This is a genomic window from Gilliamella apicola (genome assembly GCF_000599985.1).
Taxonomy (GTDB): domain Bacteria; phylum Pseudomonadota; class Gammaproteobacteria; order Enterobacterales; family Orbaceae; genus Gilliamella; species Gilliamella apicola.
The window spans coordinates 1,671,236-1,901,921 of record NZ_CP007445.1 but is presented as its reverse complement, the minus strand read 5'-3'; the positions used below and the strand labels follow the sequence as shown (position 1 = coordinate 1,901,921).

Below are 230,686 nucleotides of genomic sequence, written 5' to 3'. Positions count from 1 at the left end.
TTCTTCGAACCGTAATTATAACCAATAATTGGTTGCATACCTTGGTTAACACCAATGACAATCATGATAATTAGCGTTATTAATCGATTTGCATTTGAATATCCTGCAATAGCATCATCACTTGAAACGTGAGAAATTGGTGCATAATGAGTTAATTGCCAGTTAATGAATACCACAACTATAGACGCGGCAACTTGCATGGCAAATGGCGACATGCCAATAGATAAAATAGATTTAATATAAACAAAATCAAGTTTAAAATTACGACGATATAGCTTGATATTACTGTTTTTATTTATAAAATGCTGCATCACAAATAAAAAGCTTATAAACATCGATAGGGTGGTTGCAAAAGCGGCGCCTCGCATGCCCCAACCTAAAACGATAATGAAAATTGGTGCAAGAATAATATTGGCAATCACGCTAATAAACATGGTAACCATAGCTTTAAAAGGATAACCACTTGCTCGCATCATATTGTTGTAGTTGAAAGTCAAAGTTATAAAAATACTTCCTGGTAAAAACACTTCTAAAAATTCACGAGCGTAAACATGATTGGTTGGGCTTGAACCAATAAAATGTAAAACGGGGTCAATAAAATAGAGCAATAACGCTAAAGTGATACCACTAAGTACCGCAGTTAACATGAACGAAGTGCCAGCAACTTTTTCGGCTTTATCGATTTCACCTCGCCCTAAAAATATAGAAATACGACTTGCCGAACCAATACCGACTAACATACCAATACCTGCGGCTAGATTCATAACTGGTAAAATAATTCCTGCACCACTTAATGCTTCTCGCCCAATCCAATGGCCAATAAAAACTCCATCAATAATGTTATAAAGGGTATTAACAGTTGTTCCAATAATGGAGGGTAGTGCATATTGCCAAAATAATAAGCTGATTTTCTTATTTTTAAAATCATTATAAATATCTCGAGGATTTGCCATATTATTTATTCCAGCTATAACGGGTTGTAAAAAAATTCACATTAACTATACGTTTCAGTAAAAAATATCATTGTTAATTATATCAATTATCACTATGCTAATGGCAATTATGCAGTTGACTTACCAAAAATGAGTTTGGCCGATTATTTTAACCGCGATGACTAGAATTATCGTTATTAATAATTGTTAAATACCATTACATTTTGTAAAGAAGTTTCAGATTAACCATACGTTTTAGTATAAAATATATCTATTTATCAACTGTTATCTAATCAGACTAATAAATTGTGGATAGCACTTTTTTAGTGCTTTGATAAAATAGTGGTAGTCTTACTTTTGCCACCCAAACAGGAATTCTACATGAGTGTACAAATAGAAAAAGTTATTTTACATAAATTAATCAGAAAAAATGACACTGAAATTGAACTGCAACTTCGTGATTCAATGCTAAGCAATCAACAAGCAGTTGTCAATTTAATTGAAGATATTAACCGAATTTATAATAATAAAAGTAAAGCTTATGGGCTATTTAGAAGTGAAAGTCTGTTTGAACAATCGCTTAAAGAATTACGTTTAGGCAATCAAGATTTTTTACATTTTAGTCAAGAGTCGACTAAACAACTGCGCAATGAACTAGCTAAATACCCTTTTGCTGAAGGTGGCACGGTGGTCTTTTGTCATTATCGTTATCTAGCTGTGGAATACTTAATTATTGCTGTACTAAATAGCTGTTCAAGTATGTTAGTTAATGAACAGCTTGATATAACTGAAACGCAATATTTGGATATCGATCATGCTGATATTATTGCACGAATTGATATCACCGAATGGGAAACTACACCAGATTCAAAACGCTATTTAACTTTTTTAAAAGGACGAGTAGGGCGCAAAGTGTCTGACTTTTTTATGGACTATCTAGGTGCCAGCGAAGGATTAGATGCTAAAGCGCAAAATAAAACTTTAGTAAAAGCTGTTGATGATTATTGTCAAGAGATGCAGTTTGACAAGCAAGACAAAACCAGCGCTCGTGAAAATGTCTATAACTATTGCCAAGCTCAATTACAAGCAGGAGAAGAGATTGAGCTCAAAAATCTGGCTAATGAATTGCCAGCTAATGGTGAGAATAATTTTGCTGAATTTGTGAAAAATAGCGATTACGATCTAGAAGAGACCTTTCCTGTTGATCGCAGTGCATTGCGTCAACTTAAAAAATTCTCAGGTAGTGGAGGGGGATTAACCTTAAGTTTTGATTCTGACTTATTAGGTGAACGAATTAAATGGGATCCGCAAACTGATACGCTTGTAATTAAGGGAGTTCCACCAAATTTACGCGATCAATTACAACGTAATAGCGGTTCAAACTAATCATTACATCCAATTATCAGGAACATAAAAATATGAAATACATTGGTGCACATGTTAGCGCAGCAGGAGGAGTCGATAACGCTCCAATCAATGCCTATCAAATTGGCGCAACAGCTTTTGCTTTATTTACAAAAAATCAAAGGCAATGGCATGCTAAGCCACTTGAATCAGCTATGATTGATAGCTTCAAAAAACGCTGTGAACGGTATGGCTTTAGCAGTAAACAGATCTTACCGCATGATAGTTACCTGATAAACCTAGGTAGCCCTGACAGTGAGCAACTTGATAAATCACGAACCGCTTTTTTAGATGAAATGCAACGATGTGAACAATTGGGACTAACCTTATTAAACTTTCATCCGGGTAGTCACCTACAAAAAATATCGGTTGATGATTGTCTAGCGCGTATTGCTGAATCCATAAATATCACTTTAGATAAAACTCAAAACGTGGTTGCTGTGATCGAAAATACGGCTGGGCAAGGATCTAACTTAGGTTATAAATTTGAACATCTAGCACAAATAATTGATAAAGTTGAAGATAAAACTCGTGTGGGTGTTTGTATTGATACCTGTCACGCCTTTGCTGCTGGTTATGATTTACGAACCGAAAAAGCCTGCAAAGAAACGTTTGATGAGTTTGAAAAGATTGTTGGCTTTAAATATTTACGAGCTATGCATTTGAACGATGCCAAAAGCGAACTTGCAAGCCATGTTGACCGACATGACAGTTTAGGTAAAGGAAACATTGGTCAAGAGGCATTTAAATTTATTATGCAAGATCCTAGAATTGACAACATCCCACTCATTCTTGAAACCATTGATCCAGATATTTGGGCACAGGAGATTACTTGGTTAAAAGAACAGGAAAAATAATAAAATGCGGTTAAAAAATCGTATCGATATGTTTGTTGTTTTTATTAAGTTGTAGCTTTTATGCAATTGGCAATATACGAGAGCGATTAGAAATATTTGAACTTAAACTTGTTGATGATAGCGAGCCAAATTCTATTTTGTATCGGTACTTGAAGGTCGTCATATTGTTATTTATGACAAAAATGGTAATAAAAAATCTATTTAACCAAGATTTCCTGATATAGAGGATAGTTATAAAAAGGATAGATATCAATTATCCCAAAAATATCGACAAAATTTTTTGACTGCAAGTGGCATATTCGAAACGGATAACTTATTCGTATATAAATATAATAAATTGTATAGTTTTCCCATTAGTAAATTAGAGGTATTTGCAATAAAGAGCGATTGTTTTCCTACTGATGAAACAAATTATCACTTTGGATTTGCATCAGCTTTGAACCAACTACCTCAAGATAGTGCTCCTAATGATACAAGGTTTGTTTATATTGGAAAGAAAAGTCCTTATTCTCAACAGCAACTAACTTTATTAAACTGGTAAAAAATTAGCAATTTGATTGATTTATTAATGATCTTGGATCCTTGTTGGGATAATTTAAACAAAAGCAATAATTAAAGAACCTAATATATTTTAATGTGTTTAGTAATTTCGACTAATATCAAGTTTGTAAATTATATTTTTAACGTTATGCATCATGTTGTTATAGCGTTAGTAAGAGTATTAGTTTTGTTTTCATTAATCAATTAAGTCTACTTTTAATTTTCTACTGTCGCTTTGCCCTAGATCATCGATTACAGATATTTTGTAAATGCCACTTTTGTTAGGAACCCAATCCAGTGTATTTTCAACTGAACTACTACCAAGAAAATTTTTATCGACAAACCAATATAATTTCTTAACTTCACCATCAGCAATGGCATTTAGTACAATTTTCTCATTTTCTTTATTACTTAACCTTAATTTGTAAACAACGTTTTTTAAAGGTGAAGTGATACGTGGCGGAGAACCCATATAATTTTGCGTTGTTTCGCAATGCGCGCTATTAGGTGGTGTTTTTTTGGGAATTCCCGCTTTAGCAAATACTTCAGCTAAGTCTGATGACCAATATTCATAAACTTCTACATGTGTATCCTTCGGGTTGAAAGGAGGACAAGCAACTTTATTCGTTTTATTATCAATTACAACAGGACGATAAACTGTATCAATATTAATCGGTGAAACACCTGGTATAAACCAAGTTTTCCCCTTTATCTTACACCATTGTGTAACTAAATTTCCACTTGGTAAACAAATATCGACTTGCGTTAAGTTAGGTGGAATTGCGTTTTGATAACCTTTATGATTTGGATAATATGCAGTTATTGAATCAATAATATTGAAAAATAGTGGTGCTGCGGCATTAACACCAACAAAAGCATTATTGCTATGCCCGTCAAAATTACCCATCCAAACAATGAGAGTATAATTATTAAATCCTCCCGCTGTCCATGCATCTCGAAATCCCCAAGATGTGCCAGTTTTCCAATATATAGGTGTTAGAGATTGTTGTTTTTTAGCTAAAATATCTTCATTGCGCGTGTTTTTTAATAACATATCTAATGTCATGAAACTCGCTTCAGGACTCAACAGACGCTGACTTAAACGTGTTTGATTATCGCTATTTCTTGTCATTCTTAACGGTTGCCAAATACCTTGATTAGCTAACATTGCATATAGTGTTGCTAATTCTTGGGCTGTCACTTCACCTCCGCCAAGAACTAAAGCTAAACCATAATGATCTTCTGTATTCATCTTGCGAATATGAGCTTGTTTTAAGAATTGATAAAATGAAGGTTTTTTTAATTTACCAGCAACATATACCGCTGGAATGTTACGACTGTGAATTAGCGCATCTGTAACAGAGATAGGACCTTTAAAATGGTGATCAAAATTCTCTGGCGTATAAAATCCGAAATCTGTTGCGACATCTTTTAATACTGTTTTGGGATGAATAATACTTTGATCCATACCTAAGGCATAAATAAAAGGTTTTAGTGTTGAGCCGGGTGAACGTTTAGCATCAGTTCCGTTAACTTGCCCTTGAATGCTACGATTAAAATAGTCGGCAGATCCAACTAATGCTTTCACTTCCATTGTGTTGTTATCAACTAATAACACTGAAGTGTTATAAATTCCATTTATTTTATTGCGCTCAATAAATGCGCTGACTTGCTGTTCAATAATTGTTTGTACATCTATTTTTAATGTAGTTTTAATTACTTGTTGTTCATTACTGTTTTTTTGAAATTGTTGTTGAAGTATTTGGTCGGTGAAATGAGGGGCGATGAACGGTAATTGCTCTGGTTGACGCATCATTAGTGGTAAATTAAATAGCGCAGCTATATTATCTTTGGTTTCATAGTGTTTTTGCCAACGTTCAAATAATCGTTGCCTAGCATTAACTAATGCTTTTCCTGCAATGCCTTTTTTCTTGTCTATACGATAAGTAGGTGATTGAGGAAGAACTGTCAACGTTAACGCTTCAGGTAAGTTAACTTTATCAGGCGTTTTATCAAAATAAATTAACGATGCTGCTCCGATACTTTCTATATTTCGACCGAAAGGGGCATAATTAAGATAGGCTTCTAAAATGTCATGTTTAGAGTATTTTAACTCTAATTCAATAGCTCTAAATATTTGCAGTAATTTGCCATCTATTGTTTTAGTATTGATTTTCCAATGCATACGTGCCAGTTGCATAGTGATAGTCGATGCTCCTTGTCGATTACCACCTCCGATATAGGTTGCCCAAAATGCCCTTATCAAACTAAGCGGATTAAATCCAAAATGATAATAAAACCACTGATCCTCATGTAAAAGAAGACCATTAATGATGTGTGGAGAAATTTTTTCCAGAGGTGTCCATGTTCGATATTGTTGGTCGTTTGCTAATGTTATGCGCAGTAGTTTGTCGTTTTCATCATACAAAATAGTGGAAAAATTTAGCGATTGGTTTAACGGTGGGTTAGGGGTTAAACGAAAGGCAATGATGATTAAAAAAAGAATAATAAAAATAACAATAATATTCCCAATATACCTAAATTGTTTTACCATTTTATTAAGTCACACCAATAATGATATAAAATTAGAAAGCTAATGTTAGTAATCATGTAATAAATACAAAATAGCAGAGGGAAAGTGTTTACCCTCTGCCAATGGTTAACTAACGAGGCTCAATAATAATCTTATTTCCACCTTTAGATACAGCTTGAATATCTCGATCATACATTGCTTCACCATAAGCTGGAGGAACAGCATACTGGCCAATATTGGTCGCTTTTATCTGATAATTAAAGGTTTGTATATGATCATTTCTAGTCGAACCATAAATAATCACGCGATCTTCTCTAACATCTGTATAGTCTGGATACCAAGTATATTTACCTGTGGCAATTGGTGATATCCACTGTTCTTCAGAATTATCATTTTCACTCGCATCACTTTGCTCATTGTTTTCAGATTCAGCATGATTATTAATTGCTTTTTGTTGAACAACTTCAAAACCACTTGGTAGCATATCAACAATTGCAATGTTGGTTAATCCTTCTTTAGATATTGAACGGACTCTGACGGTTACATTGATAGTTTCACCTAATTTCACCTTATCAATTTGCTTACCATCGTTATCTGTAAATTCACGGTAAATTTCAAGTCCTTTATTAATTGGTTCTTGCTGAATTGAACGATCAAAGCCTTTCTGTGATATTAAATACCATGCTGGCAAATCTTTAGTATTATGGAAGCTAATAGACTCTACCGAATCATTGAATTTTCCTTTAGCTAACAAATTTTTCAATTTAGCAATAGTTGCAATTTTTGCCTGTTGATCTTTAGATTTTGTTGTGACAGTAAGATCGTTTTCATCTAACTCATGAGCTTTAATTGCTGAATTATAACTATCTAAAGCCAACATAGTCATGGCAGCCGATTGAGTAGTATAACGTTCTTCATTTAGCATTAACGTCATATTCTCAATAGCTTGAGCTGGAATATCATTGATTTTATTTTCAAAATGTTTTGAAATTAAATAGATTTTTCCAGCATCAATGACTAATGGATCATAATAATTGTGATTCCACCATGCATTATCATAGGCTTTGGAGAGATCCTTCCAAATCGGTTTTAAAAGATTATCTGCATGTTTGTCCATTTTCAGCATTTTGTAGGATGATGCTAAATACAATGCTGTAAGATCAGTAGACCAAGATTGGTAATTATGATTTAAATCCTCAATGACTGAAGCAATTTGATTAGTTGTAATGATATTTTGTCTAGTTAGCAAGTAAATTGCATAAGCTCGTAATCGTAAGTTGTAACTATCAGTTAAACTACCAGAAGCAACTAATTTAACATATTTATTTGCATTTTCTAGTAGATCTTTTGGTATTACTAATCCTGCATCTTTTGCTTCGAGTAGGAAGTGAACTGTATAAAGTGTAATAAATGGATCTACATTATATGTTGAATACCATAAACCAATTGCTCCTTCACTATTTTGACGGCTTTGTAGTTTTTGCATTACTGCGGTAAATGGTATTGTTTTATCGGTTATTAAATTGAATTCAGGGTATTTATTGCCAATCACCAGTGGTAAAGCACGACTAACAATCTGTTCAGAACAGAAATATTCATAATCATCTAAGTATTCGGTAAGACCTTTAGCTAAGATCATTGGAGAATAAGAGATGCCAGCATTCTGTTCATTAAATTCTGGATACATTTGTCTAAACCCAGAAAAGGTTTGTGTTTTACCATCCATTCGACCCATAATTGTTTTTATTCGATAAGGATTTATCGGACGAACAGAAGTACTTACTTGTCTTGTTATCGTTTTATCTTTATAAGTTGCTGTAAAGAGTAAATCACCACTACCTAATTGTTCGGTTGCTTTTAAACGAAAACTTAAAGTACCTTCTTTCATTGATGCTAACTTGACGGTTTTAATTGACTCATCTAAAACAGCTAGATGTGGCGTTGTGGTTAGCTTAACCTTAATTGGGATTTCTTCATTACCGATTTCAGTGATGTTATTTGCAACTAATAAACTTATTTCAAACTCATCGTTTGGTGTGACGAAATAAGGTACATTAGGGCTTAATACAAAGTCATTACGCACTGTAGTAGACGTTTGTGTAACACCCATTGTTTTCTTACCGACTGTCACTGCCATCACTCTAATTTTTCCACTGAAAAATTCAGGTACTTTATAATTGAGTTGTTTTTCACCATTAACGTCTATAATTCCGGACCAGTAAGTAACCGGCTGATCTGTCTTACGTTTAAATGGATTCAGATGAGCATTAAGTTTATCATCACTATCTTGATCACCACCTGGTGCAGATAAAGTTAGTAAACGTTTGTATTCAGGTAAGATAAGATCTAAAATCTGATCTGTTCTTACAGATAAGACTTTTTTACGTATAAAGTTTTTAATTGGATTTTTTAATTGATAGCCAGCAACTTGTAAGATACCTTCATCAACTGCAAAAACTGCGACACGTTGTTGACTAGCGGTTTTAATTGTGATTGGAATTGTCTCTCCAGGTTTGATTAATTCAGGTGTTTCTAATGTTACTTTCTCCATAAATTTATCATCTGAAACCTTAAATGGAACAACACCATAACTAAGCGGACTCATGAATATTTCTTCTGAATTTGGATCACGAATAAACTGCACATTGATATAGGCATTTCCTTCCACTTCTTCAGGTAAAGTGATTTTTTGTACTGAGCTGGTAGTATCTGTTTTAAACCATTTCCATGCATAAACCTTATCCCTTTCGATAGTGATGATACCACTTCCGATATAAGGTGCGGTTATTGCAATTTCTATATCTTGACCCGGTTTATATTCATTAGCATCAATTTTTAACATTAATTCACTATTACGATCTAATGAACGTGTTACATTTGCTGATCCTGCTATCGTATATTCGGTTTGATAAATTACTTCATTTTGGTTATTTAACAATTGAAGAATATAGTTACCCGGGGTATTAGTTGGAATCTGATAAACAGTTCCTTTATTATCAATTTCAAAAGGAATTTGTGAAATTATCACATCTTTTTGTTTAGATTCATACTTATAAACACCAGAGGACTGTTCAACTAATATTGAAAGATATTTTTTCTCAAGGGTAACAAGTTTGAGGTTATCTAGTGTAATTTGATCTAGAGCTGGATTTATTGCAATGAGATTAAGCAAACGCTTGCTATCCCGTTTGATATAACTTAAATGACCATCAGATTTTGACCCAACTAAATAATCAGATGCAGAAATCAAAATTGAATCAGTTGCAGCCACACTACGACCACTATTTGGTTCAAATACATCAGTCAAAAATTTGGCTACATATTGACCTTCAAAGTCTTCAATATGCAAATCAATATCAGCAATTCCTTCTTCATTTGTAAAATTGTCTTCAAGTTCAATTTTGAAATTACTACGGTTATTACCTACGCGATAAAACTGATAATCTTCATATTTTTTAAAACTAAATCTTGTTGGTTGTAAATATAATTTACTCTCAACTCGACGGTCTTGGGCAGGGGTTCCAAAGAGATTTTTTGCAGCCACTTTGGCAATTATATCCGATTGATTAATCCATCCTTGTCTGTTTTCAGTTACTATTTGTGCGGTAACTTTAGTTTTATCTGGTTCAAATTCTCGAATAGTCACTGAAGTAGAACCTAGGAAATTTGGTTCATCATTATCCGAATCATTTAAATTTTTTTTATCATCAATATATAGATATACATGCCATTGTCCTGTTGGAGAACTTTCTTCCGTTTTAAATGAAATCTCATTAAAACCGTAATCATCAACTTTGATTTTTTTAGTTGTAACATGACTATTTTTTGCATCAAAAATAGTGGCGACTAAATTAACTCCATTCAATGATTTAGTCCAATCATCTGCTTTAATAATCATCCCAATGTGGAATGTATCGCCAGGTCGATAGATTCCTCTATCAGAAAATAGATGCGCATGTAACTCTCCTCGGTCAATTGTTTCGTATTGACCATCGACATCAAAACGAGAGTAATTAAGTTTTCTGTCATAATAGCGATAACCTTTAGAAATTGGCAAAAATGACATATCTTTACCTTTTTCAATTAAGAATAACAACGGTTTAATGCCTTTATAGTAATCTGATAATGCTGGGAAATGGACATGACCAGTGTTATCGGTGATTGAAGACGTAATTTCAATACCATTGGCGCCGAGTATTGAAACTTTAGCGCCGGCAACAGGTAACCCACTGTTGATAGATTGCACAAAGAGATCATAAGAGCCATCAAGTGATTTTTTATTTATAATGCCTAAATCTGTCACTAATATGAATCGAGAAGTGATATAATCGTAAGGATCTTCCCCTTCTATTGCATCATCATTTTGGGCATAGAGATTTAATAAAAATACTCCGCGATTAGCTTCGTTTTTTTTAACATCTTTGTTAAGGTATGGTGCCAAATCGAAGTCAGAGTAATGAATAGCGCCTGATTTCCCCTTAACATCTTTTATAATTGAATATTTTTCAACAAAATTATCACTTTTATAACCATCAAAACTCATTGATTTAAAATCACTTTCATTATCGTAGACCAAATGCTGTAATTGGGATGGAATAACACGTTTGAGTTCTAACTTTATTTGACTGACATTACGAGAAACGACAGGAATCTTTTTATCACCTGACAGCGATAGTAAGGAACCAGTAGCAGCGAAATTAAGCAATTTATCAAATTCATTAATTTGCATCAATTTCTCATATCTATTTTTAAGGGTGTAGCCACCATCGGACGTTAAAGATGGATCAACAGTAATAAATATTTGTTGACGTTGATCACCGTTTATTTCAAAACTGAATTGATTTTGATAAGTTCTATTGTCGTCAGTCTCAATGTATCTAGTTGTTAATCGTTTCGATTTATCTAAGACGGTTTTATCAATAAAATATTTAGTTTTGTATGTGTTATCGGTTTTATCGTAATATTCTTCACTATATTTGGCGTTTGGATCGGGTAACTGCCAGATTGACAATGCTTTTTGTAAATCACTAGCTTTAACATTATAAGCTAAATTAATTGTGATAATTTGGCGTATTTCATTATTCGACAGTTCAACAAAGGAAATATCAGATGAAGTGATACTAAGATTATATTTATTCGGTATATCGATATCTTTTGAACTTTCTGAGGTTGTTGGGGATCCTCCCATTGAAGATGTTACACCCTTTGCAATTTTTAATAATAAATACCTATTCATATCAGCAAGTTCTAATTTATCACTTTTTATATAGGCACTTGTTTTATCTTTATTATAATTAATTGTAAAGTTTACATTTTGGACAAATTTATTTGGCTCATATCTTCCATTTGCTATTTCAAATAGTGATAATTTTAAATTTTGTTCAAAGGTTGTTGGGTCGACAGGATGAGAGAATTTTACTTCATAAATACCTTGTTTATCATCAGGAACAATAGGATTTTGATATAATTCATTGTTTATTATTTCAAAAGAAAAATCGGTTGTCTTAAATGTAAAAATATTCTCTTTTTTATTTATTAAATTGTTAGAATCAAGTAACTTTGAATCATCCAATTTAACCGTATAGGTTTCACCCATTGGCCATGGTTGTTCTGGTTTAAAATAGATATTTACATCGTCATGCCAACTCCAAATCCCTTTAATTTCAGGTGAAATTTGAATACCCTCAGTTATTTCCTTGCCAATTTTATCTATCGGAGCTGGTGATCGTCTATGTCCAGTAAATTTGATTTTTAAATAAGATTGATTAGGATTAGTAAGCGTACCAGATTCTTTAGGTGTATAAAAAGAAATACCATACGTATTAACAATTACGGTGGCTGGCTCAATAGGTTTTGGTTTATTTAAGTACCAATGGTAGGCATAATTACCACTGAAATAGGTAATAATTCCCAAAATAACAACACCACCAATAATTAAACTGTAGTTATTGAGTCTTTTAATTGATGATTGATAGATATCTTTAGCTCGTGGATACCACTTAGGTACCGACCAATTAATTTGACCAATAATCGGGCTTATAAGCCATAATATGGATCGTAAAACAATTAGTAGAAAAAGTACAAAATAGAGAATCGCTTCTAGACAGATACAGAAGATGCTGTAGGGAAGACGGAGAATGAAACGTATAATATCCATGATATTCCTTATCATATCAATTAATTATCAATAATAGATATTTAATCGCAATAAAACTAAAACTCAAAATATAGCTAATGTATTGAGTTTTATTTCATTATTTTTGCTGTGAATAAATTAGTATTACTAAAAACAGTGTATATACTTTGATGATAGTATAAATGATGAATAAAATTAATTGAATAATCATTGTTCTTTTTTAGCAAAAAAACTGCTCATCCTGGTGCAAGATAACCTTCAATATTTTTTGTTGGTCATGTGTATCAAGAAAATCGCTAAAAAAATTCGATGTCATCCAATTCGTTTTTTTGCTATCCATCTAATTTAAATGATCAAAATCCAGAATTCCAATATAAAGTCCAATGGTCTGGTAAATTACCTAAAAATCAACCTTTAGTGTTTTTTGGTTTTGATTGGAAATAATTTGATTGCCTAGCTATTGATTATATTGACCCATCTTATAGAAGTTTATTAATAAAGTGTGATAATAGGCATTAAGCAAGTTATTTTATCTACATGATGTTTTTTAATGGATAATTGAGAGTGTTTTTTAGTGTAATAAAATATATGTCTCAATAAAATGAAATACTAATTAACAAGATATTGCTAATTTGATTAAAATTATTATCCACTGATGTATTAAACAGAAACCAGATTAAACTAATTCCATTTAAATATTAACTATATCTTTTAATTTTAATAAATATATAGGATAGGGCAGATATGGCATTAATTGTTTGTAACAGAGAAGATTATTTTTTATTAAGAAAAAAAGAATTGGCAAAATCAGTCTTATTAGTTCAAAATTAAATCAGCAATTGTTGAAAAATAATAACTAAAAATAAGTTAAAATTATTGCGGTACCATATAGGTGTGAGAAGTATATTTAAGGAAAATGGTGAACTAATAAATGAAAAATAAATTAATTAGCTTTCTGTTTACAATTTTTGCCTTATCATCAATTAGTTTTTGCAGTAGCGCGGAAATGCTAGGTGGAAACAAATTATTAGAATGGGAAGGAGGACATTATAGGGAAGATATTCGAATGTATACACTCACCTCGATAGATTATATTAAAGGTGAGCCCGAATTTGACTTTATTTCATTATCTGATGATATTGATTTATATGATAACAAATACAAAAAAGATATCTATTTAATTCCAAGCGCTGAAAAAAAACTTATAAAAAAGAACAATATTTACTCACGGGTTCATACCGTACTAAATTGCTTAATTTGGCAGGTATATCAGAAGATGATACAGTATTTATCTATGATTACTTAAATAATAAATTAAAATCGGTTCCTGTTTATGGGTTGAATACTTTTGCTGTCGTGAATACTTATTATCATCCTCATGAACCTTATGGATTAGATGCATATATGTTTGGATTAAAATTAAATTCAAACATGTTTGATCAATACGCATCCTATATTGTCTATATAGGTAAGGAAAATCCTTTTCTACAGCAACCCTTAACTCCACTAGTTTGGCATCAAATTGATAGCAAAGACTTTCCTGTTCTTGAAAGTGATGACGAAATTACTTCCCTTATACCTGTATACAATCCAGAAGATTTAATAAAGGGTGATAATTTTATGGCTGAAGCGATCGGTCTACGCTTTTATATACAAAATTATGAAACTCCAGACAATAACAAAATCATTATAAGACATTTAATTATCTTGGATTCTGATTCAAATATGATAACAAATGTGGTCCACGGTTATTTTGAAGGAGGAATGCTTTTACCATTAAGCAGTTCAATAGATGACAATAAAGAAATATTTCAATGGGTCGGAAGCATTTTAAAAAATGAACCGCCAGTTATATTTGATTTTAGTAGTGAAGCATTTAGTTGTCGTCCGCTTTTTCAATTTATCCATCCATTACATGAATATTTTATACCTAGATGTGATTGTCGACATTAATGTATGAATGGATTGCAGTTAAAAGCAGTAATACTTACTTATCATTTTAGATGTTAAATATTTTATAAGTTTAATTAGATAATAGACGTAGATCGAGTACCAATAGTATGTAATGCATTACAATAAAGTAAAAAATAAAGTTCTTAAATAGAATTAGCAAATAATAAGGAATATAAGGTATCTCTCATAACTTTTTTAATAACCTTCAACAAACTTATCCAACTTTATAAAGTGATTTATATTGATTTAGATGGTTTTATGTCTATTTAAATGGCAAAATTAAATTAAAACAGTAAACGATTAAAAATTATAAATATTACGTAATTACAAATAGATACCTAAGATTTAAACCTTAATGTGAGAATAAAGGAATATGAAAGAAATAAAGCAATTATCACCAGAACAATTAATTAAGACTATTTTTGAACCATTAAGCGTACTGGCTAAATCTTTGCCAACGCGGATCACGCAATATATCTTGCATGGCGATGAACTTGATGTGTTAGTCGATTTTGATAAATTATGTCAAATACCAGGTGATGCTAATAAAATTTATGAATTATTGCGAAGACCCTCTGATTTTTATTATTCACGTGATTATTACGACATTCATCCATTGGAAAAAGCCCGCGTTGATTTTTATAAGCTCTGGACGGATGCCTATACGCCAGAACAAATCATTCGATTTGCCCGAGTTTTAGCCACTTTATTTGATCATTTACGTTTTATTAAACGTATAAGTGAACAAATACCATCATGGTTTATCTATCTGTTATATGATGGATTGATTACCACGTTACCATCTTATTGTGAAAACAACGGTAAAATTGATGAGCGCGAAAATTGGTCAATACAACAGTTACATCAATTTCTTGAACTTGAACAAGAAGGATTAGGTGAAAAGTTGCTGTTTGCAATTTTTGACCGTCAAAATATTAGTGTTGATTATTGTCATTTCTTTCAATATTTTACTCGGTTGAATGGCTTATTGAGTTATATTCAAGATCGTATTGAATTATTTAAGCTACTCCCCTCACAGGGCTTGGCGCCGTTGGGACAGGTAGAACAACTTAAATACATTCAACGATATCCAGAACTTCAGTTGCAATTGGTTGATTTTATTGCAATGCAGGCGTTAAGTACTTCAAAACAGGTGAGTCAATTAGCCACAGAAATACTTTTTAACTTACCAATGAATCTGGTTCAACCCCAATTACAACATTTTTTAACTTCGGGCTCGGCTAAAGAGCGTGCTAATGCAACAATATTGCTCTCTCGAATCATTTCTGAACCAACTATTTTACAACAAGCTTTAGCTAACGAAACCAATAAAACCGTTATTACAACCCTTGAAAGTGCTTTATCAAGATTGGAGAGTGCCAATGCAGCCAAACAGCAAGCTGAGTTAGTTATTCCTGATTTTGAACCACTTAGTGACACACCATTGCCCATAACTGCTCGAGATGTTATACAGCAAAATTTTGATGAGTTCCTTACTGAACGTAAAGCATGGATGGAAGATGAGCAAGAAACAAACCAAGGATTTAAAATGCCATCGACCTATTACTTAGATCTTTATAAACCGTTACAAACAGTAACATCAAAGTCTCTGGATAAGATCTTTGATTATTTGAATGGAAAAATTGATCGTTCTGCCTTACTCAAGGAATTTAACGAAAATATTGATTTTGATTTTTTACTTACTAAAAATCGACTATCCAATTTACCTGAATTTTCTTTATTTCATTTATTCCGAATGAGACGATTAACCGATCATATCGATCATTTAGATGATACCTACTATTTTGATAGAATATATGATAGCTATGATGTTGTTAAAAACTTCGATCTTAGACAAATTGCTGATGTCATGGTAAAAATTAATTTTCATCCACATGTTAAATATATAATTGCTTGGTCATTTTTAGCTAGTGATTATTTTCATGACATTTTTGAAAATGAACCCTATAAATTATGGGCTTTTTTTGCTGAAAATGAGTTTTTAATTGATGAAGCATTGGGGTTGGCTCCTCTACAATTCAATCAGTCTTTTGATAATCGTATTGATAAAGTTAGTGTCATAAAAATATTACAACTCTTCCCAACGATTCCAGCGAAATATGTCGCTTATCTATTTGAATTAGCTTTAGGCGAAAGTATGCAAATACGTTATGCAGCACAAGATGCCCTAAAAGAGATCCCAAATATACATAATCAAATTGAACAAGCTTTATCCTCCGCTAAACAAGAGGTGCGTATTGCAGCAGCTAATTGGTTGGCCGAATTAGGACAAAAAAGCTCGATTAAAGCACTAAATGCTGCGCTAAAAAAAGAGAAACGCGAAACAGTACAAGCAGCGATATTGGTCGCGCTCGAAAAAATTGGCGAAGACATCAGTCAGCATTTAACCCCGAAAAAGTTATTGGCTGATGCTGAAAAAGGTTTAAAAGGGAAAAAAATAACTGATTTTGATTGGTTTGATTTTAACTTAATACCAACATTAACTTGGCAAAATGGTAATAAAGTTGATTCACAAATTATTGAGTGGTGGATCTGTTTAGCGGTCAAGTTAAAAGATCCGGCTAATCCGCTGTTAACTATTTATAATCAACTGTTAAGTACCCAAAGTCAGCGACAATTAGGCGAATTTATTTTACAAAGTTTCATCAATCAAGATACCCGAACACCAACACTGGAAGAGGCGGAAGCCAAAGCCAGTGCAGAAGCTGACAAACGCTTGCAACTACGTATTTTAAATTATCAGCGCTATCCAGAATTTTATTCTAACGGTAAAAATATTACTTATGAGCATGTTTTTGAAGAAATTAAAAATGAAACTTTAGCAACTTATCTTGGTTCAGCCATTAAAGCCAAAGGAATGTTAGCTTTAACTTGTGGTATTGAAGGCCGGGTTGCTGTATCTCTCTTACGTTCGTTTATGAAAAATCATTATCAACGTCGAGCACAAATTGAAGCGATGCTTGAACCATTGGCAAACAGTGATGATCCTATGGTCATTCAACTATTATTATCTTTAGCGCGTCGCTATCGTACGGCATCTATTCAAGAAAGAGCCAGATGTTTAGTAGAAAGTATTGCTGAGCGCTCAGGCTGGACAACTGATGAATTGGCCGATCGTACCATATCAACGGCAGGGTTAGATGATAATGGCTTGTTAATTCTTGATTACGGTGAGCGTACCTTTATTGCTAGTTTAGATGATAAATTTAAGTGGCAATTAAAGAATGCTGATGGAGAAAAGATCAAAGCATTACCAGAAGCACGTAAAAGTGAAAATCCTGAATTAGTTAAAGAGGCAAAAAAACAGTTCAGCAACAGTAAAAAAGAGTTTAGCCAATTGCTCACTATGCAAATAAGTCGTTTTTACGAAGCCATGTGTGCCGAGCGTCAATGGCGAGTAGACGATTGGCAAAAATATCTGCAACCACACCCAATTGTGGGACGATTAATTCAACGTTTAGTTTGGTTACAATTAGACAATAGTGGTCAGATTGTCAATAGTTTTAGACCAACTGAGGATAGCAGTTTAATAACGAATCAAGATGAAGAAATTTTACTTGATGAAAATAACTATATTACACTTGCTCATTCAGCGTTACTATCAAGTGATGATATAGCACAATGGCAAGCACATCTTAAAGATTACAAAGTAAATCCATTGTTTGAGCAGTTTGATGCTCTATTACCCGATATGAACAAATTTAAAGATGGCATTATTGATGACCGTTTAGGTTGGTTAACCGATAGTTTTACCCTACGTGGTATTTTAACGAAAATGGGTTACGAGCGTGACAATATTGAAGATGGCGGATGTTTTTTTGGTTACCATAAACACTTTGATAGTCTCAATATTTATATCAATATTGAATTCAGTGGCAGTATGGTACCTGAAGAAAATATTCCAGCTGTACTTTATAATCTTTATTTCAGCAATAAAAAAGGTTTCAAAGATAGAGCAATCGCGCTCGATAAACTACCAAAAGTATTATTAGCCGAAGGTTATGCTAATTATATGGCAGTTGCAAATGCTGGTAGTGGTTTTGATCCTAATTGGAAAGATAAATTAATATGGTAAAACATGACCAAAACCTGATGGATCCGGTTATTCTTGATTGCTTTGCGAGTTTAAATAAATTAGAACCATCAATGCCTGAACGGATTTGTCATTATATTTTATATGGCAAAGATGACATGGTTCTTGATGCTCTAAAAGTATTATCAAAAACGAATAAATATGATAAAGGATGTTATATTCTGCTTAGTGGGCTTGTTTTTTTCAACAAAGCAATCAATCTCAGCAAAAATCAAACTAATGACCTTCCGTTTGCATTATAAACAAAAGTTTTGCTGATTATATGGCTGTTGCTAATGTATCAAGTAAATTTGATTTAGATTGAAAGGATAAAAAAGGTGGTAATCAGAAACAAGTAATATGATTAATTGCATAAGAGTGTTATAGCTAAGACCTGGTAACGTTAAGCAAAGTCGATAATGACAATAATAAGCCTTAAGGTTTTTTTATCAAAATCAGAGCATTAAATTAGTTAGATTGGGAACATTAGGCCTTAGTGATAATTTTTTTGTGACGATCTGTCAGTTGACCTTGCAATTTATCACTATTAAAAAACAAGGTTTAATGTAAGTGGAGTTAAACGTAGTTTTGAAAGATAATACGAATGATATTAAAGGATCTAATTTTATAGGGATAATATAGTACCTAAACGTTCCACAAAATCCGATATATGGTGTAGTGATTATCAAGTATAAAAAACTTTTTGAAAATAACAAATCGCTATGATACCCAATTACAAATGGATACCCAAGATTTGAACCTTAATGGAGAATAAAGGAATATGAATGAAATAGAACAATTATCACCAGAACAATTAATCAATACTATCTTTAAACCATTAAGTGAATTAGACAAATCTTTACCAGAACGGGTCACACAATATATCTTGCATGGTGAAGAAATTGATGTGTTGGCCGATTTTAATAAATTGTGTCAAATTTCAGGTAATGCTAATAAAATTTGTAGGTTATTACAAGGACCAGCTTCCTTTGACAGTTCATACCATTATCGCAAGTTTAATCCGTTAGTCAAAGCACGTATTGATTTTTATAAGCTTTGGACGGATGCCTATACACCAGAACAAATAATTCGATTTGCCCAAGTCCTAGCTACTTTATTTGACCATTTAAGTTATATTAAACATATAAGCGACCAAGTTCCTTCATGGCTTATGTATTTGTTATATGATGGACTAATTACTACGTTACCCTCTGATACTGTATACAAAGATAAAATTGATGATCGTGAAAATTGGTCAATCCAACAATTACATCAATTTCTTGAAATTGAACAAGCAGGCTTGGGCGAAAAGTTGCTGTTCGCGATTTTTGACCGTCAAAATACTAGTGTCGATTATTGTTATAAGTTTCAATATTTTACTCGATTAAATGGATTATTGAGTTATATTCAAGACCGGATTGAACTCTTTAAGCAACTTCCCTCACTTGGTTTAGCACTTTTGGGACAGGTAGAACAACTTAAATACATTCAACGATATCCAGAACTTCAGTTACAATTGGCTGATTTTATTACAATCCAAGCGTTAAATACTTCCAAGCAGGTGAGTCGATTAGCTACAAAAATACTACTAAATTTACCATTGGAGCTGGTTCAACCACCATTACAATACTTTTTAACTTCAGGCTCGGCTAAAGAGCGTGCTAATGCAACAATATTGCTTTCTCGAATCATTTCTGAACCAACAATTTTACAACAAGCTTTAGCTAACGAAACCAATAAAACAGTTATTGCTACCCTTGAAAGTGCTTTATCGAGATTAGAAAGTGCCAATGCAGCCAAACAGCAAGCTGAGCTAGTTATTCCTGATTTTGAACCAATTATTGACACACCATTACCAATAGCGGCTCGAGATGTTATACAGCAAAATTTTGACGAGTTTATTACTGCACTTAAAATATTGAAGGAAAATGAGCAAGAGAAAAACCAGAAATATAAAATGGCATCGACCTATTATTTAGACCTTTATAAACCACTGCAAAAGGTGACATCAAAGTCTCTGGATAATATCTTTGAATATTTGAATGGTAAAATCGATCGTTCAGCATTATTCAAAAAAATTGATGAGAAAATTAGTTTTCGCTTTTTATTTATTAAAAATCGACTATCAAATTTATCTGAATTTTCTTTGTTTCATTTATTTCGAATGATACGATTGGTCAATCGTAAAGATAATATTTATTATTATAATATAATAGATGAATTCTTTAGCTTTGTTAAAAACTTCGATCTTAGACAAATTGCTGATGTCATGTTAAAAATAAACTTCCACCCACAGGTTGAACTTACAATTGCTTTGCCGTTTTTAACCAGTGATTTTTATCATGATCTTTACCATGATATTTTTGAAAATGAACCCTATAAATTGTGGGCTTTTTTTGCTGAGAATGACTTTTTAATTGATCAAGGATTGGGTTTAGCTCCTTTACAAATTACTCACTATTATGCTCATGTAGATAAAGTTCGCACCATAAAAATATTGCAACTGTTTCCAACGATTCCAGCTAAATATGTCGCTTACCTGTTTGAATTAGCTTTAGGTGAAAATAAGCAACTACGTTATGTTGCTCAAGATGCTTTAAGACAGATCCCCAACATACATAGTCAAATTGAACAAGCTTTATCGTCCACTAAACAAGAGGTACGTATTACCGCAGCTAATTGGTTGGCCGAGTTAGGACAAAAAAGCTCGATTAAAGCACTAAATGCTGCTCTAAAAAAAGAGAAACGCGAAACAGTACAAGCGGCGATATTGGTTGCGCTCGAAAAAATAGGAGAAGATATTAGTCAGCACTTAACCCCGAAAAAGTTATTGACTGATGCTCAAAAAGGTTTAAAAGGTAAAATGCCAACTGACCTTGATTGGTTTGATTTTAACTTAATACCAACATTAACTTGGCAAAATGGTGATAAAGTTGATTCACAAATTATTGAGTGGTGGATCTGCTTAGCGGTCAAATTAAAAGATCCGGCTAATCCGCTGTTAACTATTTATAATCAATTATTAAGCATCGAAAGTCAGCAACAATTAGGCGAATTTATTTTACAAAGTTTCATTAAGCAAGATACCCAAAAACCAACATTAGAAGAAGCGGAAGCGAAAGCCGGTTTAGAGGCTGATAAACGGTTGCAACAATATATTGGATATTATCAACGCGATCCGGAATTTTATTCTAACTTTAAAGATACTACTTATGAGCAGGTTTTTGAAGAAATCAAAAAAGAGACATTAGCAACCTATCTTGGCTCAGCCATTAAAGCCAAAGGAATATTAGCGTTAACCTGTGGTATTGAAGGCCGGGTTGCTGTATCTCTCTTACGTTCGTTTATGAAAAATCATTATCTACGTCGAGCACAAATTGAAGCGATGCTTGAACCACTGGCAAACAGTGATGATCCGATGATCATTCAACTATTATTATCAATAGCACGTCGCTATCGCATGGCATCCATTCAAGAAAAGGCCAGATATTTGGTCGAAAGCATTGCTGAGCGCTCAGGCTGGTCAACTGATGAACTGGCCGATCGCACCATATCAACCGCAGGGTTAGATGATAATGGCCTGTTAATTCTTGATTACGGTGAACGTAGTTTTATTGCTAGTTTGGATGATAAATTTAAATGGCAATTAAAAAATGCTGATGGAGAAAAGATCAAATCATTACCTGAAGCACGTAAAAGTGAAAATCCTGAATTAGTTAAAGAGGCAAAAAAACAGTTCAGCAACAGTAAAAAAGAGTTTAGCCAATTGCTCACTATGCAAATAAGTCGTTTTTACGAAGCCATGTGTGCCGAGCGTCAATGGCGAGTAGACGATTGGCAAAAATATCTGCAACCACATCCAATTGTGGGGCGATTTATTCAACGTTTAGTTTGGTTACAATTAGACAATAATGGCCAGATTGTCAATAGCTTTAGACCAACTGAGGATAGCAGTTTAATAACGAATCAAGATGACGAAATCTTACTTGATGAAAATAACTATATTACACTTGCTCATTCAGCGTTACTCGCGAGTGATGATATAGCTCAATGGCAAGCACATCTTAAAGATTACAAAGTAAATCCATTGTTTGAGCAGTTTGATGCTCTATTACCCGATATGAACAAATTTAAAGATGGCATTATTGATGACCGTTTAGGTTGGTTAACCGATAGTTTTACCCTACGTGGTATTTTAACGAAAATGGGTTATGAGCGTGACAATATTGAAGATGGCGGATGTTTTTTTGGTTACCATAAACACTTTGATAGTCTCAATATTTATATCAATATTGAATTCAGTGGCAGTATGGTACCTGAAGAAAATATTCCAGCTGTACTTTATAATCTTTATTTCAGCAATAAAAAAGGTTTCAGAGATAGAGCAATCGCGCTCGATAAACTACCCAAAGTGTTATTAGCCGAAGGTTATGCTAACTATATAGCAGTTGCAAATGCCTGTAGCGGTTTTGATCCTAATTGGAAAGATAAATTAATATGGTAAAACATGACCAAAACCAGATGGATCAGGTTATTCTTGATTGCTTTGCAGGTTTAAATAAATTAGAACAATCAATATCTGAACGGATTTGTCATTATATTTTATATGGAAAAGATGTCATGGTTCTTGATGATCTAAATGTATTACCAAAAACGAATAAATATGATGAAGGATGTTATATTCTGCTTGGCATGTTTGTTTTTGATCAAAGCAATCAATCACAGCAAAAATCGACACGCATCGCTTCCCGTCTATATTATAAGTAAAAGTTCTGCTGATTATATAGCGATTGCCAATGTATCAAGCAAATTTGATTCAGATTTAAAGTATAAACAAGATGGTAAATCAGAAACAAGTAATACGATTAACTGCATAAGAGCGTTATAGCCAAGAACTGACAACATTAAGCAAAGTCGAATGGCAATAATAAGCATAAGTTTTTTTTATCAAAATTAGAGCATTAAATTAGTTAGTTTGGGAACATTAGGTATTAGTGGTAATTTTTTGTGACGATCTGTCAGTTGACCTTACAATTTATCACTATTAAAAAACAAGGTTTAATGTAAGTGGAGTTTAACCTAGTTTTGAAAGATAATACGAATGATATTAAAGGATCTAATTTTATAGGGATAATATAGTACTTAAGCGTTCCACAAAATTCGATATATGGAGTAGTGATTATCAAGTATAAAAAACTTTTTGAAAATAACAAATCGCTATGATACCGAATTACAAATGGATCCCCCAAAATTTGAACCTTAATGGGAGAACAAAGGAATATGAAAAAAGCAGAACAATTATCAACAAGTCCACATGCATCTAAACAGTTAATCTACACTATCTTTAAACGATTAAGTAAATTAGATAAATCTTTGCCAACACGAATCATAGAATATATCTTGCATGGTGATGAACTTGATGTGTTAGTCGATTTTGATAAATTATGTCAAATATCTAACAATGCAGTTAAACTTTATGAATTATTAGAAAAACCAGCTCAATTTTATTGTTCACGATATAATTATTGTAGTATTGATTACGGAATTCATTGGTTGTTAAAAGCACGCAATAATTTTTATAAGTCTTGGACAGATACTTATACACCAGAACAAATCGTTCGATATGCCCGAGTTTTAGCCACTTTATTTGACCATTTACATTTTATTAAACATGTAAGCGAGCAAATTCCATCATGGTTTATCTATCTGTTATACGATGGACTGATTACCACGTTACCATCTTATAGCGAAAACAAAGATAAAATTGAGGAACGTGAAAATTGGTCAATCCAACAATTACATCAATTACTTGAAATTGAACAAGCAGGATTAGGCGAAAATTTACTGTTTGCGATTTTTGATCGTCAAAATATTACTGCTACTCGTTTTGATTTCTTTGAGTATTTCACTCGATTGAATGGATTATTGAGTTATATTCAAGATCGGATTGAATTATTTAAACAACTCCCCTCACTCGGTTTATCACTTTTAGGGCAGGTAGAACAACTTAATTATATTCAACGATATCCAGAACTTCAGTTACAATTGGTTGATTTTATTGTCATGCAGGTGTCAAATACTTCCAAACAAGTGAGCCAATTAGCTAAAGAAATACTACTAAATTTACCACAGGAGCTGGTTCGACCGCAATTACAACACTTTTTAACTTCAGGCTCGGCTAAACAGCGTGCTAATGCAGCTATACTACTCTCTCGAATCATTTCTGAACCGACAATTTTACAACAGGCTTTAGCTAACGAAACTGATAAAACAGTTATTGCAGCACTTGAAAGTGCTTTAATTCGGTTAGAGATTGCCAATGCCGTCAAACAACAAGCTGATTTAGTTATTCCTAGATTTGAACCACTTGTAGACACTCCATTACCACCAAGTGCACGTGATGTTTTACAGCAAAATTTTGACGAGTACCTTATCGAATGTAAAAAATGGATGCAAAATGAGCTAGAGGAAAAACAAAAAAACAAAGAATCATCATCTACAGAACATCAAAACCGTTATATAAAGTTAAAAACAGTGACATCAAAATCTCTTGATAATATCTTTGAATATTTGAATGGTAAAATCGATCGCTCAACATTATTTAAAGAAATTAACGAGGAAATTGATTTTGAATTCCTATTTACTAAAAATCGATTATTAAATTTACCTGAATTTTCTTTGTTTCACTTATTTCGAATGAACGAGCTACTTAGTAGTCTAGAGAGTAATTATTCTTTTGAAATGCTATACGATAAGTATGACATTTTTAAAAACTTCGATCTTAGACAAATTGCTGATGTCATGATAAAACTTAATTTCTATCCTCATGTTGAATATGAAATTGCTAGATTGTTTTTAGATAATGATTTTTATCATAATATTTATGAAAATGAACCCTATAAATTATGGGCATTTTTTGCTGAAAATGAATTTTTAATTGATCAAGCATTAGGTTTTGCACCGTTACAAAGCACTCAGTGCTCTTATTATAATATTAATAAAGTTGGTGCCATAAAAATAATACAGCTTTTTCCAACGATTCCAGCTAAATATGTTGCTTATCTAATTGAATTAGCTTTAGGTGAACGTAAGCCCGCACGTTATGCGGCGCAAAATGTCTTAAAACGGATCCCCGAAATATATAATCAAGTAAAAAAGGTTTCAAAAATAGAACAATCGCGCTTGATAAACTTCCAAAAGTGTTATTAGCCAGAAGTTATGCTAATTATATGGTAGTGGCAAATGCTAGTAGTGATTTTGCTCCTAATAGGAAAGATAAATTAATATGGTAACACATGTCCAAAACCTGTTGGATCAGATTATTCTTGATTGCTTTGCTGTTTTATATAGATTCGAACAGTCAATGCCTGATCAGATTTGTCATTATATTTTATATGGAAAAGATGTCATGGTTCTTGATGATCTAAATGTATTACCAAAAACGAATAAATATGATGAAGGATGTTATATTCTGCTTGGCATGTTTGTTTTTGATCAAAGCAATCAATCACAGCAATCAATCACAGCAAAAATCGACACGCATCGCTTCCCGTCTATATTATAAGTAAAAGTTCTGCTGATTATATAGCGATTGCCAATGTATCAAGTAAATTTGATTCAGATTTAAAGGATAAACAAGATGGTAAATCAGAAACAAGTAATACGATTAACTGCATAAGAGCGTTATAGCCAAGAACTGACAACATTAAGCAAAGTCGAATGGCAATAATAAGCATAAGTTTTTTTTATCAAAATTAGAGCATTAAATTAGTTAGTTTGGGAACATTAGGCATTAGTGGTAATTTTTTTGTGACGATCTGTCAGTTGACCTTACAATTTATCACTATTAAAAAACAAGGTTTAAAGTAAGTGGAGTTTAACGTAGTTTTGAAAGATAATACGAATGATATTAAAGGATCTAATTTTATAGGGATAATATAGTACCTAATCATTCCACAAAATTCGATATATGGCATAGTTATTATCAAGTATAAAAAACTTTTTGAAAATAACAAATCGCTATGATACCGATTTACAAATGGACACCCAAGATTTGAACCTTAATGGGAGAACAAAGGAATATGAAAAAAGCAGAACAATTATCAACAAGTCCACATGCATCTAATCAATTAATCAACACTATCTTTAAACCATTAAGTCAACTGGATAAAACTTTGCCAACACGAATCATAGAATATATCTTGCATGGTGATGAACTTGATGTGTTAGTCGATTTTGATAAATTATGTCAAATATCTAACAATGCAGTTAAACTTTATGAATTATTAGAAAGACCAGCTGAGTTTCATTGTTCACGTTATAATTATTCCAGTATTAATTACGGAATTCATTGGTTGTTAAAAGCACGCAATAATTTTTATAAGTCTTGGACAGATACTTATACACCAGAACAAATCATTCGATATGCCCGAGTTTTAGCTACTTTATTTGACCATTTACATTTTATTAAACATGTAAGCGAGCAAATTCCATCATGGTTTATCTATCTGTTATATGATGGACTGATTACCACGTTACCATCTTATAGCGAAAACAAAGATAAAATTGAGGAACGTGAAAATTGGTCAATCCACCAATTACATCAATTTCTTGAAATTGAACAAGCAGGATTAGGCGAAAAGTTGTTGTTTGTGATTTTTGACCGTCAAAATATAGCTGTCGATAGTTGTCAATTCTTTCAATATTTCACTCGATTGAATGGATTATTGAGTTATATTCAAGATCGGATTGAATTATTTAAGCAACTTCCCTCACTCGGTTTAGCACTTTTTGGACAGGTAGAACAACTTAAATACATCAAAAGATATCCAGAGCTTCAGTTACAACTGGTTGATTTTATTGCCATGCAGGCATTAAATACATCTAAACAGGTAAGCCAATTAGCTACAGAAATACTATTTAACTTACCGCATGAGCTGATTCAACCGCAATTACAACACTTTTTAACTTCAGGCACAGCTAAGGAGCGTGCTAATGCAACAATATTGCTTTCTCGAATCATTTCTGAACCGACAATTTTACAACAGGCTTTAGCTAACGAAACTAATAAAACAGTTATTGCAGCCCTTGAAAGTGTTTTATCGAGATTGGAATCTGTCAATGCAGCCAAACAACAAGCTGATTTAGTTATTCCTGAATTTGAACCAATTATTGACACTCCATTGCCACCAAGTGCACGTGATGTTTTACAGCAAAATTTTGACGAGTACCTTATCGAATGTAAAAAATGGATGCAATATGAGCTAGAGGAAAAACAAAAAAACAAAGGATCATCTACAGATCATCAAAACCGTTATATAAAGTTAAAAACAGTAACATCAAAGTCTCTGGATAATATCTTTGAATATTTGAATGGTAAAATCGATCGCTCAGCATTATTCAAAGAACTTAATAAGAAAATTGATTTTGGATTTTTACTTACTAAAAATCGATTATTAACTTTACCTGAATTTTCTTTGTTTCACTTATTTAGAATGAACGAGTTACTTAGTAGTCCAAAGAGTAATTATTCTTTTGAAAAGCTATACGATCAGTATGACATTGTTAAAAACCTCGATCTTAGACAAATTGCTGATGTCATGGTAAAACTCAATTTCTATCCTCATGTTGAATATGAAATTGCTAGATCGTTTTTACATAATGATGTTTATCATAATATTTATGAAAATGAACCCTATAAATTATGGGCATTTTTTGCTGAAAATGATTTTTTAATTGATCAAGCATTAGGTTTTGCTCCTTTACAAATCGCTTTGTTTTCTTATTACAATATCGATAAAATTTGTGCCATAAAAATATTACAGCTCTTTCCAACGATTCCAGCTAAATATGTTGCTTATCTAATTGAATTAGCTTTAGGTGAAAATAAGCCAGTACGTTGTGCTGCGCAACATGTCTTAAAACGGCTCCCCAACATACATAATCAAGTTGAACAAGCTTTATCGTCCTCTAAACAAGAGGTACGTATTGCTGCCGCAGAATGTTTGGCGGAACTAGGGTACAAAAATTCGATTAAATTCTTAAATGAAGCTTTGAAGAAAGAGAAGCGCGAAACAGTACAAGCAGCAATACTAGTGGCGCTGGAAAAAATGGGTGAAGACATTAGTCAGCACTTAACTGCGAAAAAATTATTGGCTGATGCCCAAAAAGGTTTAAAAGGTAAAATGCCAACCGACCTTAATTGGTTTGATTTTAACTTAATACCAACGTTAACTTGGCAAAATGGTGATAAAGTAGATTCACAAATTATTGAATGGTGGATCTGTTTAGCGGTCAAATTAAAAGATCCAGTTAATCCGCTGTTAACGGTTTATAATCGATTATTAAGTATCCAAAGTCAGCAACAATTAGGCGAATTTATTTTACAAAGTTTCATTAATCAAGATACCCGAACACCAACTTTAGAAGAGGCGGAAGCCAAAGCCAGCTCAGAAGCCGATGCACAATTGCAAGGTTATATTGAATGTTATCAGCGTTATCCGGATCTTTATCCCCATTATAATCATATCACTTATGAACAAGTATTTGATAAAATTAAACAAAATACATTATCAACCTATCTTGGCTCAGCCATTAAAGCCAAAGGAATATTAGCGTTAACCTGTGGTATTGAAGGTCGGGTTGCTGTGTCACTTTTAAGTAGTTTTATGAAAAATCATTACCAACGTCGAGCACAAATTGAAGCGATGCTTGAACCACTGGTAAACAGTGATGATCCTATGGTCATACAACTATTATTATCATTAGCGCGTCGCTATCGCACGGCATCCATTCAAGAAAAGGCCAGATATTTGGTAGAAAGTATTGCTGAGCGCTCAGGCTGGACTACTGATGAACTGACCGATCGCACCATATCAACCGCAGGGTTAGATGATAATGGTCTGTTAATTCTTGATTATGGTGAGCGTACTTTTACTGCTAGTTTGGATGAGCAATTTAAATGGCAATTAAAGAATGTTGATGGAGAAAAGCTCAAAGCATTACCTGAAGCACGTAAAAGTGAAAATCCTGAACTCGTCAAAGAGGCAAAAAAACAGTTTAGTAACAGTAAAAAAGAGCTTAGCCAATTGCTCACTATGCAAATTAGCCGTTTTTACGAAGCCATGTGTGCCGAGCGTCAATGGCGAGTAGAAGATTGGCAAAAATATCTGCAACCACACCCAATTGTGGGGCGATTGATTCAACGTTTAGTGTGGTTGGAATTAGACAATAATGGTCAGATCGTCAATAGTTTTAGACCAACTGAGGATGGCAGTTTAATAACGAATCAAGATGAAGAAATTTTACTTAATCAAAATCACTTTATTACCGTAGCCCATTCAGCGTTACTATTAAGTGATGATACAGCAAAATGGCAAGCGCATCTTAAAGATTACAAAGTAAATCCATTGTTTGAGCAGTTTAGTGATCCACTACCGGATATGAATAAGTTTAAAAATGTCGTTATTGATGACCGTTTAGGCTGGTTGACCGACAGTTTTACTCTACGTAGTGTTTTAACAAAATTAGGTTATGGGCGTGACGATATTGAAGATGGCGGATGTTTTTATGGTTACCATAAATGTTTTAGCAGTTTAAATATTTATATCAATATTGAATTTAGTGGCAGCATGCTACCTGAAGAAAATATTCCAGCAGTACTCTATAACCTTTATTTCAGTAATAAAAAGGGTTTCAAAGATAAAGCAATTGCACTTGATAAACTACCCAAAGTGTTATTAGCAGAGGGTTATGCTAACTATATAGCAGTTGCAAACGCCTGTAATGGTTTTGATCCTAATTGGAAAGATAAATTAATATGGTAAAACATAGCTAAACCTGATAGATCCGATTATTCTTGATTGCTTTGCAGGTTTAAATAAATTAGAACAATCAATGCCTAAACGGATTTGTCATTATATTTTATATGGTAAATTCCTATTGGAAAAACAGGGTTTAATGCTAGTGGGCAATCAAGTATCGCGTTTTTTTAAAAGACAAGACAGATGATATTAAAAGAATCTAATTTTATACGGATAATATAGCACATGGGCGTATACAAAAATCAGATATATGGTGTAGTGATTACCAAGTATAAAAAATTTTGGGGAAATAACAAATCGCTATAACAATTAATTACAAATGGGTACCCAAGATTTTAACCTTAATGGAGAATAAGGAATATGAACAAAATAGAACAATTATCACCTGAACAATTAATCAATACTATTTTTGAACCATTAAGCGAACAAGATAAAAGCTTACCATCTCGTATTACCCAATATATTTTACAGGGTGATGAGCTAGATGTTTTGGTCGAATTTGATAAATTATGTCAAATTTCTGATATTGCTTATAAACTCCATGAATGTATGTGTAGGCCATGCCGACTTTATAGTTTACTTACTTCAGTTAAAATAGAAATAACGGAACAAGCCCGTATTGAATTTTATCGACGCTGGACAGGAACTTTTTCGTCAGAACAAATAATTAGATTCGCTCGAATTTTTGCTACCTTATGTGACCGTTTATCTGTCGTTGAAGTTTCTAGCGAGAAATTACCAACATGGTTCATTTATTTATTATATGATGGTTTGATTACAACACTACCATGTTATTGTGAAAATGAAGACAAAATTGAGGGACGTGAAAATTGGTCAATTCAGCAATTACATCAATTAATTGAAATTGAACAAAAAGGTTTAGGTGAAAACTTACTCTTTGCAATTTTTGATCGACAAAATATTAGTGTTTATTCTCATAGTCACTTTCAATATTTTATTATGGTAAATGGCTTATTGCCTTATATTCAGGAGCATATAACACTATTTAAGCAACTACCGACTCAAGGGTTAGCTAAATTAGGACAAGTGGATCAATTAAATTTTATCCAAAAGCATATGGAACTTCAGTTGCAATTGGTTGATTTTATTGCCATGCAAGCGTTAAATACTTCCAAACAGGTGAGCCAATTAGCTACAGAAATACTATTAAACTTACCACTTGAGCTGGTTCAACCTCAATTACAAGACCTTTTAACTTCAGGCTCGGTTAAAGAGCGCAGTAATGCTGCTGTATTACTAGCTAGAATTATTACTGATCCTGTAATTTTACAACAGGCTTTAGCTAGCGAAACCAATAAAACAGTTATTGCTGCGATAGAAAGTGCCTTATCGAGATTAGAAACAGCCAATGTAGTCAAACAGCAAGCTGAGCTAGTTATTCCTGATTTTGAACCACTCTGTGACACGCCATTACCAATAACTGCTCGAGATGTTTTGCAGCAAAATTTTCAAGAATTTTTGATTGAATGTGAAAAAAAAGCGCAAGAAGAGATAGAAGCTAATAAAAAAGATGGCCATCAAAGGGTTTACTTACAAGAAAGCTATCGCATACAGAAAGAAACTACAACTGAGGACCTTGATAATATATTTGATTATTTTAATGGTAAAATTGATCGTTCAGCATTACTCAAAAAAATTGATAAGGAAATTAGTTTTCGCTTTGTACTTGTTAAAAATAGACTATTAAATTTACCTGAATTTTCTTTGTTTCACTTACTCCGCATGAACGAGTTACTTAGCAATATTAATTATTCTTTTGAAAATCTTAACTATTTTTATGAGATTATTAAAAAATTCGACCTTAGACAAATTGCCGATGTCATGGTCAAACTCAATTTCTATCCAGAGGTTGAATACGCTATTGCTCGGCCCTTTGTAACCAGTGATTACTACCATGACATTTATGAAAATGAACCCTATAAATTATGGGCTTTTTTTGCTGAAAATGACTTTTTAATTGATCAAACATTAGGTTTTGCTCCTCAACAAATCTCTAAATCTGCTTATTATCGTATCGATAAAGTTTGTGCTATAAAAATATTACAGCTCTTTCCAACTATACCAACTAAATATGTCGCTTATCTATTTGAATTAGCTTTAGGTGAAATTAAACGGGAACGTTATGCAGCGCAAGATGCCTTAAAACTGATCCCCAATATACATAATCAAGTTGAACAAGCCTTGTCCTCATCAAAACAAGAGGTACGTATTGTCGCAGCTAATTGGTTGGCTGAGTTAGGACAAAAAAGCTCAATTAAAGCACTAAAGGCTGCGCTAAAAAAAGAGAAACGCGAAATAGTACAAGCAGCGATATTGGTGGCGCTTGAAAAAATTGGTGAAGACATCAGTCAATATTTAACGGTGCAACAATTATTGGCTGCAGCTCAAAAAGGCTTGAAGGGCAAAAAACCAGCTGATTTTGATTGGTTTGATTTTAACTTAATACCAACGTTAACTTGGCAAAATGGAAAACAAGTTGATCCACAAATTATTGAATGGTGGATCTGCTTAGCGGTCAAATTAAGGGATCCAGCTAATCCGCTGTTAACTATTTATAATCGATTATTAAGCGCTCAAAGTCAGCAACAATTGGGCGAATTTATTTTACAAAGTTTCATTAATCAAGATATCCGAATACCGACACTAGAAGAGGCGGAAGCGAAAGCCAATTCAGAAGCTGATATGCGATTGCAAAAATATATAAGATATTACCAAAGCGCACCAGAATATTATCCTGAATACGAAAATATTACTTATGAACAAGTTTTTGACGAAATCAAAAAAGAGACATTAGCAACCTATCTTGGCTCAGCCATTAAAGCCAAAGGAATGTTAGCCTTAACTTGTGGTACTGAAGGGCGGGTTGCTGTACCTCTTTTACGTTCGTTTATGAAAAATCATTATCAACGTCGAGCACAAATTGAAGCGATGCTTGAACCATTGGCAAACAGTGATGATCCTATGATCATTCAACTATTATTATCATTAGCTCGTCGCTATCGCACTGAATCCATTCAAGAAAAGGCCAGATATTTGGTAGAACGTATTGCCGAGCGCTCAGGCTGGACAACTGATGAACTGGCTGATCGCACTGTATCAACTGCAGGGTTAGATGATAATGGTTTATTAATTCTTGATTATGGTGAGCGTACCTTTACTGCTAGTTTGGATGAGCAATTTAAATGGCAATTAAAGAATGCTGATGGAGAAAACATCAAAGCATTACCTGAAGCACGTAAAAGTGAAAATCCTGAACTCGTTAAAGAGGCAAAAAAACAGTTTAGTAACAGTAAAAAAGAGCTTAGCCAATTGCTCACTATGCAAATTAGCCGTTTTTACGAAGCCATGTGTGCCGAGCGTCAATGGCGAGTAGAAGATTGGCAAAAATATCTGCAACCACACCCAATTGTGGGACGATTGATTCAACGTTTAGTATGGTTGGAATTAGACAATAATGGTCAGATTGTCAATAGCTTTAGAACAACTGAGGATGGCAGTTTAATAACGAATCAAGATGACGAAATTTTACTTGATCAAAATCACTTTATTACCGTAGCCCATTCAGCGTTACTATCAAGTGATGATATAGCACAATGGCAAGCGCATCTTAAAGATTACAAAGTAAAACCATTGTTTGAGCAGTTTAGTGCTCTATTACCAGACATGAGCAAATTTAAAGATGAGGTTATTGATGACCGTTTAGGCTGGTTGACCGACAGTTTTACACTACGTAGTGTTTTAAAGAAATTGGGTTACGAGCGTGATGATATTGAAGATGGCGGGTGTTTTTATGGCTACCATAAATATTTTGACAGTCTAGATCTTTATATCAATATTGAATTCAGTGGCAGCATGGTACCTGAGGAAAATATTCCAGTAGTACTCTATAACCTTTATTTCAGTAGTAAAAAGGGTTTCAAAGATAGAGCAATCGCGCTTGATAAACTACCCAAAGTGTTATTAGCCGAAGGTTATGCTAATTATATGGCTGTTGCAAATGTCTGTAGCGGTTTTGATCCTAATTGGAAAGATATATTAATATAGTGAAACATGGTCAAACCTGATATATCATGTTATTTTTTATTATGTTACGGGTTTAAATAAATTAGAACAGACAATGCTTTAGTGGATTTGTTACTATATTTTATATGGCAAAGATGTCATGGTTCTTGATGATCTAAATGTACTATAAAAAAATAAATGTAATAAATGGAATTATATTGTGCTTGATATACTTGGTATGCTTGTTTTTTTGAACAAAGCAATCAATCACAGCAAAAATCAATGTTAACAATATTCTACCTGTGTTATTGGCTGAAAGTTTTATTGATTATACGGTGGTTGCCAGTGTATCAAGCAAATTTGATTCAGATTGAAAGGATAAAAAAGATAGTAAGTCAGAAACAAGTAATACGATTAACTGCATAAGAGTGTTATAGCCAAGAATTGGCAAAATTAAGCAAAGTCGATAATGACAATAATAATCCTTAAAATTGTTTTTTCATCAAAATCAGTTTCTCAATTTAGTTAGGTTGGGAACATTAGGCATTAGTCATAACTTTTTTGATGATGATCTGTTAGTTGACCGTGCAATTTATTACTATTAGAAAAACAGTGTTGTTTAATGTTAATGGGACAACCCAGTATCACATTATTTTGAAAGACAAGTCGGATAATATTAAAAAATCTAATTTTATACAGATAATATACTACATGGGCGTATCCAAAAATCCGATATATGGTGTAGTGATTATCAAGTATAAAAAACTTTTTGAAAATAATAAATATCTATAAAAATCAATTGCAAATGGATAATAAAAATTTAAACTTTAATGGAGAATAAAGGAATATGAACGAAACAGAACAATTATCATCTGCACAATTAATCAATACCATTTTTGAACCATTAATCGAACAAGATAAAAGCTTGCCATCTCGCATTACCCAATATATTTTACAGGGTGATGAACTAAATGTTCTGATCGATTTTGATAAATTATGTCAAATACCAGGTAATGCTAATCAAATTTATGAATTATTACGAGGTCCAGCTGGTTTTTCTTCTTTCAACATTCATCCGTCGTTACAAGCCCGTATTGATTTTTATAAGATTTGGACTGATGCTTATACACCAGAACAAATAATTCGATTTGCTCGAGTTGTAGCCACTTTATTTGAACATCTACATTTCATTGAATGTATAACCGAGAAACTGCCAAAATGGTTTATCTATTTGTTATATGATGGATTACTTACTACATTACCACGTTGTGAACTTACTACATTCCCATATTATGGTAAAACCAAAACCTTTGACAAAATTAATGAGCGTGAAAGTTGGTCAATGCAACAATTACATCAATTTCTTGAAATTGAACAAGAAGGATTAGGCGAAAACTTGTTGTTTGCGATTTTTGACCGTCAAAATATTTTTGAAAGTTCTTTGCGTGATTTTAAATATTTTACTCGGTTAAATGGGTTATTGATTTATATTCAAGAACACATTGAACTATTTAAGAAACTTCCCTCGCTCGGTTTAGCGCTTTTGGGACAGCTAGAACAACTTAAATACATTCAAAGATATCCAGAACTCCAGTTGCAATTGGTTGATTTTCTTGCCATGCAGGCGTTAAATACTTCCAAACAGGTGAGCCAATTAGCTACAGAAATACTACTAAATTTACCACTAGAGTTGATTCAACCACAATTACAACACTTTTTAACTTCAGGTTCGGTTAAAGAGCGCAGTAGTGCTGCTGTATTGCTAGCTAGAATTATTGCCGATCCTGTAATTTTACAGCAAGCATTAGCGAGCGAAACTAATAAAACGGTTATTACTACCATAGAAAACGCCTTATCAAGATTAGAAACTGCCAATATAGCCAAACAGCAACCTGAGCTAGTTATTCCCGATTTTGAACCAATCAGTGATACGCCATTACCAATAACAGCTCGAGATATTTTGCAGCAAAATTTTCAAGAATTTTTGATTGAATGTGAAAAAGAAGCGCAAGAAGAGATAGAAGCTAATAAAAAAGATGGTATTCAAAGGGAATACTCACAAGAAATATATCGCAAACAGAAAAAAACTACAACTGAGGATCTTGATAATATATTTGATTATTTGAATGGTAAAATTGATCGTTCAGCAATTGATAAGAAAATTAGTTTTCGCTTTTTATTTATTAAACAGCGACTATTAAATTTACCTGAATTTACTATGTTTCATTTAGTCCGAATGTACAAGCTACATATGGGTAAAAGTAGTAATTTATGGTTTAATTTATTATTATTGGATGATTATGAAATTATTAAAAAATACGACCTTAGACAAATTGCCGATGTCATGGTCAAACTCAATTTCTGTCCTCATGTTGAATATGAAATTGCGCTATCGTTTTTAAATCGCGATTATTATCATAATATTTATGAAAATGAACCCTATAAATTATGGGCTTTTTTTGCTGAAAATGACTTTTTAATTGATCAAACATTAGGTTTGGCTCCTTTACCAACCATTCAGTGTACTGGTTATATTGATATTGATTTTGATAAAATTTGTGCTATAAAAATATTACAACTGTTTCCAACGATTCCAGCTAAATATGTCGCTTACCTGTTAGAATCAGCTTTAGGCGAAAGTAAACAATTACGTTATGCCGCTCAAAATGCCTTAAGACAGATCCCCAATATACATAGTCAAATTGAACAAGCCTTATCTTCTACAAAACAAGAGCTACGTATTACCGCAGCTAATTGGTTGGCCGAGTTAGGACAAAAAAGCTCAATTAAAGCACTAAATGCTACGCTAAAAAAAGAGAAACGCGAAACAGTTCAAGCGGCAATATTGATTGCGCTGGAAAAATTTGGTGAAGACATTAGTCAGCACTTAACGCCGAAAAAGTTATTGGCTGATGCCCAAAAAGGCTTAAAAGGGAAAAAAATAACTGATTTTGATTGGTTTGATTTTAACTTAATACCATCTTTGAGCTGGCAAAATGGTAAAATAATTGAACCACAAATTATTGAGTGGTGGATCTGTTTAGCGGTCAAATTAAAAGATCCGGCTAATCCGCTGTTAACTATTTATAATCGATTATTAAGTGCTCAAAGTCAGCAACAATTAGGCGAATTTATTTTACAAAGTTTCATTAATCAAGATATCCGAATAACGACATTAGAAGAGGCGGAAGCCAAAGCCAGTTCAGAAGCTGATATGCGATTGCAAAAATATATAAGATATTACCAAAGCTCACCAGAATATTATTCTGAATATAAAAATATTACTTATGAACAGGTTTTTGAAGAAATCAAAAATGAAAAATTAGCAACCTATCTTGGCTCGGCCATTAAAGCCAAAGGGATATTAGCGTTAACCTGTGGTATTGAAGGCCGGGTTGCTGTATCTCTCTTACGTTCGTTTATGAAAAATCATTATCAACGTCGAGCTCAAATTGAAGCGATGCTTGAACCATTGGCAAACAGTGATGATCCTATGATCATTCAATTATTATTATCATTAGCTCGTCGCTATCGTACGGCATCCATTCAAGAAAAGGCCAGACACTTGGTGGAAAGCATTGCCCATCGCTCAGGCTGGACTATTGATGAACTAACTGATCGCACCATATCGACCGCAGGGTTAGATGATAATGGTTTGCTAATTCTTGACTACGGTGAGCGTACTTTTACTGCTAGTTTGGATGAGCAATTTAAATGGCAATTAAAGAATGCTGATGGAGAAAACATCAAAGCATTACCTGAAGCACGTAAAAGTGAAAATCCTGAACTCGTTAAAGAGGCAAAAAAACAGTTTAGTAACAGTAAAAAAGAGCTTAGCCAATTGCTCACTATGCAAATTAGCCGTTTTTACGAAGCCATGTGTGCCCAGCGTCAATGGCGAGTAGACGATTGGCAAAAATATCTGCAACCACATCCAATTGTGGGACGATTAATTCAACGTTTAGTTTGGTTACAATTAGACAATAATGGCCAGATTGTCAATAGCTTTAGACCAACTGAGGATGGCAGTTTAATAACGAATCGAGATGAAGAAATCTTACTTGATCAAAATCACTTTATTACCGTTGCCCATTCAGTGTTACTAGCGAGTGATGATATAGCACAATGGCAAACGCATCTTAAAGATTACAGAGTAAATCCATTGTTTGAGCAGTTTAGTGATCCATTACCGGATATGAGCAAATTTGAAGCTGGCGTTATTGATGATCGTTTAGGCTGGTTGACCGATAGTTTTACTCTACGTAGTGTTTTAACAAAATTAGGTTATGGGCGCGATGATATTGAATTTCACGGAAGTTTTTATGGTTATCATAAATACTTTAGTAGCCTAAATATTTATATCAATATTGAATTCAGTGGCAGCATGGTGCCCGAAGAAAATATTCCGGTAGTACTCTATTATCTTTATTTTAGTAATAAAAAGGGTTTAAAAGATAGCGCAATTGCACTTGATAAACTACCAAAAGTGTTATTAGCCGAAGGTTATGCTAATTATATGGCAGTTGCAAATGCCGGTAGTGGTTTTGATCCTAATTGGGAAGATAAATCAATATGGTAAAACGTGAATAAAACTTGATGAAACACATCATTCTCAATTGCTTTATGAATTATATGGTTGTCGAGATTGATGTATGAATGGATTGCAGTTAAAGGTAGTAATACTTAATTATCATATTCGATATTAAACATTTTAAGTTTTAAGTAGATAACAGAAATGAAGCGAATACAAATAGTATGTAATTTATTACAATAAAGTGAAAAATAAATTTATTAAATAAAATAAAGATAATAAGAAATATTAGGTCCTAACTCATAACCATTTTGATAATGTCCAATAAACTTATTAAGCATTATAAATTAATTTGTATTGATTTAAATAGTTTGATATTTATTTAAATCGTGAAGATGGATTGGGATGAGTAGTAATTAAAAGTTATAAATATGTTGCAATTACAAATGGATACCAAAGGAATATGAAAAAAATAAAACAATTATTAAATAAAACACTCTTATCCAAACAATTAATCACCACTATCTTTAATCCATTAAGTGAACTTGACAAATCTTTGCCAAAGCGGATCATACAATATATCTTGTATGGTGATGAACATGATGTGTTACTTGATTGTGGTAAATTATGTCACATACTAAGTAATCATAATAGCGTTTATGAATCATTACGAACCCCCTCTGCTTTTTATCATACACATGAATTCTTCTTCGAACATTATCCGTTAGAAAAAGCCCATATTGATTTTTATAAGCTTTGGACGGATGCTTATACACCAGAACAAATAATTCGATTTGCACGAGTTACAACCGCCTTATTTGATTATTTGCATTCTAATGAACTAATAACTGAACAAATTCCATCATGGTTTATCTATTTGTTATATGATGGATTGATTACTACGTTACCAACTTATTGTGAAGAAGATAACAAAAACGGAATTATTGGTCGTGAAAATTGGTCAATACAACAATTACATCAATTTCTTGAAATTGAACAAGCGGGATTAGGTGAAAAGTTGCTGTTCGCGATTTTTGACCGTCAAAATATTCGTGTCGATTATTGTTATAAGTTCCAATATTTTACTCAATTAAATGGATTATTGAGTTATATTCAAGATCGCATTGAATTATTTAAGCAACTTCCCTCACTGGGCTTGGCGCCTTTGGGACAGGCAGAACAACTTAAATACATTCAACGTTATCCAGAACTTCAGTTGCAAATGGTTGATTTTATTACAATCCAGGCGTTAAGTACTTCAAAACTGGTAAATCAGTTCGCTACTGAAATACTACTAAATTTACCACTAGAGCTGGTTCAGCCCCAATTACAACACTTTTTAGATTCTGGCTCTGTTAAAGAGCGCGCTAATGCAACAATATTGCTCTCTCGAATCATTTCTGAACCAACAATTTTACAACAGGCTTTAGCTAATGAGACTAATAAAACAGTTATTGCTACCATTGAAAGTGCTTTAACTCGATTAGAAAGTGCCAATGTAGCCAAACAGCAAGCTCATTTAGTTATTCCTGATTTTGAACCGCTTATTGACACTCCATTGCCCATAACTGCTCGAGATGTTATACAGCAAAATTTTGACGAGTTTATTATTCTACATAAAGCATTGATGGAAAATGAGCTAGAGAAAAACAGAGAAAATAATACATCATGGGATTATCAAAAAAAACGTTATAAATTGTTGCAAACGGTGACATCAAAGTCTCTGGATAATATCTTTGACTATTTGAATGGTAAAATCGATCGCTCAGCATTATTTAAAGAACTTAACGAGGAAATTGATTTTGAATTCTTATTTACTAAAAATCGATTAGCAAATTTACCTGAATTTTCTTTATTTCATTTATTTCGAATGAGACGATTAATCAATCGTCAAGATAATATTTTTTATTTTAATAGAATATACGACAACTATGATTTTGTTAAAAACTTCGATCTTAGACAAATTGCAGATGTAATGGTAAAAATCAATTATACTGAAAATATTGAATATACAATTGCTCTGCCGTTTGTAACCAGTGATTACTATCATGACATTTATGAAAATGAACCTTATAAATTATGGACTTTTTTTGCTGAAAATGACTCTTTAATTGATCAAGTATTAGGTTTTGCTCCTATACAAAACACTGAGTTTTATAATCGTGTTGATAAAGTTTGTGCCATAAAAATATTACAACTCTTTCCAACGATTCCGGCTAAATATGTCGCTTACCTGTTTGAATTAGCTTTAGGCGAAAGTAAGCAATTACGTTATGCCGCTCAAAATGCTTTAAGACAGATCCCCAATATACATAGTCAAATTGAACAAGCCTTATCTTCTACAAAACAAGAGCTACGTATTACCGCAGCTAATTGGTTGGCTGAGTTAGGACAAAAAAGCTCAATTAAAGCACTAAATGCTACGCTAAAAAAAGAGAAACGCGAAACAGTACAAGCAGCGATATTAGCTGCGCTCGAAAAAATAGGTGAAGATATCAGTCAGCACTTAACTCCGAAAAAGTTATTGGCTGATGCCCAAAAAGGTTTAAAAGGTAAAATACCAACCGAACTTAATTGGTTTGATTTTAACTTAATACCCACTTTGACTTGGCAAAATGGTAAAGCTGTTGATCCACAAATTATTCAGTGGTGGATTTGCTTAGCGGTCAAATTAAAAGATCCTAGTCATCCACTGTTAATCATTTATACTCGATTGTTAAGCCCCCAAAGTCAGCGACAATTAGGCGAATTTATTTTACAAAGTTTCATCAATCAAGATATCAGAATACCGACACTGGAAGAGGCAGAATCCAAAGCTAGTTCAGAGGCTGATAAACGGTTGCAACAATATATTGGATATTATCAAAGCGATCCGGAATTTTATTCTAACTATAAAAATATTACTTATGAGCAGGTTTTTGAAGAAATCAAAAATGAAACTTTAGCAACCTATCTTGGCTCAGCCATTAAAGCCAAAGGAATGTTAGCTTTAACTAGTGGTATTGAAGGCCGGGTTGATGTATCTCTCTTACGTTCGTTTATGAAAAATCATTATCAACGTCGCGCACAAATTGAAGCGATGCTTGAACCATTGGCAAACAGTGATGATCCTATGGTCATTCAACTATTATTATCATTAGCGCGTCGCTATCGTACGGCATCCATTCAAGAAAAGACCAGATATTTGGTCGAAAGCATTGCTAAGCGTTCTGGCTGGACTATTGATGAGCTAGCTGATCGCACCATATCGACCGCAGGGTTAGATGATAATGGCTTGTTAATTCTTGATTATGGTGAGCGTAGTTTTATTGCCAGTTTGGATGATAAATTTAAATGGCAATTAAAAAATGCTGATGGAGAAAAGATCAAAGCATTACCAGAAGCACGTAAAAGCGAAAATGCTGAACTCGTCAAAGAAGCAAAAAAACAGTTCAGCAACAGTAAAAAAGAACTTAATCAATTACTCACTATGCAAATAAGCCGTTTTTACGAAGCCATGTGTGCCGAGCGTCAATGGCGAGTGGAAGATTGGCAAAAATATCTGCAACCACACCCAATTGTAGGACGATTGATTCAACGTTTAGTGTGGTTGGAATTAGACAATAATGGTGAGATCGTCAATAGTTTTAGACCAACTGAGGATAGCAGTTTAATAACGAATCAAGATGAAGAAATTTTACTTGATGAAAATAACTATATTACACTTGCTCATTCAGCGTTACTATCAAGTGATGATATAGCTCAATGGCAAGCACATCTTAAAGATTACAAAGTAAATCCATTGTTTGAGCAGTTTGATGCTCTATTACCCGATATGAACAAATTTAAAGATGGCATTATTGATGACCGTTTAGGTTGGTTAACCGATAGTTTTACCCTACGTGGTATTTTAACGAAAATGGGTTACGAGCGTGACAATATTGAAGATGGCGGATGTTTTTTTGGTTACCATAAACACTTTGATAGTCTCAATATTTATATCAATATTGAATTCAGTGGCAGTATGGTACCTGAAGAAAATATTCCAGCTGTACTTTATAATCTTTATTTCAGCAATAAAAAAGGTTTCAAAGATAGAGCAATCGCGCTCGATAAACTACCAAAAGTATTATTAGCCGAAGGTTATGCTAATTATATGGCAGTTGCAAATGCTGGTAGTGGTTTTGATCCTAATTGGAAAGATAAATTAATATGGTAAAACATGACCAAAACTTGATAAAACAGGTCATTCTCGATTGCTTTATGGGCTTTGTGATTGTCGAGATTAATGTATCAATGGATTGCAGTTAAAAGTAGTAGTGCTTATTTATCATTTTCAATGTTAAACATTTTAAGTTTTAATTAGATAATAGAAGTGGGTCGAGTGCAAATAATATGTAATGCATTACAATAAAGTAAAAAATAAATTTAGTAAATAAAACTAAAAATAATAAGGAATATAAAATTCCAGCTTGTAGCCATTATTTGATAACGCCCAATAAACTTATTAAGCATTAAAAATTGATGTATATCGGTTTAGATAGTTTTATGTTTATTTAAATGGCAGAATTGGATTAGAATGAGCAGCGATTAAAATTTATAAATATGTTGCAATTACAAATGGATACCTAAGATTTAAACCTTAATGGGAGAACAAAGGAATATGAAAACAACTGAACAATTATCAATAAACTCAAATGGATCTAAACAGTTAATCAATACTATCTTTAAACCATTAAGTGAATTAGACAAATCTTTACCAGAACGGGTCACACAATATATCTTGCATGGTGATGAAATTGATGTGTTGGCCGATTTGGATAAACTATGTCAAAAGTCAGCTAATGTTGATAAAATTTATGAATTATTGCGAGGACCAGCTGACCTTTATAGTTTATATAATTATCACAATATTCATCCGTTGCAAAAAGCACGCATTAATTTTTATAAGCATTGGACGGATGCTTATACACCAGAACAAATCATTCGATTTGCCCGATTTTCTGCTATTTTATTTGATCATTTAAGTGATATTAAACGCATAAGCGAACAAATTCCTTCTTGGCTTATGTATTTGTTATATGATGGACTGATTACTACTTTACCCTCTTATAGCAAAAACAAAGATAAGATTGAGAGACGTGAAAATTGGTCAATCCAACAATTACATCAATTTCTTGAAATTGAACAAGCAGGATTAGGCGAAAAGTTACTGTTCGCAATTTTTGACCGTCAAAATATTTTTGAAAGTTATTTGCATCATTTTCAATATTTTACTCGGTTAAATGGGTTATTGACTTATATTCAAGAACGCATTGAATTATTCAAGCAACTTCCTTCACTCGGTTTAGCGCCTTTAGGACAGATAGAACAACTTAATTACATTTACCGATATCCAGAATTTCAGTTGCAACTGGTTGATTTCATTGCCATGCAGGCGTTAAATACTTGTAAACAGGTGAGTAAATTAGCCACAGAAATACTATTTAACTTACCAGTGGAGCTGGTTCAGCCCCAATTACAACACTTTTTAACTTCAAGCTCTGCTAAGGAGCGTGCTAATGCAACCATATTACTCTCCCGAATCATTTCTGAACCGACAATTTTACAGCAAGCTTTAGCTAATGAGACTAATAAAACAGTTATTGCTACCCTTGAAAGTGCTTTATCGAGAATAGAAACGGCCAATGCAGCCAAACAGCAAGCTGAGTTAGTTATTCCTAGTTTTGAACCACTTGTTGACACGCCATTGCCCATAACTGCTCGAGATGTTATACATCAAAATTTTGACGAGTTCCTTACTGAACGTAAAACATTGATGGAAGATGAGTTAGAGAAAAACCAAAGATATAAAAGACGACAAACCTATTATCAAGACCGTTATAAACCGTTACAAACGGTGACATCAAAGTCGTTGGATAATATCTTTGAATATTTGAATGGTAAAATCGAACGCTCAGTATTATTGCAAGAATTTGATAAGAATGTTGATTTTGACTTTTTAGTTACTAAAAATCGACTTGTAAATTTACCTGAATTTACTTTGTTTCACTTACTGCGAATCAATGAATTACTTAGAGGTTCCAATAGGAATTATTGTTTTGAATATATATACAATCGTTATGATATTGTAAAAAACTTCGATCTAAGACAGATAGCGGATGTCATAGTAAAACTCAATTTCTATCCAGAGGCTGAATATGCAATTGCTTTACAGTTTTTAACCAGTGATTATTATCATGATATTTATGAAAATGAACCCTATAAATTATGGGCTTTTTTTGCTGAAAATGATTTTTTAATTGATCAGGCATTAGGTTTCGCTCCTCCAAAAGTCCTTAATCGTTTAGATAAAGTTAGTGTCATAAAAATATTACAACTCTTTCCAACGATTCCAACGAAATATGTCGCTTATCTATTTGAATTAGCTTTAGGTGAAAGTAAGCCGGTACGTTATGCTGCGCAACATGTCTTAAAGCGGATCCCCAATATACATAATCAAGTTGAACAAGCTTTATCCTCTTCAAAATTCGAGGCGCGTATTGCCGCAGCTAATTGGTTGGCCGAGTTAGGACAAAAAAGCTCGATTAAAGCACTAAATGTTGCGCTAAAAAAAGAGAAACGCGAAACAGTCCAGGCAGCAATATTGATAGCGCTGGAAAAAATTGGTGAAGATATTAGTCAGCACTTAACCCCGAAAAAGTTATTAGATGATGCCCAAAAAGGTTTAAAAGGTAAAAAAGCGGCTGATTTTGATTGGTTTGATTTTAACTTAATACCAACGTTAACTTGGCAAAATGGTGATAAAGTTGATTCACAAATTATTGAGTGGTGGATCTGTTTAGCGGTCAAATTAAAAGATCCGGCTAATCCGCTGTTAACTATTTATAATCAATTACTAAGCATCGAAAGTCAGCGACAATTAGGCGAATTTATTTTACAAAGTTTCATTAAACAAGATACGCTAAATCCATCACTGGAAGAAGCAGAAGGCAAAGCTGGTTTAGAAGCTAATATGCGATTGCGGCAATATATTGCAGATTATAAACGTTATCCGGATCTTTATCCCCACTATAAAAATATTACTTATGAGCAGGTTTTTGAAGAAATCAAAAAAGAGACATTAGCAATCTATCTTGGCACAGCCATTAAAGCAAAAGGAATGTTAGCTTTAACTTGTGGTATTGAAGGCCAGGTTGCTGTGTCACTCTTAAGTAGTTTTATGAAAAATCATTACCAACGTCGAGCTCAAATTGAAGCAATGCTTGATCCACTGGCAAACAGTGATGATCCGATGATCATTCAACTATTACTATCATTAGCGCGTCGCTATCGTACGGCATCCATTCAAGAAAAAGCCAGACACTTGGTAGAACGTATTGCCGAGCGCTTAGGCTGGACTACTGATGAACTGGCCGATCGCACCATATCGACCGCAGGGTTAGATGATAATGGTCTGTTAATTCTTGATTACGGTGAGCGTACCTTTATTGCTAGTTTAGATGATAAATTTAAGTGGCAATTAAAAAATGCGGATGGAGAAAAGATCAAAGCATTACCAGAAGCACGTAAAAGCGAAAATGCTGAACTCGTCAAAGAAGCAAAAAAACAGTTCAGCAACAGTAAAAAAGAACTTAATCAATTACTCACTATGCAAATAAGCCGTTTTTATGAAGCCATGTGTGCCGAGCGTCAATGGCGAGTGGAAGATTGGCAAAAATATCTGCAACCACATCCAATTGTGGGACGATTGATTCAACGTTTAGTATGGTTGGAATTAGACAATAATGGTCAGATTGTCAATAGTTTTAGACCAACTGAGGATGGCAGTTTAATAACCAATCAAGATGACGAAATTTTACTTGATCAAAATCACTTTATTACCGTAGCCCATTCAGCGTTACTATCAAGTGATGATACGGCAAAATGGCAAGCGCATCTTAAAGATTACAAAGTAAATCCATTGTTTGAGCAGTTTGGTGCTCTATTATCCGATATGAGCAAATTTAAAGATGGTATTATTGATGATCGTTTAGGTTGGTTAACGGATAGTTTTACCTTACGTGATGTTTTAAAAAAATTGGGTTACGAGCGTGATAATTCTGAAGATGGCGGATATTTTTATAGTTACTATAAATACTTTAACAGTCTCAATATCTATATCAATATTGAATTCAGTGGCAGCATGCTACCTGAAGAAAAGATTCCAGCAGTACTCTATAACCTTTATTTCAGCAATAAAAAAGGCTTCAAAGATAGTGCAATCGCGCTTGATAAACTGCCAAAAGTGTTATTAGCCGAAGGTTATGCTAATTATAGGGCAGTTGCAAATGCTAGTAGTGGTTTTGATCCTAATTGGAAAGATAAATTAATATGGTAAAACATGGTCAAAATCTGATGAAACATATCATCTTTGATTTGGTTATGGGTTATATGATTGTCGAGATTAGTGTACAAAAGTATTGCTACTAAAAGTAGTAATACTTATTTACCATTTTCGACGTTAAACATTTTAGTTTTAAGTAGATAACAGAAATGGATCGCGTAAAAATATAATGCAAAACAATAAATTAAAAAATAAATTTATTGAATAAAACTAAAAATAATAAGGAATATAAAATTCCAGCTCGTAGCCATTATTTGATAACGTCCAATAAACTTATCAAACATTAAGAATTGATGTGTATTGATTTAGATAGTTTTATGTTTATTTAAATGGCGACATTAGATTGGAATGAATAGCGATTAAAAGTTATAAATATGCTGAAATTATAAATGGATACCTAAGATTTGAATCTTAATAAGAAAACAAAGGAATATGAAAACAACTGAACAATTATCAACAAGTCCACATAAATCTAGACACTTAATTAGCACAATCTTTGGCCGATTAAGTAACTTTGACGAATCTTTCCCAAAAAGGATCACACAATATATCTTGTATGGTGATGGACTCGATGTATTGACCGATTTTGATGAATTATGCCAAATACCCGATAATGCTAATAAAATTTATCAATTATTGAGAAGACCTTATGGTGGTTATTATACTTTATGGAATGATGAATGTGGATTAAAGACTCATGCGTCGACACATGGCCGTATTGATTTTTATAAGCTTTTGACGGATGTTTATACTCCAGAACAAATCATTCGATTTGACCAGTTTTTTGACATTTTATGTGAGCATTTAGGTTTTATTAAACATATAGATAAGCAAATCCACTCATGTTTTACCTATCTGTTATATGATGGACTGCTCATCACTATCTTTAACCCATTAAGTGAATTAGACAAGTCTTTACCAGAACGGATAACGCAATATATCTTGCATGGAGATGAACTTGATGTGTTAGACGATTTTGATAAATTATGCCAAATATCCGATAATGCTAATGACGTTTATGACTTATTGAGAAGACCTTCTGATTATTATAGTACATGGGATGAATTTGAACCAAAAACTCATCCATCGGTAAAAGCCCGTATTGATTTTTATCAGTCTTGGATGAGAGCTTATACACCAGAGCAAATCATTCGATTTGCCCGGATTTCAGCCATTTTATATGACCATTTAGGTTTTATTAAACATATAAGTAAACAAATCCCATCATGGTTTATCTATCTGTTATATGATGGACTGATTACTCAGTTACCACCTTATTGTGAAGAATATTGTAAAGACGAAATTTGTTACCGTGAAAATTGGTCAATCCACCAATTACATCAATTACTTGAAATTGAACAAGAAGGATTAGGCGATAAGTTGCTGTTCGCGATTTTTGATCGTAAATATATTACTTTTATTGCGGTTGAACGTTATCGATTCTTCGGATATTTTACGCAGTTGGATGGGTTATTGACTTATATTCAAGAACGCATTGAATTATTTAAACAACTCCCCTCACTGGGTTTAGCGCCTTTAGGGCAGATAGAACAACTTAGATACATTCAACGATATCCAAAGCTTCAGTTGCAATTGGTTGATTTTATTGCCATGCAGGCGTTAAATTCTTTCAAGCAGGTTAGCCAATTAGCCACAGAAATGCTATTTAATTTACCACATGAACTGATTCAACCCCAATTACAACACTTTTTAACTTCAGGAGTGGCTAAAGAGCGTGCTCATGCCGCAATATTGCTCTCTCGAATCATTCTTGAACCGATAATTTTACAACAGGCTTTAGCTAACGAAAGAGATGAAACAGTTATTGCTACTATTAAAATTGCTTTATTGAAATTAGAAACTAGCAATACAGTTAAACAGCAAGCTAATTTAATTATTCCCGATTTTGAACCACTTGTTGACACGCCATTGCCAATCACAGCTCGTAATATTTTACAGCAGAATTTTAACGAACATCTTATCGAATGTAAAAAATTGATGGAAAATGAGCTAGCGGAAAACAGAGAAAATAATACATCATGGGATTATGAAAAAAACCGTTATAAATTGTTGCAAACAGTGACATCAAAGTCTCTGGATATTATCTTTGATTATTTGAATGGTAAAATCGACTACTCAACATTATTCAAAAAACTTGATAAGAAAATTGATTTTAGTTTTTTAGCTACTAAAGATCGACTATCAACTTTACCTGAATTTTCTTTATACCACTTATTTCGAATGACACTCTTAATTGAAGATAGACATGATTATTTCTATTTTCAAAATGTATATACAAAATATGACATTGTTAAAAATTTCGATCTTAGACAAGTAGCTGATGTGTTGTTAAAAATTAATATTATTCCGGATGTTAAGTATGAAATCGCTTGGGTGTTTTTATCTAGTGATTATTTTCATAACATTTATGAGAATGAACCCTATAAATTATGGGCTTTTTTTGCTGAAAATGAATTTTTAATTGATGAAGCATTGGGTTTAGTTCCTCAACTAACATTAAAAGATCGTATTATTTATAAAGTTTGTCCCATAAAAATATTAAAGATGTTTCCAACGATTCCAGCGAAATATGTCGCTTACCTGTTTGAATTAGCTTTAAACGAAAGTAAATATACACAAGAGCAACCATATTTTATCTTAAGACTGATCCCCGATATAGATAATCAAGTACGATATGCAGCGCAAGATGCTTTAAAACCGATCCCCAATATACATATTCAAGTTGAACAAGCTTTATCTTCTCCGAAACAAAAGGTACGTGTTGCCGCAGCTAATTGGTTGGCTGAGTTAGGACAAAAAAGCTCAATTAATGCATTAAATGCTGCGCTAAAAAATGAGAAATGCAAAACAGTACAAGCGGCGATATTGGTAGCATTGGAAAAAATCGGTGAAGACATTAGTCAGCACTTAACCCCGAAAAAGTTATTGGCGGATGCCCAACAAGGCTTAAAAGGTAAAATACCCGCCGGACTTGATTGGTTTGATTTTAACTTAATACCAACATTAACTTGGCAAAATGGTGATAAAGTAGATTCACTAATTATTGAGTGGTGGATCTGTTTAGCGTTCAAATTAAAAGATCCAATTAATCCGCTGTTAACGATCTATAATCGCTTGTTAAGCACCCAAAGTCAGCAGCAATTAGGCGAATTTATTTTACAAAGTTTCATTAAGCAAGATACCCGAACGCCAACACTGGAAGAGGCGGAAGCCAAAGCCAGTTCAGAGGCTGATAAACGCTTGCAACAACGTATTTTAAGTTATCAGCGTTATCCAGAATTTTATTCTGACTATAAAGATATAACTTATGAGCAGGTTTTTGAAGAAATTAAAAATGAAACATTAACAACCTATCTTGGCTCAGCCATTAAAGCAAAAGGAATATTAGCGTTAACCTGTGGTATTGAAGAAAGTGTAGCGGTGTCACTCTTAATTAACCGTTTTTACCAAGCCATGTGTGCCGAGCGTCGATGGCGAGTGGAGGATTGGCGAGAATATTTACAACATCATCCACTGGTGAGTCGATTAATTCAAGATTTAGTTTGGTTACAATTAGATAAAAATGGTCAGATCATCAATAGTTTTAGGCCTAATAAAGAAGGCTACCTTAAGACGATTAAATATGGTGAAGCTTTACTCTATGAGAATCAATTTATTACTGTTGCCCATTCAGTGGTGTTACTATCAAGTGATGATAGTGATGATAGTGATGTTAGTGATTATATAGCAATATGGCAAGCGCATCTTAAAGATTACAAAGTAAACCCATTATTTGAGCAGTTTGATGCTCTATTGCCCAATATGAGTAAATTTAAAAATGGTATTATTGATGACCGTTTAGGTTGGTTAACCGATAGTTTTACCTTACGTGATGTTTTAAAGAAATTGGGTTACGAGCGTGATAATACTGAAGATGGCGGATATTTTTATGGTTACTATAAATACTTTGACACTCTCAATATCTATATCAATATTGAATTCAGTGGTAGCATGCTACCTGAAGAAAATATTCCAGTAGTACTCTATAACCTTTATTTCAGTAATAAAAAAGGTATCAAAGATAGTGCAATTGCGCTTGATAAACTACCCAAAGTGTTATTAGCTGAAGGTTATGCTAATTATATGGCAGTTGCAAATGCTGGTAGTGGTTTTGATCCTAATTGGAAAGATAAATTAATATGGTAAAACATGGTTTAAAATTGATAGAACAAATTGTTCTTGATTACTTTACGGTCTTACATGATTTAGAATAGTTAATACCTAAAACGGTTTGTCATTATATTTGATATTGCCTAAAGCTCATAGCTCTTGATGAGCTTAATATATTATCAAAAATAAATAAATATGATAAATGGGTTCGTAGTTTGCTTTATTTGTCAGGTTTTATTACTCAAAGTAATGACCACAGCAAAAATCGACACTAATGACATCCCGTCTATATTATAAGCAAAAGTTTTGCTGATTATATAGCGATTGCCAATGTATCAGGCAAATTTGATTCAGATTGAAAGGATAAAAAAGATGGTAAATCAGAAACAAGTAATACGATTAGCTGCGGAAGAGCGTTATAGCCAAGAACTGGCAACATTAAGCAAAGCCGATAATGATAATAATAAACCCCAAGGTTGGCTTTTATCACCAAAATCAGTTCGTCAATTCATTTTAGGTAACGATACATTAGGCATTACTCGTAAATTTTTTGGTGACGATCCGCTAGTTGATCGTGCAATTGTATCACTATTAGGAAAGCAAGGTTTAATGTTAGTAGGACAACCCGGTACAGCAAAATCCATGTTATCGGAATTGCTAGCAGCGGCGATAAGTGGTGATTCGAATTTGACTGTTCAAGGAACCGCAGGCACCAGCGAAGATCATATTCGTTATTCATGGAACTATGCTTTATTGCTTGCTGAGGGACCTACAGAACGGGCATTAATTGGTTCACCTATTTATCAAGGTATGTTGCAAGGGAAAATAGTCCGCTTTGAAGAGATAACCCGATGCCAACCTGAAATTCAAGATATGCTGGTATCGATAATGTCCGAAAAACAAATGATGATTCCCGAAATGGGTTCTAATAGTGTTATTAAAGCTAAACCTGGATTTAATATTATTGGTACAGCAAACTTACAAGATCGTGGTGTGCACGAAATGTCTGCTGCATTAAAGAGACGGTTTAATTTCGAAACAGTTAATCCTATTACGGATAAGAATTTTGAGATTGAATTAATACAACGACAGCTCAACCAAGAGTTAGGCGAATTAACTTCACAAATCATTATTCCTATTGATGTCATTGAACTGTTAGTGACCACCTTTCAAGAACTCAGACAAGGTCAAACCACAGAGGGCGCCAAATTAAAAACACCCGATGCAGTAATGTCCACCGCCGAAGCGGTGAATATTGCCTATGCATCTGCGTTAGATGCCCATTATCTTGGTAATGGTACATTAACTGGTGAACAAATTGCCAAACAGCTGATTGGCGTTGTTTTGAAAGACAATGCGGATGATATTAAAAGAATCCAGTTTTATATGGATAATGTGGTACGTGAGCGAGCTAAAAAGTCAGATATATGGCGTAGTTTTTATCAAGTATCAAAAACTTTTTGGAAATAATTAATCGCTATGACAATCAGCCATTCACTATTACCAGAACGGTTATCAAAAGCGGTAGAAAGCCTGAAAGCGCTACAGCGAGAACAGATCTACTTTGCGCCAGTGCGACATCATAGTCCAGCATGCAGCTATGCACTAAAGCAGTTGATAAAGGAAGTTCAGCCAACACACATATTGATAGAAGCCCCATCTAGTTTTGATACTATTCTTGAACAACTGTTACATAATGGCGTAAAACCACCTGTTGCTGTGCTATGCCAAACCCAAAAAAACATTGCTGAACCAACAAAGTCACAGAACACAACAGATCAACAAACAACAAGTTCCGAACCTAAAACTGAGGATAATACAAGTGATTTAACGCCTAAATCAATTACCTATTCAGCATTTTATCCATTTTGTCATTACTCACCGGAGTGGTTAGCAATGCAAATGGCAAAAAAACAACAGGCCAATATACAATTTATTGACTTACCTTGGAGTTTACAAACGGATCAAAGTATTGATTCAGATTCTGATCATAATCGTTCTCTTCTTTCTGAAACTTATCTTAAACATAGCCAATATATACAACGTTTAATGCAAAAACTGCATTGCCGTGATCATGATGAAGTCTGGGAACATTTATTTGAATTAAAAGATTATGATGATATCGCTGACTGGCAAAATTTTTTTGTTGACACATTTATTTGGTGTGCCATGTCAAGGCTTGATTACTCACAAGAATCGCTAATCGCAGAAGGATCTGTCCAACGCGAGCAATATATGATAACGGCGATTGGTCAGCTAAAAAAATCCAATCCAGAAGCCAAAATTGTCGTAGTGACAGGTGGATTTCATACTTTAGCTTTACTGGAAGGATTATGGCAAAATCAGCTTATATTACCTAAAAGATCAGATGTTATACAGTTTAACCGACAACGAAAAAGCAGTACACAAGATCAAGCATGGTTAATTCGTTATAGCTTTGATCGTCTTGATGCGTTAAATGGTTATGCATCGGGTATGCCATCACCAGCTTATTATCAAACAGCTTGGCAAGCTATGTTGCATTATGATAAAACTGTTAATCAAGATCAATCAGGGCGGAAATCTCGCCAACAGCTAACCTTAACTTTAATGTCTGAAATAGCCAATAAATTAAGGCAACAACCCAACTATAATAATTCAACTGGATTTGTTCCTTTAAAATCAGCCATTGAACAAGCAACATTACTTGCTGATTTGCGTGGACATAATGGGCCAGGTCGATATGATTTACTTGATGCTATTCAATCTTGCTTTATTAAAGAGAGTATTGACACTGCGCATGGTGAGTTTTGGTTATCAGTACAGAGTTGCTTATCGGGCAATCTACTTGGTAATGTTCCCACAGGAACATCACAGCCTCCACTGGTTAATGACGTTTATTCAACCTTAAAAAAATATCGTTTCAAATTAGATGATACCAACCCAAAGCTTACCCATATTGATATTTATCGTAAACCTGAACATCGACAACGGAGCCGTTTTTTACATTTGATGACCTTTTTAAATGTTGGTTTTGCTAATCGACTTGATGGTCCTAACTATATTCATGGTCAACGTTTAAATGTGATGTTTGAAGATTGGCGCTATGCTTGGACGCCAATGGTTGAAGCAAGATTAATTGAGTTATCACAGCAAGGGACTAAGTTGGAACAAATTGCTATAAATAAATTGCAATTGGACGCCGAGCAGCTTATACACGATAAAACGGGTTCGGTAAGTCTTCTCGCTGTTGAACAGTTAACACAAGCTGCTTTAATGGGATTAGATGATTATTTTAATGATTTAATTGATAAGTTCGCTAATTTTATTGAAAATGATGGTGAATTAGATTCACTCATTTCTTGTGGGCACCGTATGCTTTATTTATGGCAAGGCCGAACTTTTTTACAATTTAAAGCCACATCAACTTTACTTTCATTATTAACTAAAATAGTTAAGCAAAGTTTTTTCTTATTAAATAAACTTAAACAGCATGAAAATGAACAACAACAACAAAATTTGGGCGTATTACTGTCATTTAGAGATTTATTAAATCACCTGCCCGATGAGCTTGACGCAGACCAACTTAAACAGGATTTTTACCTTAATTTGTTCCGTTTGCAACCAGAGTTAACTCAGGCACCCTTGATCCGTGGTGCTATTGACAGTATGAGTTATTTAGACTCTTATTTAAGCCAATCACAATTGGAAAATAATATCAGAATCAACTTTAGTTTAGGTACTCAAAATGAGCAAACAATTAGCTATTTTATTGGTATCATGCAATGTACGCCTGAACTAGTGATACATTCATCCATTTTATTGGATAGTTTAGATCAATTACTAATTGATTGGTCACCAGAGCAATTTATCGAAATTTTACCTGATTTACGTTATGCTTTTTCTCAATTAAATCCAAAACAAAATGCTTCTTTAGCTGAAAAAATTGCCAAAAAGCACCATATTTCTGATGCTGATTTGCATTTTCAACAGCATCAATTCAGTGAAAATCAGCTACAAAAAGCTCTCTCGCTGGAGGTGCTAATTACGGAACACATTAAACAGCAACATCTCACCGATTGGTTCAAACAGTAGGCTTAGCATGATTAACGATAAACAAATAAAAAACAGCAAAACAGGTGAACAAGTTAAGCGTTGGCGTTTAATATTAGGTCAATACGCTGATGAACATCTAAACGCCAATGATAATTTAGGTTTATATGATAAACAAATTGATCAAGCTTTAGATTACCTTTATCAACATGAATATCGTTCTCGAGGTCTGTTAACTGAAGACAAAAACGATTCTGAATCAAGACGTGGCGGAAATCAGAGTTCAGCTTATAATACGGTAAATTGGTTACGACAATCACGTAAATTGTTTCCTAAAAGTACTTTTGAACGAATGCAAAACCAAGCAATTGAACGATATCAGCTCGAAGGTATTTTAAACGATCCTAATGCCGTAAAAGAGTTACAACCCAATTTTAATTCAGTACGACTTTTAATGAGCTTACGAGGTAAGCTCAGCAACAGTGTACAAAATGAGGTAAAAGCACTTATCAGAAAAGTAGTAGATGAAATTCTAAAAAAAATTCAGATGAATTTTATTAATGCAATGACAGGCAAAAAAAATCGATTTAGACGTTCATTAATTAAAAACAATCAAAATTTTGATTGGCGAGCAACCATTAAAGCTAATTTAAAAAATTTTGATCAGAATAAACAACAAATCATAATTGAAAAGGCTATATTCAACTCTCGCGCTAATCGCCAACTTCCTTGGGATATCATTTTATGTGTTGATCAAAGTGGTTCAATGGATAGTTCTATATTCTACTCTGCTGTATGTGCAAGTATCATTACTCAGTTGCCAGCCGTTCGCTTACATTTATTCGTTTTTGATACTCAAGTGGTAGATTTAACTCATTTAGCGAGTGATCCAGTTGAAATACTTATGACGGTACAACTTGGTGGCGGTACAAATATTGGCTATGCACTAAATTATGCGGAACAAAAAATAATAAATCCAAGTCGTACCGTTATGATTGTAGTAAGTGATTTTTATGAAGGAGTAAATTTAACTAACCTCTATAACACTGTTACACGCCTTAATGCTAATCGAGTTAAAATGCTGGGTTTAGCTGCATTAGATTATTCGGCAACCCCAGTTTATGATCTGCAAGTGTCCCAAGAACTCGCTAATCGTGGTATGGAAATTGCGGCTTTAACCCCCGAACATTTTGCTACTTGGCTTGCAGAGGTGATGAAATGAGTTGGTCAGAAATCTATTTAAATTATGATCAAGATGCTTTGGCTGTCTATGCGAATGTAGGTGTAATTCGACGTGCACTTAAAGATATTGAAGCTAATAAAGTTAAATTAATCGAACACAATCAATCACATTTGATATTTGAGGTTGATAACCAACAAGTCAAATTGACACCACAAGGTATTCAAGCGGCAAAGTGTAGCTGTCCAGCCAGTGATCATTGTAAACACATAATAGCTTCTGTGTTATGGCTACACGAAAATCCACTTATCGATAAAGCCAAAGTTAACCCAAGTTGTGACACAGTTAATCAACCAAATGAATCCTCTAAACCAAATAATGATCCTTTAGCCGAGCTATTAGCAATTGAGAGTAGTCAGTTATTTAAAACCGTGGGCAAAGCCAATATACGACTAGCTTATCAATTACTGTTTGATTGGTTACAAAACGATGTAATAACAGTACAAACTCAGGATGTTCAACTTCGCATTCAAGTTCCACTCAGTACCACACCAATTATCTATACGGCGGGTACGGGCTTTGCTGGTATCATTTCTGAATTGCCAGATAAGCAAAAACAGGCAGTACATTTAGCGGTTATTGCTTATCTATTTCAACAAAATCAAAAAAAATGGGTATGGCCTGATCAGATTGTTGCAGAACATGAACAAAAAAATCAGCAAGATGAGCTTTGCGATGATGAAATTATCTTGATAACGCAGATACAAAATCAAATCAATGCGTTAATAACTCATGGGTTATCGCATGTAAGTACTAGCCAAGCTAACCAATTACAATTGCTTAATATGTCAGCCCGTGCGCAAGGTTTACCAAAGTTGGCAGCCATGCTTAGGCAATTGTGCCAATTAGTTGAAATGCAAGCTAATCGACATTTCGCTATTGAAGAGCAAGAGATTATCTTACTTTTAGCTCGCTTAACCGTTCATTTGCAAACGATATTAAATAGCCAAGGTCAACAACTTGTCAATTTACGAGGAAAACAAAAACGCCAATACCAAACCGATAAGCAAACATTAGATTTACTACCATTAGGTGCTTATTGGTGGCAAAGTAAAACAGGTGCACAAGGTGTTACTTTCTATTTTTGGCACCCCGAGCATAATCAGTATTATCAAACAACGCTAGCCAGATCCAATAATGCTGATATTAATTTTAATCGATATTCAATATGGAACAGTATTTCATTATGGCAATCAATGCCAAATATGTTGATGCGAAAACGATTCTCACTGAACAATCCTCTTCTTGCTGAAGGCAATAATTTGTCAAGCACAGGATCGAGTGTGGTGCTAAAATCGACAGGATGGAGTAATCAGGATTATCAAGAATTTCGAGCCTCTAATGGTTTTCGAAATTGGAAAGAACTAAGCCGTTATTTAGAAAATAGTGATGTCAGTGAAGGCTTATTTGATCAGGTCATTGCTATTCATGTTACCAATACACAAAAACCAGTATTAGATGAAATTAAACAGAGTTTAGTTTGGTGTATAAAAGATAATCAAAACAACCAACTGTTATTACGACTTTTTTGGGATGGAATTTATACACAGCGCATTGATATATTAAACCTCTTTATAAGAACGGCTCATCAACCATTGACGATATTGGTAAAATGCAAAAAAAATGACAGTAATTTAGATCTTGAACCTTTTGCGATCATTTATAAAGAGTCAAAAACCGACCAAATCAATATCGCCAATTTGGATTTTGATTATGAATGGTTATATCCAAAAGGAAAAAATTATAAAGCCTTTGAAGCATCCAAAGAACCGGTATTAAAAAAACAGATAGCGCAAATTAATTACCAACAAGATCCCATTGCGACATATATCATTAAACCCACAATGGCATTACTTGAAGCAATCACCAGTTCTGGGCGATTGATCTTATCAAACGCAGATAAACAAAAAATAAATCAATTACAATACCAATGCGATACACTTGGATTAACTACGTTAAGCCACACTCTAAATAAATTAGCGCAAAACCAACCGATAGAAATCAAACATATTCTACAAACGGCCTATCTATGCCAGTTAATGAACAATACACACTATCAATTACCAATAGTTATAAAGGGAGATGAAACATAACCTAAAATCAAACAATACCAACAGATAACTTGACACAAACAACAGAAAATAGTTTAGAAAAAAATCGTTTATTGAGATTTTAGTTAATGTTATATGCATTTTATATTGAATATCTTTATCAATGCCATTTTAAATAACATAGACTTCTGAATGATTTTTACAAGATGATCTAACTTTAGTAAAAAATCTAAGTGATAATTAAAAATATTGTAGCAATATTATGTTTATAGAATTAATATCTTCTTAATTGAGTAAACCTGTATTTAATTGATCGATAGCATCTTTTGTAAAAAAGGAATCTGATTTTAATAACTTATCCCAAATATCAAGGCAGGTATTAATAGCGGTGCCATTTTCATCTTCTACCGCTTCATCATATAGCCTTTTTAGCAAATCAACTAAATTTCTTTCATTAAAATAAAAGCCTGTTGAAGCTTTATTTTCCTTATAATACATTGCGAATTCTTTGGTTAACCTCAATATAGGCTGCACAAAATCTAATAAACTTTTAGGTGTTTTATTTAAATAATCAACCAAATTTTCAAAGCAATAGATTGCGGCTTTTGATGAGATAAATAGGTTAAATAGTTTATCAATATTTGGTTTTTTCCAATAGTTTTCATCATTTATACAACCCCCGATCCTTTTTAAAATGTTTATATCATCATCATTCAATAAAACTTGATAAATATTTTCAATTTTATGAATCTTATCATTATAATTATCTCGCCGTAATAATTCACATAACATGGATGCACAACCTTTTTTTAAAATAGTGTCTTTTAATAAATATTGTTGCTGTTCTATAAACAAATCATTAAAAAACCAGCGAGCATAAATTTGTATTCCAGCTAATTCTTTAACCTCATCTATGTGTGAATTAACCATTCTTATCGCTAAATCAATATATTGTGATTGATACTTTGTTTCGAAACCGTGATTGAAAAATAGATATGCATCATTAGCGCAGGTCATACGCAGATCTTTATTACACAATTTAATAAATTTTTGATGGGCATAATCATCATTATAATTGAGGAGTGGGGCTAAGAGAGAAACTGCTGCAATATTAATTGCGGGATGATTGTCATTGATTGCGTTATCAATTATGCCAAAGTGTTGTAAAGCAAATTCTTGGTTGTGCCAAAAAATTTTTGAGATAGCCAGATATGCTATGCCTCGAACACAATTTAACATTTTACTTGTTAAGGAATCGGCATTAGCGTTATTTATAGAATCTTCGTCCTTAATAGACCTAACACTCAATTTACCGGCTTCTGGATTGCTAGAGTTTTTAGCAAGATCTATTAATAAATCAATTACTGGTTGAGAATAACTCTCAGCTCTACTTTTGATTAATTGGGCTAAAGAATATTCACATTTTGGGGTATTAAAATGAAAAATCACTTGTTCAATTAAAGATATTGGGCAAGTTTCTTTCTCATCACTGTTATTTTGTTGGTTATTACTCACAGCTAAACCATCAAATATGGCATTGATATATTGGGGATCAATATTCTGAGGTAATGTCAGTGCAAATTGAGCAAAACGGTCGGGTTCTTTTGTTACACTTTCCATTAAACTACGGCTAAATTGTCTAATACTTGCTTCAGAAGCTAAATCATCAGTTATTTGAACTAACCTATTTATTTTTACAGGAATTTTTGATGACAAAACTATTTTTCGCCATGCTTTATTAGAAAGTTTATGGTTTTTAGGTAAAGGCGATGTTATAAAACCACCGATAGGCATATAATTTTCACAAAAATCTGAGCTTGTATAAGAACTAAATTTACGATCTAAAACGCCTATTAATTGTTTTGATTTTGCAGAAATTCGATGCTTATCTAATGTCGGTAATTGAAAATATTGTAACTCTCCCCAATAACTAACATTTGCTCCCATTGAAGTTAATTTAAATAGCCTTTTTATTTCTTCGATATTTTTAGATGTTGGAAAGTTATAAATTTTTTCTTCTAACTGCCTAAATAACTCATTGCAACAAAATGGCGAAAACTTACTGATAAGTTCACTAGGGAATAACCAGATCGGTTCTTCCGATCCATTGCCACACGTTAAACGTTCATTTGGTGACTCTAATAACCAACTTATAACTTGATCTGCGTATTCTGGAGATAAATTTAATAGTAGTTTTGCAATTAGGTGAGTGATAACCTTATTGTTTTTTTTCATATAAGGCGAAATTATATCAAATAATGTATCAGATTGTTGGTAAAGTTGTTTTCCGGAATTTTCAAGTATGATAATTAGACCTTTACGAAAACTACTAGCAAAGCCATTGTTCATATATCTATCATCAATCAGCCACTCATTAGTGGAACTATCGCAATCTGATTTAAAAATACTGCTTAGATAATTCAAAATCAATTCAATCAGTAGGTTAGGTATGAATTGAGATAGTTGTTTTATTTCTTCAATATCCTCATTATTCCAATAATATAAATTTGTTGCATTATTAATATTATTTGAGGCATGTAAACATGAATCTTCATCTACAATATTTTTATAATGTTCCATTACTATTTTGATGAAATCAAATGCACGCAATGGTTTTATTTTAATTAATATATTCCAGTCAATATAATATGGTAAATAACCATAATTAGATAATTTTTTTCTAAATTCGAACAATTCATCGCTGTCTTCTGCAGCTCTCAAAGGAAGAGTAGAGTATACTCTTTGATTCCATAAATCAGACTGACCAATAAAATCAGTCAAATTATTAATAATTAAGTCAGGTTCAACTGTTGAAGTGGAACGAAGCAGTTGGATAGCATGATTGATTAACTTTTCATTATCACTCTTGAGCCAATTTTCTATAATTCTTTGCTCACATAAGTAAGAAATAATAGTAATATTCGAAACACAGGTGATATTTAAAAATTTGTCAACTAGTTCAGGTGTTTTAAGAATTTTGTGAATAAGTAATTTTATCGGTTGTTTGATACGTTTAATTTCTTTGATTGTATTTAAAACTAAAATTTTTAAATGGAAACGAATATTGTTATTGAATAAAATAGCCTCAGCACAATTGCAAAAAGTTTTTTCGCTATGGTCAAGTAGCATAGTTAACGCATATTTAAGATGTTCTCTTTTGGTTAGCGTTTGTTCTTCATAATTACCAATGTGATTTAATAAAGTTTGAGGTGATTGAATTCCAGCTTGAAAAAGTGCAAGGCCAACGTGGTAATCAAATAACGCTTGATGGCGAAAGCTGATTCGATTATTTTGTTTACTTAGTAATCCTACTGAAAGGCAAGCATCAAGTTGTTTTTTTGTAGCTGGATCGAGTGTATGTTCTGAAATTGATAATTGTGATGAACCAATCATCAATGAAACTAGCTTATTAATAAAATCTGAAGCTAATTGTTCATTGATACCAAGTTGATTAATCTTATCTAATCTATCTTCCAAAAATTTCTTAATTAATTCTAATTTATTACTAAACTGAGGTGCCTTTTGGTTGCGTTGAGCTATTGTTAAATATATTCCCAACCATAAAGGAATTTTTAATATCTCCTGTTTTTGTGTAGAAAGCGAACTAAAAGGTTCATAAAAGGAAATTAATGGTTTAATAGTATCTTCATCTAAAAGTGTTAACTTGAGGTCAAAACGATCCTTTTTGACACTTTCTAACCATTTCGATAAAGCAATATCTTCATTTAACTCAAAGTCCCTTGACGCCAGAACGATACTAATATCTTTTCCTTCTTTTCTTAATCTTTGAACTTGATCCACCATTTTACGACAGATTTCTAAAGCATTATTCGAATGAGCGCCAGTCCATCTTATGGCATCAAGTTGATCAAGAATAAATACGATTTTTTTTTGTGAAGAAAATTTACTGCAACTTCTGATTGGACAATAAGGAAAGCCTAGCGATTTACCAAAATCATCAATATTATTTTCGGGACGGCGTCTATCTAATCGAATAGGTACTGAAATAATTTTGTTTGTCGTTAAGTAATTATGTAATTCCAAAAGTAGTGCACTTTTTCCACTGCCCGCTTCTGCTGAAATTAAAGTAATGGCATGATTTTCGATTGAGTTAATAACTGAGGTTAATTCACTTCTTTTAATTAATGTTTCACCAATAAGAAAAGGTTCTATTGATTGTTGAAATTCATCAGATAAAGAAGAGATTACCGTAGATATTCTATTATCATCAGGAATAATTTTGGGTTCAAAACCATTGTTTTTTAAATCAGCTAATAAATCGATTGATGTTATTATCTGTCTTAATTTATTAAAATTTTCAGGATAGTTTTTTAGAAAAGCGATAAGTTTGCTAGAATTATCCATAAATAAATTACTAGCTCTACTCTCAAGTTCTTCTATGGTTTTAATATTTATATCATAAGCAATAATATGAAATTTTTGCAGAAAATTTATAGCCTGTAGTAAATCTGATTCAACCGTAGCATCTAACTTCAAATATTGGCAAATACTATTAAAATCTTTTTTTCGCTCTTTACTGGCATTGATTTGGTATGTTAAAAAATCCTTGGGATTATTGCTATTAAGAGCACTTTTTCTAAGATCGTTGATCTTTTTACATGGTAATGGTGATATTAAGTGGTATTCACTTTGACCACGTTGAATTTGGAACAGAGCATTTTTTAGAATATTATACTCATTGAGTTTAGGTAACGTCCAATATTCGCTATTACCCGCACCACTTTTACATTGGTAATATCGTTTTATGCCATCCTTAAGTTCGGTTACGACATCAACACCCACTTCATCATTTCCAATAGGTTCAACAATCACCGAATTGACTTTTTCTTCAAGTAAAAGAAGTAATTGATCGGCTATCCAATTTTTTTCGTATTGATTACCAATTTTATCAGCGAATCCACCAGCTTCTGACGCCATTATTTTTATACCTTAAACTCTTCCTAATCTTATAAAATATAAGTTCAATTGATTAAATTTCAAGTAATTAGCCCATAAGTTTTTTTACATAGTTTATTATGCTCTATCACTTGAGATTTCAATTTATTATCTACTTTTTATCGATAACTCTTTAAAATTAATTGGGTTCAAGGTTGTTATAGAATTATTGCATTCGTGTTTAATTGAATTGAATCAAAAGTGGATAATTAATAGATAATAATAAATCTAAAAAAGGCTTTTATTTATGGTTATACGTGTAGGTGGCTAACTCTTGAGTTTGTATTAGCTCTTTTTATATCTGATTGTTTGTATTAATTATCTAACTATTTACTAGAAAAGGCATTTTATTGAACCTATTTTTTATGATTTTATGTATCAATATTTTTCAAATCAATGACGATTTTATGAATTGATAAAATATACAAAAATAGATCTTTAAGTGCCTTTCTATTGATATATTAGAAATCTAAAACAGCTTTGTTAAGCTGTCTTATTATCCAACTCACTAACAAGTGTGACGATTTCTGGCAGAATATCAAGTATTAAAGCTAATTGTTGCATTACCAATAGATCGCTATTGGTCTGATCGTCATTGATTGAAATAGATTCAATATAATCAGCAACGGACTGTTTAATTGCTTGATATTCGCTATCTAATTTTTTATCACTGAGAAGATTAATAATATAAACAGTTAAATCGTCAAACAGATCAAGGGTTTTTGATGAGATATTTTTATCTCGATGTGCTCCTAACGTTGATAAATAGCTGATTAATATATTATTCAGGGTAAGTAGGCGAAATCCTTTATCGATGATTGCTTGATTCATATGAGGCTCTTTAGTCATTAAACTAATTAGTGATGACAAATCGGCACTGCTATCATGCGCAGCACGGCGTGCTACACGATATTGAGGATCATTGGTTTTACCCGATAAATATTGATGTCCAATTAATGCCAAATAGTGACTGTTATCATGACAAACACGATCAACTAATTTAGGTAGATTTCTAAATTTCCAATCAGGCCAGATAAAACTTACCGCAAACCACGCAATAAAACATCCAATTAACGTGGCTATAATTCGTGAAATAGCAACCGATATGCTACTTTCACCAATCAAACTGAAACTAAAAAATACCAATAACGTAATAAATGCGGTGGCATAAGCATATTGAGAATTTTTAAATAAGAAAAACAGCCAGCCAGTTATAATAATTAATACTAACTGCTCAGGTATGCTAGGGAACAAAAATGTTAATGGAATGCCAACTATAATCCCTAAAATAGTTCCAATAACCCGTAATTTTAATCGATGTTTTGTGGTTGAATAGTTTGGTTGACACACAAACAAGCTGGTTAAAATGATCCAATATCCATGCGATAAATCAGAAAAGAGAATTACCATATATCCCACAAAAAACACTAAACTCATTCGCACTGCATGACGAAATAGTGGAGACTTTACGGTCAAATTACGCTTAATTTTAGCAAACAGATCGTGAAAGCTAGTTAGCTCTTCGTCAATCAATTGATTATCTTCTTGCTCTTTGGAAAGATGTTGTTCAGTATCAATATTGGTAAGCAGTAGGTCGATAGAGAGTAAATTCTGATGTAAATTTTTTAAGGATTTAATCAAAAGCATGTCAGCTTTATTGCTTAATTGATATTGGGCAATAGCTTCCTCAAGATAAGTAAAATAGCGAGCAAACAAAGGGTCATGTTGATAGGTTTGGTTTAGTTTGATTGCTATTGCAAACTGCATGCAGGCTTTGGCTTGCAAGTTTAAAATTCGTGCAAAGCGAAATAGAATATCGCTATGTTTAAAATGCTCACTTAATGCTTGATATTGTCCATGTGCCGAACTTGCACGTTCATGAATATCTTGCGCTACAAAATAGTAGCTTAACAGTTTACGAATATAAGATTGCCCACGATAACTTTTTAAACGGTTAAACAGCGAACGTTTCGTATCATTAAACGCACTGATCAACTGATTATTACTTTCGGTTAATTGCAAGGTTTGCTTTTTAAATCCGTCAGTTTCATCAGGATCGAACATTGCTGCTTTGGCATCTAAATATTGCGCTAATTTCATAAAGCAGATTGAAAGTGACTGCTGAGTGGTGCGAATAGGTTGAATGATCGACTCAATTAGCGATACAACGTTGTACCATAGTGCGCCAAGTAATAAAAAACAGGGTAAAGTGAGTTTATCATCAAATAAATTATGCCCAAGCATTGTATAAGCGGCAATCAATAACGAGCCAAAGGCAATAACCCCATAACGCTGTCCGAGTGAACCTAGCATAATAAAAATAAAGGTAGATGACACCAGCCCAATCATAAACAGAGCAGGGTAATCAAATAATAACTCGACCGAAAACGTACCGAGTGCAAAACAGAACAGTGTCAATACTAGATTAATACAACGACTAAGTAATCGAGTATCAATCTCGGTTAATCCAGCAGCCACCACACCAAGCGTAAGCGGAATAACCAGTGTTGTATGGCCAAAATACCATGGCACTAAAGTTGAACCAGTTAAGCTAATAAGCATGCGGATGCTAAACAGAAGATTACTGCTGTAAAAGACTTTATGCAAAGTCAAAATAAAAGGATGCACAAATGTTGGTTTTCGTAGAGTTAATAGGATGGCGGGTAGAATACTATATTGTTGACAGTTATTAAAGAGGGCAAGATTTTTTGGTTAGTAATTACAATAAGTAAAAAATGGAATAAACGTATCATTAACTGTTTTGGCTTTACAGGTTTATAATGTTTGTCCTCCGATTGAAAAATTCATTTATTCAAGTATTAAGTAATTTTTTGTGTTGAATACTCTCGTTATGGCTAATTAAATATTAAATTGAGTAAAAAAAAATTTGAAATGATATAGACATCTGAATTATTTTTACAAAAATCTATTTTTAACTATTATTGATATTAATCAAATTTTAAAAAATTTTTAACACTTTTGATTACAAAAAGTATATGCTTGCGTTGCATTTCCACTGATAATTATATATATTTATTTTATATTTTGCTATAAGTCAAAAAAAATATACCATATCGGTATCAAGTGCTGATAAACTACGTTAAAATAGGAAGCTAGTAATTAATTACCAAGGAAAAACGTTTATGACGACTGAAGAAATGACAACACTTGATAAAATCAAAAAGCAGATTGCTGAAAATCCTATTCTTTTATATATGAAAGGTTCGCCAAAATTGCCAAGTTGTGGCTTTTCGGCTCAAGCAGTGCAGGTTTTATCTCAATGTGGCGTGCCGTTTGCTTATGTAGACATTTTACAGAATCCTGATATTCGTGCAGAACTACCAAAATTTGCTAACTGGCCTACTTTCCCACAATTATGGGTTGAAGGTGAATTAGTAGGAGGATGTGATATTATGATCGAAATGTTCCAAACTGGTGAGCTGCAAACGCTAATAAAAGAAACAGCGGAAAAGCATCCAATTTAGGATAGCTTTTCTCAACTTAATTTAGATTCAAAGGTCATTTAAGAGCGCGTATGCGCTCTTTTTATTATTCTGTTTGTTGATCGGACTCTTGGCTTAATTGTTCACCATTCAACTCATTATCTAACTCAGCTTGTGGTGATATATCAGCAAGCGGCCATCCTCCTAATCGTTTATATCGATTGACGATTTCACAAAATAAAATGGCAGTTTTTTGAGTATCATAGAGCGCCGAATGGGCTTGTTTGTGGTCGAATGGGATTTTTGCCGCTTCACAGGCTTTAGCCAAAACCGTTTGTCCAAATATTAAACCACATAGGGATGCGGTATCAAAGGTTGCAAATGGATGAAATGGATTACGTTTTATTCCTGCACGCTCTGCGGCTGTCATTAAAAAACTATGATCAAAGTGAGCATTATGAGCAATAATTACCGCACGGTTACAATCGTTTGCTTTAATACCTGCTCTTACCATTTTGAAAATTGCTTCAATTGCAACTTTTTCATCCACTGCGCCACGCAAGGGATTATTGGGATCAATCCCATTAAATGCCAGCGCAGTAGGTTCTAAAATTGCATCTTCAAATGGATTAACATTAAATTGTAAGGTTTCATCAGGCTCAAGCCAGCCATCTTTATTCATTTTTAATGTAATGGCGGCGATTTCTAAAATTGCATTTTGCTTTGGATCGAAGCCTGATGTTTCGATATCAATCACAACGGGATAAAAACCACGAAAACGTTCACATAATCTTGCGTTTGGCACAATAGTTATCTTATTTGTTAAAAAATGAAAATTATTATGCCAGTTTTTAATGTATTCGCCTAGTTTTACCTTTGCTGTAGCATTTTTCAAAGCTCTAGCAAGTGACACGCACTGTTTAAATCAATTCACTTCGTTGTTTAATTGATTCAACTTTTGTTTAGATTGTTCAATCTCTTTGATCCATTGGGTATTTAATCGTTTGGAATGTTTGGGTAAATGTTTCAAACGTTGCTCTATGATTTGTAACACATGATTTGCATTATTAATATTGTTCCAGCCAATTAAGGTTTGTAAATAAAAAGAAATTGCTTCTAAGCTCGGGAAATAGCTAATTAAAGCTTCTAATTCTTCCTTCGCTTGCTCTCTTTCATTAAGAGAAACCAAAATTTTAGTATAGAGTAAATGACCTTCATCAGACTTATAATCGGGGTTTTTTTCACGTAAAAAATTTAACGTCTCTTTCGCTTTAGTATACTGATGATCCATAAATAGCGCATAAGCATATTGCAGTAAAATATCTGGTGAGGTTGCATAAATACCTGTTAATGCTTGTTGGTAGTAAATTAAAGCTTCATCTGCCCGATTATTGTCAACTAATGCTTTGCCTAAATCAATTCGTGTACTGGTGGTTTGCGATATTTCATATTGTTTTTGTGCTTCGCGCAGTTCGCGCTCAGGATCAAGCGCTTTACGTAACTTTGATTCAACTTGATAACCAAGTGGTGTGGAGCGTAATTCAGGTAGAAATATCATGGCAAAATAGATTATACTGCCTAGTAGTGGAACCATAAATAATATATAAATCCAATATCTATCCTGTTGAGTGCGAATTGCATGAAATGCAAAAAACAATGCAATGGCACCAATTAATCCAATTCCTAAAAATGGCACAGTAATATCCTTTTAATGAATGTATATATAATGTATATACATAAAACAGCATAATGCAATACGGTGTTAAGTCTAAATAAACTTTTACAATTTAGCAATATTTACAATAAACAAATGTTTAGTATTTTTGTAAACAATAGTTAATTAAATAACCCAATGGAAGCGAGTAAAATATCTAGGTGAGATAATTGTTAAAAGTGATTATAATTATTAACCATAACTTCTTTTAGTAATATAAATAAAATGCATCACATTGAACTTGAACAAATAATTAATAATGAATTGCAAATAAGTCGATACCGTGACTATGCACCCAATGGATTGCAGGTACAAGGACGAAGTGAGGTTAAAAAAATTGTTACAGGAGTAACAGCTTGTCAATTATTATTAGATAAAGCTGTCGAGTTACAAGCTGATGCTGTCCTTGTGCATCATGGTTTTTTTTGGAAAAATGAACCGCAAACCATTACAGGTATAAAATATCGACGTATAAAAACACTTTTATCGCATGATATTAATTTGTACGGTTATCATTTGCCATTGGATGGGCATCTTCAATTTGGCAATAATATCGAACTGGCTAAGTTGTTGGATATCAAAGTTGATAAACACGATGATATTACCGATTTAATGTATACCGGATCTTTAAGCAATCCGCTTACAGCCTTAGAGTTTAAACAACAGTTAGAGCAAGTATTACATAATGGTAAATCTCAAGTGTTATTTTGTGGTGATAATGCACCGCAAATTATCAAACGCATCGGGTGGTGCAGTGGTGGTGGGCAAGACTTTATAGAACAAGCTGCTCAACTTGGCTGTGATGCTTTTTTTACAGGGGAAGTATCTGAACGCACGATTCACATCGCCCGTGAATATGGTATTAATTTTTATGCTGCAGGTCACCATGCCACCGAACGCTATGGCATAAAAAAATTAGGAGAATGGTTGGCAAGTAATTATAGCTTGCAATCTATTTTTGTCGATATTCATAATCCAGCATAACAAAAGTTGAATTTAACTTAGAAATAACGCATACTTATTCATAGTTTTTATAATCTTTAAAGCTGTTTTAAAAACAGATAATATGAGAGGTCATTTTATGTTTACAGGAAGTCTGGTCGCCCTTATTACACCAATGGATTTAAAAGGAAATGTAGACCAAGTAAGCTTAAAAAAACTGGTCGAATATCATATTGCTAATGGTACGTCAGCTATTGTTTCTGTTGGAACAACTGGTGAATCAGCAACGCTCGATCATAATGAACATATTGATGTCATTAAACGAACCATTGATTATGCTGATGGGCGTATTAATATCATTGCAGGAACAGGCGCAAATGCAACCAAAGAAGCGATTGAATTAACTAATAAAGTTGAAAATATTGGTGTAATTGGTTGTTTAACTGTGGCTCCTTATTATAATAAACCAACTCAAGAAGGTATGTATCAGCACTTTAAAGCCATTGCTGAAAATACCGAATTACCTCAAATTCTATACAATGTACCTGGTCGTACTAGTAGTGACATTAAACCAGAGACAGTCGCACGTTTGTCAAAAATTAAAAATATTGTTGCTTTAAAAGATGCTACTGGTGATCTTTCTCGTGTTTATAAAACACGAAGATTAGTCGGTAACGAGTTCAAACTTTTAAGTGGTGATGACGCAACTTTCTTAGATTTTATGATCTTAGGAGGAGATGGTGTCATTTCAGTTACTGCCAATGTTGCAGCAAAACAGGTTGCAACGGTTTGTAAATTAGCTGCAAATAATCAAATCCAAGAAGCACGAGCGGTAAATGACAGTCTATTAGCACTACACAACAATTTGTTTATTGAACCAAATCCAACACCAGTAAAATGGGCATGTACTCGATTAGGTTTAATAGATAATGGTACAATTCGTTTACCTATGATATCGCTGTCCGAATCTTCAATTCCAGCGGTAGAGCAAGCATTAAAAGATGCTAATTTACTGTAATTTATTTTCATACAACTATTAATTTAAAAGCAGATATCTATGTTTGATAAAACTATATTGCATAATTATGTCGTAAAAAAAACCGCTATTTTGACGACTATTGTTTCTTTTTTTCTTGTAGGATGTGGTAGCGATCAGAATTATAAGCGCGAAATTGATGGTAATGAAGATTATTTAAACTCACCTGCTTTAAAGCCCTTAATTATTCCTAAAGGTATGTCGATTCCAGCAGAATCAGCTGATTTCTTTATTTATAAACTCGATTCTAAAGGTAATTTGGGCAAACAAGTTGATATACGACCGCCTGTTGTACCTATTCCAACTATTTCTGATTCTTTTGTCGTTTATAATAATGGTGTCGTTACTTTTAATTCACCACTCAGCGCTGACGTATGGAATAAAATTCCAAATACCTTAAACAATAGGAATATTCCAATTAGTAGTAGTGATAATTCTACAATTAAAACAGGCAAAGCTTTTATTGTTCGAGCGGATGAAGACCAAACAGTAGAAGCATCGTTTATTTTTGAACGTAAAATTGTTGGTGATACTCAAACTATTACTGTTAGCTTAGGTTCATTAACTCGCGGCGCTGATGATATTTCTTCACAACCACTTGAAGTTCAACGTTACGTTGTTGGTTTATTCAATTCATTAATGGATGATCTTGCTCCGCAATCTTTTAGAGAACCATTAGTGAAAGATCCTAACGAAAATGAATCGAAAAAAGAAGCTGATAAAGATGCAGAGTCCATGAAAAGGCATAAAGAAGATCTTAAAGATCATCTTAACAAAAGATGATAAAACAGCTTTTATTTTGTGGATTTGAAGATTAATAATCTTCCAATTCACAATAACTTTTAATTCATAGTGTGGTATAGAATTTGTAGCTTCTTCAACTCGATCTTAGCTATAAAATGATACCCAGTTGCTATTCATGCTAAAAGAGTTAATAGCAAAAATAGCAGCAATGAGTTTGAATCTAGGGAGCGTGTAGCTCCTTAATTATTTGTTGGCAAATTGATATAAGGTTATAGGCATGAAAAAGTTGGATGAGCTTTATCGCGGTAAAGCAAAAACTGTTTACTCAACAGACAACCCTGAGTTATTAATATTGGAATTTCGTAATGATACTTCTGCTTTCGATGGTTTACGTATTGAGCAGTTAGATCGCAAAGGAATGGTCAATAATAAATTTAACTATTTTATTATGACTAAACTACGTGACGAAGGTATACCAACTCAGGTTGCTGCCTTGCTATCGGACAACGAAGTTTTAGTAAAAAAACTTGATATGGTACCTGTTGAATGCGTAGTTCGTAATCGTGCTGCTGGTTCTTTAGTTAAACGCTTAGGTGTTGAGGAAGGTAAAGAACTAAATCCTCCAACGTTTGAATTATTCCTTAAAAACGATGCACTGCATGATCCTATGGTCAACGAATCTCACTGTAAAGCTTTTGGCTGGGCGACAGATGAGCAATTAGCTACGATGAAAGAACTTAGCTTCAAAATCAATTCTATTTTGACAGAACTCTTTGATAAAGCAGGTTTAATTTTAGTTGATTACAAACTTGAATTTGGATTATTTAAGGGAGAAATTACTTTAGGCGATGAATTTTCACCTGACGGTTGTCGCCTGTGGGAAAAAGAAACATTGAAAAAAATGGATAAAGATCGCTTCCGACAAGGTTTAGGTGGTGTTATTGAAGCCTATGAAGAAGTGGCAACACGAATCGGTGTTCCGTTGTAATGTTTGCACAGTTTGATATTTCTTTTTTTCTTCTTTTAGGTCTCGCAGCACTGTGTTATTTAACTCACAATAATACAGTGACTTTTGCAGTACTCTTGCTGCTAATGTTTAAACTTACACCGTTAGCAGCTTATTTTCCATTTCTAAATAAATATGGTTTAACTATTGGTATAGTGATCTTAACTGCCGCTATGATGGTTCCGTTAGCCGATGGTTCATTAAAAGTTGCTGATATTTTAAGATCATTCACAACTTGGCAGTCTATCGTTGCTATCGTTGTGGGAATTTTAGTGTCATGGCTAGGTACTCGTGGAATATCGTTAATTGGTGCTCATCCTACCATTGTTAATGGCTTAATTATTGGGACACTTCTTGGAGTAGCGTTCTTTAAAGGCGTACCTGTTGGGCCACTTATTGCCGCTGGCATATTGTCATTGTTGATTGGAAAAAATTAATCAATGTCATGCCTCAAAAGCACACGAACGTTATGGGTGTTACAGGGTGAAGCGACAAAATTATTTGAGCAACTTAATCACACCATAACTTCACATGTTGGCGATTGGATATGTGTAACCAGTCAGTCAAAATTACCTGATTTTTTACCAAATATCCTTTTACCTACTCAAACCAAACAGCTATTAGGGCAAGAGTATCTGCATGCCATATTTGATGCAACAATAGGATTTAATCTGGACGCGTTTGCAATGTTGACCGGTACACTGGTTAAAGGTAGTCTACTGATTTTATTATTGCCTAATCAACTTGAAACTTGGCAAGACCAAGATAGTTTACGTTGGAATGAAGCCAATACCCCCATCACTGTACCAAACTTTGTAAACCATTTGCTAAAAACACTTGCTGAATTCGATATAGCAATTGAGCCTACTGTCTTATCATCATACAGTAATCAACCATTATCAAAATTGTCAGACATGAACAATCAGGTTTATGATTTAACCCAGCAACAAATGACATTACAAAAATTATTGAACAGTAAGCAAAGCATTAATGTCGTTATTGCTAAACGAGGTCGTGGTAAATCAGCTTTGGCAGGGTTATTTAGTCAGCATAAGAACTGTATTGTGACCGCACCCAATAAAGCGGCATTAAATAGCTTTTTTGCCTTTGCTAAACCAAATACCCCTTTCTATGCACCTGATGAGTTAATTGCTTGGCAACAAAATAGTTTTGCTGATTATTTAGTTATTGATGAAGCTGCCATGATACCACTTCCAATGCTTGAACAATTACTGCAACTGGCCAAGGCTAAAAACAGTCAAGTATTACTTACTACCACAGTTGAAGGATATGAAGGTACAGGGCAGGGTTTTTTATTAAAATTGTTAGAAAATAAATCATGTCAGTATTTTTATCTTGATAATCCTATCCGTTGGCAAACTGGTGATAAATTAGAGTTATTTTGCGATCGTTTATTGCTAAATGGAATATTGGATGAGAAGAACAGCCAAACAAAGATTGATTCATCCATAAACTACAGTAAACTCGATCGACATAATATAAACGCATTAACATCGATCTTTTATCTTTTAAAAAATGCCCATTATCAAACTACATTAGTTGATTTACGACGCCTTTTTGATGCGCAAAATTTGTCAGTTTGGCAAGCCTCGGTCAATAATAATTTATCCAAAAATCATCCAATAACAACTAACCCGATCGCTGCGGCAATTACGTTAAATGAGGGCAATTTATCCGATTCCCTCATTGAGCAGGTATGGCAAGGTACGCGTCGCCCTAAAGGCAATTTGGTCGCACAATCACTAGTCGCTCATGCAGGTGAAAAACTAGCAGCCAAATTATGCTCGGTACGCATTAACCGTATTGCGGTGATTGAGCCTTACCGTCGGCAACAAATTGCTAAAAAACTTATACAAACGATATGTGATGAATCATATAACCAAAATATCGATTATTTATCGGTAAGCTTTGCCTACAGTCAGTCCAATTATCAATTTTGGATGGCGTGTGGTTTTAATTTGGTGCATGTTAGTAGTCATAAAGAGACCCGTAGCGGCAGTTATTCAGTTATGGCGATTAAACCCTTAACTTTGCTAGGGCAACAATTAACTAATCAATTACAACAAAAACTTGTGCGTAATGTTTACTGGCTTAAAGATATTATTGAATTACCGTTTAACGATATGATTACTTTTGATAGTAATCAATATTTATCTGCACAAGACTGTAGTGAATTAGCCGGTTTTTGTGATTACTATCGACCATTTGAAGCAACTTATCCTGCACTTTGTCGATTAAATTTTTATACACAACAACATCAGCAATACAAAACATTGCCGATGTTATCCGCATTAATTGATAGCAAAAATAATCAGATGGATATTATTAATCGTTATCAATTAGCGGGAAAAAATGCATTAATGCAAGTCATCAAACATGAAGTTAAAACTTGGTTGGCGAATAATCAAGGTAGTGCAGTACTAAAATAATGCAATATTAAATAAAATAGCCAGTAAAGATGATTAAACGTTATTGAGGTTAATAGGTGGTATGTTTAAAATATCGCACCGTTTATTTAAAACTATTTATTAATGTATTACCTGTCTATGCTTACTTAAAGTATTGACAGACTTGTAAATAAAAAGGAACCAAATGTGACGTCCAATCAACTAGATAATAATACTCAACATCGACATTCCCACACGCAATCACGCCACAAAAATTATCAAGCTAGAAATGGTTTTGAATATTTTTTTAAAGGTTGGTCGTTAGCTTTTAGTCCAGGTATTAAGCGATTTGTTTTTTTACCTTTACTTGCCAATATTGTGTTAATGTCGGCGCTGTTTTATTGGTTTTTTGCCGTTCTTACTGGCATGGTTGATTGGGGGCTATCTTATGTACCAAGCTGGTTAAATTGGTTAGGATATATCATGGTATTTATTGTAATCTTAATACTTGTTATTTTATTTTGTTATTTTTTCAGTACAGTTACTAACTTTATTGCTGCCCCTTTTAATGGAATATTGGCTGAACAAGTTGAAGCGCAATTAACAGGAATGCCGGCACCAGATACAACATGGATCAGCTTAATTAAAGATTTACCGCGAATATTAAGTCGCGAACTGAAAAAATTATGTCATTATCTATTATGGGCTATTCCGATTTTACTTACTTATTTTATACCTGTCATTGGGCAAACGGTTACGCCAGTGGTATGGTTTTTATTTACCGCTTGGCAAATCAATATTCAATATGCGGACTATCCATTTGATAACCACAAAATCAAGTTTCACCGTATGCGTGCACATTTAAAGCAAAACAAAGTCGACAATTTAATGTTTGGTAGTTTAGTTAGCTTTTTTACTATGGTACCGCTGCTGAATTTGATTGTGATGCCAATTGCTGTCTGTGGTGCAACAGCAATGTGGGTAGATCGTTACCGTCATCAAGCTGTATTTGAAAGTACCAACCAAGATTTTCGGTAACGTTTAGTTTTATTTGTTTGATTTATTTGATGATGACCAATCGTCATCATCATCACTATAAGGTATTGGTTTTATCCCGTTCTTTTTCTCTAGATAATTTTTATAACTCAGTCGATTTAGTGCTTTAATGCCGTTGATAAAAATTCCAATTAAGATAATTAAAATAATCCACCAATAATCTTTAAGCCATGCCATATTATCTCCTTTTAGATAAAGCGAAACGGGCTTAATTATGCCAGTAATAAAGTCTCTAAAATACGTTTATAGATTGCGGTTAAATTAATAATATCTTGGCAGTTGGCATTTTCGTTGACTTTATGGATAGTTTTGTTAATCACACCAAGCTCAATGACTTGGCAGCCCATTTTAGCGATAAAACGACCGTCTGACGTTCCGCCACTGGTTGAAAGGTTGGTATTTATTCCCATAATATCCTTAATGGCATCTGTAGCAGCATTGGTTAGTTCGCCTTGCGGAGTTAAAAATGGATGACCTGAAAGACGCCAATTTAATGTATATTTTAAATTATACTTTTGTAAAATCTGTTCAACACGTTCTTTAATTTGTGTGTCGGTAAGCTCGCTGCTATAGCGAAAATTAAATTGAACACTCAGATCGCCAGGTATTACATTTTCAGCTCCAGTTCCGCCACTGATATTTGCGACTTGCATGGTGGTTTGCGGAAAGTACTCATTGCCTTCATCCCAAGTTGTGTTAACTAGCTCATTTAATGCAGGGGCAAAGCGATGCACCGGGTTATCAGCCAGATGAGGATAAGCAACATGTCCTTGTACCCCATGCACGACTAAATTAGCGGTTAATGAACCACGACGCCCATTTTTAATTTGATCGCCAAGTAAGGTATCACTTGAAGGTTCGCCAACAATACAATAATCAACACGTTCATGGCGATTCATTAATAAATCGACTACTTTAACGGTGCCGTCGGTTGCGTCAGCTTCTTCATCAGAAGTTAACAAAAAAGCCACGCAGCCATCATGATCAGGATTGTTTTTAATAAAATCTTCTGCTGCACATATCATAGCTGCCACGCCACTTTTCATGTCCGCGGCACCACGACCATACAGTACACCATTTTCATCAATGATAGGCGTAAAAGGAGGATAAAGCCATTTAGTTTCGTCGCCTGCGGGCACTACGTCAGTATGACCCGCAAACATCAGTGTTTTACTTTTACGATCACCATGAAAAGCCCACAAATTTTTGGTTTGCCCAATATTTATTTCTTCAATGGTAAATCCAAGTTTTTTTAAACGTTCGATAATTATTTTTTGACAGTTTTTGTCATCAGGACTTATCGATTTTTCAGCAATAAGCGCAGTAGTCAGCGCAATAACAGGTTCAGTCATCATAATCTCGATCTTATTTTGATTGCGAAATAAATTGTGAATAACTCTCGTCAGAAAATCCTAACAAGGCACGCTTACCATCGATCAGTAATGGACGTTTTAAAATAGATGGATTGTCTAACATAATTTTTTTGGCGGCTTGTGCATTATTGATTTGCTCACGAACCTGTTCATCTAATTTGCGCCATGTTGTACCGCGCGTATTAAGTAAACTTTGCCAATCAACTAATTGCAAAAAAGTGTCGAGCAGATCAGCCGTCAATCCGTCTGTTTTATAATTATGAAATTGATATTGGATATGATGATCATCAAGCCAAGTAAACGCTTTTTTCATTGTATTACAGTTTTTAATACCATAAATGATATACATAATTTAGTTGATCCATTTTTTTGATATATTGAAAGATTATATCAGTTATAAGTTATTATCAGCAATTAGGATGATTAATGAGAATATAGTTCTGATTTAGTTTTATTATACTCGATAATATTAGTGATTGATTATTTCACCAACCTTACATTAAAGAGGATATAATCGTTTTTTCTGAAGGTACACTGTCATTTTTACTCAAAAATGATTGAAAACCTTCTACTAGCCCCCATTATTTGACCATTATTTCCATTTTTTACATTAAAATTTGTTTTTTTCCACATTAATGTGTATTAATATTGCGAATTATTCGCATTTTAATTTGTGCGATAAAAATCTATAAGCTAAATATACGTAGGAAGTATGATGTCATCTTTAACTCTTAACCACTTGCCGATAGGGCGTGAGGCGGTTATTTCTAGATTTTTACCTAAATCGTTACCTTATCGTCGTAAATTACTAGCTATGGGTATTACACCTGGTTGTAAAGTCGAAGTAGTACGCACTGCACCATTCGGTGATCCCATAGAAATTAATATGCGTGGATTTTTATTATGTTTACGCCGCCAAGAAGCTTCTTTTATTGAAGTATTAGAGGTTGGAGCATGAAGATCGCGCTAATTGGTAATCCAAATTGTGGTAAAACAACATTATTCAATTTGTTGACTGGTGCCAAACAAAGAGTGGGTAATTGGCCTGGCGTTACTGTTGAACGTAAAACTGGGCTGTTTACCTACAATCATAAACAATATGATATTGTTGATTTACCGGGAACCTATTCAATTGAATCCGATCCCTTATGCGTCTCGCAAGATGAGTTAATTGCAAGACAGTTTGTCTTGAGTGAAGATGATTGCGTGCTGGTAAATATCATTGATGCGACAAATTTGCAGCGTAGTTTGTATTTGACTTGTCAATTAGTCGATTTGCAATTACCTATGATTGTCGTACTTAATATGATGGATGCGGTTAAAGCAATGGGCGAACAGATTAATATTACAAAATTATCAAAATTGTTGGGTTGTCCCGTGGTGGCGATATCATCAAGTAAAAAAATAGGATTGCAAGCACTGTATCAGCAAATTCAAGCGATGACATTATCTTCCCAAGTAGCCAATCCATCAATAAATTTGTTAGGGGATGAACAGCAAGCGATTATTGATAGATATATTAATGAATTGCCTGAAAAAAGTGAAGTGCGTCAATTTAACCCATGGCAATTGCATGATGTGTTATTAGATGATTCACATTATAATCTGACCCAGCTTGAGAGTGAAAAACTAACAGCCTGTCGCCTTTTACTTTCAGCGTGGTGCGATAATGAAATTGATGTAGCATTAGCATCTGCCCGCTATGATACAATTGATACCATTTGTAAAACAGTCATTGACAAGCCTCGTGAGTTAAATGTTCGTTTTTCAGATATACTTGACAGGATTTTTTTAGGTCGCATTACAGGTATTCCATTGTTTTTGTTAACAATGTATATCATGTTTATGTTGTCGATTAATTTTGGTTCGGTTTTTGTTGATTTTTTTGATGGATTATGTGGCACGTTGTTTGTGGATGGCACTGCACAAGTGTTACAAACTATACACGCACCGAGCTGGCTTATCGCTATTTTAGCTAATGGTATAGGGCGTGGTATTCAAACTGTTTCAACTTTTATACCTGTAATAGGGGCAATGTTTTTCTGTTTGTCATTTTTAGAAGATTCGGGTTATTTGGCAAGGGCGGCAATGGTTGTCGATCGTGGTATGCGCTGTATAGGTTTGCCAGGTAAGGCGTTTGTACCCATGTTAGTTGGTTTTGGTTGTGGTGTGCCAGCCATTATGGGAACGCGTACATTAGAAAGCACGCGTGATCGCATTATGTCAATTTGTATGATTCCATTTATGTCGTGCGGAGCAAGATTGCCGGTGTATGCGTTGTTTGCAGTTATCTTTTTTCCTAAACATGCTTCATTTATCGTTTTTAGTTTGTATATGTTGGGTGTCGCTGTGGCTATTTTCACTGGCTTTGTCCTTAAGTTTACCTTATTAAAGGGCTCGATTACGCCATTTATTATGGAAATGCCAGTATATCGAATCCCTACGTTAAGCAGTTTGCTCAATTTAACTTGGCAACGTCTGAAAAATTTCATTTTTAGAGCTGGAAAAGCCATTGTCATCATGGTGACGGTCTTAAGTCTGCTTAATTCATGGGGGCGAGATGGAACGTTTGGACATGAAGATTCACAAGATTCGATGCTATCTGTTGTTAGTCAGAAGATCACACCAGCATTCGCTCCAATGGGTATTAATCAACACAATTGGCCAGCTACAGTTGGTATTTTTACTGGTATTTTTGCTAAAGAATCGGTTATTGCAACCTTAAATTCGCTTTATTCTATGGATGAAACGGATACCACACAACAGTCTGAATCATTCAATTTGTCGCAAGGTATTTTAGATGCACTTAAAACGATCCCTAAAAATCTAGTTAATTTGTCTGATGCTGTTTTAGATCCTTTGAGTTTATCAACAGTCAATGATGATATTGACTCATTACAATCAGATTTGGCAGTAGATTCGACAGCAGTATCACAATTAAAAAACTCCTTTATGACGCCATCAGTGGCAATAGCTTATTTGATTTTTATATTACTTTATACTCCTTGTGCTGCGGCTTTAGGGGCGGTATATCGAGAGGCTGGTATAAGATGGATGATATTTATTGGAATTTGGACTTTTATCATTGGTTGGTTATCTGCAACAATTTACTATCAAACAACTTTGATTGGACATTCACAATCAGCGGTTTGGTGGCTTTTGGGATGTGGGGCATTTATGCTAATTATGATTATCACTATGCGGATAGTAGGGCGATATTCTATTTTTAATCAAACAATAATTAGTTCATCTAACTCTAAAAATTCATCCTGCTGTTATTAAATAGTAGTCTATTAAAACACATTATTTATCAACTATTTCAATCATAAATTAAGGAGAAGATGCAGGGTATAACCTTGCATCTTTTATTATTATGCTAGTAACTTCAATTCGAGATTATGTGCAGTTAAAAGGCCGAGCAGCTCTACAAGACATCGCTCGACATTTTCGTATTCCTAATAGCGCTACAGTTCAAATGCTAGATTTTTGGATTAAAAAAGGATGCATTCAACAGTTAACCATTGAGGATAGTCAAACCGCATGCAAACTTAATCAATGCAAAACGTGTGCAGGTTGTAATGTCTATCAACAAATAGTTTATGTTTGGTTAAATAAATGATTGATATCTTTTCAAAATGAATCTGTACAAATGTATTTATATTCAACCTTTGATTGAATAATGTTAAAACTTTACTATAAAAAGTGTTTGTCAGTAGTGATTTTTGCAATTAATAGCATAAATTATTGCTATATTTTCTTAAAAAAATTTTATTTTCGAGACATTCATCACATAATTAAATTAATTTATACCTAAAAATATCAAATGATATTAATATGAACCTATGTTCATTTTTTGAATTAAATTGAGATAAAATAATATAAAACCAATAGCTATTGGCGCTGTGATGATGCTTTTGAATTTAGAAATAGCAAATTTGATTATTTAACTAAACAAAGTTTTGAAATTGTTGATTATAGCAGTGACAAGCAGATAAAAGACTCTTTGTACTCAGATGTTGCCAACGCTATAGCTTGTTCAATCAAAGAAGATATGCATGAACGAGGTATCTTAATTTGTGAGAAAGATATAGGTGTTGCGATTGCTACTAATAAGTTACTGAGTATTTGTGTTGCACAACGTCATGATACATTTTCATCTGAACTTGCTAAAAAAAGCAATAATGCACAATTTATGATAATGGGTGCTAAAGTAATTGGTCTTGAGCTAGCTAAAAAACTTATGGGACCAAGGTCAAATTCTGAATTTGAAAGTAGAACGTCAACAGCTAAAGTTGAACGTATTAACCATTATGATCAGCTATCATAGTACATAATCATTATTTGTCACAATTTTTTAGTTAAGCAGATTAAACTTGCAAACAATGTGATTTTTTCAATATTTAATTTTACTTTATATTGGTTTGTTTTTTAATCTGCCATGGGTGGGAAATAGCAATATGTCATTGTCGTTTTATTACAGAATAAATGCTATTATAATTTATTAAACTAAATGCTGTAGAGGATAAAAAAAGTATGAGTCAATTAGATGAATTTAAAAAGTTAACTGTTGTAGTTGCCGATACTGGAGATATCGATTCAATTAAACAATTTTCTCCAGAAGATGCCACAACTAATCCATCCCTTGTACTGAAAGCAGCTCAACTTCCTCAATATCATTATCTAATTGATTCTGCTGTAGAAACCGCTAAAAAATTAGGTGGTAGCAAAGAACAACAATTAGTTAATGCGTGTGATCAAGTTGCTGTAAATATTGGTGCTGAAATTTTAAAATTAGTTCCTGGTCGTATCTCGACCGAAGTGGATGCCCGTTTATCATTTGATACTCAAGGTTGTATTGATAAAGCACGTCGTATTATTGAACTCTATCAAGCAAAAGGTATCGATAAATCACGTATCTTAATTAAAATTGCTTCTACATGGGAAGGGATTAAAGCTGCCGAAATTCTTGAAAAAGAAGGTATTAACTGTAATTTGACATTACTTTTTTCGTTTGCACAAGCAAGAGCATGTGCTGAAGTTAATGCTTTTTTAATTTCTCCATTTGTTGGTCGTATTTATGATTGGTATCAAGCTAAAAAACCAATCGATCCTTATGTTGCAGACGAAGATCCTGGTGTCGTTTCAGTTCGTAATATCTTCAATTATTACAAACAACATGGCTATAAAACGATTGTAATGGGCGCAAGCTTCCGTAAGGTTGATCAAATTTTAGCACTAGCGGGGTGTGACCGTTTAACCATTGCCCCTAATTTGCTTGCACAAATGCAACAATCAACAGCCACTGTTACGCAAAAACTTAATCCAAATCAAGCGGTCGTTGCTCCTCCAGCACCAATGACTGAGGCTGAATTTAGATGGCAACACAATAGCGATGCCATGGCAGTTGAGAAACTTGCTGAAGGTATCCGTGCTTTTGCTGTTGACCAAGGTAAATTAGAAGACATGATTAGTGCATTACTTTAAACATATAGAATACAAAGGGGAGCTAGCTCCCCATTTTTACACTATTTAATTCGATTTGATTAACAAATTTGGCAGGTGACAGCAATTGTTGCTGATGATAGTAACTTGCTAAATTAGGAATTTTAAATTAAAAATTTTTTTGGAGATTACAACATGAATGCAACGACTTTATCTCACCGCGAACTAGCGAATGCGATAAGAGCATTAAGTATGGATGGTGTGCAAAAAGCTAAATCTGGTCACCCAGGCGCACCTATGGGCATGGCTGATATGGCTGAAGTACTTTGGCGTGGATTTTTAAAACATAATCCAACTAACCCTAATTGGGCTGATCGCGACCGTTTTGTGTTATCAAATGGTCATGCATCTATGTTGATTTATAGCTTGCTGCATTTAACTGGCTATAATGTGACAATTGATGATCTTAAAAACTTTCGTCAATTGCATTCAAAAACAGCAGGTCACCCTGAATATGGTTATGTTCCTGGTGTTGAAACAACAACTGGCCCATTAGGACAAGGTATTGCTAATGCTGTAGGTATGGCTATTGCTGAAAGAACATTAGCTGCGCAATTTAATAAATCTGGTCATACCATCGTTGACCATCATACTTATGTATTTATGGGTGATGGTTGTATGATGGAAGGGATTTCACACGAAGTATGTTCATTAGCTGGTACCCTTAAATTAGGCAAACTCATTGCATTTTATGATGAAAATGGTATCTCTATCGATGGTGAAATTGAAGGCTGGTTTACTGATGATACCGCAAAACGCTTTGAAGCTTATGGTTGGCATGTAATTCGTGGCATTGATGGTCATGATGCTAAAGCTTTAAAAGAAGCCATTGAACAAGCACAAGCAGTAACCGATAAACCGTCATTGTTAATGTGTAAAACAATTATTGGTTTTGGTTCACCAAATAAAGCGGGTAGTCACGAAAGTCATGGCGCACCTTTAGGTGATGCTGAAATCGAAGCGACACGTAAAGAACTCGGTTGGCGTTATCCTGCCTTTGAAATTCCAAAAGAGTATTACGATGCTTGGGATGCAAAAGCTAAAGGTAAACAAGTTGAAGATGAGTGGAATGCACGTTTTGATGCATATGCTAAAGCTTATCCTGATTTAGCTCAAGAATTTAAACGTCGAGTTAATGGCGATCTTCCTGCTAATTGGCAACAAGTTGCAAAAGATTTTGTGAATAAACTACAAGCGAATCCTGCAACGATTGCAACTCGTAAAGCATCACAAAATGCGATTGAAGCGTTTGCTCCTATCTTACCTGAATTTTTAGGCGGCTCTGCTGACTTAGCACCAAGTAATTTGACCATGTGGTCAGGTTCAAAAGAGATTTTAGCCAACCCAAATGGTAATTATATCCACTATGGCGTACGTGAATTTGGAATGTCAGCAATCATGAATGGTATTGCCTTACATGGCGGATTTATTCCTTATGGCGCAACTTTCCTTATGTTTATGGAATACGCACGTAATGCTATCCGTATGGCTGCGTTAATGAAGATTCGTTCATTATTTGTTTATACTCATGATTCTATTGGTTTAGGTGAAGATGGACCAACGCATCAACCTGTTGAGCAAATGGCAAGTTTACGAGTTACACCAAATGTTAGTACTTGGCGCCCATGTGACCAAGTTGAATCAGCTATCGCTTGGCAATATGCGATAGAACGCCAAGATGGTCCGACAGCGCTAATCTTCTCAAGACAAAATCTTAAACAGCAAGATCGTAGTGCTGAACAATTGGCTAATGTTTATCGCGGTGGTTATATTCTTAATGATTGTACTGGTACTCCAGAATTAATTATTATTGCCACTGGTTCAGAAGTTGAACTTGCTGTTGAGGCATATCATAAACTTACCGAAGATGGTAAAAAAGTGAGAGTTGTCTCAATGCCATCGACAGATGCATTTGATAAACAAGAGCAAACTTATAAAGAATCAGTATTACCATCTTCAGTAACGGCTCGCTTAGCGATTGAAGCAGGTATCAGTGACTATTGGTATAAATATGTTGGTCTTAATGGTAAAGTTGTTGGTATGACAACATTTGGTGAATCAGGTCCAGCCGATCAACTATTTAAAGAATTCGGTTTTACTATTGATAATGTCTTAAATCAGGCGAAAAGTTTGTTGAAATAAAATATAGTTTGATTAACAGAATAAAACTTCGCTAATAACTTTAGCGAAGTTTTTTTATGCTTATTTTATGTTCACAAGAAAACTTATCCTATTTATGAATATTCTTTTATACATTATTTGGTTATCAATATATCTTAATCTGATCCTTGAAACTTAATTATATAAATTTCCATTTTTTAATTATTTGGCATTTTTCAGACATCAGCACCATACAGCGGACTCCAAACAATTATTACGTTATTTCAAGGTATCTTAGAATTTTACAAAAAAGCATAAGATATGTGATGCATGTTTATATAAAAACATCATATAAAACTTAAATTTTGTCATTTATGTTGATAAATAAAAGTGTCACAAAAAGATATTATACCGTGTATTATTTCAATATAATTTAACTAATCACAAAGTGTGATAAATATAATAAGTTATTACTTTAACTCATTATAGTTAGTATTGTTTTTTGACGTTTTTAAATACTAATGGTGATTAAAATTTGATTTAATGTTTGATTTTTCAATTTATGCTACTATTAGTTAAACATTTGTTTTGTTGATTGACTATTGTTAATTATAAAAAATCAATAGGAGTGATTTATGAGATGGGAAGAAAAGCGAGATTTAGTTAAAATTGCAACTTGGTATTACCAATACGGTTGGACTCAGGCTCAAATAGCCCAGAAGATAGGTATTTCACGATCAATAATTTCTAAAAAATTACAAGATGCTAAAGAATTAGGTATTGTTGAAATTTTTATCAAAGATGAAACTGCATATACAGTTGAATTAGAACAGAAACTTGAAACTAAATTTGAACTAGAAGAAGCGATTGTTGTTGCTACGCATGATCTATCTTATGAAGAATCCACAAATTGGTTGGCTAAAAAAGCTGCTTATGCATTAAATAAACGAATCTTGAAAGTTAATAAATTAGGTATTTCGTGGGGAAAAACAATTAGAAAATTTGTTAATGAATTTCCTTATATAACCAATAAAAAGTTAGTTATTGTACCTTTGATAGGTGGTATGGGTGCAGAGGAAGTTGACTTACATTCCAATCAAATTTGTTATGATCTTAAAAAGAAGATGCAGTGTACATGTAAGTATTTATATGCACCAGCATTAGTGGAAGATCAAACAATGAAAAATGATCTATGTAAGAATAAATATATAAATGAAGTACTCAATGAAGGTAAAACAGTTGATATGGCGATCGTAGGTATATCTAATCCTTATCAAAATAGTACTATGGAAGAAATCGGTTATATTAATAAAAAAGATCTTGAGGAGTTTCGTTATTATGATGTGGTAGGAGATTGTAATTCACGTTTTTATACTTCTGACGGGAAAGAAGCAAATAGTCCAATAAATCAAAAAATTATAGGTTTAAGTTTAGATGATTTACGTGAAATTCCAACAGTAGTTGCCATTGTATCAGGTGAAAATAAGGAAAAAGCGGTTATTGCAGCTTTAAATTCTAAGATTATTGATATTATCGTTATGACAGACAAAATGGCTGAATATGTTTTAAATACTAGTTACTAATGATTCTTTAATTTTTATAGTTAAAAAGCCTCTTTATTTATATAAAGAGGTTTTTTTTGTCCAAAATTTAAATAAGTGACAAATGACAATTAGTGTGACAAAAGTCACATAATGTTGATCTGTTAATTGTAGTTATAATTTATTATGTTATCTTTATGATAAATAGTTAATAAATCTATTTAATATTAAATTTAACAAGGAGAATACAAAAATGACCATCTATAGACAATTGTTACAAAGAGAAGAAAATGATAATCCAATTCGAGTTGGGGTTATTGGTGCTGGTCAAATGGGAAGAGGAATGATAGCGCAGATAGCAACCATTCCGGGAATGAGTGTAACTGGAATTAGTGATATCAATTTAGAAGCTGCACAACAAGCAGCAAAAGATTATAAGGCAAGTGCCAGTAAAGAAAATAACATTCTTGTTTCTAAAAATTTTAAAGAAGTAATTCAATCAAAAGATGTTGAAATAATTGTTGATGCAACAGGAGTACCTGAAGTAGGTGCAAAAATTGCATTAGAAACATTATTAGCCAAAAAACATTTAGTTCTTCTTAATGTTGAGATAGATATCACAATAGGCCCTTTGATGCATAAACTATTTAGTGCCGCTGATCTTATCTATACCGGTTCTGATGGAGATGAACCAGCAGCAACACTTGAGATGTATGAATTTGCCAAATCAATGGGAATGGAAGTTCTAGTTGTAGGTAAAGGTAAAAACAATAAACTAAAAATCGAAGCAAACCCTGATACAGCACAAGCTGAAGCTGATTCAAAACATATGTCATCTCACATGTTAGCTGCATTCCAAGATGGAACGAAGACTATGGCAGAAATGAATTTACTGTCTAATGCAATGGGGTTCATCCCAGATGTAGTTGGCATGCATGGTGTCAAAGGCGATTTAGATTCAGTACTTAAAGATTTAAATCTTAAAGAAAATGGAGGTGTTCTTAATAAATTTGGCGTTGTTGAATATGTTGATGGTTTAGCCCCTGGTATTTTTGTTATTGTTAAAGGTCAAAATCCTAATGTTAGTAATGAATTGAATTATTTAATGAAAAAAGGTGATAGGGATCATCACATTTTATATCGTCCTTTCCATTTAGCTAGTCTTGAAACACCAATGACTATTGCGAAAGCTATTTTAAATCATGATACCGCTATTGTTCCTTGTGGTGCTCCAGTATCTGAAACAGTTGCTGTTGCTAAAAAGGATATCAAGATTGGTGAAAGACTTGATGGCATCGGTGGTTTTTGTGTTCGTGGTGTAATTGAAACTCATGCGGATATGAAGAAAAACAAAAATATTCCAATTGGTCTTATCAGCGGTAATGTCGTTGCCAAACGAGATATACCAAATGGTAAGTTTTTAACTGAAGATGATGTTGTTTTAGATGAAACAACAACAGTTTGGAAGTTACGCAAACTTCAAGATGAAGTCTTTAGTTAAAAATATAAGAACTGCTGAGTAATAAGATTCAGCAGTTCTTAGCGTTATAAGTTAAGTTGTTTTAATGAGGTTTGTAAACATGAATATTGTAATAATCGCCAGTGTTGTTTTTGTTTTACAGTCGATATTGAGTTTAATGCAAATTAGGTATTATCAAAGATATATGTACAACATCACTCAACAATATTCAAATTCTAAAAATTATCATCTTTATTCATCTATTGAACGTAAAAAGTTAGGTTCAAGCGCAATTGTGGTGATGGTGATAGATGAAAATAAAATGGTTAAGGAATGCCAACTTTTGAAAGGAAAATCAATCTTTGCCAAATTTAAACCATTAACAAGATTCTATGGATGCCACTTATCACAAATTTTAACCAATTTAAAAGAAGAAAGTGAAACTAGAAAACTTTCTCTTGAAGAAAGAGCAATTATAAAAATGGGAACAAACCAACTTCCTGTTTAATTTAACTTATTAAAATCTTACTAGACAACAACAAAGGAGATAATAATGGAATATATTGAGTGGTTTGGAACCCATTTTATTGGGTTATTTCAGGCTGGTGGGAAAGTTTTTGTTGGGTTTATGACAGATATTGTCCCGCTTTTGATTGTGTTACTAACATTTACATATTCTCTAATCGCTTTTATTGGTGAACAACGAGTCACTAAGGCAATTCAATTTTCGGCCAAAAATATGTTATTGCGCTACAGTTTAATGCCAATTCTGTCTGTTTTAATGCTGACTAATCCAATGGCTTATACTTTTGGTCGTTTTGTTAAAGAAGAACAAAAACCGGCTTTTTATGATTCGGTTGTTTCTTTTTTGCATCCTGTAACAGGTATGTTTCCTTATGCAAACGCTGGTGAGTTATTTGTATATCTAGGTATTGCAAATGGTGTTATCAATGCAGGTTATAACATTTCAAGTCTTTCTGTTCGGTATTTTTTAGCTGGTATTATCATTATTTTAATGCGTGGTGTTATTACCGAAATTATTACTAAATTTTTGATGCGTAAAAAAAATCTGTAGGAGAGTGACGCTATGTATAAAACAATTATTATTGATAAAGGCCAAGGTGGCTGGGGAACTGGTTTTTCTTTAACGCCAACAGCTGAAAAACATAAGATACTTTCTGTAACAGGTGGTGGTATTCATCCAGTTGCCCAAAGAATTGCTGAACTTTCGGGTGGGGAAGCTGTAGACGGTTTCAAAAATGCAATTCCAGAAAATGAAATTCTGTGCGCAATTATTGATTGTGGTGGAACAGCTCGAATTGGTGTTTATCCAATGAAAAAAATTCCTACTATCGATGTTATTCCATCAGCACCAACAGGTCCTTTAGCAAAACATATTACTGAAGATGTTTTTGTTTCAGGCGTTAAACCTCAAAACATAAAACTATTAGAAGGTCATAATGAACAATCAACAGCATCTGCGCAAAATGAACAACAGCAAACACAAACGTCTGAAGATCCAGTTCTGGATCGCGAAAAATTCAAAGAAAAATATGCACAAATAAAGAGTGAACATCGTCAAAATCAAAAAGAAGGCTTATTGATTAAATTATCCCGAGGTATTGGTAAAGCAATGGGAATCTTTTATCAAGCAGGTCGTGATTCGACTGATATGTTAATTAAAAATATTATACCTTTTATGGCATTTATTAGTATGCTAATAGGTATTATCAATTACACAGGTATTGGTAATATAATAGCTACAACATTGTCACCTTTAGCTGGCTCAATATGGGGTATGATGGTAATTGCATTCATTTGTAGCTTACCATTTTTATCTCCAATTCTTGGACCGGGAGCAGTTATTGCTCAAGTTATTGGGGTCTTGATAGGTTCACAGATTGCAATTGGTGCAATTCCTGTTACTTATGCATTACCTGCATTGTTTGCTATTAATGCTCAAGCTGGATGTGACTTTATTCCTGTTGGACTGTCTTTAGGGGAAGCAAAACCTCAAACAGTTCAAATTGGGGTACCAGCAGTATTGTATAGTCGAATGATAACTGGAATATTGGCTGTTATTGTTGCATGGGTTATGAGTATTGGAATGTACTAAATTATAAAAGAGGTAAATATGTCAAGAAGTGTCATTACTGAAATTGGGTCTATTGTTCCCGAATTTGAAGAAGAAAAAGTTATCATTTTATTTGGTCCAATGGCAACACCTGATTTAAAGGAAATTTGTGTAATACATGAATTTCATAAAAAGCCAAACCAAACATTGGTTGAAGGTAAAGAATTTATGTTAGGTGAACATAAATATATTATTAAACAAGTTGGCAGCGAGGCAAATAAAAACTTCGAAGAATTGGGACATATTTCTATTTATTTTAAACAAAGTGATAATGACATTCTGCCTGGTGCAATACAAGTTGAACCAGATGTTTTTCCAAAATTGAATATTGGTGATAACATTTGTTTTGATTTTAGTTGATTGGTTATTTATTGATTTTTAGCGATATTGTTATTTTGAATTAAACTAAATTTAAAAAACCATCACTAGTAATTTAGTGATGGTATGATGTTTTTAGTCAAAAATTAATTCTTTAATATGGATTAGGATCTTTTTTCAAATCATTAAATGGAAATAGCTTATTATTCCAATCTTTAATTTGAATATTTTTTTGTTCAGGTATATCCATCAAATCATATTGCATATAATCATGTTGAATATTTAATTTTATTCCCATCCAATGACTTAATAAATAAACGAATTGATATCCTGAAATTTGTTTATTGATTTTAATATGATTATTTGCTGCTGAATCAAAAAATATTAATGGTACTTGATAACTATTTTGTTTTTCCCAATTATGTCTTAAATCTTGGTATTGTTCAGTATGAGAAAGCCCATGATCAGCAAAGTAAACCACAGAATAATCTTCATTATGTCGTTTTAATATCTCTATTGTTGATTTTATAAAATCGTCCGTTTCTTTGATACTACTGACATAACATGATATATTTTTATTATTGAGATCAAATTGCACATCAAACTGTAATCTTTTACAAAAATGCGGATGGGAACCAATTAAATGCATAACAATAAGTTTTGGTTTGTCATGCTTTTCTGCTAATAAGTTATCTAGTTCAGGTAAAAGTAAGGTATCGTATTTACCTCGAGACGATTTACCGTTATATTCCCCTTTTTTAGTATAGAAAATATTTTTGCTATAAGCGGTAATTCTCGGCACAGTTATTTCTATTCTACCTAATTGGCCTTGGTTCGAAAGCCAGTAGGTATCAAATCCAGCATCATTTGCAATAGTAATAATATTATTGTTTATTTGTGCATTAACTTCTTTATTATCTAAATAAATAGATTGACTAATTAAATGAGGAATTGATGATTGAGTATTTGATGCCGGAGCAATTAATCCATCCCAAATTAGTGAGGCATGTTCATTTGTAAAAGGAGTATTATCATATTTGAATCCATAAGCGCTCAAATAATCTTTACGAACACTTTCACCGATGATAATAACATAGGTTTTATATTTAGGATTTACTGAAACAATAGGGATTGTATTAGTTTTTTCAATTTGTTTAAGTTGCTCTTGTTTCTCTGTTGTGTATAACTTATAGCTTGAATATAAATCGACGCAAAATTCAAAAGGCGGATATTTAAAATTTTGAACTAAAATTGTTGGAATTGAAGAAGTCTGACTTTTAAAAAATATTTTGATTGGTTTATAACAACATAATACCAAAAACAAAATGATAAAATATTTGTTATTAACTGTTGGAAATTTAACTTTATAAAATATATATATAAATAAAATTATGAGGACAATTGGAATAAAATAAAGATAAATAGGTAATTGATTAAAGAATTCTAATACTTCATCAAAATCGGTTTCTGATACCGCACTGATAACTGCAACGTTTGGACTTCCATAATAAAATCCTATCGGGAAATAAACTGATGCAATGACAAATATCGCCCCAAAAAAGAAACGAAATAGTGTGAATCTAGCTAAAAAAATTAGAGAAAAATAAGTAAGTAATACTCTATCAAATCTTTTTTCATAACCTAATAGGTAAAACAATGCTATTGAGAGACAAATGCAAACAATATGTGTAAATAGTTTTCTTTTTATAAATATCACAAAAACAAATCCATTTTAAAACAACCAATTTATAAGCTGCAAAATTATATTAATAATCTAATTTTAATCAACTTATACTTATTTAAAATGAACATAAATAATCATTACACATTTAGATAGCAGTTATTTAATTAAAAAATAATATATTAGGGTTATTTGTTATTATATAATAATTGTTTGAAGTATCAGTAAAACCGTTTGAATATCCAACAAATCATGCGTCTAAAAACGAACCTCATATGCCTGAATAATTCATAATACCAATTAAAATGCCTAAAAACGTTTTTATATATGAGTTCTAAAATATATGCTAAAAATGGTTCATTTGGAGTAGCTGTCGGGCGAGCTTATTTGCTAATGAAAAAAACAGATATTGATAAAATAAAATCAATGAAATTTAGTTTCACTAGGTTTACCAACATAGCAATGCTTCTACTTTTGATAAAACAGCAAGACGTCTATAATGATTATAGGATTAACATATTTTTGTATAATTGAAACAAAAATTATATTAATCCTTTTCATGTTATATATTATCTTGAAGATTTATTTAAAATTATTTCTTGTGGCTGTTTTTGGATATAGATCATTCTAGCAATAAGTAAGAATGCTGCGACTGCCAATCCTAATATAATTCCAATCCAAAAACCTGCAGCGCCTATTGGCTGCATGATTAAATCGGTTAGTCCTAAAATATATCCAACTGGTAGACCAACGCCCCAATAAGAGATAAGAGTGATGTAAAAAATACTTTTCGTATCTTTATAACCGCGTAATACATTGCTTGCTACAACCTGTAGATAATCAAAAGCTTGATAAATTGCGAGTAAAATTATAAGTTGCAAGCAAATAGTAATTACATCTGCTTCTCCTGTAAATATATTAATAATTGGCGATCTAAAAACAACCAGTATTAATGCTACAACCACCGCAATCGCTAACGATATCGCCAAGCTGACATAAGCAGTTTGTTTTGCTAATGATGGTTTTTTATTGCCCAGTAAAAAACCTACTCGGATACTTGATGCTACACCTAAAGATAGTGGTATTGCAAAAGTTAGACTGCTGATAGTAAAGATAATCTGATGAGCAGCAACAGTTACTTGGCCAAGTGGAGCAATAAGTAAAGCTATCATAGCAAATAAGCTCATTTCGAAAAAGTAAGCTAATGCTAAAGGCATACCAAGCATAACGATATTTTTGATTACTTTAAAATCAACCAATTTAGTCAATTGGGTTTCTCGAATATCTCGTTGACTTGCAGTAGTTAAGGTATATAAGCGGATTAAGCCAAACATTAGCCAAAAAATTATGGCGGCAGTAATACCACAACCAACACCACCAAAAGCAGGTAATCCTAACTTGCCATAAATCAAAACATAATTAATTGGAATATTAGCAAGTAATGCTATGAATATTATCACCATAGCTGGTTTAGTATTAGACAATCCTTCACATTGATTGCGATAAACTAAAAACAGCAAGAATGCTGGTACTCCCCACATTATCGCTCGTAAAAACTTTACGGCCACAGCCATCATTTCGGGATCAATAGGGTGATCAGCGGAACTTCGTAAACCGATTAATTGGTCTGAATGATATAAAATCAACATTATTAACACAGATAAAAACAGGGCGATCACTACACCTTGGCGTGTATGATTAGCAATTTGATCTCGTTTAGCTGCACCATTTAAGTTGGCAATAATTGGAGTTAGAACAGTTAGTAGCCCCTGTCCAAACAAGACTGTTGGTAACCAAATTGATACAGCGATGGCAACACCAGATAATGCTGTTTTACTGTAATGTCCTGCCATAATGGTATCAACAAAAGTGATGGCTGTTTGTGATACTTGTGCAATAAGTACTGGCACAGCTAATTTACCAAGATTTTTTATTTCATGTTTATAATGTTGTTTCATGATCTATTACCGTTTAATCGTTCCCCATAAGTCATATTCATCAGAATGCTCAATGATGACTTGAACAATGTCCCCGACTTTAACATCTTTTTCTTCATTTAAATATACAACACCGTCAATTTCAGGCGCATCAGCCATACTACGTCCTATTGCACCTTCGTCATCGACTTCATCAATAATTACTGCTAATGTTTTCCCTATTTTAGCTTGTAATTTTTGCATTGATATCTTTTGCTGCAACTGCATAAACCTATCAAATCGTTGTTGTTTAATTTCGTCAGGCACTTGGTTAGCTAATTCATTTGCTGCTGCACCTTCAACGGGACTGTAAGGAAAACAGCCAACGCGATCTAATTGAGCTTTTTCTAAAAAGTCGAGCAGTAATTCAAAATCTTGTTCAGTTTCCCCTGGATAACCTACAATAAAAGTTGAACGCAGAGTAATTTCTGGACAAATTTCACGCCACTGTTGAATTCGTTCAAGCGTTCTTTCAATTGTCCCAGGACGTTTCATTGATTTTAAAACTGTTGGGCTAGCATGCTGTAAAGGAACATCTAAATAAGGTAAGATTTTTCCTTCTGCCATTAATGGTATTAAGTCATCTATACTTGGATATGGGTACATATAATGTAATCTTACCCAGATACCAAGACTGGATAATTGTTCACAAAGTGTTTGGATATTGGTTTTTAAAGGCATACCATTCCAAAAGTTGGTGCGATTTTTGATATCAATACCATAAGCTGAGGTATCTTGTGCGATAACTAAAAGTTCTTTCACTCCGCTGTCAACTAATCGTTTTGCTTCATCAAGTACATTACCGATAGGGCGACTAACCATCTCCCCACGTAAAGAAGGAATGATGCAAAATGTACAACTATGATTACAACCTTCTGAGATTTTTAAGTATGCATAGTGTTTAGGTGTTAATTTTATCCCTTGCTCTGGTACTAAGCTGGTGAATGGATTATATGCTGGTTTTGGCGCATATTTATTCACATGACTTAATACTGCTTCGTAACTATGGGGGCCAGAAATTTCAAGTACTTTTGGATGTACGCTACGGATCTGATCTTCTTTAGCGCCAAGACAACCGGTAACAATCACTTTACCATTTTCATTAAGAGCTTCGCCAATGGCTTCAAGCGATTCTTGTACAGCGCTGTCAATAAATCCACAAGTGTTAACAATCACCAGATCAGCATTTTCATAAGTAGGTACCACTTGATAACCTTGGGTACGCAGTTCTGTTAATATTCGCTCTGAGTCAACCAAATTTTTAGGACAACCAAGGCTCACAAATCCAATTGTTGGGGATGATATATTCATAGTATTTGTAATAATTTTAAAATTTATTGAGGTATTTCTCGAGAATCTAAAAATCTTTCAGTTTAGATTTAGACAATAGGCGAGCATTTTAACATATTTAAATTGATGCTAATAAAAATTTTTAGGTTGTTATGAATATATAAAATAAAATTATTAAAGGTAAATCTTTATCATGCCCGTTAACCATATAAAGCATATTATAATTTATCTTCAATAGGGACTTAAGGATCAGTCTCTTTAATTTTCGTTATGGATTTATATTGTACCAGAAGATAAAGTCAATAGATTATATTTTAAGGTATGATATTGTAATTGGAGTATAGTATAAACTTACTATTTTTTAAGCTCATTTAATAAATTACTTATTTTAAGAAATTAAAAGCATAATATAAAAATCGTATTTTTTAAAGATATTAAAAAAGACCACTTGTAGGTTGAAGTACTAATAGAAGTAAATAGATTATTTGTGGTTGAAAAATTAATTTATGATAAAAAGAGTTTATTTTGATGGTTTAATTATTTCATCCATAATCTAAACTTTTGTCTTAGTATTATTTGAGTGCCAAATAATCTGCCATAAAATAGTAATCTTTGTACTATTTTTAATTCACTTAATATTTTGAGCAAGATTTATAGCATTACAAAGCATTAGATTAAATAATAAGAACAGTAATGAACATAATTAAAATAGCTACCTAATAAAAAAGCCCTTACTAATTAAGTAAGGGCAATAGGAAGTGAAACAATTAACATGAACAATCCTATTTTAGACCATTGATAACTTCATCAATTTGACGATCTAAACTTTCTGCACCACCACCAGATAAGTACCAAAGATCTGGTGTTAAATAAACAACTTGAGTTTTGTTTTCAGCTAATACTTTTGCATCGAAGAAATCTTCTTTCATAGCTGCCTGACCAATTGCTTTACTACGGTCAACGACATAAATGATATCGGGTTTAACATTATTGACGTAATTATTGTCAATAAAAGTTGGTTTTGGTCTTTCACCATTATTTATTGGTTGAATGAAAAATGGAACAGCTCGTTTTACTTTTAAAACATCATGAATCAACGCTGCACTTGAACTTGCGTTAATTAGAATCATTTTACCATCATTATGGATTGTAACAATTGCTTTTTTAGAACTTGATTGCGCAACTGTTTGAGCATGCGTTATTTTTACATCTAGTGCTTGAATTAAATTACTTGCAGTTTTTTCAGTGCCAGTAATATCTGCTAATACATTTATATGTTTTTTAGTTGATTCAAGGTAGTTTTTTGCATCAACACTTAAATTAATTACAGGTGCAATTTTAGATAACTCTTGAGCTCTGCTGGCTTGACGACCATCAATGATAATAAGTTGTGGTTTAGCTTGTTTGATTGCATCTATACTCGGTTCTTTCATATTACCGGTATCAGCAATAGTTGTATTTTTATACTGCTGAAGATAAGAAGGCAGAACAGAAAGAGGCGCACCTGCAACAATTGAACCTTTACCTAAAGCGTCTAAAGTGTCTAGTGCACCATAGTTCATTACGACAACTTTACTTGGTGATTTTGGTACTACAACTGATTGATTATTATCGGTAGTAACTGTCATGGAAGATTGACAACCCGTTAATCCTAAGACAAGTGCAGCTAATGTGCTCAATAGTAATTTTTTTTTGGTATTCATATTGGTTCCTTTGTTTACTATGCAAATGATAACTATTATTATTTAAAGTGTATAAATTGTCTAGTAATAAATAATTTTTAGAAAAGATATTGATAACTATTCTCATATGATATATTGTACGTACGGATTGCGGTAGAAAATATCAATATAAATAATAGGGTTATACAGATGAATACTAAATTCAAATTGGCAACACATGTCATTAACACTAGTCTTTTATTGTCCTTGTCTGGGATAGCTACGGCTGCAAGCGATAAAGACACAGATACCATGGTGGTGACAGCATCAGGATTTTCACAACAAATTAAAGAAGCACCGGCAACAATTTCAGTTATTACTCCGGAAGAAATTAGCAAAAAACCTTACCGTGATGTGACTGATGCACTTAAAGATATACCTGGTGTTACAATAACTGGTGGCGGGGATTCGACCGATATTAGTATTCGTGGTATGGATGCTAAATACACTCTATTATTAATTGATGGTAAAAAAGTCAGTACACGTGAAACTAGACCAAATAGTGATAATTCCGGTTTTGAACAAGGGTGGTTACCACCGTTAACCGTTATTGAACGTATTGAGGTTGTTCGTGGACCTATGTCTTCTTTATATGGTTCCGATGCTATGGGTGGGGTAGTTAATATCATCACTAAAAAAGTGTCTAACAAATGGCATGGTGGTGTACGTATTGAGTCAGTGATTCCTTACCGTTCAGATGAAAAAAATACCTATATTGGTAGTTTTTCAACCATGGGACCAATTATTGATGATATTTTGGGTATTCAGTTATATGGTCAATATAGTAGACGTCATGAGGACAAATTCCTAAATGGCCATTCCGGACAAAAATTACGTAGCCTGAATGGTAAAATATCCCTTAATGCAACTGAAACACAAACATTTGATCTCGACTTTGGGCGATCTTTACAAAATAGTAATGCTACAGGTGGAAAAACAAGGCCAGTTAATCGTGGTGATTTCAATCGAGATAACCGTCGTAACTCTTTTGCTTTGACTCATAATGGTTTATTTGGTGATGTATCAACAACATCTTTTATTGCTCATGAAAGCAATAATAATCCAGAAAGGAAAATGAAAATTCGTAATACGAATGTTGACTCTCGTGTGACAATTCCTTTCTGGATTAATATGTTAACCGCTGGTGGTGAATATACTTATCAAGAACTTCATGATGGTGGTAATCAGTTAAATAAAAACTTATCAAAAATTGATCGTTGGAGTTATGCGTTTTTTGCTGATGATGAGATCAGAATCATTGATAACTGGAGTATAACTGCTGGCGTACGTTATAATCGCGATGAAAACTATGGTCATAACTGGAATCCTAAGATTTATAGTGTCTGGAATATAGATGATAACTTTACTTTGAAGGGTGGTTATTCAACTGGATTTGCAACACCACAACTACGTCAAGTAGTTTCAGACTGGGGACAAGTAACAGGTGGATCGGGTACAGGTAATAAAGGGATGATAATGGGAAATCCAGATTTAAAACCTGAAAGAACTAAATCATTTGAAATTGGTGTAGGTTATACCAATGAATATGGTGTTGATGCATCTGTAACAGCTTTTTATACTAAATATAAAGATAAAATTCAATCATTCTATATTTGCCGAGGTACTGCGGGATCAAGAAATTGCCAAATCAATGGTTATCGTGAAAAATTTGATTTTGTTCAAGGGCGAGAGAATGTGGATAAGGCAGATCTTAAAGGTTTAGAGCTATCATTCAAAACACCACTATTTACTGATTTCTTGTTAAGTTCTAACTATTCTTGGAATAAATCAGAACAAAAAACCGGAAATAATAAAGGTAAACCTTTAAACCGTACACCAAAGCAAAAATTCAATACTCAACTTGATTGGTATGTTACTCACAAGTGGGATTTATGGACTAAAGTTGCTTATTATGGTGTAGAAAGTACAACAGATAGAAGTGGTAAGAAAATTGAATATCCAAGTTATACCTTCTGGGATGTGGGTGCATCTTTCCATATAAATAAAAATGCTAAGATATATGGTGGAGTTTATAACCTGTTTGACAAAGATGTCTCAAATGCTGACTTCGGTAAAACTTTAGAAGGTCGACGTTACTTCATAGGTACCGAGATTAACTTCTAAATTAACTAATAAGTATTTTCCTATAAAAAAGATGACTGTTCAAACAGCCATCTTTTTCTATTTATACTAATATAGATTATTTATAATCCAAAAATAGAAATACCTTTTTTCACCCATCGATAAAATAACTTAATGCAATGTCAACATAGTAACTTTTTGCTATTTAATAAAATCTAATTATATATTTCAAGGTATTATTATTATTAATCTAGTGAAAAATAACAATTTATTGGTAGAATCCTATGAATATTAATTTTAACTACCGTTAATTTAAATTAACTCAATAAAAACATAGTGTTATAAATACTAATTTTATTACAAATTAACCCAAAAAATCGGTAGAAATTTGACAGCCAATATTTTAATTATAAAACAGTATGTTATAATTGGTATGTTCCCTGTATACACAGGGGTAAACCGATACCTATGGTGGTGAATGGGAAGAAAAAAAACATGTTCCCTGTACACACAGGGGTAAACCGCGCAAAACAAGATTTGCAGGATGGATTAAAAAATGTTCCCTGTACACACAGGGGTAAACCGCTCTGGAATGTTGGTTCATCAAATTCTTTGAGATGTTCCCTGTATACACAGGGATAAACCGTTCTATAAAGCTGGTTAGTCAGACTAAGAACAAAGAATTGACTAAAATAATTCACGAAATGGATTACATCCCATGGATAGCGGTATCAACTCCAAGAGATGTTTATGCTCATGAGACGGGACACGCATTACATTAGCTACACCAGGAAGAAATTGATAATATCATTAAGAAATTGTGAGGACGAGGTTGGGCACATGCAATTAGTAATTATGCTCTACATAACAAACGAGAATTTGTTGCTGAAGCGTTTTCGTTGTATATTGAAAATCGCAGAGAAGCTAAAAAGCGACTTTCTCCAGAATTATTTAAACTTTTCGAATCACTAGATAAGGACATTAAATGAATAAGTTTGATTTATTAGTTGAGCAAGCAACTGAACTGATTAACACCGAGCCACTTCCTGATGATGCAGAGGAGCAATTGCAACAAATTATCGACCAAGCTGACGACAAAACGGAAAGACACATGTTAGGGAGACTTGCTGAAGCTCTGTTTGTTATAAGGTATAAGTAATTAATTCACTGAACCGCCGTCTTGAAGTGACCTCATAAAGTTGGACACTTTTATTAAGATATAGTTAAGCTGTATTACTATCAAATAAATATTGATCTAGTTAACAAAATCACATAGCATTATTATATAAATGGATGAAGTAGGATTTTATTTAAATGAGATTAATTTTTTTATTTTTAATATCTATGATTGTTTCGGGATGTACTTATACCGCTGTTGCTGAAACTGGGAATGCAATTGATCCTAATAAAGTAGCTTTAATACAAAAAGATAAAACCACTGAAAATGAAATATTGTCAATGTTTGGTAAGCCGATCACAAAAGTGGTTGTCAGTGAAACTGATTCTAGATGGGTTTATAAACATATTGTTAGTCGAGCTTCTACACAGGCTTATACAAGGAAAACAAACTCATCTGTGACTATCGAAATCTTAGATATTTTATTCAGGAAGAATGTTGTGATTAACTTCGCGTTTACTGAATCAGAAACAAATCCAGCAATAAGTGTAAATCAAAGTTTTTAGATTCTTGTAATTGTTATTATTTTCGTTTAGTTTTAACCCACTATGAGTGGGGTTTTTATTGCCCTTAGTCCTTAAATAACATACTATTACAAAAAAATTTAAAGGAGATGGTATGAAAAGGATTGTATTATTAGGTTTGGCCTGCTTTGTGTTGTTTGGCTGTGGCGAGAAAAAGATAACTGAAGAGATGCTTGTAGGGGATTGGGAGTGTAGGCAAAACGAGCAAAAGGCAAAATGGAAAAATGGAACTTTTCAAGATTTTGGAGAGGTCAAAAGTGAAAAAGTCTTAATTACATATAAAAACTATGATGGAATGTTGATGAAAGGGCGTGGTGATGACATTGCCAAGGGGAACTGGAGTTCAGTATCGTCAATTGTTGCTATGCAAGACGTAAAAAATTTAAGCATATCAGAGCTTTTTAGACATTATATATCTAGTAAGTTTGAATATATTTCAGATAAAGAATATAAATACACTCAGGTTATTGAGATTGTTTATAAAGGTGGTTCAGAGGAAGCGCAAGTAGAAGGTAATTTAAGGCAAAAGCTTGAAGAAAACTGTATTAAAGTAGTACATTAAATTTAATAGCAAAACTAAATTGAATAGAACCTGCTTCGGCAGGTTTTTTTATGCCTGGAGAAAATATGGCAAAATTCGAAGACTGTGAAATAACGTATCAATTTGAGTTAGAGACTAAAAATTTGCAGGAAGAATCTAAAAAAGTTAGGACAGAATTGAAAGAATTGAACAATAGCGATCCAAAGGCTTCAAAAGGTTTAGAGCAGCTCGAAACCTCAGCAAAAAAGACGAGCAACTCTCCCAACAAACTTAACAGCCATGTGATTTATTAATGTTCGTTACGTTTTTTATCAAGTGAGCAACTTTTTTCTTCATCAGTTGTTTGTAATATCCACAAGGTCATCTTTTAAATACTCAATTTTGGGTAATGTCCCATTTAATATTTGTTTTTTCTGTACTGATACAACTTAGATATAATATTAATATAGAAGGTAATCAATTTGGTCGTTAGTAGAAAAATAATCATCTGCTAAGGCCTTAGAAAGAGTATTTTGAATACCAAAACCACCACTAATAGAACTATTGCGTCCTGATTTTTGTAGCTGTTGTTCTGCGTATTCAACAAAATTTTTTAAATGCTCATTATTTGAATGCAATGCTTCTTGTAGTTGTAACGTTGCAGCTGAACCCTTTGTATTTTGTTCTTTTTTTATTTGGTGGATAATACCAGTTTGAATTGTGTATGCCATTCCCATTTCCTCTAGTTTAACTAAATTTTATTTTATATTCTGTTGTAAAGATGTTTCTTTCCATATTACCTCTGTCTAATTTTCTGCCAAACACTGATACTGATAAGTAACTTTAAACTGATTACATCCTAAAAAATCACCCCAAACACAAGAGCGTTGACCTGCATCAAATGCTTCTGCTGTTTGATACCCCCACGATTGACATCTTTTTATTGCAGATTGTAATGCTTTGTCTTTATCAATATTAACTCGTTGCATTGGTTGATATTCATAAGACATTTCAACTATACCATCTGACTTACTGCCTCCAGTAGCGTGCATATCGGTAACAGTAGCACAGCCAGTTAAACCTAAAGCTAAACATAAAATTAGTAAATTTAATTTATTCATACTCAACCCTATTTATTTAAATATTCAATATTAACCATCAATAATCTTCATTTTCTCAATAACTTCAAACCTATCTGTGTTTGTTAAATGGCTAACTTCTTCAACTCCACCTTGGGATAAAAGAAATCCACTTATTTCAGATGGATTATTGTAGATTGCAAATTCATATTCTTGATAACCAGTAAACGCACCAAATCCATTTTTAGCATTAATAAATACAACATAAATAGTTGCATCGTGACCATCTATTTTTCCTTGCATATAGCCTTTAAATTTATATTGTGCACTATCAGGATCTTTCAGTTTACCCATCATATAATTTTTTATTTTTTCCTCATATTCTGGATGAAAATCACAACCAACTAGCCAAAAAACACTAAATATATCATATAAATTATAAATTAGTTATTAATAACTTATATCAAAGGAGATAAAAATGCCAAACGTCCTCACTCCCGAACAAGTTAAACAACAATTTCAACAAAGAGGTAAAACCATCAAATCTTGGGCGATTGAGAATGGTTACCACCCAGTTGTTGTTTATAACGTTCTAAATGGTTTAAGCCGCGCTCATCGTGGTAAAACACACGATATAGCAGTAAAACTCGGCTTAAAACAAGCCTGCTAACACTGATTGTAACAGTTTTTCATATACAGCAAAAGGCAGAAAAACATGCATAAATCACAAATTTCTACTTCTGGTACACGAATCTTAAAGGTGCTAAAAGCATTGAAAGGCTATACTTTGACAGGCTTATCAAATGGTGATATTGCAAAAATGATAAATGAATCACCAGTAAATGTTACACGATCGTTACAAACACTAATCGAAGAAGGGTTAGTTATTAAGCTTGATAACGGACTGTTTGCTCATAGTGTGCAAATGTTGCAAATAGCCCAAGCTCATGCAATTCATATCAATAAAATGCAAGACCAAATAACAGAGATCACCCAGCGTATTATGGCTGGTGCAAGATAAGGATAACCAAAATGGCAAGAGTAGCAAATTCAACTAAAGAAGCAATTGAACTACCAGCAATTGATGAGCAAAGGATTAATGATGCAATGAACAACTTTACTTCTATTCAAAGTGAATATAATGAAGAACGTGACCTAGTTAATCAATTGTTAGGCCAATCCCAGATGGCTGATGCGTTTGCTAAATTTATGAATACTGTCTTCATTGCTAAATTATCTTATGTAAAAGAAAATAAGCTATATCAATATATTACAAATAATAAAAGTGAAGATTCGTCTTCAAAAAATACATAGGAAGGTTTTTGCAAGTTGCTAGGTTGGACTCCACAACATGCAAATGAAGCGATAGCAAATTTACATTCACTTGGAGAAGAAGCCCTTGAATCCATTTCTCGTATGGGTATCGGTTATCGTGAATTACGCCAATATCGTAAATTACCGGAAGACCAAAAAACGGCACTGATTGAAGTAGCGAAAGCTGGTGATAAAGAATCGTTAGTTGAACTAGCAGAAGAATTTATTTCCAAAAACAATAAAGAAAAAGATTTGCTCAAAAAAGAAAACAGCAATTTACAAGCTGACTACAAGGCGCTTAGCAAACGTAATGCTGATGTAGCTAAAGAAAAAGAAGAGCTAGCGATAAAATTAGCTCAATTTGAAATGAAAACCGTGCCACTTGATGAGCGTTTAGAGCCGTTTAAAAAACAAATAGCAGAAACCCAATCACGCATAGATAAGCTATTTGAAGAACAAAGGCAGTATGTAGACATAATGTATAAATTAATGCTCGATATAATGGAAAATGACCCTGATTACGATCCTGAAAAACCATATTCATTACCCGAATCAATGCAAATAGCATTATTAACGTTAAATGGTTCGGCCGTATTAACTTTAGATCAAGCTCGTTATGTGCATCGTGAACTTTGGAACAAATTTGACAGCGATATTATGGAAGCCCAACAACGACAAGAATCTTTAGTAAATGAGAATGTCCAAGATTTATATAAATGATATTTCATATCAAAGGAATTAAAAATGGTATCACCTAATATTCGCAACTATTTAAATGAATTAGCAATTAAGCTAGATAAGACAGAGTTTGGTTCAAGAAGCACTATTATGAATGAAGCTAAAGAATTTTTAAGTGTTTCTAAGCAAACCATTTATCGACAATTAAAAGAATTTTGCGGTTGGTCAAGTGATCGAAAATGTAGATCTGATAAAGGTGATACAAGTGTTTCTGATGTTTCTTTAAATGTTGTTGGGGCAATATGTAAAGAATCAGTGCGTGATAATGGTAAACAAACTATGTTTACTACCACCGCAACAAGTATCGCAAAACAAAATGGTTATGAAATTAGTGTAAGTACTAATCATTTTGCAAGATTATTACGCGTTCGCAAAATGAATGTAAAAGCACAACAAGTGGCAAATCCCGTCCGGTCATTACGAACATTACATCCCAATCATGTACACGAAGTAGATCCATCTCTATGCCTAATTTATTACATGAAAAATAAACAACATATCATGCGTGACCGCGATTTTTATAAAAACAAGTTGGAAAACTATGCAAAAGTTAAATATAGGTATGGCGCTATACGCTGTATGATCGAGCATCAGGTGTCATTATTCCGTGGTATGTCGAAGCTGCAGGCGAAAATCAGCATTCATTATTCCAGTTTTTAATGTTCGCATGGAGTAAACGAGATGGGAGGTTATTCCATGGAGTGCCTAAATTACTTTATTGGGACAAAGGTTCTGCAAATACTGCATCAGCTATTAAAAACCTATTAGATCATTTAGAAGTAAAATATTTAGAACATGAAGCAGGAAATGCACGGGCAAAAGGTGGCGTTGAAAATGCTAACAACATTATCGAAACGCAGTTTGAAAGCCGTCTAAAGTTCCAACCAGTTAATAGTATTGATGAATTAAATGATGCAGCAATAAAGTGGGCTGAAGCATATAACTCAAACATGTTACCAGGGCAAGATACAAGATTACATAGAACTGGGTTATCAGAACCAGCATCACGCCAAACCTTGTGGCAACATATCTCTGCTGAGCAATTAAGAATATTGCCTGCTGTAGAGGTCTGTAAAGCGCTGATGGCCAGTCGAGAACAAGAACGTCAAGTTAATTCTGATTTGACTATCAGCTTTAAACACCCGCAAGCTGAAAACTCTTTAATATATAGTTTAAAAGGCCTAGATGGTGTAGCTGTTAAAGATAAAGTTACCGTCCGTTCTTTAGTGTATGGTGATTGTGCTATTCAAATTGAGGTGCCACGCTATGATGGCGAAGCACTGATTTATCGTGTTGAACCCGACCGCAACTATGATCAGTTCGGGCAGTATTTAGATGCACCAGTTATAGGTGAAGAATATAAATCAAAAGGTAATACCGAAATAGAACATGCAGCAATAGAACTAGATCAAGTTGCGTATCCTGATATGACTGCGGATGAAATCAAAAAAGCTAAACAAAAATCAGTTGCGCCATTTAAAGGCAAACTAAACACACTTAGTTATCTGGATAACATTAATCACCCTGCATATTTTGAACAAAAAGGCAAAGAGATTGATACACCGGAACATTTAAAACCATCAATTCCAATATTAACACTAACTGCTGCTTTGATGCGAATTACTAGTGAAATTGGTCGCAAATTAACAACAGATGAAAACAAATTGTTATCAGCACGTTACAAAGATGGTGTGCCAGAAGACTCATTGGATTCGTTAATTCATACATTCAAAACACCTATTGCTGTAGGTGATGGTACAACAGGAATATTCAGGAGTGTTAAATAATGTTGAAATTAAAAAATGTAATGAAGCAATTCAATATTAAGCAAGCGCAATTAGCCAAGCATATTGAATTTAGAGGAAATTGCATTAGTCAGGCAGTTATTAATTTAATTGTTAATCGCAATATTTGGCCACGCTCAATTGAACGTGATGAGTTAGAGCAGAAAATTGGAAAAGCACTAATTAAATTAGGTTTAAATAACGATTATTTGCTAAATATTTTTGAAGAAGAAACTGGCGCAGAAAACGTCTTGGCGGATGAGTCCGCGCCAGTTGACTCAAATGAGAAATTAACAAAGGAGTCAGCATATATGTTACTACGAAAACAAACAATAAATCGAGATGCACGTGCTCATTTTCGCATTCCGCGCGACCCATTCACTGATGAAATGACACAAGATGCGGACGTTTATCTATCTGACGATATTCGCTACGTCCGTGCAGCGATGCGTCAAACCGCTCAGCACGGCGGTATGTTAGCTGTTATTGGTGAAAGTGGTAGTGGTAAATCAACATTGCGTCACGATCTGATTGATTTCATTAATATCAATCATGAACCCATAACGGTTATTGAACCATACGTACTAGGTTTAGAGGACAATGAAGTTAAAGGTAAGTCGCTAAAAAGTATGGATATTAGTAGTGCGATTATTAGCTCTATTAACCCGCAAGCCAAGCCACGCCGAAGTGCTGAAGCACGTGCTCGTCAAATGCATGAATTACTCAAGAACAGTGCATTATCAGGTCGTAAACATCTGCTGATAATTGAAGAGGCGCACGGATTGCCAATTCCAACATTGAAACATCTAAAAAGATTTTATGAACTCCAAGAGGGTTTTAAAAAATTACTGTCAATTATCCTAATTGGACAAACGGAGTTACAAACCAAACTATCAGAGTATAACCCTGAAGTTCGTGAAGTTGTGCAACGTTGTGAAGTGGTAAATATTAAACCGTTAGATTTCAAAGTCGAAGAGTATATCAAGCATAAATTTGCACGTGTTGATATGGACTATACAGCATTATTTGACGCATCAGCATTTAATGAAATCATCAAACGCCTACGAGTGGCATCAAATCGCAGAGGTGAAAAGCAAGTGCGTTCATTATGTTATCCGTTGGCAGTTAATAATTTAGTTTCAAATGCATTAAATCTAGCTGCACGAATTGGGTCACCAACCGTGACAGGTGAAATAATCATTGAGTGCATTAAGGAACGTGGTGATATGTGATGAAAAAAACAATTTATAGTGTTGAATGGAACGGTATTTCTGAGATACACATTGAAATTGAACACTCAGAAAAGACCAATAAATTATTACATTTAATAAATAATTTTTGGAGTGATAGCGAAGAAATGTTAAGGCTAGCAAAAGGTGATATCACCGAAGCAGTTTTAAAAAGAATTACTAGTGAGGCGTTAAGACTGGTAGTAACTGAAGATTATGGAGTAAATCATCTAATTCAAAAATTATCTGAAATTGATGGATACCCTGTAATGGATGGTTCATGCGGTATTCGAATTGTTAATTATGACTCAATTGAGTTTGAACCTGAAGAGATGAATATTCTAATTGTGAGTGATGAAAATGGGAAATAATCAAGTAATCAATAATGCAATAAATGCTGTCAACAAAGCAGTCTACATACTAGAAAATGAGGAATTAACTGTCGTTGGTTTTTATCATAGACTTGCTATCAAAACCTACAATTGAAATTGAACACCACCCTAAATGCACTAAGTTTATAGCCACTGGTAAAGCAACATATTACAGACATGAAGGCTATTACAGGTTCGGTCAATTCGAATTAAATGGTTGTCGAATTGTATGGAAAGAGCGTGATATAAGTCGTTTGCATTAGGAGTAACAAAGAATGTTAAAACAAAAAAAACGTATAAAAGCTGCTGCTTCAGTTTATGTTGTTCAAAGCAAGGAACAAGCTATAGAAGCAATCAAATGCCTTGGGGATATTCAACGTGAGTTAATTCGACTTGAAACAGAAATGAATGACCAAATTGCGATTATTACTGCTAGTTTTTCATCTAACATTGAAACATTAAAACAGAAGTCAACGCAGCTACAAAAAGGCATTCAAATATGGTGCGAAGCAAATCGTGATGAATTAACTAACAATGGCAAAATTAAAACAGCCAATTTGGTTACGGGTGAAGTTCAATGGCGCAATCGACCTCCATCATGCATAATTCGTAGCGTTGAAAATGTGATAGAAACACTCAAACAACTGGGTATTAATCGATTTGTTCGCACTAAAGAAGAGGTCAACAAAGAAGCAATTTTAAATGAGCCTAATATTGTTGCACATATACCAGGTATAACAATAAAAAAGGATGTTGAAGATTTTGCGATAGTACCTTTCGAACAGGAGGTTAATTAATCATGCTACAACAAGATTTTTATATTTTGCATCAATTTATATTGAGCAATATTGCTAATTTTATAGCGATTTGCAAAGAACGCGGATTATCTGAATGCGAAGCTGACCGAATCATTGACGAACTAAAGGAACTTGCAAATGACTAATTTAATTAACTTTGATCCAAATTATGTAGCAAATTTCAATAGAGCAAAACAAAAAATAAAATTGGTTTTTGGTGTATGGAATTATAGAGCTGAATTTATAATTGACGTCGAAATAAACAGTAACGGGATGAACTCATTCAGTTTCGCCATTAAAAAAGTTTACGATTCTATTTTTGATGAAAAAAAAGATTCGCATTTTTAAATCTAACCAATATCGATGGGATTACAATACAAGATTGGGATGCAGAAAACGACGAAGAGGAATGGTTAAAATCAATTCTAATTAGTGCAGAAATCATTTCCTATGAAGAAGGTAAGTTATGGGAATAAATTATAAATTTTCAAACCCTATCCGATATATACCTGACCATTATGTTTCGATAAGCCATGAACATTCATTTATGCGCATAACTGACGGTCAGGGATATATTGACGGTAATTTATACGACGAGCTATACGCTGAATACATCAAGTTAAAATCAATAATTTATTGTTTAAGGATAAAATCTATGAAGCATAAATATATAAGATTAATTCACATTGCAAAGTCCCAGTTAAATATAGATGACGATACATATCGCCATCTATTACAAGTGCTAACCAAAAAAAGCAGCACTAAAATGATGACAATTCGGGAATTAGAAAAAGTACTAGATAATCTAAAATCAAAAGGTTTTAAAGTTAAATCACCAAAAAAAGCGGGAAAGATAACTGCTACAGAACCTGTTCACAAAAAAATACGCTCATTATGGCTAAAACTAGCTGATGCAGGTAAAGTAAAAAACCGTTCTGAAAAAGCCATCAATTCATATGTAAAACGTATTACTGGTGTTGAAGTGATGGATTGGCTGACTGAAAAGCAAGCAATGGTTGTAATTGAAAGTCTAAAATGTTGGCAAGCACGTATATAAAGGAAGAGGCATGAAATTAACACGTTGCCCAATTTGTCATAACGAAATTAATTTAGAAGCATTGATGGAAGATGATTCTGGCAGAGAACTCCTTATGCTGGTAAGCAATTTGAGCTATGGTTGTGCTAAACCGATGATTGCCTATATTGGTTTATTCCGTACTCAAAAATCAAATTTGAGTAACTCACGAGCAGTAAATTTAATAAATGAGGTACTACAACTATTTCAACCAAGTAGACATCTAGCACACGCATTAAGAGAAACCGTCAATAATATTCACGCTAAGCGTTTGACTAGTGATTATAAACCTTTTAAAAATCATAATTATTTAAAATCTGTTTATGAATCAACTAAGCATTTATTTGCATACGTTGAACATAAAGAAGAAGACAAACCAATTCGTAGCAGTAATGAAGAATATTTTGAACAGATGTATAGGGCTGGAGTTGACTTTAATAAATTAGAAAAAAATATACCAGGAGCGCTAGATTGGTATAAGAAGAAAACTGGAGCGTAAATTATGACTAAGTCTGCAATGTCTATTAAACGTCATGAATTACTAACACATGTATCATTATCTGTTGCTAACGAAGCTATGGATTATGGATTACCTGAAGATATTGCAGTGCAATTAGGAGATAGTATTGCAAATGCGATTTCAGAACTTTTTGGTGGTCAGAACTTTACCTTTCCACGTGATTATATCTTCAAACTTAATCAACGTGATCTACAAATCTATGATGCATTTAAAGGTAACAACTATGCAGAACTAAGCCAAAAATATAATATGACTGAACGTGGTATCAGAAAAGTAATTGATCGAGTTCATAAACGAATGATAAAAGAAAAACAACCAACCTTATTTGATTTCAACGATGCCTAATCAATTTTTAGAGCAAAAATTTTTAGGTAATTTTTTATTTCATATTTTGTAACACTTTTTCAAAAAACAATTTCATTATTTCCCTGTTTATTTTGTTATATCCCATTTATCTCATCATACTGTTATTATTTATCATGTTATATTTCAGGTCAATATCCAGTTGCTATTCATTTTATATTATGTCAATTTAAATCTCCCGATGGGGTAAAATCTATTTCCTAACTAATAAGAATGTGATAGAAAATGATAAATATAAATATAAATATAAATATAAATAAGTCAGGGTGATGACAACAGGTTTATTAATTAAAATTGTGAAAATTTAGCTTGATTATTTTCTGTTTAAATATTAATCTTTAGGAAATTTTGAGGAGAATAAAAATTGTCTGAGTCATATGCAAATCTTTTCACCGATATTTTAGAGATATTGTTAACCCTATCAATATTTTTTAAAAAAATATACCAGCCTGTTAGTTCGTTAGTTAAGTTGAGAATACCTAATAAAGCTAAAAATACAATTCAAGTTATTCTTCAGAATAAAAATTCGGATGAAAATTTAGTTAAAGAATCAGAAGTAGAATTAACGATTTTAAATAAAATGAGTTTAGTTAAATCAATTGACAGAAAAATCGGTCTTTATATTTATGAGTTAATTAATTCTTCAAAACATATTGTACCCTACAATTATTTTAATAAACTATATAATTATATGGAATTTAATGGCAAGGAAATCTCTATAAATATTAAAAGTATTAATAGGATGAACCTTGTATATTATTTTATGACTTTTGTTAGTGGAATTTTGATGTTATTTTTTGCCTATCTTTATATAAGGCCAAGCCTTTCCCAAAATGCTATAAGCTTTGAATTTTCAAATTTATTATACCTGATATTCATGGGATTTTTTGAAATAGTGGGATTAATAATATGGAGTCTAAGGATTAAATCTAAAGAAATAAATGAATTCAATCATTTTAAAAATCTTTATCATGATAAAGTTATGTCAAAATTGATATGGCAATTTGGTGATAACTATATTAATGATTATTAAAATATTTTACCAGTTGCTTCTGTTAATAAAATTAACCATATTGTCAATTATGAAAGTTATTAATTGTTAACTTCATATTTTTAATTTGAGCAAATGGTTAAATATAATTATTGATTTGCTCAGTATCCTATCGATAGTAGCCTCTATAATTATAATAACTATCTAATTAGCATTTTCTATATTGTTATTTCTTTTAATTAACACGAATATCCATTCTTAATACATACGCATCACCAATATTTTACTTTTCGCGGTAAATTTTAATTTCTAAAAATACCAATTTAGTTACTATAGGGTTAACCATCGTTGGTAAAGAGTTGGGATTTGCTGTTGATACTATCATAAGGCTCATTGACTAAATGGTACATATGAGATCTGCGCTGGTATTTTAATGATATCATGATTGGAGTTGGTGTTTCTGATAACTATATGCAAGTAGATAGGTTTCTAACTAAACATCTTTAAAAATAGAGTAGTTTTGATAACAAGAAAGCATTAAAAACATTTTAATAAAATCATATAAAAACAGTAAAAAAGTTGGTAAAAATTTTAACTAATTATTTTAATTAATAGACAATAAGTCATAATAAGAGTTTTACCTGTATACATAAAGGTAACTATTCTTTAAAGATATGTTTACGCAGTGCGAACGAGTATGAGAGAATTATTAGGTCTTGATTGTAATTGAATGCAATGGGTTATGAAAATTAATAATATTGCAGAAAGTGAAGTGTTAAGAATTATGCATAAATCAGGTGGATTTGTTTTAAATGGGTTAGTAAATCGTAGGGAAAAAGAAAAGGTGCTGTGTCTCTTGTTTAAGGGAGTTCAATAATGAATAATTAAGAATATTAGTTGTCATTATTTTTGTCCTAATTATTTATTTCGGTTACAACAACTATCGGAAAAATGAGTGTCTAAAACACGATAAATTAGAATTAACCAATAAAATCGAACAACTACAGCAAACCATCGCTAGAAATAATCAAATCATCGCTGATAACGAGCAATTAAAACGTGAATTTATTGAAACGTGTAATCAGGATAAAAAGGCAATCGGTCTAATTAAAATCATTGATTTTTACATTGTTTAACACTATTTAACACAAAAAATCAGATTAATATAGCTAATTTGTATAAACTATATACATATTCACAGTGGATATAACGACAATGTGAGGGTGTAATATGACCAAGCAAGTAGCTGTTTTAGGAGATATGACCAATTATGGTGGTAGGATTATCACAGCGTCAGGGAATGGCTATTGTGGTATGGATGGTGTTGCTCTATTAGGTGATTTGGTCTCCTGTCCTAAATGTAGAAGCACAGGCAGAATTATAGAGGGAGCAAACAACTTTATTATCGATGGCAAACCCGTTGCATATGATGGCTGTATTGTTGCGTGTAAATGTACGCCAATCGGTGGGCATAGAATCATAGCCTTAAACAGCACTATATTTGTCGTGGTTAGTGGTGGCTCTGTCCAATCTAATTCGTTTGCTGGTAATCAGAAACAATTTAACTCAGAGAATAATGACGAAAACTACTTAATCAGAATTGACGTGCGCCGTCTCTTACAATGCGCTGATGAATTATGTGAAAAACACTTATATTATAATGATATTAAACAAGCATTTAAGCAAGACATTGAAGCGTTTGCTAATGATATTGTTGAACAGGTGGACAGTGGCGCTATGACGTATGAAGAGGGCGCTGAAAAAATCAAGGAAGAAGAAGATGACCTTTTGGAACAATCGTTAGTTTGGGCTGAACGTAGCATATCAATTTTGGGCGGTTTAGCTATGATTTCAACTGGCGCACTTATGTGCACAACGGATGTGGGTTGTGTAATTGGTGCATATGTTGGCGCTCATAGTGTGAATAGCATACAGGAGGGTATAACTGGTCATGACGATTTTTTGAAATCCACTTATCAGGCAGCTGCTAGAGAATTAGGTATGTCCGAGTCAGTAGGAATGCTGGTTTATGATTTGGTTGATATAGGAATATCTGTGCGTGGCAAACTCAAACTAGTACCTAAAAAGGACGAATATGGTACACCCGTAAGAAAATTGTGGCATTATGGGAGTCAAGATTTGGTTCGGCATTATACCCAAATGAAAAGCCTCGCGTTGATTGGTGAGGCTTGACTGGATATAATTTTGTTAATGAACATTTTGGGTGACGTCAATAATGTTTTATTTCATGATAACGATACCGATGAATCTGCGCTAGTAGTCCCTGAATCTGAGACTATTACGAATGTAGGCAAATTAGTTCATAGGTGTGAATTTGTTAGTGTTCGTGATGGCAACGACGGCGTTAGAAAATATTTCCTCTTTATTACTCCTGACGGTGAGCAATATACAATTGAAAGTGAAGAGGATTAATAATGCTTATTATTTTTATTTATTATTTTTTATCGATAGCTACTCTGTGGGCATGTTATTATTTTCGACGTTCTCGTTTTACAGAGCAAGATTATAAACATAAAAAATCTTTAAAATGGAGGCGTCGCATCCTGATAATTTGGATGTATTTATGGGAATACAGGGCAGCATTTGTTTTAGAAAAAATTTTTACCGTGATATAGATAATTATTTTATTCTTAAGTCAGCATTATTTTTTCTATTTGCCTATATATTTGCTATAGGTTGGTTAGAAAATATCATATACAAGAAAAAGTAAACAAATTGACAAACAATAACCGCCTAAATGGCGATTTTTTTTATGCCTAAAATTCATAAACATTCAATTTTACTTTCAATCGGTGCAAAAACGCACCGCAACCTATTTTTCTATCACAATGCCAATCACATGACAAATATCAACCGAAAGCTTTACAGAATGAGCCTATGAGAATGACAGTTAATGTCTAACTCTTGGGCTGTTTATTCTGTGTGAGACGTAGGCTCATTCTATAGAGGATATCATATGACTTTAACTCAAATTAAATTTGAAGATTTAACTAATAAAGATAGGCTTGAAATAAATAAAAGACTCATAGTTAGCCTCGCCAACAGTGTAGGTGAAAATCATCAAAATTATTTGTTAGGGGCTCAATCAAATATTTAAGAGATAACTGACAGTATTAATGAATTTTCTGATGCTCTAAGATTTATTGGTGTGAGATCATCTCATTTTATAAATGCAATGCTATTAACAGGTTTTACAATGAGTTAATGAATAATAACAAAGGAAATAATGACAAAAATTGCTTTGTCTATGCTCTTTATTGCAAAGAAACTGGAATGACTAAAATAGGTAAAACGACAAGATTTAAACAGAGAATGAAAGAAATTCAAGGTATGTCCTCTGGAAAATTGCAACTAATATTGAAAGTATGCGCAGGCCCCAAATTTAGAAACAAAATTACACCAAAAATATAGCGGATTTAGAAATCACGGTGAATGGTTTTTATTAGATGAAATAACACGAGCTAATTTAAAAAAATCAGCAATTGAGCTTATCAATCAAGAATGAAAGAATTGGAAGAACAAGGGCAGATCCAAATTATTGGTTAATATATCGTTTAATTACTGATGATTGGTAGAGATTGGCTAACATATTGATTTGTTGGGTAACTCAGATTAACAAAAAAATAACTTTTTAGCTACTCTTTATTAACTAAAAGTTAAAATTTTTAACAAAAGGATTGCTCAAAAATTATTTACTGTATATAGTTACATGCATGTTAATAAAAACAGGTTTATAAGAATGAAAACAGATTTGGAATATTTAAAAGGATTAATGAATGTCTTTTTGGAGTCATCCCAACCGTTCATAGAAATTTCAGATTTAAAAAATGCAGGATTTGATATTACAACTCCTCAAGGTCTTCATCATTATAGTATATTGATAGAGAAAGAATATGTTAGCGCTTTTAATTTATCTAGGGGAAATCCAGAGAAGTTGGGGTATTCCTACTCGTTAAGTTCTATTGATTCAGTTGATTATGCATTGGTAAGATTAACAGCTGAAGGAATTGAGTTTGCGCAAATGTTACAAGAACCTTCAATATATGAAAAATTAAAAGGTTTAAGTTAATCACCTTTAAATGTTATGAAAGATGTTGGATCTGATTTATTGAAAGCATTTTTAAAAAAGAAATTAGATTTATGATATTTAAAATCTTACTTAACAAGCAACTACCTTCGGGTGGTTTTTTATTATCTAAAAACTAAAGGTATAAATATGAAAAAGGGTGGTAAGAAAAAAGTAGGTTGCCCAAGTGAACTGGTTGAATGTTTAATTAAGGCTAAGGAGTATTTACTTGGGGGCTATGAAACTTTTGGCGATGTAGTACCTAGTTTGGCTGGGCTAGCGTGTTATTTAGGTAAAAGTCGCGAAGCAATGAATGAATATGCAAGAAAAGATAACGAATTTTCTGACACATTAGAAGCCATTAAGACAGTTCAGGAAAATAAGTTGATTAATAAAGGTTTAACAGGTGAGTTTAATTCTCCTATCGTAAAGCTAATGCTTGCTAATCATGATTATAGCGAAAAACAAGAAATCAATCATCAGACGGCAGTATGTCACCTAAACCTATCAGGGTGGAGTTAGTTTTACCAGACAAGTAAATTATGACAACAGCACAAATACAATTACCAAAAAACTGATATTTGTATTTATTGCTGAAAACGTCAGGTATCAAGGTACACACGGTGGTCTAGGTAACGTTAAAACTCGTTCATTTGCACTAATGACAGGAGTAAAAGGTTATCAGTTTGCAGAAACAGTAATAAGTGGCGTTATACTTTGTGCTCGTGAGTTAATGAACTCCTTAGATGATTCGAGTATGGAAGAAGTTAAACAAGCTGTTCGTTCCGTTAATTGGCTTAATGATTATTATGATATTGGTCAAAACTATATCAGAACAAAAAACGGTTTAATTAGTTATGTTTTTCGTGGATTGCGACACAACCTATATAGCATAAAATTAAAAGCTCGTATTTTGATATGCTGGGTTGATAAGGCTGAAAATCTTTCTAAAATGGCATAGCGTATATTAACGCCAATAGTTCGTGAAGCTAATTCTTAAATCTGTGTGACGTGGAATCCTGAAACAAAGGTAAGTCCGACCGATTTAAGATTTAGGCAAAATTCTCCTAGCTACTATTGCTCAATATAAACAACAGCGAGCAGAACCATTGAGAATGCAGACTCAATTGTCGGATTAAATAATTAAGTTTTCATTTGTCTTGGTTATAAAGATAGCTCTCCATCTGATGAATTAAACAATCTTCAATACTGTATTGACTTGCTCGATCGCATTGAATCGAAATTAACTGAATATAATGGTGACCATAAAATAATAGCAATAGAGCATAACGGTGATTTAAATGGCTCTAATTGGCATAGTAAATTTGTGTTGGTGAACCATTTGAAAAAGTATGATTAATTTGTTACTTTGTTTTTCATTTATCTGATTAAAGGAAATAACACATGAAAAAAATATTAATAGGATTAATGTCTGTCGCATTGTTGTCTGGTTGTAAAGTGGAGTTAGCTCCAACCGTTAATTTGAGTGATGTCAATAGTGAAACAGCTAAAACAGTTCAATCGAAACTTGTTGTTGAGGTAATGTCATGCACAAATTATAATGATTCAAGACAAGAATCATCTGACGTGGCAGAAGCAAAAAAAACAATTTCAAATATTTTTACAGACGCTAAATATATAGAATGCTATCGTGAGAAAATGGACTCGAAAGCTTTATTTGAAATTCCGATAACTGTCGGTGGTAAAGATTCAACTGGGGATATACAAATACGAAACGGAGAATCTGGTGGTGGAATGATTGTATTTATTTCAGACAACCTTAGAAGCAAGATTCGACAACAACAAAAAGCTTCTTTTTCTAAATTTAATCCATCAGTTCAAATAACAGTCAAAAATGATTTAGACAGAAATCAAGACATTGTCGTTCATGGTGTTTTTGCTGATGCTAAAAATTATCTACCGTATTCTTGGTATCAGTTAGTAGCTGGTAAGGCTCAGACATTTAAACTTTCTGATGTTTCTGTATTAGCGATAACCGAACACGGTGGTACGATAGTTTATGAAGATTATGACAAGCGGCTTGAAATAAAGAAACAATAAAAATTTAATCAAACCCTCTAAGAGGGTTTTTTATTGATTATTTTTAATTGCATTTACAAATTAAAAGACCAATAGCAACAAGCAAAATAATTCCAATGGATGCTTTTATAAGGATACTCAATAAAGCATAATTTCAGGATTATTCGACACCAGTTAATCAAGAAATAGCGCTAGTTGTATATACAAAGGAAAACGATGATCTATTTTCAAAATTGCCCAATAGTGATAGAAAAATAACTAGTAATAATAAACTCGAATATATATCTGACGATGAGTTTAAACTCACCTCAGAAATTTCAGTGACGTTTGCTGACTCGAAATATAATGAAAAGATCAAGACATTCTCGCACTGCACAAGAATAAAATAAATATTATTTAATGAATTTAATCTTTGAAATCTATGTCGAGAGGGTGAGCAATACAATACTCGTAAGAGGAATAACTCCAGCCTATCTTTGTTGGGCTTTTGAGCCTCTCGATATCCATGTATTCACTGTATATACAGGGTTAAACCGATAGAGCCCAACAATATAAAACTTTCCTGCACGTGCAGGGATAAACGAGTATTTAAAAATCTAATTAGTGGGTAACCATATGCTACCCAACAAATTAATTATTTTTCGAGGGAATTATTGAGCATCAGTATTGCTTCTTCAATAATTTTACTTTGAGATTTTCCCGTTTTATCGCTCAATTCGCTAATTAGGTCTATAATATCATTGGGTAATTTGTATCCCTTTGATCTAACGCCTCGTTTTGCGTCACTTTTTTTTTGAATCTCAGCCCTTGTTAATGCCATATAATCTCCTTGATTTTCAAATAAACAATTATAATATTTAAGGTCTCTGGTGAGGATTGCCTCCTCATCTTTGAATTAGTTCTAATAAATTGGACAATTTCAGATTACTAAAACTATGAGAATTAAGATATTGTTTCTCCCTTAAGCTCTTATCGGAAACCGATAAGTTTGTTTTATCAACATCCTGTTGATGTTATAACTATAGATGCGCCTACTATAGTGGTCAACATTTTTTTTTAAAAAATCTTTAAATTTTTATGTTATTTATATGATTATTTTAAATATATTCCATCAAGAACTGTCCTCGTGGCGTTTTTTATGCCTGGAGAAAATAATGCCTAAATTCGTAGACTGTCAAATAACGTATAAAGTTGAGTTAGAGACTAAAAATTTGCAGGGAGAATCTAAAAAAGTTAGGGAAAAATTGAACAATAGTGATTCAAAGGCTTCAAAAGGTTTAGATCAGCTCGAAACCTCAGCAAAAATACGAGCAACTCTCTCGACAAACTTAATAGCCATGTGATTTATTAATGTTCGTTACGTCTTTCATCAAGTGAGCAACTTTTTTCTTCATCAGTTGTTGTAATATCCACAACGTCATCTTTTAAATACTCGGTTTTGGGTAATGTTTCATTTAATAATTGTTTTTCTGTACTGATGCAACTTTGATATAATGTTGATGTTGTTTTGCATTATCAATTTATATTTTTCTCCATCCCAACCATGAAATTCGCTGATTTGTGTTAATAATGTATATTAAAGCTGGTGGATCGCAGAGTTTATTGAAATTATATAGGTTCCTTATATACAAAAGCGTAAAATTTTGTCAAAAAGTTTCAGATTAACTATACGTTTCAGTATAAAAGCTTTCCTGTATACATATAAGGATAAATCATATAATCTATAAATAACACTATTCTTATTTAATAAGAACTATATTGCTAATTTAAGGATAAATTTTCATGAATGCATCTAATAAGGATAACTACCCAAAAAAATTAATAAAAACACCACTAAAAAATGGATTCTATTATAATAGAAGACCAAATAATAAAGTTGACTTTTCTAATCTTCAGACTTTTCCCAAATCTTTCAGTCCTCATGACAACTTTTTGTGGATCAAAGAATTTGTTTTTTATAAAAATGGTATTCGAGTATGTGTTTTTCATGATGTCGCAATTAACCTAGAAAAAACAATTATAATAATAAAAAAATTCTCAGTTGAACTAAAATATTTGCTAGAGCTAAAACGTCGAAATGGAGGTAGAGACTCTCTAGTCGCATTAGCCAATGAAGTAAAAAAAACAATTGACTCAGTTAATCAGATTCAATTTAAACTTACACTTAAACCATGGACATATTCATCCACGATTATTGATAATACATTTGTCTACGCAGCGACAAAAAGAGATTCGTTTAAGTATACATTACTTTTAGCAGAGAAAAAAAGAGATTTGCTTAATAAAATTAAAGCAAATGGAGTTTTTCTTGACAAAGATAATAACTCTGATTCATTCATAGTCAGTGCTAAATGGTTAAAAAAAGATTGGTAATATTCGACCTACAGATCTATTTTGATGTCTTTGGGAAGATTTTAATGTCATAGGGTAATGAGTGATTAACTCTAATTATTTATAACAAATATTATCCGTATCTAAAAATTAACTTTAGTTTGAGTTTTCCCTGTTTTAATTAAATCAATCCGCACGTGATTTAATCAACTTATCTATTTACAAAATACTATCGTTGTTAAGCTTTCTAATGTGTAAAAGCCAAGCATCATTTTTTTGTATTAAATTAACTACTTTTTTAACTGCTTGAACTATTTTCAGTGGGTAATGTGTTGCAGACACAAAAAATAACTATCTAAATAGAAAATAAAAAATTATGTAAACTCTAATATTAAATGCTATATTATTTATTTCTTGATTTAAGTATGATCTTATTAACTTAATAAAATTAAATTGTGATATAAATTCATATGTATAAATTTTCTTCAACCGACTTACTTTTACTTTACATCGGATGCATTCCTTTTCTTTTTTGGTACATAGTGTTACCAGTCTTTATAGCAGGAATATTGTTGATGTATTTTAATAGAAATAAACGTGAAAAGCCGAATAATAGAACTTACTATAAATTAGGAAAGTTTACTGTTATTTTAATTTTAATTGATTTTATTATATCAGTGTTTGCTATATTAGCCGTATTCAATTAGTGAAAATTTTATAGGAAACAGACTTAAGATCAAAATAGCTATAAATTCTTAGCAAGAATGGTACGCCCGGGTGGACTCGAACCACTGACCCCCACCATGTCAAGGTGATGCTCTAACCAACTGAGCTACGGGCGTATATCGGAAACACGCAAATATTAACGGGCAATTCAATTTGTATCAAGTAAAAAATTTAAAAATAGACGTTTTTTTAATCTGTCGATACATAATGTTTATAAATTAATCAATAAATGGTACTTAATTATTAAATTAAAAATGCTCAAGAGGTGAATTTTTTATTATTGTGACTGTTAATCGAATATTTCTATGTTTTTTATAAATAGCAAATAAATGTAAGTCGGTAGTAGTTTGTTGAAATTATTTTAGCTATACTCCCTGAATTGATATAGGGGGTTATTTGTTTTGGTTAATATGTCGATAAAAGATCAGATTGAAGATGTTTTACACAATATATTTGGTTATAAATCATTTAGAAATCAACAAAAAGAAATTATTGAATCAATTATCGATGGACGAGATACATTAACAATTATTCCAACTGGTGGCGGAAAATCGTTATGCTATCAAATTCCAGCGGTACTATTGCCAAGCACTGCGTTAATTATTTCTCCTTTAATCTCATTAATGAAAGATCAGGTTGATCAACTGCTTGCTAATGGTATTCCCGCGGCGCTTCTTAATGCTACCCAGTCCTTGGCAGAACAGCAAGAGGTAGTTGAAAGATATTTAAATCACTCGATAAAATTACTATATATCTCTCCTGAAAGGCTTGCCGTAGGTTCATTTATATCAATGATTCAAAGCCATCCTCCTTCACTTATCGCGATTGATGAAGCTCACTGCATATCACAATGGGGGCATGATTTCAGACCTGATTATCGACAACTAGGGCAGTTGTCCTCTCGATTTCCGAACGTTCCGATTGTTGCGTTAACCGCCACCGCCGATAAGATGACACAAACCGATATCATTCACCAACTTCAATTGGTCGATCCTTTGGTTGTTGTTCGTAGTTTTGATCGTCCCAACATTCGATATACAGTTGTTGAAAAATTTAATTTAACAGAACAAGTGGTCTCTTTTATTGAAACGCAAAAAGGGAATAGTGGGATAATTTACTGTTCTAGCCGTTCCAAAGTTGAAGATATGACGACTCGACTTGCCAGTCGTGGATTTTCTGTTATGGCTTATCATGCAGGGCTTTCTTACAGTGAGCGTCAAAAAGCGCAGGAAGCGTTTTTAAAAGATAATGTGCAAATCATTGTCGCGACCGTAGCATTTGGTATGGGTATTAATAAACCTAATGTTAGATTTGTGGTACATGCTGATTGCCCTAGAACTATTGAAGCCTATTATCAAGAAACGGGCAGAGCGGGGCGAGATGGCGTGCCAGCAGAAGCAATCTTGTTGTTTAATAAAAATGATTTGAATTGGTATCATCAACAAATCGCTGAAAAAGCGGACGGGGTACACAAAGAGATTGAACAACATAAAATTGATGCTATGGAATCATTTGCACAAAGTTTAACTTGTCGTCGTATTGTATTGCTTAACTATTTTGGCGAGAAACGAACTGAGCCTTGTAATAATTGTGATATTTGTCTTTATCCACCCGAAAAATATGATGGTTTAGTTGATGCACAAAAAGTTTTATCTTGTATTTATCGAGTAGAACAGCGTTATGGTGCACAATACATTGTTAATGTTTTACGAGGTTCTGCTCGATCTCAAATTAAAGAGAATGGTCATGATAAATTGTCTGTTTATGGTATTGGTAAAGAGCAATCTAGTAATTATTGGCTAAGTGTGATTCGACAGCTAATTCATTTAGGTTATTTGATTCAAAATATTTCAACTTCTTCAAGTTTGCCAACCTTACAATTAACTCAAGAAGCTAGAAAAATACTTAGAGGTGAAATTCCATTATCGCTAGCCAAACCTCGCCTTGAAATTGTTAAGAAAAGCCGCCTAAATCGTTATGCTCGATCAATAAATATGACAGCGATGTTATCCTTTGAAGAGCGTATGTTATTCAATAATCTGAAACGATTACGTAAAGATATTGCTGATAGTGAAGATGTACCACCTTATATTATTTTTAGCGATGCAACATTATTAGAAATGGTGCAAACAACGCCAGCAAGTAAAAAAGAGCTAATTAATGTTACGGGAGTTGGAAAAATTAAATTAGAAAAATATGGCAATCTATTTTTAGAGGAAATTAAAGATTTTATAGTAAAGAATATATAACTTCATGAATAATTAGGCCATAATAACGATTATTGAAAAAAATATAGTAAATAAAAATAGTAAAAATGGAGTTTTTATGTCACCAATGAATGACATGCCACAAATGTTGGCATTAGTGCTGTTACTGGTTATTCTTTATCTTGGCGATATCGTTTCGATCCGTACCAAAGCATGGGTTCCGTCTGTATTTATCTGCGCTGTTCTTTTTTTATTAGGATATTGGACATTCTTTCCTACCGATATTGTGGCACGAGCAGGAGTACCAACAGTCGTTGCGGTTATGTTTATGTATTTACTCATTGTTAACATGGGTACTCTTTTATCTATTAAAGAATTATTATTGCAATGGAAAACCATCTTAATTTCTCTTGCAGGAATTGTTGGTATTATTATTGTGGCTATCATAGTTGGGTATCTGCTCTTCGATTTTAATACGGTAGTGGTTGCTATTCCTCCTTTAGTGGGTGGTATTGTTTCGGCAATTATTATGGCTAATGGGGCAAAAGACGCGGGATTGCCTGATTTGGCTGTTTTTGCCATTATTATTTATGTGATGCAAGGATTTATTGGTTATCCACTTACTTCTATCATGCTAAAGCGCGAAGGGCGAAAAGTTTTAAAGCAATATCATGCAGGCACTTGGCATGTAAGTAATGACCCTAAATCCTCCATTGATAAACAACAAGCAATATCGTCTGATGAAAATCCAATGCCAAGTTTGTTTGCAAAAATTCCCTCTAGCTATAATTCATCGTATTTCATTTTTTTACGTATTGCTATCATCGGTTTTTTAGCTTACTTTGTTTCAGAAGTTTTAAAACCAATAGTTAGTGTAAGTCCATTTGTATTATGTTTGTTATTTGGTGTAATTGCTGCATCATTTGGTTTTTTAGAACGCCATCCATTAAAAAAAGCAGGTGGATTTGGAATAACGGTGATGGGGTTAATGTTATTTATTTTTGATACATTAAGTCGAGCAACACCCGAAATGCTTATGCGTTTGCTAACGCCTCTAGTCATCTTTATTTTATCTGCAGTTGTCGGTATGTTTATTTTTTCGATTATTGTTGGCAAAATATTAAAAGTGAGTAAAGAACTGGCTTTTTCAATTGCACTTACAGCGTTGTATGGTTTTCCTGCCGATTACATAATCACTAATGAAGTCATTAATAATTTAACTAAAGATCCAAAAGAGAAAGAAATACTAACCAGTCATATGTTACCGCCAATGTTGATTGGAGGATTTATATCGGTGACTATCGTTTCAGTTGTATTAGCAGGAATAATGGTGAATATGATAGTAGGCCCTGCATCAGCAGTGCAATAATTAATTATAAAATCCAAAAAAAATTTGATAATCACCTTTATTAGCATTATCAATAGCAATTAATGGAAATTAACAGTATTTATTTAATGATAGCTCAACAATGGCTAGTGTTATAAAAGTAGAACAAATTGAAATATTAAAGGTAGTGAAATGACGAATCCAAACATAAAAAAATTGATACAACAAAATATTGATGAGATGGTCGCTTTTCGTCGCGATCTTCATCGTCATCCTGAATTACCGTGGGAAGAGTTTAGAACCACAGATAGAATTGCTCAGGAGCTTGATAAAATAGGAATTACCTATCGACGTACGGAACCTACAGGGATTATTGCTGAAATTCAAGGAGGCAAGCCAGGTAAAAGAATTTTATTAAGAGCTGATATTGATGCGTTACCCGTACAAGAACTGAGTGAAAACATTGATTATAAATCAACGATTGACGGTAAAATGCACGCTTGCGGTCACGATACCCATGCTTCTATGTTACTGACAGCGGCAAAAGCGCTTTATGAGATTCGCGATCAACTAAAAGGTAATGTAAGACTTGTTTTTCAACCCGCTGAAGAGGTTGCTCAAGGTGCCAAAGGCATGATTAAACAAGGTGTGCTTGATGGTGTAGATAGTGCATTTGGTATGCATATTTGGTCACAAATGCCAGTTGGTAAAATATCTTGTGTAGTCGGTTCGAGTTTTGCTTCTGCTGATTTGTTAACTGTGCGTTTTAAAGGAAGAGGTGGTCATGGTTCTATGCCACATGATACCGTTGATGCAGTAATGGTTGCTTCCGCATTTGTTATGAATGTCCAATCCATTGTGTCGCGCGAAGTATCACCACTTGATCCCGCTGTTGTGACAATTGGCCGTATGGATGTTGGTACACGCTTTAATGTTATTGCCGAAAACGCGGTATTAGATGGAACAGTGCGTTGTTTTAACGTTGCCGTGCGTGACAAAATTGAATCGGCAATCCGACGTTATGCTAATCAAGTTGCTGCAATGTACCGCGCAACAGCCGAAGTTGAATATATCTATGGCACTTTGCCAGTAATCAATGATAAAGAAAGCGCATTACTAGCACAAAAAGTAATTGTCGAATCATTTGGTGAAAAGGCATTATACTTTGAAGCACCAACAACAGGTGGTGAGGATTTTAGTTACTATACAGAAAATATACCAGGTGCTTTTGCTTTAGTTGGTTCGGGTAATCCAGATAAAGATACTCAATGGCCACATCATCATGGTTGTTTTAACGTGGATGAAGATGGAATGGCATTAGGCGCTGAATTCTATGCACAATATACTTGGGCTTATTTAAATCAAAATTAAATTTTGTAAAAAAGTTTCAGGTTAAGCATACGTTTATGTAGAAAGATGCTGTCTAATATTAGGTCGGTTATTGTCTGGTTGCAGACTAACTTAGGACTTTATGCTATGATAAAAACCAATTTCATTAGTAATAAGCAATGGTGATTATGAGTTATCAAGTTCTAGCACGTAAATGGCGGCCTAAATCATTTTCTGAAGTGGTTGGTCAACAGCATGTTTTAAAAATTTTATCTAACGCGCTATCTCTAGGACGAGTTCATCATGCTTATCTGTTTTCGGGTACTCGAGGCGTTGGAAAAACATCTATTGCTCGTCTATTAGCAAAAGGCTTAAACTGCGAAACAGGTATAACCGCCACACCTTGCGGTGAATGTGATAATTGCCGTGATATTGAGTTAGGGCGCTTTGTTGATCTGCTTGAAATTGATGCTGCTTCTAGAACTAAAGTAGAAGATACAAGAGAGATCTTGGATAACATTCAATATCTTCCTACTAAGGGGCGTTTTAAAGTCTATCTAATTGACGAAGTGCATATGCTATCACGCAGTAGTTTTAACGCACTACTTAAAACATTAGAAGAGCCACCAGAACATGTCAAATTTTTGTTAGCTACGACTGATCCTCAAAAATTACCTATTACTATATTGTCGCGCTGCTTGCATTTACACTTAAATGTTCTTGATACGTCGCTCATTGGTGAGCAACTTACTCATATTTTAAAATTGGAGCAGATTAAAAACGATCCAAAAGCGATATCGTTATTGGCTAAAGCGGCTAATGGCAGTATGCGTGATGCATTAAGTTTAACTGACCAAGCCATCGCACTTGGTAATGGCGAAGTTGATACAGCATCAGTGACGTTGATGTTAGGTACTCTTGATAAATCCATCCCTTTTTCACTGATCGAAGCACTGTACCATAATGAGGGTAATGCCTTAATGCAGCAAATTGATATGGCAGCAGCACAAGGTGCAGATTGGGATAATTTATTAGCAGAAAGTATTGCACTTTTACATCAAATTGCTTTGTTGCAAGTTGTACCAACCGCATTAGGCGATTATACCGATCAAGAAGAACGAATTCGTTTTCTAGCAAAATATATGGCGCCAAATGATGTGCAGTTATATTATCAAATCCTATTGATGGGTAGAAAAGATTTGACGTATGCTCCAGATAAAAAAATAGGTACTGAAATGAGTTTTTTACGTGCTTTAGCTTTCATGCCTAAAAATAATGATACAACTATAGCACCTAAACCAAGTATTAAACCACAGGTTGAGCCATCAATTGTTGCTGAACCTAAGTCACACATACAATCAGCTCAGTTTTTATCAAAAAAAAAGAGCAATCCAGAATCGGAATCTAACTTAACTTCGAATCAAAATAGCAACATACCTGTTGATTCTCAACCTGTACCGATTGCTCAATCAAGTGTTCAAGATCTATCTATTCCTGATGATGCATCCTCTGTTACAAAAAATATATTAGAAATGCGGATGCAGTTAATCAAAGGAGAACAAAAAGCAAAAAAGTCTAAACCTAAAGTTGAGCCTTTAGAGCCAAAATTAGAGGTAATTCATTCACAATTACCTCATGCTAAAAATATTACTCAACTCGCTGATAATAAACAAATAGATTTCAAAAATAATGATGAAGATAAGAGTGACAACGAGACAGAAGAAGTCATTACGGCTGAAAATTATCAGTGGCAAGCTTGCGGTTATGTTGAGACTAAAGATGATTTAATTATTGACACTAAAACTTTTCGGGAATCGCTCAACGGTGATAAAACACCTGAAATGACAAAAAAATTAATTGAGGAAATGGCAGAGAAAGATGCGTGGTGTTTTGAAATAGAACAGTTGGATTTATCGCCACTTATCAAACAAATTGTCAGTAATTCGTTCATTGAACAGGCGGATGAAAATAATATCATTTTGCATACGCGATCTACGGTAAAACATCTGATCAACTCATCAAGTAATGTTACTAAAGTTGAAAAAGCGATAGCTAATCATCGTCAACGAGCATTAAATGTTAAGATCATTGTTGATGATAATAAGGATAATAAAACGCCTCTAGAAATGCGTGAAGATCTTTATCAACAAAAGCTTGCACAAGCTAAGATGACCATAAATGAAGATCCAAAAGTATCGATGATCTGTCAATATTTTGAAGCGAAGATTGATGAGGCGAGCATTCGTCCTGTATAATTATGGGCTAAATTTTTTAATGAGGAATAAATATGTTTTCAGGTGGAAAAGGTGGTTTGGGCAATTTAATGAAGCAAGCTCAACAAATGCAAGCAAAAATGCAACAAGCACAAGAAGAGATTGCCAAATTAGAGGTGACTGGTGAATCAGGCGCTGGTTTAGTTAAAGTAACAATAAATGGTTCACATAACTGTAAACGTGTTGAAATTGATCCCTCTTTAGTTACGGAAGATGATAAAGAGATGTTGGAAGATCTAATTGCTGCTGCCTACAATGATGCGACTCGTCGTTTAGATGACGCACAAAAAGAGCGAATGGCACAAGTAACTGGCGGTATGCAGTTACCACCGGGCTTTAAGATGCCGTTTTAATTGATTTTATTATATTAATCTAATCTAATTTTTTTGCCGATTATTAAACAGTAATCGGCGAATTTCTTTCAGCTATTGCCTGTCTATTTATACAGTTTTTCTTTATTAATTTTTTTCTATCAGGTAAACTAACGACCAATTACTTTCAAATTAATTGCTACTCTTGTTCGTCAAATAAAAATTAATGATTAAATAATGAATATTTTATTTTCAAGAGCCGTCAATTATTTCAACCAACAGTAAATTACTAAGGATAAATTGTGATAGGTCGTCTACGTGGAACCATTATTGAAAAGCAACCACCTAAAGTTCTTATTGAAGTGGGTGGCGTCGGCTATGAGGTTTTTATGCCGATGACCTGTTTTTATGAACTTCCTGACAATGGGCAAGAAGTCATTGTATTAACCCATTTTGCGGTGCGGGAAGATGCACAAATATTATATGGCTTTAATCAAGAACAAGAACGAGAATTGTTTCGTGAACTGATTAAGGTCAATGGTGTAGGCCCTAAATTAGCGTTGGCAATTTTGTCTGGAATGTCTGCACAACAATTTATTAGTGCCGTTGAGCAGGGTGAAATTAAAACTTTAGTTAAATTACCAGGTGTTGGCACTAAAACAGCAGAACGTTTGATTGTGGAAATGAAAGATCGCCTTAAACGTTTTGCTGAGCAGCTTTCACCGATAAGTACAGTTATAGAAGCCAGCAGCGTTAAAAAATCATCTAACCAAATAGAAAGCGAAGCTGTATCAGCACTCATCGCATTAGGTTATAAACCACAAGAAGCCAGTCGAATTATTAATAAAGTTATATTACCTGATATGGATTGTGAAACGCTTATTCGCGAAGCATTAAAATCAGCATTATAAATAGGGATTTACTATGATTGAAGCGGATCGCTTGATTGCACCTCAAGCCAAAAAGGAAGAAGAATCACTGGATCGTGCTATTCGTCCTAAAAGTTTGGACGAATATATTGGGCAAGCACAAGTACGTGAACAGATGAAAATTTTTATTCAAGCTGCCAAGCAACGTAGCGATGCACTTGATCATGTGTTAATTTTTGGTCCGCCTGGACTAGGTAAAACAACTTTAGCTAATATTGTTGCTAACGAAATGAACGTTAATTTACGTACCACTTCCGGCCCTGTATTAGAAAAGGCTGGTGATTTAGCTGCAATGTTAACCAATTTAGAGCCTAACGATGTGCTATTTATTGATGAAATCCATCGCCTTTCACCTGTAGTAGAAGAAATTTTATATCCAGCTATGGAAGACTATCAGCTTGATATTATGATAGGGGAAGGTCCCGCAGCACGTTCAATTAAAATCGATTTGCCTCCATTTACACTTATTGGTGCAACAACGCGAGCGGGTTCGTTAACCTCGCCATTACGTGATCGTTTTGGTATTGTGCAACGCCTTGAGTTTTATCGGGTTGAGGATTTGGAATATATTGTTAGTCGTAGTGCTAAATTTTTAGGTATGGACTTATCTGATGAGGGTGCTCATTTAATTGCCAAACGTTCACGCGGAACGCCTCGAATTGCTAATCGTTTATTGCGTCGCGTGCGTGATTATGCTGATGTAAAATCAAAAGGTGTGATTGATCAAAAAATTGCGTCCCAAGCACTTGATATGTTAGATGTAGATAACGAAGGTTTTGATTATATGGACCGTAAATTATTACTCACCATTATTGAAAAGTTTATGGGTGGGCCTGTAGGTCTTGATAACATTGCAGCTGCCATAGGTGAGGAGCGTGAAACCATCGAAGATGTGCTCGAACCGTTTTTGATTCAACAAGGTTATATTCAAAGAACGCCAAGGGGTCGAATTGCAACACCACATGCTTATCGACATTTTGGTATTATTCAAGATGAGTGATTACTTTTTTAAAAAAGTAAAAAAGATATACAAAAGCGCGACTCAAACTTGGTCGCGCTTTTCGTTTCGAGATTTGGTTTAACCAAGTTCTTTTTCAGTAAAAATACCACTAAATAAATCCGTACTAAGATAACGCTCACCAGATGACGGTAAAATTACCACAATGGTTTTATTGGCATTTTCAGGTAATTTTGCTAAACGATCAGCTGCATAAACGGCTGCACCGGATGATATACCTGCTAAGATACCTTCTTTTTCCATTAATTCTCGCGCAGTTTCAATGGATTGTTCATTTGTGACCTTTTCAACTATATCAATCAAGCTTAAGTCTAAATTTTCTGGAATAAACCCAGCGCCAATACCTTGAATTTTGTGTGGTCCTGGTTTAATTGGCTCACCCGCTAGGGCTTGGCTAATAACTGGAGATGTAGCCGGTTCAACAGCTACGGCTGTTATGTTTTTGCCTTGAGTCTTTTTAATATACCGAACTGTACCTGTAAAAGTACCACCAGTACCTACACCAGCAATAAAAATATCTACTTGGCCATCCGTATCGTTCCAAATTTCTGGTCCAGTGGTTTTTTCGTGAATTTCTGGGTTGGCTGGATTACTAAATTGTTGCAGCATGATGTTTTTTTGAGGATTACTTGCAACAATCTCTTCGGCTTTTTCAATTGCGCCTTTCATGCCTTTTGCCGCTTCAGTCAAAATTAGATTAGCACCTAAAGCTTTAAGTAATTTTCGACGTTCTATACTCATGCTTTCTGGCATGGTTAAGGTTAGTTTATAACCTCGTGCTGCAGCGACTGCTGCAAGAGCAATACCTGTATTACCACTAGTAGGTTCGATTAATTCAACATCCGATGTTAATAACCCGCGTTTTTCTGCATCCCAAATCATATTTGATGCAATACGACATTTAACACTAAAACTAGGATTGCGAGATTCCACTTTGGCTAAAATATTACCGTTACCAAAATGTTTTAAACGAACTAGAGGCGTGTGACCGATGGTTTGTGAATTATCATCAAATATTTTACTCATTAAATAATCCTTATAAATAACTTTAAAGGGAATAGCGTTTTAATAATCGCTGACGATAACAATATTATAAAGGTAACTTAAAAAGATGATACTAAATAATAATTATAACAATATTCGTTTTTGATATAAGAAAGATGTAATTTTATTGATAACTAAAAATGTGTTCATAAAATAGTACACAATTGAAGTTAATATAATTTGATATCATCCCAGTATAAAAATTCAGAATTATTTGATAAATTAATGATTTTTAATGAAGCAAAACGATAAAACAAGTACTGTTAGGTTGGTAGTAAATAAGTTTTTATTTATGGATGTTATTTAAGGAAATCGAATGTTTGAATCAAAATATGCTGTGCCAAGAAATATTGATAAGCTTATTTCTAAATTAAAAATTACAACAGATTCTCAGAATTCTTATATTAAATTTTTAAAGAAATATAATGTCATTGCTTTTGATGAGGATGTGTTTGATTATTCCATTGACTGTCAAGGTGAATCACTTCCGCTTGAAGTAATGTTCGGATTCTCTAAGAAACGAGATCGGGAAGATGTAATTGCTAATAACTGGATGTATTTAGATAGAATCCCTAAACGGTCCATTGCTATAGCATCTTTAAATTTCGGAGATTTACTTTGTTTGTATCCAAATGGCAAAGTTTATCATTGGGATCATGAAGTAAATGATCTATATTTTGATATGACAGTCAGAAATGGTTATTTAGAGCAGAATCTAGATTTAAAGCTTGTCGCTAATTCCTTTGATGAATTTCTAACAAAAATTATTAAAACCGAAATCGAAGATTATGATCCTAATGTTCCTTATTCTGATGATTATATAGATTTTTTGATGAACGATTCTAAATACTTTTTTATGTTTTCGAAAAAAATAATTCAGGTGTGTTTAAAAAAATTAGAACTTTCTGAAAAAGGACGTGAGTTGATAGCGAAATTTAAAAGAGAAGGGCTTGTAAGGTAAAAAAGGGATAATTTATCAAAAAGGAGCATCCAAATGATAGATTTTAATGCAGATATAATAAGCTACAAATCTTTGGGTAATATTGAGATTGGTCATGATGTGGAATTTTATGCAGACGAATTATATGAAAATTTTGATGTTGAAGAAAGAACGTGGGAAAAACCATGTTCTTCAAATGAAGTTGGATACGAACTTAAATATATATATTCCTTGAATAATGGAACGATAACTATTTCTACAAATTCTAATGGTCGAATTGAAGACTTATGGTGTAATCAAAATTATAAAGGAAAATATAGAAATAAATATAAAAATGAATTATATGCTGGCATTACAATGGGAGAACTGCTTAATTTAACAAAAAAACAGCTTATTTTTTGGGGTGAACTTATTCTTGATGACGACTATGGTATGGCTATTACACTTCCTTCTCCATGGGATGAACTAGATGACTATTTTAAAGATATTCCATCGGATTTAACGCTAAATGAGATTTATGTTGGTAATCGTGATTGTTATCGGACAGTATATAAAAAAAGGAGAAAAAAAAGATCAAAAATGTGGAAAGCAAGACGAGGTAGATAATAAAGCCGATATAATAAGCCCTAAATTTATATGAAACATTTATGTTTTATGTAAATTTAAGTTTTATTATATTGAATTATATAAATTTTATTGTAATCATATAAACTTGTTAAGTACCCAGATTTCCATCGAGATAGATGTTGAAAACTGTATTAAAAAGAGCAGATATAAGCAAATAACTTAATTCAATCTAGGCTATCGTTTTCCATTTCTAATTCAATTTTTTTTATTGCTTGTTCACAGCGATAGATTCGATTATCTAATGTAGCAACTTTAATATGATCAATTGACTCTGATGAAAATTCAAATTCATATTTCATATCTTGTAATCGCCTTAGATAATCCAAATGTCTTGAGTGTTTTTCTGCAAGTGTTTCTTGAATTAAATAGTCTGTTGGCTGCTTACGTAAATGTCCAGTAGCAATCTCACGGGTTAAAGCGGTGATTTGATCAATAAGCTTTTCCGACAAAAATTCTATTTGCTCCAATTTTTGTGATAGAGCAGCATCACAAAGGGCTTGATAAGTCTGGTTTATTTTATCAAGATAGAATTGTTTATTGGATTCGATTTTGCTTGTGTTAAACAAATGTTCATCAAAATAATGTTCTTGAAAAGGTTGTTGATCTATTAAATTGATCTCTTGTTCAAGTGCATTTATTTGATTTTTTAATTTTTCTAAAAATTTTTGCATGAATAAATCTTCATTATTGGTTAGATGCATCATCATCTTGTCCAAAATAATTACCTAAATGAATTTTAGATAAGTTTATAAGTTGCATAAATGATTCAAAAGTTAATTTTTCATTTGAGTTTGCGTTAAGATCTAATACTTTATTTTCGATGAGTTGTAATTTGATTCGGTTATAGCAATCCACTAAATTAAGGGGTAAAGGTGATTGTGAACGTCGACCCAACCAAAATATACCTTGTAATGGTAAGCTCAAGGCAAACAAAATAGTTAAGATTGTTACTGCAAGCTGCGCAGGCATATAATATTGCCATACAATCAGACCGACAATGATTGGTGGCAAATATTTTATTATGGTTTTTATGTGGTTAATGATTTTTAATTCAGGAAATGAATGCATCAATTGCTGATCAGTCGGACAAAGCTTCATATATCTTTGTCCAGCCTTAAATGTATTAACTAAATTCATCTTGTTGGGATTCCTCGACATTCACTTCTTATTGTCTTAAAATAATGTCATTCAAATTGGGGGCTCTCTCTATTTTATCTCAAAAAGCAAGATATCAGAAGTCACCTTAATGTAGTCACATCGATTTTTAAATCATGTGTTGAGTTACCAATTTTGATTGGTATATATCTTTTTATTCAATTTATAGGAATTACTATGTCATCAAGTAATAACGCTCTTGTTCTTAATTGCGGAAGTTCTTCATTAAAATTTGCCATTATTAACCCTGAAAATGGTGATGAGTTTTTATCTGGGTTAGCTGAATGTTTTAATCTTCCTGATGCACGTATTAAGTGGAAACTTGATGGTGTTAAGAACGAAGCTTCTTTAGGTGCTGGCGCTGCTCATAGTGAAGCAATCAGATTTATTGTTAATAGCATCTTCCCTCAAAAACCAGAATTATTAGATAGTATTAAATCTATTGGACACCGTATCGTTCACGGCGGTGAAAAATATACTCAATCTGTCGTAATCGATGATTCTGTATTAAAAGGTATTGAAGAGGCAGCAGCATTTGCACCTTTACATAATCCTGCGCATTTGATCGGTATTCGTGAAGCTTTTGCCGAGTTCCCTCATCTAAAAACTAAAAATGTTGCTGTATTTGATACTGCATTCCATACAACTATGCCGAAAGAAGCTTATTTGTATGCTATTCCTAACGAACTTTATACTAAACACGGTATTCGTCGTTATGGCGCACACGGTACTAGCCACTATTATGTTAGCCGTGAAGCTGCAAGATTATTGAATAAACCAGTTGAAGAAACAAATGTAATTACTTGTCATTTAGGTAATGGTGCATCAATTACTGCTGTTAAAAATGGTAAATGTGTTGAGACTTCAATGGGCTTAACTCCACTTGAAGGTTTAGTAATGGGTACACGTAGTGGTGATATCGATCCTGCTATCATGTTCTTCTTACACGATAACTTAAATATGTCAGTTGCTGATATTAATAATCTTTTAAATAAAAAATCTGGTTTATTAGGTTTAACAGGTGTAAGTAGCGATTGCCGTTATGTAACTGACAACTATGGTAAAGATGAAAATGCAACAAATGCTTTAGATGTCTTTGTTCACCGTTTAGTTAAATACATTGGTGGTTATGCAATGCTTTTAGACGGTCGTTTAGATGCAATCGTATTTACTGGTGGTATTGGTGAAAACTCTGAAGAAGTTCGTCGCATGACATTACAAAAATTAAGTCTTCTTGGTTTTGAACTTGATCAAGAACGTAACCTAGCTGCACGTTTTGGCAATGGAGGAACAATTACTAAAGACGGCTCTACCGTTGCGATGGTGATTCCAACCAATGAAGAACTTGTTATTGCTCAGGATGCAGCGCGTTTAACTGCTTAATAAACGATTAAAACCGCCGAAATGGCGGTTTGTTTTTACATAATAAAGAATTAAGAGGAAATTAATTATGTCTCGTACTATTATGCTAATTCCAACCGGATCCAATGTAGGGTTAACAGGTGTGAGTCTTGGTGTTATTCGAGCTATGGAGCGTCAAGGTATTAACTTAAACGTTTTTAAACCAGTTGCCCAGCCAAGAGCGGGTGGTGATGCCCTTGACAATACTACTACTTTGGTTAGTAATAACACATCAATTCCCGTTTTAAAACCACTTAAAATGAGTCATGTTGAAAACCTACTAGGTTTAAATCAACAAGATGTGTTAATGGAAGAAATCGTTGCCCTTTACGCTGAAAATACCAAAGGGGCTGATGTAGTATTAGTTGAAGGTATTGTTCCTACTGCTGATTACCCGTTTGCCAATGAATTAAATAATAACATTGCTAAAACGCTTGGTGCTGAAATAATCTTTGTTGTTAATATGGGTAAAGACACACCAGAGCAATTAAAAGATCGTATTGAAATTGCCCGTTCTAATTTTGGTGGCGTTAAAAATGAAAAAATCGTAGGTGTCATTGTTAATAAAGTAAATGCACCTGTAGAAGAGCAATCTCTTGCTCGTCCAGATGTAGCGGAAATTTACCATACTCATAAATTTGATGGTAAAAAAATCACCATTGAAGATTTAAATCGTCATAGTCCAATTCCTGTTCTTGGTTGTATTCCTTGGAATATTGATTTAAGTGCTTGCCGTGCAATTGATATCGCTAAACATTTTAATGCCAAAATCATTAATGAAGGTTCAATTCAAAGCCGTCGTATTAAACATATTTCATTCTGCTCACGTAGTGTGCAAAATATCATTAGTCATTTGCAACCAAATGCATTACTTGTGACCTCTGCTGACCGTTCTGATGTACTAGTAACAATCAGTTTAGCTGCTATGAATGGTGTGGCAATTGGTGGTGTATTGTTAACTGGTGGTTATGAAATTGATGAAAAAATCTATAAATTATGCCAACCAGCTTTTGATACAGGTTTACCTGTATTTACAGTTAAAACAAATACATTCCAAACTTCAATTAATTTACAACAATTCAATTTAGAAATTCCGGTTGATGACAAAGAACGTATGGATAATACACAAAACTTTGTTGCTGACCATATTGATGCAAATTGGATCAAATCATTAAATGAAGTGGTAAATTCAACTCGTCGTTTATCACCTCCAGCTTTCCGCTATCAACTAACTGAGCTTGCACGTAATGCGAAAAAAGTGGTAGTTTTACCAGAAGGTGATGAACCAAGAACTATTAAAGCTGCAGCAATTTGTGCAGAGCGTAATATTGCAAAATGTGTACTTATTGGTAATCCTGATGAAGTTCGTAAAGTAGCCGCTTCTCAAGGCGTTACATTAGGTGCTGGTGTTGAAATTGTTGACCCAGATAATATCCGTGAAAAATATGTGCCGCGCTTAGTTGAATTACGTAAAAATAAAGGTATGACCGAAGTTATTGCACGTGAGCAATTAGCTGATAATGTTGTGCTTGGTACAATGATGCTTGAAGCAAACGAGGTTGACGGTTTAGTATCAGGTGCTGTCCATACTACTGCAAATACTATTCGCCCACCGTTACAATTAATTAAAACTGCGCCAGGTAGTTCACTTGTATCATCTGTGTTCTTTATGTTAATGCCAGACCAAGTATATATCTATGGTGACTGTGCAATCAATCCAGATCCGAACGCACAAGAACTTGCTGAAATAGCTATCCAATCAGCTGATACCGCAATTGCCTTTGGTATTGAACCACGCGTTGCGATGATCTCATATTCAACAGGTAGTTCTGGTCAAGGCGCTGATGTTGAAAAAGTGAAAGAAGCAACTCGTATTGCTCAAGAAAAACGCCCAGATCTAATGATTGATGGTCCATTACAATATGATGCAGCAGTTATGCCTGATGTGGCTAAATCTAAAGCACCAAATTCACAAGTAGCAGGTAAAGCAACAGTGTTTATCTTCCCTGATTTAAATACTGGTAATACTACATACAAAGCTGTGCAGCGTTCTGCTGATCTTGTTTCTATTGGTCCAATGTTACAAGGTATGCGTAAACCTGTTAATGACTTGTCTCGTGGTGCGTTAGTTGACGATATCGTTTATACTATTGCATTAACCGCTATTCAATCAGCGCAAGAACAAAATGCTGGTAAATAGTTTTTATTGATATTTCAATTTATGAGAGGTTATTAAATAACCTCTCATTTCTACCAATCTATTAAGCTTTGTCCTTTATAAAAACAAAAATAGTTAAAAATAATGTTTGTTATATATTGTTTATAGCTGTTATTGCGTTCAAATTCATTACATTTAAGAATAATTTATTTAGTTTAATTTATTTTTAGTTTTAAGCTAATTCTATTTTCAGTGATCTAATTAAATAGTTATTTTTTGTATTTGCTCATTTCATTCATTTTTAAATGACTAAACAAGTAATGTTTATGTCAGTAATTCTAAGTTACTACATAAAAATAATTCTTATCTTTTAATAAATAAATCGGTTTTAAATTAATGTTATTAGAGGTAAAACGAAATGAACTTTTCTAATCAAAACTCAATCCAAGTCATTGCACCAAATATATATCAAGATACCGTGTGGAATGAATCCGAAGTGTTAGGCTACACCATGTGGTTATGGAATAGAAACCCTAATTATCGAAATGCGGCAATAAGTTCAGCATTAGAAGCATTACTTCCTATCATACAGTCTAAAAACTTTATTTTACTGATTAAAAATAATAGGCCATTAGGGTACCTCAATTGGGCTTATTTGAATAAGGAAGAAGAATGGCAATATTTAAATAAAACGAAAAGTTATATCAATTTTGTCCAATGCAATGAAAAAGATGAAACAAAACGACTATGGCTTTTATCTTTTTTTTGCCCATTTGGATTGAATGAAGTTTTACTCATGAAATCAATATGTAAAAAAGTATTAAAAAATAATCTCTGTTTTTTTGGTTATCACAAGTCAAAAGCAAAACCTGTTATTAAAACAGTTCAATGTTAGGATATATAAGCAAAGATTTATGAATCGAAGATTTCAAAAAAATTTATACGCAGTAAAATTATGTTTACTGTATATATTTTTATTATTCAGAGGGTTATTTAAAAATATTTATCAATGATTAAACCTACAATTCTTTGAGCCATGTTTCACCTTAATCGTAACTTTTGTTTCCCTAATATGCTAAATATCTTTTTTATGAATATTTATTACATAAAAAATACTGATATGCTATTTAAGCTTAATGATTAGATGATACAATACCAAGCAATTTTTATATTGGCTTATATTTTAGGAATTAAAATTGATGAATAAAGACATCCACCAACAGCGTATATTGATTTTGGATTTTGGTTCACAAGTAACGCAATTAATTGCTCGAAGAGTTCGTGAAATCGGTGTGTATTGTGAACTTTGGCCATGGGATGTTTCGGAAGAAAAAATTAAACAATTTAATCCTAAAGGCATCATTTTATCAGGTGGCCCTGAAAGTACCACCGAACAAAATAGCCCAAGAGCGCCTGAATATGTATTTAACGCTGGTGTACCTGTATTAGGTATCTGCTACGGTATGCAAACTATGGCAATCCAAGTAGGTCAGGGCGGACAAGTTACAGCATCTAATCAACGTGAGTTTGGTTATGCTAAAGTTGATATTGTTGCAAAATCCAAATTAACCGAAGGTATTTTGGATAGCACAAGTGATGCGGGACTTGAGCAACTCGATGTTTGGATGAGTCATGGCGATAAAGTCACTTCATTACCCGACACGTTTACTTTAATTGGGCAAACAGAAACATGCCCATTTGCCATTATGGCTAATGATGAAAAACAGTTTTATGGCGTGCAGTTCCATCCAGAAGTAACGCATACTGTTAAGGGATTAGAGTTACTGCAACGTTTTGTTATTGATATCTGCCAATGTGAAAAATTATGGACACCTTCATCTATTATCACGGATGCAGTTGATCGTATTAAACAAAAAGTTGGTAAGGATAAAGTATTATTAGGTCTTTCTGGTGGCGTTGATTCATCCGTTACCGCATTATTATTACATCAAGCTATTGGGGATCAGTTAACTTGTGTCTTTGTTGATCATGGTTTGCTGCGTTTAAATGAAGCAAAGCAAGTAATGGAGATGTTTGGTGATAAATTTGGTTTAAATATTATTGCTGTTAATGCAGAAGACCGTTTTATGGCGGCATTAAAAGGCGAAACCGATCCAGAAGCTAAACGTAAAATTATTGGTCGTGAATTTATTGCCGTTTTTGATGAAGAAGCAGCAAAATTAAAAGATGTCAAATGGCTTGCTCAAGGAACTATTTATCCTGATGTTATTGAATCCGCTGCTGCTGACACAGGTAAAGCTCATGTCATCAAATCTCACCATAATGTGGGTGGATTACCTGAAGATATGAAAATGGGCTTAGTTGAACCATTACGTGAATTATTCAAAGACGAGGTACGTAAAGTCGGTCTGGAACTTGGTTTACCTTACGATATGCTTTATCGCCATCCATTCCCGGGACCGGGTTTAGGTGTTCGGGTACTGGGTGAAGTGAAAAAAGAGTATTGTGATTTATTGAGACAAGCCGATGCGATTTTTATCGAAGAACTCTACAAAGCCGATTTATATCACAAAGTTAGTCAAGCATTTACCGTATTTTTACCAGTACGCTCGGTTGGCGTCATGGGCGATGGACGCCGATATGATTGGGTTGTCTCACTGCGTGCCGTTGAAACCATCGACTTCATGACCGCCCATTGGGCTCATCTTCCATACGACTTCTTAGGAAGAGTATCGAATCGCATTATCAATGAAGTAAATGGTATATCACGAGTTGTATACGACATAAGCGGAAAACCACCTGCGACTATAGAGTGGGAGTAACTTTCTCTTTTTGTTATTAATATAGATCTATATCTAAAAAGCCAGTGATATAACTAATATCACTGGCTTTTATTTTAATTATTTAGCTCAATGGGGCTTGATATATATGAAGTTTACCCTGAGGTTAGATTAATTGATGAAGAAAAGTATTATCTAGATAAAAAATAATGAAATCATATAATTGATAAAGCTTTAGTATTTGTATCATCATTCCATTTTTCCTATATGGGAACAATAAAAGTATATAGCTTTTAATTGGTGAATTCAGTAAATATGATAAAATAAAAAATGAGAAATAAATCAAACAATATATTTAGAAAATCAAATTTATTAAATTTTATTTTATATATGGATTATAATTATGTACACAGACAATGAGAAAAATAATTTTTTTTCAGCAAGTGATTCTTTAAAAAAATATAGAAGAGCTGATTTACTTGATGAAAGAGGAAATACTCTTATCCAAGAACTATATGTCGATCTGCTTCCAAATGAGCAAGTTTTCAAAAGTTGTTTGACTGATAATACTACATTTTTAATTGGAAGAAAGGGCACTGGTAAATCAACCATAATTCTAAGACTAGAAAATGAATACAGAAAAAAGAAAGAATATATATCATGTTATCTCGATACAAAAACAATATTTGAAAGCGCAAAAAGTGATATAGTATCAATAGACTACTTATCAAATAAATTTCCAGAGAAAGTACTGCATAAATATTTAATCGAAAGAGTCTTTATTCAAACTATCCTTTCAGAAATCATTAAAGAACTTAATAAACAATTTCAGTCTACTATAGATAAAATAAAAGGAATATTAGGATTTGATAAAACTAATGATGTACAAAAAAAATTAGAATATTTATTACAACAAATACAAAATAATGAACATTTGAAAGCGATCGAAATCCCAATTGTAGCTGAAATTAATAAAAGAGTTAAGTCAGCAACAGAAGATCTTACAGAAAATTCAATTAACGATGCAGATAAGGCAGAAATAAGTGCTGATTTTAATAAGATTACTGTTAGTTTGAGTCAAACATACTCCAATAAAGGTAAGTTAGAGAGCAAAACTCAAGATGAATGGGAAAGTCACTTTTCACAAATATTTTTAAAAGTATTTAGAATAAAAGGTGTAATAGATGATATCAAAGATATTTTATCAATTATTAATATTAAGCATTTAGTAATTTTTTTAGATGACTTTTCAGAAATTGAAGAGGCATCTTTAAAGAGATTTGTAGATGTAATTTTAGCTCCACTAAATAATTGGTCTAATGAGTTTGTTAAATTCAAAATAGCAGCATATCCGAACAGAATTCATTTTGGAGATATTGATAAAGGTAAAATTGATATAATTGATTTGGATTTTTATAATCTTTATTCAGAGTTTGATAGGAATACAATGGAGGATAGAGCTGTTGATTTCACAAAAAGACTAATTGAAAGTCGAATTAATTACTATTCTACACAACCCGTTGATTATTTCTTTGATACAAAAAAAGAATCAATGGATGAGTATTATAAGCTAATATTTCAAATTTCAATGAATGTCCCAAGAATAATTGGGTATGTCCTGTATTATTGTTACAAAAGTAATATTTTATATGGTAATTCAATTAATAGAAGCATTTTAGGTGCAGCTGCGAAAAAGTATTATGAAAATGTTATAAATTCTTTCTTTGATACTACTACTTATAGTCTTATCTCATATAATGAAAAAATAAGTTCATTACAACAAAGAGAACTTCTAGAAATAATTACTGATAGCTTGAAGGATATCAGAAAAAAAATAATTATAGGAGAGTTATCTGGGGAGGTTTATAAATCTGTAGCAACAAATCCGTTTACATCTCATTTTTATTTCTCTCCAAATTTAGAGCAATTTGTTAAAACGTTAGAGTTAAATTTTTTTATATCAAAATATAATGAGATGAGCGATAGAGACGGAGATAAAGTCTCTATTTACTCTATAAACTATGGTTTAGCGGAAGTTTTGAATTTAAGGTGGGGAAAACCTGAAGGATCAGAGTCGAGAAAATACTTTATAGCAAGACCTTTTGATTTTACAAAAAAAATTGAAACTTTTTTAAAAGAATCAAAAAAAATAATATGTACTAATCTGACTTGCTCTAAAACATATCCATATGAACATTTAAGTTATCTTGAATTTAATAAAATGCGATGTATAGAGTGCCAGTCTCCAGTAGAAATCACTTCTGTGTCAGAAAATATTATAAATGAACTAGAAAAAATAGATAAATCTAAACTCCTTCCAAAAATTGAATTTTCGCTACTTTATGAACTTCATAAAAATGAAGAGCCTATGTATGCCAGGGAGGTTGCGGAAGAGTTAGATGTATCATCACATCTAATTGCGAGTCGTGGTAAAAAACTGGATGAAAAATATAACCTTGTAAATAGAGTCCATAATGGACAAATATATGCTTATTCGATAACTGATAAAGCTAAAAAAGAATATTTTAAATACTAATTGTTAATAGAATAATATAGATTTGAAATGATACTTTTATGATAAATTCTATACTAAATCTAGTAGGTTGGCTAACATTGGCAATTATTTAAGAGAATTGAAAATTATCAAGTAAAAGTGTTTAATTAAATGGCACATATTTATCTTAACTTATTAGATAAATAATGATTGGTAGATTATGTTTACATATACACAGGATATAAAAGAAAAAAGCCGAATTAAAATTTGGAATGAAGCTATTAAAAAATTAACGGTTGATAGAGACGAACAGCGTATATTAAAAACTAATTATATACGGGGTCTTTGGGACTACGCATTTGATGAAATATTGCCAACTAAAAATCCAGACGATAAATTTATTGAGTCTTGGATTAATTTTTCTAACAATTTATATGACAATAAACAACCACAGCAGTTAAAAATAGCGTATTTTTGTGGTCCAGAGCCAGAAAATGATCTAGAAATAATGATTAAACTTGGTGTTCAAATTGAAAATGTTTGGGCTATTGAATCAAACAAAGAAATTTATTTATCTGCATTGAAGAAAGCTAAAGCAAAATATCCATTTTTAAAAATCTTCAATGGTGCAATATCTGATCTTATAAAAATAACCTCATTTAAATTTGATATTATATACTTGGATTTTACTGCTCCTCTATTTAGTAAAGAATCTAAACCCTTGCTCACTATAAACTCTATTTTTGAAAGTAACTCATTTGCTGACTTAGGTGTTCTCATCGTTAACAGTTCTTTGCCAGACAAAACAGATGAAAATATCGATTTTTTATCATCTTATTTTAGAAGTCATGCTTTTCTTGAAGAGTCTATTTATACTGGAAATAGCAAAGGTTCTAGATTTTTTGAAGGAGCAGATAGTAATGGCTATGTAAGTAGAATTGAAATAGAAAATTATGAGCTTGACGGTGATGAGAAAATATTTGAGGATTTGATTGAATTAAATTTTGAATCTGCTTATAGTGCATTTTCAACTCATTATCCAACTATAGTCGCTAGCTATATTCAACCAATGTTAAGGGTTGGTAGTACTGCAGCACTTAAACGTATGTTCATAAAAATGGAACAGGACAAAATTCAGTCAAATTTAATCAAGATGGTTACCATTCCTGGCTATAATATTCGGAGTGAATTTGATGATGATTTAGAACAACTATCAGGAGGTGAAGTATTTATAAATCATCAAGAATTTCCTATTTGGAATTTTATTTTGAGACTTAAAGATTCAAAAACTAATTTAGGAAAATACTGGTTTCAGCAATTTACAAACTCTAAAAGTGGAACATTATCATATTTTGATAGTGTCCGATTATATGATCTGCTTAGAAATGCTGAATCTTCTTATAAAAATATTTTGTCTCAAGGTTTATCGAATTCAATTGAGGAAATTATTTCTGCTCTCCCTGATCCTTATGGAGGTGTTTTTTGTGATGTTCCTATGCCACGTCTTTGGATAGAATTAGCGATTAACCACTTGGGTAATGCACATCATGTCAATACAGATGCTCATTGGAGAGCAAAATATAAAGCAAAAAGTAGAAATATGTATCTAGATTTATTTGTTTTTGATAATTGTCGAGCACTTTATGATTGGCTCCCAATGTTAAATTTATATGGTAAAGATATATCGAAGATTGAAAGACAAATTATTGTTAGGGCATGTATGGATGCAATTACTAAGCAAAATCATCATTCATCTTTTTTTAGTTATTTTGGCGCAAATTTAATCGGAGCAACAACAAAAAGCTGGTCTCATTTTGGTAAGCTGAAAGAACGACATGATCTTAATAAATAATTTATATTTTAAGAAAAGGAGTTTAATGGATATTTTTTATTTCAACAAAGAATTATTAATTTCTCTTTGTAATCTGTTAAAACTATTTTTTAAAAAATAGTTGTATAAATACTATTAAACTTTTCTATCGGATAATTATTTTATATGTTAAATGTTATCTGGCAACTTAAATCCATATAAATGATTATTTTTGTAATAAAGAATTAAAGTCCATTGACTATTTTGGGTATTAGTAACCTCTCCATGTATGAAATCTTACATATTATATATTCATAAAATATGTGGATATCAATTAGCATTTAATCCAAGTAGAAAATATTGATGAGTTTTCAAAATTAAAGAATTGTATTTTCCACAGATTTCTTAAATATAAATTAATCTTACATAATGACAATTAGACGGTCTTTTATAAAGAATAGATATGATATTTAATAAAAAAATCAAGATAAAAAAAAGAACTATTGTTTTTTACTAAATATCATTAATTTATGATGATATGATCCATGCTTAATCATCTTAATCTTAAAAGACTTTTAAACAATTGATTAACCAATGTAACTATCCCCTAAAATAGTACATAAAAAAGTAGAAAATTCTCTGTAACTATCCCCTAAAATAGTACATAAAAAAGTAGAAAATTCTCTATAATATTTTTAAGGAGAATTTCAATATGAAAAAATTATCGGAACACCAAATTGTCTCCATTTTAAAAGAAGCTGAAGTTGGTATCCCTATTAAAGAGCTTTGCCGTAAATATGGTATGGCCGTTTCTACTTTTTATAAATGGCGAGATAAATATGGCGGTATGCAATCATCGGACATTAAGCGGTTAAAACAGCTGGAAGCTGAAAATCGTAAACTTAAACAGATGTATGCTGAATTAAGTTTAACTTCTCAGCTCCAGCAAGAAATAATAAAAAAGCTATAGTGCCGACGGCAGTTCGTAAGAGTTGGGCACAAACACTACAGTCACAATACTGTATAACAATTAAAATGAGTTGCACTATTGTGAATTTAAGTCGCTGTGCTTACTACTATCAACCTAAATCGGCAGATGACACTATGATTATTTCATTACTTAAGTCAATAACAGACAAGCATTTACGTTGGGGATTTCCTAAGTGTTTTCATCGAATCAGGAAACTGGGATATACGTGGAATCATAAACGGATTTATCGAGTTTATTGTCAGTTAAAACTCAATATTCGTTCTAAACGCAATAAACGATTGCCCCAACGTTATCCAGAGCCATTATCAGTACCAAGTCGTTTGGGAGAATGTTGGTCAATGGATTTTATGAGTGATAGTTCTCAAAATCACCGCCGATTTAGAACCTTTAATGTTATTGATGACTTTAATCGAGAGGCATTAGGCATTGATATTGCGGTCAGTTTATCGGCAGGTAGAATTACCCGTTATTTAGACAGACTGGCTCAATATCACGGTTATCCATTAAAAATACGCGTTGATAATGGCACAGAATTTACCTCAAACAGATTTACAAGTTGGGCAAAATCACATGGAATAACCCTAGATTATATTAAACCAGGTAGTCCTTATCAAAACGGCTATATAGAACGATTTAACCGCACATATCGAACGGAGGTATTAGATCTGTATTTATTTAAAAATCTGGAACAAGTAAGAAAAATAACCGAAGAGTGGTTAGAAATGTATAACACAGAAAGACCGCATGAAGCATTAAATAATATGACACCAATTGAATATAGAAACATGAAGCAAATAGCATGATTTTCTACTTGGTTTGTGTGCTAACAATGGGGTATTTACATCTAATGTTCAGCAAAGGCTTATGGTTTTTGCAAAATAATTAAAATGGCGAATGATATTCTAAAAAAACGCATAGCTTTTATCTACAATTCAAGAGGATAAAGTACCATTATATGAAAACTTATTTATTCTATTATCCGAAAATATTTGTCAGCTAATTGTTTGAAGTGAGTTGGTCAGGTTATTATGCCTAGCTAAAAAGCCCACCTCAGTCAATATTATTTGAAGAGTATCTTAAAAGCAGTATTGGTTGCAGAAAGCTCATTTAGATGTACCAAGTTTAGTACATAATGCTAGAGATAAAGAATATCAAATCTTAGAGAAAAAGTAAGTTTAATCCTTAAAGGCTATGAGTAAAGCCGAGTATAAATTCAAGTATAAAATTGATACGGGTATTGTCCATGATGTTGTTCTCAATATGTTAGCCAAGCAATTTAATCCCGACAAAGAAAGTTTTGCTTGAGTAGCTGATATCACTTAAATCAAAACTGGTAAATGCTGATTATATCTGTGTATAATTATATCAATTTGTATGGGTAACATATAATTGGTTGGTCTTCAAAAGAGTCATTATATACACCGACTTTTAGTCTGTTATCATTAAAACAAGCATTATTTATCTGTCATTTCTTTAAAGATGTGTTACTTCAAAATTACCGGGGAAGTCAGTATTATCGTGCTGATTTTGGATATTTTTTGTTGTAATATGGATTAAGGCAAAGTGTAAGAAAATTATTAGGATGATACGGTGCGGAAAGATGTTGTTATAGATTAAAACCCAAATTTTGGTCTTGGAAATTACAAAACAGAGTTTTAGCCGATAAAACACGATTTGAATTTATTAAGATCTATTATAATTCTATTCGACCACCATTCAGCAATGATATTATATTGCTACGCAATATGAAAAACAGTATTACTTAAACAACAAAATCACACAGGTAACTTCTTTCTAATATTTTGGCAACGATCAGGCTTTTTATAGAATTTTAGGAATAGATAATGGATATTAAAAAAGTATTGGAACAGCATGAAATTTGGATCTACTCTAATGGCGAATCTGGAGAGCAAGCTGACCTTAGTTATGCCAACCTGCGTAATTCCAATCTAAGTTATATCAATCTGAGCGATGCTAAATTAAGATATGCCGATCTTAGAGACGCCAATCTGCGGGAAGCTAATCTGAGTGATGCCGACATGAGATATGCCGACTTGAGAGGAGCCCAACTTAGTAATGCCGATCTAAGTTGGACCAACTTAAGAGTTGCCAGCCTAAATAATGCCAATTTTAGAAATGCTGATATGAGATGTGTTGATCTAAGAGGTGCCGACCTTAGAGAGGCTAACCTGAGAGATGCCAACCTGTTAGCTGCCCTCCTGATAGAAGCTGACCTGAGAAATACTGATCTGAGAGGTGCCAATTTGTTACATGCTAATCTGAGAAATGTCAAACTGAAAGATACTTATTTACCTGAGTCAACATTCATAATATCAGATGAAAAATGTTTTATTTCAATATGTGGAGATGAAGTTAGAGTAGATTTGAGGGTTCCCTCGGTTAGAGTAGATTTGAGGGTTCACTCGGTTAGTGAATGGCGTCAATTTAGTAAACAAGACATTGTAAACATGTTTGGTAAAAACTCGTTTAAATTGTACTCTCATATACTCGATCTTATTGATTCTTATTGCGGAAAGGGCGAGCGTCCTAAATGGTTAAAGAAGTGAAACGATGGATAGTAAAGTAATTATAGACCGTTTATAGTAAGTAAACTGGTTTATTGAGTACGAAGCAGTACAAGCTATTGAACAGGTTTAATCCTTTCAAAAAAATGGACCGATGTCTTGTCTTTGATATAACTAAACAATCATAAAGAAATATTTATTATGCTCAAAAAATTTAGCACTGAATATAAACAATAATTGGTTGAATATACTTTATCAAATCAACCTCTTTCATCAATGAATTAACCACCTCAGCGAGAGCAAATCTCACCTTAATAAATCAGGTAACACGCATCGAATTGAACAGGTCTATATGACTACGTTGAGTAGCAACGGATTATTACTTTATTTTCGGCATGGCTTCCCTAACGATGTGTTAGTTCACAGTGACTAGTGAAGTGAGCATAGTAGAGTTAATTTTAGTTGTTTATTGTTGCCATATCGATTACAGCAAAAAAGTGTTGAATAGAAATTTTAGAGAAAAGGTGATAGCTGAAAACTTTTTTCATACTTTAAAAATCTATATTATTTAAGAATGTAATTACAAAATTAAATAATTAGCTGATGAACTGCTATTTGAATGTATTGGAATCTATTAACATCTCATTTATCGTCATTCAGTCAGTGGCAGGACATTACCGCAGTAGTATGAAAATCTGTATTATCAAAAAATAATGTTATAGAGGTAAGTACTGTCTAATATTTTTGTGAGGGTCATTATCATTTTTTCAAATGAGAAAGTAATATCTATGAAGATTTCTAACTTATATTTTAAACACCATTACAGAATGATACATCTTTATAAATATTGTTAAAGATTGGATTTTATTTGAATAAAATAATTGAAAGGTAATTTTTTTAGGTAAAAGCTCTAAAATAAATTTATATAGAATTTATCTTTATCTTTGTTATTATAAAAAATGTTTAGTTAATAAAAAAGGCAATATAATGTTTAATTTCAAAAAATATTTAATCAGTTTATTGGTACTGTTTAGTGCTTCTTGTTTTTCACTTGATCGTGTTGTTGTGTTTGTTTGTACAGGTAATACTGGGCGTAGCCCAATGGCAGAAGCTTTAGCTAAGGATTACGTGGAAAAACATAATTTAAATATCTCAGTCCAATCACGTGGTGTAAATGTTGATCCTAATGAAACCAATCCGGAAGAGGGCACAGTTAAAGTATTAAAAGATAGAAATATTGATATATCTTCGCATAAAGCAACGCAATTAGTCAAAGAAGATGTTGATTCATCAGACTATTTATTAACAATGACCCAAAACCATAAAGATCGAATTTTAAGCAAATACCCAGAAGCTCAAGGTAAAGTATATACGTTAGCTGAATTTGCAACCGGTAAAAATGAAGATCTTTCTGATCCTTATAAAATGCCAATAGCTGCTTATATCAAGGTTGAAAATCAATTAGATAAATTTTTACCATTAGCGCTTGATAAAATCGCGAAAGAGAAATAGTCCATAAATCTAACTTAGATTATCAAGTTTATAAACTCCCAGAGATATTTTAATTAATAATCATATAATTAAATCTCTTGGAGTTATTAAAACAATAATGAAACTAAGAAAAATTAGCTTATTTTATTCTATTTGTTTAAAAAAAATCTATTGATAAATAACATAACAAGTTAATATTAGTCTAATTTTAGTGATTGCCAAGAAAACGTTAAAAAATATTGATAATTAAAAACAAAACATAAACTAGCATAATAATCATCAAATTTGATATTCCTTCCATTGATTAAAAATCCAGCAAACTCACCATTTTCCATCTAATAAAATTTTTCGTAGAAAATTTAAATTTTTGTTAACATTTTCAATCGATTTTAAGTGTCTGTTTTTATGTGAAATATTTATTTTATACAAAGAAAATCCGTTTTAATAACCTACTAAAAAATTTGTTTTTTATACAATTCAACTTAAAAATACAATAAAAATCATAATATTAATATGGTTTTATTTAAACAGTTTACACAAACCGATAATATATATAATATTATCAATTGTAAAAAATGCCTAAATTATCAGCGTTTATTACTAGGTTTTCATAAAGGAATTGAAAACTTGTTTAGTGGCGAAAAAAAAGGAGCTGTACGAAATGATTTTAATTTTATAAAACAAATACTATTTTTATAGGCAAAAAAGATGAAAAAAATAAAACTTACGCCCTATCAATCAATTTTTTATTACGAATGGTTAGCAAACCCATCAAGAAGTGATTACAACATTGTATCTGATAATATAATCTCTGGAGAACTTAATCGAACAAAACTTTTTGAAAGTTTTAAGAATATTATTAATGAGCATTTTGTTTTTAGGAGTTTCATTGTAAATCATGAAGATGGTATTTTTTGGCAAAAAAGAGAATCAATCACAGAAGATAAATTAAAATCGTTATTAGTTTATCACGATCACCCCTTAAGTAACGAAGATATCAATAAAATAGTTTCGGAGCCCTTTGATTTAGAGAAAGGGATTCCTGCACGATTCCATATTGTAAAAGTCGGTCATCAACAATATCGAAGTATTTTAGTATTTCATCATATTTTAGTTGATGGAGTAAGTACTCAGGAGTTTTGGGATAAATTAAGTCAATACTATAACGATATACCTTATGAGCTACCGTCATATGAAGAACAAGCTCAAATGCATGAAAAACTTAATGATTCGTATCATGAAATTCTAACAACGCAAAAACAGCAGATGGAAGATTTCTGGAAAGAAGAGTTACAAGATGTAAAAAATATCGACTTTACTTTCTTAAAGTTATCAACCGAAAAACCAAAGCAATTAAATCAATTTAAGCCATATATTAGTGAATTTACCTTTAGCTATGATGAGAATATTTATAATCAAGTTAAAGCAATACGTCGTAAACATAAGATAACACCTTATTTATTTGGTCAATTGGTAATGGCTTTGTTATTAAACAAAATGACGTCTCAAAGCGCAATTCCTCTTGTTTATCCAATTGCTTTTAATGAAGGTAAAGAATTAATCTACGGTGCTCATATTAATACATTACCTGTTGTTTACCATTTTGAAGAAAATTCAACATTAGAGTCTGTTATACAAAATATTTTGCTTCATTATAAAAAGGTTAAACAAACTGGCGCTAAATACTTACCAGTTTACGATATTATACAGTTTGCTGAGAATGCTAATATTCTGGATGTGGCATTTGTACAAACCTTTGTTCGAGACCATAAAATGAATCTCAATGGGATGATTGATGGAGCGGTTAATCATGAATTTCAAATAGATTTATCTAATAAATTGGTGTTTGAACAAGAAGAACATAACAACCGAATTAACTATCGTGTTAAATTTAGTGAACAGCAATTAGATAAACAACTGGTTGAACAACTTGTGATGTTCTATCAGAGACTATTTATAAAATTACTTAACTATTTAAGTAATGATCAAGCCGATATCTTAGTAAATGATATTGAGGTACTAAATGAAGATGATTTGAAATTTTTAATTCATGATATAAATCAAACTCAACAACCTTATAAGAGTGATAAAATAATTGCTCAATTATTTGAAGAACAATGCCAAAAAACACCAAACAATACGGCTGTGCTTTTTGAACAAATTGAGATGTCCTATTCTGAATTAAACAACAAAGCCAATCAATTTGCTCATTATCTTCAAGATCACTTTTCTATCAAACCAAATGATTTAATTGGTCTTTATTTAGATCGTACCGAGCAAATTATTGTTGCTATTTTAGCTGTGCTTAAATCTGGAGCCGCTTATGTTCCGATCGATCCAACGGCACCTGATGAGCGTAATAAATATATTTTAGAGGACGCCCATATTCGTGCAGTTATTACACATTCTCATTACGTTGATAAACTGAATGAGTTAATGCCAGCTGTTGAAATTGTTCCGGTTGATGATCCATCCTTTATTGCAACCTTACAAAAGTATTCAACAGATAATACTGTTATTGAAACTAAACCAAATGATTTAGCTTATGTTATTTATACTAGCGGAACAACGGGAAATCCAAAAGGAACTTTAATTGAGCAACACAGTGTTAATCGCTTAATCGTTGATGCTAATTATGTCGAAGTTGATGAATCAGATCGCATATTATGTATTGCAGGATATCATTTTGATGCATCAATCTATGAAATATTCAGTGCTTTACTCAATGGTGCAGGAGTCGTTATTACCGCTAAAGAAAATCTCTTAGATTTAGATAAATTTAATCAGTTAATTGAGCAATATCATATTACCAATTTCCTAGCTATCTCAACATTTTTCAATACATTAGTTGATGCTCAATTACCTAATATAGCAAAATTACGCTATATTCTAGCGGGAGGAGAAGCCTTATCAGCTGTTCACGTAAATAAATTCCTTAAGTTATACCCAAATGTTAACCTCGTAAATGCTTATGGTCCGACAGAAACAACAACGCTTGCTACGACTTATTTAACAAATCAAAGTCAAACATCTTTCGGTAACAATGTTCCTATTGGTGTACCATTACCTAATACATCGGTATATGTATTGAATCCACAAAGACGCCCATTACCTATTGGCTGTATTGGTGAGCTTTATATCGGTGGTGCAGGGGTAGCGCGTGGTTATCTGAACAATGTTGAGATGACCAATAAAGTGTTCATTAAAAATCCATTTCAAACAGAAGATGAACGAAAGCAAAATTACAATGATCGTATCTATAAAACAGGTGATTTAGTCCGTTTGTTGCCTGATGGTAATATTGAATATATCGGTCGTAATGACTTCCAAGTAAAAATCCGCGGTTTCCGTATAGAGCTTGGTGAGATCGAAACGCATTTAATGATGCATCCACAGATTAAACAAGCCACAGTATTGGCACTAAATAATCAAAGTGGTTATAAATATTTAGCTGCATATTATGTCGCTGATCATGAAATTGACTCAGCAGAATTGGTTACGTATTTAATCAATGTGATACCTGAATATATGGTTCCTTCAACATTTACTCATTTACTCGTTATGCCAGTGACGATTAATGGTAAAATTGATCAAAGAGCGTTACCAAAACCAGTCCTATTGACCCAAACTAGCTATGTTGCACCTAGCTCAACTTCTGAGCATAAAATCGTAGAGGCAATCGCTAGTTTATTAGGATTTGAAGCGAGTGCTATCAGTATTACTGATGATTTCTTCCGTTTAGGTGGTAATAGTATTTTAGCTATCAAATTATCCAGTAAATTGACTCGAGAATTTGACCGTTCAATTAGAGTGGCTGATATTTTTACTTTCCGCACTGCGCAAAAAATAGCTCAATTCATTGATAAGAATCAGGAAAAAAGACAAGTAATTAGTGTAATGCCGGTTGAACATATTGAGCAACAATTATTATCCTTTGCGCAAGAACGTCTTTGGTTTATCGATTCTTATGAAGGTGGTAGTAATGCTTATAATGTTCCATTAGTATTTAAACTAACAAGCACTACAAATATTAATCTACTTGAAAAAGCAATATACGCAATTATTGAACGACATGAAGTTTTACGTTCATTAATTAAAACCAATGCACAAGGAATTGGTTATCAACAAGTTATTTATTTACAACAATTCCCATGGAATATTAATAAACAAAACTGTTCAAGCAAAGCGGAACTTGAATCTGCAATTTATAAGGATCTGCATAGAACATTTATTTTATCCGAAGAATTACCGATTTATGTTTGCTGTTATCAATTTGCTGGTGACAGTTACTTAAGCATTGTCATTCATCACATTGCATTTGATGGTTGGTCAACAGATATCTTTTTGGACGAGTTAGTCAATCTTTATCATTATGTTACAGCTCTATCTCAAGGAGATAACCAATATGCTGAAACATTACGTTTACCAGCAGTCGAAGTTCAATATAAAGATTTTGCTTTATGGCAACGTAATCTTTTAAAAGGTGATTTTTTAAATAATCAATTAAATTTCTGGAAAGGACAGTTAGAAGATTTTGAACAACTTAATCTGCCTACAGATTATCCGCGTCCAAGAGAAATTGATTACACTGGTCATGATATTTCTTTTGAACTTAATGAACAAATAAGTCAACAAATCCGTTCATTAGCTAATGAACTCAATGTGAGTGTCTATTCGGTATTATTGAGTGGTTTCTATCTATTATTAGGCACTTTTAGCAATCAAAAAGATGTGGTTGTGGGTTCTCCAATTGCGGGTCGAAATTATTCAGGTATTGAAAATACTATAGGCTTTTTTGTTAATACTATCGCACTACGTAAATGTATTGATCCGAAAGATAGTTTAAAATCATTCATTTTACAAACCAGTGAGTTAGTCACCCAAGCTCAACAATATCAAGATTTACCATTTGAACGGTTAGTTGATGCATTAGCGATTGAAAAAGATTCTTCACGGCATCCAATATTTCAAGTAATGTTTGGTGTACAATCATTTGGATCAGCGATACATAATGGTAAAACTGAAGAGCTACTAACTTTATATCAAAGTGAAATTGTCAATTATCAATCTGCTAAGTTTGATATGACAGTAATGCTTGATGACTCTAAATCAGCTATTACTGGTTTATTTAATTATGCTTGCAAATTGTACCGCCAAGAAACAATTGAGCACTACATCACTATTTATCAAACTATTTTAGAACAGTTTGCTCAAATGTGTGAGTCAGAACAATCGTTAACTGAAATGCGTTTAGTTGATGCTGCTACTTTCAATAAATTAATCTTTGATAAAAATAAACCATTCCAACCTTATGCAAGAGATAAGTCTATTGCAGAATTGTTTGAAGAAAAAGTTCAGCAAGTGCCTGATAATATTGCGGTCATTTTCCAAAATACTGAGCTATCTTATCAACAAATTAATGAGCAAGCCAATCAGTTAGCACGTTACCTGAAAGAACACCTTGATATAAAACCTAACGATTTGATTGGTCTTTATCTTGATCGTTCACAATATATCTTGATCTGCTTCTTAGCTATTTTGAAGGCAGGTGGAGCTTATGTTCCAATGGATCCTAATGCTCCAGATACACGTAACGAATTCATAATGCAAGATGCTCAAGTTAAAGCGGTTCTTACAACCGAAAATCATTGTGATAAAGTAACTGGTTTAGCTGCTAATTTATACGTACTCGCTGTTGATCAAGCTGATTTTGTCGATAATCTAAAACATTATGCGAAAGATAATCTTTTAATTAAAGTGAATCCGCATGATTTAGTTTATGTTATCTATACGAGTGGAACAACGGGAAATCCAAAAGGAACGCTGATTGAGCATCACAATCTTAATAACTATATTGTTAATGCTAATTATGTCAAAATCAATTCTGACGATCGTTTACTCAGTATCTCGGGTTATCAATTCGACGGTTCTGTTTACGATCTCTACACTCCTTTACTTAATGGTGTGACACTGGTTATTGTTGAAAAAGAGACATTTTTAGATTTAGAGCAGTTTAACAAGTTAATTGCTGATAAAAAAATCACTAATTTCTGTTGTACAACCACCTTCTTTAATGCATTAGTCGATAATGAAGTTGCTAATTTAAAATTATTAAATTACATATTCGTTGGTGGTGAAGCTTTATCCGCATATCATGTTAATAAGTGCCATCAACTTTATCCGCATGTCAATGTGGTTAATGCTTATGGCCCAACTGAAACCACTGTATTTACTGTTTCTTATTTAACTAACTTAGCACAAGAACCATTTAATTACAGTGTACCAATCGGTAAAGCATTGACGAATGTATCACTGTATATTTTAGATGAACAACGTCGTCCTGTACCTGAAGGAGCAATTGGTGAACTTTATATTGGTGGTGAAGGTGTTGGTCGTGGTTATTTACATAAACCTGAACTGACAGATAAAGTATTTATCCAAAATCCATTCCAAACTGTTGTCGAAAAGGCGCAAAATTATAATGCACGAATCTATAAAACTGGCGATTTAGTACGTTATTTAGCCGATGGCAATATTGATTATATTGGTCGTAATGATTTCCAAGTTAAAATTCGAGGATTTAGAATTGAACTTGCAGAAATTGAAACTTGTTTAGTCAACCATCCTGATATTCAGCAAGCTGCCGTGCTAGCTTTGAAAAATAGTGCTGGCGCTAAATATATTGCAGCTTATTATGTGGCTAAACAATTATTAAGCCAAGAGCAACTTGTTGGTTATTTACAGAAATCACTTCCTGAATATATGATTCCGGCTGCGTTTGTTCATCTTGACGCTATGCCAATGAATATGAATGGTAAATTGGATCGTAAGGCGTTGCCGATACCACAGCTTCTTGATGAGCAAAACTATGTCGGTCCTACAAATGAAACTGAAGCTATTTTCTGTCAAACCTTTGCCAATATACTTGGTTTACAAGCCAATGAAATCAGTATTCATGATGATTTCTTTAAACTCGGTGGGGACAGTATTAGCAGTATTCAACTTACCAACCGAATTAAACAGGCTCTTAATTATTATCTTTCCATTAAAGATATTTTCAATTTAAGAACGGTAGAAGCTTTAAGCAATCATGTGATTAATAATCGTCATGAATCGAAAGTCAGTGTGGAAACCGAACAAGGAATCTTAACTGGAACTCTTGAACTTTCACCTATTCAACAGTGGTTCTTTAAAGAAGTTAAAGTTGGTCGATTCCCAGACTATCACCATTGGAATCAAGCATTTTTACTTAAAATTCCAATGCTTGACGTTGATTTACTCAAACTAAGTGTACAAAAATTGCTTGAGTATCACGATATGTTACGGGTTAATTATCATGATTTAGTTGCAACTTATCAATCACTTCCTGATAGGTTGCCATTTTCTACGCAAAATATATCTGGTTGGTCACAAGATAAGATTCACCAATTAATCACCGATTGGCAAAGTCATTTTAATCTTGAACAAGGAGCATTATGTCATTTTGGTTATTTAACTGGTTTTGATGATAATTCTGCACGTATCCATGTTGCTGTGCATCATTTGAATATTGATGCGGTAAGTTGGCGTATCATTAAAGATGATCTAGAAGCTATTTATCAGTATTTAAGCCAACAATCATCCGTTGATGCCAATATCAATGTTAAAGATATTCTAGGTGAAAAAGGTAGTAGTTATCGTCAATGGGTCAATAAACAACAGCAATATCCGACGCTAATTGCTAATGCACAAGAACCTGCTTATTGGCAAAATATATTGGCAGATATTAATCAGTATCATAATCACCTTGATCAATATCGTGTTGATACGCTATATCAAACCAAAATGCTGCTATCTAAGACGCAAACATCTCGTTTACTTAGTCAGATTAATAAAGTATATGGAACTGAAATTAACGATATTTTATTAACAGCACTTGCTCAAGCATTAAAATTGGTATTCAGTGGTAATGATCACTATATTTTATTAGAGGGTCATGGGCGAGAAGATCTCTACACTGATATTGATATTAATAACACGGTTGGTTGGTTTACCAGTATGTATCCAGTTAAACTAATGGTGAATAACCATAATGTTATTAATAATGTTGCTACGATTAAAGATACTTTACGACAAATACCAAACCATGGTGTAGGTTATGGCTATTTGATAGGTTATATTAAACAAGCTTTACCGGCGATCAGTTTTAACTATTTAGGTCAATTTGATAGTACTGAAAAAGCTAATAAATGGCGATTTAGCGATGAAGATAGTGGTTTAGCAATGTCTTCTAATAATCGCATGACTGACTTTTTATCCGTTAATGGCGGTATTTTGGATGATCAATTACAATTTGCCATAACAGGATACGTTAATAATGTACACGGTGAAGCTTTAGTTACGGCCTTTACTCAGCAGCTTAATGAGCTCATTGATCAATTAGTACTTATTGATCGTAGCTATTTGACACAATCTGATATTAATAACCTGATCTCTCCAACACTGCTAAATTCTTTACAAAACGATAAAGAAATAGAAGCAATTTATCCTGCAAATAGTTTACAGCAAGGGTTTATATATCATGCCGTTTCGCAGGGAGATTTAGATAATGCTTATCGAATTCAGATGATTTGGGATTATCACAATTCACTGGATATCAATTTGCTTGAACAAGCATGGCATTTTACACAGCAAAAATTCCCATCATTACGATTACGTTTCTCATGGGTGGAAGAACTGGTACAGATTATTGATAAACAATCTGATTTTGTTTGGCAATTTGTTGATCTTAGTAATCAAACTCAAGAGCAACAACAAGTCAGTATCAATCAATTAATCAAACAAGATGAACAAATCGGTTATGATTTAATGAAAGGTCAACTATTTAGAGTGACCTTAATTAAATGTTCTGATGAGAATTATCGATGTTTATTTAATAATCATCATGCTATTTTGGATGGTTGGAGTTTACCTGTCTTACTAAATGATGTGCATCAAAATTATTTAGCTTTATTACATCAAAAAGAGATAACTATCCAAGAAGATATCAGTTATTTAGTTGCACAATCTTACTTACAAAGTAAAACCAATGAGACAGCATCATTTTGGAAACAATACCTTAATGTTGAACTTGAACCTGAAAATCTAGAGAGCTTACTTAAAGGGGATTTAAGGCATATTAACTTAGCTGACCATAAATATGTTGAAGATTCACAAGAAATTTCGATAGAGATTGGTTCCCAACAATGTGAACAATTAAAATCATTATGTAAAAACAATGAGTTTACATTGAATGCTTTGATTCAATATTGTTGGCATCAACAATTAAGCATTTTTGGTAATAGTAAAACTACCGTTGTTGGTATGACAGTATCGGGTCGTAATTTACCGATTGACGGTATAGAAAATTCTATCGGGCTTTATATTAATACATTACCTGTAATTTTAGAGCATAGTGATGGTAGCGTCATTGAAACCATCAAAATGTTACAGACACATATTAATAATGTGAATAATAACAGTAATATTAATCTGATTGAATTACAAAAATCGGGTACACGTCTATTTAATTCATTATTTGTATTTGAAAATTATCCATTATCAGAAAGTGAAGAAGATGAATTAAAAATTGTGTTCCAAGGCGGTCATGAAAAACTTGATTATCCTCTCGGAATTGTGGTCTTCGAGGCTGCTGGTAAGCTATCGATTAAAATCAAATATGCTGGAGAACTCTTTAATGACTTAGCTATTAAACGTGTATTAAAAGGAATAGAATTAACCTTAACACATTTAGCTAAAAATCCAGCTATAGAGGCATCTAAGCTTAACTTATTAACTGAGCAAGAGTATGACCAATTAATCGTTAACCAACAAAAGAATATCGTTCCATTTGAACATCATAAACTCGTGAGCCAATTGTTCGAAGAGCAAGTTCAGAAAACACCTGACTCTATTGCCGTTGTTTATGAAAGAATAACATTAACTTATCAAAGTTTGAATGAACAAGCGAATCAACTGGCAAATTATTTACGATCACAATTATCAATTCAACCTGATGATTTAATTGCGTTATATTTAGATAAATCGCAATACATGATAGTAAGTATTTTAGCAGTGCTTAAAGCTGGGGCTGCTTATGTACCAATTAGTCCAAGCATGCCAGCAGAACGAATAGAGTTAATTCTTAATGATACTAAAGCGAAAGGTGTGTTAACTCATGCTCATTATGCTAAAGAATTAACCCAATTAAAAACTGAATTGCAACCAGAAGTTATTGCTGTTGATGATCCATCAATGGCTAACAAACTTTTACAGTTTGATAAACACAATGTGGTTACTTCAACAAAAGCCCATCATTTGGCGTATGTTATTTATACGAGTGGTACCACTGGGCTACCAAAAGGTGTGATGATTGAACACCATGGGATAGCCAATTTAGCAACAGTTCAGCAAGACATTTTAGATCTACAACCAAGTCATCATGAACAAGATCAGAAAAATGTTCTGTGGTATTCAAATTATATTTTTGATGCGCATGCTTTCGAAATATATAACGCTTTACTTAACGGTCATCAGTTGCACATTCTGTCAGAAGATAAACGTTTAGACTTTATAGCATTATCAAAATATACCCAAGATCAACATATTGATTTTGCCTTTATCCCACCAGCTTTACTCGATCAAGATGATCTGCTTTCAGTCCCTGTTTTAACAGTGGGGGGTGAAGCGGTTAATGCTAAATTAGTGAATCGATATTGTCAGCAGGGTATCAAGTTAATTAATGTTTATGGACCAAGTGAAACGACTGTCTGGGCTATGGCTCATCGTTATAGTAAAGATGACCTAAATACAGATTTGGGACAAGCCATTAAAAACGTTACTTTGTATGTTCTTGATGAATATTTGCGTCCTGTGCCTCCAGGTGTTATTGGAGAATTATATATCGGTGGTGCGGGTGTCGGTCGTGGTTATCTAAATAACCCTGAATTGACAAATCAGTCATTTATCACAAATCCATTCCAAACCAGTGAGGAAAAAACGCAAAATTATAATGCTCGAATTTATAAAACGGGCGATCTGGTTCGTTATTTACCGAACGGTCATATTGAATATATTGGTCGTAATGATTTTCAGGTTAAAATCCGCGGTTTCAGAATTGAATTAGGTGAAATTGAAACGCGATTAGTCAGTCATCCTCAAATTAAGCAGGTACTTGTTGTGGCGCTGACTAATAATCAAGGTAATAAATATCTTGCCGCTTATTATGTATCTGATACAGCCATAGATCAGACTGAATTAACCAACTATTTAGAACAAACATTACCTGAATATATGGTTCCGGCAGCCTTTGTACATCTAACGGTTATGCCTGTTAATGTGAATGGTAAAATTGATCGTAAAGCATTACCAAAACCTAATTTTGTTATGCAAGAAAGCTATGTTGCTCCTAGTACAGTGACTGAACAGCAGTTAGTCGCTGATATTGCTGAACTATTAGATATGGATATCGACTCAATTAGTGTGGTCGATGACTTCTTTAGATTAGGTGGTAACAGTATTTTAGCTATTAAATTGTCAAGTAAAATAGCCAAAACTTTTGAACGTGATGTGCGTGTAGGGGATATTTTTACCTATCGTACCATTCAGGACATTGCGAAATTTATTGAAGGTAATCACCAAAAACGTCAATCAATTACCATACAACAGGTGGCTAATGTACAAGAACAGAGATTATCCTTTGCGCAGGAACGTTTATGGTTTATTGATTGTTATGAAGGAGGTAGCAACGCATACAATATACCATTAGTATTTAAACTTCTGCCAGAGACTAATATCTCGTTTGTTGAGCAAGCTTTACAAGAAATTGTTCAGCGCCATGAAGTATTGCGTTCATTAATTAAAAATACCACAGATGGTGTTGCCTACCAACAAGTGATAAGTTTGCAACAACAACCGTTAGCAATCGAAAATCATTATTGTGATAGCCAAGCTGAATTAGATAAAGCGATTCATAATCATGTATACAAAGTATTCATGTTATCTCATGAGTTACCGATTTCGATTTGTCGCTATCAATTAGCTCAAGAAAATTATATGAGTATTGTGATTCACCATATTGCATTTGATGGTTGGTCAATTGATCTGTTCATTAATGAGTTCAGACAGTTATATCAATACTATGAGGCTTTATCTTTAGGTGATAGTAATCAAGCGATAGCACTTAATTTGCCACCTGTCGAAGTGCAATATAAAGACTTTGCTTTATGGCAACGGCAGTATTTGCAAGGTGATATTTTGAATCAGCAATTGCAGTTCTGGCAAGATCAAATAGCTGATTTTGAACCGCTTAATTTACCGACTGACTATGTTCGTCCGCAGCAAATTGATTATACTGGTCAAAATCTCATGTTTGAGCTTGATTATGATGTCAGCCAACAAATACGTTCTTTAGCAAAAGAACTCAATGTTAGTGTTTATTCTGTGCTACTCAGTGGTTTCTATTTACTACTTAGTTCATTTAGCAATCAAAAAGATATTGTCATTGGTTCACCAATTGCAGGAAGACATTATCAGGGTACTGAAAATACCATCGGCTTCTTTGTTAATACATTAGCATTAAGAAAATGTATTGAACCAAGCGAGAGCCTAAAAATGTTCATTTTGCAGACCAGTGAATTAATTACACAAGCTCAACAATATCAAGATCTACCATTTGAGCGCTTAGTTGATGCTTTATCGATTGAAAAAGATACCTCAAGGCATCCTATTTTCCAAGTAATGTTTGGCGTTCAGTCATTTGGTGAAGACGGGAACGAGGATAATTTATTGCAACGTTATTATAATGACAATGCAAGTTATCAAGCTGCTAAGTTTGATATGACCGTAATGCTTGATGATTCTAAACCAGCAATAACTGGCTTGTTCAATTATGCTACTAAACTCTATAAGCCGCAGACGATTGAACACTATATCACTATTTATGAATCAATCTTGCAGCAATTTACAAAGATGTATCAACAGCAACAAACTCTGACAGACTTACGTCTGATTGATAACTTAACTTATCAAAAAGTGATTTTTGATTGGAATAAGACGCGTTGCAATTACCCAACCGATGTGACAATGCATCAACTGTTTGAAAGACAAGTATTAAAAACACCAAATAATTTAGCTTTAGTTTATGAAAATGATCGCTTGACCTATCATGAGCTTAATGAACAAGCTAATCAGCTAGCACATTATTTGCGTGTAAACTTTAATATTCAGCCTGATGATTTGGTGGCAATCTGTCTTGAACGATGTAAATATATGCTGGTAAGTATCTTAGCTATTTTGAAGGCAGGAGGAGCCTATGTACCAATGGATCCTAATATGCCTGAAGATCGTCTCAGTTATATGATAGAAGATACCAAAGCTAAGGTTGTGTTAACGACTAACTTAAGTTACGAAAAGATCAATTCGTTAGTTTCTAAAGATCAAGTTGCATTGAACTTGCAATCCTCACAAACTATTAATTGCTTGAGTATATATTCAACAACTAACCCAACGCCATTAGCACAGCCTAAAAACTTAGCTTATGTGATTTATACCAGTGGTACGACCGGTAAGCCAAAAGGTGTAATGTTAGAGCACCAAGGTGCGGTTAATCGTATTATTTGGATGAATAACGAATATCCGATTACTGAAAAGGATCATATTTTACAAAAAACAAACTATACCTTTGATGTCTCGGTGTGGGAGCTATTTTGGGCGAATTGGTATGGTGCTTGTATTGTGTTTGCTCATTCAGAACTTTATAAAGATAATGTCTATCTTGCGGAGTTGATTGAAGCTGAACAAATCACCGTCTTACATTTTGTACCGTCTATGTTAGTTGCATTTGTGGAAACATTAGAAGCGCAACCTAATTTGGTTCCAAAAGTTCAGGGATTAAAATATCTGTTCTGTAGTGGTGAAGCACTTAATCTTTATGAAGTGAAAAAATGTCAAGTGTTGATGCCAAACTGTCAGGTACATAATCTTTATGGACCAACAGAAGCAACCATTGATGTACTTTATTATGATTGTAATAATCCAAATATTTCACAAGTATTAATTGGTAAACCTATTGCTAATACTTCGGCTTATGTTCTTAATGAATTATTACAGCCAGTACCTATTGGCGGAATTGGTGAGTTGTATGTCGGTGGTGATAATGTCGCTAGAGGTTATCTAAATAACATTCCATTATCAAATGAACGTTTTATTGCTAATCCTTTCCAAACGGAAGCAGAAAAAGCACAAGATTACAATGGTCGAATTTATAAAACTGGTGATCTTGTTCGTTCTTTAGCTGATGGTAATATTGAGTATTTAGGTCGTAATGACTTCCAAGTTAAAATTCGCGGATTCAGAATTGAACTTGGTGAAATTGAGGCTCGATTAACCCAGTATAATGGAATTAAACATAGCATTGTTATCGCTTATGAACAGGCTTCGGGCAGTAAGTATTTGGTTGCTTATTATCTTGCTAATGAGGAGATTGATAGCCAATTATTACAAGCTCATTTAAATGAAACTTTACCGGGATATATGATTCCGTCAGCATTTATATATTTAATAGAATTACCAATTACTTCAAATGGTAAGTTAAATCGTCGAGCGCTACCAAAACCAGAGCTTACCGATAAGGTTGAGTATGTCGCGCCAGAAAATGATGCTGAAAGAACATTATGTGAAGTCCTTGCTAATATCCTTAAAATTCCTGCTGAAGAAATTAGTATGCAAGATAGTTTCTTCCGATTAGGTGGTAATAGTATCTTGGCTATGATGCTTAATAACCGAATCAATGATGCGTTTAAAGTTAAAATGCGTTTAGTTGATATTTTAAGTGTCAACACAATTCGGGAATTAGCGAAAAAAATCTCAACGGCTAAACAGCAGTTTAATCCTATTGTGGAATTAAGAGTTGATCATGAAAAACCACAAATTTTTATGATTCACCCTGGACTAGGCGGTTGTGATGTTTATCAATCATTAGCGAATAAGTTATCCTCAAAATACAGCTGTTTTGGTGTAGATTCTTACAATTTATATCATGACCAACCTATTGAGGATCTCAATGTATTAGCGCAATATTATCTGGATCATATTAGTAAAGTTGCAACAAAAGATCAGCCAATCAAATTACTAGGTTGGTCTTTAGGTGGCAACATTGCATTACAAATCGCAGTACTACTTGAGCAGCAAGGAATCGAAAAGATAGAAGTTTATCTATTAGACACTTGGCTATTAAAAGAACAGGATTTGGAGCAATATAATCACCCAGTAAACATTACTCATGCTATGGATCGATTAAATCTACCTGCCCATGTACGCGATCAAATTGAGGTTTATGCAAAAATTGATAACAAGCTCGTTATACAGCCAATATCTGCTCAATTGAAACGGACTCAAGTTGTGTTGTTTAAAGCTGTACAGATTGAACAAGGTGGAGATTTAGCTGAAAAATATGTATTAAATAATATTGATACTTATTTACAGAATAATTCTCAATTAAAACTGGTTAAGTTAGATTGTGATCACTACACAATTTTATCTCATGAACAAGAGATCTTAGCTCAGATTTTATAACCTTAATGTTAATTATCCCCTTAAAAAAATCTTATTTTAAGGGGATGCTTTTTAGGTAAAGATAATGAACTTTATTTATTTAGCGAATATCAATAAGCTATCGTGGTCTGTTTTGCAAGATCAAAAAAAAATACTTAGCCACTCCGCGCAGTTAGATATCGAGAAATTCAGATTTGATCGAGATAAATGTCGCAATTTAGTTGGCAAAATGCTGTTGCTTTATTCTTTGCAGCGTCATGAACAATTTCAACAATCCTACTTACCCGTTATTGATTACGGTCTTTATCGGAAACCATTTATTCATTCAATAGAAGGAAATTTCAATATTTCACATGCTCATGATTGGGTTGCTTGTGTATATAGTACTAATGGCGAAGTTGGTATTGACATTGAATATGTTACGCCAATTAACATTATTGACTACCAGAATGTGATGACTAAAAATGAGTATCAAATAGCACTTAATGATCCACATTTTGATTTCTTTCAATTATGGACATTAAAAGAAGCAATTATGAAAGCTCAAGGGCAAGGATTTTATCTTTCACCATCTTCGTTTGAGTTACCATTCCCTTTTCGTAATGATGCGATCGTTGAAGTTAACCACACACGTTGGTTCGTTTATAGTCAAAGTTTTGCCAACGAATATAGGTTGTCTTTGGCTTCTTTATATCCAATAGTTAGGAATGTGCAAGTTATTCCTTTGCAACTCGATCAATTTCGGCAGTAATCAATTATTAAAGTGACACTTAATTGTAAAATAGATAGAATAGCGAAAAATATATATCTATAAAATAACAATTAGAGTAAATTGGAATGGCTAAACAAATCAAAGTAATCAAATGTCCAAATTGCGGCAGTATAGAAAAATCAGAAATAAAACCTGAACACTATCGTTGTGACAATTGTAATACCGAATATTTTTTAGATAGTGATGATATTAATGTAAATGTTAGATATCAGAATCAGAATAATACACAAGTAAATTATCTTGATCAATCAAACATTAGATCAATTATTATTATTGTTGCATGTATTGTTGTTGTTATTGTTTTCAGTAGTTTGATTTCAATCTTTTTCAAATCAAAATCCTATTCGAATGATTCATATTCAAATCCACCTGTATCTCATACAACAAAATCAACAAAAAGTGATACAGCCTTACCTGCTGAGACAAAAAATGTTGTCAAAGAAGTTAATTATCATTATTGTTCATTAACTGTAGTTGAGAACAAACCTTTTATTATTAGCATTGCTCAGCGCAAATACAGCCAATCAAGCCAAAGTAAATACTTTTTTGTTGTTCATGATTTGCTTGCTAATAAAATTGTCCAAGAGAGTGAAATTGCAGATTTAAAGACGGATAATTTTGGTAACGTAAAATGGGATTCTCATGATTTTACTCAAGATATAACTTATCTAACAGCAGGAAAACGAACCACTTTCCTACTTGATAAAAAGAAACTTACTTTGACTGATGTAACCTCATCATTATTAAAAAATTACCCTCAATACAATACTGGTATAGCATCGGTTAATATTACTACTGCTCAAAGTACAAAGGGTGCCTATGTTTTCCATATCCTTACTGATGATGGACAAAAAATTTATTATTTCCCAATTCAGGATAAAGCATATGTCGATAATAATGATTTTTATATGGCACTTAAGAATCTTGATCAGGCAAATGATACCAGTGAACATACAACTTTTAGCTTTGCTCAACAATATGATAAAGATTTTAAATTAATTAAATTCACCTATGTTAGTCCTGATGGAAAAAGCTATTATACCTTTACTTCAGCTAATGTTGGCGATGAGAAAACAGATGGTTCAGGTAAATTCACTGATGAAGCAAGTGCTTATAACGTTGATCATACTTTTTATAGGGATTCTAAATATCGATTAGTTTCTCATCAAAATTTAACACCTAACAGATTATACTTTAGTCCTGAAATTGTTTATTTTGATGATACTTCATTAATCATAAAAACTAAAGCTAGTGCCAGCCCAGATGCGCATTACAATTACCAAAGACTTGATACAAATACAGGTAAAGTATTGTGGACACTATCTGACGAAAAGACTACGATTAAAGATATAACTCATTTAAATGATGATTTTATTGCTAAACAAAACTGTGGTAAATATGCAATTATCAGTTCCGACGGAACTATTTCAAAAGAAATAACATTAACTCTAGAAAAATAAAATATAAGGTAATCTAAATGGCTTTAGGCAATTTTTTTAAAAGACAATTAAAAACAGTCATAGAATGGACAAACCAAGAGCCGGATGTCTTATTCTATGAGTTTCCAACCCCAACAAGCGAAATAAAAAATGCCAGTAAACTCATTATTAATCCTGGACAAGGTTGTATTTTAGTTTACAAAGGCGAAGTAATTGATGTGATTATCAAATCGGGGATTTACGAACTTTCAACATCAAACCATCCATTTATTACGAACTTGGTGAAAATATTACAGAGTTTTGAAAGTGAAAATAAACTGCATGTTTACTTTTTCCGATTAGCTAGCTTAGTTGATCAGAAATGGGGAACAGCAGCACCAATTAAGTATATTGATAGCGTATATCAATTTCCAATTGAGCTTGGTGCTTATGGTACTTATTCGATTAAAATTGAGCATGCGGGGCTGTTTTTCAAAGAAATTGTTGGAGCCAATTCAATTTATACGGCAAAAGATCTTAATAAGTTAATGATGTCTCGTATAATACCTACCATCTCATCACAGTTAGCGACTGAAAGTTATTCATACCAAAATATAGATTCTCAGTTAATTAAGTTATCTCAACAAATTAAAGACAATCTTCAAGTTCCTTTTACTAAATTAGGCCTTGTTTTGGATGATTTTCAAGTTGAGGCAACATCGTTTAATCAAGAAACACTCGATCGCATCAATAGAATTGCTGATTCAAGAACTGACGCACTAGCGGCTAAAGAAGTTGGCTTGAATTATGTTGAACATGAAAAACTTAAAGCGCTACGTGATGCTGCACAAAATGAAGGCGGACTTGCTGGAGCCGGTTTACAAATCGGTGCGGGTGTAGAATTAGCTAAATCGTTTGATCTAAACGGTAATAATACAACTTCAACAGAAAATAATAGTGAAGAGATTATCAAGCAATTAAAACAATTGAAAGAGCTCGCTGATGCTGGAATTTTAACGCAAGAAGAGTTTACTGCCAAAAAAGCTCAATTGCTTGAAAAGCTCTAATAAATGAGATAACAATAAATTTATTAGTTTGCTGATAACTGATTTTTTAAGAAGATAGTTATATATTCAAATTAATAATAGATGTGATTACCTATTATTAATTAATATCGAGAAATTGCTCAATTCATCAATATGTAATTGGGCAATTTTTTTAGCTAATTACTTGTCAATAATATCGAAATATTTAAAGTTATATTTAACATCAGTTGTTTATTTTGTTTGAGTAGAAGCCAAAATGCCAATTTGGCACTCACTGATTTAGTTTTACCCTTAGCAAAATTTTACGTTATTTTTATCCATCGATTATCTTGTTCTGTATAATAAAATTGGCAAATCCCATTGAGTCAAATATAAATTTTGAGTTCATAAGCGAATGTAATGCGTTGGGTTATTTCTTCTTAATATTCATTAATAACGCCTGAATCTTTTATTCATTTGTTACGAAAGCACAAAATATATTAGTCATGGTTGAAGATAATGGTCAATGTAGCATAATGCTCATTGTTGATAATTAGGCGTTGACCAATTAAGACTTAATTACTCCTTCCTATTTGAATGAGTATTATTTGGCATTTAAGTTTCCATCGGCTATGAGCAAAAGCATGAACTAACTACACATTACCTATATCACCCCAAAAAGGACAAAAATTATCTAATTCATAGCTGATTGAATACAATGTGGTTTACTCTATTTATTATAAATTGAACTAAATTGTATTTAACTTTTATTTATGGAATGATTTAATGTTGCTTTAATTAAATTATCTAACTAAAGCCTTTTTTTATGACGCCATAACCATTTGCCACTAATTAATCGTTGATAGAAGAATATACTCCTAATAATCCAATCTAAAAACATACCAAACCAAACACCAATCACACCAAAGCCGAGATATACACCAAAAATATAGCCTATAACAATTCGGCACATCCACATGCTACCAATGGCCACCCACATGGTGTAATTGGCATCTTTTGCACCTTTAAAACCATAAGGTAAGACGAAGGAAGATGCCCAAAATGGAGTGAATAAAGCATTTAACCAAAGTAAATGTTTGGATATTTCAATAACCTCTTGGTCATTGGTATACATGGAACTTAATAGCCCCGCAAATGGAATGGATAAAAAGGCTAAAAAGCATAGTAAAAAACTGGTCAAATGGAAGATAAATTTTAGTTGTCTAGTAGGTTGATAGATTTGCCCCATACCAAGCCGTTTACCGACAATGATTGTCGATGTGGAGCCTAGTGTTCCCCCTGGCAAATTCAATAATCCAGCAATCGAAAAGGCAATAAAATTGGCAGCAATGGTAGATGTCCCCATACCAGCTACAAAAGTTTGAGTCAGTAATTTGCCAATATTGAACATTACTGATTCAACACTAGCTGGGATACCGATACTAAGAATATCAATAAGAATTTTAGCATTGAACGAATGAAAATAGCTTCTAAGAGGTATAAATAGTGCTCGACTCGGTTTGATAGTTAATACTATTAGTATAAATATCATACCGCAGTAACGTGATACTGTTATACCAATGCCTGCACCAATAAATCCTAAACCTTTCCAATTGAACGCACCATAAATTAATACGTAACTTATAGACAAATTCAATATATTCATAATGATGTTTAAATACATTGGCAGTTTAGTGTTGCCTGCACCTCTTAATGCACCACAACCCACTAAGATAAAAGCTAATGCAGGATAACCTAACACTGTTAATTTAAGAAAGGTTAAAGTAAGTTCTTTGACCTTCGGTTCGGCTTTGCCAGCGATAATTTCAACAATCCAATAGCCTGAGAATTCCACAAAAACAAAAAGTAAAAGTGAGATTAATATTAGTAAAGTGATAGATTGCCGTGCCGCTGAAACCGCTTTTTTTCGATTGTGGCGTCCTAAACTGAAAGCAACTACAACGGACGTTCCTAGTGCAACAGCCATAAAAAAGGACATAATAATCATATTAAAGCTTTCTGCTAGACCAACGGCAGCCATTTCAGCGCTACCAATCCAACTAACAAGAAAAGTACTGAAAATTCCCATCAATATGACGGAGAGATTTTCAATAAAAATTGGCATCGCTAAAGGGAAAATCTCGCGCCAAAGCAGAACATTGTTTGAACGTCTTTTTTGGTATAATTGTGTTTTCCTTAAACGATCAACTAATTGAACATTCAATTTAAAGCCTAAAGTTATCCATAAAATTTTACAATATTATAACTCCTTTAATTAATAAAAATGAACTTATGTTTCAAAAATAAACTTTATTAATATGATGCTGTTAACTAAAAAATTCATTATTTAATGTCACTGTATAATTTAATTTATTCATAATAAAGTGAACAGTAAACGGGTGGAGACAAAATAAATAGGTTTAACTCTGAAAGAATAGTCAGTATTGTCGTATAGTGGTTAAATTTTAGTATTAATTAAACCATATAATAAATTTTGTCAAAAAGTTTGAGGAAATGCATACGTTTCAGTATAACAATTCGCATACTTTTCTTGAATGGAGATTTATATAACTATATTATAGCGAGCTTTAAAGACTTTGATCACCAAAACAATAAATGAGTCCTTATGTTAATTAATGCTAAAGATATTCTCGAAAAATTAAACCCACATAATAAAATCAATTATGACTCGGTACTTAAAGAAGTCATTGCCGATTGGCAATCTGCAGCCGTTCGCCCTAAATTATTAATTCATAGCTGCTGTGCACCTTGTAGTACATATGTTTTAGAGTATTTGGCACAGTATGCAGATATTACTATCTATTTTGCTAATTCAAATATTCATCCTCGTATTGAGTATGAATACCGTAGTGTAGTACAGCAGAAATTTATTGCTGATTTTAACGAAAAAACAGGCAACAATGTTCAGTTTTTAGAAGCACCTTATCAACCAGCAGAATTTATTAAACAAGTTGAACATCTTCGTGATGCTCCGGAAGGTGGTGAACGTTGTCATCTCTGTTATAAAATGCGTTTGGATTTAGCTGCAATCAAAGCACAGGAATTAGGGTTTGACTATTTTGCAAGTGCCTTGACACTGAGCCCTAAAAAGAACAGTCAAAAAATTAATCAACTTGGTTTTGAAATTCAAGAAATTTTTTCAGTTAATTATCTACCTTCCGATTTTAAAAAAAATAATGGTTATAAGCGCTCAATAGAACTTTGCAAAGAATATGATGTATATAGGCAGTGCTATTGTGGTTGTATTTTTGCAGCTAAAGCCCAAGGCGTGGATTTAAAAAACGTGATAGCCATTGCCAAACAAGGGTTAGAAAAACAAGCTTAATTTTTCTTTAATTGATATAAATATACTGAAACGTAGCCTTAACCTGAAACTTTTTGACAAAACTGACATTTTTACCAAACAAAATATTAAACAAGCATAGTAAATAGTCAAAACATTTAGCTATAATATTGTTGATAAAAACAAAATTAATAGTAAAGCATAATTGCTTGTTTTACCGTTAATTGTGATTTTACAAAATGTGAGTTTATTATGACAAAAATATATAGATTAGGATTGGATGTTGGTTCTACAACTGCAAAATGTGTTGTGCTTGATGAGTATGATAATTTTGTTTATACCAATTATGTACGTCATAATACCCATATTGTTGCAACTGTACTTGAATTACTTAATGAAATCAAACAAAAACTAGGAAATGGTATTCATTTGTCGGTAAAAGTAACAGGTTCTGCTGGAATGGGTATTTCAGAAAAAGCCAATATTGCTTTTATACAAGAGGTTGTAGCAGCCTCCGAAGTCGTGCAACGCAAGTATCCCCAAGTGCGAACTTTGATCGATATTGGCGGTGAAGATAGTAAAATGATTTTCTTTTTTCCTGATCGCCCGCCTGATATTCGAATGAATGGCAGCTGTGCAGGAGGTACAGGAGCATTTATTGATCAAATGGCAACCTTGCTTAATATTCCGATTCAACAATTTGATCAACTTGCTCAAAATCATAACCAAATTTTTCCTATTGCTTCTCGTTGTGGAGTATTTGCCAAAACCGATGTTCAAAATCTAATTAGTCGTAACGTTTCCAAAGAAAATATTGCTTATTCTGTTTTACACGCTGTTTGTATTCAGCTAGTTAATACTTTAGCTCGCGGCTACGATATTGTACCGAAAGTCATGTTAATTGGCGGGCCGTTTTCTTTTATCCCTACATTAGGTAAAGCGGCTTTAGAAACATTAAAATTAGCAGATGACCAAATCGTTAAAACAGAACATCCGACATTATTATCAGCATGGGGAGCTGCAATCCATCTTATTGAGCGAACGGATCTTTCACTTGATGATTTTATTAATCGATTAAATACTTCAACTAAAATTATAGCTAATCAATCTTTTCGACTAAAACCACTATTCAATGAATCATTATCTTTTAATGCTTGGAAAAAACAACGTAAATATATTCAAATTCCTCGTTTAAATTTAGCCGATTATCAGAAAAAATACGCTTTTTTAGGCATTGATAGTGGTTCAACAACGACTAAAATTACACTCATAAGTGAAGATAACGAGCTTCTTTTTACTCATTATGCACCAAATAATGGTCACTCTATTAGTGCTTTGATTAAAGGGTTAACCCTTTTAAAAAATGAAATTGCCACATCAGGTAAACAAATTGTGATTGCTCGCACTGGTGTAACAGGCTATGGCGAAGAACTTTTAAAAGCCGCATTCGCTTTTGATGATGGATTGGTTGAAACTATGGCGCATTTTGCTGCGGCTAAACATATTGATCCTGAAGTTAGTTTTGTGATGGATATTGGTGGACAAGATATGAAAGCCATCTTTATCGCTAATGGCGTTGTCAATCATATTGAGCTTAATGAAGCATGTTCATCAGGTTGTGGATCTTTTATTGAAACTTTTGCTAAATCACTCAATTCCAATACGATTGATTTTGCTGATGCGGCATGTAACTCGTCCAATCCTTGTGATTTAGGCACACGTTGCACGGTTTTTATGAACTCAAAAGTTAAACAAGCTTTGCGTGAGAATGCTACCATGGGAGATATCTCCGCAGGACTAGCCTTTTCGGTAATTAAAAATGCCATTCATAAAGTCCTAAAACTCCATGATATGAGTAAGTTAGGCAATCATATAGTGGTACAAGGTGGAACTTTCAAAAACCCAGCGGTATTTAGGGCATTAGAACAATTAACAGGAGCACAAATTACCAGCTCTAATATTCCTGAGTTGATGGGAGCTTATGGAAGTGCTTTAGTTGCAAAAAATCATTACCAACAAAATCCTGTATTATCGCAGTTCATTGGTTTAGATCAGCTTCAAAAAGCTGAAGATAACAAAGCTAAACCTTCACGTTGTAAAGGGTGTGAAAATAAATGCGATATTATGATTTATCGTTTTGCGAATGGACAACGTTATTATTCAGGGAATAAATGTGAAAGATTCTTAAGCAATAATCAATACAAAGACAACAGTTCATTTAATATGCTCGATTACAAAAACGAACTGTTATTTGAACGCGCTAAAACCTCCAATCCTAATGCAAAAATCAATATTGGTATTCCAAGAGTATTAGGGCAGTATGAAAATTTTCCATTTTGGCACACATTATTAACGCAAAGTGGTATTAATGTCATACTTTCACCTTATTCAACTCAGGCTATTTATGAAAAGGGTGCAGGTACGGTAATGTCTGATAGTATTTGCTTTCCTGCCAAGTTAGTGCATGGGCATATAATGGAACTTATTGAGCAAAAAGTAGATCGTATCTTTATGCCAATGGTCGTGTTTGAGTCGGCGCAATTTGATAATTCGGTTAACAATTACAATTGTCCAATAGTAAGTAGTTATGCTGAAGTTGTGCACAGTGCGATTAATCCCGAAATCAAATATAATTTACCGCTTGATTATCCTGTTATCAACTTCACTGATATTCAATTACTGAAAAAAGGTTGTATTAATTATTTAAAATCATTAGGTATTACCAAAAATGTGGCGGAAAAGGCCTTTTCCAATGCATTGATAGCTCAATCAGAATATAAAAAATCACTTTACAATAAAGCGGTCGAAATAGTAAACAATGCTAAGCAAACAGGTCGTTATGTGTTTATTTTAGGAGGACGGCCTTATCATAGCGATAGCCTAATTAATCATAAAACACCTGAAATTTTAAACGCGTTAGGTTGTGATGTAATTACTGAAGATTCAGTATTAGGTGCCATTAATCAATTATCTCCAGAATTGCAAATTTGTTCACAATGGAGTTATCCAAATCGTCTATATGCTGCGGCTTCTTTTGTTGCTGAGCAGCCTAATAATGTGCAATTTGTTCAACTCAACTCATTCGGCTGTGGTCCTGATGCAATTGTTACTGACGAATGTAAAGCAATATTAGAATCAAAAGGCAAAACTTGTACGGTGATTCGTGTTGATGAAATTACTGCAACAGGATCGGTCAGATTACGATTACGTTCTATTATTGAATCGATGCGAATGAATCAACAACAACCATTAAAAATAGTTGAACGTAAAAAAACGGCTATTTTTAGTAAACAAGATAAACAACGTCGGACAATTTTAGCGCCGTTTATTTCTGATTTCTATTCACCTTTATTACCTCCTATTTTTGCTTTATCGGGTTACAAACTTGAAACTTTGCCCAAACCTGATAAAAATTCAGTTGAATGGGGATTAAAATATTGTAATAACGAAATTTGCTATCCCGCGACCATTATTGTTGGTGATATTGTTAAGGCGTTACGTTCTGGTAAATACAATCGTGATGAAGTCGCGGTAGGTATTACTCAGACGGGAGGACAGTGTAGAGCAAGTAGTTATTTGTCATTAATTAAAAAAGCGATGATAAATAATGGTTTTGATGATATTCCAATTATTTCACTTAGTACGGGCAATATGAATCAAGATGAACAACCTGGATTTAAAATCAATTGGCTCAAAACATTGCCTATTAGCTTTTTTTCTGTATTGTTTGCTGATTCACTATCCAAAATGTACTATGCCATAGCGCCAAGGGCAAAAGTAAAACAGCAAGCCAATCAACTCAAAGAACTCTATACACGAAAATTACAACAGTTGATTAACCAAAAGAAAGGACAAGGCGCCATATTCACGTTGTTAGCCGATGCGGTTCAACATTTTAATCAGATCGAAGTTGTAAATAAAGATTGTCCTCAAATTGGTATTGTTGGAGAAATTTACGTCAAGTATAACAATTTTGGTAATCAACATAGTGTTGAGTGGTTAATTGAGCAGGGTATCGAGCCAGTCATTCCGCCTATGATTGAATTTTTTGCACAAATGTTTGTTAATTTTGACAGTAATGTAGATAATTATTTGGTATCAAAAAGCTATAAATCTTATTTAATGCATTTTTTCGAAAAAATAGCACAACGATACGTCGATAAAACTAATAAAATTTTATCGACCTTCAAATATTATCAACCATTCCATAATATTCGCGATATTTCTAAAAAAGCTCAGCAGATCCTTAATTTATCCAATCAATTTGGTGAAGGTTGGTTGATACCAGCTGGCATCATGACTTTTGCTGAATATGGAATTAACAATGTAATTAGCTTGCAACCATTTGGTTGTATTGCCAATCATGTAGTATCAAAGGGTGTTGAAAAGCGTATGCGCGATCTTAATCCTAAACTTAATTTATTGTATTTAGATTTTGATGATGGCGCAGGGGAAGTAAATGTGCTTAACCGTTTGCATTTCATGGTGAGTTCATTAAAGTATTCACAGCTACAACGGATTGTGTAATAACAAAACAACCGCTAAGTTAAATTTAATTAAATTAACTTAGCGATAGATTAATTTTTTAGGATCGATTGTGATATCAATTTACCAATTAAAACCAAAATTTCAATCCCTACTGCGCCCATGTGCAAATAGGCTCAATAATGCCAATATAACAGCTAACCAAGTAACAATATCGGCTTGTTTGGGATCGATTTTTGTGTCTTTTATTGTCGGTTTATTTTCGTCTTATCAATGGATTTTTTGTGTCATTCCTATCTGGATGTTGATTCGTATGGCACTCAATGCCATTGATGGTATGTTAGCGCGCGAATTTCAACAAAAAACAGATTTAGGCGCTTATTTAAATGAAATTGGTGATGTTATTTCCGATATTGCGTTATTATTAGTTTTCATGCAGCTTGATAATGTTAGTAACAATTTAGTTATTTTAGTTGTTTTACTCTCTTTTTTATCCGAATACGCTGGCGTTTTAGGTCTGATGGTTGGTTCGTCAAGGCGCTACGATGGGCCAATGGGCAAAAGTGATCGCGCTTTTGTCTTTGGGGCGATCAGTTTAGGCATTGGAATTTATCAATTGCCGTTAGATTGCATTAATCCAATATTGTGGATGATCAGTTTTCTACTAATTTATACTGTGATTAATCGTATTCGAAAAGGCCTAGAGAAAGCACAAAAATAAAAAGGTTAACAAAATGCGTACTCTTCAACAAAAAACTTTCACAAGTCACGATGGTTGTAAATTATTTTATCGTTATTGGCCAGCTGTTAACAGTAATGATGGACTTTCATCCCAAGGAATTGTGCTTTTTCATCGTGGGCATGAACACTCCGGTCGTGTTGAACATCTTGCGGATGAATTGAATCTACCCGATTATCAGATATTTGCTTGGGATGCTAGAGGCAATGGTTTATCGGAAGGAACGCGAGGTGATGCGCCTAATTTTGCGACGTTAATTAAAGATGCTAATTGTTTTATTGAACATATATCGCAAGAATATCATCTAAAACACCAAGATATTGCTGTTATTGCACAAAGTGTTGGCGCTGTAATTGCTACTGCATGGGTACATGATTATGTGCCAAATATTCGAGCGTTGGTGTTGGGTGCTCCCGCATTTGATGTCAAACTTTATGTGCCATTCGCTGTCCCTGGATTGAAATTACTATACAACCTAAAAGGCAATTTTTTTGTTAATAGCTATGTAAAACCTAATTTATTAACTCATGATACTCAGCGAGCGAAGTTATTTACACAAGATCCGTTAATTACTAGACAAATATCAGTTAGATTACTTTTAGATCTCTATACCGTATCTGACCGAATTATTAAGGATGCTAATGCAATTACCGTTCCGACCCAAATACTTGTTTCGGGAGCTGATTATGTGGTAAGACATAAACCACAAAAAAGATTTTATGAAAATTTGGGTACTCAACAAAAAGAATTCCATATTCTACCAAATTTCTATCATGATACTTTTGGTGAAAAAGATCGCCAAATAGCTATCGACAGAGCAAGACGATTTATTATTGGCTGTTTTGCTAATAAACCTTGTCAGCCATCACTCGTTAATGCTGATCTTGTAGGCTATACTAGGCAAGAAAAAGATTCTTTAGCATTACCGCCATCAGGTTGGGTTAAACCATTATATTGGTGGTTTATTAAAGCTAATTTAAAATATGCGAGTAAAATGTCAAATGGCATTAAACTTGGTTTCGATACTGGTTTTGATTCAGGTAGTACCTTAGATTATATCTACCGTAATGAACCATCAGGAAGCTCTAAACTAGGACAATTTTTTGATTATATTTATTTGCAATCCATTGGCTGGCGAGGCATTCGTCAACGCAAAATTCATCTTGAAGAAGTCTTAAAACAAGCAATTACTCAATTACAACAACAAAACAAAGCTGTAAACATTGTTGATATTGCGGCTGGTCATGGTCGTTATATTCTTGAAACTATTAATCAAATACCTAATAAACCTGATTCGGTGTTATTGCGAGATTACAGTGATATTAATATTCATGATGGTCAGAAATTAATCGATGAACTTGGTTTAACTGACCTTGTCCGTTTTGAAAAAGGAGACGCATTTAATCGGCAACAATTAGCAGAATTAGTACCTCAACCAACATTAGCTGTAGTTTCAGGACTTTATGAGTTATTCGATGATAATGCATTATTGCGTGAGTCTCTCTCTGGTTTAGCGGATGTTATACCCGAAGGAGGATATTTAATTTATACCAATCAACCTTGGCATCCTCAATTAGAGTTTATTGCTCGTGCTTTGACATCGCATCGTGATGGGCAACCATGGGTTATGCGCAGACGTACTCAATTGGAAATGGATCAATTAGTTGCTACCTCAGGTTTTAAAAAGGTGAAAATGTATATCGATCAATGGGGTATTTTTACGGTATCACTGGCGCAAAGAATCAAATAGTTGTTGGTAATATGCAAAAATTAAAATTTGAAAGGTTAATCTATTATAAACTTATTTTATTAGCAGGATTATCAATATTCTTTTTCACCAGTTATAACTTAACTAATTGGTATACTGCAAATCTTTCAGACGTCGGGAGTCTATTTTTCAGTTGGGAATCTTTGATTCCATTATGGCCTTGGACAATTGTGCCTTATTGGTCCATTGATTTAATGTATGGTTTAGCCATTTTATTGGCGACTTCTAAACAATCACTTAAAATTTTATGTTTAAGACTCTTTTCGGCACAAATTATTTGTATCACTTGTTTTTTAATTTTCCCTCTAAAATTTAGCTTTGAACGCCCCAATCTTGATGGTTTTCTCGGCTTATGGTTTGATGTTCTAATGGGTTTTGATAAACCCTTTAATCAGGCACCTTCTTTACACATTACTTTACTGGTAATCTTATGGCAGTTTTATAACTGTTATTTTCAATCAAAATTTAATCAATTGCTGTTACATGTCTGGTGTTTCTTAATTGCATTATCTGTTTTAACAACATGGCAACATCATTTTTTTGACGTTCCAACTGGATTATGGGCAGGCTGTTTTTGTATTTGGTTATGGCCTGAAAATGGAATGACTCCTTTAAAAAGTAAATCATACGCTAAGCAATATACTTGGAGTGGTATTTACTTCTTACTATTTTTATTATCATTAATTTTAGCTATATATATTGGTGGAATTGGGCTTTGGCTATTGTGGTTAGCGGGAGCTTTTGTGTTAGTATCTGCCAATTACTTGGTATTTGGTGCAACAGGTTTTCAAAAACAAGCGAATGGTCATTTTCCCTTCGCGATAACGATTTTATACCTACCTTATTTTGCAATTATGTGGCTCAATTCTCGTTTATGGACTTTAAAAAACAAACCTGCCGATTTTATTATGGACAGTGTTTATTTAGGGCGAATTGCTTCTCATAACACTTTACAAACTAAACGTATTGTTTCGATCGTCGATCTTTGTGCGGAATTACCTATTGGACAATTTAATGGTCATTACAGTTTGATTCCGATACTTGATATGACACCTCTGTCCATTAAGCAATGTCAACTTGCAGCCGAAACTATCGATCAATTTCAAAAACAAGGTTCAGTTTTGGTATGTTGTGCATTAGGTTATTCACGAAGTGCAACAGCCGTAATAGCCTGGTTACTATTGACCAAAAGAGCGGCTAATGTGGAAGATGCAATAACCAAAGTGAAAACTGCTCGTTGTTCGGTAGTTATCTCTTCTAAGCAAAAAGCCTTGTTAATCAATTGGTTTAATAGGATTTCAAAAGAGAATAGCGATGGTAAATGCAAATAAAACTAAATTAACTAAAGATATCAATCAAACAACCTTAGTAACATTTAGTAATATACTCATTATAAGTCAACGATTAGAGGTTTTTTCGCGATCACTCACTCTAATCGCCTTTTTTGTCGGTTTAATAGCCGGTTGGTGCTTAAATTCTATTTTTTTGACAAACTGCAGTTTAATGATTTTTTTGAGTGGATTATTTAGTCAATATTATGCTCTACGCATTGCCTTTGATAAAAAATTATTTGATTATTTAGCGACTAAACATGATCAGTTACCTAAGGTTTTAAATGAACTTGATGATGCCTTATTGCAATTAAATTTAATCAAATCGAAACAACAACCACTGCGATCAATCGAAGATCGTCAAAAAGGGACATTGAAATTATTCAAAAAACAGATTGTTCTAATTAGTATACAATTGATTTTATCTATAGCGACAGTTATTTGGGGTATTTCAATTTAACTTTCTGATGAATTTAATATTTTTAAGACCATCATATGGATGGTAACAAACAATATGGAGGGAGACATGTCTAGTTATCAACGCGATACTTTATTATTGTTTGTTGGCATTGGCGTATTGTTAGTCGTGGCAACTGCGATTGGTTGGTGCTTGAAACGTCGTTCAAAAAGTCCAAATAGTGTTATTGATAATTTAAACACACGCATTAATGCTTGGTGGGTAATGGTAGCCATTATTGGCGTCGCCTTTTTATTGGGAAAATTAGCTGTAATTTTTCTCTTTTTTATTGTATCGGGCATTGCTCTGCGTGAGTTCCTGACATTAACACCCATTACTCGTTATGATTATTGGGCTTTGCTCTTTGCTTATTTAATTGCTTTACCACTGCAATATATATTAGTTGCCATGTCATGGTATGGGCTATTTAGTATCTTTATTCCTGTCTATGGGTTTTTATTTTTAGCTATTTTGGCGGCAATTACTGGATCGACCCATAATTTTTTAGCCAGAACAGCAGAAGTGCAGTGGGGATTGATGATCACGGTCTACAGTATATCTTGCGTACCTGCATTGCTTACTTTACCTATTGATTACTACCAAGACCGCAATTTATTATTGATTGCTTTTCTAATATTCGTTGTTGAATTATCAGATGTCTTACAGTATGTATTTGGTAAATTGTTTGGTAAACATCCGATTAGTCCTAATTTATCACCCTCAAAAACCATTGAAGGATTTATTGGCGGTGTCTTTTCGGCTAGTTTAGTAGGCGCATGCTTATGGTGGATAACACCTTTTAGCTTTATTCAAGCTGGATTAATTTCACTCATGATTACCTTACTCGGATTTCTAGGTGGATTAGTTATGTCGGCAATTAAACGAGATAAAGGAGTAAAGGATTGGGGTAAGCTTATTGATGGGCATGGCGGTGTGCTTGATCGTTTAGATTCTGTCTGTTTTGCTGCACCTATTTTTTTTCATATTGTGCGATATTATTGGGTCTAATTTTAAATTAGGCTATGAAAACCACAACGATAGTATAAATTGTAAAAAATTTGCATATAAAAAAGAGCAAAAAAATTTAATTTATGATATAAATACATAAATGTATTAACTTAAGATATAAAGAAGGACAATAATATGTTAAAAGAGCAAATGGTAGTAAAAAATTCAACTGGATTACACGCACGCCCAGTGACAACACTTGTAAAACTAGCAGGTCGTTATAAATCAACAATTGAACTTGTTTACAATGACAAAGCGATTAAAATGAAAAGTATGATGGGCTTATTAGGCGCAGGTGTTAAAGGTGGCTCAACTGTTGAAATCATTTGTGATGGTGAAGACGAACAAGCTGCAATGGATGAAATCCGTGAATTATTTGCTTCTGGTTTCGGTGAGTAATTAATTGATAAATTAATTAAAAACCAACATCAAAAAATTCAATATTCCGTCGACTTAAGTCGACGGAATTGTTATAAAAGGGCATTAACTAAATACTTTCAAGTAGACCTATTTTAAAAGATTAACTTAATCTTTAATGATTGAATTCAATTCATGATGATCAATCGATGGTAGTAACTTGGTAAAACCTTTGGTTAAGTAGACTAAATAACAGAATCCAACTGCCAACCAAACTAAGCCAACAATCATCGCAGTCTCATCGAGGCTGGTCCATAGCCATAACGAAAGTAAAACACCAATCGCTGGTAACACACCATATTTAAATAAAACTTTTGCTGTTTTCGTTTTGATATCCCATAGATAACTTTTAATTACACATAAATTAACAAATGTGAAAGCAACTAAAGCACCAAAGCTAATCATTGAAACAACTAAACTAAGATCTAATACTAATGATAACAATGAAAAACAAGCTACAAACAATATTGATAAGTAAGGTGTTCTAAAACGAGGATGGATTTTAAAGAAAATCTGTTTAGGTAACACACCTTCACGACCCATTGCATAAAATATTCTTGATACACTGGTTTGCGCTGTCATTGCTGATGCAAAAACACCCGTTAAATAAGCAGATTGGAAAAAGTTATACATAAAATCATTTCCATACTTACCAAGTATCTCTTTTAAATTACTTATGGAGTCTACTTTACGCATTACATCCAAGCTAGCGGTATCTTTGTTAGAAACAAAATCTGTCCAGTTAGGATAGGCTAAATGAGCACTATACGAAACAACTAAGAATATACTTCCTGCAATAAGAACCGTCCATATAATGGCTCTTGGTAATGATTTTTGGGCATCATTTGATTCTTCTGCCAGTGTCGCGATAGCATCAAAACCCAAAAAGGCAAGACATAATATTGCGGCGCCAGACATTAATCCGCTAAAATCACCTGCATTAACAGCCAAAGGTTTTATCATTGCTTCTGGTGTTAAGCTTACATTGGTTAAAGTTAAGAAAATAAATAATCCAATAAAAAACATTTGAACAATAATTAAAGTAAAGTTCACTGAATTTATTAATTTAATTCCTAAGTAATTTAAGAAGCTAACACTACATAATGAACCAAGTACAAATACATAAGCAGGAATGCTTGGGAAAGCTTCATTAAGATAGATACCCAAAACCAAATAATTTAATATTGGTAAAAATAGGTAATCAAGAATTTGCGCCCATCCCACTAAAAAACCAATTCTTCCACCAAATGTATGTTGTACATACGAATAGGCAGAACCAGCAATAGGTAGTTTATTTGCCATACGACAATAACTTAATGCTGTAAAAAAGATCATTGCTAGGGTGATAACATAGGCTATAGGTAAGTGTCCATTACTGGCAACGGTAACTTCCCCATAAGTGGTAAAGATCCCTAAAGGAACCATATAAGCTAAACCAAATGCAATTAATGCAGGTGTGGTTAAAACTCGTTTCATTTTTATTGCGGACATGACTAATTTTGCTCCTCTGTCCCAAAAAACAATAAAAAACTACTAAGTATAGTTTTGCCTTTTTACCCGCTGAAAGCGGCAGGGAATTCTCCCACATTATTATAATTATGCAAGCTAATTTTTAGCTTATTAACATATAACTGTGTAATTTTTAATCTTGATATTTTGTATAGAAGTACTTTTGGTCATATCAGCAAAAATGTTACATTAATAAAATTAAACCAACAGATACAAATTTTGTGATCCATGTCTAATTATTTCTTTGTTTAAAGAGATGTCAGTATATGTAAAACACGTTATATTTATAATGATTTGTCAATAATTTAGTCTTTAAATACTTATTAATAAAAGGATATATTTATGACCTCAATTCCCGTTGTACCTGTTGAATTAACTAATGATGTTCTAAAACAAAAATCATCGATTATTCGATTAATGGCTCAAAACAGTCAAAATTATTTAACTGATGTTGAAAAATTTGTTGCTGATGTTATGGCACATGAGCAAGAAATGGATACTGATGTGTTACCTGATATTGCATTACCCCATGCTAAAAGTGATGGCGTAAGAACTCCATTTATTGCAGTTAGCAAATATAGTGATGGTATTATTTGGAACAATAATAATAAAGTTAAATTAATTGTAATGATTGGAGCTCAAGAAAATGCTGATAAAGAACATTTGACCATTATTGCTAAATTAGCAGCTAATCTTGCTGATGATGATTTTATTGCTCAATTGTTAAATAGTGATATTCAAACCATTGCTCATAAGGTTAGAGGTATTTATGAATAATAAGAAAATTGTAGCCATTTGCGCCTGTACAGCAGGGATGGCGCATACCTATATTGCAAAACAAAAAATTGAAAATGAAGCTAAAAAACGCGGTTGGGATTGCAAAGTTGAAACACAAGGTGCAGCAGGTATTGAAAATGTTTTAACTGAAGACGATCTTAAAACTGCCGATGCCATTGTATTGGCAACTGATATAACTATAGAAAATGCCGAACGACTTGAACCTTTTAAAAATATTATCAAAGTCAGTACAGGTGAAGCTGTCAAAAATACCGCCAATATTTTCAATAATGCAGAGCAAATGTCGACCAAAATAGTCAAAGATAATATTGGTATAGAAATTTTTAGAGCTTTAAATACGGGAATTAGCAAATTTTTACCTGTCATTATTGCATCAGGGATTCTCTTTTCAATTGTGTTAATGACAGGGGATGTTACTAATAATACCATTTTACCAAGCAATCAATTCTTTGCCGACCTTCAACAAGTTGCTTTCTATGGATTTGCAATGATGGTACCGGTTTTAGCTGCATATATGGCCTATTCAATTGGAGGTAACGCAGCACTTGCTCCAGCTTTCATTATGGGGTATGTCGTTAATAATCCAATTGGCGTCAATAACGTTAGCACTGGATTTATCGGTGCTATGATTTTTGGGATTTTAATTGGTTATTTTGTTAAATGGTTTAAAACAATTAAAGTGCATCCCGTTATTGCTTCAGTAATGCCTGTTATGATCATTCCAACGGTAACACTATTAGTAATGGCGCCAATTTATATTTATGGTTTATCTTACCCACTCGATTGGTTTGTAAAAGCCATGGTTGAAACCTTAAAAGGCATGTCACAAGTCAATGCGGCATTTTTAGGGATTGGTATTGGGGTATTGGCAGCTTTAGATATGGGTGGGCCATGTAGTAAAGCCGCAACAGCGTTTACTTTAGCGGCAATGGCTGAAAATGTTTATGGCCCTAATGGGGTTTTCCGTATGTGCTGTGCTATCCCTCCTTTAGGACTAGCTATTTCTTCATTAATTGTTTCTCGATCAAAATACAGTAAAGAAGAAAAAGAGTTTGGTATTACGGCGTTTTTCTTATCATTAGCAGGTATTACCGAAGGCGCTATTCCATTTGCAGCCAAAGATCCTAAACGGGTAATCATTGCTATAGTTGTTGGTACCGCAATAGCAGGTATGTTGGGCATGATCAACGGTATAGACTCATTAGTTGCTTTTGGAGGACTTGTTGCTTTAGGTGGGGTAACAAAAGGTGCAATGTGGTACGTCATTGATATGTTTATTGGTGCATTTATTATCGCTGCGATTTTACACTTTACTAAGAAAGTTCCAGTAGAAACGGAGCAAGTCATTGAGACTGAATCATAAAATGAGTTACACCGCCAATTATGGCGGTGTAACAATTTATTAATCCATTTATAAAGATTTATCTTGTTGATAGACTATTTTACCGCCAACAATCGTTGTCAATACTTTCACATTTTCTATATCCGTCGCGGCAATTGTAAATGGATTGCGATCTAAAATGATAAGATCAGCAAATTTACCTTTTTCAATCGAACCAATATATTCATCTTGATTCAATATATAAGCCGCACCAATGGTGGCACAACGTAATACCTCTTTAGCGGTTAAATTACGGTCGCTATTTAATCGTGGATGATCGCTATCTATTTGTCTGGTCATGGCAATTTGAAAATCATACCATTCATTTAATGGATCAATCGGCCAATCACTACCAAAAGCACAATGAACGCCTGCATCGATATACTGTCCATGGGCTTCTAAACCATGATAGCGTTCTTCACCAAAAAGAGTTTCATATTGTTCAACCATGGCTGAGCTGCATCCCGCCCATTGAAATGAAAAGACCACACCAGCATTTAACTTTTTGTATCTAGCAAATTGATGTGCAGCGCTTAGTTCATTGTGCGCTGTACTTGGACGAATATCGGCATCCGGTAACGCATTTCGCATCTTCTCAATTGCATTGAGAACAACTTCAATTGCACCTTCACCCACTGTATGCATATGAGGGTGGAAACCAGCTTTTGACGATTCTAAAATCAAGGCATCTAACATTTCGATGGAATAATAGAGATCGCCGTAACGATCTTTTTCATCGGCTAAATTATAAGGTTTAAGTAAACGAGCTGTCATCAACGGTTGTTGCATTACTCCATCAACGAATAACTTCACATGTGAAACTTTAATACCTGGTTTTGGTTGCCAATTTTTATCATCATAACGAGCAGCAAATTGCTTCACTTTATTGATTACGTTAGGGATATCTTCAATTGATGAAACATCATCAGGTGGAAGTTCACGAGCACCAAATAAGCGAATGGTCAATTGGTCTTGTTTTTGTAATTGTAAAAAAGCATCGGCTTGCGTTTCAGTGATTCGGGCATCCATAACCGCTGTAACGCCTTGTTTGTTTAATTCGGTTTGTGATAATTTAGCAACATGAATAGCTTGCTCATCGGTTAATTTAGATATACTATCAAAGGCACGCATGGCAGGAGCATCTTCTAAGATACCATTTAATTCGCCATCAGCGGAACGACCAATTTTACCATCGGTAGGTTCTGGTGTATTTCTATCTAAGCCAAATTTTTCTAATGCAATGCTATTGGCAACTAAGGTATGGCAGTCATTTGAAAAAAGAATTACTGGGCGCGATGTGTTAAGACGATCAAGATCGAAACGAGTAATATCTGTACCAACTGGAAGAATTTCTTGTCTTAGCCAACCGCGTACTTGCAGCCAATGATTATTGTGATTTACAGAATCTTTATCTAAGTATTGTTGTATAATTGCTAAAGTATCATCAATGGTTAAACTTTGATAATTTAAATTACATGAGGATAATTGCATTCCTCCCCAAAAAGTATGTAAGTGTGAATCGATGATCCCCGGCATCATGGTTTTGCCTTTTAGATCATAAATGGTCGTTTGGTTATCAATATAGTTCTGGTTATTTATTTCTTGTGTACTACCTGTTGCAATAATATAGCCATTTTTAATGGCGATAGCTTCACAAACAGTGTCTTGTTTGTCAGCGGTGTAAATATAGCCATTAACATAAATAACATCAGCTTTAGCCATTATAAGTGATTCCTCAAAATAAAGATCGAAATGAAAGTTGAACGATAGCAGATTTATAAAAAATTTGTCAAATGCAATAATTTTCTTTATTGTGTGAGAAGATTATGCTAAAACTACCCATTTAGTTACAGCGTCACAAGGTGAGCCAATGAAATATCAACAGTTAGAAAACCTTGAATGTGGTTGGAAATGGCACTATCTTGTAAAAAGGCATTTAGAGGGGGAGTTAATTACTCGTCATCTCGAAAAAAGTGCTGCACAACATGCCGTAAATGAATTATTACTATTAGAACATAATCCAAAAAAAGTTGTTAATTGGATTAATGAGCATTTAAATCCCGATTTAGATAATCGAATGAAGCAAACTATTCGGGCTAGACGAAAACGTCACTTTAATGCTGAACAACAAAATACACGAAAAAAATCCATTGATTTGGAATTTTTAGTTTGGCAACGGCTTGCTAATTTAGCAAAGCGCCGAGGCTGTACTTTGTCGCAAACCATTACACAACTTATTGAAGACGCTGAGCAAAAAGAACAATATGCAACAAAAGTATCGACAATTAAGGATGATTTACAGTCGCTTCTTAATGTGAAGCTTGACGATAACTAACTCAACTACAGGATAAATAAGGCTTAATTATGGGAAAATCCCTTGTTATTGTGGAATCACCAGCCAAAGCAAAAACGATTAATAAATATCTTGGCAAAGATTTCGTGGTTAAATCAAGTGTAGGACATATTCGTGACCTTCCAGTAAGTGGTAGTAGTCAACGTGCCGAAAAAACCACAAAAGACAAAGCTGAGAAAAAAGTTAAACGTTCTGAAAAACAGATTTTGGTCGATCGAATGAGTGTCGATCCTTATAATGGCTGGAAAGCGCATTACGAAATTTTACCCGGTAAAGAACGGGTTGTAGCTGAACTAAAAAAGCTTGCTAAAGATGCTGACATGATCTATCTCGCAACCGACTTGGATAGAGAAGGAGAAGCGATTGCCTGGCATCTAAAAGATGTAATCGGCGGTGAAGATAGTAAATATCGTCGTGTAGTATTTAACGAAATTACTAAAACCGCAATTAAAAATGCTTTCAATGAACCAGCCATGTTAGATATGGATCGCGTTAATGCTCAGCAAGCCCGTCGTTTTATGGATCGGGTTGTGGGCTTTATGCTATCACCTTTACTTTGGAAAAAAGTGGCAAGAGGACTTTCAGCTGGGCGTGTACAATCCGTTGCTGTTCGATTAGTGGTTGAACGTGAACGCGAAATTCATGCTTTTATTCCAGAAGAGTACTGGGATCTGTTTGCTGATCTTAATACTATCGATAATGATTTGTTAACAATGCAAGTTGTGCAGTATAAAGATGAAGCCTTTGAACCAAAAGATAAAGTTGCTATTGATATTGCCTTAGCTGAGTTAAATAAAAATCAATATCAAGTTATCAACATTGAAGAAAAACCAACGAAAAGTAATCCAACTGCACCGTTTATTACTTCAACCTTACAACAAGCTGCTAGCACGCGTTTAGGCTTTGGGGTTAAAAAAACAATGATGCTTGCGCAGCGTCTATATGAGGCGGGCTATATTACTTATATGCGTACTGACTCAACCAATTTAAGTCAAGATGCGTTAACTATGGTGCGAGATTACATTGGTCAGAATTTTGGTGAAAAATATTTACCTAAATCAGCAAATGTTTACAGCAGTAAAAAGAATTCCCAAGAGGCGCACGAGGCCATTCGTCCATCTGATGTGAACGTTATTGCCGATAATATTAGTGATGTGGAAGCGGATGCATGTAAATTATATCAATTAATTTGGCGTCAATTTGTTGCTTGTCAAATGACGTCGGCAGAATACAACTCAACGACTCTTACTGTAAAATCAGGTGATTTTACCTTAAAAGCTAAAGGACGTACGTTACGTTTCGATGGTTGGACTAAAGTGCAGCCTCAACTTTCTAAAAACAGTGAAGATAAAATATTACCTAAAGTTGCTGTTAACGACGAATTATCATTAATTAGCTTAAATCCAAATCAACACTTTACCAAACCACCTGCGCGTTATAACGAAGCGTCATTGGTGAAAGAACTTGAAAAACGAGAAATTGGTCGTCCATCAACCTATGCAACTATCATTTCAACTATTCAAGATCGTGGTTATGTGCGTTTGGATAATCGCCGTTTTTATGCGGAAAAAATCGGTGAAATTGTAACAGATAGATTAAACGAAAATTTCAATGATTTAATGAGTTACGATTTTACTGCGCGTATGGAACATGCTTTAGATGAAATCGCTCATAAAAAACAAGAATGGCGAGAAGTTCTTGACCAATTCTTTAGCGATTTTAGTGCCCATCTTGAAGTGGCAGAACAAGCACCAGATAAAGGCGGTATGCAACTTAATCCACTTGTATTAACACCTGAAATTAAATGTCCAAATTGTGGACGTGAAATGGGCATTAAAACCGCTGGAACAGGGGTGTTTTTAGCTTGTTCGGGTTATGCATTACCGCCTAAAGAACGCTGCAAGCAAACCATTAATCTTATTCCAGAACACGAAACATTAAATATTTTGGAAGAGGCCGAAACAGCTGAGACTGATGCTTTAAGAGCGCTTAAACGTTGTCCAAAATGTCATACTGCAATGGACAGTTATTTACTTGATAACGAACGCAAATTACATATTTGCGGTAACAATCCAATTTGTGATGGTTCTATAGTTGAAAAAGGTAACTTCAAGGTTAAAAGCTACGAAGGCCCAATTATTGAATGTGAAAAATGTGGATCAGAAATGCACTTAAAATCAGGGCGTTTTGGTTTATATATGGGATGTACTAACCAAGATTGTAAAAATACACGTAAAATCTTAAAAAATGGTGATGTTGCACCACCAAAAGAAGATCCCGTTGATTTACCAGAGCTACCGTGTAGTAAATCTGATGCTCATTTTGTTTTACGTGATGGTGCATCAGGTATCTTCTTGGCTGCTCATAACTTTCCAAAGTCGAGAGAAACGCGTGCACCATTGATTGAAGAGCTACAACGTTTTAAAGATCGCTTGCCAGAGAAATTTATTTATTTAACTCAAGCACCGAATAAAGATCCAGATGGAAATCCATCCATTGTACGTTTTAGTCGTAAAAGCAAACAGCAATATGTCACTTCCGAAGTTAATGGAAAATCGACTGGCTGGGTAATGCAATACATAGACGGCAAATGGATAAATAGTAAAAAGTAGGTAAGAACACCTGAAACTTTGTCAAAAAGTTTCAGGTTATGTATACGTTTTAGTATAAAATTTGTTTTTGTTTGTGCTAGAGTGTGAAAGGAATTACCTTACGATTTCTCGTTTTTAAGTAAAGCCAAAAGCGAGAAAAGTATATAGTTAAAGGAATCTTTGCCATGAAATTGCAGCAATTACGCTACATTGTTGAAGTAGTCAACAACGACCTTAATGTGTCTCTAACCTCCGAAAAACTCTATACTTCGCAACCTGGCATCAGCAAGCAAATAAAATTGTTAGAAGATGAACTTGGCATTCAAATTTTTACAAGAGTTGGTAAACATCTTTCTGAAGTTACCCCTGTTGGCGAAAAAGTTATTTCTCTAGCGCGTGATATTCTTAATAAATCAAATGATATAAAAATCATAGCAAAAGAGTTTAGTCAGCCAAATCAAGGCTCATTAACGATTACGACAACTTATACTCAAGCACGTTATTGTTTGCCAATTGTTATCCAGCAATTTATGAAGCAATACCCAAATATTATTTTGCATATGGAGCAAGGTTCATCACCTCAATGTATTTTACAGGCACAAACAGGGCAAGCCGACTTCGCCATAGTCACCGACCTTTCACAACTTAATGATGAAATGATTGCATTGCCATGTTATCACTGGAACCAAGCAGTGATAGTTAAAAAAGAGCATCCATTGGCTAAAAGCAGCTTAATTTCCATTGCCGAGTTATCCCAATATCCGCTAGTCAGTTATGACTTTACTAATGATGGTTCTGACCTCAATCAAGCTTTTATTCGCGCTGGGCAATCGCCGAATATTGTTTTTAGCACAACTGATGCAGAATTAATTAAAACCTATGTTAAATTAGGTGTTGGTGTCGGAATTGTAGCTAAAATGGCGGTAAATGATGCAATTGCTGATGACGATTTTGTTGTGCTCAATGCTGGGCATATTTTCCCTTACAGCACCACCTATATAACTTTCGCTCGCTCTTTATTTTTACGTAGTTATATGTATGATTTTATCAGTCAATTTTCACCCCATTTAAATCGCCAAACTATCGATAAAATAATGTTATGTGAAAATAATACTGAAGTGTTAGCAATGTTCAATGGGGTAAAATTGCCTGTTCGCTAGCTTGAAATTTTATTTTTGAATAATAAAGATGAATAAAGTGCGAAATTATCGCACTTTTTTATTTGAACTATTTATGTCTGGCTTTCAAAATACCAATTACATCTTGCAATGACAGATTTTGGTCATGCAGTAAAACGAGTAGATGATAAATTAAATCAGCTGATTCATTTTTCAGCTCTTCAGTATCACGTACAGTTGCTGCTAAAGCCGTTTCAACGCCTTCCTCGCCAACTTTCTGAGCAATACGTTTAGTTCCATCATGATAGAGTTTGGCTGTGTAAGAAGATTTTGGATCAGCATTTTTGCGGTCAGCAATTAACTGCTCTAACTCAAATAAGAAACCCCATTGAGTTTTAGCAGAAGCAAAACAACTGTTGGTACCTGTGTGACACGTTGGTCCAATTGGATCGGCTAAAACTAATAAAGTATCATTATCGCAATCTGGAGTAATACTTACTACATTTAGAAAATTACCGGAAGTTTCGCCTTTAGTCCAAAGACGTTGTTTAGTGCGTGAATAAAATGTAACTTTACCACTGGTTTGAGTTTGGGATAGGGCTTCTTGATTCATATAACCAAGCATCAATACATCGCCTGAGACATAATGCTGAATAATGACGGGCATCAAATTATCGACTTTTTGCCAATCAAGTTGCTTGGAATCAAATGACAAAGGATCGAATTTTGTGTTGGAATTTTCTGTTAGCATAATCGAATATTTACTCCATGTTCCACTAAATATTGTTTAAGTTCACCAATGTTAATAATTTGTTTATGAAATACTGATGCGGCCAATGCACCGTCGACATCTGCTTCATTAAAAGCTTGTAAAAAGTGTTCCATTGTACCCGCACCACCTGATGCAATTAATGGCACATGGCAAACCTCTCGCACGGCTTTTAGTTGAGCTAAATCGTAACCATTACGCACCCCGTCTTGATTCATCATATTCAAAACAATTTCACCAGCACCACGTTTTTGTACTTCTTTCACCCAATCAAGGGTATTCCATTTGGTTGCCACTGTACGCTTTTCATCTCCTGTAAATTGATAGACATTATAGCTATTTGATTCTTGGTCATACCAGGTATCAATCCCGACCACAATACACTGCACACCATAACGGTCAGCCAATTGAGTAATCAATTGAGGATTTGCCAATGCAGGTGAGTTAATTGAAATTTTATCGGCACCAAAAGTTAAAATCTGTCCTGCGTCTTCGACTGTTTTAATACCGCCAGCTACACAAAAGGGAATATCAATCACTTCAGCAACTTTTGCAACCCAACTTTTATCAACGACACGACCATCGGATGAAGCGGTGATATCATAAAAAACCAGCTCATCAGCTCCTTCTTGGGCGTAACGTTTAGCCAAAGGTACAATATCGCCAATAATTTCGTGATTACGAAATTGCACGCCTTTCACTACTTGTCCATTGCGTACATCCAAACAAGGAATTATCCTTTTTGCCAACATGAAATTGCCTCCTGAACAGTAAATTTGCCTTCAAGTAGTGCTCGTCCCACGATCACTCCCGCTACGCCAGTATCCTTAAGGGATTTAACATCATCGAGTTGACCGATTCCACCCGATGCTTGAAAGGCGATTTGCGGGTATTTTTGGCTTATTTCACGATATAATTTCACATTTGAGCCACTTAGTGTCCCATCTTTGGAAATGTCTGTGCATAGTACGTGTTTTAAACCATGAGGTAAGTAATCATCGATGACTTGTTCAAGTGTTTGGTTAGAGTCTTCTTGCCAACCATGAATTGCAACATATTTATTACCATCTGCAGCGATGCGCACATCCAGAGCTAAAACTAAGGCTTCGGACCCATATTTATTAAACCACTGTTTGACTAATTCTGGCTGTTTTATTGCTGTTGAACCTATCACAACTCGCGCTGCACCAGCCTCAAGAAGCGCTTCTACATCGTCTTGGGTGCGGATGCCACCACCAATTTGTACAGGTATTTGGACACCTTTAATTAACGTTTGAATTAAAGTAATTTGCCGAGCTTTAGGATCTTTTGCGCCTGTTAAATCCACAAGATGTAGAAGTTTTGCACCTTGTTGTTGATACTCTTGTAAGCGTAATAGTGGGTCACTTCCATAATCACGTTTTTGGTCATAATCGCCCTGATGTAATCGAACAACGCTGCCATCAATTAAATCAAGGGCTGGAATAATAATTGGATAAACTGCCATAGTTACATCTCCAAAAAGTTTTTTAGCAATTGTGCACCGGCTGACCCAGAACGTTCGGGATGAAACTGTACACCGTAAAAATTGTCTTTTTGCACGGCAGCGGTAAAGCTTTCGCCGTAATTGGTTTCTGCAATAGTTGCTGAGCATAGTGGCATCGCGTATCCATGAACAAAATAAAAATAAGCACCATCTGCAATATCTCTAAATAGATGATGACCCGCTTTTGGGTAAACTTGATTCCAACCCATATGAGGTAAAGGTAAACCAACATCAGGTATGTTATCTACTTTTTCATCAATGATTCCTAAGGTATTTACATGTCCCTCACTACTGTATTCGGCTAGTAGTTGCATACCTAGACAAATGCCTAAAACGGGTTGAGTACAAGCTTTAATAAGTTCAATTAGATTACGTTCTTTTAACTTTTTCATCGCCGCCGAAGCTGATCCCACACCGGGTAGAAACAGCTTATCACACTCAAGTACGACTTCGGGTTCAAGACTAATTATGGGTTTATAACCTAATCTTTCTACGGCATATTTAACCGAAGAAAGGTTTGCACAACCCGTATCTAGAATGACAACATTCATTTACAGTACTCCTTTAGAGCTAGGTAATCTGTTACCGTCTACCTTGATTGCTTGCTTTAATGTTCGAGCAAAGGCTTTAAATAAACTTTCAATTTTATGGTGATCATTATCGCCTTGTGTCTCAATATGCAAGGTAATTGCCATTGCATAGCTGAGAGAATAAAAGAAATGTTCAACCATTTGCGTGCTCATATCGCCAACTTTTTGATGAGTAAATTGGGCGTTAAATTTCAAATAAGGCCGACCAGAGATATCTATTGCACATTTTGCTAGACACTCATCCATAGGAATCACTGATGCATAGCGAGTTATTCCTCGTTTGTCACCTAAAGCGATTTTTAACGCTTCACCTAATGCTAATCCAGTATCTTCGATGGTGTGATGATCATCAATATGCAGATCTCCGTCAACTTTGATATTAAGTTTAATGCCACCATGGGTTGCGATTTGGTCTAACATATGGTCAAAAAAGCCAATACCTGTACTGATATGACTACCACCTTGGCGATCAAGCCAAACTTCAACTAAGATCTTTGTCTCTTTAGTATTACGTTCAACTTTTGCGTAGCGGTCAGTTGTGGTTAAACGTTGTGCAATTTCAAGCCAATTTAAAGTTTCAGGGTGATAACGTAATCCTTTAATTTGCATATTTTCGGCAAGTTGAATATCAGTGACCCTGTCACCGATAACATAACTGTTTTCTTTATCTAAGTTACCTTTGCTAAGATAAGGTAGAACTAATTGAATTTTTGGTTTACGACATTGACAATTATCTTCTGGAAAATGAGGGCAAATCAGTACTTCTTCGAAGTTAACACCTTGTGATTGAAAGATTTGCATCATCAAGTTGTGAGGACCATCAAAATCTGATTGTGGGTAACTGCTGGTACCAAGACCATCTTGGTTTGTTACCATCACCAGTTTAAAACCAGCAGATTGCAAACTAAGTAGAGCAGGGATGACATTAGGTTCAAATGCCAACTTCTCAAAGCTATCGACTTGAAAATCAATTGGCGGTTCAGTAATTAATGTTCCATCACGATCAATAAATAAGTATTTCTGTAACATCATTGCTCCTATATTATCGTTTTGAGAGCCAAAATCACCGCTTCACATTCGGCTGCAGTGCCAACGCTAATGCGAATTATACTATCTTGCCCGATAGATTTGCTTTGGTCGCGCAAAATAATTCCTTTATTCCATAATGTTTTAAACACATCTTTACCAGCCTGAAATTTAACACATAAATAATTAGATGAGCTAGGATAAACTTTTTCGACAATGGGTAAAGCAGATAAATCGCTTGCAAATATCTCTTTTTGTCTGTTGAGCTGTTGCACTTGTTGTTGCATTTTTTCAATACCCGTTTTACTTAGTGCTTGCGTCGCAATATCAGCAACAGGGGTTGCCAACGGGTAAGGAGCAATTACTTTTTGTAATGCATCAATCACGGGTTTATTAGCGATGGTAAAACCACAACGTAAACCAGCCAAAGCAAATGCTTTCGATAAAGTTCTTAAAATAACTAAATGCTGATAATTGGCTAACCAACTAACTACCGAAGATTCTGGTGAAAATTCAATATAAGCTTCATCTATTACCACAAGAGCACGATTTTTAGCTATATCCAATAGTGCTTTAATATCCTCAGGATTAATTAAATTACCAGTGGGATTGTTTGGCGAGCAGACGTAAATTAATTTAACATTATCAATATTTTGCTTAATGCCTGTTAAATCCAGTTGCCAATCTGATTTCGTTGGTACGGTTTTTACATCAATACCTAATGTTTCAGCACTAACCTGATACATACCATAGGTAGGAGGACAATATAAAATACTATCTTGCTGCGGTTCACAAAATGCCCGCATTAACAGTTCAATTGCTTCATCAGCTCCACGACTGACAATTAATTGTTCTGGTTTAACACCTGCATAATGAGCATAACTATTGATAACTTGTTCCGGTTGCGGTTCTGGATAACGGTTTAATGTCTGTTCCGTTAACTCAAATTGCGGAGCAACAGGGTATTCATTGGCATTTAACCATACATCGCCATTTCCACCAATACGGCGCGCAGATTGGTAAGGAGTTAATTTCTGCACGTTCTTTCTGACTAATTGATTGATATCCATATTGTTCACCTATTTTTTAGCGTTTAATGTAGCTAAACGAAGCGTTACAGCTTGTTTATGGGCAGTAAGTTGTTCAGCTTGTGCCATTAATTCAACCGCATTACCAATGGCTTGTAAGCCCTCTGGTGATAATTTCTGTACGGTCATACGTTTTTGAAAATCGGCTAATCCAAGACTTGAATAAGTCGTGGTATAACCATAAGTTGGTAAAACGTGATTAGTTCCTGAAGCATAGTCACCAGCAGATTCAGGGGACCAGTCTCCTAAAAATATTGAGCCGGCACTGGTGATTTGTTCTACAAGATCATCAGCATTTTGTGTTTGAATAATTAAATGTTCAGGACCATAACGATTGCTGATAGTAATACATTGTTCTAAATCTTTAGTCACAATTAGACGACTTTCTTGCAAAGCTTTTTCGGCAATACCTTGTCGAGATAATTGGGTTAATTGTTTATCAACTTCAATAGAAACCGCTTTAGCAATATCCTCATCTGGAGTAACTAATACCACTTGTGAATCGGGGCCATGCTCTGCTTGTGATAATAAATCGGCAGCAATAAAAGCGGGATTAGCTGAACTGTCGGCGATAACTAACACTTCAGAAGGGCCTGCTGGCATATCAATAGCAGCGCCGTCAAGGCGTTGGCTAACTTGGCGTTTAGCTTCGGTCACAAAAGCATTACCTGGACCAAAAATTTTATCGACTTTAGGTACTGATTTACTACCAAAAGCCATTGCTGCAATGGCTTGTGCACCGCCTAATTGGTATATTTCGGTCACACCACACAGTTCAGCCGCATATAAGATTTCATCAGCAATAGGTGGAGGAGAACATAAAATAACTTTACGGCAACCCGCAATTTTTGCTGGAGTTGCAAGCATTAAAACCGTCGATAATAAAGGCGCAGAGCCACCAGGAATATAGAGACCTACTGAATCAATAGGACGAGTAACAAGCTGACATTTCACCCCCGGCATTGTTTCAACTGTAATTGCTGATTTAACTTGGGCTTGGTGAAATTTTTCAATATTACTGACGGCTAATTGCATTGCCTGTTTTAATTCAGGTTTAACCCTTGCTGTTGCTGCTTTGATCGCATCTTGTGTTAATTTTATTTGTTGGATTTGTACTTTATCAAACTTATTACTTAATGCGATTAAAGCTTGATCACCATTTTGTTTCACCTGACTTAAAATATCTGCTACCGCTTGGCTAATTGAATCTGAAGCAGTAATAGCAGGGCGAGTTAAAAGTGCTGCACGCTGTGCATCTGAACATTGTTGCCAATAAGAGAGTTTCATAGTATTACTCCATCATTTTTTCAATTGGTAAGACAAGAATTGAACTAGCACCTAATGCTTTAAGTTTTTCCATGGTTTCCCAAAATAGCGATTCGGAACTTACCATATGTAACGCTACACGATTTTGTTCACCAGTTAGTGGTAAAATTGTTGGATTTTCAGCGCCAGGTAATAAAGCCACGATCTGATCTAAGACTGAAGTTGGTGCATGTAACATAATATATTTGGATTCACGAGCTTGGATAACACCTTGAATTCGCGTCATCAACTTATCAATCAATGCTTGTTTGTCAGCTGACATTTCGGCTTGGCGTTGAATTAAACAAGCTTTAGATCTGTAAATAACTTCGATCTCTTTAAGTCCATTCGCTTCTAGTGTTGCGCCACTTGAAACTAAATCACAAATAACGTCAGCAAGACCTGCTCGTGGTGCTACTTCTACTGAACCATTAAGCAAACAGGTTTTAAAAGCTACATTGTACTGAGAAAGATAACGACGGAGTAGGTGAGGATAGGTGGTAGCAATACGTAAATCTTTTAAACATTCAGGGCCGATATAATCAAAATCACGAGGCGCTGCAATAGATAACCGACAACCGCCAAAATCCATTCGGCGCAATGTTTTATATTGAGGATTGAACCCCTCAGCTTGTCGATCTAACACTTCTTCTTCCAAAACATTTTCGCCAACAATTCCCAAATCGACAACGCCATCAATGACTAACCCTGGGATATCGTCATCACGAACGCGTAAAATATCAATCGGCATATTTTCAGCAAAGGCAATTAAACGTTGTTCTTGAAGATTAATTTTAATACCACATTGTGCAAGTAGCTTTTTTGACTCATCACTTAAGCGACCTGATTTCTGCATTGCTATACGTAAACGCGAATTATCCAACATATTATTCTCCAAATTATCCTAAAAAATTTTTAACCACAAACAAAAAACCCTCGGAAGTTTGATCTTCCGAGGGTTTTCTATTTGCTTTCGCGATGTCACCGGAAGACCAACTGTCTTCCAGCACCAATCGCCCGAAGACTAATCAGGTATGATGGTGATGATGATGTTTAGTAACAAAAGCACAAAAGCAATTCATAAAATAAAAACCAATAATTTAATTGATTATCAAAATTAGTATATAAAATATAACACAAATGAATAACTATCAACTCATTTTTTATGATCTATAAAGAAATATTGTAAATATCAGGCTATTCACGCTTCAGAAGTTGCGGATATTAATTGGTAATGAGTAAAGTTAAACTAACTTAATTATAAAATTTGTTTTAATTGATGACTGACTTTATAACGACCAAAATCGGTAATTTTAGTTAAGAAGAGGTTCAATGCGTCGTTGTCGAAATGGCTGATAATCATATAACATCCGTCGCCTGTAATCTTATAAAATTCTCCTACTTCATCGAAAGACTTCACTAAATTCTCAAAAGAAGTAAATTGATTTGTGTTCATATAAATAGTAATAAATTGTAAGTGTTGTTTTTGTTCTTTAATAGTGAACTTTTCTATAATATGATCATTTAGCAAATCTTGAACGCGTTGACCAACAGCTTGGCTAGATAAGAAAACCTTATCGCCAATTTCGCGCCAAGATTGACGGCTATTATTTCTTAATTCACTTAAAATCGCTCGATCTTTTTTATCCATTGTTTCAATTTGAAAGCTAACTGATATTTATCATTTCAATTCGCTATGTTCTTTAAAAGTTGATTATTACAAAATAATAACACGAAACCTTATAAAGGAGAGCAAAATGACTCAAGCATTAATGATTATTGATGTGCAAAATGATTATTTTCCTGATGGAAAATATCCGTTAAATAATACTGAACAAACATTACAAAATACTTTAAAACTGCAAAATTATTTTCGGCAAAAACTACTGCCTATTATTTATATACAACATATTAACCCAGATCCTAATGCTGTTTTTTTTGTAAATAATAGTTTTGGTAGTCAATTACATGCAAAATTACTTCCTATTAAATCTAATGAAATGGTCATTCAAAAAGCCTATCCAAATAGCTTTTACCAAACACAATTGCAAGAAAAGTTAGAGCGATTAGGAATAACTCAGTTAGTGATTTGTGGCATGATGAGTCACATGTGCGTAGATTCAACTACTCGCTGTGCATTTGAGCTTAATTATCAACCGATTTTAATTCATGACGCTTGTACTACTCGTGATCTTGACTTCAATGGTAACATCATTCCCTCACAAGACGTTCACAATAGTTTTATGTCTGCATTGATGCGATTTGCAACAATAGTTAGTTTTGAATCATTCATTGAAACAATTTAATAAGTTAAAAGGTTTTCTTAACTAAAGAGGATTATTAAAAAAATCCTCACTTTTTTGTCAGAATATTTATTGGCTAAAAGCATAATTAAAAAGAATTTAGCTCTAAAAAGCTTTGTAAATAGGATTTTATATGGATCCTCCAGCTAATTATATTGATAGTTATATTTTATGTTTTTTTATAATTCTATTTTTTATGGCATTTATACGCTTTCATTGATATATGTTTTTGCAACTCTAGTAATTATTTGGTCAATTTTCTATTTTCGTTAATGGATGCGGTTTTATAACAATACTTGTTCTATATTAACAACAATTAAAAAATATCATGTTATAAAACGTAAATTTGCTTCGATATTTGGTTATATATTACTAAAGTTATTCTGTGCTTTTTTGGTCTGTCTTTCTGATAGCACCTACAACGATTGAATTTATAAAAAGTAGAAACTCGAAAATTTTGATACACGGAGAGTGGCTTGAGACAAAGCAATTCGATAATGTCATAGAATGACATAGATTTTATAAACATAAAAACACACTAAACGATCCAAAAATAAATTGGTTAACACCTCAAACAGAATCTTTAGAAATTAATTATTATCGGGAAAGTGTTTTAAGGTGTAGTAATAATTATGAGCATAATCAAGACTGGAATGTATTAGAATCTTCCTATTTAATATTGGCAATAGAGTCAAAATGAAAATGGCGATCATGATAATATCTCAATTTATGATCAAACTTTCAATGATATGAATTTAGTAGAAGCCAAGAAAAGCCATCAAAAAGTTGAAGATTTTACTGAATCATTAATATTAAATACGGGATAAATTTATTCATATCGTATTGACATTGATAAATGGAATAACTTCATAAGGAATTGCGGTTTCTTCTGAAAAATTATAAATATTTCCGTAAGATTTTTGCATTAAAAATGAAAATGATTCTAATATTAAATCAAAATCTTGTGGGAGACTAGTTGGTTGAGGTATCTCTTCTTTATAAAATCTTTGGCATTTGCCTTTCATATCCAAACCTGAAAAGTAAATGTTTTTAAACTTTAACGTTATAGCTAGTTGTAATGCGGTAAATGCAACTGTAGCACTGCCAAATTGGCCATAGGAAATATCAGTTGAAAATCCAATAGTTTTTACTTTTCTTGAATAAGAACATTTTATAAAAACTTCTTTGTAAATTAGGGATTTAATTGCATATCTAACTTTTCTACCTGGTCCACCTCTAGATTTGCAAAGATCTTTCATTATAAAACATGAGTTTAGTAATTTTTCTTTTTCTGAGGGACTTGCTCTATTAAAAACGTTTGGACTAATAAAAGTATATTTGCTATATGAAGAATATTTAAAGAATAGAGATTTATTATTTTCGAAGTATGAACCATCACAAACAATGTAGGCAAAAACAGGTATATTGTTATTTTGTAAAAAACCAACACTCCCATTTACCGCTATAATACTATTTGTTCGTAATATCTTTTCGGGAGTTTTTAACGAAGATGGACCAGATAAATAAATAATACATTCATCACTAATGTCATTTTTTATAGATTGTAATATTTTGTTCGTTATCTTCATGGTTTTACTCAAAAATATGTTACCTTTTATATTAACATCAGATTGTCAAAAATGTAATGGTCGATAAATTATTTTAATTACTAAACATAATATATTTTAATTAAGAATTAATTATTATAAAGATAGTAACAAAATAAATAATAGTTTTATTTTCAGATGATTATCGAAACTTTAAGTATGAAATAATTTAATATTATAATTTTTTAGTCATAGTAAAGATAAAAAATAGGAATAAGCAAACTTGAACGCTGCATTATTTTATAGAAAATTTGGTATACCTGAACGAGTATTAACTCTTGAATATTTGAATAAATTATACTTAAATGAAAATCACATTAGAGTACGGATGTTATATGCACCAATTAATGCTTCAGATCTTATTCCAATTACAGGTGCTTATAAGCATCGTATAATTTTGCCACAAATTGCTGGTTATGAGGGAGTAGGTGAGGTGATTGAGGCTCCTTTAATTTATCGTCATCTGATTGGAAAACGTGTGTTACCTTTAAGAGGAGAAGGAACTTGGCAACATTTCGTTGATTCACCCGCGAAATATGCTATTCAAGTTCCAGATTCAATTGATGATACTATCGCTGCTCGAGCTTATATTAATCCTGTCGCAGCTTGGTTAATGCTTAAACATTATTCTCCACAAGGAAAACATATTTTAGTTACTGCTGGCGGAGCTGATTGTGCAAAATTGATATGAAAATGGGCAGTAAATTTGCAAGCATTATTTGTAACTGTCATTTGTCGTTCAGATAATCATGTTCAATTTTATAATAAATATGGTATTAAAAATATAAATCAAAATGATACTGAAGCTATAGAATATTTTGCTGCTCATGCTGATATTGTTTTTGATGCGGTTGGCGGCGAACTTGCTGAAACAATTTTGAATCATATGCCTGATTTAAGTGAATTTGTCTCGTATGGTTTGCTTTCTGGTACTTTTTTTCAACCTAAAAAGCGATTACCTAAAGTTCATTGGTTTCATATCCGACATTATTTAAATCTAATTAGTCAAGATCAATGGTTAAAGATGTTTGATGATATATGGTCTATATTAGATGCAAGTGATGTAAATACAGCAAATTTATTTGAATTTTATGATTGGCAAGAAGCGATAAAAACCTATAGACAACCTCATAGAAACAATAAACCTTTATTAACATTTGTTTAAATCATAGACATTATAATATGTTATTAATTATGAGGATTCAGGAAAGATACTTGTTTATTTTACCTTTCCTAAAAATTAGTAATATTTAATCTTTTTTAGTTTTTTATTCTGATTAAAACAGTAAATCTTCCAGATCCTAATAAAGCAAGGCTAAAAGCAGTTATAGACATAAATGCTGGATATTCCCAACCACCGCCTTCGTTACTAAATGACCAACCATTAGTCGAGTGAATGAAACTAACTACAATCATCTGCAAAAATGTTAGAGAGCTGATAATGCGAACTAATAATCCTAAAACTAAACATATACCACTACCAATTTCAAACGCGATAATTAAGTAAGCCAAAAAACGTGGTAAACCGCGTAATGAAAAAAATTTACAATGGTAAAAAATGACAAATAAAATATTTACCTAATATAAGCAAGTATATATTATTGCTCGTTAACTTTTATAACATCAATTACTGTAAAAAGTACAAAATTGCATTTAAATTAAAATAGTTTTAATCAGGAATATAAAATGGGTATATTTTCTCGTTTTTTTGGTAAAAAATCAGAATCAAAACAAATAGGTAATTCGATTATTGCAAATCCTGATATTGATAGTCCCGTTGGCTTAACTATTGTGTTTAAAGGTGCACTTGATATTAATAACGATAAATTATTAACACAACTTAAATCTATTGATCCGACCATAAAGGATATTCGATATGAAATGCCGTTCGGACAACTCGAAGAGGGCATATGTCTTTTAGTGAGTTGGGGAAAACATGTTATTAGAATATATGGCCTAAATGCGCCTTATCCTAAAGATGTATTAGAATTATGTGTTACTCCTGCTAATTATGGTCAAGAAATAAAACAACAAATTTATGAAAGTGATAGTCATTTGTTATTATATTATGTCGGCTATGAGCAAGATGTATTAGAGCAGTATTTAGCTTTAACTCATTTAGCGGCATGTTTTGAACAATTTAATGCGTTAGCCGTAATTAATGAAGATGCTCATACTTCATTGCCAGTTAACTTTATTAATGCATTAGCTTCGGAAAATGATGGTTTAACCACTTTAGTGGCATGTTTACCTTTATTGTTTTGTGGTTTTGTTAAATATGAAATAGAAAATATTAAAGGTATTTGGATGCGCACTTATGGTGCTAATAAGTTTGGTTTACCTAATTTTGCTGCATTAGCCAATAGTTATGAGGAAAGTGAGTATTATTTTGATATATTTAGTAACATTTTAAATTATTTGCGACAAAGTCAAGCGACAATGAATCCTGGCGATACTATGGAAATAGGTGATAATCGTATGATGTCATTACGAGCGCCTCAAGATGATGAATATTTCTTGAAAGATCAGGGTGATCTTTTAATAATTGAAATTAATAATTAATTTTATAATATAAATGTTTTAGGAAAGGTAATAGTTACTTAGTTTTACCTTTCCTAAAAACGGAATATATTATGTTTAAATGGCTTGTGTATATTTTTTACCTGATAAAACACTAAACCGACCAGTACCTAATAAAGCAAGACTAAAAGCAGCTAAAGACATAAATGCAGGATACTCCCAACCTCCTCCCGGATTAGTAAAAGACCAACCATTAGCCCAATGTACAATGGTAATTATCGCAAGTTGAAAAAATGCAATTAATGCAACTGCACGAGTTAAAATACCTAATAATAACAATGCACCACCACCTATTTCAAAAGCGATAACAATATAAGAAAAAAATCCTGGAAATCCAAGAGTATGGAAATACTCAGCGGTACCTTCTGGAGTGAGTACAAGTAATTTGGTAAAACCGTGGGCTAAAAACATCATACCTAAAGCAATTCTTAATACAAATGCTGCTACATCAGTTTGATATTCTTTCATTTTGGGTTTCCTATATTAAGTTAGCAAAATAATAATTAAAATCATTGCGATCTATTACAAAAGCTATTACTTATTTACAACATAGGATACTGCACTTGAGATTGTCTCACAGATAACAATCATTAGTAAAGGTACTAACGAAAATTGAACTGAGTTAGTTAAATTATATTTACGCTTTTTAAAAGCTTAATAATATATATTTCTAGATAAAAATAACGGTGTAACTAAAAAAGTTACACCGTTATGCCTTACTTATTGTTGGTGTCAAATAGATTTAACTTGTTTTGTTGTTTGTTTTAACGCAATTTTGTTGGTTTCCCTTGCATTTAACTTACTCTCAAATCCGTTTTAAATCTGAATAATAGTGTAAAATATATTCATTATCCTATGTTGCTATAATGTAAGCTTTTCCCTTGCTTTATCAAATATTCACTTAAACCAAAAATCGCGCCTAAACCTGTTTGAACCAACTTAATAAATAAATTGAACAATACCTCCGTTACGAACATAACTATTTTTCTATTAGAACAAAAAATAGCCTTTTTTCCATTTATATGGTAATTTGCTATTGTTTCGGAAGTTAAATTGACAAAGTGATTTTGTTGGTGAGGTTGAGTTGAATTATCAACGACGTTAACAGTAAGTTTTTTGGGATTGAGTGGCTTTTTTATATAAGCTACCATCTCTCTCAACTTAATGTTTACTGTTGTGACTAAGTAAATCGTATTTGGTAACGCCATTAAAGCTCCTTAAAAGATAAAATAGGACTCCATACTTTTACTAAATAACTCATATAATGAAACAGTGTATAACAGAAATGAGACTTATGTCTCATGTAATTAACTATAACAACTTTAATTATAAAGTGCAATAAATTATAAAAAAATAATATGGATAATCAAAAAATAGTATCACGGCAAAAATATACCGGCGTTAAAAAACGTACATTTCAGCATTTAATAAATACTGCAATAAGTATTTTAGATGAAGGAAATGAATTAACCATTACTGAATTAGCCGATAAGTCTGGAATTTCAAGAGCAACCGCTTATCGCTATTTCCCTACCCAAAATGATTTAATATCGGCTGTTGTTGACTATTCGCTTGAGCCAATTGTACATTGGCAATCGGATGAACAGGATATAGGGAAAAAAGTAAACGATTTCTTATCATTTGCTTTTACTCAAATGATAAAACGTGAGGGGGCAATAAGAGCTGCCATGCAATTATCCTTGCAACAATGGGCAACTGAGCGTTCAACATCATCAAATAGTTCTGAAAAATTTGTACGTGGTAATCACAAAGAAGTGCTCTCTAATTTACTAAAACCATTACAATCACAGTTAAATGATGAGCTAAATAATAAATTAATTTATACTTTGTCGATTATTTTTGGTTCTCAAATTACAGTATTAAAAGATGTATGGAATTTAGATGATTCTTATATCGTATCACTTTCTCAATGGATTATTAAAGCTGTAATTAATCAAGCAAAACAAGATGTTTCAAAGCCTTAATTATCCAGTCATATTAAGATTTACAAGTAATGTTTATACATTCTTGCTTTTCTAAAGAACTAAATTGATTGTGATATTCTAGGATTATTAGTATTACCGATTATAATTCCTTTGCAGAAGACAGCCTGTCTTATAATTCAATGTTAATTAAAGAGTCCAATCAGGATAATTACTTAATGTATGAGAATAAATAATAGCATGACAGAAAATCAATAACCTATTGACTTATCAATTGTTAATTCTATACTGTCGTTCACATCATTTATTATTGAAATGCGTTGTTTTGATCAAACTGCTTAACTTTTTGCTATTTTTTGTACATAAACCTAACATGTACCGCTTAACGCAGCGATTGCAACATAAAACTATCATTATCACAGGCGCTAGTTATGGTATAGGTGAGTCACTTTGTTATCTTTTAGCCGAGATTGACTGTAATCTAATATTGGTTGCACGCACCAGTGATAAATTGTGCGAATTAAAAAAACAATTTGCAATGAGCAAAGCAAAAGTTGACATCTATGTAGCTGATTTGCGCGATCAAAAACAAATTGATGAATTTATAAAATATATAAAAACTTTACCGATAGACATATTTATTAATAATGCTGGCAAATCGATCTGTCGTCCGATCATGCAATCGTTAGATCGTCTGCACGATTTTGAACGAACCATAAAATTAAATTACTTAGCTCCAGTTCAATTATGCCTTGCTCTTATCCCAAAATTGCAGCAAAGTAAAGGGCATATCATTAACGTTTCGGCAGTCAATGTATTATTTGCACCAACGGTCAATTGGTCAGCATATCAAGCCTCAAAATCGGCATTCGATCAGTGGCTACGTTCAGCAATGCCTGAATTACAAAATCAGCAAATCAAAGTATCAACAGTCTATTTGCCTTTAGTAAAAACCAGAATGATCGAACCAACCAAGGTCTATCAAAACCTACCTGCATTGCAACCAAAACAAGCTGCCATGATTATAGGTTATTTATTACAAACACAAAAACGCCAATATAAACCCTGGTGGGCGATAATAGTGCAACTAGCAAGTGTTCTGTTTAATGGTATCTGGTTTAAAATAAATTGTTATTACATAAAGAGAAAATGATGATAAAAGCCATCAAAGCACTGCACACCATTAAACTTTTTACCTTCAAAGGAATTTGGCATCTATTAATGAGTTTTGGTTCAGTAGGCATGAATTTAATGGCATTGCTCTATATTCGTCAGAAACTAAGTCCAAATCAAATTGCTATTAACGAAAATGACAATTGCATAACTTATCATACACTTTATACGCAATCGCAACATTTAGCTAAAAAACTAGCTATGCATTGCGACATAAAACCGCATCAAAAAATAGCGATAATGGCAAATAATCATACCATTATGATTCATACTCTTTTTGCTATTGCGCGGTTGGGTGCAGATATTTACTTGCTTAATACAGAACTTTCCGTCAATCAATTACAAAATATACAAGATGCCGTAAAATTTGATTGGATTATACATGATCCTCAAATTTCTACCTTAACTGATGTTAAATCATTACCGATAGATCATCCTGATCAAGTCTCCATTTACTCGCTATTGAATGATAATAGCTTACCCAATACTAGTAATCTTAAAGTTACCCATTTTAATAAACTTACTGTATTAACTAGTGGTACGACTGGTCGTTTTAAAATGGCAGGGCGCAATAGTAAAGCACAAAATTTTATAAGTCCTTTTTATCAATTGTTGATGAAACTTAATCTTAGTAAATATAATAGAGTTTACATAGCAACACCTATTTACCATGGTTTTGGTATTGCAACATTGTGTATGTCGGTATTATTAGGTGCTACTATATTTATCAATAAACGCTTTGATGCGGTGAAAGTTTGTCAACTTATTAATAAATATAACATTGAAGTTATTACGCTCGTTCCTTTAATGCTCAGTCGAATGATGAACTATTCCACCACTCAGTTGCGCAGTTTACGATGCATCATCACAGGTGGTGCTCCAATTGCGGTAACATTAGTTCAACGAACAATTAATCAACTTGGTGAAGTATTATATAATTTATATGGTACATCGGAAGCTGGAATATGCATGATTGCAACTCCGAATGATTTAATCAATCACCCATCAACCATAGGTAAACCAATTACAGGATTATCAACAAAATTAATGAATAATGGTAAAGAGGACGCAATAAAAGGTGAACTCTATATCAAATGTGCATGGTCAACTCAAGGCAAAAACTGGATAGCTACTGGTGATATTGCTCAAAAAGATAGAGAAAACAATTATTACCTAAATGGTCGGATTGATGACATGATTGTTTCTGGTGGTGAAAATGTTTATCCATTCGAAATTGAACAATTTTTAATTAATCATCCAGACATTAACGATTTAGCTGTTATTAGTGTTAATGATGAAGAATTTGGTCAAAGACTAGTGGCATTTGTGGTATTAGCTGCGTATGCAAAACAATCCGAAGATACCCTAAAAGATTGGTTAAAACCACAAATTGCACGTTACCAAATGCCTAAAAAAATATATATCATTGATGAATTGCCCATGACTCACATTGGCAAAGTTGACAGAAAACAACTTATCAGTCTATATTGCTTAGATAACCAAAGCCATTAAATGGCTTATTTGTTTTTTAAGTAAGTTACTAGCCTTTTATTAAAAATAAAGCTTCCTTTACTAGGTATCAAAAAAACAGATTATCAATTTTTCAACTAAAAAGATTATATTATCTATCTTTTCAAAACCGCTTTGAGTTAGAGATCTCAATTGTTATTAGCTACCTTTAGTTGGCACTGCTCTTATGATGAAAGATTACTTTTTAAAATTTGTGAGATTGTCTTAGTTTCAATATTAGTTCATTAGCTAAAATAATTTGGGTTATTTCATCATCACTTTCAGATGATTATTCTAAGGTGGCAAATATAATAAATTGAGGATAGTAATAAACTCCTGTTTGAATAATTTTTTATTTTAGTTTGCCAACAAGAATAAGCTCTCATAAAAAGAATATTGGTTTTTCTTAATTCTTTCAAATTTAGGTCAATATAATTTGATCAAATTACTGACGGTACAGCAGTAGAGATAGCAAAACTGAGATTGATATTAATAAGTTAACTTTCATTTAATAAGTAAAGCTATTATATGCATACGTATAATTTAAATAGATGAAGGTTTAAATTAACAAATTGTGTATTATAAATAATTTTATTTGGTGATAGAAAAAAGACACTGTTGGTTAAAGTAGTGTCTTTTTATTAACTAAGCATTAAGATTGATTGCACAATAAGATTTTATGACAAGCAATATTATCGATTAAAAAATCAATGATACTGTACTGTCTGTTGAGTTGGCTCGTCGTGAACTAATAATAAACAAGTATCACTGATTGATACCGCTTGTTCAATACGTAGCTTATCTTGCTCATTAAGATCATTAATACAAGCGACGATATAACTACAGGTTTTGCTTTTTAACGCTTTTTCAATAGTTGATATTAAATTTTCATTTTTAAGGTTACTCAAATGCACGACTTTTTGTTTATCGAGTCCTGCAATATTTACCCATGAACGCTTTAACATTGGTCGATCAGATAGCCAGAGCTGCCATTTTTTAGCTTTATTAAGAGACTTCAACAAAAGGCGCTGTTGCTGTAAAACTTGCTGAAAAGGGGATTCAAAATTAATCGCCATAAGTTGTGATGAAGAGTGTTCAATAAGCATAATAACCTCGATACTGTATTAATATACAGTGTATATTAATACAGTATTTATCGGTTGTAAACTCTAAAAATAATCATTTTTTGAATTTTTTATGAAATAAAATCAAGAATGCAATAACTGATATGAAAAAATTCCTAAAAATGTCATAAGAACTGAACCAATAACATGAATAGCAATAGAGGTTAATCCCCATGCAATGCGACCTTCTTGTAAAAAATTCACGATCTCTGCTGAAAAAGTTGAAAATGTCGATAATCCACCACAAAATCCAGTGATAACTAATAAACGCCACTCAGCAGATAAGTTTGAATGATTAAAAAAAGCAATTGCAAAGCCAATAATATAACCAGCAATCAGATTGGATAGTAACGTTCCTAATGGAATCGCAAACGCAATAATATTTAATTTAAGTGACAGAAACCACCGCAATAATCCACCAGCAACTGAACCAACCGATATAGCTAAAATAAGTTTAAACATGTTAAATCCTTAAAAATTGGGCGTATTCTTGTTAAATTTATTTTTTATAGTTAATGGCAAGTATGATAACTATAACCGAGATAATAAGAAAATGCATATATTATGTTGCAGCATTATTTTAGCTTTAAAAAAGCGATAGCTTATATTCGAATTTTATTCTTAACTTTAGACAAATCATTTAATAAAGAAATTATGAACCTATTACATAAAGTTGTTATGCACATAATTTTTTATGTAAACATGTTCGGTAAGTATGGTTATTTTGTTTACTTGTTACCTTTTTATTTCATGAGTTATTGCTATTAATAATGAAACTTATACAATTGACAAAGCTTTAAACTACAATTAAAACCTGATGTAAAAACTAAAATAAGATCAATTAATTAAAGTTAGTTTGATTATAAAACTTAACAAATTGAATAAGAAAACAATAACAGGATGAATTATAATTATGTTACAAAAAGCTGATATATCTTTTGAGGCGCAATATCTGCAAACGGCGTTAGGACCAATGACTATTTTAAAATCACCTGCCGGTATTAGTATCAAGGAAGCCATCAATTATCAAAATAAGCCAATCATTGCCTGCAATTGTTACTATTCTGAAAATGATCAGTATAGTTCTCAAGTTATTTATGTTGTGCTTGAACCTGATTTACAAAATCCTACATGCTACCTAGAATTTGATGGTATCATGCCAGAATTTTTTATCAATCCAGAGGGTAAGCTTTACACTGCTATCGATGTTTATCATCCAGATAAAGATGGTTTAATTATTATGGTTCCTTGCTTTGACCGCGATAATATTACCTATCCTAAACCAAAAAAAATGACACTTGGTGATTATATTGGTATTTACCATGATTTTGCTATGTTTAAAAATGTCGATATTTTTTCAGACAAACAATTAGATAAACTGATTGCAGTTGAATTTAAAAATGGTGAGCTTAAAAAAAGTTATACCGCAAAAATTCCTTTCCCAAAATATAACCAATTTTTTATAAATAATGACAATAAACAAATTCATATTATTGCCAAAAGTGAAGAAAGTTGTTGGCTACATCGTCAAATTGACGAAAAAGGTGCAGTATTACAATCAAGAAGAATTGATATAGCTTGTAATGATTATCCGAATTGTGTTTTAAATTTGAGTTTTTGCGAATCATCATATGTAGTAACTCGTGACGAGGGGGGAATTTTTTATCTAATCACTCTTACCCCACATGGTGAAGCGACACGAAATAAGTTATTTGATGTAGGTTCTCCTCTATTTTGGGTCTGGGATCCAGTAAAAATTGCCACTGAAACATTTGTAATTCGTTTTACTATAGAAACAGGAAACGGCTGGATAACCTTGCGAAACAATAAAGTAATAGAGGCATTTTTACAACAGCAAGCTGGCAAATTTACTAACTTACTTACTAATGAAATTATTATATTATCTGAAGAAGAATTAATTATTTCTGATGTGATCTCCGACCAAAATAATAGCTATACACTGGTGTTTTATGATTATCAAGAAGATAGAACTAAACGGAATACAACATTGTTTGTTTTAAACAGAACGCTTGTTTAAATCTGTTTTTTTAGTTGATGTCAGAATTAAGCAAATTTGCTTAATGATAGATAATTACGTGCTGATTAAGTACAATAGAGGCTAATATTCGTTTAATTCAAGGATAAAGTATGTATACAGGTATTGTGCAGGGGGTTGGTGAAATTATTGATATCATCGATCAAGATAAATTACGTACTTATAAGGTAAAATTACCAGCAAAATTAACACAACATATCGAAATCGGTGCATCCATTGCTAACGACGGATGTTGTTTAACCGTGACTGATTTTAAAGATGATTGGGTTACCTTTGACATAATGCAAGAAACTTTAGCACTTACTACATTAGGTGATAAAAATATTAATGATCTGGTCAATATTGAGCGTAGTGCTAAATACGGCGATGAAATAGGTGGACATATTATGTCTGGGCATATATCTTGTACGGCCACAATTGTTGATATTCAAAAAACTGCAACAAATTGCCAAATGACTTTAGAATTACCACATAAATTTACCAAGTATGTTCTTTATAAAGGTTTTATTGGTATCGACGGTGCTAGCTTAACAGTGGGTGATGTAATGGATAATCGTTTTAAAATTAATTTAATTCCTGAGACACTTGCGATTACGACTTTAGATAGTAAAAAAGTAGGAGATAAAGTTAACATAGAAATTGATTCACAGACTCAAGCAATTGTTGATACCGTTGAAAGAGTTCTAGCGGAAAGGAAATAATGTTTATTTTTGTAGATTAAATAATTAAAAAACTTATTGTTATAATTCTAAAAATTTTTGCTTTGCTGACTTTCGAATGTTGTAAACATATAAAATTTAGTATCACTTATCTTATAGTTAGGTCAAGGCTTTTCATTAAAGCCTTAACAGCTACCCAAACAAACTTCATTACATGGGTTACAAGTTTAGTTAAAAAATACGTATTTCCATTCTAAAATCTAAACAATATAAAACTATATCTTTGAAAAACAAGTTGATGAAAAGATACGATGCCAAAATCCAAAATGGAAAATATTGAAATAAGTTATGATAAAAAATGAAATGGTATAGATATCTGAATAATTTTTACAGGTTCACTGCTGTTATTAATATACTTATCTAACTAGAAACAACATATAAATAGTAAAATAGTCAATAAATTAATTTATCACTCAAAATAAATTGAAGTTATTCAAAAATTGATATTTATCTTTTTATAAACAACGTTTATAGTACTAATAAAGGATGGTTGTATCACTTTAATTAAATAAAATAAAATCACATATAAGGATTCATATGAATATTATCAATAAAATAAAACCGATAGCATATTGTGCTTTATTGTTGGGGTCTACTAGTTGTTTAGCATCTGAAATGCAGTTAGCTGTCCCCGATCTTGTCAAAGATGGTTTTACTAACAAATTTATTTATAATCAATTCGGCTGCCAAGGAGAAAATATATCACCTAATATTTCGTGGCATAATGTACCTAAAGATGCAAAAAGCTTAGTAGTAACTATGTATGATCCTGATGCGCCGACGGGCTCTGGCTGGTGGCATTGGACAGTAGTTAATATTCCTGTTGATGTAACTGCACTTGAGCGTTCCGCTGGCAATAACCCAGATCTATTACCTAAAGGTAGCCAAGTGGTGCGTAATGACTTTGGGGTAGCGAGTTACGGCGGTCCATGTCCTCCTGAAAAATCTGACCATCGTTATCAATTTACACTATATGCACTTGATATTGATCATATAGACGTAAATGAACAAACTACACCCGCGTTAATTGGTTTTATGGTTAATTCGCATCTCATTTCTAAAGCAACGGTAACTTATAATTACTCACGTTAAAAAATTTAATTAACTATTGAATAACAACTACCGAATTGATACAAGTTCGGCAGTTGTTATGTTGTTTTACATCGGTTCTTAAGTATGGATAGTTGTGGACAGAATAAAGCTATTTTTTATTTAATAATTGATGAATTTCAACAATATCATCTGGAGTTGTTTGGCAACACCCACCGATTAATTTGGCACCTAAATTTATCCATACATCTAATTGATTGGTAAAAGTACAGTTATGATCATGGTTTTTATGCCATTGTTTGGTTGTAGGGTCATACTGCTCGCCTGAATTAGGGTAAACAATTAGCGGTTTACTGGTTAGTTTACTTAGTACTTCTAAAGCAGTTGTGACTTTTTCTAGGGCGATGCAATTAATGCCGACACTAACAATTTGCTCAATGCTATTTAGATATTCAATAACCTCTGTTAATGGTGTACCGTCGCTAATGTGTTTTTGATCTTTTAATGTTAATGAAAACCAGCAATTAACCATCGGAAATTGTTGTATTAATTTAGCCAAAGCTTTAATTTCCAAAAATGATGGCATTGTTTCACAGGCTAAAATATCTACACCTGCATCTATAAGCGCTGCAACCCGATCTTTATGAAATGCAATAAATTCGCTCTCGCTAAGCTGGTAATCGCCCGTATATTCCGAACCATTAGCAAGATAAGCACCATATGGTCCAACGGAACCCGCAATTAAGAGAGCTTTATCCTGTTTTATATCGTTTAAATATTGCATTTTTGCTTGTTGGGCTAATTTTACGCTGGTTTTAATTAATTTGATGGATTCTTCTAGCTCAATCCCTTTTGGGGCAAATCCCATTGGCGTTGCTTGATAGCTCGCAGTAATGGCGCAATCTGCACCAGCTACAAAATAGTCATAATGTACTTGTTGAATTAATTCAGGCTGTTCAATTAATACTTTGGCTGACCATAAACTGTCATTAAGATCGCAGCCACGTCGTTGCAGTTCACTTGCTAACGCACCATCAATGACTATGTGTTTTTTCTGTTCTAAAAGGGTTTTTATGGGATTATTATTTTTCATGATTTCTAACTTGTTTTTTAAATGTTTGGGTTAAATGATGAACAACAAAACAAACAATCACAAACGGAATGCCACAATATAGAGCAATACGTTGTTCAGGATCAAACGCTAAACCGATGCAAGCAACTAGACAAAGAATAAAACCTAAAATTGGCACAAATGGATATAGTGGCGCTTTAAATTTAAGGTTTATTTGCTCGGATGGGGATAATTGCTTTCTATAAAAATAGTGAGAAGCACAAATGCTTAACCATACAGCTACAACTGCAAATCCAGAAATTGCCGTTAAAGCAACAAATACGGTATTAGGAGCAATGATACTTGAAAACAGAGCCAATAATCCTCCTAACATACTGAGAGCAATAGCTGTTGTTGGGATTCCTTTATCGGTTAATTGAGCAAAGCATTTTGGTAATGTACCTTGATTTGACAGTGACCACAACATGCGACCTGAAGCATAAAGTCCAGAATTTGCCGCAGATAAAATCGCAGTTAAAATTACAAAATTAAAGATATCAGCAGCGTAAGGAATGCCAATATTTTCAAATACCATCACAAACGGACTAGTCACAACGCTAGCTTGTTCCATGGGTAAAAGTGCAGCTAATACAAAAATGGTGCCAACAAAAAAGATGATTAATCGGAAAATAGTGGTTTTTATGGCTAACGGAATTGATTTTTCAGGATTATGGGTTTCACCGGCGGCAATACCAATAAGCTCTGTTCCTGAAAATGCAAAGTTAACTGATACCATTGTCATTACTATAGGGATTATGCCATTAGGAAACCAACCATGATCAGTAATGTTATGTAAGAATGGCGCGGGCATATCATTTTTCATTGGAATAAAACCAAAGATAGCCGCCGTACCAGCAATAATAAATACGACAATAGTAATGACTTTAATTATTGAAAACCAAAATTCACTTTCAGCAAAAAATTGTGCTGTAATAATATTCAGTGTAAAAATTACTAAACAAAAAATTAAACACCAAACCCATACTTGAATATCTGGGAACCAGTATTGCATACACATGCCCGCAGCAGTTAAGCTTGAACCCAATGCAACAGTCCAAGTTAACCAATATAACCAAGCAACTGTATAGCCAGTAGCGGGACTGATAAAGCGCGAAGCATAAGTATGAAAGGCTCCTGTTTCAGGCATGGCAACAGCTAACTCACCAAGGCATAACATGACTAAATACACCACTAACGCACCAATTAAATAGGAGATTATTGCACCAACTGCGCCAGCTGTGGCAATAATATATCCAGTATTAAAAAATAACCCAGTACCAATTACGCCACCTAAAGATAGCATAATTAAGTGTCGAGTTTTCATGGTGCGTTTAAATTGATTTTTATTTTTGGGTGTAGAATGAGTATTCATAAGTATATTATTTTTAGCGTTTAAAGGTTAATATTCCGTCAGTGTAACTGACGGAAAAGAGTAATTGAATTGCTATTTTATTTATTTAAACTCGTTAAAGAAGAATTTTTTTGACATGGTCTCACCATTAACTTGAACTTCATCACTATCTTTGGTGACACTGATATCTGAAAAAATACCATCGGTTTTACCATTATTAAAGACAAAAATTGGTACGTGACTCAAAAACATTTCAGCACTTAACTTAATGTTTGATTTGACGCTATTAACTTGTTGTTCAGTAACTTCACTGTTTTGAGGGTTTTCGAATTGTGCATAAAATTGAGCCATAACATCAAATGGAGCTTCAACTTTTAATTTTAATGTATCAATTCTTTCATCAGTATCTTTTGAGCTGTCATCTCCACTATTAAGAATATAATTTAAATCGTTAATATCTAAAACAAAATTTATATTAATATCACCCGCAGCATTATGCCAGTTCAACTTATTAAGTGTTAAGGTTGTATTAAATGGCAGATTGTCAGTAACGTCTTCTAAATCTTCAAAATAGTTCATATAAGATTTATTAAATATGTCTTTTTTGTCGATACCTTTAAAGCTAAAGTCAAATGAACCATTACCTAAGTTTTGCTTGCCATAGATAATTGAATCAACACTGTTGAATAATGATCCATTAACTGTATTGTTTTTTTTGTTTAATTCAATTTGCTGGTTTAAAACTAATTTATTCAATTCAATGTTATTAATAGCAGTAGATGCACCTTTGCCAATAGATACAGTTAATCGATTAATTTCACTTTGGTAATCAAGCTTATAGTCTTTATAATTAATGTTGCCTTTAGTGGTTAAACCGTTAAAACCGACATCGGTAGATGAACCATATTCAGCACCTTTCATTTTTAAACTATTAATATTTATATCATAGTCAATAGTAGATGTATTTTGTGCTGGTTTAAATGATATGTTTAAGTCATTGAGAGAAATGGCGTTATCTTTGTCTATCTCAAGATTAAGTTTATCAAGTGATGCTTGTATCGATAAGTCCGAGGAATTATTCTGCTTTTCTAATAGAATATTCCACTTACCCTGTTCAAATACACTGTTTTCATCAATAAGATCAAAGTCGGAATGGGTTAGTTTGATGGCTTCAGTTGCTAATTTTACGGTAAAATAATCGCTGTAACTTACACCAGCATGACCAGAAATATAAGGTTTATTTCCAGCTAATTTCCATAGGGTTGGATTGGTTTTTTCGGTTATAGCAAATTCCAACCAAGCTAACTGAGGCGAAAAGGAACCATTAGCAAGGGCCGTTAAAGGGAATGGACCATGATAAATGGTTGCATCATCATCATATAATACGATAACTGAGTCATCATTATTAATTATTTGTTTTTTTTGTGTCAAGGTGACTTTAAGATGTGTTTTGGTAGAAAATATCCCTTTTTCATCATTATTATGTGAAATTTGTAGATTAAAAATTTGTTGATTACTATTAAATTGCTGGGTAAACTCAGCTAAATTAGTATCGAGGTTTTCTTCGATTAAATTTCCGGTATACATAGAAGTGCCAATATATCCGAAAGCTAATATTGCTATAACTCCTGTCGTTACTATACTTTTTTTCATCTTAATTCTCTTTTTATATTTTATTCATTATTACTCTTGGTGGTTTGAAAAATCAGCCAACAAATTTTTAATATATTCAATACGATCACTTCGGTCCAGATATGAACTCAACAATTTTAATCGATTTGCGCCTTCAAGGCGATAATTTTTTGGTGATTTTTGAATCATTTCAATTAAATAGTCGACTGAAATTTTATTGTTCTTACCAAATTCAATAAAACCACCTTTTTCACCAAATTCAATTTTAGTGATCCCTAATTTGTTTGCCTGATAACGGATTTTGGTTGTTTCTAATAAAAATAGTACGGCATCGGGTAGCTTACCAAACCGATCTCGCATTTCGATTTGTATATCTGTTAATTCGTCAATTGCTTCAATACTAGCAATACGTTTATATAATGACAATCGGGTATTAACATCAGGAATAAAATCATCAGGAATCAATGTCGGCAAACGTAATTCAACTTCGGTTTGCTGGTTATTAAGGAGCGATTCAAGGGTAGGTTCTTTACCTTCCTTAAGTGATTTAACCGCGTCATCAAGTAATTCAATATAAAGATTAAAGCCAATGGTTTCAATTTGACCACTTTGATCACTACCCAATAATTCACCAGCACCACGAATTTCAAGATCATGTGTTGCCAAAGCAAAACCTGCGCCTAAATCTTCAAGTGATGCAATTGCTTCTAGACGCTTTTTAGCATCTTTACTGAGTAATTTAGGATGTGGCGTTAATAAGTAGGCATAAGCCTGATGATAAGAACGACCTACACGACCTCGCAACTGATGTAACTGAGCTAAACCAAATTTATCGGCTCGTTCAATAATGATAGTATTAGCGTTCGGAATATCAATCCCCGTTTCGACAATTGTAGTACATACCAGTAAATTAAAGCGTTGATGATGAAAATCATTCATGACTCGTTCCAAGTCACGCTCATGCATCTGACCATGACCAATAGCAATACGTGCTTCTGGAACCAGTTCAGCAAGTTTTTCACTTACTTTTTCAATGTCTGAAACATCATTATGTAAGTAATAGATCTGACCTCCACGTAAGATTTCACGTAAAATTGCTTCTCGAATAACCAGATCGTCATATTCGCGTACAAAGGTTTTAACCGCTAAACGTCGTGCTGGTGGTGTAGCAATAATTGAGAGGTCCCGCATACCGCTCATTGCCATATTAAGTGTTCGTGGAATAGGTGTGGCCGTTAGGGTTAATATATCAATATTGGCTCGCATCGCTTTGATTCGTTCTTTTTGGCGAACGCCAAAACGGTGTTCTTCATCGACAATTAATAATCCTAAATCTTTCCATTTTACGTCTTCTTGTAATAGTTTATGTGTACCAATTACAATATCTACTTTACCTTCACTCAAAGCTTGAATAATAGCTTGTTGTTGTTTAGCTGTTTTGAATCGTGACAAGCTTTCAATACGTATTGGCCAGTTAGCGAAGCGATCACAAAAGTTTTCGTAATGTTGTTCGGCAAGTAAGGTTGTTGGGACTAAAACAGCGGTTTGTTTATGGTTTATTACCGATAAAAATGCTGCTCGAATAGCGACTTCAGTTTTACCAAAACCAACATCACCACAAACCAATCTATCCATCGCATAAGGTGAACACATATCGCCAATTACCGCACCAATTGCGTTTTGTTGATCCTCTGTTTCTTGATAAGGAAAAGCTTCGCAAAATAGTTCGTATTGCTCTCGATCTTGTTTAAATTCAAAACCTGGTTTGCTTTCTCGTTCAGCATAAATATCAAGTAATTCGGCTGCGACATCCCGTACTTTTTCGGCCGCTTTTTGTCTAGCTTTACTCCATGCATCAGTGCCAAGTTTATTCAGTGGAGCGTTTTCTTCATCCCCACCTGAGTAACGACTGATTAAATTTAAAGATGATACTGGCACATATAGCTTAGTATCATTCGCATAAAGTAAGATCAAATATTCTGCATAAATGCCACCTGTTTCAAGTGTGGTTAAACCAGCATATCGTCCCACTCCATGCTCTAAATGTACCACAGGTTTGCCTGGTGTTAATTCAGCTAAACTACGAATTAGTGTGTCGGTATTAATTGCTTGTTTATTTTCTTTTTTGCGACGAACAATTCGGCGACCCAATAGTTCATTTTCAGTAATAAAAGCAAAATTATCCGATTGATTAATAAAACCTTGCTCACTAGCACCTAGAATTATACAAAAGCGTTCATTAACATGATGTATTTCGTCAAGTTGATTAATCGTTATTGGATGAATACGAATTCGTCCTAAAATTTCTTGTAACGCTTCTTTACGACCTTCTGATTCGACCGAAAAGACAATTTTACCTGTGAAATTTTCGATGAATTGATGGAATTGCAAATAAGGATCTTTCTGTTGAATTGCAACCGCAAGGTCAGGCAAATTTGAATAAGCCAAATTAACATTTTTATTTGATTCACTGATAATTTCATGAGATAAGACCAGTCTTGGGTATTTTTTGAAATCGGCAAATATTTCGTCGGTTTTTGACCAAATGATTACTGGCTCTAATAATGGTCGCATAGGATCAACCTTGCGACTATCATAACGTTGGTTAATATCTTGCCAAAATTTATTGGCGTTAGACTCAATATTGATGGTGTTAATAATGAGTGTGTTAGCTGAAAAATATGAAAACAGCGGAGTTAATGACTCATTAAAAAACAGAGCCTGCCAATACTCTATACCTGTTGGTAAAATGTTTTTACTGACTTGTTGATAAATACTCTCGGGCTCTAATCTGACAGGAAATCTTTCACGCCATTGGCTTCTAAAAAGCTCGATAGCAGTTTTATCAAATGGAAATTCATGAGCTGGCAATAACTGTATTTCAGGTATTTCATCAAGTGTGCGTTGAGATTCAACATCAAATGTACGAATGCTATCTATTTCGTCATCAAAAAAATCGATACGATAGGGTTTATCACTGCCCATAGGATAAATATCAAAAAGAGCACCACGAGTTGCATATTCGCCATGTTCCATCACTTGACTGACAGAGCGATAACCTGCATTTTCAAGTTGTAAACGTAAGTTTTCGCGGCTAATTTGTAGGCCTTTTTTCATGATAAACACATGCCCGCCCAAATAGCTTTGTGGGCAGACCTTTTGCATTAAGGTATTAATCGGTAAAATCAAAGCACCCTTAGTCAAATGTCCTAAATGATAAAGACAAGATAGACGCTCAGAGACTATATCTTGATGCGGTGAAAAACTATCATAAGGCAGTGTTTCCCAATCAGGGAAAAAGATAGCAGGATGAGGTGAAAATTGTCTTAGTTCTTCATGAATACGGGTTGTTTGTTGCATATCATCTGTAATAATCACCACTAAACCATCGTGTGCATCAATGGATTGAGCACAAAATTGGGATAGAGATGATCCGATTAATTGCCCAATTTGTTTGACTTCACCTGATTTTTTAGGAATTAATGTTGAAATATTAGGAGTTTTAGACATGTTGATTTTGCATGATTTTGCTGAATAATTAATGCTAGATTATAACGTAATTATTAGGTTGTTTTCTATAACTGTTTAATCCTGTATGATAAGCACCTTGCAATTAACTCGTTAAACTTTGTTAAGAAGTTTCAGGTAATATATACGTTTATGTCAAAAATATTTCGTCCATTAGTTTTTTTTATCGGTTTGCGCTATGTTTATGGGCAAAAAACGGATGGTTTTGGTCGCTTTGTATCATGGTTATCAATGCTCGGAATTATGCTTGGCTCCATTGGCTTGATTGTTGTGTTGTCTGTCATGAATGGACTAGAAGATCAAATGCAAGAAAGCATATTAAAATTTTTTCCTCAGGCTCAGATAACCACTTCGCAAGGTCGCATCGATCCTAATAAAATTGCGGGTGAGCAATTTATGAAAATTAAGGGTGTTAATCATGTGTCCCCTTTAGTTACGGGTGATGTCGTTTTGCAAAGTGAGCAAGGTATTATGGTTAGTACGTTAATGGGTATAACTCCTGATGATGGCGATCCAATTAACGAATATGTCTATAGTGGTTCAGTATCGGATCTTGTCCCTGGGAAATATAATGTCATTATTGGATTAACTTTAGCCAATCAACTAGGTGTTACCGTCGGCGATAAAATTCGCTTGATGGTAACTGATGCCAGTCAGATCACCCCAGTTGGTCGTATACCCTCACAAAGACTATTTAATATCGTCGGAATGTTTTCAATCAATCATGATATAAATCAAGCCTTAATTTATGTTAACCAGACTGATGCCCGTCATTTACTCCGTTATCAAGAAGGAATGATCACAAGTTGGCGTTTGTTTTTAGATAAACCTTTAGAGATTACTTCGGTAACGAACACTCCTTTACCAGAAGGGCTAGTTTTTAATGATTGGCGAGCGAAACGTGGAGAACTATTCCAAGCTATCAAAATGGAAAAAAATGTCATGGGACTATTAATCAGTTTGATTGTCATTGTGGCAGCTTTTAATATTATTACCTCGTTAAGTTTATTAGTAATGGAAAAACAAGGTGAAGTGGCAATTTTAAAAACGCAAGGTCTATCTCGTTTTAAAATCATGCTAATTTTTATTATACAAGGCGCAAGTTCAGGAGTAATTGGAACACTATTAGGTAGTACTATAGGTTTGTTACTGGCTTGTTACTTAAATGAAATCATGGAACTATTTGGGTTATCGTTTGCTGGTATTCAATTGCCGTCGCTGGTTGAACCCACACAAATTATCGTTATTGTTATTGGATTACTTATGTTATCGCTAATTTCAACTATTTACCCTGCCTATCGTGCAGCCAATATTCAACCAGCCGAGGCGTTACGTTATGAATAACTCACAAATCTTGCTTTCAGCAAAAAATCTTTGTAAAACCTATAACGAAGGCAAAATGGTAACCGAAGTTTTAAAAAACGTATCGTTTGATATCTATTCAAAATCATTATTAGCGATTATTGGAAGTTCAGGATCAGGCAAGAGCACCTTATTACATCTTCTTGGTGGATTGGATAAACCTACATCGGGTGAAATTATTTTTAAATCTCAGCAATTAAATCAGCTATCTGAAAAGGAAAAAGCTCACCTTCGTAATCAAGAAATAGGCTTTGTTTATCAATTTCACCATTTATTACCTGATTTCACTGCGCTTGAAAATGTTGCTATGCCACTATTAATTAGTGGTGCAAAACCTAATGATGCAAAAAAGCGAGCAATGGCAATGCTAGAATCGGTTAACTTAGTTAAACGTGCAAATCATAGGCCATCTGAACTGTCTGGTGGGGAACGTCAACGTGTGGCAATAGGGCGAGCGCTTATCAATAATCCAGCACTGGTTATGGCTGATGAACCAACAGGTAATCTGGATAAAACCACTGCTGATTCCATTTTTGATTTGTTAATAAGTCTAAATCGTGATCATGGAACAGCTTTTTTAGTGGTCACGCATGATTTAGAACTTGCCAATAAACTTGATAATCAATTAATAATGCGCGATGGACATTTGTCTAATCGTTCGTTAACCAAAAAAATTTAATGGATAATTAAAATGAATTTATCATTAATCACTGCCATTAAGTTCCGTAAAGGACGCCGTAAAAGTGGGATGGTGTCGTTAATATCAATTATTTCAACATTTAGTATTGCTATTGGTATTGCAGCTTTAATTATTGGGTTAAGTGCAATGAATGGCTTTGAGCGTGAACTGCATAATCGAGTATTGTCCGTTGTTCCTCATGGGCAATTTTATCCCGAATATGGTTATCTAGATAATTGGCGAGACGTTCAAAACGAATTAAAACAAAATAGTCACATTGTATCAGCAACGCCTTTTATTAATTTTACTGGTTTAATTGAGAATGCGAGTAAACTAGGTGCAGTTCAAGTAGAGGGAGTCGATCCCGAGCAAGAAAAATCAATAAGTACACTCCCTAATTATGTGTTGAATAATCAATGGCGAGAATTTAAAGCTGATAGTCAACAAATTATTATTGGCGCTGGTTTAGCTAAAACTTTAGCTGTGAAGGAAAAAGATTGGGTTACATTACTCATTCCTGTATCAAGTTCTTCTAATCAACTTAAACCACCGAAACGTGTGCGTTTGCAAGTTATTGGTATTTTGGAGTTAAGTGGAAGTCTTAGCAATAATATTGCTTTACTTCCTTTAGCTGATGCACAAAAATTACTAAATATGGGTGACAGTGTCACAGGCGTTATGGTCAATGTTGATAATGTTTATCAGGCTAGGTATATAATTAGCCAGGCAGCAGTAGCCCTTGATGAAACCTTATCTTTTAATAGTTGGGAACAAACTTACGGCTTTATGTATCGCGATATTCAAATGATTAGAGAAATTATGTATCTTGCTATGATTGTTGTTATTGGCGTCGCTTGCTTCAATATTGTTTCTACCTTAGTAATTGCCGTTAAAGATAAACAACGTGATATTGCCATTCTAAAAACACTTGGTGCAACTAATAGTTTAATTAAACACACGTTTATATGGTATGGAGTAATTTCAGGATTAATTGGAAGTTTAATCGGAGTGATTTTAGGAGTGATTTTATCATGGCAACTATCAAATATAATGGAACTTGTTGAATCTTTGATGGGTCATAAAATTCTTAACAGTAATATCTATTTTGTTGACTTTTTACCATCTGAAATCCATCTTTTTGATGTTGTAATTGTATTTATTACAGCAATGTTGTTAAGTTTGCTTGCTAGCTATTATCCTGCTCAAAGGGCTTGTAAAATCGATCCTGCACGAGTATTAAGTAGCTATTAATAAAAACAATACATAAAATCTAAAAAGGCGCACCGTTTGAAGCGCCTTTATTTTTTATTAATACCTATAACCATTTATCAAATAATCATGTTGATAATACTGATAACCCCAATATAAAATTAGACTTGCAGTGGCAAAAATTAGGACAGTTAATACCGTGCAGATTTGGCTTTGATATCGAAATTTTCTTAAACAAAGCGTGATTAATCCTCCTAAAATAAAACCAGTTAGCGCACCACCAATATGTGCCATATTATCAACAGAAGGTAATAAGCCTAATCCAGCAGTAAGTAATAAACTCACCACAATAGATTTAATGGGCATCTCTTGTAAATCAGTACGATTAATCAATGAGTAAGCAAGTAGGGCAGTGATGATACCTAAAATTGCCCCTGAAGCACCACAGCTAATTACATTAATATGAATTGTGGCAACATCACTCGCTAAACTTCCAAATAAACCTGATAGCAAATAGATTCCAATAAAGGCGAATGGAGGTATTAATTTTTCTAAAATAATACCGATGCTCCATAACGCTAACATATTCATAGCAAGATGAGCTAATCCTACATGCATAAAAATATTAGTAAAAAGGCGCCAATATTCACCAGAAAAAGTAAGTTGTGCAATATCAGCCCCCCAGTCAATTAAAAACCTACTTTGACCGAAATCGGATAATCCTCGCATATCAAGCAGCCGAGAAATAATAAACCATGCGACATTAATCATTACCAAAATGCTAGTAATTTTGGCTTGATGATATAAAAATTGTAAATTTTTAACAAAGCTCATGTGTTGAGTTTTCCTTTTGAAAAACAAAAAATATAAAAATAGATAACTGATTTAATCCAATTGTTTTCCTAAAATAACTAAATCACGTTTAACGCCATCGAGTTCGGCAATTTTAGGTAATAATGCCCATTGTTGATAATTCATTTTTTTGAATAGATTTATGCTAGGAAGATTATGCCCAAAAACATAGCTGAGTATTGTTTCAATGCCAGCTTGTTTGGCGAATAATTCAATATATGCGATGGTCGTTTGACCGATTTTTTTCCCTCTAAAATCCTGATGTAGGTACAAACTGATCTCAACTGTTTTGTCAAAAGCTGCACGCCCATAAAAAGAGGATAAGCTTACCCAACCACATGGTTGATTCGAAGATTTAATTAACCAAAGCGGACGACTTTTAGGATTATGCTGATTAAACCAAACTAAACGACTTTCAACTGACACCGGCTGTAAATCGGCCGTAATTTGACGGCAAGCAATGGTGGAGTTATAAACATCAACAATAAAGGGCAAATCGTCTAAAGTAGCATCAGTATAGGTAATCATAAAAATAAAGAGTAGTGATTAAATATACCTCATTGTAATGGCTTTAATGCAGGCAAGCAATATTTGTTAAAAACGATTTATTAGTAAGAAAAATCATAAAGTCATTAAGAATGATACAACAAAATGGTGTCTAAATTTTTCAAAAATCAAATTTTAAAACTCTATTACTGATAGATTCCATAATTTTATTTATATTTTTTTAAATAATCACTTTGTCTCACACAATTGCATCCGCATTTCACCTGATAATGTTTTATTACTTGGAAGTATATAAATACCTTGCTGGAGTGGTGTTTTGCTATTAATGCTATCTATCCATAGCTACCCATAGGCCTTCCTGCTTGACCAAGACCAATAAAGTCAATATTTACCATTTTTTACTTCTTAAAGTTCGTTTTAGTTCTCTTGGTATTATATTTGTAATTTTTATTGAATGGAGTGATCTTGATTACTTTCTCTAAAATTTCTTTAAATTAAAATTAAACGAATATTTAAAAATGTAAACTAATGTTAAGGATGTTTTATGATTAGAATTGTTTGCCTAGATAGAGCAGTACAAAATGGTATTTATTATATTAATGATATTCCGAAAGTTAATGGCAAATTTATTGCGAGTAATTACAAAGAAATAGATGGAGGATCTATAGCAATTATAGTTGTTGTCATTAATAAACTTAGTGATAAAGGTTGTATAGGGTTAGAAAAGTAAAATTTACCTTGGAATAAAGCATTTAAAGTTGATGTGGTAGATACAACTAGAGCTTGAGATGTTTTCCAATCCACATTTGCTTTTGCTTTTGTTAATTGGATATTCAACCTTTAAAGTAGCAAAATTCTCATATGCTGTTGTAGCACTAATATGTACTAAAGCTGGTGGTTGTGCAGAAATACTGTCAATTAAACAAATAAATGAATTTTTAACTAAACATCAAAGATAAATATAATTAAGGAGTAGTCTGTGGTGGAATATATAGAATTAACTGGAAATCCAAGGCATGATAAATTGATTTCTCTTGTTATGTCAAAAGGATACATTAGTAATGAAGAACTAGCCAAAATTCTAAATGTAACACCACAAACTATACGACGAGATATTCGTCAATTGAGTGATGCAGGTATAGTTTCTCGACATCATGGTGGAGCAGGAAGAATTTCAAGTCTTATGAATACTGAATTTTCTAAACGAGAAACAGCATATACAGAAGAAAAAACGATAATTGCCAATGAAGTCGCTAATTTTATTCCCGATGGTGCTACTTTATTTATCACTATGGGGACAAGTGTTGAGTTTGTTGCGAAAGCCCTAAAAAATAAAAATAATTTGAGAGTAATCACTAATAGTATAAGAGTTGCTAATATTTTATATCAAAATAAAGAATTCGAGGTCATAACATTAGGGGGTATTTTGCATTCGCATAATGGAGGTATTGTAGGTCCAAGTGCACTTTTATTAGTGAGTAGTTTTCGAGCTGATTACCTTATCACAAGTCTTGGCGCTGTTGACTATGATGGTGTTTTATTGGATGTTGACATAAATGAAGTTGCTGTCGTCAAGGCAATAATTGAACATTCACGTAATTTTATTTTAATCGGTGATCATACAAAATTTCATTCATCAGCCGCTGTAGAAATTGGCAATTTAAAACAAGTTTCAACGTTTATCACTGACAGTAAACCACCCGCTAATATAATATAAAATATTAAAAGAAAATAAAGTAGAATTAAGAATCGCTAAAAAGTAGCAATTTTTTTTATAAACACCAATATCGTTCTCCTACTATAATTTCACCTTTTATTATGAGTTAATGAAAAGAATATTAGACGCTTCCATTCATATTCATAAAGTCTAAATCATTTTTCTTTCAGATTTTTATTTTTTAATTTTCCTTTTCTTACTGTAATTCTTTTCATACAAAAACAATTTTTAGAGATCAATATTATTCTTTTTTGATTAAAAGTTTGCGCTAAATCACAGAACCGGCACAATTATGTTGCGTTTATTTTGGTTTTTATCATTAATATAATAAGTTTGTGATCTTATTTGTTTGGTATGGTTCCTTGTTTGGAGGCAATTATGAGAAAAGCATTTATATCACCGTCTAAATATGTTCAAGGTGAAAATGAATTATTAAATTTAGGTTATTTTGTAACAAGTTTTGGCAAGAAAGCTTTATTAATTGCTAATCAATCAGATATTGATCGAGTTCGTAAACAACTTGATTATACGGCAGAAAAATACAATTGCTTGTTTGTTACAGCTGGATTTAATGGTGAATGTTCACGTATAGAAGTAGAACGTCTAAAAAAATTAGCTATCACAGAACAATGTGATTGCACAATAGGTTTAGGAGGCGGTAAAGCTATTGATACAGCTAAATGTGTGGCAGAAGGTAATGCTGTTATTATTGTGCCAACGATAGCCGCCACTGATGCTCCAACAAGTCATTCAGCCGTTTTATATACTCCTGATGGGGCGTTTGATGATTATGCTTATTTCAAACAAAGTCCAAGCGTTGTACTTATTGACACTCAAATTATTGCTCAAGCACCTGTTCGGTTTTTAGTATCAGGGATGGGGGATGCGCTTTCAACATATTTTGAAGCGAGAGCAAATCAAAAATCTTATGCCAATATTAATGCGGGATTACCATGTGGAGTAAGAGAACAATTATGCGAAGGAGCAAAACCAACTTTAGCTGCTTTTGCTCTTGCTACACTATGCTATCAGACTTTATTAAAAGACGGTAAAAAAGCTAAAGCTTCTTGCATTGATAAAGTAGTCACTCCTGCATTGGAAAATGTCATAGAGGCTAATATTTTGCTTTCAGGACTTGGTTTCGAAAGCGGTGGTTTAGCTGGTGCTCATGCTGTCCATGATGGATTAACCATCCTTGAAGAAACACATCATTATTATCATGGTGAAAAAGTTGCATTCGGTACTTTAGTTCAACTTATATTAGAAAATTCACCAGAAGAAGAGCTTAAAGAAGTTTTAGATTTTTGTTTATCAGTTAATCTTCCGGTTTGTCTTGAAGATATTGGCGTAAAAACCATTTCAGACCAACAGCTCACTGAAGTGGCAGAAAAAACCATTATCCCTGAAGAATCAATTCATTCTATGCCATTCCCTGTTACAGTTGAAGGAATTAAAGCGGCAATTTTACTTGCCGATACTATTGGTAAAAATTATAAAACAACTGGCAAATTTGTGAAATAGGAGCTAATACAATGAAAAAATTGATCAACAATCCCTCAGATATCGTTAATGAAATGATTGATGGTTTAATTGCTAGTAGTCCTACATTATTAGAAAGAGTTGCTGATTCTCAAATAGTAATTAGAAAAAATTTAGGAATTGATAAAGTAGCAATTATAAGTGGAGGAGGCAGTGGTCATGAACCTGCTCATGCTGGTTTTGTTGGTCAAGGAATGTTAACTGCTGCTGTCTGTGGTCAAGTATTTACCTCACCCACACCCGATCAAATTTTTAACGCTATAAAAACCGCTGATTCAGGACAAGGAGTATTTCTTGTAATAAAGAATTACTCTGGTGACATTATGAATTTTGAAATGGCAAAAGATATGGCTGAAATGGAGGGTATCAAAGTCGATAGCTGTATCGTTGATGATGATATTGCTGTTGAAAATAGTACTTATACCCAAGGTAAGCGCGGGGTCGCTGGTACAATTTTAGTTCATAAGATTTTGGGTGCGGCCAGTGAACAAGGTGCCAGTTTAACTGAAATCAAACAACTTTCAGAAAAAATTATTCCAAATATTAAAACAATTGGAGTGGCATTTTCTGGCGCAACCGTTCCCGAAGTTGGTAAACCTGGCTTTGTTCTTGCTGATGATGAAATTGAATATGGTGTTGGAATTCATGGTGAACCGGGATACAGACGAGAAAAACTACAATCTTCAAAATTTTTAGCTCAGGAACTCATTAGTAAATTAAAAGCAGCATTTTCATTTCAAGAAAATGACCAATATGCAGTTTTGATTAATGGGCTAGGTGCTACTCCATTAATGGAACAATATGTTTTTACCAATGATGTGTTACGTCAATTAAAAACAGAAAAATTGAATGTAGTATTTACGAAAGTCGGTAATTATATGACAGCAATTGATATGGCTGGCGTTTCTTTAACTTTAATGAAGATCGTAGATGACGAATGGCTCAAAAATCTTAATTACCCTGTAACGACATTAGCTTGGTAAAAAGGAATAAATCATGCTTGATACAAAAAATGTTTTAAATTGGCTAAATGATTTTGCTAATGAAATTCAAAAAAATAAAACTTATTTAACTGATCTAGATACACCAATTGGCGATGGTGATCATGGTAATAATATGAATCGTGGCGTAATCGCAATGCAAGCTGAACTCGCAAAAGCATTGCCTAATTCAGTTTCTGAGATTTT

168 protein-coding genes, 1 tRNA gene, 1 pseudogene and 1 other annotated feature (2 of these 171 cut by a window edge) are annotated in these 230,686 nt (G+C 33.3%); of the genes and pseudogenes, 122 read left to right on the top strand and 48 right to left on the bottom strand.

Going from position 1 to position 230,686, the window contains the following annotated elements; all coding sequences use genetic code 11:
- Positions 1-953, bottom strand: the 5' portion of a protein-coding gene (locus GAPWK_RS08585; protein ID WP_025315826.1) for an MATE family efflux transporter. It extends 439 nt beyond the left edge of the window; only the first 953 of its 1,392 coding nucleotides appear in the window; its start codon is at positions 951-953; its stop codon lies beyond the left edge, outside the window.
- A gap of 360 nt (positions 954-1,313) precedes the next feature.
- Here GAPWK_RS08585 and yejK point away from each other — a divergent pair, with 360 nt between their 5' ends.
- Positions 1,314-2,318, top strand: a complete 1,005-nt coding sequence (gene yejK, locus GAPWK_RS08580) for a nucleoid-associated protein YejK (RefSeq protein WP_025315825.1) — start codon at positions 1,314-1,316, stop codon at positions 2,316-2,318.
- Between the two features lie 32 nt (positions 2,319-2,350).
- Complete coding sequence (nfo, locus tag GAPWK_RS08575) at positions 2,351-3,193, top strand: deoxyribonuclease IV (protein WP_025315824.1); 843 nt, start codon at positions 2,351-2,353, stop codon at positions 3,191-3,193.
- Between the two features lie 736 nt (positions 3,194-3,929).
- On the opposite strand, the gene pbpC is transcribed toward nfo, so the two are convergent.
- Positions 3,930-6,287 carry a penicillin-binding protein 1C gene (pbpC, locus tag GAPWK_RS08565; protein WP_025315822.1) on the bottom strand — a complete coding sequence of 786 codons (2,358 nt, stop codon included), beginning with the start codon at positions 6,285-6,287 and terminating at the stop codon, positions 3,930-3,932.
- A gap of 109 nt (positions 6,288-6,396) precedes the next feature.
- Positions 6,397-12,423, bottom strand: coding sequence for an alpha-2-macroglobulin (locus GAPWK_RS08560; protein ID WP_025315821.1), 6,027 nt, complete (start codon positions 12,421-12,423; stop codon positions 6,397-6,399).
- Between the two features lie 910 nt (positions 12,424-13,333).
- On the opposite strand from GAPWK_RS08560, the gene GAPWK_RS08555 reads away from it, so the two are divergent.
- From GAPWK_RS08555 to GAPWK_RS08530, 6 genes are all read left to right on the top strand, one after another.
- On the top strand, positions 13,334-13,708 hold the full coding sequence (locus tag GAPWK_RS08555; RefSeq protein WP_025315820.1) for a hypothetical protein: 375 nt from the start codon (positions 13,334-13,336) through the stop codon (positions 13,706-13,708).
- Complete coding sequence (locus GAPWK_RS08550; RefSeq protein ID WP_025315819.1) at positions 13,660-14,355, top strand: hypothetical protein; 696 nt, start codon at positions 13,660-13,662, stop codon at positions 14,353-14,355. Before GAPWK_RS08555 ends, GAPWK_RS08550 begins: the two co-directional genes overlap by 49 nt.
- Before the next feature lie 373 nt (positions 14,356-14,728).
- Positions 14,729-18,451, top strand: coding sequence for a DUF4132 domain-containing protein (locus tag GAPWK_RS08545; RefSeq protein WP_025315818.1), 3,723 nt, complete (start codon positions 14,729-14,731; stop codon positions 18,449-18,451).
- A complete protein-coding gene (locus tag GAPWK_RS08540; protein ID WP_025315817.1) occupies positions 18,445-18,711 on the top strand; it encodes a hypothetical protein in 267 nt (88 codons plus the stop codon). Before GAPWK_RS08545 ends, GAPWK_RS08540 begins: the two co-directional genes overlap by 7 nt.
- A 518-nt stretch (positions 18,712-19,229) precedes the next feature.
- On the top strand, positions 19,230-22,952 hold the full coding sequence (locus GAPWK_RS08535; RefSeq protein ID WP_038517410.1) for a DUF4132 domain-containing protein: 3,723 nt from the start codon (positions 19,230-19,232) through the stop codon (positions 22,950-22,952).
- Positions 22,946-23,215, top strand: coding sequence for a hypothetical protein (locus tag GAPWK_RS08530; RefSeq protein ID WP_025315816.1), 270 nt, complete (start codon positions 22,946-22,948; stop codon positions 23,213-23,215). The genes GAPWK_RS08535 and GAPWK_RS08530 overlap by 7 nt, the downstream gene beginning before the upstream one ends.
- Before the next feature lie 12 nt (positions 23,216-23,227).
- Here the strand turns inward: GAPWK_RS08530 and GAPWK_RS15255 are convergent, their stop codons facing one another.
- Positions 23,228-23,383 (bottom strand): hypothetical protein, encoded by a 156-nt coding sequence (locus GAPWK_RS15255; protein WP_238551112.1) that lies wholly within the window; start codon positions 23,381-23,383, stop codon positions 23,228-23,230.
- A gap of 345 nt (positions 23,384-23,728) precedes the next feature.
- On the opposite strand from GAPWK_RS15255, the gene GAPWK_RS08525 reads away from it, so the two are divergent.
- Together GAPWK_RS08525 and GAPWK_RS08520 are read left to right on the top strand one after the other, a co-directional pair.
- Positions 23,729-25,657 carry a hypothetical protein gene (locus tag GAPWK_RS08525; protein WP_025315815.1) on the top strand — a complete coding sequence of 643 codons (1,929 nt, stop codon included), beginning with the start codon at positions 23,729-23,731 and terminating at the stop codon, positions 25,655-25,657.
- Between the two features lie 76 nt (positions 25,658-25,733).
- Positions 25,734-26,012 carry a hypothetical protein gene (locus GAPWK_RS08520; protein WP_025315814.1) on the top strand — a complete coding sequence of 93 codons (279 nt, stop codon included), beginning with the start codon at positions 25,734-25,736 and terminating at the stop codon, positions 26,010-26,012.
- A 16-nt stretch (positions 26,013-26,028) separates the two neighbouring features.
- On the opposite strand, the gene GAPWK_RS14920 is transcribed toward GAPWK_RS08520, so the two are convergent.
- Positions 26,029-26,184 carry a hypothetical protein gene (locus tag GAPWK_RS14920; protein WP_158413595.1) on the bottom strand — a complete coding sequence of 52 codons (156 nt, stop codon included), beginning with the start codon at positions 26,182-26,184 and terminating at the stop codon, positions 26,029-26,031.
- 345 nt (positions 26,185-26,529) lie between these two features.
- On the opposite strand from GAPWK_RS14920, the gene GAPWK_RS08515 reads away from it, so the two are divergent.
- The 10 genes from GAPWK_RS08515 to GAPWK_RS08470 all read left to right on the top strand — a co-directional run bounded on the left by GAPWK_RS08515 (position 26,530) and on the right by GAPWK_RS08470 (position 58,724).
- A complete protein-coding gene (locus GAPWK_RS08515) occupies positions 26,530-30,273 on the top strand; it encodes a DUF4132 domain-containing protein (protein ID WP_051516263.1) in 3,744 nt (1,247 codons plus the stop codon).
- A gap of 357 nt (positions 30,274-30,630) precedes the next feature.
- Positions 30,631-34,335 carry a DUF4132 domain-containing protein gene (locus GAPWK_RS08510; RefSeq protein WP_038517407.1) on the top strand — a complete coding sequence of 1,235 codons (3,705 nt, stop codon included), beginning with the start codon at positions 30,631-30,633 and terminating at the stop codon, positions 34,333-34,335.
- An 805-nt stretch (positions 34,336-35,140) separates the two neighbouring features.
- Positions 35,141-38,872 (top strand): DUF4132 domain-containing protein, encoded by a 3,732-nt coding sequence (locus GAPWK_RS08505; protein WP_051516262.1) that lies wholly within the window; start codon positions 35,141-35,143, stop codon positions 38,870-38,872.
- Positions 38,873-39,287: 415 nt separating this feature from the next.
- On the top strand, positions 39,288-43,022 hold the full coding sequence (locus GAPWK_RS08500) for a DUF4132 domain-containing protein (protein WP_025315811.1): 3,735 nt from the start codon (positions 39,288-39,290) through the stop codon (positions 43,020-43,022).
- Between the two features lie 444 nt (positions 43,023-43,466).
- A complete protein-coding gene (locus GAPWK_RS08495) occupies positions 43,467-47,183 on the top strand; it encodes a DUF4132 domain-containing protein (protein ID WP_025315810.1) in 3,717 nt (1,238 codons plus the stop codon).
- A gap of 438 nt (positions 47,184-47,621) precedes the next feature.
- Positions 47,622-51,395 (top strand): DUF4132 domain-containing protein, encoded by a 3,774-nt coding sequence (locus GAPWK_RS08490; protein ID WP_025315809.1) that lies wholly within the window; start codon positions 47,622-47,624, stop codon positions 51,393-51,395.
- A gap of 336 nt (positions 51,396-51,731) precedes the next feature.
- Positions 51,732-52,829 (top strand): ATP-binding protein, encoded by a 1,098-nt coding sequence (locus tag GAPWK_RS08485; protein ID WP_038517404.1) that lies wholly within the window; start codon positions 51,732-51,734, stop codon positions 52,827-52,829.
- 9 nt (positions 52,830-52,838) lie between these two features.
- Positions 52,839-55,433, top strand: coding sequence for a DUF5682 family protein (locus tag GAPWK_RS08480; RefSeq protein WP_025315807.1), 2,595 nt, complete (start codon positions 52,839-52,841; stop codon positions 55,431-55,433).
- A gap of 7 nt (positions 55,434-55,440) precedes the next feature.
- On the top strand, positions 55,441-56,613 hold the full coding sequence (locus tag GAPWK_RS08475; protein ID WP_025315806.1) for a VWA domain-containing protein: 1,173 nt from the start codon (positions 55,441-55,443) through the stop codon (positions 56,611-56,613).
- Positions 56,610-58,724 carry a hypothetical protein gene (locus GAPWK_RS08470; protein ID WP_025315805.1) on the top strand — a complete coding sequence of 705 codons (2,115 nt, stop codon included), beginning with the start codon at positions 56,610-56,612 and terminating at the stop codon, positions 58,722-58,724. The genes GAPWK_RS08475 and GAPWK_RS08470 overlap by 4 nt, the downstream gene beginning before the upstream one ends.
- 243 nt (positions 58,725-58,967) lie before the next feature.
- Here the strand turns inward: GAPWK_RS08470 and GAPWK_RS08465 are convergent, their stop codons facing one another.
- Positions 58,968-63,620, bottom strand: coding sequence for an NACHT domain-containing protein (locus GAPWK_RS08465; protein WP_025315804.1), 4,653 nt, complete (start codon positions 63,618-63,620; stop codon positions 58,968-58,970).
- Between the two features lie 501 nt (positions 63,621-64,121).
- Positions 64,122-66,266: a YccS family putative transporter gene (gene yccS / locus GAPWK_RS08460; protein ID WP_025315803.1), complete on the bottom strand. Its 2,145-nt coding sequence runs from the start codon at positions 66,264-66,266 to the stop codon at positions 64,122-64,124.
- A gap of 530 nt (positions 66,267-66,796) precedes the next feature.
- On the opposite strand from yccS, the gene GAPWK_RS08455 reads away from it, so the two are divergent.
- Positions 66,797-67,123 (top strand): Grx4 family monothiol glutaredoxin, encoded by a 327-nt coding sequence (locus GAPWK_RS08455; protein WP_038518280.1) that lies wholly within the window; start codon positions 66,797-66,799, stop codon positions 67,121-67,123.
- A 64-nt stretch (positions 67,124-67,187) separates the two neighbouring features.
- On the opposite strand, the gene rnt is transcribed toward GAPWK_RS08455, so the two are convergent.
- A complete protein-coding gene (rnt, locus tag GAPWK_RS08450; RefSeq protein WP_170115386.1) occupies positions 67,188-67,895 on the bottom strand; it encodes a ribonuclease T in 708 nt (235 codons plus the stop codon).
- A 111-nt stretch (positions 67,896-68,006) separates the two neighbouring features.
- Entirely contained in the window at positions 68,007-68,777 is a 771-nt protein-coding gene (locus tag GAPWK_RS08445; RefSeq protein ID WP_025315801.1) for a tetratricopeptide repeat protein, read from the bottom strand.
- A gap of 243 nt (positions 68,778-69,020) precedes the next feature.
- Here GAPWK_RS08445 and GAPWK_RS08440 point away from each other — a divergent pair, with 243 nt between their 5' ends.
- From GAPWK_RS08440 to cysZ, 7 genes are all read left to right on the top strand, one after another.
- A complete protein-coding gene (locus tag GAPWK_RS08440; RefSeq protein WP_025315800.1) occupies positions 69,021-69,779 on the top strand; it encodes a Nif3-like dinuclear metal center hexameric protein in 759 nt (252 codons plus the stop codon).
- 97 nt (positions 69,780-69,876) lie between these two features.
- A complete protein-coding gene (gene dapA, locus GAPWK_RS08435; protein WP_025315799.1) occupies positions 69,877-70,755 on the top strand; it encodes a 4-hydroxy-tetrahydrodipicolinate synthase in 879 nt (292 codons plus the stop codon).
- A gap of 39 nt (positions 70,756-70,794) precedes the next feature.
- On the top strand, positions 70,795-71,556 hold the full coding sequence (gene bamC, locus GAPWK_RS08430) for an outer membrane protein assembly factor BamC (RefSeq protein WP_025315798.1): 762 nt from the start codon (positions 70,795-70,797) through the stop codon (positions 71,554-71,556).
- 238 nt (positions 71,557-71,794) lie between these two features.
- Positions 71,795-72,505 (top strand): phosphoribosylaminoimidazolesuccinocarboxamide synthase, encoded by a 711-nt coding sequence (gene purC, locus GAPWK_RS08425; RefSeq protein WP_025315797.1) that lies wholly within the window; start codon positions 71,795-71,797, stop codon positions 72,503-72,505.
- Positions 72,505-72,960: a DUF441 domain-containing protein gene (locus GAPWK_RS08420; RefSeq protein ID WP_025315796.1), complete on the top strand. Its 456-nt coding sequence runs from the start codon at positions 72,505-72,507 to the stop codon at positions 72,958-72,960. Before purC ends, GAPWK_RS08420 begins: the two co-directional genes overlap by 1 nt.
- Before the next feature lie 3 nt (positions 72,961-72,963).
- The gene (locus tag GAPWK_RS08415; RefSeq protein ID WP_025315795.1) at positions 72,964-74,973 is read left to right on the top strand and encodes a GNAT family N-acetyltransferase; all 2,010 of its coding nucleotides are present in this window, start codon (positions 72,964-72,966) and stop codon (positions 74,971-74,973) included.
- A 165-nt stretch (positions 74,974-75,138) separates the two neighbouring features.
- On the top strand, positions 75,139-75,969 hold the full coding sequence (gene cysZ, locus GAPWK_RS08410; protein WP_025315794.1) for a sulfate transporter CysZ: 831 nt from the start codon (positions 75,139-75,141) through the stop codon (positions 75,967-75,969).
- A gap of 9 nt (positions 75,970-75,978) precedes the next feature.
- On the opposite strand, the gene GAPWK_RS08405 is transcribed toward cysZ, so the two are convergent.
- Genes GAPWK_RS08405 through GAPWK_RS08395 form a run of 3 tightly spaced genes read right to left on the bottom strand, consistent with a single transcriptional unit; the run spans position 75,979 to position 77,709 of the window.
- Positions 75,979-76,164 (bottom strand): YpfN family protein, encoded by a 186-nt coding sequence (locus tag GAPWK_RS08405; protein WP_025315793.1) that lies wholly within the window; start codon positions 76,162-76,164, stop codon positions 75,979-75,981.
- A 35-nt stretch (positions 76,165-76,199) separates the two neighbouring features.
- Positions 76,200-77,339: a succinyl-diaminopimelate desuccinylase gene (dapE, locus tag GAPWK_RS08400; RefSeq protein WP_025315792.1), complete on the bottom strand. Its 1,140-nt coding sequence runs from the start codon at positions 77,337-77,339 to the stop codon at positions 76,200-76,202.
- 13 nt (positions 77,340-77,352) lie between these two features.
- Positions 77,353-77,709: an ArsC family reductase gene (locus GAPWK_RS08395; RefSeq protein WP_025315791.1), complete on the bottom strand. Its 357-nt coding sequence runs from the start codon at positions 77,707-77,709 to the stop codon at positions 77,353-77,355.
- 366 nt (positions 77,710-78,075) lie between these two features.
- Here GAPWK_RS08395 and GAPWK_RS08390 point away from each other — a divergent pair, with 366 nt between their 5' ends.
- From GAPWK_RS08390 to GAPWK_RS08335, 12 genes are all read left to right on the top strand, one after another.
- Entirely contained in the window at positions 78,076-78,318 is a 243-nt protein-coding gene (locus GAPWK_RS08390; protein ID WP_025315790.1) for a FeoA family protein, read from the top strand.
- On the top strand, positions 78,315-80,642 hold the full coding sequence (feoB, locus tag GAPWK_RS08385) for a Fe(2+) transporter permease subunit FeoB (protein WP_025315789.1): 2,328 nt from the start codon (positions 78,315-78,317) through the stop codon (positions 80,640-80,642). The genes GAPWK_RS08390 and feoB overlap by 4 nt, the downstream gene beginning before the upstream one ends.
- A 91-nt stretch (positions 80,643-80,733) precedes the next feature.
- Positions 80,734-80,979 carry a FeoC-like transcriptional regulator gene (locus GAPWK_RS08380; RefSeq protein ID WP_025315788.1) on the top strand — a complete coding sequence of 82 codons (246 nt, stop codon included), beginning with the start codon at positions 80,734-80,736 and terminating at the stop codon, positions 80,977-80,979.
- 345 nt (positions 80,980-81,324) lie between these two features.
- The gene (locus GAPWK_RS08375) at positions 81,325-81,687 is read left to right on the top strand and encodes an RpiB/LacA/LacB family sugar-phosphate isomerase (RefSeq protein WP_238551160.1); all 363 of its coding nucleotides are present in this window, start codon (positions 81,325-81,327) and stop codon (positions 81,685-81,687) included.
- 206 nt (positions 81,688-81,893) lie between these two features.
- Positions 81,894-82,844: a transaldolase gene (gene tal / locus GAPWK_RS08370; protein WP_025315786.1), complete on the top strand. Its 951-nt coding sequence runs from the start codon at positions 81,894-81,896 to the stop codon at positions 82,842-82,844.
- Positions 82,845-82,997: 153 nt separating this feature from the next.
- On the top strand, positions 82,998-85,004 hold the full coding sequence (gene tkt / locus GAPWK_RS08365; protein ID WP_025315785.1) for a transketolase: 2,007 nt from the start codon (positions 82,998-83,000) through the stop codon (positions 85,002-85,004).
- A gap of 593 nt (positions 85,005-85,597) precedes the next feature.
- On the top strand, positions 85,598-86,545 hold the full coding sequence (locus tag GAPWK_RS08360; protein WP_025315784.1) for a sugar-binding transcriptional regulator: 948 nt from the start codon (positions 85,598-85,600) through the stop codon (positions 86,543-86,545).
- Positions 86,546-86,756: 211 nt separating this feature from the next.
- The gene (locus tag GAPWK_RS08355; RefSeq protein WP_025315783.1) at positions 86,757-88,004 is read left to right on the top strand and encodes an NAD(P)H-dependent oxidoreductase; all 1,248 of its coding nucleotides are present in this window, start codon (positions 86,757-86,759) and stop codon (positions 88,002-88,004) included.
- Between the two features lie 79 nt (positions 88,005-88,083).
- Positions 88,084-88,470, top strand: coding sequence for a transcriptional regulator GutM (locus GAPWK_RS08350; protein ID WP_025315782.1), 387 nt, complete (start codon positions 88,084-88,086; stop codon positions 88,468-88,470).
- Positions 88,471-88,515: 45 nt separating this feature from the next.
- A complete protein-coding gene (srlA, locus tag GAPWK_RS08345; protein WP_025315781.1) occupies positions 88,516-89,037 on the top strand; it encodes a PTS glucitol/sorbitol transporter subunit IIC in 522 nt (173 codons plus the stop codon).
- Positions 89,038-89,049: 12 nt separating this feature from the next.
- Positions 89,050-90,078, top strand: a complete 1,029-nt coding sequence (srlE, locus tag GAPWK_RS08340; protein ID WP_025315780.1) for a PTS glucitol/sorbitol transporter subunit IIB — start codon at positions 89,050-89,052, stop codon at positions 90,076-90,078.
- A gap of 18 nt (positions 90,079-90,096) precedes the next feature.
- Positions 90,097-90,456 carry a PTS glucitol/sorbitol transporter subunit IIA gene (locus tag GAPWK_RS08335; protein WP_025315779.1) on the top strand — a complete coding sequence of 120 codons (360 nt, stop codon included), beginning with the start codon at positions 90,097-90,099 and terminating at the stop codon, positions 90,454-90,456.
- A 112-nt stretch (positions 90,457-90,568) separates the two neighbouring features.
- On the opposite strand, the gene GAPWK_RS08330 is transcribed toward GAPWK_RS08335, so the two are convergent.
- From GAPWK_RS08330 to GAPWK_RS08310, 4 genes are all read right to left on the bottom strand, one after another.
- Positions 90,569-92,131 carry a sulfatase-like hydrolase/transferase gene (locus tag GAPWK_RS08330; RefSeq protein ID WP_025315778.1) on the bottom strand — a complete coding sequence of 521 codons (1,563 nt, stop codon included), beginning with the start codon at positions 92,129-92,131 and terminating at the stop codon, positions 90,569-90,571.
- 533 nt (positions 92,132-92,664) lie between these two features.
- The gene (locus GAPWK_RS08320) at positions 92,665-94,053 is read right to left on the bottom strand and encodes an MATE family efflux transporter (RefSeq protein ID WP_025315776.1); all 1,389 of its coding nucleotides are present in this window, start codon (positions 94,051-94,053) and stop codon (positions 92,665-92,667) included.
- Between the two features lie 6 nt (positions 94,054-94,059).
- The gene (gene rimO / locus GAPWK_RS08315; RefSeq protein ID WP_038517398.1) at positions 94,060-95,382 is read right to left on the bottom strand and encodes a 30S ribosomal protein S12 methylthiotransferase RimO; all 1,323 of its coding nucleotides are present in this window, start codon (positions 95,380-95,382) and stop codon (positions 94,060-94,062) included.
- Positions 95,383-96,143: 761 nt separating this feature from the next.
- Positions 96,144-97,064 (bottom strand): siderophore ABC transporter substrate-binding protein, encoded by a 921-nt coding sequence (locus GAPWK_RS08310; RefSeq protein WP_025315774.1) that lies wholly within the window; start codon positions 97,062-97,064, stop codon positions 96,144-96,146.
- 168 nt (positions 97,065-97,232) lie between these two features.
- Here GAPWK_RS08310 and GAPWK_RS08305 point away from each other — a divergent pair, with 168 nt between their 5' ends.
- The 6 genes from GAPWK_RS08305 to GAPWK_RS08290 all read left to right on the top strand — a co-directional run bounded on the left by GAPWK_RS08305 (position 97,233) and on the right by GAPWK_RS08290 (position 101,699).
- A complete protein-coding gene (locus GAPWK_RS08305; RefSeq protein ID WP_025315773.1) occupies positions 97,233-99,206 on the top strand; it encodes a TonB-dependent receptor domain-containing protein in 1,974 nt (657 codons plus the stop codon).
- 575 nt (positions 99,207-99,781) lie between these two features.
- Entirely contained in the window at positions 99,782-99,946 is a 165-nt protein-coding gene (locus GAPWK_RS15250; protein WP_238551110.1) for a hypothetical protein, read from the top strand.
- 203 nt (positions 99,947-100,149) lie between these two features.
- Positions 100,150-100,323: a hypothetical protein gene (locus GAPWK_RS14915; RefSeq protein WP_158413594.1), complete on the top strand. Its 174-nt coding sequence runs from the start codon at positions 100,150-100,152 to the stop codon at positions 100,321-100,323.
- Positions 100,324-100,478: 155 nt separating this feature from the next.
- Positions 100,479-100,847: a hypothetical protein gene (locus GAPWK_RS08300; protein WP_025315772.1), complete on the top strand. Its 369-nt coding sequence runs from the start codon at positions 100,479-100,481 to the stop codon at positions 100,845-100,847.
- A 112-nt stretch (positions 100,848-100,959) separates the two neighbouring features.
- Positions 100,960-101,427, top strand: a complete 468-nt coding sequence (locus tag GAPWK_RS08295) for a hypothetical protein (protein ID WP_025315771.1) — start codon at positions 100,960-100,962, stop codon at positions 101,425-101,427.
- Positions 101,428-101,477: 50 nt separating this feature from the next.
- Positions 101,478-101,699 carry a hypothetical protein gene (locus GAPWK_RS08290; RefSeq protein WP_025315770.1) on the top strand — a complete coding sequence of 74 codons (222 nt, stop codon included), beginning with the start codon at positions 101,478-101,480 and terminating at the stop codon, positions 101,697-101,699.
- A gap of 147 nt (positions 101,700-101,846) precedes the next feature.
- Here the strand turns inward: GAPWK_RS08290 and GAPWK_RS08285 are convergent, their stop codons facing one another.
- From GAPWK_RS08285 to GAPWK_RS08275, 3 genes are all read right to left on the bottom strand, one after another.
- Positions 101,847-102,116 (bottom strand): hypothetical protein, encoded by a 270-nt coding sequence (locus tag GAPWK_RS08285; RefSeq protein ID WP_025315769.1) that lies wholly within the window; start codon positions 102,114-102,116, stop codon positions 101,847-101,849.
- Positions 102,117-102,191: 75 nt separating this feature from the next.
- Positions 102,192-102,506 (bottom strand): YecR family lipoprotein, encoded by a 315-nt coding sequence (yecR, locus tag GAPWK_RS08280; RefSeq protein ID WP_025315768.1) that lies wholly within the window; start codon positions 102,504-102,506, stop codon positions 102,192-102,194.
- Positions 102,507-102,536: 30 nt separating this feature from the next.
- Positions 102,537-102,821, bottom strand: coding sequence for a hypothetical protein (locus GAPWK_RS08275; RefSeq protein WP_025315767.1), 285 nt, complete (start codon positions 102,819-102,821; stop codon positions 102,537-102,539).
- Between the two features lie 121 nt (positions 102,822-102,942).
- Here GAPWK_RS08275 and GAPWK_RS08270 point away from each other — a divergent pair, with 121 nt between their 5' ends.
- The 22 genes and pseudogenes from GAPWK_RS08270 (at position 102,943) to GAPWK_RS08175 (ending at position 117,794) form a co-directional block, all read left to right on the top strand.
- Positions 102,943-103,134: a DNA-binding protein gene (locus GAPWK_RS08270; RefSeq protein WP_025315766.1), complete on the top strand. Its 192-nt coding sequence runs from the start codon at positions 102,943-102,945 to the stop codon at positions 103,132-103,134.
- 45 nt (positions 103,135-103,179) lie between these two features.
- A complete protein-coding gene (locus tag GAPWK_RS08265; protein WP_025315765.1) occupies positions 103,180-103,485 on the top strand; it encodes a helix-turn-helix domain-containing protein in 306 nt (101 codons plus the stop codon).
- Positions 103,486-103,496: 11 nt separating this feature from the next.
- Positions 103,497-103,778: a hypothetical protein gene (locus GAPWK_RS14275; protein ID WP_051516261.1), complete on the top strand. Its 282-nt coding sequence runs from the start codon at positions 103,497-103,499 to the stop codon at positions 103,776-103,778.
- A gap of 15 nt (positions 103,779-103,793) precedes the next feature.
- Positions 103,794-104,498: a hypothetical protein gene (locus GAPWK_RS14270; RefSeq protein WP_051516260.1), complete on the top strand. Its 705-nt coding sequence runs from the start codon at positions 103,794-103,796 to the stop codon at positions 104,496-104,498.
- 24 nt (positions 104,499-104,522) lie between these two features.
- On the top strand, positions 104,523-105,176 hold the full coding sequence (locus GAPWK_RS15150) for a hypothetical protein (RefSeq protein WP_202961636.1): 654 nt from the start codon (positions 104,523-104,525) through the stop codon (positions 105,174-105,176).
- 41 nt (positions 105,177-105,217) lie between these two features.
- Entirely contained in the window at positions 105,218-106,303 is a 1,086-nt protein-coding gene (locus GAPWK_RS08255; protein ID WP_238551109.1) for a hypothetical protein, read from the top strand.
- Positions 106,303-107,532 carry an ExeA family protein gene (locus tag GAPWK_RS08250; protein WP_025315764.1) on the top strand — a complete coding sequence of 410 codons (1,230 nt, stop codon included), beginning with the start codon at positions 106,303-106,305 and terminating at the stop codon, positions 107,530-107,532. The genes GAPWK_RS08255 and GAPWK_RS08250 overlap by 1 nt, the downstream gene beginning before the upstream one ends.
- Positions 107,532-107,900: a DUF2528 family protein gene (locus GAPWK_RS08245; protein WP_025315763.1), complete on the top strand. Its 369-nt coding sequence runs from the start codon at positions 107,532-107,534 to the stop codon at positions 107,898-107,900. Before GAPWK_RS08250 ends, GAPWK_RS08245 begins: the two co-directional genes overlap by 1 nt.
- A 275-nt stretch (positions 107,901-108,175) precedes the next feature.
- Complete coding sequence (locus GAPWK_RS08240; RefSeq protein ID WP_025315762.1) at positions 108,176-108,697, top strand: host-nuclease inhibitor Gam family protein; 522 nt, start codon at positions 108,176-108,178, stop codon at positions 108,695-108,697.
- 2 nt (positions 108,698-108,699) lie between these two features.
- The gene (locus GAPWK_RS14910) at positions 108,700-108,843 is read left to right on the top strand and encodes a hypothetical protein (protein ID WP_158413593.1); all 144 of its coding nucleotides are present in this window, start codon (positions 108,700-108,702) and stop codon (positions 108,841-108,843) included.
- Positions 108,836-109,045: a DUF5406 family protein gene (locus tag GAPWK_RS08235; protein WP_025315761.1), complete on the top strand. Its 210-nt coding sequence runs from the start codon at positions 108,836-108,838 to the stop codon at positions 109,043-109,045. Before GAPWK_RS14910 ends, GAPWK_RS08235 begins: the two co-directional genes overlap by 8 nt.
- 307 nt (positions 109,046-109,352) lie before the next feature.
- The gene (locus tag GAPWK_RS08230; protein ID WP_025315760.1) at positions 109,353-109,754 is read left to right on the top strand and encodes a gp16 family protein; all 402 of its coding nucleotides are present in this window, start codon (positions 109,353-109,355) and stop codon (positions 109,752-109,754) included.
- A 10-nt stretch (positions 109,755-109,764) separates the two neighbouring features.
- On the top strand, positions 109,765-110,271 hold the full coding sequence (locus tag GAPWK_RS08225; protein ID WP_025315759.1) for a hypothetical protein: 507 nt from the start codon (positions 109,765-109,767) through the stop codon (positions 110,269-110,271).
- Between the two features lie 3 nt (positions 110,272-110,274).
- Positions 110,275-110,637, top strand: coding sequence for a Mor transcription activator family protein (locus GAPWK_RS08220; protein ID WP_025315758.1), 363 nt, complete (start codon positions 110,275-110,277; stop codon positions 110,635-110,637).
- Positions 110,638-111,019: 382 nt separating this feature from the next.
- Entirely contained in the window at positions 111,020-111,688 is a 669-nt protein-coding gene (locus tag GAPWK_RS08215) for a hypothetical protein (protein WP_025315757.1), read from the top strand.
- 1,188 nt (positions 111,689-112,876) lie between these two features.
- The gene (locus GAPWK_RS14265) at positions 112,877-113,839 is read left to right on the top strand and encodes a PAAR domain-containing protein (protein ID WP_025315756.1); all 963 of its coding nucleotides are present in this window, start codon (positions 112,877-112,879) and stop codon (positions 113,837-113,839) included.
- A 12-nt stretch (positions 113,840-113,851) separates the two neighbouring features.
- The gene (locus GAPWK_RS08205) at positions 113,852-114,079 is read left to right on the top strand and encodes a hypothetical protein (RefSeq protein WP_148296403.1); all 228 of its coding nucleotides are present in this window, start codon (positions 113,852-113,854) and stop codon (positions 114,077-114,079) included.
- A gap of 544 nt (positions 114,080-114,623) precedes the next feature.
- Positions 114,624-114,764, top strand: a complete 141-nt coding sequence (locus tag GAPWK_RS14905) for a hypothetical protein (RefSeq protein WP_158413592.1) — start codon at positions 114,624-114,626, stop codon at positions 114,762-114,764.
- Between the two features lie 642 nt (positions 114,765-115,406).
- Positions 115,407-115,736, top strand: a complete 330-nt coding sequence (locus tag GAPWK_RS08190) for a hypothetical protein (protein WP_025315752.1) — start codon at positions 115,407-115,409, stop codon at positions 115,734-115,736.
- Positions 115,737-115,883: 147 nt separating this feature from the next.
- A complete protein-coding gene (locus GAPWK_RS08185; protein ID WP_025315751.1) occupies positions 115,884-116,255 on the top strand; it encodes a DNA-packaging protein in 372 nt (123 codons plus the stop codon).
- Between the two features lie 139 nt (positions 116,256-116,394).
- Positions 116,395-116,802 (top strand): annotated as a pseudogene (locus tag GAPWK_RS14790) (phage terminase large subunit); the annotation flags it as partial.
- 335 nt (positions 116,803-117,137) lie between these two features.
- Positions 117,138-117,794: a DUF7424 family protein gene (locus tag GAPWK_RS08175; protein WP_025315749.1), complete on the top strand. Its 657-nt coding sequence runs from the start codon at positions 117,138-117,140 to the stop codon at positions 117,792-117,794.
- A 613-nt stretch (positions 117,795-118,407) separates the two neighbouring features.
- On the opposite strand, the gene GAPWK_RS08170 is transcribed toward GAPWK_RS08175, so the two are convergent.
- Positions 118,408-118,593, bottom strand: coding sequence for a ribbon-helix-helix protein, CopG family (locus GAPWK_RS08170; protein ID WP_025315748.1), 186 nt, complete (start codon positions 118,591-118,593; stop codon positions 118,408-118,410).
- 962 nt (positions 118,594-119,555) lie between these two features.
- On the opposite strand from GAPWK_RS08170, the gene GAPWK_RS08160 reads away from it, so the two are divergent.
- Complete coding sequence (locus GAPWK_RS08160) at positions 119,556-120,146, top strand: hypothetical protein (RefSeq protein ID WP_025315746.1); 591 nt, start codon at positions 119,556-119,558, stop codon at positions 120,144-120,146.
- A gap of 723 nt (positions 120,147-120,869) precedes the next feature.
- Here GAPWK_RS08160 and GAPWK_RS08155 read toward each other — a convergent pair.
- Positions 120,870-120,946: transfer RNA gene (locus tag GAPWK_RS08155), tRNA-Val, on the bottom strand.
- Between the two features lie 294 nt (positions 120,947-121,240).
- Here GAPWK_RS08155 and recQ point away from each other — a divergent pair.
- The 7 genes from recQ (at position 121,241) to ruvB (ending at position 130,206) form a co-directional block, all read left to right on the top strand.
- The gene (gene recQ / locus GAPWK_RS08150) at positions 121,241-123,079 is read left to right on the top strand and encodes a DNA helicase RecQ (protein WP_038517394.1); all 1,839 of its coding nucleotides are present in this window, start codon (positions 121,241-121,243) and stop codon (positions 123,077-123,079) included.
- Between the two features lie 94 nt (positions 123,080-123,173).
- Positions 123,174-124,406, top strand: coding sequence for a hypothetical protein (locus GAPWK_RS08145; protein WP_025315744.1), 1,233 nt, complete (start codon positions 123,174-123,176; stop codon positions 124,404-124,406).
- A gap of 150 nt (positions 124,407-124,556) precedes the next feature.
- On the top strand, positions 124,557-125,735 hold the full coding sequence (locus tag GAPWK_RS08140) for a M20 family metallopeptidase (RefSeq protein ID WP_025315743.1): 1,179 nt from the start codon (positions 124,557-124,559) through the stop codon (positions 125,733-125,735).
- 146 nt (positions 125,736-125,881) lie between these two features.
- Complete coding sequence (dnaX, locus tag GAPWK_RS08135; protein WP_025315742.1) at positions 125,882-127,948, top strand: DNA polymerase III subunit gamma/tau; 2,067 nt, start codon at positions 125,882-125,884, stop codon at positions 127,946-127,948.
- A gap of 32 nt (positions 127,949-127,980) precedes the next feature.
- Positions 127,981-128,319 (top strand): YbaB/EbfC family nucleoid-associated protein, encoded by a 339-nt coding sequence (locus tag GAPWK_RS08130; protein WP_025315741.1) that lies wholly within the window; start codon positions 127,981-127,983, stop codon positions 128,317-128,319.
- 260 nt (positions 128,320-128,579) lie between these two features.
- Entirely contained in the window at positions 128,580-129,188 is a 609-nt protein-coding gene (gene ruvA, locus GAPWK_RS08125) for a Holliday junction branch migration protein RuvA (protein WP_025315740.1), read from the top strand.
- Positions 129,189-129,201: 13 nt separating this feature from the next.
- Positions 129,202-130,206: a Holliday junction branch migration DNA helicase RuvB gene (ruvB, locus tag GAPWK_RS08120; protein ID WP_025315739.1), complete on the top strand. Its 1,005-nt coding sequence runs from the start codon at positions 129,202-129,204 to the stop codon at positions 130,204-130,206.
- A gap of 78 nt (positions 130,207-130,284) precedes the next feature.
- Here the strand turns inward: ruvB and cysK are convergent, their stop codons facing one another.
- A complete protein-coding gene (cysK, locus tag GAPWK_RS08115; protein ID WP_025315738.1) occupies positions 130,285-131,250 on the bottom strand; it encodes a cysteine synthase A in 966 nt (321 codons plus the stop codon).
- 334 nt (positions 131,251-131,584) lie between these two features.
- Between cysK and GAPWK_RS08110 the strand changes: the two genes are divergently transcribed.
- Both GAPWK_RS08110 and GAPWK_RS08105 read left to right on the top strand, forming a co-directional pair.
- Positions 131,585-132,229: an SMI1/KNR4 family protein gene (locus GAPWK_RS08110; RefSeq protein WP_025315737.1), complete on the top strand. Its 645-nt coding sequence runs from the start codon at positions 131,585-131,587 to the stop codon at positions 132,227-132,229.
- Positions 132,230-132,262: 33 nt separating this feature from the next.
- Entirely contained in the window at positions 132,263-132,814 is a 552-nt protein-coding gene (locus tag GAPWK_RS08105) for a hypothetical protein (RefSeq protein ID WP_025315736.1), read from the top strand.
- A gap of 185 nt (positions 132,815-132,999) precedes the next feature.
- Here the strand turns inward: GAPWK_RS08105 and priC are convergent, their stop codons facing one another.
- Both priC and yfbV read right to left on the bottom strand, forming a co-directional pair.
- A complete protein-coding gene (gene priC / locus GAPWK_RS08100; protein ID WP_158413591.1) occupies positions 133,000-133,506 on the bottom strand; it encodes a primosomal replication protein PriC in 507 nt (168 codons plus the stop codon).
- Between the two features lie 13 nt (positions 133,507-133,519).
- Positions 133,520-133,972, bottom strand: coding sequence for a terminus macrodomain insulation protein YfbV (gene yfbV, locus GAPWK_RS08095; protein WP_025315734.1), 453 nt, complete (start codon positions 133,970-133,972; stop codon positions 133,520-133,522).
- Positions 133,973-134,167: 195 nt separating this feature from the next.
- Here yfbV and GAPWK_RS08090 point away from each other — a divergent pair, with 195 nt between their 5' ends.
- The 13 genes from GAPWK_RS08090 (at position 134,168) to GAPWK_RS08020 (ending at position 168,428) form a co-directional block, all read left to right on the top strand.
- Positions 134,168-135,373, top strand: a complete 1,206-nt coding sequence (locus tag GAPWK_RS08090) for an acetate kinase (RefSeq protein ID WP_025315733.1) — start codon at positions 134,168-134,170, stop codon at positions 135,371-135,373.
- Positions 135,374-135,440: 67 nt separating this feature from the next.
- Positions 135,441-137,591, top strand: coding sequence for a phosphate acetyltransferase (pta, locus tag GAPWK_RS08085; protein WP_025315732.1), 2,151 nt, complete (start codon positions 135,441-135,443; stop codon positions 137,589-137,591).
- A gap of 376 nt (positions 137,592-137,967) precedes the next feature.
- Positions 137,968-138,444 (top strand): toxin-activating lysine-acyltransferase, encoded by a 477-nt coding sequence (locus GAPWK_RS08080; protein WP_025315731.1) that lies wholly within the window; start codon positions 137,968-137,970, stop codon positions 138,442-138,444.
- A 304-nt stretch (positions 138,445-138,748) separates the two neighbouring features.
- Positions 138,749-140,332 carry a glutamine-hydrolyzing GMP synthase gene (guaA, locus tag GAPWK_RS08075; RefSeq protein WP_025315730.1) on the top strand — a complete coding sequence of 528 codons (1,584 nt, stop codon included), beginning with the start codon at positions 138,749-138,751 and terminating at the stop codon, positions 140,330-140,332.
- Positions 140,333-140,693: 361 nt separating this feature from the next.
- On the top strand, positions 140,694-142,826 hold the full coding sequence (locus GAPWK_RS08070; RefSeq protein WP_025315729.1) for a hypothetical protein: 2,133 nt from the start codon (positions 140,694-140,696) through the stop codon (positions 142,824-142,826).
- Positions 142,827-143,004: 178 nt separating this feature from the next.
- Complete coding sequence (locus GAPWK_RS08065) at positions 143,005-144,636, top strand: hypothetical protein (RefSeq protein ID WP_025315728.1); 1,632 nt, start codon at positions 143,005-143,007, stop codon at positions 144,634-144,636.
- Positions 144,637-145,306: 670 nt separating this feature from the next.
- Positions 145,307-146,388 (top strand): IS3 family transposase gene (locus GAPWK_RS08055; RefSeq protein WP_407919837.1). Its coding sequence is split into 2 segments (ribosomal slippage): positions 145,307-145,562 and positions 145,562-146,388, totalling 1,083 coding nucleotides; the frame shifts between segments, so codons are not numbered across the junction.
- Positions 146,389-147,429: 1,041 nt separating this feature from the next.
- Entirely contained in the window at positions 147,430-148,152 is a 723-nt protein-coding gene (locus tag GAPWK_RS08050; protein WP_025315727.1) for a pentapeptide repeat-containing protein, read from the top strand.
- 945 nt (positions 148,153-149,097) lie between these two features.
- Complete coding sequence (locus GAPWK_RS08045; RefSeq protein WP_025315726.1) at positions 149,098-149,622, top strand: low molecular weight protein arginine phosphatase; 525 nt, start codon at positions 149,098-149,100, stop codon at positions 149,620-149,622.
- A gap of 687 nt (positions 149,623-150,309) precedes the next feature.
- Positions 150,310-165,192: a non-ribosomal peptide synthetase gene (locus GAPWK_RS08035; RefSeq protein ID WP_025315724.1), complete on the top strand. Its 14,883-nt coding sequence runs from the start codon at positions 150,310-150,312 to the stop codon at positions 165,190-165,192.
- Between the two features lie 64 nt (positions 165,193-165,256).
- A complete protein-coding gene (locus GAPWK_RS08030) occupies positions 165,257-165,922 on the top strand; it encodes a 4'-phosphopantetheinyl transferase family protein (RefSeq protein ID WP_025315723.1) in 666 nt (221 codons plus the stop codon).
- A gap of 86 nt (positions 165,923-166,008) precedes the next feature.
- On the top strand, positions 166,009-167,403 hold the full coding sequence (locus GAPWK_RS08025; protein ID WP_025315722.1) for a hypothetical protein: 1,395 nt from the start codon (positions 166,009-166,011) through the stop codon (positions 167,401-167,403).
- A gap of 17 nt (positions 167,404-167,420) precedes the next feature.
- Positions 167,421-168,428, top strand: coding sequence for an SPFH domain-containing protein (locus tag GAPWK_RS08020; protein ID WP_025315721.1), 1,008 nt, complete (start codon positions 167,421-167,423; stop codon positions 168,426-168,428).
- A 769-nt stretch (positions 168,429-169,197) separates the two neighbouring features.
- On the opposite strand, the gene GAPWK_RS08015 is transcribed toward GAPWK_RS08020, so the two are convergent.
- Entirely contained in the window at positions 169,198-170,610 is a 1,413-nt protein-coding gene (locus GAPWK_RS08015) for an EmmdR/YeeO family multidrug/toxin efflux MATE transporter (protein ID WP_025315720.1), read from the bottom strand.
- A gap of 402 nt (positions 170,611-171,012) precedes the next feature.
- Between GAPWK_RS08015 and GAPWK_RS08010 the strand changes: the two genes are divergently transcribed.
- The 8 genes from GAPWK_RS08010 (at position 171,013) to GAPWK_RS07975 (ending at position 181,877) form a co-directional block, all read left to right on the top strand.
- A complete protein-coding gene (locus tag GAPWK_RS08010) occupies positions 171,013-171,732 on the top strand; it encodes an epoxyqueuosine reductase QueH (protein WP_025315719.1) in 720 nt (239 codons plus the stop codon).
- 210 nt (positions 171,733-171,942) lie between these two features.
- The gene (locus GAPWK_RS08005; RefSeq protein ID WP_025315718.1) at positions 171,943-176,217 is read left to right on the top strand and encodes an acyl-CoA dehydratase activase-related protein; all 4,275 of its coding nucleotides are present in this window, start codon (positions 171,943-171,945) and stop codon (positions 176,215-176,217) included.
- A 70-nt stretch (positions 176,218-176,287) separates the two neighbouring features.
- Entirely contained in the window at positions 176,288-176,896 is a 609-nt protein-coding gene (locus GAPWK_RS08000; protein ID WP_038517387.1) for a CDP-alcohol phosphatidyltransferase family protein, read from the top strand.
- Positions 176,897-176,909: 13 nt separating this feature from the next.
- Entirely contained in the window at positions 176,910-178,664 is a 1,755-nt protein-coding gene (locus GAPWK_RS07995; protein WP_025315717.1) for a bifunctional alpha/beta hydrolase/class I SAM-dependent methyltransferase, read from the top strand.
- On the top strand, positions 178,622-180,013 hold the full coding sequence (locus GAPWK_RS07990; protein WP_202961634.1) for a phosphatase PAP2/dual specificity phosphatase family protein: 1,392 nt from the start codon (positions 178,622-178,624) through the stop codon (positions 180,011-180,013). The genes GAPWK_RS07995 and GAPWK_RS07990 overlap by 43 nt, the downstream gene beginning before the upstream one ends.
- Complete coding sequence (locus GAPWK_RS07985) at positions 179,997-180,473, top strand: hypothetical protein (RefSeq protein WP_025315715.1); 477 nt, start codon at positions 179,997-179,999, stop codon at positions 180,471-180,473. The genes GAPWK_RS07990 and GAPWK_RS07985 overlap by 17 nt, the downstream gene beginning before the upstream one ends.
- A 66-nt stretch (positions 180,474-180,539) precedes the next feature.
- Positions 180,540-181,478: a phosphatidate cytidylyltransferase gene (locus GAPWK_RS07980; RefSeq protein ID WP_025315714.1), complete on the top strand. Its 939-nt coding sequence runs from the start codon at positions 180,540-180,542 to the stop codon at positions 181,476-181,478.
- 135 nt (positions 181,479-181,613) lie between these two features.
- Complete coding sequence (locus GAPWK_RS07975; RefSeq protein ID WP_025315713.1) at positions 181,614-181,877, top strand: HPr family phosphocarrier protein; 264 nt, start codon at positions 181,614-181,616, stop codon at positions 181,875-181,877.
- A gap of 126 nt (positions 181,878-182,003) precedes the next feature.
- Here GAPWK_RS07975 and GAPWK_RS07970 read toward each other — a convergent pair whose 3' ends face one another.
- Positions 182,004-183,386: an APC family permease gene (locus GAPWK_RS07970; protein ID WP_038517384.1), complete on the bottom strand. Its 1,383-nt coding sequence runs from the start codon at positions 183,384-183,386 to the stop codon at positions 182,004-182,006.
- 360 nt (positions 183,387-183,746) lie between these two features.
- Between GAPWK_RS07970 and GAPWK_RS07965 the strand changes: the two genes are divergently transcribed.
- Both GAPWK_RS07965 and GAPWK_RS07960 read left to right on the top strand, forming a co-directional pair.
- Positions 183,747-184,181, top strand: coding sequence for a PTS sugar transporter subunit IIA (locus GAPWK_RS07965; protein WP_025315712.1), 435 nt, complete (start codon positions 183,747-183,749; stop codon positions 184,179-184,181).
- Positions 184,174-185,565 (top strand): PTS fructose transporter subunit IIC, encoded by a 1,392-nt coding sequence (locus tag GAPWK_RS07960; RefSeq protein ID WP_038517381.1) that lies wholly within the window; start codon positions 184,174-184,176, stop codon positions 185,563-185,565. Before GAPWK_RS07965 ends, GAPWK_RS07960 begins: the two co-directional genes overlap by 8 nt.
- Positions 185,566-185,613: 48 nt before the next feature.
- On the opposite strand, the gene GAPWK_RS07955 is transcribed toward GAPWK_RS07960, so the two are convergent.
- A complete protein-coding gene (locus GAPWK_RS07955; protein ID WP_025315710.1) occupies positions 185,614-187,305 on the bottom strand; it encodes an amidohydrolase in 1,692 nt (563 codons plus the stop codon).
- Between the two features lie 148 nt (positions 187,306-187,453).
- Here GAPWK_RS07955 and matP point away from each other — a divergent pair, with 148 nt between their 5' ends.
- The 3 genes from matP to cysB all read left to right on the top strand — a co-directional run bounded on the left by matP (position 187,454) and on the right by cysB (position 191,687).
- The gene (matP, locus tag GAPWK_RS07950) at positions 187,454-187,918 is read left to right on the top strand and encodes a macrodomain Ter protein MatP (RefSeq protein WP_025315709.1); all 465 of its coding nucleotides are present in this window, start codon (positions 187,454-187,456) and stop codon (positions 187,916-187,918) included.
- A gap of 29 nt (positions 187,919-187,947) precedes the next feature.
- Positions 187,948-190,548 (top strand): type I DNA topoisomerase, encoded by a 2,601-nt coding sequence (topA, locus tag GAPWK_RS07945; RefSeq protein ID WP_025315708.1) that lies wholly within the window; start codon positions 187,948-187,950, stop codon positions 190,546-190,548.
- Between the two features lie 164 nt (positions 190,549-190,712).
- Positions 190,713-191,687, top strand: a complete 975-nt coding sequence (gene cysB / locus GAPWK_RS07940) for an HTH-type transcriptional regulator CysB (RefSeq protein ID WP_025315707.1) — start codon at positions 190,713-190,715, stop codon at positions 191,685-191,687.
- Positions 191,688-191,754: 67 nt separating this feature from the next.
- Here the strand turns inward: cysB and hisIE are convergent, their stop codons facing one another.
- The 9 genes from hisIE to GAPWK_RS07895 all read right to left on the bottom strand — a co-directional run bounded on the left by hisIE (position 191,755) and on the right by GAPWK_RS07895 (position 199,599).
- Complete coding sequence (hisIE, locus tag GAPWK_RS07935; protein WP_051516258.1) at positions 191,755-192,396, bottom strand: bifunctional phosphoribosyl-AMP cyclohydrolase/phosphoribosyl-ATP diphosphatase HisIE; 642 nt, start codon at positions 192,394-192,396, stop codon at positions 191,755-191,757.
- Entirely contained in the window at positions 192,390-193,166 is a 777-nt protein-coding gene (hisF, locus tag GAPWK_RS07930) for an imidazole glycerol phosphate synthase subunit HisF (RefSeq protein WP_025315705.1), read from the bottom strand. The genes hisIE and hisF overlap by 7 nt, the downstream gene beginning before the upstream one ends.
- Positions 193,148-193,885 (bottom strand): 1-(5-phosphoribosyl)-5-[(5-phosphoribosylamino)methylideneamino]imidazole-4-carboxamide isomerase, encoded by a 738-nt coding sequence (hisA, locus tag GAPWK_RS07925; protein WP_025315704.1) that lies wholly within the window; start codon positions 193,883-193,885, stop codon positions 193,148-193,150. The genes hisF and hisA overlap by 19 nt, the downstream gene beginning before the upstream one ends.
- A 17-nt stretch (positions 193,886-193,902) precedes the next feature.
- Positions 193,903-194,490: an imidazole glycerol phosphate synthase subunit HisH gene (gene hisH, locus GAPWK_RS07920; RefSeq protein WP_025315703.1), complete on the bottom strand. Its 588-nt coding sequence runs from the start codon at positions 194,488-194,490 to the stop codon at positions 193,903-193,905.
- Positions 194,491-195,558 (bottom strand): bifunctional histidinol-phosphatase/imidazoleglycerol-phosphate dehydratase HisB, encoded by a 1,068-nt coding sequence (gene hisB / locus GAPWK_RS07915; RefSeq protein ID WP_025315702.1) that lies wholly within the window; start codon positions 195,556-195,558, stop codon positions 194,491-194,493. It abuts the gene before it with no gap.
- Positions 195,559-195,566: 8 nt separating this feature from the next.
- Complete coding sequence (gene hisC / locus GAPWK_RS07910; RefSeq protein ID WP_038517378.1) at positions 195,567-196,625, bottom strand: histidinol-phosphate transaminase; 1,059 nt, start codon at positions 196,623-196,625, stop codon at positions 195,567-195,569.
- 9 nt (positions 196,626-196,634) lie between these two features.
- Positions 196,635-197,930 (bottom strand): histidinol dehydrogenase, encoded by a 1,296-nt coding sequence (gene hisD / locus GAPWK_RS07905; RefSeq protein WP_025315700.1) that lies wholly within the window; start codon positions 197,928-197,930, stop codon positions 196,635-196,637.
- Positions 197,931-197,934: 4 nt separating this feature from the next.
- On the bottom strand, positions 197,935-198,834 hold the full coding sequence (gene hisG / locus GAPWK_RS07900) for an ATP phosphoribosyltransferase (protein WP_025315699.1): 900 nt from the start codon (positions 198,832-198,834) through the stop codon (positions 197,935-197,937).
- Between the two features lie 38 nt (positions 198,835-198,872).
- Positions 198,873-198,998 (bottom strand) — a sequence feature (His leader region).
- A gap of 208 nt (positions 198,999-199,206) precedes the next feature.
- Positions 199,207-199,599: an Lrp/AsnC family transcriptional regulator gene (locus tag GAPWK_RS07895; RefSeq protein WP_025315698.1), complete on the bottom strand. Its 393-nt coding sequence runs from the start codon at positions 199,597-199,599 to the stop codon at positions 199,207-199,209.
- 106 nt (positions 199,600-199,705) lie between these two features.
- On the opposite strand from GAPWK_RS07895, the gene GAPWK_RS07890 reads away from it, so the two are divergent.
- Positions 199,706-200,254, top strand: coding sequence for a cysteine hydrolase family protein (locus GAPWK_RS07890; protein ID WP_025315697.1), 549 nt, complete (start codon positions 199,706-199,708; stop codon positions 200,252-200,254).
- A gap of 830 nt (positions 200,255-201,084) precedes the next feature.
- On the opposite strand, the gene waaZ is transcribed toward GAPWK_RS07890, so the two are convergent.
- Positions 201,085-201,852, bottom strand: a complete 768-nt coding sequence (gene waaZ / locus GAPWK_RS07885; RefSeq protein ID WP_202961632.1) for a 3-deoxy-D-manno-oct-2-ulosonate III transferase WaaZ — start codon at positions 201,850-201,852, stop codon at positions 201,085-201,087.
- Positions 201,853-202,081: 229 nt separating this feature from the next.
- Between waaZ and GAPWK_RS15145 the strand changes: the two genes are divergently transcribed.
- Complete coding sequence (locus tag GAPWK_RS15145) at positions 202,082-202,549, top strand: alcohol dehydrogenase catalytic domain-containing protein (protein WP_202961631.1); 468 nt, start codon at positions 202,082-202,084, stop codon at positions 202,547-202,549.
- 15 nt (positions 202,550-202,564) lie between these two features.
- Positions 202,565-203,023: an MDR/zinc-dependent alcohol dehydrogenase-like family protein gene (locus GAPWK_RS15140; protein WP_202961630.1), complete on the top strand. Its 459-nt coding sequence runs from the start codon at positions 202,565-202,567 to the stop codon at positions 203,021-203,023.
- Between the two features lie 95 nt (positions 203,024-203,118).
- Here the strand turns inward: GAPWK_RS15140 and GAPWK_RS07875 are convergent, their stop codons facing one another.
- Positions 203,119-203,418, bottom strand: coding sequence for a DoxX family protein (locus tag GAPWK_RS07875; protein ID WP_330981651.1), 300 nt, complete (start codon positions 203,416-203,418; stop codon positions 203,119-203,121).
- A 126-nt stretch (positions 203,419-203,544) separates the two neighbouring features.
- On the opposite strand from GAPWK_RS07875, the gene GAPWK_RS07870 reads away from it, so the two are divergent.
- Entirely contained in the window at positions 203,545-204,420 is an 876-nt protein-coding gene (locus GAPWK_RS07870; protein ID WP_025315694.1) for a DUF4261 domain-containing protein, read from the top strand.
- A gap of 75 nt (positions 204,421-204,495) precedes the next feature.
- On the opposite strand, the gene GAPWK_RS07865 is transcribed toward GAPWK_RS07870, so the two are convergent.
- Both GAPWK_RS07865 and GAPWK_RS07860 read right to left on the bottom strand, forming a co-directional pair.
- Positions 204,496-204,906, bottom strand: coding sequence for a DoxX family protein (locus GAPWK_RS07865; protein WP_025315693.1), 411 nt, complete (start codon positions 204,904-204,906; stop codon positions 204,496-204,498).
- A gap of 380 nt (positions 204,907-205,286) precedes the next feature.
- Entirely contained in the window at positions 205,287-205,646 is a 360-nt protein-coding gene (locus GAPWK_RS07860; RefSeq protein ID WP_025315692.1) for a Tm-1-like ATP-binding domain-containing protein, read from the bottom strand.
- 150 nt (positions 205,647-205,796) lie between these two features.
- Between GAPWK_RS07860 and GAPWK_RS07855 the strand changes: the two genes are divergently transcribed.
- From GAPWK_RS07855 to GAPWK_RS07845, 3 genes are all read left to right on the top strand, one after another.
- Positions 205,797-206,423, top strand: a complete 627-nt coding sequence (locus GAPWK_RS07855; protein ID WP_025315691.1) for a TetR/AcrR family transcriptional regulator — start codon at positions 205,797-205,799, stop codon at positions 206,421-206,423.
- Between the two features lie 331 nt (positions 206,424-206,754).
- Complete coding sequence (locus GAPWK_RS07850) at positions 206,755-207,534, top strand: SDR family NAD(P)-dependent oxidoreductase (protein WP_110287297.1); 780 nt, start codon at positions 206,755-206,757, stop codon at positions 207,532-207,534.
- The gene (locus tag GAPWK_RS07845) at positions 207,534-209,066 is read left to right on the top strand and encodes a class I adenylate-forming enzyme family protein (RefSeq protein WP_025315689.1); all 1,533 of its coding nucleotides are present in this window, start codon (positions 207,534-207,536) and stop codon (positions 209,064-209,066) included. The genes GAPWK_RS07850 and GAPWK_RS07845 overlap by 1 nt, the downstream gene beginning before the upstream one ends.
- A 704-nt stretch (positions 209,067-209,770) precedes the next feature.
- On the opposite strand, the gene GAPWK_RS07840 is transcribed toward GAPWK_RS07845, so the two are convergent.
- Positions 209,771-210,169, bottom strand: coding sequence for a cell division inhibitor SulA (locus tag GAPWK_RS07840; RefSeq protein ID WP_025315688.1), 399 nt, complete (start codon positions 210,167-210,169; stop codon positions 209,771-209,773).
- Between the two features lie 102 nt (positions 210,170-210,271).
- Entirely contained in the window at positions 210,272-210,649 is a 378-nt protein-coding gene (gene crcB, locus GAPWK_RS07835; RefSeq protein WP_025315687.1) for a fluoride efflux transporter CrcB, read from the bottom strand.
- 451 nt (positions 210,650-211,100) lie between these two features.
- On the opposite strand from crcB, the gene GAPWK_RS07830 reads away from it, so the two are divergent.
- The 3 genes from GAPWK_RS07830 to GAPWK_RS07820 all read left to right on the top strand — a co-directional run bounded on the left by GAPWK_RS07830 (position 211,101) and on the right by GAPWK_RS07820 (position 214,054).
- Complete coding sequence (locus GAPWK_RS07830; RefSeq protein ID WP_025315686.1) at positions 211,101-212,225, top strand: hypothetical protein; 1,125 nt, start codon at positions 211,101-211,103, stop codon at positions 212,223-212,225.
- A 110-nt stretch (positions 212,226-212,335) separates the two neighbouring features.
- Positions 212,336-212,944, top strand: a complete 609-nt coding sequence (locus GAPWK_RS07825) for a riboflavin synthase (RefSeq protein ID WP_025315685.1) — start codon at positions 212,336-212,338, stop codon at positions 212,942-212,944.
- 555 nt (positions 212,945-213,499) lie between these two features.
- Positions 213,500-214,054 carry a YbhB/YbcL family Raf kinase inhibitor-like protein gene (locus tag GAPWK_RS07820; protein ID WP_038517374.1) on the top strand — a complete coding sequence of 185 codons (555 nt, stop codon included), beginning with the start codon at positions 213,500-213,502 and terminating at the stop codon, positions 214,052-214,054.
- Positions 214,055-214,163: 109 nt separating this feature from the next.
- On the opposite strand, the gene mmuM is transcribed toward GAPWK_RS07820, so the two are convergent.
- The 4 genes from mmuM to mfd all read right to left on the bottom strand — a co-directional run bounded on the left by mmuM (position 214,164) and on the right by mfd (position 221,616).
- Complete coding sequence (gene mmuM / locus GAPWK_RS07815; protein ID WP_025315683.1) at positions 214,164-215,105, bottom strand: homocysteine S-methyltransferase; 942 nt, start codon at positions 215,103-215,105, stop codon at positions 214,164-214,166.
- Positions 215,095-216,495, bottom strand: coding sequence for an S-methylmethionine permease (gene mmuP, locus GAPWK_RS07810; RefSeq protein ID WP_025315682.1), 1,401 nt, complete (start codon positions 216,493-216,495; stop codon positions 215,095-215,097). The genes mmuM and mmuP overlap by 11 nt, the downstream gene beginning before the upstream one ends.
- 81 nt (positions 216,496-216,576) lie before the next feature.
- Positions 216,577-218,127: a DUF945 family protein gene (locus GAPWK_RS07805; protein ID WP_025315681.1), complete on the bottom strand. Its 1,551-nt coding sequence runs from the start codon at positions 218,125-218,127 to the stop codon at positions 216,577-216,579.
- 30 nt (positions 218,128-218,157) lie between these two features.
- Positions 218,158-221,616 carry a transcription-repair coupling factor gene (gene mfd / locus GAPWK_RS07800; protein WP_025315680.1) on the bottom strand — a complete coding sequence of 1,153 codons (3,459 nt, stop codon included), beginning with the start codon at positions 221,614-221,616 and terminating at the stop codon, positions 218,158-218,160.
- A 159-nt stretch (positions 221,617-221,775) separates the two neighbouring features.
- Here mfd and lolC point away from each other — a divergent pair, with 159 nt between their 5' ends.
- From lolC to lolE, 3 genes are read left to right on the top strand one after another with little or no spacing between them, the layout of a single operon-like run.
- A complete protein-coding gene (lolC, locus tag GAPWK_RS07795) occupies positions 221,776-222,978 on the top strand; it encodes a lipoprotein-releasing ABC transporter permease subunit LolC (RefSeq protein WP_025315679.1) in 1,203 nt (400 codons plus the stop codon).
- On the top strand, positions 222,971-223,675 hold the full coding sequence (lolD, locus tag GAPWK_RS07790; RefSeq protein WP_025315678.1) for a lipoprotein-releasing ABC transporter ATP-binding protein LolD: 705 nt from the start codon (positions 222,971-222,973) through the stop codon (positions 223,673-223,675). Before lolC ends, lolD begins: the two co-directional genes overlap by 8 nt.
- 12 nt (positions 223,676-223,687) lie before the next feature.
- Complete coding sequence (gene lolE / locus GAPWK_RS07785; RefSeq protein ID WP_038517370.1) at positions 223,688-224,926, top strand: lipoprotein-releasing ABC transporter permease subunit LolE; 1,239 nt, start codon at positions 223,688-223,690, stop codon at positions 224,924-224,926.
- 57 nt (positions 224,927-224,983) lie between these two features.
- On the opposite strand, the gene GAPWK_RS07780 is transcribed toward lolE, so the two are convergent.
- Both GAPWK_RS07780 and GAPWK_RS07775 read right to left on the bottom strand, forming a co-directional pair.
- Positions 224,984-225,718 carry a rhomboid family intramembrane serine protease gene (locus GAPWK_RS07780; RefSeq protein WP_025315676.1) on the bottom strand — a complete coding sequence of 245 codons (735 nt, stop codon included), beginning with the start codon at positions 225,716-225,718 and terminating at the stop codon, positions 224,984-224,986.
- A 51-nt stretch (positions 225,719-225,769) separates the two neighbouring features.
- Entirely contained in the window at positions 225,770-226,264 is a 495-nt protein-coding gene (locus GAPWK_RS07775; RefSeq protein WP_038517367.1) for a GNAT family N-acetyltransferase, read from the bottom strand.
- A gap of 523 nt (positions 226,265-226,787) precedes the next feature.
- Here GAPWK_RS07775 and GAPWK_RS07770 point away from each other — a divergent pair.
- From GAPWK_RS07770 to dhaL, 5 genes are all read left to right on the top strand, one after another.
- Positions 226,788-226,973 (top strand): hypothetical protein, encoded by a 186-nt coding sequence (locus GAPWK_RS07770; protein ID WP_025315674.1) that lies wholly within the window; start codon positions 226,788-226,790, stop codon positions 226,971-226,973.
- Positions 226,974-227,222: 249 nt separating this feature from the next.
- On the top strand, positions 227,223-227,960 hold the full coding sequence (locus tag GAPWK_RS07765; RefSeq protein ID WP_202961627.1) for a DeoR/GlpR family DNA-binding transcription regulator: 738 nt from the start codon (positions 227,223-227,225) through the stop codon (positions 227,958-227,960).
- 378 nt (positions 227,961-228,338) lie between these two features.
- Complete coding sequence (locus GAPWK_RS07760; RefSeq protein WP_025315673.1) at positions 228,339-229,481, top strand: glycerol dehydrogenase; 1,143 nt, start codon at positions 228,339-228,341, stop codon at positions 229,479-229,481.
- Positions 229,482-229,492: 11 nt separating this feature from the next.
- Complete coding sequence (dhaK, locus tag GAPWK_RS07755; protein ID WP_025315672.1) at positions 229,493-230,482, top strand: dihydroxyacetone kinase subunit DhaK; 990 nt, start codon at positions 229,493-229,495, stop codon at positions 230,480-230,482.
- Between the two features lie 13 nt (positions 230,483-230,495).
- Positions 230,496-230,686 carry the 5' end (the start) of a dihydroxyacetone kinase subunit DhaL gene (dhaL, locus tag GAPWK_RS07750; RefSeq protein ID WP_025315671.1) on the top strand. The gene runs 388 nt beyond the window's last position, so only the first 191 of its 579 coding nucleotides appear in the window; its start codon is at positions 230,496-230,498; the stop codon falls past the right edge of the window.

What these genes read in the sequence shown, in the direction of transcription:
- GAPWK_RS08455 (WP_038518280.1), top strand. Translation starts at nt 66,797, where the DNA reads ATGACAACACTTGATAAAATCAAAAAGCAGATTGCTGAAAATCCTATT.
- GAPWK_RS08475 (WP_025315806.1), top strand. Translation starts at nt 55,441, where the DNA reads ATGATTAACGATAAACAAATAAAAAACAGCAAAACAGGTGAACAAGTT.
- GAPWK_RS07845 (WP_025315689.1), top strand. Translation starts at nt 207,534, where the DNA reads ATGATAAAAGCCATCAAAGCACTGCACACCATTAAACTTTTTACCTTC.
- GAPWK_RS07865 (WP_025315693.1), bottom strand. Translation starts at nt 204,906, where the DNA reads ATGAAAGAATATCAAACTGATGTAGCAGCATTTGTATTAAGAATTGCT.
- ruvB (WP_025315739.1), top strand. Translation starts at nt 129,202, where the DNA reads ATGATTGAAGCGGATCGCTTGATTGCACCTCAAGCCAAAAAGGAAGAA.
- GAPWK_RS08525 (WP_025315815.1), top strand. Translation starts at nt 23,729, where the DNA reads ATGAAAAAAGCAGAACAATTATCAACAAGTCCACATGCATCTAAACAG.
- GAPWK_RS08545 (WP_025315818.1), top strand. Translation starts at nt 14,729, where the DNA reads ATGAAAGAAATAAAGCAATTATCACCAGAACAATTAATTAAGACTATT.
- srlA (WP_025315781.1), top strand. Translation starts at nt 88,516, where the DNA reads ATGGAATATATTGAGTGGTTTGGAACCCATTTTATTGGGTTATTTCAG.
- GAPWK_RS07955 (WP_025315710.1), bottom strand. Translation starts at nt 187,305, where the DNA reads ATGGCTAAAGCTGATGTTATTTATGTTAATGGCTATATTTACACCGCT.
- GAPWK_RS07990 (WP_202961634.1), top strand. Translation starts at nt 178,622, where the DNA reads ATGGGGTATTTTTACGGTATCACTGGCGCAAAGAATCAAATAGTTGTT.
- GAPWK_RS08010 (WP_025315719.1), top strand. Translation starts at nt 171,013, where the DNA reads ATGTTAATTAATGCTAAAGATATTCTCGAAAAATTAAACCCACATAAT.
- dnaX (WP_025315742.1), top strand. Translation starts at nt 125,882, where the DNA reads ATGAGTTATCAAGTTCTAGCACGTAAATGGCGGCCTAAATCATTTTCT.
- GAPWK_RS14265 (WP_025315756.1), top strand. Translation starts at nt 112,877, where the DNA reads ATGACCAAGCAAGTAGCTGTTTTAGGAGATATGACCAATTATGGTGGT.
- mfd (WP_025315680.1), bottom strand. Translation starts at nt 221,616, where the DNA reads ATGTCTAAAACTCCTAATATTTCAACATTAATTCCTAAAAAATCAGGT.
- GAPWK_RS08560 (WP_025315821.1), bottom strand. Translation starts at nt 12,423, where the DNA reads ATGGATATTATACGTTTCATTCTCCGTCTTCCCTACAGCATCTTCTGT.
- GAPWK_RS08320 (WP_025315776.1), bottom strand. Translation starts at nt 94,053, where the DNA reads ATGAAACAACATTATAAACATGAAATAAAAAATCTTGGTAAATTAGCT.
- GAPWK_RS07860 (WP_025315692.1), bottom strand. Translation starts at nt 205,646, where the DNA reads ATGGCGTTACCAAATACGATTTACTTAGTCACAACAGTAAACATTAAG.
- lolD (WP_025315678.1), top strand. Translation starts at nt 222,971, where the DNA reads ATGAATAACTCACAAATCTTGCTTTCAGCAAAAAATCTTTGTAAAACC.
- GAPWK_RS08270 (WP_025315766.1), top strand. Translation starts at nt 102,943, where the DNA reads ATGCCAAACGTCCTCACTCCCGAACAAGTTAAACAACAATTTCAACAA.
- GAPWK_RS08470 (WP_025315805.1), top strand. Translation starts at nt 56,610, where the DNA reads ATGAGTTGGTCAGAAATCTATTTAAATTATGATCAAGATGCTTTGGCT.
- GAPWK_RS08235 (WP_025315761.1), top strand. Translation starts at nt 108,836, where the DNA reads ATGACTAATTTAATTAACTTTGATCCAAATTATGTAGCAAATTTCAAT.
- GAPWK_RS07780 (WP_025315676.1), bottom strand. Translation starts at nt 225,718, where the DNA reads ATGAGCTTTGTTAAAAATTTACAATTTTTATATCATCAAGCCAAAATT.
- GAPWK_RS08160 (WP_025315746.1), top strand. Translation starts at nt 119,556, where the DNA reads ATGAATGCATCTAATAAGGATAACTACCCAAAAAAATTAATAAAAACA.
- tal (WP_025315786.1), top strand. Translation starts at nt 81,894, where the DNA reads ATGAGTCAATTAGATGAATTTAAAAAGTTAACTGTTGTAGTTGCCGAT.
- GAPWK_RS07960 (WP_038517381.1), top strand. Translation starts at nt 184,174, where the DNA reads ATGAATAATAAGAAAATTGTAGCCATTTGCGCCTGTACAGCAGGGATG.
- GAPWK_RS08230 (WP_025315760.1), top strand. Translation starts at nt 109,353, where the DNA reads ATGAAGCATAAATATATAAGATTAATTCACATTGCAAAGTCCCAGTTA.
- GAPWK_RS08440 (WP_025315800.1), top strand. Translation starts at nt 69,021, where the DNA reads ATGCATCACATTGAACTTGAACAAATAATTAATAATGAATTGCAAATA.
- GAPWK_RS08240 (WP_025315762.1), top strand. Translation starts at nt 108,176, where the DNA reads ATGTTAAAACAAAAAAAACGTATAAAAGCTGCTGCTTCAGTTTATGTT.
- GAPWK_RS08505 (WP_051516262.1), top strand. Translation starts at nt 35,141, where the DNA reads ATGAACGAAACAGAACAATTATCATCTGCACAATTAATCAATACCATT.
- srlE (WP_025315780.1), top strand. Translation starts at nt 89,050, where the DNA reads ATGTATAAAACAATTATTATTGATAAAGGCCAAGGTGGCTGGGGAACT.
- pbpC (WP_025315822.1), bottom strand. Translation starts at nt 6,287, where the DNA reads ATGGTAAAACAATTTAGGTATATTGGGAATATTATTGTTATTTTTATT.
- GAPWK_RS08080 (WP_025315731.1), top strand. Translation starts at nt 137,968, where the DNA reads ATGAACTTTTCTAATCAAAACTCAATCCAAGTCATTGCACCAAATATA.
- GAPWK_RS08490 (WP_025315809.1), top strand. Translation starts at nt 47,622, where the DNA reads ATGAAAACAACTGAACAATTATCAACAAGTCCACATAAATCTAGACAC.
- priC (WP_158413591.1), bottom strand. Translation starts at nt 133,506, where the DNA reads ATGCAAAAATTTTTAGAAAAATTAAAAAATCAAATAAATGCACTTGAA.
- GAPWK_RS08220 (WP_025315758.1), top strand. Translation starts at nt 110,275, where the DNA reads ATGACTAAGTCTGCAATGTCTATTAAACGTCATGAATTACTAACACAT.
- GAPWK_RS08335 (WP_025315779.1), top strand. Translation starts at nt 90,097, where the DNA reads ATGTCAAGAAGTGTCATTACTGAAATTGGGTCTATTGTTCCCGAATTT.
- GAPWK_RS08305 (WP_025315773.1), top strand. Translation starts at nt 97,233, where the DNA reads ATGAATACTAAATTCAAATTGGCAACACATGTCATTAACACTAGTCTT.
- GAPWK_RS08420 (WP_025315796.1), top strand. Translation starts at nt 72,505, where the DNA reads ATGTTTGCACAGTTTGATATTTCTTTTTTTCTTCTTTTAGGTCTCGCA.
- GAPWK_RS08045 (WP_025315726.1), top strand. Translation starts at nt 149,098, where the DNA reads ATGTTTAATTTCAAAAAATATTTAATCAGTTTATTGGTACTGTTTAGT.
- hisC (WP_038517378.1), bottom strand. Translation starts at nt 196,625, where the DNA reads ATGGATATCAATCAATTAGTCAGAAAGAACGTGCAGAAATTAACTCCT.
- GAPWK_RS14905 (WP_158413592.1), top strand. Translation starts at nt 114,624, where the DNA reads ATGACTTTAACTCAAATTAAATTTGAAGATTTAACTAATAAAGATAGG.
- GAPWK_RS08035 (WP_025315724.1), top strand. Translation starts at nt 150,310, where the DNA reads ATGAAAAAAATAAAACTTACGCCCTATCAATCAATTTTTTATTACGAA.
- GAPWK_RS08190 (WP_025315752.1), top strand. Translation starts at nt 115,407, where the DNA reads ATGAAAACAGATTTGGAATATTTAAAAGGATTAATGAATGTCTTTTTG.
- GAPWK_RS08275 (WP_025315767.1), bottom strand. Translation starts at nt 102,821, where the DNA reads ATGATGGGTAAACTGAAAGATCCTGATAGTGCACAATATAAATTTAAA.
- GAPWK_RS07995 (WP_025315717.1), top strand. Translation starts at nt 176,910, where the DNA reads ATGCGTACTCTTCAACAAAAAACTTTCACAAGTCACGATGGTTGTAAA.
- feoB (WP_025315789.1), top strand. Translation starts at nt 78,315, where the DNA reads ATGAAGATCGCGCTAATTGGTAATCCAAATTGTGGTAAAACAACATTA.
- GAPWK_RS08520 (WP_025315814.1), top strand. Translation starts at nt 25,734, where the DNA reads ATGGTAACACATGTCCAAAACCTGTTGGATCAGATTATTCTTGATTGC.
- GAPWK_RS08065 (WP_025315728.1), top strand. Translation starts at nt 143,005, where the DNA reads ATGTTTACATATACACAGGATATAAAAGAAAAAAGCCGAATTAAAATT.
- hisB (WP_025315702.1), bottom strand. Translation starts at nt 195,558, where the DNA reads ATGTTACAGAAATACTTATTTATTGATCGTGATGGAACATTAATTACT.
- hisF (WP_025315705.1), bottom strand. Translation starts at nt 193,166, where the DNA reads ATGTTGGCAAAAAGGATAATTCCTTGTTTGGATGTACGCAATGGACAA.
- GAPWK_RS08005 (WP_025315718.1), top strand. Translation starts at nt 171,943, where the DNA reads ATGACAAAAATATATAGATTAGGATTGGATGTTGGTTCTACAACTGCA.
- GAPWK_RS08290 (WP_025315770.1), top strand. Translation starts at nt 101,478, where the DNA reads ATGCCTGGAGAAAATATGGCAAAATTCGAAGACTGTGAAATAACGTAT.
- GAPWK_RS08185 (WP_025315751.1), top strand. Translation starts at nt 115,884, where the DNA reads ATGAAAAAGGGTGGTAAGAAAAAAGTAGGTTGCCCAAGTGAACTGGTT.
- tkt (WP_025315785.1), top strand. Translation starts at nt 82,998, where the DNA reads ATGAATGCAACGACTTTATCTCACCGCGAACTAGCGAATGCGATAAGA.
- GAPWK_RS07895 (WP_025315698.1), bottom strand. Translation starts at nt 199,599, where the DNA reads ATGGATAAAAAAGATCGAGCGATTTTAAGTGAATTAAGAAATAATAGC.
- GAPWK_RS08250 (WP_025315764.1), top strand. Translation starts at nt 106,303, where the DNA reads ATGTTGAAATTAAAAAATGTAATGAAGCAATTCAATATTAAGCAAGCG.
- GAPWK_RS14920 (WP_158413595.1), bottom strand. Translation starts at nt 26,184, where the DNA reads ATGCTTATTATTGCCATTCGACTTTGCTTAATGTTGTCAGTTCTTGGC.
- hisD (WP_025315700.1), bottom strand. Translation starts at nt 197,930, where the DNA reads ATGAAACTCTCTTATTGGCAACAATGTTCAGATGCACAGCGTGCAGCA.
- GAPWK_RS07970 (WP_038517384.1), bottom strand. Translation starts at nt 183,386, where the DNA reads ATGTCCGCAATAAAAATGAAACGAGTTTTAACCACACCTGCATTAATT.
- GAPWK_RS07775 (WP_038517367.1), bottom strand. Translation starts at nt 226,264, where the DNA reads ATGATTACCTATACTGATGCTACTTTAGACGATTTGCCCTTTATTGTT.
- yejK (WP_025315825.1), top strand. Translation starts at nt 1,314, where the DNA reads ATGAGTGTACAAATAGAAAAAGTTATTTTACATAAATTAATCAGAAAA.
- yfbV (WP_025315734.1), bottom strand. Translation starts at nt 133,972, where the DNA reads ATGAATTTAGTTAATACATTTAAGGCTGGACAAAGATATATGAAGCTT.
- GAPWK_RS08465 (WP_025315804.1), bottom strand. Translation starts at nt 63,620, where the DNA reads ATGGCGTCAGAAGCTGGTGGATTCGCTGATAAAATTGGTAATCAATAC.
- GAPWK_RS07890 (WP_025315697.1), top strand. Translation starts at nt 199,706, where the DNA reads ATGACTCAAGCATTAATGATTATTGATGTGCAAAATGATTATTTTCCT.
- GAPWK_RS07830 (WP_025315686.1), top strand. Translation starts at nt 211,101, where the DNA reads ATGTTACAAAAAGCTGATATATCTTTTGAGGCGCAATATCTGCAAACG.
- GAPWK_RS15150 (WP_202961636.1), top strand. Translation starts at nt 104,523, where the DNA reads ATGGTATCACCTAATATTCGCAACTATTTAAATGAATTAGCAATTAAG.
- GAPWK_RS07975 (WP_025315713.1), top strand. Translation starts at nt 181,614, where the DNA reads ATGTTAAAAGAGCAAATGGTAGTAAAAAATTCAACTGGATTACACGCA.
- mmuM (WP_025315683.1), bottom strand. Translation starts at nt 215,105, where the DNA reads ATGAAAAATAATAATCCCATAAAAACCCTTTTAGAACAGAAAAAACAC.
- GAPWK_RS08245 (WP_025315763.1), top strand. Translation starts at nt 107,532, where the DNA reads ATGAAAAAAACAATTTATAGTGTTGAATGGAACGGTATTTCTGAGATA.
- GAPWK_RS08170 (WP_025315748.1), bottom strand. Translation starts at nt 118,593, where the DNA reads ATGGCATTAACAAGGGCTGAGATTCAAAAAAAAAGTGACGCAAAACGA.
- cysB (WP_025315707.1), top strand. Translation starts at nt 190,713, where the DNA reads ATGAAATTGCAGCAATTACGCTACATTGTTGAAGTAGTCAACAACGAC.
- GAPWK_RS08020 (WP_025315721.1), top strand. Translation starts at nt 167,421, where the DNA reads ATGGCTTTAGGCAATTTTTTTAAAAGACAATTAAAAACAGTCATAGAA.
- GAPWK_RS08395 (WP_025315791.1), bottom strand. Translation starts at nt 77,709, where the DNA reads ATGTATATCATTTATGGTATTAAAAACTGTAATACAATGAAAAAAGCG.
- GAPWK_RS08515 (WP_051516263.1), top strand. Translation starts at nt 26,530, where the DNA reads ATGAAAAAAGCAGAACAATTATCAACAAGTCCACATGCATCTAATCAA.
- matP (WP_025315709.1), top strand. Translation starts at nt 187,454, where the DNA reads ATGAAATATCAACAGTTAGAAAACCTTGAATGTGGTTGGAAATGGCAC.
- pta (WP_025315732.1), top strand. Translation starts at nt 135,441, where the DNA reads ATGTCTCGTACTATTATGCTAATTCCAACCGGATCCAATGTAGGGTTA.
- GAPWK_RS08105 (WP_025315736.1), top strand. Translation starts at nt 132,263, where the DNA reads ATGATAGATTTTAATGCAGATATAATAAGCTACAAATCTTTGGGTAAT.
- GAPWK_RS07980 (WP_025315714.1), top strand. Translation starts at nt 180,540, where the DNA reads ATGTCTAGTTATCAACGCGATACTTTATTATTGTTTGTTGGCATTGGC.
- dapA (WP_025315799.1), top strand. Translation starts at nt 69,877, where the DNA reads ATGTTTACAGGAAGTCTGGTCGCCCTTATTACACCAATGGATTTAAAA.
- GAPWK_RS07760 (WP_025315673.1), top strand. Translation starts at nt 228,339, where the DNA reads ATGAGAAAAGCATTTATATCACCGTCTAAATATGTTCAAGGTGAAAAT.
- GAPWK_RS08175 (WP_025315749.1), top strand. Translation starts at nt 117,138, where the DNA reads ATGAAAAAAATATTAATAGGATTAATGTCTGTCGCATTGTTGTCTGGT.
- hisIE (WP_051516258.1), bottom strand. Translation starts at nt 192,396, where the DNA reads ATGCTAACAGAAAATTCCAACACAAAATTCGATCCTTTGTCATTTGAT.
- lolE (WP_038517370.1), top strand. Translation starts at nt 223,688, where the DNA reads ATGAATTTATCATTAATCACTGCCATTAAGTTCCGTAAAGGACGCCGT.
- hisH (WP_025315703.1), bottom strand. Translation starts at nt 194,490, where the DNA reads ATGAATGTTGTCATTCTAGATACGGGTTGTGCAAACCTTTCTTCGGTT.
- GAPWK_RS08350 (WP_025315782.1), top strand. Translation starts at nt 88,084, where the DNA reads ATGAATATTGTAATAATCGCCAGTGTTGTTTTTGTTTTACAGTCGATA.
- GAPWK_RS14275 (WP_051516261.1), top strand. Translation starts at nt 103,497, where the DNA reads ATGGCAAGAGTAGCAAATTCAACTAAAGAAGCAATTGAACTACCAGCA.
- yecR (WP_025315768.1), bottom strand. Translation starts at nt 102,506, where the DNA reads ATGAATAAATTAAATTTACTAATTTTATGTTTAGCTTTAGGTTTAACT.
- GAPWK_RS08130 (WP_025315741.1), top strand. Translation starts at nt 127,981, where the DNA reads ATGTTTTCAGGTGGAAAAGGTGGTTTGGGCAATTTAATGAAGCAAGCT.
- GAPWK_RS08265 (WP_025315765.1), top strand. Translation starts at nt 103,180, where the DNA reads ATGCATAAATCACAAATTTCTACTTCTGGTACACGAATCTTAAAGGTG.
- GAPWK_RS08355 (WP_025315783.1), top strand. Translation starts at nt 86,757, where the DNA reads ATGACCATCTATAGACAATTGTTACAAAGAGAAGAAAATGATAATCCA.
- nfo (WP_025315824.1), top strand. Translation starts at nt 2,351, where the DNA reads ATGAAATACATTGGTGCACATGTTAGCGCAGCAGGAGGAGTCGATAAC.
- GAPWK_RS14910 (WP_158413593.1), top strand. Translation starts at nt 108,700, where the DNA reads ATGCTACAACAAGATTTTTATATTTTGCATCAATTTATATTGAGCAAT.
- GAPWK_RS08110 (WP_025315737.1), top strand. Translation starts at nt 131,585, where the DNA reads ATGTTTGAATCAAAATATGCTGTGCCAAGAAATATTGATAAGCTTATT.
- GAPWK_RS08030 (WP_025315723.1), top strand. Translation starts at nt 165,257, where the DNA reads ATGAACTTTATTTATTTAGCGAATATCAATAAGCTATCGTGGTCTGTT.
- GAPWK_RS07820 (WP_038517374.1), top strand. Translation starts at nt 213,500, where the DNA reads ATGAATATTATCAATAAAATAAAACCGATAGCATATTGTGCTTTATTG.
- GAPWK_RS08380 (WP_025315788.1), top strand. Translation starts at nt 80,734, where the DNA reads ATGCTAGTAACTTCAATTCGAGATTATGTGCAGTTAAAAGGCCGAGCA.
- GAPWK_RS08295 (WP_025315771.1), top strand. Translation starts at nt 100,960, where the DNA reads ATGAAAAGGATTGTATTATTAGGTTTGGCCTGCTTTGTGTTGTTTGGC.
- GAPWK_RS07985 (WP_025315715.1), top strand. Translation starts at nt 179,997, where the DNA reads ATGGTAAATGCAAATAAAACTAAATTAACTAAAGATATCAATCAAACA.
- guaA (WP_025315730.1), top strand. Translation starts at nt 138,749, where the DNA reads ATGAATAAAGACATCCACCAACAGCGTATATTGATTTTGGATTTTGGT.
- GAPWK_RS08300 (WP_025315772.1), top strand. Translation starts at nt 100,479, where the DNA reads ATGAGATTAATTTTTTTATTTTTAATATCTATGATTGTTTCGGGATGT.
- mmuP (WP_025315682.1), bottom strand. Translation starts at nt 216,495, where the DNA reads ATGAATACTCATTCTACACCCAAAAATAAAAATCAATTTAAACGCACC.
- GAPWK_RS07870 (WP_025315694.1), top strand. Translation starts at nt 203,545, where the DNA reads ATGGGTATATTTTCTCGTTTTTTTGGTAAAAAATCAGAATCAAAACAA.
- GAPWK_RS14915 (WP_158413594.1), top strand. Translation starts at nt 100,150, where the DNA reads ATGAATAAGTTTGATTTATTAGTTGAGCAAGCAACTGAACTGATTAAC.
- GAPWK_RS08070 (WP_025315729.1), top strand. Translation starts at nt 140,694, where the DNA reads ATGTACACAGACAATGAGAAAAATAATTTTTTTTCAGCAAGTGATTCT.
- GAPWK_RS08500 (WP_025315811.1), top strand. Translation starts at nt 39,288, where the DNA reads ATGAAAAAAATAAAACAATTATTAAATAAAACACTCTTATCCAAACAA.
- GAPWK_RS08310 (WP_025315774.1), bottom strand. Translation starts at nt 97,064, where the DNA reads ATGAATACCAAAAAAAAATTACTATTGAGCACATTAGCTGCACTTGTC.
- GAPWK_RS15255 (WP_238551112.1), bottom strand. Translation starts at nt 23,383, where the DNA reads ATGCTTATTATTGCCATTCGACTTTGCTTAATGTTGTCAGTTCTTGGC.
- GAPWK_RS15250 (WP_238551110.1), top strand. Translation starts at nt 99,782, where the DNA reads ATGTTCCCTGTATACACAGGGATAAACCGTTCTATAAAGCTGGTTAGT.
- GAPWK_RS08495 (WP_025315810.1), top strand. Translation starts at nt 43,467, where the DNA reads ATGAAAACAACTGAACAATTATCAATAAACTCAAATGGATCTAAACAG.
- GAPWK_RS07965 (WP_025315712.1), top strand. Translation starts at nt 183,747, where the DNA reads ATGACCTCAATTCCCGTTGTACCTGTTGAATTAACTAATGATGTTCTA.
- bamC (WP_025315798.1), top strand. Translation starts at nt 70,795, where the DNA reads ATGTTTGATAAAACTATATTGCATAATTATGTCGTAAAAAAAACCGCT.
- cysK (WP_025315738.1), bottom strand. Translation starts at nt 131,250, where the DNA reads ATGAGTAAAATATTTGATGATAATTCACAAACCATCGGTCACACGCCT.
- GAPWK_RS07855 (WP_025315691.1), top strand. Translation starts at nt 205,797, where the DNA reads ATGGATAATCAAAAAATAGTATCACGGCAAAAATATACCGGCGTTAAA.
- GAPWK_RS08285 (WP_025315769.1), bottom strand. Translation starts at nt 102,116, where the DNA reads ATGGCATACACAATTCAAACTGGTATTATCCACCAAATAAAAAAAGAA.
- GAPWK_RS08140 (WP_025315743.1), top strand. Translation starts at nt 124,557, where the DNA reads ATGACGAATCCAAACATAAAAAAATTGATACAACAAAATATTGATGAG.
- dapE (WP_025315792.1), bottom strand. Translation starts at nt 77,339, where the DNA reads ATGACTGAACCTGTTATTGCGCTGACTACTGCGCTTATTGCTGAAAAA.
- topA (WP_025315708.1), top strand. Translation starts at nt 187,948, where the DNA reads ATGGGAAAATCCCTTGTTATTGTGGAATCACCAGCCAAAGCAAAAACG.
- GAPWK_RS07825 (WP_025315685.1), top strand. Translation starts at nt 212,336, where the DNA reads ATGTATACAGGTATTGTGCAGGGGGTTGGTGAAATTATTGATATCATC.
- GAPWK_RS08480 (WP_025315807.1), top strand. Translation starts at nt 52,839, where the DNA reads ATGACAATCAGCCATTCACTATTACCAGAACGGTTATCAAAAGCGGTA.
- GAPWK_RS08090 (WP_025315733.1), top strand. Translation starts at nt 134,168, where the DNA reads ATGTCATCAAGTAATAACGCTCTTGTTCTTAATTGCGGAAGTTCTTCA.
- crcB (WP_025315687.1), bottom strand. Translation starts at nt 210,649, where the DNA reads ATGTTTAAACTTATTTTAGCTATATCGGTTGGTTCAGTTGCTGGTGGA.
- dhaK (WP_025315672.1), top strand. Translation starts at nt 229,493, where the DNA reads ATGAAAAAATTGATCAACAATCCCTCAGATATCGTTAATGAAATGATT.
- recQ (WP_038517394.1), top strand. Translation starts at nt 121,241, where the DNA reads ATGTCGATAAAAGATCAGATTGAAGATGTTTTACACAATATATTTGGT.
- GAPWK_RS08415 (WP_025315795.1), top strand. Translation starts at nt 72,964, where the DNA reads ATGTCATGCCTCAAAAGCACACGAACGTTATGGGTGTTACAGGGTGAA.
- GAPWK_RS08225 (WP_025315759.1), top strand. Translation starts at nt 109,765, where the DNA reads ATGAAATTAACACGTTGCCCAATTTGTCATAACGAAATTAATTTAGAA.
- GAPWK_RS08050 (WP_025315727.1), top strand. Translation starts at nt 147,430, where the DNA reads ATGGATATTAAAAAAGTATTGGAACAGCATGAAATTTGGATCTACTCT.
- GAPWK_RS08025 (WP_025315722.1), top strand. Translation starts at nt 166,009, where the DNA reads ATGGCTAAACAAATCAAAGTAATCAAATGTCCAAATTGCGGCAGTATA.
- GAPWK_RS08145 (WP_025315744.1), top strand. Translation starts at nt 123,174, where the DNA reads ATGCCACAAATGTTGGCATTAGTGCTGTTACTGGTTATTCTTTATCTT.
- GAPWK_RS08555 (WP_025315820.1), top strand. Translation starts at nt 13,334, where the DNA reads ATGAAAAATAAATTAATTAGCTTTCTGTTTACAATTTTTGCCTTATCA.
- GAPWK_RS08390 (WP_025315790.1), top strand. Translation starts at nt 78,076, where the DNA reads ATGTCATCTTTAACTCTTAACCACTTGCCGATAGGGCGTGAGGCGGTT.
- GAPWK_RS08540 (WP_025315817.1), top strand. Translation starts at nt 18,445, where the DNA reads ATGGTAAAACATGACCAAAACCTGATGGATCCGGTTATTCTTGATTGC.
- GAPWK_RS08405 (WP_025315793.1), bottom strand. Translation starts at nt 76,164, where the DNA reads ATGGCATGGCTTAAAGATTATTGGTGGATTATTTTAATTATCTTAATT.
- GAPWK_RS08510 (WP_038517407.1), top strand. Translation starts at nt 30,631, where the DNA reads ATGAACAAAATAGAACAATTATCACCTGAACAATTAATCAATACTATT.
- rimO (WP_038517398.1), bottom strand. Translation starts at nt 95,382, where the DNA reads ATGAATATATCATCCCCAACAATTGGATTTGTGAGCCTTGGTTGTCCT.
- GAPWK_RS08485 (WP_038517404.1), top strand. Translation starts at nt 51,732, where the DNA reads ATGGTAAATCAGAAACAAGTAATACGATTAGCTGCGGAAGAGCGTTAT.
- GAPWK_RS07850 (WP_110287297.1), top strand. Translation starts at nt 206,755, where the DNA reads ATGTACCGCTTAACGCAGCGATTGCAACATAAAACTATCATTATCACA.
- GAPWK_RS07840 (WP_025315688.1), bottom strand. Translation starts at nt 210,169, where the DNA reads ATGCTTATTGAACACTCTTCATCACAACTTATGGCGATTAATTTTGAA.
- GAPWK_RS08535 (WP_038517410.1), top strand. Translation starts at nt 19,230, where the DNA reads ATGAATGAAATAGAACAATTATCACCAGAACAATTAATCAATACTATC.
- GAPWK_RS08360 (WP_025315784.1), top strand. Translation starts at nt 85,598, where the DNA reads ATGAGATGGGAAGAAAAGCGAGATTTAGTTAAAATTGCAACTTGGTAT.
- purC (WP_025315797.1), top strand. Translation starts at nt 71,795, where the DNA reads ATGAAAAAGTTGGATGAGCTTTATCGCGGTAAAGCAAAAACTGTTTAC.
- GAPWK_RS07805 (WP_025315681.1), bottom strand. Translation starts at nt 218,127, where the DNA reads ATGAAAAAAAGTATAGTAACGACAGGAGTTATAGCAATATTAGCTTTC.
- GAPWK_RS07770 (WP_025315674.1), top strand. Translation starts at nt 226,788, where the DNA reads ATGATTAGAATTGTTTGCCTAGATAGAGCAGTACAAAATGGTATTTAT.
- hisG (WP_025315699.1), bottom strand. Translation starts at nt 198,834, where the DNA reads ATGTTGGATAATTCGCGTTTACGTATAGCAATGCAGAAATCAGGTCGC.
- GAPWK_RS08530 (WP_025315816.1), top strand. Translation starts at nt 22,946, where the DNA reads ATGGTAAAACATGACCAAAACCAGATGGATCAGGTTATTCTTGATTGC.